Origin of the sequence: Polaribacter porphyrae, from assembly GCF_002954685.1 — a bacterium.
In the GTDB taxonomy this organism is placed as follows: Bacteria; Bacteroidota; Bacteroidia; order Flavobacteriales; family Flavobacteriaceae; genus Polaribacter; species Polaribacter porphyrae.
This window is the reverse complement of sequence record NZ_MSCN01000001.1, coordinates 831271-1061956: the sequence shown is the minus strand read 5'-3', so window position 1 is coordinate 1061956 and position 230686 is coordinate 831271. Positions and strand designations below refer to the sequence as shown.

The 230686-nt window shown below is 28.7% G+C and carries 195 protein-coding genes, 1 tRNA gene, 1 other RNA gene, 2 pseudogenes and 1 riboswitch (2 of these 200 running past the window's edge); of the genes and pseudogenes, 104 read left to right on the top strand and 95 right to left on the bottom strand.

The window, feature by feature from the left end; all coding sequences use genetic code 11:
• The 3 genes from lolA1 to BTO18_RS04820 all read right to left on the bottom strand — a co-directional run.
• On the bottom strand, positions 1 to 437 hold the 5' portion of the coding sequence (gene lolA1 / locus BTO18_RS04830) for an outer membrane lipoprotein periplasmic chaperone LolA1 (protein ID WP_105015143.1). It extends 220 nt beyond the left edge of the window; 437 of the gene's 657 nt are visible here — the first part of the coding sequence; its start codon is at positions 435 to 437; its stop codon lies beyond the left edge, outside the window.
• 2 nt (positions 438 to 439) lie between these two features.
• Positions 440 to 2896, bottom strand: a complete 2457-nt coding sequence (locus tag BTO18_RS04825) for an FtsK/SpoIIIE family DNA translocase (RefSeq protein WP_105015142.1) — start codon at positions 2894 to 2896, stop codon at positions 440 to 442.
• A 216-nt stretch (positions 2897 to 3112) separates the two neighbouring features.
• Positions 3113 to 6103, bottom strand: coding sequence for a T9SS type A sorting domain-containing protein (locus BTO18_RS04820; RefSeq protein WP_105015141.1), 2991 nt, complete (start codon positions 6101 to 6103; stop codon positions 3113 to 3115).
• 202 nt (positions 6104 to 6305) lie between these two features.
• Between BTO18_RS04820 and BTO18_RS04815 the strand changes: the two genes are divergently transcribed.
• Positions 6306 to 9161 (top strand): sensor histidine kinase, encoded by a 2856-nt coding sequence (locus tag BTO18_RS04815; RefSeq protein ID WP_105015140.1) that lies wholly within the window; start codon positions 6306 to 6308, stop codon positions 9159 to 9161.
• Between the two features lie 7 nt (positions 9162 to 9168).
• Positions 9169 to 9921: a LytR/AlgR family response regulator transcription factor gene (locus BTO18_RS04810; protein WP_105015139.1), complete on the top strand. Its 753-nt coding sequence runs from the start codon at positions 9169 to 9171 to the stop codon at positions 9919 to 9921.
• On the opposite strand, the gene BTO18_RS04805 is transcribed toward BTO18_RS04810, so the two are convergent.
• Together BTO18_RS04805 and tpx are read right to left on the bottom strand one after the other, a co-directional pair.
• Positions 9916 to 10296, bottom strand: a complete 381-nt coding sequence (locus BTO18_RS04805; protein WP_105015138.1) for a diacylglycerol kinase — start codon at positions 10294 to 10296, stop codon at positions 9916 to 9918. The two genes, BTO18_RS04810 and BTO18_RS04805, sit on opposite strands and share 6 nt — an antisense overlap.
• A 2-nt stretch (positions 10297 to 10298) precedes the next feature.
• Entirely contained in the window at positions 10299 to 10796 is a 498-nt protein-coding gene (gene tpx / locus BTO18_RS04800) for a thiol peroxidase (protein WP_105015137.1), read from the bottom strand.
• Between the two features lie 130 nt (positions 10797 to 10926).
• On the opposite strand from tpx, the gene BTO18_RS04795 reads away from it, so the two are divergent.
• The 6 genes from BTO18_RS04795 to BTO18_RS04770 all read left to right on the top strand — a co-directional run bounded on the left by BTO18_RS04795 (position 10927) and on the right by BTO18_RS04770 (position 17825).
• Positions 10927 to 12300 (top strand): MATE family efflux transporter, encoded by a 1374-nt coding sequence (locus tag BTO18_RS04795; protein ID WP_211295568.1) that lies wholly within the window; start codon positions 10927 to 10929, stop codon positions 12298 to 12300.
• Positions 12301 to 12733: 433 nt separating this feature from the next.
• Positions 12734 to 13438 (top strand): esterase family protein, encoded by a 705-nt coding sequence (locus tag BTO18_RS04790; protein WP_105015136.1) that lies wholly within the window; start codon positions 12734 to 12736, stop codon positions 13436 to 13438.
• Positions 13439 to 13471: 33 nt separating this feature from the next.
• Positions 13472 to 14554, top strand: coding sequence for an ATP-grasp domain-containing protein (locus BTO18_RS04785; RefSeq protein ID WP_105015135.1), 1083 nt, complete (start codon positions 13472 to 13474; stop codon positions 14552 to 14554).
• Positions 14555 to 14694: 140 nt separating this feature from the next.
• Positions 14695 to 15789: a carboxylate-amine ligase gene (locus BTO18_RS04780; protein WP_211295567.1), complete on the top strand. Its 1095-nt coding sequence runs from the start codon at positions 14695 to 14697 to the stop codon at positions 15787 to 15789.
• An 11-nt stretch (positions 15790 to 15800) separates the two neighbouring features.
• The gene (locus tag BTO18_RS04775; protein ID WP_105015133.1) at positions 15801 to 16616 is read left to right on the top strand and encodes a type 1 glutamine amidotransferase; all 816 of its coding nucleotides are present in this window, start codon (positions 15801 to 15803) and stop codon (positions 16614 to 16616) included.
• Between the two features lie 6 nt (positions 16617 to 16622).
• Positions 16623 to 17825 carry a hypothetical protein gene (locus tag BTO18_RS04770; RefSeq protein WP_105015132.1) on the top strand — a complete coding sequence of 401 codons (1203 nt, stop codon included), beginning with the start codon at positions 16623 to 16625 and terminating at the stop codon, positions 17823 to 17825.
• Between the two features lie 146 nt (positions 17826 to 17971).
• Here the strand turns inward: BTO18_RS04770 and BTO18_RS04765 are convergent, their stop codons facing one another.
• From BTO18_RS04765 to fumC, 5 genes are all read right to left on the bottom strand, one after another.
• Positions 17972 to 19171: an ATP-grasp domain-containing protein gene (locus BTO18_RS04765; RefSeq protein WP_105017501.1), complete on the bottom strand. Its 1200-nt coding sequence runs from the start codon at positions 19169 to 19171 to the stop codon at positions 17972 to 17974.
• Between the two features lie 102 nt (positions 19172 to 19273).
• Complete coding sequence (locus BTO18_RS04760) at positions 19274 to 20686, bottom strand: leucyl aminopeptidase family protein (RefSeq protein ID WP_170063229.1); 1413 nt, start codon at positions 20684 to 20686, stop codon at positions 19274 to 19276.
• A gap of 6 nt (positions 20687 to 20692) precedes the next feature.
• Positions 20693 to 21490 (bottom strand): alpha/beta hydrolase, encoded by a 798-nt coding sequence (locus tag BTO18_RS04755; protein ID WP_146106881.1) that lies wholly within the window; start codon positions 21488 to 21490, stop codon positions 20693 to 20695.
• A gap of 80 nt (positions 21491 to 21570) precedes the next feature.
• Positions 21571 to 22311 carry a hypothetical protein gene (locus BTO18_RS04750; RefSeq protein ID WP_105015129.1) on the bottom strand — a complete coding sequence of 247 codons (741 nt, stop codon included), beginning with the start codon at positions 22309 to 22311 and terminating at the stop codon, positions 21571 to 21573.
• A gap of 138 nt (positions 22312 to 22449) precedes the next feature.
• A complete protein-coding gene (gene fumC / locus BTO18_RS04745; protein WP_105015128.1) occupies positions 22450 to 23850 on the bottom strand; it encodes a class II fumarate hydratase in 1401 nt (466 codons plus the stop codon).
• 48 nt (positions 23851 to 23898) lie between these two features.
• On the opposite strand from fumC, the gene BTO18_RS17805 reads away from it, so the two are divergent.
• Positions 23899 to 24180 carry a hypothetical protein gene (locus BTO18_RS17805; protein WP_105015127.1) on the top strand — a complete coding sequence of 94 codons (282 nt, stop codon included), beginning with the start codon at positions 23899 to 23901 and terminating at the stop codon, positions 24178 to 24180.
• A 72-nt stretch (positions 24181 to 24252) separates the two neighbouring features.
• Here the strand turns inward: BTO18_RS17805 and BTO18_RS04735 are convergent, their stop codons facing one another.
• The 3 genes from BTO18_RS04735 to prfB all read right to left on the bottom strand — a co-directional run bounded on the left by BTO18_RS04735 (position 24253) and on the right by prfB (position 28422).
• Entirely contained in the window at positions 24253 to 26736 is a 2484-nt protein-coding gene (locus BTO18_RS04735; RefSeq protein ID WP_105015126.1) for a TonB-dependent receptor, read from the bottom strand.
• Positions 26737 to 26829: 93 nt separating this feature from the next.
• A complete protein-coding gene (gene arsC, locus BTO18_RS04730; RefSeq protein ID WP_105015125.1) occupies positions 26830 to 27171 on the bottom strand; it encodes an arsenate reductase (glutaredoxin) in 342 nt (113 codons plus the stop codon).
• A 156-nt stretch (positions 27172 to 27327) separates the two neighbouring features.
• Positions 27328 to 28422 carry a peptide chain release factor 2 gene (prfB, locus tag BTO18_RS04725; RefSeq protein WP_105015124.1) on the bottom strand — a complete coding sequence of 365 codons (1095 nt, stop codon included), beginning with the start codon at positions 28420 to 28422 and terminating at the stop codon, positions 27328 to 27330.
• A gap of 87 nt (positions 28423 to 28509) precedes the next feature.
• Here prfB and BTO18_RS04720 point away from each other — a divergent pair, with 87 nt between their 5' ends.
• Positions 28510 to 30924 (top strand): zinc-dependent metalloprotease, encoded by a 2415-nt coding sequence (locus BTO18_RS04720; protein ID WP_105017500.1) that lies wholly within the window; start codon positions 28510 to 28512, stop codon positions 30922 to 30924.
• 108 nt (positions 30925 to 31032) lie between these two features.
• Positions 31033 to 31572 (top strand): AAA family ATPase, encoded by a 540-nt coding sequence (locus BTO18_RS04715; protein ID WP_105015123.1) that lies wholly within the window; start codon positions 31033 to 31035, stop codon positions 31570 to 31572.
• Here the strand turns inward: BTO18_RS04715 and BTO18_RS04710 are convergent.
• From BTO18_RS04710 to BTO18_RS04700, 3 genes are all read right to left on the bottom strand, one after another.
• The gene (locus BTO18_RS04710; protein ID WP_226789004.1) at positions 31569 to 32336 is read right to left on the bottom strand and encodes a LytR/AlgR family response regulator transcription factor; all 768 of its coding nucleotides are present in this window, start codon (positions 32334 to 32336) and stop codon (positions 31569 to 31571) included. The two genes, BTO18_RS04715 and BTO18_RS04710, sit on opposite strands and share 4 nt — an antisense overlap.
• Positions 32337 to 32340: 4 nt before the next feature.
• Positions 32341 to 35232, bottom strand: a complete 2892-nt coding sequence (locus tag BTO18_RS04705) for a sensor histidine kinase (protein WP_211295566.1) — start codon at positions 35230 to 35232, stop codon at positions 32341 to 32343.
• 84 nt (positions 35233 to 35316) lie between these two features.
• On the bottom strand, positions 35317 to 36885 hold the full coding sequence (locus tag BTO18_RS04700) for a T9SS type A sorting domain-containing protein (protein WP_146106880.1): 1569 nt from the start codon (positions 36883 to 36885) through the stop codon (positions 35317 to 35319).
• 161 nt (positions 36886 to 37046) lie between these two features.
• Between BTO18_RS04700 and BTO18_RS04695 the strand changes: the two genes are divergently transcribed.
• Positions 37047 to 38066, top strand: a complete 1020-nt coding sequence (locus tag BTO18_RS04695; RefSeq protein ID WP_105015120.1) for a threonine aldolase family protein — start codon at positions 37047 to 37049, stop codon at positions 38064 to 38066.
• Here the strand turns inward: BTO18_RS04695 and BTO18_RS04690 are convergent.
• The 3 genes from BTO18_RS04690 to BTO18_RS04680 are packed head-to-tail and all read right to left on the bottom strand — an operon-like array spanning position 38063 to position 39701.
• Positions 38063 to 38545, bottom strand: a complete 483-nt coding sequence (locus BTO18_RS04690; protein ID WP_105015119.1) for a hypothetical protein — start codon at positions 38543 to 38545, stop codon at positions 38063 to 38065. The genes BTO18_RS04695 and BTO18_RS04690 overlap by 4 nt on opposite strands.
• A gap of 13 nt (positions 38546 to 38558) precedes the next feature.
• On the bottom strand, positions 38559 to 39203 hold the full coding sequence (locus BTO18_RS04685; protein ID WP_105015118.1) for a DUF8845 family protein: 645 nt from the start codon (positions 39201 to 39203) through the stop codon (positions 38559 to 38561).
• A gap of 3 nt (positions 39204 to 39206) precedes the next feature.
• On the bottom strand, positions 39207 to 39701 hold the full coding sequence (locus BTO18_RS04680; RefSeq protein ID WP_105015117.1) for an RNA polymerase sigma factor: 495 nt from the start codon (positions 39699 to 39701) through the stop codon (positions 39207 to 39209).
• A 118-nt stretch (positions 39702 to 39819) separates the two neighbouring features.
• Here BTO18_RS04680 and BTO18_RS04675 point away from each other — a divergent pair, with 118 nt between their 5' ends.
• The 7 genes from BTO18_RS04675 to BTO18_RS04645 all read left to right on the top strand — a co-directional run bounded on the left by BTO18_RS04675 (position 39820) and on the right by BTO18_RS04645 (position 45726).
• A complete protein-coding gene (locus BTO18_RS04675; protein WP_211295565.1) occupies positions 39820 to 40713 on the top strand; it encodes a MerR family transcriptional regulator in 894 nt (297 codons plus the stop codon).
• A 64-nt stretch (positions 40714 to 40777) separates the two neighbouring features.
• On the top strand, positions 40778 to 42241 hold the full coding sequence (crtID, locus tag BTO18_RS04670) for a bifunctional phytoene desaturase/3,4-desaturase (RefSeq protein WP_105015115.1): 1464 nt from the start codon (positions 40778 to 40780) through the stop codon (positions 42239 to 42241).
• Positions 42242 to 42245: 4 nt separating this feature from the next.
• A complete protein-coding gene (locus BTO18_RS04665) occupies positions 42246 to 43088 on the top strand; it encodes a phytoene/squalene synthase family protein (protein ID WP_105015114.1) in 843 nt (280 codons plus the stop codon).
• Positions 43089 to 43090: 2 nt separating this feature from the next.
• Positions 43091 to 43540, top strand: a complete 450-nt coding sequence (locus BTO18_RS04660; RefSeq protein WP_170063227.1) for a sterol desaturase family protein — start codon at positions 43091 to 43093, stop codon at positions 43538 to 43540.
• A 46-nt stretch (positions 43541 to 43586) separates the two neighbouring features.
• The gene (locus BTO18_RS04655; protein ID WP_105015112.1) at positions 43587 to 44723 is read left to right on the top strand and encodes a lycopene cyclase family protein; all 1137 of its coding nucleotides are present in this window, start codon (positions 43587 to 43589) and stop codon (positions 44721 to 44723) included.
• Between the two features lie 154 nt (positions 44724 to 44877).
• On the top strand, positions 44878 to 45288 hold the full coding sequence (locus tag BTO18_RS04650; RefSeq protein ID WP_170063226.1) for a helix-turn-helix domain-containing protein: 411 nt from the start codon (positions 44878 to 44880) through the stop codon (positions 45286 to 45288).
• Between the two features lie 42 nt (positions 45289 to 45330).
• Complete coding sequence (locus BTO18_RS04645; RefSeq protein WP_105015110.1) at positions 45331 to 45726, top strand: VOC family protein; 396 nt, start codon at positions 45331 to 45333, stop codon at positions 45724 to 45726.
• A 27-nt stretch (positions 45727 to 45753) separates the two neighbouring features.
• Here the strand turns inward: BTO18_RS04645 and BTO18_RS04640 are convergent, their stop codons facing one another.
• A complete protein-coding gene (locus BTO18_RS04640) occupies positions 45754 to 47085 on the bottom strand; it encodes a cytochrome P450 (RefSeq protein ID WP_105015109.1) in 1332 nt (443 codons plus the stop codon).
• 574 nt (positions 47086 to 47659) lie between these two features.
• Between BTO18_RS04640 and BTO18_RS04635 the strand changes: the two genes are divergently transcribed.
• Complete coding sequence (locus tag BTO18_RS04635; protein WP_105015108.1) at positions 47660 to 48205, top strand: ATP-binding protein; 546 nt, start codon at positions 47660 to 47662, stop codon at positions 48203 to 48205.
• Entirely contained in the window at positions 48195 to 48704 is a 510-nt protein-coding gene (locus BTO18_RS04630) for a hypothetical protein (RefSeq protein WP_105015107.1), read from the top strand. Before BTO18_RS04635 ends, BTO18_RS04630 begins: the two co-directional genes overlap by 11 nt.
• Positions 48705 to 48844: 140 nt before the next feature.
• On the opposite strand, the gene argH is transcribed toward BTO18_RS04630, so the two are convergent.
• The 7 genes from argH to BTO18_RS04595 all read right to left on the bottom strand — a co-directional run bounded on the left by argH (position 48845) and on the right by BTO18_RS04595 (position 59783).
• On the bottom strand, positions 48845 to 50122 hold the full coding sequence (gene argH / locus BTO18_RS04625; protein WP_105015106.1) for an argininosuccinate lyase: 1278 nt from the start codon (positions 50120 to 50122) through the stop codon (positions 48845 to 48847).
• Between the two features lie 98 nt (positions 50123 to 50220).
• Positions 50221 to 51288 (bottom strand): M20 family metallo-hydrolase, encoded by a 1068-nt coding sequence (locus BTO18_RS04620; RefSeq protein WP_105015105.1) that lies wholly within the window; start codon positions 51286 to 51288, stop codon positions 50221 to 50223.
• A gap of 2 nt (positions 51289 to 51290) precedes the next feature.
• A complete protein-coding gene (gene argB / locus BTO18_RS04615) occupies positions 51291 to 52067 on the bottom strand; it encodes an acetylglutamate kinase (RefSeq protein WP_105015104.1) in 777 nt (258 codons plus the stop codon).
• A gap of 1161 nt (positions 52068 to 53228) precedes the next feature.
• Positions 53229 to 54434: an acetate/propionate family kinase gene (locus tag BTO18_RS04610; RefSeq protein WP_105015103.1), complete on the bottom strand. Its 1206-nt coding sequence runs from the start codon at positions 54432 to 54434 to the stop codon at positions 53229 to 53231.
• Between the two features lies 1 nt (position 54435).
• Positions 54436 to 56529 (bottom strand): phosphate acetyltransferase, encoded by a 2094-nt coding sequence (gene pta / locus BTO18_RS04605; RefSeq protein WP_105017498.1) that lies wholly within the window; start codon positions 56527 to 56529, stop codon positions 54436 to 54438.
• Positions 56530 to 56617: 88 nt separating this feature from the next.
• Positions 56618 to 58261, bottom strand: a complete 1644-nt coding sequence (locus BTO18_RS04600) for an acyl-CoA carboxylase subunit beta (RefSeq protein ID WP_105015102.1) — start codon at positions 58259 to 58261, stop codon at positions 56618 to 56620.
• Positions 58262 to 58298: 37 nt separating this feature from the next.
• Complete coding sequence (locus BTO18_RS04595; RefSeq protein WP_105015101.1) at positions 58299 to 59783, bottom strand: helix-turn-helix domain-containing protein; 1485 nt, start codon at positions 59781 to 59783, stop codon at positions 58299 to 58301.
• Positions 59784 to 59911: 128 nt separating this feature from the next.
• On the opposite strand from BTO18_RS04595, the gene aceB reads away from it, so the two are divergent.
• Positions 59912 to 61507 (top strand): malate synthase A, encoded by a 1596-nt coding sequence (gene aceB / locus BTO18_RS04590; RefSeq protein ID WP_105015100.1) that lies wholly within the window; start codon positions 59912 to 59914, stop codon positions 61505 to 61507.
• Positions 61508 to 61591: 84 nt separating this feature from the next.
• Positions 61592 to 63223 (top strand): isocitrate lyase, encoded by a 1632-nt coding sequence (locus BTO18_RS04585; RefSeq protein WP_105015099.1) that lies wholly within the window; start codon positions 61592 to 61594, stop codon positions 63221 to 63223.
• Positions 63224 to 63284: 61 nt separating this feature from the next.
• Here BTO18_RS04585 and BTO18_RS04580 read toward each other — a convergent pair whose 3' ends face one another.
• From BTO18_RS04580 to BTO18_RS04565, 4 genes are all read right to left on the bottom strand, one after another.
• Entirely contained in the window at positions 63285 to 67787 is a 4503-nt protein-coding gene (locus tag BTO18_RS04580; RefSeq protein WP_105015098.1) for a T9SS type B sorting domain-containing protein, read from the bottom strand.
• Positions 67788 to 67932: 145 nt separating this feature from the next.
• Entirely contained in the window at positions 67933 to 68778 is an 846-nt protein-coding gene (locus BTO18_RS04575; protein ID WP_105015097.1) for an ABC transporter permease, read from the bottom strand.
• A 15-nt stretch (positions 68779 to 68793) separates the two neighbouring features.
• Positions 68794 to 69693: an ABC transporter ATP-binding protein gene (locus BTO18_RS04570; RefSeq protein ID WP_105015096.1), complete on the bottom strand. Its 900-nt coding sequence runs from the start codon at positions 69691 to 69693 to the stop codon at positions 68794 to 68796.
• Between the two features lie 109 nt (positions 69694 to 69802).
• The gene (locus tag BTO18_RS04565) at positions 69803 to 70285 is read right to left on the bottom strand and encodes an IS1096 element passenger TnpR family protein (RefSeq protein WP_105015095.1); all 483 of its coding nucleotides are present in this window, start codon (positions 70283 to 70285) and stop codon (positions 69803 to 69805) included.
• Between the two features lie 70 nt (positions 70286 to 70355).
• Between BTO18_RS04565 and BTO18_RS04560 the strand changes: the two genes are divergently transcribed.
• From BTO18_RS04560 to BTO18_RS04550, 3 genes are all read left to right on the top strand, one after another.
• A complete protein-coding gene (locus BTO18_RS04560) occupies positions 70356 to 70781 on the top strand; it encodes a PaaI family thioesterase (RefSeq protein WP_105015094.1) in 426 nt (141 codons plus the stop codon).
• A gap of 4 nt (positions 70782 to 70785) precedes the next feature.
• Positions 70786 to 71850 (top strand): isochorismate synthase, encoded by a 1065-nt coding sequence (locus BTO18_RS04555; RefSeq protein WP_226789003.1) that lies wholly within the window; start codon positions 70786 to 70788, stop codon positions 71848 to 71850.
• Positions 71851 to 71922: 72 nt separating this feature from the next.
• Positions 71923 to 73350 carry a hypothetical protein gene (locus BTO18_RS04550; RefSeq protein WP_105015092.1) on the top strand — a complete coding sequence of 476 codons (1428 nt, stop codon included), beginning with the start codon at positions 71923 to 71925 and terminating at the stop codon, positions 73348 to 73350.
• A gap of 119 nt (positions 73351 to 73469) precedes the next feature.
• On the opposite strand, the gene BTO18_RS04545 is transcribed toward BTO18_RS04550, so the two are convergent.
• Positions 73470 to 73829 (bottom strand): PUR family DNA/RNA-binding protein, encoded by a 360-nt coding sequence (locus BTO18_RS04545; protein WP_105015091.1) that lies wholly within the window; start codon positions 73827 to 73829, stop codon positions 73470 to 73472.
• Positions 73830 to 73910: 81 nt separating this feature from the next.
• Entirely contained in the window at positions 73911 to 75665 is a 1755-nt protein-coding gene (locus BTO18_RS04540; RefSeq protein WP_105017497.1) for an ABC transporter ATP-binding protein, read from the bottom strand.
• A gap of 146 nt (positions 75666 to 75811) precedes the next feature.
• On the opposite strand from BTO18_RS04540, the gene nusB reads away from it, so the two are divergent.
• The 8 genes from nusB (at position 75812) to BTO18_RS04500 (ending at position 82298) form a co-directional block, all read left to right on the top strand.
• On the top strand, positions 75812 to 76750 hold the full coding sequence (gene nusB, locus BTO18_RS04535) for a transcription antitermination factor NusB (protein ID WP_105015090.1): 939 nt from the start codon (positions 75812 to 75814) through the stop codon (positions 76748 to 76750).
• Between the two features lie 49 nt (positions 76751 to 76799).
• Positions 76800 to 77261, top strand: a complete 462-nt coding sequence (locus BTO18_RS04530; protein ID WP_105015089.1) for a DUF1573 domain-containing protein — start codon at positions 76800 to 76802, stop codon at positions 77259 to 77261.
• A 3-nt stretch (positions 77262 to 77264) separates the two neighbouring features.
• Entirely contained in the window at positions 77265 to 77582 is a 318-nt protein-coding gene (gene yajC, locus BTO18_RS04525; RefSeq protein WP_105015088.1) for a preprotein translocase subunit YajC, read from the top strand.
• 102 nt (positions 77583 to 77684) lie between these two features.
• Positions 77685 to 78623, top strand: coding sequence for a YbbR-like domain-containing protein (locus BTO18_RS04520; protein WP_105015087.1), 939 nt, complete (start codon positions 77685 to 77687; stop codon positions 78621 to 78623).
• A 4-nt stretch (positions 78624 to 78627) separates the two neighbouring features.
• Positions 78628 to 79224: a dephospho-CoA kinase gene (coaE, locus tag BTO18_RS04515; protein WP_105015086.1), complete on the top strand. Its 597-nt coding sequence runs from the start codon at positions 78628 to 78630 to the stop codon at positions 79222 to 79224.
• Positions 79225 to 79327: 103 nt separating this feature from the next.
• The gene (locus BTO18_RS04510) at positions 79328 to 80896 is read left to right on the top strand and encodes a sensor histidine kinase (RefSeq protein ID WP_105015085.1); all 1569 of its coding nucleotides are present in this window, start codon (positions 79328 to 79330) and stop codon (positions 80894 to 80896) included.
• A 10-nt stretch (positions 80897 to 80906) separates the two neighbouring features.
• Positions 80907 to 81608: a response regulator transcription factor gene (locus BTO18_RS04505; protein WP_105015084.1), complete on the top strand. Its 702-nt coding sequence runs from the start codon at positions 80907 to 80909 to the stop codon at positions 81606 to 81608.
• 69 nt (positions 81609 to 81677) lie between these two features.
• Positions 81678 to 82298: an L-threonylcarbamoyladenylate synthase gene (locus BTO18_RS04500; RefSeq protein WP_105015083.1), complete on the top strand. Its 621-nt coding sequence runs from the start codon at positions 81678 to 81680 to the stop codon at positions 82296 to 82298.
• A gap of 4 nt (positions 82299 to 82302) precedes the next feature.
• Here the strand turns inward: BTO18_RS04500 and BTO18_RS04495 are convergent, their stop codons facing one another.
• Entirely contained in the window at positions 82303 to 83301 is a 999-nt protein-coding gene (locus BTO18_RS04495) for a glycosyltransferase family 2 protein (protein ID WP_105015082.1), read from the bottom strand.
• A 46-nt stretch (positions 83302 to 83347) separates the two neighbouring features.
• Positions 83348 to 83791: a type I restriction enzyme HsdR N-terminal domain-containing protein gene (locus tag BTO18_RS04490; RefSeq protein WP_105015081.1), complete on the bottom strand. Its 444-nt coding sequence runs from the start codon at positions 83789 to 83791 to the stop codon at positions 83348 to 83350.
• A 17-nt stretch (positions 83792 to 83808) separates the two neighbouring features.
• Here BTO18_RS04490 and holA point away from each other — a divergent pair, with 17 nt between their 5' ends.
• The 4 genes from holA to BTO18_RS04470 all read left to right on the top strand — a co-directional run bounded on the left by holA (position 83809) and on the right by BTO18_RS04470 (position 86581).
• On the top strand, positions 83809 to 84810 hold the full coding sequence (holA, locus tag BTO18_RS04485; RefSeq protein ID WP_105017496.1) for a DNA polymerase III subunit delta: 1002 nt from the start codon (positions 83809 to 83811) through the stop codon (positions 84808 to 84810).
• Positions 84810 to 85382, top strand: coding sequence for a Crp/Fnr family transcriptional regulator (locus BTO18_RS04480; RefSeq protein WP_105015080.1), 573 nt, complete (start codon positions 84810 to 84812; stop codon positions 85380 to 85382). Before holA ends, BTO18_RS04480 begins: the two co-directional genes overlap by 1 nt.
• A gap of 75 nt (positions 85383 to 85457) precedes the next feature.
• On the top strand, positions 85458 to 86129 hold the full coding sequence (locus BTO18_RS04475) for a DUF8737 domain-containing protein (protein ID WP_105015079.1): 672 nt from the start codon (positions 85458 to 85460) through the stop codon (positions 86127 to 86129).
• On the top strand, positions 86129 to 86581 hold the full coding sequence (locus tag BTO18_RS04470; RefSeq protein ID WP_105015078.1) for a DUF1569 domain-containing protein: 453 nt from the start codon (positions 86129 to 86131) through the stop codon (positions 86579 to 86581). The genes BTO18_RS04475 and BTO18_RS04470 overlap by 1 nt, the downstream gene beginning before the upstream one ends.
• Positions 86582 to 86585: 4 nt before the next feature.
• Here BTO18_RS04470 and BTO18_RS04465 read toward each other — a convergent pair whose 3' ends face one another.
• From BTO18_RS04465 to tsaD, 3 genes are read right to left on the bottom strand one after another with little or no spacing between them, the layout of a single operon-like run.
• Positions 86586 to 87413, bottom strand: a complete 828-nt coding sequence (locus BTO18_RS04465; protein WP_105015077.1) for an FkbM family methyltransferase — start codon at positions 87411 to 87413, stop codon at positions 86586 to 86588.
• A 31-nt stretch (positions 87414 to 87444) separates the two neighbouring features.
• The gene (locus tag BTO18_RS04460) at positions 87445 to 89298 is read right to left on the bottom strand and encodes an LTA synthase family protein (RefSeq protein ID WP_105015076.1); all 1854 of its coding nucleotides are present in this window, start codon (positions 89296 to 89298) and stop codon (positions 87445 to 87447) included.
• Positions 89299 to 89303: 5 nt separating this feature from the next.
• Complete coding sequence (gene tsaD, locus BTO18_RS04455) at positions 89304 to 90326, bottom strand: tRNA (adenosine(37)-N6)-threonylcarbamoyltransferase complex transferase subunit TsaD (RefSeq protein WP_105015075.1); 1023 nt, start codon at positions 90324 to 90326, stop codon at positions 89304 to 89306.
• Between the two features lie 218 nt (positions 90327 to 90544).
• Between tsaD and BTO18_RS04450 the strand changes: the two genes are divergently transcribed.
• The 3 genes from BTO18_RS04450 to gap all read left to right on the top strand — a co-directional run bounded on the left by BTO18_RS04450 (position 90545) and on the right by gap (position 97101).
• On the top strand, positions 90545 to 94945 hold the full coding sequence (locus tag BTO18_RS04450) for a translocation/assembly module TamB domain-containing protein (RefSeq protein WP_226789002.1): 4401 nt from the start codon (positions 90545 to 90547) through the stop codon (positions 94943 to 94945).
• A 153-nt stretch (positions 94946 to 95098) separates the two neighbouring features.
• A complete protein-coding gene (pfkA, locus tag BTO18_RS04445; RefSeq protein ID WP_105015073.1) occupies positions 95099 to 96082 on the top strand; it encodes a 6-phosphofructokinase in 984 nt (327 codons plus the stop codon).
• A gap of 20 nt (positions 96083 to 96102) precedes the next feature.
• Positions 96103 to 97101 carry a type I glyceraldehyde-3-phosphate dehydrogenase gene (gene gap, locus BTO18_RS04440; RefSeq protein ID WP_105015072.1) on the top strand — a complete coding sequence of 333 codons (999 nt, stop codon included), beginning with the start codon at positions 96103 to 96105 and terminating at the stop codon, positions 97099 to 97101.
• A 78-nt stretch (positions 97102 to 97179) separates the two neighbouring features.
• On the opposite strand, the gene BTO18_RS04435 is transcribed toward gap, so the two are convergent.
• The 3 genes from BTO18_RS04435 to BTO18_RS04425 are packed head-to-tail and all read right to left on the bottom strand — an operon-like array spanning position 97180 to position 100728.
• A complete protein-coding gene (locus BTO18_RS04435; protein WP_105015071.1) occupies positions 97180 to 97560 on the bottom strand; it encodes a RidA family protein in 381 nt (126 codons plus the stop codon).
• A 1-nt stretch (position 97561) separates the two neighbouring features.
• On the bottom strand, positions 97562 to 97987 hold the full coding sequence (locus BTO18_RS04430) for a hypothetical protein (protein ID WP_146106879.1): 426 nt from the start codon (positions 97985 to 97987) through the stop codon (positions 97562 to 97564).
• Positions 97988 to 98031: 44 nt separating this feature from the next.
• A complete protein-coding gene (locus BTO18_RS04425) occupies positions 98032 to 100728 on the bottom strand; it encodes a putative LPS assembly protein LptD (protein ID WP_211295564.1) in 2697 nt (898 codons plus the stop codon).
• Positions 100729 to 100820: 92 nt separating this feature from the next.
• On the opposite strand from BTO18_RS04425, the gene BTO18_RS04420 reads away from it, so the two are divergent.
• The 12 genes from BTO18_RS04420 (at position 100821) to BTO18_RS04365 (ending at position 112157) form a co-directional block, all read left to right on the top strand.
• On the top strand, positions 100821 to 101909 hold the full coding sequence (locus tag BTO18_RS04420; protein WP_105015069.1) for an N-acetylmuramoyl-L-alanine amidase family protein: 1089 nt from the start codon (positions 100821 to 100823) through the stop codon (positions 101907 to 101909).
• A 54-nt stretch (positions 101910 to 101963) separates the two neighbouring features.
• Entirely contained in the window at positions 101964 to 102932 is a 969-nt protein-coding gene (locus BTO18_RS04415) for an MlaD family protein (RefSeq protein ID WP_105015068.1), read from the top strand.
• A gap of 23 nt (positions 102933 to 102955) precedes the next feature.
• The gene (locus BTO18_RS04410) at positions 102956 to 104272 is read left to right on the top strand and encodes a 4Fe-4S dicluster domain-containing protein (RefSeq protein WP_105015067.1); all 1317 of its coding nucleotides are present in this window, start codon (positions 102956 to 102958) and stop codon (positions 104270 to 104272) included.
• A gap of 129 nt (positions 104273 to 104401) precedes the next feature.
• Positions 104402 to 105184, top strand: a complete 783-nt coding sequence (locus BTO18_RS04405) for a (Fe-S)-binding protein (RefSeq protein WP_105015066.1) — start codon at positions 104402 to 104404, stop codon at positions 105182 to 105184.
• The gene (locus BTO18_RS04400; RefSeq protein ID WP_105015065.1) at positions 105184 to 105576 is read left to right on the top strand and encodes an SPOR domain-containing protein; all 393 of its coding nucleotides are present in this window, start codon (positions 105184 to 105186) and stop codon (positions 105574 to 105576) included. The genes BTO18_RS04405 and BTO18_RS04400 overlap by 1 nt, the downstream gene beginning before the upstream one ends.
• Positions 105577 to 105582: 6 nt before the next feature.
• Complete coding sequence (locus BTO18_RS04395; protein WP_226789000.1) at positions 105583 to 106092, top strand: PH domain-containing protein; 510 nt, start codon at positions 105583 to 105585, stop codon at positions 106090 to 106092.
• The gene (locus BTO18_RS04390) at positions 106085 to 107584 is read left to right on the top strand and encodes a PH domain-containing protein (RefSeq protein ID WP_105015063.1); all 1500 of its coding nucleotides are present in this window, start codon (positions 106085 to 106087) and stop codon (positions 107582 to 107584) included. Before BTO18_RS04395 ends, BTO18_RS04390 begins: the two co-directional genes overlap by 8 nt.
• Positions 107575 to 108501, top strand: a complete 927-nt coding sequence (menA, locus tag BTO18_RS04385) for a 1,4-dihydroxy-2-naphthoate octaprenyltransferase (protein ID WP_105015062.1) — start codon at positions 107575 to 107577, stop codon at positions 108499 to 108501. Before BTO18_RS04390 ends, menA begins: the two co-directional genes overlap by 10 nt.
• Before the next feature lie 7 nt (positions 108502 to 108508).
• A complete protein-coding gene (locus BTO18_RS04380) occupies positions 108509 to 109024 on the top strand; it encodes an SRPBCC family protein (protein ID WP_105017494.1) in 516 nt (171 codons plus the stop codon).
• Positions 109025 to 109033: 9 nt separating this feature from the next.
• Complete coding sequence (locus BTO18_RS04375; protein ID WP_105015061.1) at positions 109034 to 110074, top strand: o-succinylbenzoate synthase; 1041 nt, start codon at positions 109034 to 109036, stop codon at positions 110072 to 110074.
• Between the two features lie 24 nt (positions 110075 to 110098).
• On the top strand, positions 110099 to 111058 hold the full coding sequence (locus tag BTO18_RS04370) for a CPBP family intramembrane glutamic endopeptidase (protein WP_105015060.1): 960 nt from the start codon (positions 110099 to 110101) through the stop codon (positions 111056 to 111058).
• A 40-nt stretch (positions 111059 to 111098) separates the two neighbouring features.
• On the top strand, positions 111099 to 112157 hold the full coding sequence (locus tag BTO18_RS04365) for an AMP-binding protein (RefSeq protein ID WP_317197594.1): 1059 nt from the start codon (positions 111099 to 111101) through the stop codon (positions 112155 to 112157).
• A 61-nt stretch (positions 112158 to 112218) separates the two neighbouring features.
• Here BTO18_RS04365 and BTO18_RS04360 read toward each other — a convergent pair whose 3' ends face one another.
• A complete protein-coding gene (locus BTO18_RS04360; RefSeq protein WP_105015058.1) occupies positions 112219 to 112869 on the bottom strand; it encodes a peptidoglycan-binding domain-containing protein in 651 nt (216 codons plus the stop codon).
• Between the two features lie 770 nt (positions 112870 to 113639).
• On the opposite strand from BTO18_RS04360, the gene BTO18_RS04355 reads away from it, so the two are divergent.
• Complete coding sequence (locus tag BTO18_RS04355) at positions 113640 to 115031, top strand: RtcB family protein (protein WP_105015057.1); 1392 nt, start codon at positions 113640 to 113642, stop codon at positions 115029 to 115031.
• Positions 115032 to 115224: 193 nt separating this feature from the next.
• A pseudogene (locus BTO18_RS04350) lies at positions 115225 to 115476 on the top strand (slipin family protein); the annotation flags it as partial.
• 152 nt (positions 115477 to 115628) lie between these two features.
• Here BTO18_RS04350 and BTO18_RS04345 read toward each other — a convergent pair.
• The 10 genes from BTO18_RS04345 to BTO18_RS04300 all read right to left on the bottom strand — a co-directional run bounded on the left by BTO18_RS04345 (position 115629) and on the right by BTO18_RS04300 (position 128954).
• A complete protein-coding gene (locus BTO18_RS04345; protein WP_105015056.1) occupies positions 115629 to 116411 on the bottom strand; it encodes an anti-sigma factor in 783 nt (260 codons plus the stop codon).
• A gap of 3 nt (positions 116412 to 116414) precedes the next feature.
• A complete protein-coding gene (locus BTO18_RS04340) occupies positions 116415 to 116945 on the bottom strand; it encodes an RNA polymerase sigma factor (protein WP_105015055.1) in 531 nt (176 codons plus the stop codon).
• A 44-nt stretch (positions 116946 to 116989) separates the two neighbouring features.
• A complete protein-coding gene (locus BTO18_RS04335; protein ID WP_105015054.1) occupies positions 116990 to 121027 on the bottom strand; it encodes a caspase family protein in 4038 nt (1345 codons plus the stop codon).
• 6 nt (positions 121028 to 121033) lie between these two features.
• Positions 121034 to 122512, bottom strand: a complete 1479-nt coding sequence (locus BTO18_RS04330) for a C1 family peptidase (RefSeq protein WP_105015053.1) — start codon at positions 122510 to 122512, stop codon at positions 121034 to 121036.
• Between the two features lie 105 nt (positions 122513 to 122617).
• Positions 122618 to 123697 (bottom strand): exonuclease domain-containing protein, encoded by a 1080-nt coding sequence (locus BTO18_RS04325; protein WP_105015052.1) that lies wholly within the window; start codon positions 123695 to 123697, stop codon positions 122618 to 122620.
• 25 nt (positions 123698 to 123722) lie between these two features.
• A complete protein-coding gene (locus tag BTO18_RS04320; RefSeq protein ID WP_105015051.1) occupies positions 123723 to 124394 on the bottom strand; it encodes a YggS family pyridoxal phosphate-dependent enzyme in 672 nt (223 codons plus the stop codon).
• A 37-nt stretch (positions 124395 to 124431) separates the two neighbouring features.
• Positions 124432 to 125667, bottom strand: coding sequence for a DUF1015 domain-containing protein (locus BTO18_RS04315; protein ID WP_105015050.1), 1236 nt, complete (start codon positions 125665 to 125667; stop codon positions 124432 to 124434).
• A gap of 35 nt (positions 125668 to 125702) precedes the next feature.
• Positions 125703 to 126653 (bottom strand): D-2-hydroxyacid dehydrogenase, encoded by a 951-nt coding sequence (locus tag BTO18_RS04310; protein WP_105015049.1) that lies wholly within the window; start codon positions 126651 to 126653, stop codon positions 125703 to 125705.
• A 70-nt stretch (positions 126654 to 126723) separates the two neighbouring features.
• A complete protein-coding gene (gene serC, locus BTO18_RS04305; protein WP_105015048.1) occupies positions 126724 to 127788 on the bottom strand; it encodes a 3-phosphoserine/phosphohydroxythreonine transaminase in 1065 nt (354 codons plus the stop codon).
• Between the two features lie 104 nt (positions 127789 to 127892).
• Complete coding sequence (locus tag BTO18_RS04300) at positions 127893 to 128954, bottom strand: acyl-CoA reductase (RefSeq protein ID WP_105015047.1); 1062 nt, start codon at positions 128952 to 128954, stop codon at positions 127893 to 127895.
• Positions 128955 to 129024: 70 nt separating this feature from the next.
• Here BTO18_RS04300 and BTO18_RS04295 point away from each other — a divergent pair, with 70 nt between their 5' ends.
• Positions 129025 to 129375, top strand: a complete 351-nt coding sequence (locus BTO18_RS04295) for a 4Fe-4S dicluster domain-containing protein (RefSeq protein ID WP_105015046.1) — start codon at positions 129025 to 129027, stop codon at positions 129373 to 129375.
• Between the two features lie 139 nt (positions 129376 to 129514).
• The gene (ychF, locus tag BTO18_RS04290) at positions 129515 to 130606 is read left to right on the top strand and encodes a redox-regulated ATPase YchF (RefSeq protein ID WP_105015045.1); all 1092 of its coding nucleotides are present in this window, start codon (positions 129515 to 129517) and stop codon (positions 130604 to 130606) included.
• A gap of 221 nt (positions 130607 to 130827) precedes the next feature.
• Here ychF and BTO18_RS04285 read toward each other — a convergent pair whose 3' ends face one another.
• Complete coding sequence (locus BTO18_RS04285) at positions 130828 to 131655, bottom strand: phosphatase PAP2 family protein (protein WP_105015044.1); 828 nt, start codon at positions 131653 to 131655, stop codon at positions 130828 to 130830.
• Between the two features lie 812 nt (positions 131656 to 132467).
• Here BTO18_RS04285 and BTO18_RS04275 point away from each other — a divergent pair.
• Entirely contained in the window at positions 132468 to 132659 is a 192-nt protein-coding gene (locus BTO18_RS04275) for a hypothetical protein (protein ID WP_105015042.1), read from the top strand.
• A gap of 85 nt (positions 132660 to 132744) precedes the next feature.
• Here BTO18_RS04275 and gcvT read toward each other — a convergent pair whose 3' ends face one another.
• The gene (gene gcvT, locus BTO18_RS04270) at positions 132745 to 133833 is read right to left on the bottom strand and encodes a glycine cleavage system aminomethyltransferase GcvT (RefSeq protein ID WP_105015041.1); all 1089 of its coding nucleotides are present in this window, start codon (positions 133831 to 133833) and stop codon (positions 132745 to 132747) included.
• A 132-nt stretch (positions 133834 to 133965) separates the two neighbouring features.
• On the opposite strand from gcvT, the gene BTO18_RS04265 reads away from it, so the two are divergent.
• Both BTO18_RS04265 and BTO18_RS04260 read left to right on the top strand, forming a co-directional pair.
• Entirely contained in the window at positions 133966 to 135609 is a 1644-nt protein-coding gene (locus BTO18_RS04265; RefSeq protein WP_105015040.1) for a M1 family metallopeptidase, read from the top strand.
• A gap of 34 nt (positions 135610 to 135643) precedes the next feature.
• Complete coding sequence (locus tag BTO18_RS04260) at positions 135644 to 135865, top strand: VF530 family protein (protein ID WP_105017493.1); 222 nt, start codon at positions 135644 to 135646, stop codon at positions 135863 to 135865.
• Positions 135866 to 135920: 55 nt separating this feature from the next.
• Here the strand turns inward: BTO18_RS04260 and BTO18_RS04255 are convergent, their stop codons facing one another.
• From BTO18_RS04255 to BTO18_RS04200, 11 genes and pseudogenes are all read right to left on the bottom strand, one after another.
• On the bottom strand, positions 135921 to 136253 hold the full coding sequence (locus BTO18_RS04255) for a hypothetical protein (protein ID WP_105015039.1): 333 nt from the start codon (positions 136251 to 136253) through the stop codon (positions 135921 to 135923).
• A 2-nt stretch (positions 136254 to 136255) separates the two neighbouring features.
• Positions 136256 to 138688 (bottom strand): type IA DNA topoisomerase, encoded by a 2433-nt coding sequence (locus tag BTO18_RS04250; protein WP_105015038.1) that lies wholly within the window; start codon positions 138686 to 138688, stop codon positions 136256 to 136258.
• A gap of 832 nt (positions 138689 to 139520) precedes the next feature.
• Positions 139521 to 140344 (bottom strand): annotated as a pseudogene (locus BTO18_RS18215) (IS982 family transposase).
• Positions 140345 to 140803: 459 nt separating this feature from the next.
• Entirely contained in the window at positions 140804 to 141742 is a 939-nt protein-coding gene (locus BTO18_RS04235) for a Rossmann-fold NAD(P)-binding domain-containing protein (RefSeq protein WP_105015035.1), read from the bottom strand.
• An 87-nt stretch (positions 141743 to 141829) separates the two neighbouring features.
• Complete coding sequence (gene proB / locus BTO18_RS04230) at positions 141830 to 142594, bottom strand: glutamate 5-kinase (protein ID WP_105015034.1); 765 nt, start codon at positions 142592 to 142594, stop codon at positions 141830 to 141832.
• A gap of 161 nt (positions 142595 to 142755) precedes the next feature.
• Positions 142756 to 143925, bottom strand: coding sequence for a glutamate-5-semialdehyde dehydrogenase (locus BTO18_RS04225; protein ID WP_105015033.1), 1170 nt, complete (start codon positions 143923 to 143925; stop codon positions 142756 to 142758).
• A 76-nt stretch (positions 143926 to 144001) separates the two neighbouring features.
• Positions 144002 to 145153 (bottom strand): aspartate aminotransferase family protein, encoded by a 1152-nt coding sequence (locus BTO18_RS04220; protein WP_105015032.1) that lies wholly within the window; start codon positions 145151 to 145153, stop codon positions 144002 to 144004.
• 10 nt (positions 145154 to 145163) lie between these two features.
• Positions 145164 to 145958, bottom strand: coding sequence for a pyrroline-5-carboxylate reductase (proC, locus tag BTO18_RS04215; RefSeq protein WP_105015031.1), 795 nt, complete (start codon positions 145956 to 145958; stop codon positions 145164 to 145166).
• 101 nt (positions 145959 to 146059) lie between these two features.
• Positions 146060 to 147040, bottom strand: coding sequence for an N-acetyl-gamma-glutamyl-phosphate reductase (gene argC / locus BTO18_RS04210; RefSeq protein ID WP_105015030.1), 981 nt, complete (start codon positions 147038 to 147040; stop codon positions 146060 to 146062).
• A gap of 84 nt (positions 147041 to 147124) precedes the next feature.
• On the bottom strand, positions 147125 to 148303 hold the full coding sequence (locus tag BTO18_RS04205) for an argininosuccinate synthase (RefSeq protein ID WP_105015029.1): 1179 nt from the start codon (positions 148301 to 148303) through the stop codon (positions 147125 to 147127).
• Positions 148300 to 148917 carry a GNAT family N-acetyltransferase gene (locus BTO18_RS04200; RefSeq protein ID WP_105015028.1) on the bottom strand — a complete coding sequence of 206 codons (618 nt, stop codon included), beginning with the start codon at positions 148915 to 148917 and terminating at the stop codon, positions 148300 to 148302. Before BTO18_RS04200 ends, BTO18_RS04205 begins: the two co-directional genes overlap by 4 nt.
• 621 nt (positions 148918 to 149538) lie before the next feature.
• On the opposite strand from BTO18_RS04200, the gene BTO18_RS04195 reads away from it, so the two are divergent.
• From BTO18_RS04195 to BTO18_RS04125, 15 genes are all read left to right on the top strand, one after another.
• Complete coding sequence (locus tag BTO18_RS04195; RefSeq protein ID WP_105015027.1) at positions 149539 to 149955, top strand: DUF2141 domain-containing protein; 417 nt, start codon at positions 149539 to 149541, stop codon at positions 149953 to 149955.
• A 36-nt stretch (positions 149956 to 149991) separates the two neighbouring features.
• Entirely contained in the window at positions 149992 to 151356 is a 1365-nt protein-coding gene (locus tag BTO18_RS04190) for a 2TM domain-containing protein (RefSeq protein ID WP_105015026.1), read from the top strand.
• Positions 151356 to 151679, top strand: a complete 324-nt coding sequence (locus BTO18_RS04185; RefSeq protein ID WP_105015025.1) for a 2TM domain-containing protein — start codon at positions 151356 to 151358, stop codon at positions 151677 to 151679. The genes BTO18_RS04190 and BTO18_RS04185 overlap by 1 nt, the downstream gene beginning before the upstream one ends.
• The gene (locus BTO18_RS04180; RefSeq protein ID WP_226788999.1) at positions 151657 to 151968 is read left to right on the top strand and encodes a 2TM domain-containing protein; all 312 of its coding nucleotides are present in this window, start codon (positions 151657 to 151659) and stop codon (positions 151966 to 151968) included. The genes BTO18_RS04185 and BTO18_RS04180 overlap by 23 nt, the downstream gene beginning before the upstream one ends.
• Positions 151969 to 151972: 4 nt before the next feature.
• Positions 151973 to 152308, top strand: a complete 336-nt coding sequence (locus tag BTO18_RS04175) for a 2TM domain-containing protein (RefSeq protein WP_105015024.1) — start codon at positions 151973 to 151975, stop codon at positions 152306 to 152308.
• Positions 152309 to 152311: 3 nt separating this feature from the next.
• A complete protein-coding gene (locus tag BTO18_RS04170; RefSeq protein ID WP_105015023.1) occupies positions 152312 to 152626 on the top strand; it encodes a 2TM domain-containing protein in 315 nt (104 codons plus the stop codon).
• Positions 152627 to 152679: 53 nt separating this feature from the next.
• On the top strand, positions 152680 to 153135 hold the full coding sequence (locus BTO18_RS04165) for a DUF2306 domain-containing protein (RefSeq protein ID WP_105015022.1): 456 nt from the start codon (positions 152680 to 152682) through the stop codon (positions 153133 to 153135).
• 1 nt (position 153136) lies between these two features.
• Complete coding sequence (locus BTO18_RS04160; protein WP_105015021.1) at positions 153137 to 153892, top strand: LytR/AlgR family response regulator transcription factor; 756 nt, start codon at positions 153137 to 153139, stop codon at positions 153890 to 153892.
• A gap of 240 nt (positions 153893 to 154132) precedes the next feature.
• Positions 154133 to 156166 (top strand): ATP-binding protein, encoded by a 2034-nt coding sequence (locus tag BTO18_RS04155; protein WP_105015020.1) that lies wholly within the window; start codon positions 154133 to 154135, stop codon positions 156164 to 156166.
• A 324-nt stretch (positions 156167 to 156490) separates the two neighbouring features.
• On the top strand, positions 156491 to 158050 hold the full coding sequence (locus BTO18_RS04150) for a helicase HerA-like domain-containing protein (RefSeq protein WP_105015019.1): 1560 nt from the start codon (positions 156491 to 156493) through the stop codon (positions 158048 to 158050).
• 46 nt (positions 158051 to 158096) lie between these two features.
• Complete coding sequence (locus BTO18_RS04145) at positions 158097 to 158657, top strand: hypothetical protein (protein WP_105015018.1); 561 nt, start codon at positions 158097 to 158099, stop codon at positions 158655 to 158657.
• 113 nt (positions 158658 to 158770) lie between these two features.
• Positions 158771 to 159139, top strand: coding sequence for a cupin domain-containing protein (locus tag BTO18_RS04140; RefSeq protein WP_105015017.1), 369 nt, complete (start codon positions 158771 to 158773; stop codon positions 159137 to 159139).
• A 6-nt stretch (positions 159140 to 159145) separates the two neighbouring features.
• Entirely contained in the window at positions 159146 to 160018 is an 873-nt protein-coding gene (locus tag BTO18_RS04135) for a LytR/AlgR family response regulator transcription factor (RefSeq protein WP_105015016.1), read from the top strand.
• A 99-nt stretch (positions 160019 to 160117) separates the two neighbouring features.
• The gene (locus BTO18_RS04130) at positions 160118 to 160687 is read left to right on the top strand and encodes a hypothetical protein (RefSeq protein ID WP_105015015.1); all 570 of its coding nucleotides are present in this window, start codon (positions 160118 to 160120) and stop codon (positions 160685 to 160687) included.
• A gap of 68 nt (positions 160688 to 160755) precedes the next feature.
• Complete coding sequence (locus BTO18_RS04125) at positions 160756 to 161787, top strand: AI-2E family transporter (RefSeq protein WP_105015014.1); 1032 nt, start codon at positions 160756 to 160758, stop codon at positions 161785 to 161787.
• Positions 161788 to 161789: 2 nt separating this feature from the next.
• Here BTO18_RS04125 and BTO18_RS04120 read toward each other — a convergent pair whose 3' ends face one another.
• The 3 genes from BTO18_RS04120 to lysA form a co-directional block, all read right to left on the bottom strand.
• The gene (locus BTO18_RS04120) at positions 161790 to 162503 is read right to left on the bottom strand and encodes a YebC/PmpR family DNA-binding transcriptional regulator (protein WP_105015013.1); all 714 of its coding nucleotides are present in this window, start codon (positions 162501 to 162503) and stop codon (positions 161790 to 161792) included.
• A 275-nt stretch (positions 162504 to 162778) separates the two neighbouring features.
• Positions 162779 to 163291, bottom strand: a complete 513-nt coding sequence (locus BTO18_RS04115; RefSeq protein ID WP_105015012.1) for a GNAT family N-acetyltransferase — start codon at positions 163289 to 163291, stop codon at positions 162779 to 162781.
• A gap of 76 nt (positions 163292 to 163367) precedes the next feature.
• On the bottom strand, positions 163368 to 164603 hold the full coding sequence (gene lysA / locus BTO18_RS04110) for a diaminopimelate decarboxylase (RefSeq protein WP_105015011.1): 1236 nt from the start codon (positions 164601 to 164603) through the stop codon (positions 163368 to 163370).
• A 289-nt stretch (positions 164604 to 164892) separates the two neighbouring features.
• On the opposite strand from lysA, the gene BTO18_RS04105 reads away from it, so the two are divergent.
• The 6 genes from BTO18_RS04105 to BTO18_RS18160 all read left to right on the top strand — a co-directional run bounded on the left by BTO18_RS04105 (position 164893) and on the right by BTO18_RS18160 (position 172051).
• A complete protein-coding gene (locus BTO18_RS04105; protein WP_105015010.1) occupies positions 164893 to 166746 on the top strand; it encodes a DNA topoisomerase IV subunit B in 1854 nt (617 codons plus the stop codon).
• Positions 166747 to 167012: 266 nt separating this feature from the next.
• The gene (locus tag BTO18_RS04100; protein ID WP_105015009.1) at positions 167013 to 167387 is read left to right on the top strand and encodes an ORF6N domain-containing protein; all 375 of its coding nucleotides are present in this window, start codon (positions 167013 to 167015) and stop codon (positions 167385 to 167387) included.
• Between the two features lie 284 nt (positions 167388 to 167671).
• Positions 167672 to 170404 carry a DNA gyrase/topoisomerase IV subunit A gene (locus tag BTO18_RS04095; RefSeq protein WP_105015008.1) on the top strand — a complete coding sequence of 911 codons (2733 nt, stop codon included), beginning with the start codon at positions 167672 to 167674 and terminating at the stop codon, positions 170402 to 170404.
• A 9-nt stretch (positions 170405 to 170413) separates the two neighbouring features.
• Positions 170414 to 170746, top strand: coding sequence for a DUF2834 domain-containing protein (locus BTO18_RS04090; RefSeq protein ID WP_105015007.1), 333 nt, complete (start codon positions 170414 to 170416; stop codon positions 170744 to 170746).
• Entirely contained in the window at positions 170736 to 171911 is a 1176-nt protein-coding gene (locus BTO18_RS04085; RefSeq protein ID WP_146106878.1) for a 7TM-DISM domain-containing protein, read from the top strand. The genes BTO18_RS04090 and BTO18_RS04085 overlap by 11 nt, the downstream gene beginning before the upstream one ends.
• A gap of 38 nt (positions 171912 to 171949) precedes the next feature.
• The gene (locus BTO18_RS18160) at positions 171950 to 172051 is read left to right on the top strand and encodes a helix-turn-helix transcriptional regulator (RefSeq protein ID WP_226788998.1); all 102 of its coding nucleotides are present in this window, start codon (positions 171950 to 171952) and stop codon (positions 172049 to 172051) included.
• Positions 172052 to 172200: 149 nt separating this feature from the next.
• Here the strand turns inward: BTO18_RS18160 and BTO18_RS04075 are convergent, their stop codons facing one another.
• Positions 172201 to 173331 carry an ABC transporter substrate-binding protein gene (locus BTO18_RS04075; protein ID WP_105015004.1) on the bottom strand — a complete coding sequence of 377 codons (1131 nt, stop codon included), beginning with the start codon at positions 173329 to 173331 and terminating at the stop codon, positions 172201 to 172203.
• The gene (gene guaC, locus BTO18_RS04070) at positions 173328 to 174365 is read right to left on the bottom strand and encodes a GMP reductase (protein ID WP_105015003.1); all 1038 of its coding nucleotides are present in this window, start codon (positions 174363 to 174365) and stop codon (positions 173328 to 173330) included. Before guaC ends, BTO18_RS04075 begins: the two co-directional genes overlap by 4 nt.
• A 77-nt stretch (positions 174366 to 174442) precedes the next feature.
• Positions 174443 to 174704: riboswitch (cobalamin riboswitch) on the top strand.
• A gap of 31 nt (positions 174705 to 174735) precedes the next feature.
• Here guaC and BTO18_RS04065 point away from each other — a divergent pair.
• Together BTO18_RS04065 and BTO18_RS04060 are read left to right on the top strand one after the other, a co-directional pair.
• Positions 174736 to 176571, top strand: a complete 1836-nt coding sequence (locus BTO18_RS04065; protein WP_105015002.1) for a TonB-dependent receptor plug domain-containing protein — start codon at positions 174736 to 174738, stop codon at positions 176569 to 176571.
• Positions 176572 to 176574: 3 nt separating this feature from the next.
• A complete protein-coding gene (locus BTO18_RS04060) occupies positions 176575 to 177633 on the top strand; it encodes a YncE family protein (protein ID WP_105015001.1) in 1059 nt (352 codons plus the stop codon).
• A gap of 165 nt (positions 177634 to 177798) precedes the next feature.
• On the opposite strand, the gene BTO18_RS04055 is transcribed toward BTO18_RS04060, so the two are convergent.
• Together BTO18_RS04055 and BTO18_RS04050 are read right to left on the bottom strand one after the other, a co-directional pair.
• Complete coding sequence (locus tag BTO18_RS04055) at positions 177799 to 178311, bottom strand: DUF7935 family protein (protein WP_105015000.1); 513 nt, start codon at positions 178309 to 178311, stop codon at positions 177799 to 177801.
• A gap of 3 nt (positions 178312 to 178314) precedes the next feature.
• Positions 178315 to 179583 (bottom strand): amidohydrolase, encoded by a 1269-nt coding sequence (locus tag BTO18_RS04050; RefSeq protein ID WP_105014999.1) that lies wholly within the window; start codon positions 179581 to 179583, stop codon positions 178315 to 178317.
• Positions 179584 to 179701: 118 nt separating this feature from the next.
• Here BTO18_RS04050 and BTO18_RS04045 point away from each other — a divergent pair, with 118 nt between their 5' ends.
• The 9 genes from BTO18_RS04045 to BTO18_RS04005 all read left to right on the top strand — a co-directional run bounded on the left by BTO18_RS04045 (position 179702) and on the right by BTO18_RS04005 (position 190757).
• Complete coding sequence (locus BTO18_RS04045; protein ID WP_105014998.1) at positions 179702 to 182023, top strand: ATP-dependent helicase; 2322 nt, start codon at positions 179702 to 179704, stop codon at positions 182021 to 182023.
• 149 nt (positions 182024 to 182172) lie between these two features.
• A complete protein-coding gene (locus BTO18_RS04040; RefSeq protein ID WP_105014997.1) occupies positions 182173 to 182817 on the top strand; it encodes a DUF4290 domain-containing protein in 645 nt (214 codons plus the stop codon).
• Positions 182818 to 182822: 5 nt separating this feature from the next.
• On the top strand, positions 182823 to 184133 hold the full coding sequence (gene murA / locus BTO18_RS04035; protein ID WP_105014996.1) for a UDP-N-acetylglucosamine 1-carboxyvinyltransferase: 1311 nt from the start codon (positions 182823 to 182825) through the stop codon (positions 184131 to 184133).
• A 194-nt stretch (positions 184134 to 184327) separates the two neighbouring features.
• Positions 184328 to 184873 carry a nucleotide exchange factor GrpE gene (locus BTO18_RS04030; RefSeq protein ID WP_105014995.1) on the top strand — a complete coding sequence of 182 codons (546 nt, stop codon included), beginning with the start codon at positions 184328 to 184330 and terminating at the stop codon, positions 184871 to 184873.
• A 76-nt stretch (positions 184874 to 184949) separates the two neighbouring features.
• The gene (dnaJ, locus tag BTO18_RS04025) at positions 184950 to 186083 is read left to right on the top strand and encodes a molecular chaperone DnaJ (protein ID WP_105014994.1); all 1134 of its coding nucleotides are present in this window, start codon (positions 184950 to 184952) and stop codon (positions 186081 to 186083) included.
• 186 nt (positions 186084 to 186269) lie between these two features.
• Positions 186270 to 186578, top strand: an RNA gene (gene rnpB / locus BTO18_RS04020) — RNase P RNA component class A.
• Positions 186579 to 186755: 177 nt separating this feature from the next.
• Positions 186756 to 189023 (top strand): aconitate hydratase, encoded by a 2268-nt coding sequence (locus BTO18_RS04015; RefSeq protein WP_105014993.1) that lies wholly within the window; start codon positions 186756 to 186758, stop codon positions 189021 to 189023.
• A gap of 105 nt (positions 189024 to 189128) precedes the next feature.
• Complete coding sequence (locus BTO18_RS04010; RefSeq protein WP_105014992.1) at positions 189129 to 189800, top strand: Crp/Fnr family transcriptional regulator; 672 nt, start codon at positions 189129 to 189131, stop codon at positions 189798 to 189800.
• A gap of 72 nt (positions 189801 to 189872) precedes the next feature.
• On the top strand, positions 189873 to 190757 hold the full coding sequence (locus BTO18_RS04005; RefSeq protein WP_105014991.1) for an anti-sigma factor: 885 nt from the start codon (positions 189873 to 189875) through the stop codon (positions 190755 to 190757).
• 62 nt (positions 190758 to 190819) lie between these two features.
• Here the strand turns inward: BTO18_RS04005 and BTO18_RS04000 are convergent, their stop codons facing one another.
• Positions 190820 to 191986: an MFS transporter gene (locus tag BTO18_RS04000; protein ID WP_105014990.1), complete on the bottom strand. Its 1167-nt coding sequence runs from the start codon at positions 191984 to 191986 to the stop codon at positions 190820 to 190822.
• An 86-nt stretch (positions 191987 to 192072) separates the two neighbouring features.
• Here BTO18_RS04000 and BTO18_RS03995 point away from each other — a divergent pair, with 86 nt between their 5' ends.
• Complete coding sequence (locus BTO18_RS03995) at positions 192073 to 192930, top strand: hydroxymethylglutaryl-CoA lyase (RefSeq protein WP_170063225.1); 858 nt, start codon at positions 192073 to 192075, stop codon at positions 192928 to 192930.
• A gap of 147 nt (positions 192931 to 193077) precedes the next feature.
• Positions 193078 to 194367 (top strand): SEC-C domain-containing protein, encoded by a 1290-nt coding sequence (locus BTO18_RS17800; RefSeq protein WP_105014988.1) that lies wholly within the window; start codon positions 193078 to 193080, stop codon positions 194365 to 194367.
• 590 nt (positions 194368 to 194957) lie between these two features.
• Here the strand turns inward: BTO18_RS17800 and BTO18_RS03985 are convergent.
• Positions 194958 to 196769, bottom strand: coding sequence for a DEAD/DEAH box helicase (locus BTO18_RS03985; RefSeq protein ID WP_105014987.1), 1812 nt, complete (start codon positions 196767 to 196769; stop codon positions 194958 to 194960).
• Positions 196770 to 196911: 142 nt separating this feature from the next.
• The gene (locus tag BTO18_RS03980; RefSeq protein ID WP_105014986.1) at positions 196912 to 198303 is read right to left on the bottom strand and encodes a hypothetical protein; all 1392 of its coding nucleotides are present in this window, start codon (positions 198301 to 198303) and stop codon (positions 196912 to 196914) included.
• Between the two features lie 186 nt (positions 198304 to 198489).
• Here BTO18_RS03980 and BTO18_RS03975 point away from each other — a divergent pair, with 186 nt between their 5' ends.
• On the top strand, positions 198490 to 200109 hold the full coding sequence (locus tag BTO18_RS03975; RefSeq protein ID WP_105014985.1) for an ABC-F family ATP-binding cassette domain-containing protein: 1620 nt from the start codon (positions 198490 to 198492) through the stop codon (positions 200107 to 200109).
• Positions 200110 to 200220: 111 nt separating this feature from the next.
• Here the strand turns inward: BTO18_RS03975 and BTO18_RS03970 are convergent, their stop codons facing one another.
• The 4 genes from BTO18_RS03970 to BTO18_RS03955 form a co-directional block, all read right to left on the bottom strand.
• Positions 200221 to 201162, bottom strand: coding sequence for a hydrogen peroxide-inducible genes activator (locus BTO18_RS03970; RefSeq protein ID WP_105014984.1), 942 nt, complete (start codon positions 201160 to 201162; stop codon positions 200221 to 200223).
• An 86-nt stretch (positions 201163 to 201248) separates the two neighbouring features.
• Complete coding sequence (locus tag BTO18_RS17940) at positions 201249 to 201887, bottom strand: acyloxyacyl hydrolase (RefSeq protein ID WP_105014983.1); 639 nt, start codon at positions 201885 to 201887, stop codon at positions 201249 to 201251.
• A 4-nt stretch (positions 201888 to 201891) separates the two neighbouring features.
• Positions 201892 to 202779 carry a 3-hydroxybutyryl-CoA dehydrogenase gene (locus BTO18_RS03960; RefSeq protein ID WP_105014982.1) on the bottom strand — a complete coding sequence of 296 codons (888 nt, stop codon included), beginning with the start codon at positions 202777 to 202779 and terminating at the stop codon, positions 201892 to 201894.
• A 181-nt stretch (positions 202780 to 202960) separates the two neighbouring features.
• Entirely contained in the window at positions 202961 to 203944 is a 984-nt protein-coding gene (locus BTO18_RS03955; RefSeq protein WP_105017491.1) for a Gfo/Idh/MocA family protein, read from the bottom strand.
• Between the two features lie 118 nt (positions 203945 to 204062).
• Here BTO18_RS03955 and BTO18_RS03950 point away from each other — a divergent pair, with 118 nt between their 5' ends.
• Positions 204063 to 204704, top strand: a complete 642-nt coding sequence (locus BTO18_RS03950) for a protein-L-isoaspartate(D-aspartate) O-methyltransferase (RefSeq protein WP_105014981.1) — start codon at positions 204063 to 204065, stop codon at positions 204702 to 204704.
• A gap of 97 nt (positions 204705 to 204801) precedes the next feature.
• Here BTO18_RS03950 and BTO18_RS03945 read toward each other — a convergent pair whose 3' ends face one another.
• From BTO18_RS03945 to BTO18_RS03930, 4 genes are all read right to left on the bottom strand, one after another.
• Positions 204802 to 205467 carry a hypothetical protein gene (locus tag BTO18_RS03945; RefSeq protein ID WP_105014980.1) on the bottom strand — a complete coding sequence of 222 codons (666 nt, stop codon included), beginning with the start codon at positions 205465 to 205467 and terminating at the stop codon, positions 204802 to 204804.
• Between the two features lie 15 nt (positions 205468 to 205482).
• Positions 205483 to 205905 carry a DUF2147 domain-containing protein gene (locus BTO18_RS03940; RefSeq protein WP_105014979.1) on the bottom strand — a complete coding sequence of 141 codons (423 nt, stop codon included), beginning with the start codon at positions 205903 to 205905 and terminating at the stop codon, positions 205483 to 205485.
• An 18-nt stretch (positions 205906 to 205923) separates the two neighbouring features.
• Complete coding sequence (locus BTO18_RS03935; protein WP_105014978.1) at positions 205924 to 206448, bottom strand: KdsC family phosphatase; 525 nt, start codon at positions 206446 to 206448, stop codon at positions 205924 to 205926.
• 271 nt (positions 206449 to 206719) lie between these two features.
• Positions 206720 to 207421 carry a Rossmann-like and DUF2520 domain-containing protein gene (locus BTO18_RS03930; RefSeq protein WP_105014977.1) on the bottom strand — a complete coding sequence of 234 codons (702 nt, stop codon included), beginning with the start codon at positions 207419 to 207421 and terminating at the stop codon, positions 206720 to 206722.
• A 155-nt stretch (positions 207422 to 207576) separates the two neighbouring features.
• Between BTO18_RS03930 and BTO18_RS03925 the strand changes: the two genes are divergently transcribed.
• The 4 genes from BTO18_RS03925 to BTO18_RS03910 all read left to right on the top strand — a co-directional run bounded on the left by BTO18_RS03925 (position 207577) and on the right by BTO18_RS03910 (position 211025).
• Complete coding sequence (locus BTO18_RS03925) at positions 207577 to 208986, top strand: MATE family efflux transporter (RefSeq protein ID WP_105014976.1); 1410 nt, start codon at positions 207577 to 207579, stop codon at positions 208984 to 208986.
• Between the two features lie 38 nt (positions 208987 to 209024).
• The gene (locus BTO18_RS03920; RefSeq protein ID WP_105014975.1) at positions 209025 to 210182 is read left to right on the top strand and encodes a trans-sulfuration enzyme family protein; all 1158 of its coding nucleotides are present in this window, start codon (positions 209025 to 209027) and stop codon (positions 210180 to 210182) included.
• Positions 210179 to 210895, top strand: a complete 717-nt coding sequence (gene bshB1 / locus BTO18_RS03915) for a bacillithiol biosynthesis deacetylase BshB1 (protein WP_105014974.1) — start codon at positions 210179 to 210181, stop codon at positions 210893 to 210895. The genes BTO18_RS03920 and bshB1 overlap by 4 nt, the downstream gene beginning before the upstream one ends.
• Before the next feature lie 54 nt (positions 210896 to 210949).
• A tRNA-His gene (locus BTO18_RS03910) sits at positions 210950 to 211025 on the top strand.
• 943 nt (positions 211026 to 211968) lie between these two features.
• Here the strand turns inward: BTO18_RS03910 and BTO18_RS03905 are convergent.
• The 4 genes from BTO18_RS03905 to BTO18_RS03890 all read right to left on the bottom strand — a co-directional run bounded on the left by BTO18_RS03905 (position 211969) and on the right by BTO18_RS03890 (position 216346).
• On the bottom strand, positions 211969 to 212340 hold the full coding sequence (locus BTO18_RS03905; protein ID WP_105014973.1) for a helix-turn-helix domain-containing protein: 372 nt from the start codon (positions 212338 to 212340) through the stop codon (positions 211969 to 211971).
• 69 nt (positions 212341 to 212409) lie between these two features.
• Positions 212410 to 213156 carry a LytR/AlgR family response regulator transcription factor gene (locus BTO18_RS03900; RefSeq protein ID WP_105014972.1) on the bottom strand — a complete coding sequence of 249 codons (747 nt, stop codon included), beginning with the start codon at positions 213154 to 213156 and terminating at the stop codon, positions 212410 to 212412.
• Between the two features lie 37 nt (positions 213157 to 213193).
• The gene (locus tag BTO18_RS03895) at positions 213194 to 215158 is read right to left on the bottom strand and encodes a sensor histidine kinase (RefSeq protein ID WP_170063224.1); all 1965 of its coding nucleotides are present in this window, start codon (positions 215156 to 215158) and stop codon (positions 213194 to 213196) included.
• Between the two features lie 96 nt (positions 215159 to 215254).
• Positions 215255 to 216346 (bottom strand): hypothetical protein, encoded by a 1092-nt coding sequence (locus tag BTO18_RS03890; protein WP_105014970.1) that lies wholly within the window; start codon positions 216344 to 216346, stop codon positions 215255 to 215257.
• A gap of 193 nt (positions 216347 to 216539) precedes the next feature.
• Here BTO18_RS03890 and BTO18_RS03885 point away from each other — a divergent pair, with 193 nt between their 5' ends.
• Positions 216540 to 219659, top strand: a complete 3120-nt coding sequence (locus tag BTO18_RS03885) for a S41 family peptidase (protein WP_105014969.1) — start codon at positions 216540 to 216542, stop codon at positions 219657 to 219659.
• 130 nt (positions 219660 to 219789) lie between these two features.
• Here BTO18_RS03885 and uvrA read toward each other — a convergent pair whose 3' ends face one another.
• Positions 219790 to 222582, bottom strand: coding sequence for an excinuclease ABC subunit UvrA (gene uvrA / locus BTO18_RS03880; RefSeq protein WP_105014968.1), 2793 nt, complete (start codon positions 222580 to 222582; stop codon positions 219790 to 219792).
• A 215-nt stretch (positions 222583 to 222797) separates the two neighbouring features.
• Between uvrA and BTO18_RS03875 the strand changes: the two genes are divergently transcribed.
• Positions 222798 to 223385, top strand: a complete 588-nt coding sequence (locus BTO18_RS03875; RefSeq protein WP_105014967.1) for an RNA polymerase sigma factor — start codon at positions 222798 to 222800, stop codon at positions 223383 to 223385.
• A gap of 304 nt (positions 223386 to 223689) precedes the next feature.
• Here BTO18_RS03875 and BTO18_RS03870 read toward each other — a convergent pair whose 3' ends face one another.
• Entirely contained in the window at positions 223690 to 224343 is a 654-nt protein-coding gene (locus BTO18_RS03870; protein ID WP_105014966.1) for an endonuclease III domain-containing protein, read from the bottom strand.
• A gap of 100 nt (positions 224344 to 224443) precedes the next feature.
• On the opposite strand from BTO18_RS03870, the gene bcp reads away from it, so the two are divergent.
• Positions 224444 to 224896, top strand: a complete 453-nt coding sequence (gene bcp / locus BTO18_RS03865) for a thioredoxin-dependent thiol peroxidase (RefSeq protein WP_105014965.1) — start codon at positions 224444 to 224446, stop codon at positions 224894 to 224896.
• Between the two features lie 76 nt (positions 224897 to 224972).
• On the opposite strand, the gene BTO18_RS03860 is transcribed toward bcp, so the two are convergent.
• The 4 genes from BTO18_RS03860 to smpB are packed head-to-tail and all read right to left on the bottom strand — an operon-like array spanning position 224973 to position 227680.
• A complete protein-coding gene (locus BTO18_RS03860; RefSeq protein ID WP_105014964.1) occupies positions 224973 to 225581 on the bottom strand; it encodes a porin family protein in 609 nt (202 codons plus the stop codon).
• A 53-nt stretch (positions 225582 to 225634) separates the two neighbouring features.
• The gene (locus tag BTO18_RS03855; protein ID WP_105014963.1) at positions 225635 to 226588 is read right to left on the bottom strand and encodes a transketolase family protein; all 954 of its coding nucleotides are present in this window, start codon (positions 226586 to 226588) and stop codon (positions 225635 to 225637) included.
• A gap of 59 nt (positions 226589 to 226647) precedes the next feature.
• Positions 226648 to 227226, bottom strand: coding sequence for a Maf-like protein (locus BTO18_RS03850; RefSeq protein ID WP_105014962.1), 579 nt, complete (start codon positions 227224 to 227226; stop codon positions 226648 to 226650).
• A complete protein-coding gene (gene smpB, locus BTO18_RS03845) occupies positions 227219 to 227680 on the bottom strand; it encodes an SsrA-binding protein SmpB (RefSeq protein ID WP_211295562.1) in 462 nt (153 codons plus the stop codon). The genes BTO18_RS03850 and smpB overlap by 8 nt, the downstream gene beginning before the upstream one ends.
• A gap of 99 nt (positions 227681 to 227779) precedes the next feature.
• Here smpB and BTO18_RS03840 point away from each other — a divergent pair, with 99 nt between their 5' ends.
• Positions 227780 to 228508 carry a DUF6503 family protein gene (locus tag BTO18_RS03840; RefSeq protein WP_105014960.1) on the top strand — a complete coding sequence of 243 codons (729 nt, stop codon included), beginning with the start codon at positions 227780 to 227782 and terminating at the stop codon, positions 228506 to 228508.
• Here the strand turns inward: BTO18_RS03840 and BTO18_RS03835 are convergent.
• Together BTO18_RS03835 and clpB are read right to left on the bottom strand one after the other, a co-directional pair.
• Positions 228505 to 229002 (bottom strand): SixA phosphatase family protein, encoded by a 498-nt coding sequence (locus BTO18_RS03835; protein ID WP_105014959.1) that lies wholly within the window; start codon positions 229000 to 229002, stop codon positions 228505 to 228507. The two genes, BTO18_RS03840 and BTO18_RS03835, sit on opposite strands and share 4 nt — an antisense overlap.
• A gap of 89 nt (positions 229003 to 229091) precedes the next feature.
• On the bottom strand, positions 229092 to 230686 hold the 3' portion of the coding sequence (gene clpB / locus BTO18_RS03830) for an ATP-dependent chaperone ClpB (RefSeq protein ID WP_105014958.1). 1012 nt of this gene lie beyond the right edge of the window; the window shows 1595 of its 2607 coding nt (coding positions 1013–2607); its start codon lies beyond the right edge, outside the window; it ends in the stop codon at positions 229092 to 229094.

Genomic DNA, 230686 nt, shown 5'->3' with positions numbered 1-230686 from the left:
AACTGGATTTTTCTACCATTCATATTCTTTAATTTACCCATCTCAAAAGTGTAACCTTCTTTATAAAATGTTATTAATTTTGATGGATAAATAAAGCCATCATCTCCATCTAAATTACCATCAGTTATAGAAACTTCCTTTTCATCTTTATTAATAACATACAGTTTACTACCATCATAAATAAAATTGTTTCCTAAATAGTTGAGGTTGTATTTTTCGCCTTGTAAATTAATTTCGCCTCTTATTGGAGGTTCATCACCTTCTTTAATACCAGCTTCTTCATTGCTTAATGTTTGGCTAAAACCAATATACATGTTTTTATAAGCTTCCATTTTTGTAGAAACTTCATCTAATAAAGATTTTGCTTTTTCAGAATTTTGTGAAAAAGTTGCAATACTCATAAATATACCTAAAAATAAAATTGTAATTTTTTTCATTTCTATTGATTCTTTTCGTTTTCTAATAATTGTTCTAGTGCTAATAAATCTGGTACTAAAACTTGTCTTGCTTTACTACCTTCAAAACCACCAACTATGCCAGCAGCTTCTAATTGATCTATTAACCTACCAGCTCTATTATAGCCTAGTTTTAATTTTCTTTGCAATAAAGATGCAGAGCCTTGTTGTGCTGTAACAATAACTTCTGCTGCATCTTTAAATAATTTATCTCTATCTTCGATATCTACATCAATACTTGTGCCACTTTCATCATCTACATATTCTGGTAGTTGATAGGCTTCAGAATACGCTTTTTGTGAACCAATAAAATCTGTAATCTTCTCAACTTCAGGTGTATCAACAAAGGCACATTGTATTCTAGTAATGTCATTTCCTCCAGAATAAAGCATGTCTCCACGTCCAATTAATTGATCTGCACCTGGTGCATCTAAAATAGTTCTAGAATCTATTTTAGAAGTTACACGAAAGGCAATTCTTGATGGAAAATTTGCCTTGATAATACCTGTAATTACATTTACAGAAGGTCTTTGTGTAGCTACTATTAAATGAATCCCAATGGCTCTGGCTAACTGTGCCAAACGTGCAATAGGAGTTTCTACTTCTTTACCAGCTGTCATAATTAAATCTGCAAACTCATCAATAACTAAAACAATATATGGTAAAAATTGATGCCCATCATTTGGGTTTAACTTACGCTTTTTAAACTTCTGATTGTATTCTTTTATATTACGAACCATGGCTGCTTTTAGCAAATCGTATCGATTATCCATTTCAATACAAAGTGAATTTAACGTAGTAACAACTTTACTTGTATCAGTAATAATTGCCTCTTCAGTATCTGGCAATTTCGCTAGATAATGACGCTCAATTTTATTGAATAATGTTAACTCTACCTTTTTTGGATCAACCAAAATAAATTTTACTTCAGCAGGATGTTTTTTATATAAAAGTGATGTTAAAACAGCATTTAAACCAACAGATTTACCTTGCCCAGTAGCACCTGCCATTAATAAGTGTGGCATTTTTGCCAAGTCGACTACAAAAGTTTCATTAGAAATGGTTTTACCAATAGCGATAGGCAGTTCCATTTGCGATTCTTGAAATCTCTTGGAAGAAATTGCAGAATGCATGGAAACTATAGTCGATTTTTTATTAGGCACTTCAATACCAATAGTTCCTTTTCCTGGAATTGGTGCAATAATTCTAATTCCTAAAGCAGCTAGTGAGAGTGCAATATCATCCTCTAAATTTTTAATTTTGGATATTCTAATACCTGCTTCTGGAACAATTTCATACAAAGTAATTGTTGGACCAACTGTAGCTTTTATTTCAGAAATACCAATTTTATAATTCTTTAAAGTTTCAACAATCTTATTTTTGTTAGCCTCTAATTCATCAGGATCTATAGAAATACTTTCATTGTATTGTTTTAATAAATTAAACGTCGGAAAACGATAATTTGAAAGTTCTAAAGTAGGATCAAACTCACCAAAATCTTTTAATATTTTATCAGATAAATTTTCTGTTGAGGATTCTTCTTCTTTGGCAATTGCAACATCTATACCTACATCTTTAATTTCGCTAACAGTTTCCTCTTTAGTTTGTTCAACTTTTAATGTTGGTTGATATTCTTTTTCAATTTGTAGAGAAATTTCCTCTTTATTAGTAGCAACATCAGAATGTTTTGTAATTGTAGGTTGTAAGTTTTCTACAGATAATTCAAATTCTGATTTTTCTTTTTTAGTATCATCAACTTTTTTGTCTTTTTTATCTGTATTTTCAGTGATAATTTCTTTTGAATTTTCGTCTTTAAGTTTTTTTCTTTTTTCTCTTTGTATTTTTTGTTCTTTTAATTTATCAATTAAAGCGTTAAAAGTAGCTTTGAATCTAAAAATAAAATAGATAATTGCTAAAAATATCAATATGATGATTAAACCAGTTTTGCCTGTAAAATCTTGCAAAAATAAATTTAGTTCATATCCAATAATCCCAGAAAATAGTGCGAGTTTTTTCTCTATAAATCCAAAAGCTACAGAAAACCAAAGCATTGCAATTAATGTCCAGTTCCAAGAAATGATAATTTTAGAAAATGTTTTTTTAAACAATATATTAACACCAGTTACAAATAACTGATAACATATTAAAAAAGCAGCAATTCCAAAACCTTTATAAATAAAAAAATGACTTAAACTAGCACCAATTTTACCCAGAAGGTTTTCAGATTTTACAGTTCTATCTGTTAGATAATTTAGAGTACTTTGGTCATTTTGCCAATTAAAGAAAAAAGAAATAAAAGCAATACACAAAAAAACAGAAAACAACATTAAAAATGTTGCTATCAGAGTTTTAGATTGCCTTGTTTTTAAGAAAGAGAAAACTGGTTTCTTTCTTTCTTTTACTATGGTTGATTTATTTGTACTAGTTTTCTTTTTAGCCATTAATATTTATAAAATCAATAGGCTGTAAATATAGTAAATTAGTTTTTTAAACTTTTTGATTGATGAAATAAATCAACAAGTTTTTAAGTGCTTTTTATTAAAGATAAAAATTGATTGAGCTAATATTAAAATAGGTGAATCCCCCAATTCTAGAATAACATTAACTCAAATCAATTTTTGTGCTAACTATTTATTAATTATAAAGTAGGGAGTTAATTAAATTTTAATAATTTTTGAAGTTGCTGTTCCTTTTTCATTTTTTATTTTAATCATGTATATCCCCTTTTTGAGTTCTCTTATAATGAATACTGACTCTTTAGGGTTGATAAATTCCTTTATTTTTTGACCAAGAGTATTGTATATTATTATGCTATTAATATCTGTAGTATGGATTAAACTGAAAAGACCTGATGTTGGGTTAGGATATAATTTAACACCAATACTTTCAAAATCTTTTGTAGAAGCTGTTGCTGTTACTGTTAGGTTTTGTGTAACATCTACTGCAGCATTGTAATTTGTATTACCATTTTGACTAGCAGTAATTGTAGTATTACCCATAGCAACTATGCTAACGATATTTCCATTTACAGTTGCTACATTTGTATCAGAACTTGAATAGGTAATTGGTAAATTAGCACTTGAAGTTGCTGTTAAACTAAAATCTGCATCCCCAACTGCTTTATCTGGTAAAATATTAAAAGTAATGCTTTGGTCTGCTTTCTGAACAATAAAACTTCCATTTGCTTGGTTTGCCAAGTAATTTGCTGTCTCAATATAATCTACTGTGAATCCAAATGTTCCAGTACCATTGATGCTAACTTCTCCTGTATTTATATCTATTGATATATTACTATTGCCTGCATAATAATGATACACAGTATTATCATTTTGTGGAATACCATCTACAGAAGAGTTTATAAAAAAGTTAGGGTCACCAAAGGTTTTTGTAGGTATTGGATTTATAGTTACATTTCTTATTCCTTTTTTTACAGTTAATGTTTCTGTAACATCTTGTGCAGTACTATAATTTGTATTTCCACTTTGTGAAGCTGTAATATTAGTAGAACCTGCACCTACTATTGTAACAATATTGCCATTTAAAGTTGCTACATTGGTATTAGAACTTAAATATGTTACAGGTAAATTTGAGTTTGAAGTTGCAGTCAATTGAAAATCAGCGTCGCCAAAGGTTCTATCAGGTAACTGTCCAAAACTAATAGTTTGGTTGGCTTTGTTTATGGTTAATGTTTGAGTAACATTAGGTGCAGCACTAAAATTAGCATCCCCAGATTGACTTGCAGTTATAATTGTAGAACCAGCACCAATAATGGTTACAGTATTCCCACTTATAGTAACAACGTTTGTATTAGAACTTGTGTAAGAAACAGATAGATTAGAACTTGTAGTGGCTGTTAATTGAAAATCTGCATCTCCAAAAATTTTATTTGGTAGTGTATTAAAAGTTATGGTTTGATTTTGAACACCAGCAGTTTTAAAATTCCATATTGTTTTATCAGCAATTCCTGTAAAAGAGTTGTTTCTTCCATCTTTTAAAGCACCATTATCAATAAAAACATAATAATCTTCAGCTGCAGAAAAGTTTAAAGTTGGGTTAATAACTGCTGTATTGCTATTAATAGTTACATTGCTACTGTTTACATTTATAGTTTCAAAAACAGAATCATCACTACTTTTATAAATTATAATATTTCCTGTTCCTTTGACTATTTCTTTGTTTAGCGTAATTTTTAAATTTTCTCCAGATAAAGCCATATCAATGGCATCATCATTTGGAGATAAACTCCCGATAATAAAATTGTTAGAAAACTTCCAAAGCTCATCTCCATTTGTGCCATCATCAGCAGAAAAATATAACAGATTATTAGAAACTATAAAATCTCTTGGGTTGCTATCTCCTGTAGGATTTATGTCTTGTTTTAACTTTGTTCCTCCAACAGAACCATCAGATTCCCACAATTCTATTCCATTTGTTCCATTATCTGCAGTAAAATACATTTTACCATCAAACGCAATAAAATTTGTTGGGTTACTACTTTCAGTTGCAATTGTATTTATATTTTTAAAAAGAGCTGTTGTAATTGCATTTGTACTTTTAGATGTTGCTCCTGTATTTTGAGTATACCATAATTCATAACCATTTGTACCATCATCAGCAGAGAAAAAAAGTTTGCCATCAAAAACGAATAAATCTTTTGGATAACTATGGTTTGCACCTCCAGGATTTATGTCAAGTACATTTGTAATGGTTTCGTTTGCATTCATTTTATAAAGTTCTACACCAGTTGCTGGGGTAAAACCTGTAAAATACAATTCGTTTTTATAAACAGTAAAATTTGGAGCAACGTAAAAACTGTCATTAGCTCCTGGATGCATATCTGTTATCATTTTTGTATTCGTTTCTGTGCCATCTGTAACCCAAAGTTCTCGACCATTAATTGCATTATCTGCAGTAAAATATACTTTGTTATTATAGCCAATAAAATCTTGTGGTAAACTATGTTTTGATATAAAGTTGTTCGTATCTCCATTAATATTGATGTTTTTGAGCCTTATTGTTCCTGTAGCTGTTCCATCACTCATACAAAGTTCTATACCTTCATTAGTATTTGCTTCTGCAGCAAAATATAGTTTATTGCCAATAGCTTTTAGGTTTCTAGGAAAACTAGAAGTTGTACCAGGATTTACATCTATAATATTTTGGCTTGTACCATCAAAATATGCCAACTCTAAACCACTTAAAGTTGAAGCATAATAATAGATGTTATTATTAAAATTTGTAATTTCTTTAACGAAAGAAAAATTACCTGAAAGTAAATTTGTATTGGTAATTGTACCATCTGTAGAGAACATTCTTTGCCTAAAACCCGTACAACTTTCTATTGCACCAAAAAAGACTCTATCAAAAGTTGATGAATAAGTAAAAGCGTGAGCAGGAAAACCTTGATAATCTACAAAAGGTTTCATTAATTTTGTGCCAGATTCTGTTCCATCAGTATTCCATAAATGATAATCATCTGTAGTACTATTATAAACTGTAAATAAAAGATTACCATTTATATCCACCCTATTTTCAGTATAAGTTGGCATACTAGAAGTTGAGCCAGCTTGAATATCTTTAACTAGCAATGCTTGAGCTTGTATATAGTTTAAAGAAAATAAAGTAAAAAATAGTATAATTTTTTTCATAAAATAGATTTTTAAATTCAATGATTTATAATCAAAGAAATTAAAAATGAAGATGTAATATAGTTCTAAAATGAAAAGTGATTGAAATTTTTTACTAACCGATACTTATTTTAAGATAATTGATTTTGTATCTAAAATAACTGTCTTAAAAACGTTATAAAGATTTGATTTTATATCGTTACTTTTACTGAAATACTCTCACTTGAAAAAGTTTTTATACATTTTAACTTTTCTTTTTTGCTTCAACAATTTTGGGCAAGAACCTTATACAATAAATTACACTATCAATGATGGTTTGCCAACAAATACCATTTATGATGCACATCAAGATAAAGAAGGTTTTATTTGGTTTGCTACAGATGTTGGAGTTATTAAATATAATAGTAAAGATTTTGTACTATTCAGTTCTGATGATGGGCTTACAGATAACGAAGTTTTTAAAATAAGGGAAGATTTTAAGGGTAGAAAATGGCTGTTAACCTTAAATGGAACTCCATCTTATATTAAAAATGATACTATTTATAATTCAGAAAATTCAACTATTATTCAGAAGATTGAAAGTAAAAATATGCTAATCGATTTCTATGAAGATAAAGATAATAACATTTATTTAATATCAAGAAATGGAAATCTAACAGAAATTAGTACTGATAATACTGTAAATAGTATAGAAAATATAAAAATAAATACTTCTGGCATTTGGAAAATAGGGGATGAGCTTGCTATTTTAAACTCTTCAGGTATTTATAATCCTATTTCTAAAAAACTAACCAAAATAGATATTGGTAAAGTACCTTACAGAGTTTTTCATCATAAAAAAGAAGTCTTTTTTAATAATTTTAATAGACTTTATAAGGTTAATTCATCTGGTATGTTTAAGCAAATAATAACATTGCCAAATGATTTTGAAATTATAAACATTTACAAAGAGTCAAGTTCTAAAATTTGGATTTGTACTAGAAAAGGAGTTTTTCTAGTTGAAAACAAAAAAATTGTAAAACACTTTTTTAAAGAAAAAACTGTTACAAGTATTTCTAAAGATATTGAAGGTAACTATTGGTTAACTACACTACAAGATGGTATATTTCTAATACCCTCTTTTTCTATTTTACAAAGAGACATTGCTATAAATACTATTGCAAATAATGATAATAATGAAATTTGGTTTGGAGGAATGGAAAATGATTATTACATCAAAAAAAATAATACTTTCACAAAAAAAACTTTTAATAAAAATTGGAGAAAAGATGAAATCTCTAAAATTAGATTTTTTACTGAAACTACTTATATTATTGGTAAAGTTGGTTTAAAAAAAATTACAAAAAATTATGAAATAGAAATTCCTATAAATCTAAATGATATTTTAGAACAGGGAGATTCACTTTTTTTAGCAACTGCTTATTTATCAAAAATTTCTAAAAATGAGTTAGATCAAAAAGAATATGATAAAATCTATCATAATAGATTTTTAAACAGAAGAATTTATACTATTAAAAACGTAAATTCTTCAATTTATTTGGGTACAAATATTGGATTATACTGTTATAAAAATAATGCACTCATTTTTTTGGGAGATAAATTTCCTGAACTAAAATCATCTATAAATCAAATATTTTATGACGATGAATCTAATTTACTTTTAGTGGCAACATCTTCTAAAGGACTCATTATTTTAGATAATGATGTTGTCAAGTTTTCAATTTCTAAAAAAGATAGACTTAATAATAATACAATAACTACTATTAAAAAAACAGCAACTGCAACATATTTAGTTGGAAGTAACAAAGGTATAAACAGTATTACATTATCAGGGTCTAACTTTACTATTAAAGATTTTAATACATTTTTAGCATTCAAAAACAAAAAGATAAACGATTTTTCTCTAGTTAATGATACACTTTATATTGCTACAAATGACCAATTAATCTATTTTCATAAAAATTATTTTACTAAAAAAAATACTCCTCCTATTGTTTCTTTTAAAAGTATTTATGCCAATAATAAAAAAATAAATTTTTCACTAAATAAAACAATAAAATACACAGATAATAATTTAAAATTTGAGTATGATGGAATTTCTTTTTTAGATGAAGGAAATCTTAATTTTTTTTATAAACTAAATAACACTGATTGGAGTAGTACAGAAGAGAGAACTGTTAATTATAAAAATTTAAAAGCTGGTAATTACAACTTTGCCTTATATGCAGTAAATGGATTTGGTCATAAAAGTGAAGTAAAGAAAATCAGTTTTACAATTGCTACACCTTTTTGGCAAACTTGGTGGTTTTTACTATTGCTGATTTTAGGAATTGGATTAGCAATTTATTATTTCTTAAAATTAAGATTGAATTATCTACAAAAACAATTTTTAAAAGAAAAGAAATCAATTTTATTAGAAAAAGAGAATATTGCTTTAGAAAATCAAATGTTGGCTTTAGAGCAAAAAGCGTTGCGTTTGCAAATGAATCCACACTTTATTTTTAACGCTTTAAATACCATTAAAGGATATTATTCTGAAGGAAATGTGCAAGAAGCCAGCAATTATATTTCTAATTTTTCTAAATTATTACGCTTACTTTTAGAAAATGTAGAGCAATATATTCCACTTTCTTTAGAAGTAGAAATGTTAGGTTTGTATTTGCAATTGACTCAAGTTCGCTATCAGCATAAGTTTGATTATCAGATTATTATTGATAAAAACCTGAATGCAAAAGAAACCAGTATTCCTACTTTATTGTTGCAACCCATTATTGAAAATGCAGTTATTCACGGAGTTTCTCCAAAATCATCCAAAGGAAAAATTATTGTATCATTTCATAAAAAAGAAAACTCATTAATTTGTATTGTAAATGATGATGGAATTGGACGAAAAGCATCACAAAAAAATAAAAAAACAAGGCATACCTCAAAAGCAATTTCTATAACAAAAGAACGATTGGCATTAATAGAAATTCAAGAAATTACAAAATGCAATTTACAATTTATAGATTTAATGGAAGATAAAAAATCAACAGGAACTCAAGTTATTATTACAATTCCGCTTTTAAAAATATGGTAAATTAAAGATGATAAATGCATTAATTATAGAAGATGAACCTCAAGCAATTTCTGCTCTAAAGCAAGAATTAGCTTTAAATTGCCCAACAGTAATTGTGTTAGATACAGCACAATCTGTAAAAGAGGGCATTGCTAAAATATCTGCATTAAAACCCAATTTAATTTTTTTAGACATTCAACTTTCTGATGGTTTAGGTTTAGATATTTTGCAGCATTTTATAAGTATTAACTTTAAAATCATCATTACAACAGCTTATAGTGAATATGTGTTGCAAGCTATAAAATTTAGTGCTTTAGACTATTTGTTAAAACCAATTAACAGTAAAGAATTACAAGTTGCAGTTGCTAAAATTGAGAAAGAAAACAAATTAAATTTGAATAAAAAGATTGAAGCATATATCCAAAATCAGCAAAATACAATTGCCAATAAAAAGATTGTTTTGCAAACATCTGAAGGTATTTTTATCCACCAAATTGCAACTATTTTAAAATGCACATCAGAAGGAAATTACACACAAATCTATTTCACAAATGACAAACGATTGCTGATTTCTAAAACGTTAAAAGAGCTAGAAGAATTATTAATACCTTTTAATTTTGAGAGAATTCATCACTCACATTTAATCAACTTAAATCATTTAAAAAGTTATTTGCATAAAGATGGTGGTTATGTAGTTATGAGCGATAATTCTACACTACCAGTTTCGAAACGTAAAAAAACAACGTTTATAAAAAGGTTGGAAATGTTTAATAAATTATAAGATACCCATAATTTTCGGAATGTAGATAATCCCAGCAATAATCAAAGAAATTAATGCTGCAAATGTTGGTGCACCTGCAGCTATGTCTTTAATTAAACCTATTTTTATATGAAATTCTGGATGAATAAAATCCGCAACTTCTTCAATAGCAGAGTTACAAGCTTCAGCAACTAAAACCAAACCTATTGCTAAAAATTGGACAGCCCATTCAGTTGCAGAAATTTCAAAAAAGAACCCTAAAATAGTGGCGATTAATGCAAAAAAAAGTTGAGCTTTAATGCTATCTTCGGTAGTAACTAAAATCCATAGTCCTTTAAAAGCAAATTTTACGCTTCGTAATCTACCTCTAATAAAACCATCTTTAGGGTTTTTCATCTTTATATCGCTTTTAATGCAGCTTCGTAATTTGGTTCATCAGCAACTTCAGCAACTTGCTCTGTATGAGTAATCGTTCCGTTTTTATCAATCACAACAATTGCTCTAGAATGTAATCCTTTGAATGGACCATCTGCAAATTCAACTTGATAGTCTTTACCGAATTTACCTGTTGCGAAATCAGACAACATTTCTACATTCTCAATACCTTCTGCACCACAAAATCGAGATTGAGCAAATGGTAAATCTCTAGAAATACACAATACAACTGTGTCTTCTAATTCTGTAGCCTTTTTGTTAAATTCTCTAACAGAAGTTGCACAAGTACCAGTATCTACACTTGGAAAAATGTTTAAAATGATATTTTTACCAGAAAAATCTGATAAACTTTTATGTGATAAATCTAATGATGTTAATGTAAAATCAGTTGCTTTAGTTCCAATTTCTGGTAAATTTCCTACTGTAGTAACTGGAGTTCCTCCTAATGTAATAGCTGCCATTTTATGTATTTTTAGTTTTTATCAAATGTAATAATTTTATTGATAAATACCTTTTTAATTCTAGACACTTACTCATAAAAATTTGCCAATCTTATACGTATCTTCGCAGACGAAAAATTATTATTTTAATTTGAATTTAGCTCAGTACACATCAGAATTTAAATACAATTGGAAACTTGCTGCACCAGTAATGCTGGGAATGTTAGGTCATACTTTTGTGTCTTTTATTGATAATATAATGGTTGGGCAATTAGGTACTGCAGAATTGGCAGCAGTTTCTTTAGGTAACAGTTTTATGTTTATTGCAATGTCTATTGGAATTGGTTTTTCTACTGCAATTACACCATTAATAGCAGAAGCAGATTCATCAGATAACCTACAACAAGCAAGATCCACATACAAACACGGATTGTTTTTATGTACAGTTTTGGGGACTATTTTATTTTTAGGGATTTATTTTTCGAAGCCGTTAATGTATTTAATGAAACAACCTGAAGAAGTTGTGGCTTTGGCAATTCCGTATTTAGATTTGGTGGCATTTTCTTTAATTCCGTTGATAGTTTTCCAAGCCATAAAACAATTTAGTGATGGAATGTCTATGACCAAATACCCAATGTATGCTACACTTTTGGCGAATATTGTAAATATTGGGTTAAACTATATTTTGATTTTCGGTAAATTCGGATTTCCAGAAATGGGAATTGTTGGTGCAGCTTATGGAACTTTAGCTTCCAGAATAATTATGGTTATTTATCTGTGGACTTTATTACGTTATAAAAAAAGTTCTGCAAGAATTGTAAAAAATATTAAAATATTTGTTTTTGATTTTTTAATGATTAAAAAAATCATCAATCTAGGTTCTTTAAGTGCTATGCAAATGTTTTTTGAAGTTGCTATTTTTACAGCCGCAATTTGGTTGAGTGGTTTGCTAGGTAAAAATCCGCAAGCAGCAAATCAAATTGCGTTAAATTTATCTTCAATGACATTTATGGTGGCAATGGGTTTAAGTGTTGCTTCTATGATTCGAGTTGGGAATCAAAAAGGATTACAGAATTATAAAGAATTACGCAGAATAGCATTTTCTATTTTTTTACTAGGTATTTTATTGGCAACCTTTTTTGCCTTATTGTTTTTTATCTTCCACAAAAGCTTACCTAATATTTATGTAGATTTAAATGATGCAGAAAATTATGTAGATAATATGGAAGTACTTTCTATTGCTTCCAATTTATTGTTAGCAGCTGCCTTTTTTCAAATTTCTGATAGTATTCAGGTTGTGGTTTTAGGTGCTTTGCGTGGTTTACAAGATGTAAAAATCCCCACAATTTTAACTTTTATTTCTTATTGGTGTGTTGGTTTTCCTGTTTCATATTTTCTAGGAAAAGAAAAAATGTTTGGTAGTTTTGGTATTTGGTTGGGTCTTTTAGCAGGTTTAACCACAGCTTCAGTGTTGTTGTTTATTCGATTTAATAAATTGACATTAAAATTGATTAAAGAAAAGTGATAGAGAATATAATTTTCAGATTTTTATTAAATTTTAAAATTTGCTAACTCATTTCTGATATTAAGAGTTTTAACTCTTTTATATCCAGAGTTAGCGAAGTTCGAGTTTTTTGTTGAGAAAATTAATAGGGAAAATACCTTTTTTTATTTAGTTTCTATCTCATTTATCTAGTATGCCAATTTATATTTTATACCAAACGTTTATTTATCTATAATATAGTCAAGCTTAATGCTCTAAAATATTAGCATATAGTTGTTTTAAATGTTCTAAATCGAATAATTCTACAAAAAAAGTAACATTTTTATAACAGGCTATTAATAATTCAAACACATTATTTTGTTTTCGGTAAAAATCATAAACTTCATACGTAACTGCTTGAAATAGCGTAATTTTGCAATCGTAAAATTTTTATAAATCAGTTAAGTTTTTTATATTGAAAGAAGATTATCACAAATGGTATTCGCCAACATTAAATAAAGATATAGAAATGTTGGTTTTTGGGTACGCAGGTTATCCTTTAATTTTATTCCCAACAACTAGTGGACGCTTTTACGAGTGTAAAGATTTCAAGTTAATTGAGTCTGCAAAATGGTTTTTAGAGGAAGGTTTGGTGCAAATTTACTGCCCAGATTCTATAAATGAATTGAGTTGGTATGATAAGAATATTCATCCTGCAGATCGTGTCAAAAATCATATTTGGTATGATAAATTTATTATGGATGAAGTTGTAAACCCTATTTGTCATCAAAGAGGAATTCAAAAAGTAGCTGTTGCAGGTGTCAGTTTTGGAGGTTATCATGCAGCAAATTTTGCGTTTAAACACCCAGAAAGAGTAAGCCATATGTTTAGTTTAAGTGGTTCTTTTGATATTAAATCTTTTTTAGATGATTATTATGATGACAATGTTTTTTATAACAACCCAGTAGATTTTTTACCAGGAAGCAATCATCCAGATTTATGGAATATGAAAATTATTTTGGGCACAAGTGATTGGGATATTTGTTTAGAAGCAAATCAAAATTTAGCGAAAATTTTAAGTGATAAAAATATCCCTTTTTGGTTTGACGAACGCAAATGGGCAGAACACGATTGGCCAATTTGGAGGCAAATGTTTCCACATTATTTATCAAAAATTTAAAAATAGAGTAACAACTAACAAAATAAATATAATATGAGAAAAATTGGAATTTTATTCGGACAAGAAAATACCTTTCCACAAGCTTTTATAGACAGAGTTAATCAAAAAATTAAAGAACAAGGCATTAAAGATATGATGGCTGAAGCAGTGTTAATAGACACTGTAGAGCAAGCAAAATCGGACGAATATGCTGTAATTATTGATAGAATTTCGCAAGATGTTCCTTTTTACAGAGCCTATTTAAAAAATGCTGCAATTACAGGAACTGCTGTAATTAACAATCCTTTTTGGTGGAGTGCAGATGAAAAATTCTTTAATAATGCTTTGGCTGAAAAAGTAGGCGTTCCTGTACCAAAAACGTTTATTTTACCAAGTTCTCATAGACCACCAGATACTGATGAAAATTCTTTCAGAAACATGAAATACCCTTTTAATTGGGATAAAATGTTTGATACTATTGGTTTTCCTGCATATATGAAACCTCATGATGGAGGTGGATGGAAAAGTGTTTACAAAGTCGAAAATCCAGATGATTTATGGGCAAAACATGGTGAAACTGAAAACCTTGTTATGATGTTGCAAGAGGAAATTGACTTTAAAGAATACTTTAGATGTTACGTTTTAGGTACAGATAATGTACATATTATGCAATATGAGCCTAGAAATCCTCATCATTTACGTTATGTTTTAAATGGAGAGCCAGTTGATCAGAAAATTTTAGATACAGTTCATGAGTATTGTATCAAGCTAAACAAAGCTTTGGGTTATGATTTTAATACAGTAGAATTTGCTGTAAGAGATGGAATACCTTATGCAATTGATTTTTGTAATCCTGCTCCAGATGCAGATATACATTCTGTAGGAGAAGAAAATTTTGAGTGGATTGTAGAAAATGCTGCAAATATGGCAATCGAAAAAGCAAAGCAGTACAAAAAAGGTCAAATGAATTTAACTTGGGGAACATTTGTAACCGATCAAATTGCTCCAGCAACACCAGTGGTTAAAAAAGCTCCAGCTAAAAAAGCGGTTGCAAAAAAGACACCCGCTAAAAAAGTTGCAGTTAAAAAAGCACCTGTTAAAAAAGCAGCAACAAAGAAAAAAACTACAAAAAAGTAAGTTTTATAGTTAAAATATTTTGTTCTGTCATTTTGAGTGAAGTCGAAAAATCTTAAGTAGCAATTTAAAAGATTTTTCCATTTCATTCTAAATGACAGTTTTATAATTCTTTATAAAACTTTATTTATTAACTTTCCATTATGAAATTTACATTAGGAATAGAAGAGGAGTATCAAGTAATTGATCCTGCAACAAGAGAATTAACTTCTCACGATCAGCAAATTGTAACCAATGCAGCAAAGGTTTTAAACGACCAAGTAAAGGCAGAAATGCATCAAGCTGTAGTAGAAGTTGGCACAAACATTTGTGAAGACATTCAAGATGCAAGACAGCAAATTTCGCATTTGCGAAGGTCTATTTCTAATATTGCTGGAGATTTAGGTTATAAAATTGGTGCTGCTGGTACACACCCTTTTTCTAAATGGGAAACGCAATTAATTACTCCAAATCCAAGATATGATGAGATTGTAAATGAATTACAAGACACAGCAAGGTCAAATTTAATTTTTGGTTTGCATGTTCATGTAGGAATTGCAGATAAGAATATGGCTTTACATTTGGTAAATGCCATGCGTTATTTTTTGCCACATTTGTATGCATTATCTACAAACTCACCATTTTGGGAAGGTAGAAATACTGGTTTTAAATCTTTTAGATCTAAAGTTTTTGATAAATTTCCTAGAACAGGAATTCCTGGAATTTTTGATAATTATGCACAATATGAAAATTATGTAAATCTTTTGGTAAAAACCAAATGTATAGACAATCCAAAGAAAATTTGGTGGGATATTCGTATTCATCCTGTTTTTCCAACATTAGAAGTTCGTATTTGTGATGTGCCTTTAACTGTTGATGAAACTGTTTGTATAGCTGCTTTAATTCAAGCTTTAGTAGCAAAATTATACAAACTTCGTTCTCAAAATATGAATTTTATGGTATATCATAGAGCGTTAATCAATGAAAATAAATGGAGAGCTGGACGTTATGGAATTGATGGAAAAATGATTGATTTTGGAAAAGAGAAAGAAGTAGAAACTAAATTATTAATGGCGGAATTTGTAGATTTTGTAGATGATGTTTTAGATGATTTAGGTTCTAGAGAAGAAGTAGAATCTATCTTTAAAATTTTAGAAAGAGGTACAGGAGCAGACAGACAATTAAAAGCATTTGAAGAAACCAGAGATTTAACTAAAGTAGTAGATTTTATTACAGAACAAACTATTTTAGGCGTTTAAGATTTATGTTGATGAGTAAAGAAAAAGTAAAAGTTGCCATTTTAGATATGAATAACAATGAACCCAATCAAGGTTTACGTTGTATTAGAGAAATTGTAACAACTTTTGATAGTGAAGTAAATTTTGTTGTTTTTGATGTAAGAGCAAAAGGAGAAATACCTGATACTTCTTACGATATTTATATTTCAAGTGGAGGTCCAGGAAGTCCTTTAGAAGAAGGAATTTGGAGAAAACCATATTTAGAGTTAATGCAAAATCTTTGGAATCACAATAAAAATTCCGAAGAAAAAAAACACGTATTTTTTATCTGTTATTCTTTTCAGGTAATTTGTGATTATTTTAAGTTAGGCGAAATTAAATTGAGAAAAAGTACCTCTTTTGGTATTTTACCAATTCATAAAACCAAAGAAGGTAAAGTTGATGTTTTATTAGAAGGGTTAAACGATCCTTTTTATGCAGTAGATTCTAGAGATTGGCAATTAGTACAGCCAAGATTAAAGGTTTTTAAAGAAAAAGGAGCATCAATTTTAAGTTTAGAAAAAATTAGAACGCACATAGAATTAGAGCGTGCAATTATGGCTGTTCGTTTTTCTAGTGAGTTTGTGGGTACACAATTTCATCCAGAAGCAGAACCTGTTAGTATGGAAGCTTTCTTTAAACTTGAAGAAAATAAAAAAGTAGTTATAGAAAGTTTTGGAGAAGAAAAATATAACCAAATGATGGACAGAATGGATGATGATGATAAATTGGTAAGAACTTATCATACCATTTTACCTAATTTTTTAAGTTTGGCAATTCGTAAAGTAAATCAACCAATATTATCTTAATTTTTTATGATACAGAATAACAGACAAATTTATAATCAACAATTTTCTGAAGAAAAGTATCAAGCTTTTTTAGATGATATTATTTCGACTTATAAATACACGCCACCATTTAAAATAGCTGAAACACCTGTTTTTATTCCAAAAGATTTAAAAGAAAGGTTGATAAAAGCCTGTGATGAAATTATGGAAGTAATTCATCAACCAGATTTTAAAAAATTAACTGATGGAGCTTTTTTTGACCCAAATACAATCGTGCCTAATGAAGATGAAGTTTCGAAATTTATGCAATTGGATTTTGGAATTTGTAGAGATACTGATGGAAATTTAGTTCCAAAACTGATTGAATTACAAGGTTTTCCTTCTTTATATTTTTTCCAAGAATTGTTAGGTAGAAAATATCGTGAGCATTTTGGAAACGTAATTCCAGAAAATTACTCACAGCATATTAATGGAATGATAACTAAAGATTACATTGATTTGTTGCAACAAGAAATTGTTGGTAAAACCAATCCAAAGCAAGTAATTCTATTAGAAATAGAGCCAGACAAACAAGCAACAGCAATCGATTTTTACGCAACTGAAAAAGCATTAGGCATTAAAGTGTTGTGTATTTCAGATTTAATTAAAAAAGGAAAGGAACTTTTTTATAAAGATGATAAAGGCAATGAGATTAAAATTTTAAAAATATACAATCGTATTATTTTTGATGAACTTCATCAAAGACCAGATTTAAAAAGTGAGTTTAATTTTTTAGATGAAGTTGATGTCACTTGGATAGGACACCCAAATTGGTTTTATAGAATTAGTAAGTACACAATGCCATTATTAAAAGGCGAATTCGTGCCAAAATCATTTTATTTAGACAAATTAGAAACCATTCCAGAAGATTTAGAAAATTATGTTTTAAAACCTTTGTATTCTTTTGCTGGAGCAGGAGTTCAAATTCACGTAACTCCTAAAATGATAGATGAAATCACAAACAAATCTAATTATTTATTACAAGAAAAAGTAGCTTACGAACCAATTATAGAAACAATGGATGTACCTGCAAAATGTGAAGTAAGAATTATGTTATTACATAATTCTAAAACCAATACAACTGAAATAGTAAGCAATTTAATTCGTTTAAGTAAAGGAGAAATGGTTGGCGTAAAATATAACAAAGATAAAATTTGGGTAGGAGGAACTACTGGTTTTTTTGAGAATTAGGAGCTACTAAAAATATATTTAGATCTTACAGGTCTTTTTTATTCATTCAGTTTGTCATCCTAAAAGGATCTAGGAGTAATATTGATATTAAATAATAAAAACAGTTTATGATACGCTTACAGCGTGACAAATGTTAGTTAAATAAACTATTCAGACTTATCAGGAGCAGGTAAACTTGCATGAAATTCTTCACCAATTCTATGCGTATATTGGTCTAATAATTCCAATACTTTTTCACTAGAATCCGAAACTACAATCAATCCAATATGCCAAGCTTTCTGCATTTTCCAAACGATTTCTTTATCTGTAAAACTAGAAGTGTCTGGATATTCAAATCTACTTAAAGAAACCACAATACCTGCATATTGATTGTTAATTTTAGGTAATTTATAAGTTTGCTTTCTAATTCGTGCATTTTCTACTGATGCCCATTCTGCCCAAAGATTTACACCAGAAGCATACTCTACCATTTCTGCTAAATTAGCACCACCAACTCTAGATGAAGTTTCTAAAAAAAACAATTCTCCTGTTGCTTTAGATTGAATAAATTCGGTATGATAAGCACCAGATTGCATCCCAAAAGCTTTCATAACTTGTTTGTTTACTTTTTGTAAATCTTTTTCTATTTTAGAGCCAATTTCTAATGATGCTGATCTAAAAATTCCTCCTCCATGTGCCACTTCAAAAGGTGTATCTAAATATTTGCTAGCTCTAGAGAAAACCACTTTTCCATTTACATTTAATCCATCTACATGAAAAACATCTCCAGGAGCAAATTTTTCTACCAAATAATTATCTCTTTCATCGCCTAAATTATTTACAACTTCCCATAACTCATCTTTAGAATGAATTTTTTTAATTCCAGTAGCAGAAGCCTCCATTCTAGGTTTTAACAACCAAGGAGCAGGAATTGTATCTGCATAATTATTAATATCATCATTGTTAAAAAGTGAAGTAAATTCAGGTACATTTACACCTTCTTCTTTCGCTTTTAAACGCATTGCCAATTTGTCTCTAAAATAATGAGCAGTGGTTCTACCCATTCCTGGCATTCTAAAATGTTCTCTTAAAAGTGCAACTTTTTCTACATCAAAATCATCTAAAGCTACAAAATGCTCAAAATTTATCGTTCTGAATTTATACGCAATTCCTTTGACTACATTTTCTTGATTCCATTCTTCAACATAAAAAACGTCATCTATAGCTTCCCAAGGCCAATTTTCGTTTTCTAATCCTTTTTTAGTTAAAAGAAAAACATGATTACCATCAGATTTACATCTTTTTAAAAAATCTTCGCCTTTAAAATAGGTTGAAATGCATAAAAAATTGATTGGTTTTTGAGACATAGTTATTATTTTAGAATCATACATTGTTTTAGATTCAAGAATCAAGACAAGTTTGATTTATAATATGATATTTTATTTGAGTTTAATTTACGAAAATTAGAACTATCTTTTAGCTTTTGCTTTGATGAATTCTGTAATTAATTGAATTCCAAAGCCAGATGCACTTTTCATTTTTGCGAATTGAGAACTGCCAAAAGAAACGCCAGCAATGTCTAAATGCATCCATTTTTTGTGATTTTCTGTAAATACTTCTAAAAATTTTGCAGCATTTATTGCTCCTTCAATTGGTTTTCCATTGAAATTACGCACATCAGCAACGTCAGATTGCAAATCTGCTTCATAGTCTTCAAATAGTGGCAATTGCCAAACACGTTCGTGAACTTTATAACCAATATCAGACATTGTTTTTGCCATTTCTTGGTTTTTTGTAAACATTCCTGCAGCAGCATATCCTAAAGTTCTTACCACACTTCCTGTTAAAGTTGCCAGATCAATTAAATATTCTGGGTTGTATTTTTTGATTACATAATTAATTCCATCAGCTAAAACCAAACGACCTTCAGCATCAGTATCTATAATTTCTATTGTTTTTCCAGAATACGAATTAATTACATCTCCAGGCCTGTAACTATTAGCATCAACTGCATTTTCTGCAGAAGCTACAACCCCAATAATATTGATTTCCAATTCTAACTTTGCCACCAATTCTACAACTCCTAAAACTACAGCTGCACCACCCATATCACTTTTCATATAGTGTAAATTAGTGGATGGTTTTATAGATAATCCTCCAGAATCGAAGGTAATTCCTTTACCAACTAAAGCAATATCAATAGTATCTGTATTTTTTGCTTTGTATTCGTTAATGATAACAACAGGTTTATTTACACTTCCTTTTCCTACTGATAAAACCGCATCAAAACCTTGTTTTTCTAATTGTTTTTCTTTGAGAACTGTACATTTATAACCTGTATTTTTTGATGAGGTTTTAGCCCAATCTCCTAAATATTCTGGAGTTTTAATATTTGGTGGAGCATCAACCAAAGCTTTAATTTTATTGATGGTTTGCCCTGTGAAATAACCTTCTGTTAAAATATTTTGGATATCATTACTTGATGAAAATGAAATTTGTGTTTTTCTTTTTTCTTTCTTTTCAGATTGAAACGCACCAATATTATAGTTTGCCATTTCCAAACCAATTCCGATTTTCAGAATAGTTGTTTCCTCTAAATTGTTGGCATACACTTGAATACTTTCATCCCAATATTTTTGAGCTTCAAAAGCAAACTTATGGAAAGTTGCTTCTATTTGTGATGCATTTTTATCCTCACCCAAACCAACTAAATAAATTCGGTTTCCAGTTTCGCCATAAATCAGTTGATGCGTTTTAAAACTGCCATCAAAATCTGGTTTTGTAATGGGTAAAAACTGTTGGATTGATGCTAAATCATCTTTTTTACAAGGTAAAATAAAATCTTTAGTACTGTCTATATTTTTGATTTGTGTGTATTTCATCATCATTTATTTGTTGTAAAATAACCATTGAATCGCTTTAGGGAATTCCTTACGCCAATGTACTTCAGAATGATTTCCTTCTTCATTTATTGAAAAATGAAAATCAATATGGTATCCTTTTATCATTTTTTCTTTAATAATGCCTCCTAACTTTTTGGCATTTGGCAAATGCTCTTGACTTTCTTTACCACCAGCATATAAATAAATTTTTGCTTCTTCTAATGGCATAAAACTTTTAGTATTATCAAAAATCTTTTTAGAAATCCATAGACTTGGAGAAAAAATCATCAACTTTCCAAAGATTCTTGGAGCAGATAAACCAGCATACAAGCTTATTAAACCTCCCATAGAACTACCACCAATTCCTGTATTGTCAAAATCTGTAAGTGTTCTGTATTTGTTGTTTACGTATGGTAAAAGTTTTTCAATTAAAAACTCTACATAAAATTTTCCTTTTCCATTTCCAAAACGTGGATGATAATAAGGTAAATATTCGCTAATTCTCTGTTCTTCTCCGTGATTTATGGCGATAATAATGATATCAGCTTCTCCTTTTTCAGCTAGTTTAGCTAGAGATTTGTCAATAGCCCAGTCTCCATATTCAGCCATAGGATTGAATAAGTTCTGACCATCCTGTAAATATAAAACTGGATATTTTTTATCATTTTGGTAGTAATCGTGTGGTAAAACTGCAGAAATTTTTCTTGTTGCATTCAAATGCGGAATCTCGTAGGCTTCTTCTATTGTTTCTATAATGGGTTCAAACTCCGTCAATGTCATAAATTCATCATTTTTAAAATGCAAAAATACATTTTTGAAGCTTGATAATGAACAAGAAAATGAACAGTTTTACAGTAAAAGTTACTTCTATTAAAAAAGAGTTTTTAACTAATTTCTGGTAGTACTGTAATATGAATTTTTAAAATGCTTTCGTTTTTATATTTAGATTTTGGTGTGAATACTTTTACTACGAGCATTGTGTTTTCACTAATTAGTTCTTCGCTAATTTTAAAGTTAAACCTATTTGTTTGTTGATGTATTCTTAACGTACCTGCAAAGTGATAAATTTCATATTCAATATCTCTATCTTTAGGATCATTTGCATCAATTAATAATTCATATTCATCACCAACTTTTAGAATTGGTTTTTGGTTAACGCCAGATTTGTTCCAAGTAGTTCCTAAATTATCAGAAACAGTATTAATTGCTAAAAAATAATCGTTTCTATTGTTGTTTTTATTAGTGTAAACAGTGTAACTATTTTTTAAATCTGTAGTGATTCCAGAAAGCATTTCTTCTTGACTTTTAGTTAATGCTCTGCTTTGATTTATACTATTTTTATATTGATTAATTTCCTCGAAAAAAACTAAAAAACGATTCTTGTTTTTAAAAATAGGTTCAAATTTGTCCCAATTTTTGATAATTATAGTTTTTAAATCTAAAAAATCAGAATAATAAATGATTCTTTTTTCAAAGAGAAAACCATCATTTTTTTCTTTTTCAAATTTTCTTTTTTCTAACCATTTTTCTTTTATTTCTTCTGGTATTTTATAATCGCTATTATCAGAAGCACCAAGAATATCAACAATGATTTTTCTTAAAGTATTTTCGTAAGTTTTTATCATTCTAATTTTAAACTAGGGTTATAATTATTTACAAATTAATGTAAAATATAATGTTCTAAAGCTACAAAATATATTTAAAATAAGGTTAGAAAAGTAAAACCTCACATTAATTTTAGTAATTGCGAGGTTTTAATTCATTTATTTTAAACTACCAGTCATATCTTCCGGTTTTACCCATTCATCATATTCTTCTGGAGTAACATAGCCTAAACGTATAGCTTCTGCTTTTAATGTTGTTCCATTTTCGTGAGCGGTATTTGCAATTTCTGCAGCTTTGTAATAGCCGATTTTAGTATTTAAGGCAGTTACTAACATTAAAGAGTTATTAACTAGTTCAGTAATTCTTGTGTGATTTGGCTCAATACCAGCAGCACAATTTTCATCAAAAGATCTACAGGCATCACCAATTAATTGAGCAGATTGTAATACGTTTGCAGCCATCATTGGTTTAAAAACGTTTAGCTCGTAATGACCTTGAGTTCCACCAACAGTTACAGCAACATCATTCCCCATAACTTGTGCACAAACCATAGTCATTGCTTCACATTGTGTAGGATTTACTTTTCCTGGCATTATAGAGGAACCTGGTTCATTTGCAGGGATAATGATTTCTCCAATACCAGATCTAGGTCCAGAGGCCATTAAACGAATATCGTTCGCAATTTTATTTAAAGAAACTGCTACCTGTTTTAAAGCTCCATGTGTTTCAACAAGTGCATCATGTGCAGCTAAAGCTTCAAATTTATTTTCTGCAGTTATAAAAGGTAATCCTGTAAATTCTGCAATGTATTTTGCTACTAAAACATCATAACCAGCAGGTGTGTTTAAACCTGTTCCAACTGCAGTACCTCCTAAAGCTAATTGTGATAAATGTTCTAATGTGTTTTTTAAAGCTTTAATTCCGAAGTTTAATTGAGCTACATAACCAGAAAATTCTTGACCCAAGGTTAGGGGAGTAGCATCCATTAAATGTGTTCTACCAATTTTTACAACATCGTTAAAAGCTTCTGACTTTGCTAGTAAAGTATCTCTTAATTGTTCAATTCCTGGAATTGTATTTTCTACAATTTTCTTGTAGGAAGCAATATGCATACCAGTTGGAAAAGTATCGTTTGAAGATTGAGATTTGTTAACATCATCATTAGGTTGAATGGTTTTTTCGCCCTTACCAATTACTTTTCCTGCAATTTCGTGAGCTCTGTTTGCAATTACTTCGTTCACATTCATATTCGATTGTGTGCCAGAACCTGTTTGCCAAATTACTAACGGAAATTGGTCATCGTGTTTACCTTCTAAAATTTCATCACAAACTTGTGCTATTAAATCTCTTTTTTCAGTTGCTAAAACACCTAATTCACAATTGGTGTAAGCTGCTGCTTTTTTCAAATACGCAAAACCATACACAACTTCTAAAGGCATTGAACCTGAAGGACCTATTTTAAAATTATTTCTAGAACGTTCAGTCTGTGCTCCCCAATATTTATCTGCAGGTACATTTACCTTACCCATTGTGTCTTTTTCAACTCTATATTTTGTCATTTTCTTGATGTATTTAAAGTTATGTAAATTTACAAAATATAGCTTGAAATGCTTGCAATTTTAATGTTGAAAATGCTGTTAAAAACTTTGCTGTTTAATTATGAATTTTTAAATTATTTATCTAATTTTGTATCAATTAAATTTAAAGACCCAATAATGTTAGATTTTTCAGAATTTTCAGGATTAGTTTTATTCATGTTCATTTTTACAGCTGGTTTTTGGTTGTTAATTTTTTTACTAACGTTTGTTGTTCCTTATTGGATTGGAGGTACAATTTGGGAGAATTTTAAATTAAAAAGAGAAGCTAAAAAAGCTGCTGAAGGAAAATAATTCTAGCAGTTCACATAAAATAAAAACTCGTTCAAAATATTGAACGAGTTTTTTTGTGCTATAATGAGTAAGTTAAAACTCTCCTCCACCATCATCATCTCTCTCTTGTCTAATCTTTTTCTTTTTCTGATTGAAACGATATACAAAACTTAATCGTATTTGACGTTCTCTCCATTGAAACTCACTATATTGATCTGTTTCGCCTGGTATAAATAGAGTCGACATTCTTTTTCTACTATTAAAAACATCACTAACATTTAAACTAATTGATGCTTTTTCATTAAAAATATCTTTACTAGCTGCAATGTTCATACTAAAAATACCTTTATTAGAAGTTTGAGCTGCTTGAGATGCACCTCTATAATTAGAATTGATTTGTAAATCAATTTTCGACGGAAGCGTTATTTTTTGATTTAATCTGATAAAAAAAGCGGTATTTTCAAAACTAAAATCTGTGAATTTACCAGAAGTAGGATTTGTGTAATCTCCATCTGTAGTTACATGAAATAAATTAAAATCACTATTGATATTCCATGCTTTAAAAGGTCTATAATTTAAAGTAAATTCAAAGCCTAATCTTTGTTCTAAAGATAAGTTTACTGGAAATCTTCGTAAAACAGGATCATTATTGTCTGTTACATCTCCTGTATTTTCTTGAATAAATTCCCAATTATCATTACTTCTGTTGTAGTACATAGATGTACTCAATGTAAATTTTTCCCAACGTCTTAAATATCCTATATCTAAAGCATCTGTAAAAACAGGATTTAAATCTACATTACCACTAAAAATATTACTTTCACTAGATCTGCTAGGAAAAGGGTTTAGAAAACGACCTCTAGGTCTTCTTATTCTTCTATTGTATCCTAAAGTAATATTTTCTCCATCTCTAAATTCGTAACCTATATTTAATGTAGGGAAAAAGTTTCCATAACTTTTTTTATCTAAAGAGGTTGAGGTTTGTTGTTCGATTTCTATTGATGTATATTCATATCGTAAGCCTGCTAACAGGGAAATTTTATCAAATTTTTGTCCATATTGAAAATAAGCAGCATTAACAAATTCTTTATAGTTGAATGAGTTGTTAAGATTATTGTCTGGAACTAAAGGCGTATTTAAAGTAATTGGTATATCATTACCATTTGCATCTTTATTTATAGCTTCCTCTAAAAAAAAACTGTTAAATATATCTCTATAATTACCTCTATAACCAGCTTCATATTGTATATTTTCACCTACAGAATGTATATAATCTGCTTGTAATAGAAAACGGTTTTCATCTTGATCTTCAATTACTTTTTCTAAATCATTAAGATTATTTGTTTGCGTATTGAACTCATTAATGTTATTCAAAATATCTTCTACCTCTGTTGAATATTGTAGATTAATTGTTAATTTTTTTCCTTTATCATCAAATTTATTTACATAGTCTAGTGTGTATTGTATTCGTTTCTCATCTTCAGCTTCATTTTCAGTTCTAAAAGAAGGATTTTGTAAAATCCCAGAAGAGTCGAAACGTTCAATATTATTTGTATTTACATCATCATCATTACCAATATTATAAACGATATTACCTACAACACTTGAATTATCATTTATATAATATTCAGCTCCAAAACTTGTAAATAAATTTCTACCTAATCTGCCAAAATTTCTTTTTTCTATAATTCTTGCGTTCTCAGTTCCAGAAATAAGGTTTTTTCTATCAATAAAAGAATTTCCTGGTACAGCTCTGTATCTAAAGCCAGTATTTGTAAATAAATTCCATTTTTCTGTTCTCCAGTTTGCATTAAATGCTGCACCATATCTTTCTGGGTAGCCAACATCAAATTGTAATGAACCATTAAAACCAGTAAGTTTATTTTTCCTTAAAATAATATTTAAAATTCCAGCTGTACCTTCAGCATCATATCTTGCAGAGGGTGATGTTATTACTTCTACTTTTTCTATAGCTTCTGCTGGTATTTGACGAAGGGCATCTGCACCATTTAAGCCTACTAAAGCACTTGGTCTACCGTCAATTAAAATGGTAACGTTTTCATTACCTCTTAAACTTACATTGCCTTCAACATCAACTTGAACTGATGGCACGTTTCCTAAAACATCACTTGCATTTCCACCTCTTATTGATAAATCTTTACCAATATTAAATACTTTTTTATCTAGCCTAATATCTACTGTAGTTTTTTCTGCTATGATGACAACTTCATCTAAAGATTTTAAATCTTCCTGAAGAATTATTGTACCAAAGTTTTTATTTACGGATAATACTTGGTTAGGTAATTTTTTAGATTTGAATGAAATAAATTCAAAACTGATATCATAAGTTCCTTGTGGAGTTTTTATATCAAAAAATCCTTTAGCATCTGTTATACCTCCTGAAATTGTTTTTGTTTTTAAATTTTTTAGAACCACAGTAGCATATTCTAAAGGCTGTTGTGTAGTTTTATCAATAACTTTTCCAGTAATTTTTATAGATGTAGGTTTGTTTTTTTGTGAAAGTAAACTTGTAGCTGAACATAAACAAAAGAGAACAATCAAGAATTTTTTTGTCAAAACTAGTTGGTTTTTAGTTTAAGACTGCAAAGTTCTCTTTAAGTTTATTCTGTTCTAGTTAAAAAAAAGTTAAACAAAAATGAAAAAGGCTATTTAGATGATTTCTAAAATACTTTCAGGAGGTCTACCAATAACAGCTTTATTGTTATTGATAACAATTGGTCTTTCAATTAATTTTGGATTTTCTATCATCGCTTTTATGATTTCATTATCTGATAACTCTTTTCCTTTGTAATTTTCTTTCCAAATTTTTTCGTTTTTTCTAACCAATTGAATAGGAGAAATGCCTAGTTTTTTTATTATTACAGATAATTCTTCTGATGAAGGAACAGTTTCCAAGTATTTAACAACTTCGTATTTTCTCCCTGATTCTTCTAAAATAGCTAAACCTTCTCTAGATTTTCTGCATCTTGGATTGTGGTATATTTTTATCATTTTTTTTAGTTTCAAAGTTTCAAAGTTTCAAAGTTTCAAAGTTTTTCATTTTTGAATACTGAATACTGAATACTGAATACTGAATACTGAATACTGAATACTGAATACTGAATACTGAATACTGAATACTGAATACTGAATACTGAATACTGAATACTAACTACTCTTTTGTCCATTCAACATCAAATACGCTTTTAAAAATGGTTGAATATTGCCATCCAAAACAGCATCTACATTACCTGTTTCATGAGCAGTTCTTACATCTTTAACCAATTTATAAGGATGCATTACATAGTTTCTTATCTGACTTCCCCATTCGTTCTTCATTTTGTTGGCTTCAATATCATCTCTTGCAGCTTGTTGTTTTTGTAACTCAATTTCATACAATTGAGATTTTAACATCTGCATTGCTGTTGCTCTATTATCGTGTTGAGAGCGTGAATTTGAGCATTGAATTTGAATACCTGTGGGTTTGTGCGTCAATTGAACTTTAGTTTCTACTTTATTCACATTCTGACCTCCAGCACCACTGGAACGTGCAGTAGTAATTTCTATATCTGAAGGATTAATTTCAATTTCAATAGATTCATCAGCAACAGGATATACATATACAGAAGCAAAACTTGTATGGCGTTTTGCATTGCTATCAAAAGGAGAAATTCTGACCAATCTATGTACTCCATTTTCGCCTTTTAGCCAACCAAAAGCGTAATCTCCAGTAACTTCTACAGTAACTGTTTTAATCCCAGCAGAATCTCCAGCTTGATAGTTGAGTGTTTTTAATTTAAACCCTTGCTTATCAGACCACATTGTGTACATTCTAAACAACATTTCTGCCCAATCACAACTTTCTGTTCCTCCTGCACCAGCAGTAATTTGAATGGTAGCAGACAAAGAATCACCTTCATCAGAAAGCATATTTTTGAATTCGATATCTTCTATAAAACTGCTTAAATTCTCAAATTGTGTTGTAATTTCAGATTCTTCAACCTCACCTTCTTTATAAAATTCATACAAAACATTTACATCTTCATTTAATGTGATAGCTTTGTTATAATCTTCAACCCATTTTTTTTTGAAACGCAATTCTTTCATTACAATTTCAGCTGCTTTTGGATCATTCCAAAAATCAGGATTTGCAGTTTTTTCTTCTTCATTGGCTATTTCTATGAGTTTTTTATCAATCTCTAAATAAGATTTTAATTTCTCAATTCTTGTAGTAATATCTTTAAGTTGATCTTGTGTAATCATAAGCGTCACAAAAATAAATTATTTTTTAGGATTTCAAGTTTTAAAACCAATCCATTATTTCATAGATTTATAGAAAATATTTTAATGATGAAAAAATTACCACTAATTTTATTTTTTATTTCAATTTCGTTCAAGGGTTTTTCTCAATTTTTTACTGAAAAATCTGGGAAAAACCTTCAAAAAGGAATTACAAAATATGAAGGATATTTTACGTTTTATTATGATGAAAATCAAGATAAAATTTACCTTCAAATAGATAAACTTGACACAGAATTTCTTTATGTGCGTTCGCTTTCTGAAGGGATAGGTTCTAATGATATTGGTTTAGACAGAGGGCAATTAGGAGGTGGAGTAGTAGTACACTTTAAAAAAGCAGGAAACAAATTATTGTTAGTGCAACCCAATCAAGATTTTAGAGCAATTACCAAAAATGAAGAAGAAAAAAACTCTGTAAAAGAAGCATTTGCAAAATCGGTTTTACACGGCTTTATCATCAATAAAGAAAAAAAAAGAAAATATTTGGTTGATGCAACCTCGTTTTTTATGAGAGATGCACATGGAGTTGCATCAAGATTAGCAAGAAGTAAGGAAGGAAATTACAGTTTAGATAAAAGTAGAAGTGCCTTTAATTTAGATAGAACCAAAGCATTTCCAAAAAATGTGGAATTTGATATAATGCTTACGTTTAAAGGAACTCCAAAAGGATATAATATTAGAAGTGTAACTCCAGATGCAAGTGCAGTAACAGTTAATCAGCATCATTCTTTTGTAGAGTTGCCAGATAATAATTACAAACCAAGAAAATACGATCCACGTTCTGGTTCTTGGCAAATGAGTTATCAAGATTACTCTACACCTGTAAATGAATCTTTGACAAAACGATTTATTTACAGACATCGTTTGGAAAAGAAAAATCCAAATGCAAAAATATCAGAAGCTGTAGAACCTATTATTTACTATTTAGACAGAGGAACTCCAGAACCTGTAAGAAGTGCTTTATTAGATGGTGGGCGTTGGTGGAACCAAGCTTTTGAAGCTGCTGGTTATAAAGACGCTTTTCAATTTAAAATGTTACCTGAAGGTGCAGATATGTTAGATTTACGTTACAATGTTGTACAATGGGTACACAGATCTACAAGAGGTTGGAGTTATGGAGCAAATATTTCTGACCCAAGAACAGGAGAGATTATAAAAGGTCACGTAAGTTTAGGGAGTTTACGAATTCGTCAAGATTATTTAATTGCTCAAGCTTTGCAAGCACCTTATAAAAATGATACAGTTGATGATAATTTCGCGATACAAATGGCAATTGCAAGAATCCGTCAATTATCTGCTCACGAAATTGGGCATACTTTAGGTTTTTCTCACAATTTTGCAGCAAGCACGAATGGAAGGACTTCTGTGATGGATTATCCACACCCAAAATTTACTTTAAAAGATGGTAAAATAGATTTTTCTAATGCTTATGATGATAAAATAGGTGCCTGGGATAAAGTAACTGTGGCTTATTCATATCAAGATTTTCCTGAAGAAATCAATGAAAATGAAGCTTTAAATAAGATTTTAGAAGATGCTTATGCAAGTGGATTAAAATATTTGTCAGATTCTGATGCAAGACCACAAGGAAGTGCAAGTGCAACAGCACATTTATGGGATAATGGAGGTAATATTCACGATGAATTGTATAACGTTTTAAAAATTAGAAAAAAAGCTATAGCAAATTTTTCTACGGATAATATTAAAACAGGGGAACCTTATTCTGTGTTAGAAGATGTATTTGTACCACTGTATTTTTTCCATAGATTCCAAGCAGAAGCAACTGCGAAATTAATTGGAGGTTTAGAGTATAGTTATGCAGTAAAAGGAGGTAACCAAACTGTAGTAAAACCAATTTCTGGCACTACAGAACGTATTGCTTTGCAAGCTATTTTAAGAACAATAAATGTTAATGAAATAGCAATTCCCAAAGAAAAATTAGCACTTTTTCCTCCAAGAGCCATTGGTTATGGAAGAACTCGTGAATCTTTTAAAAGTAAACTTGGTGTGGCTTTTGATGCTTTTTCTGCGGTAGAAACTGCTTCTGAAATGACCTTGAATTTATTATTGAACCCACAAAGAATGTCAAGATTAATTGCTCATAAAAGTTTAAATAAAAAACAGTTGGGATTAGAAGAGTTGATTGATGAATTGATTGTAAAAACCATTAAGAAAAATCATAAAGACAGCTATCATCAAGAATTACAAAATGTGATTAATGTAAAAGTTTTAGAGCAGTTGTTTTACTTATCAACCTATAAAAACCAATACAAACAAGTAAATGCAATTGTGATTTTTAAGTTGGATGAAATTAAATCAATATTAAAAAACAAAAAATCTGAAAACACACAAAAAATATATGATGCAGCTATGATTAAAATGATTGATGGATTTTTAAAGAATCCAACATCGTTTAAAAAATCAAGAGCACCAAAAATTCCAGATGGTTCTCCAATTGGGAACTAAAAATCCCCTTTGTCTTTCAGACATTTCCCCAAAGGGGAAAATTGAGCAAGTTTATGGTTTAATTTTTTATTTGTCAAAATCTGTGAAATCCGTGTAAAAATTATTCTTATGGATAGAAAAATAATCATCACAGGAACAACTTGCACTGGAAAAACAACTTTAGGTAAAAAACTAGCTAAAGAATTTAATATTTCTCAAATAGATTTAGATGATTTTCATTTTTTACCAAATTGGATTGAAAAAGAGAAAGCTGTTTTTGTAAAAGATGTAATTGCTGAAACTGAAAAACACAAAGAATGGATTGTTTCAGGTAGCTATCAATCTTTATTAAAAGATACTATTTGGCAAGAGGCAACTTTAATTGTTTGGTTAGATTACCCTTTAAGTTTAATTTTGAGACGCTATTTTATAAGAACGTATAGAAGAATTGTTTTGAAAGAAAAATGCTGTGGAGAAAATTATGAAACTTTAAGTAAAACATTTTCAAAAGAAAGTCTTTTTCTTTGGATTTTAAAAACCTATTGGCACAGAAAAAGAAGAATGAAGGATTGGAAAGAAAATGACTTTTCACACAAAGAATGGATGATTTTAAAAAATCCTAAAGAGGAAATAGAGTTGAAGAATTATTTTCTTACAAAAAGTCTTTAATTATTAAAAAACTCCTCAATAACAGTCATAAACTCTTTTTGTTTGTTTTTGGTAATGGGTATAGAAGTATCATCATCTAAAATTACTTGATAACCGTCTTTTTTTATCAATTCTTTTAAATGTCTTAAGTTTACTAAATAGGATCTATGTGTTCTATAAAAGCTCGATTTTAACTTTAATTGTTCTTCAAAATACCCTAGAGGCTTGCAAATTAATTCGAACTTATTATTTGAAAAATATACTTTTGTGTACATTCCATCTGCTTCTAAATAGTAAATATCATCGTGAGAAACAAAAGAAATACCTTTAGGGATTTCTAAAGCAATTTTATTGATAGAAAAATGATTTAACGCATTTTTAATTTCCTTTAAACTATTTCTATGATTGTTATTTTTAATGTTTTTTGAAGCTTTACTAAAAGCAACTGTCAGTTCTTTTTTGTCAATAGGTTTTAAAATATAATCGATTGCAGATAATTTAAAAGCTTTTATAGCATACTGATTATAAGCTGTTACAAATATCAATTGAAAATCGATTGTATCATCATCTAATAATTTGAATATTTCTAAACCAGAATGTTCTGGCATTTCTATATCTAAAAAAACAATATCTGGTTTTGTTTGTTTTATAATTTCAACACCCTCTTTTAAATTACTAGCTTTGTAAATGTTGCTGATTTTATCAGAAAAACTATTTAAAAGTAATTTTTCTAACAGCTTACGTGCTTTGTTTTCATCATCAATTAAAAGAATATTCAGGTTCATTTTTTTAGTTTTCTAATGGTATTTTTACAACAACTTTAGTTCCATTTACACCATTGTTTTCTGTAATATCTGTTGTAATAACTGTAATTTTATTTCTTCTTTCTTTGTTTAATAAATGTAAACGCATATTGTTTGCAGAGGTTGCAAATGAATTGTGTTTCGAGTCCTTTCTTTCAGCAATTTCTCTAGCTTTTTCTCTTCCAATTCCATTGTCAGAAATCTCACAAATTAAATTTTCAGCATTTTTATAAAATTTGATATTCAAGATTCTGTTACTTTTCTTGTGTAATAAACCGTGTTTTATAGCATTTTCTATATATGGTTGAATAAAAACAGACGGAATTAAATAGCTTGAATTTTCTGAAATAGTATCAATAGATAAATAGATTGTTAAATCGTCTTCAAAACGTTCTTTTTCTAGTGATAAATATAGTTTTAAAGCTTCAATTTCTTCGGAAAAAGGCACGTAATTTTTACGACTATGTTCTAAATACAAACGAATTAAACGTGAAAATTTGACTAAATATTCTGATGCTAAATCCTTTTTATTCGATTCTATGTAATCTTGTATTGCAGTAAGTGCATTAAATATAAAATGCGGATTCATTTGCGAACGTAAATTCTCTAAATTTACAGCAATGAGCTGTTTTTCTTTTAAAAGCTGTTTTACTCTTAACTCTTGTTTTCTGTTTTTTTTGATTAACCTGTATTGATATTGATGAAAAACAATGGACGCAATAATAATTATCAGTAGGAAAATAAACAAAGGGTTTTTCCAGAAAGGAATTTTAACTTTAATTAGGATTTTTATAGTTTCAGAGAATAAATCATCTTTATTTTTTGCCCTAATTTTTAAGGTGTAATTTCCAGAAGAAAGACTGTTAAACTCAATATTAGAAGCTTTTTCTTGAAGTGTATTCCAATGAACAGTATTTTCTTTTTTAGATAATGAATATTGATAAGTTATGTTTTTTTCTAATTTAAATCCGTTCGAAAAAAAACTAAAACTAATGTTATTATTATTGTAAGGTAATTTGTAAACATCCTTAATTAGTGTGTCTTTTCCTTGAATTCTTACCTTACTGATATAGAATTTTGGCTTTTTATTCTTTTTAAAAATCTTTTCTTTATTAAAAAGATGAATTTTTTTATCAGATAAAAATACAATCAAACTATCAAAAATTTCAATTTCTTCAATATCATAAGAACTTAAACCATCAGATTTTGTTAAAGACGGGAAATTATTATTGTATCTATCAATAAATTGAATGCCTTTATCAGTTGTAATCCATAGGTTATTATAATCTGCTTTAATCTTAAAAATAGTATTAGAAATTAAATCATTATTTGTATTGAATTTATATTTTAAACTGTCTTTTGCAAACCCTAAAATTCCGTTTTTAGTTGTGCTAATCCAAACCACAGAATCTTTGGTTTGTGTTATTGAAGTAGAGAAAATACTCTTACTATTTAGCTCTATTTCTTTAGGGCGTAACAAACTATCATACTTCATCAATTTATCAATATAACCAACATAAATTGATTTGTTGTAGATGCTGTATAAAGCCAAATTTGCCCTTTTATTTTTTAAATAAGAATCAAATTCAAACTTATTAGTATCATTTTGAGTAACAATTTTTGCGCTTGCATAATCACAGATAAGTATTTTTTTATTAGGTAGTTTTATGATGTTTTTTACGCCACTAAATAATTTAGAACGTATTATATTAGTATTATTTTCTTTTAATAAAAAGGTACTTTTATCACTAGTCAATAAATAAGAATTATTGTTAATTTTACTAGAAATTAATCTTATTGGTTCTTTATTTTTCTTGATGATTTGTGTTCTCTTTTTAGATTTAACGTTTAAATAAGCAACACTTCCGTTTTCTGAACCTATAATTAAAGTGGTGTCGTTTATTTTTTTTAATGCTGATATATTTTCAGCAGTATTAATAATTTTTAAAGCCTTGTTTGGTATTGTGTAAATTCCATTTTTTAAGGTAGTTATCCAATAGTTTTGTTTTTCATCTATTAATAAATTGGTAATAAAATTATCTTTTAAAATAGTTTCTTTAAATGAGAGTTTATCTTCTCTTAATTGATAAGTATGAATTCCATTATTGGTTAAAAACCAAATGTTATCATTTATAAACTTTACACCAGTTATTCTTTTGTTTTTGAGTTTTTTGGGTGTTCTTAATAATTGTTTTTTTTGATTCTTTAAATTGTAGAAATTATAGCTGTCATAATATTTTAGAACTCCAAAAAAATCCTTGTTTAATAAAATTAAACTATTTCTAGTTTCTTCTTTTTTTAATGCTTTAAAAGTGCGTATTTTTTCTACACCATTTTTATGTATTTCATAAATGCAATCTCCAGCATTAAAGATAATTTTATCATTCTTTTTTAAAGGATTACCAATTCTATTTTCGTTAAAAAAAAGTTGTTTTATTTTTTTTGATTTGATGTCAATTTCTAAAACTTGAGAAATGTCAAAAACATAAAGTTTATTTTTATTTATGATAATTGTACCAAGTTGGTATTTTAATTTTTTACCAACATCTAAAAAAGGAATTAGCTTTTTTTCTTCAGTATAGAAAATTTGTCCAGAAATATTTATGCACCAAAGTCTATTTTTATCATCTAAATTTAAATTGAATATTGCTAATCCTTTTTTTGTAGGATGATCGTATTTAAGAAAAGAATCTCCATCAAAACGAAAAAGACCTTTATCTGAAGCAAGCCATAAAAAGGCATTGCTATCTTCTAAAATATCATAAAAAGTAGTGTTTGGTAGATTTTTTAACTTACTTAAATCTATTGTAGCTGGTTGCTGTGCTTCAATTTTAAAAGCTATAATTACAACAAATAGTAAATTAAATAATTGGTTCAACGTGAAATTTATAATCATACCAAAATAAATAAATCCTCTTACAATATTTAAATTGTGAGAGGATTTTTAACAAAAGATGCATCTTTATTTTTTTATAACTTTCTTTATCACTTCATCATTGTTGTCTAATTTTAGTTTTATAAAATAAATTCCCTTATCAAGCTGTTCTACATTTAATGGAAAGCTGTTTTTTTGTAGCACAGTTTGCCCTAAACTATTGTAGATTATTATTTTAGAAATGATATGATTTTTTGGGTTTTTTAGCTGTATCGTTTCTGAAATAGGATTAGGAAAAATAGTTAAATTTTTAGATGAAAAATCTTTGGTATTCAAAGAAGCATCAAACTCAAATGCACCCATATCAATAGTGTTATTAACTGTTCTCGTATTTCCAGCATAATCTACTGTTCCAGAACCAGCACCAATTGCATTAGAACCAGAATCTATACAAGGTGAGTTGCTCATCAAACGAAAATCATTGTTTGCTGCATCTATAAAATTTGGATTTCCATTGATAAAATTAGCTTTATTATTATTAGAAACTGTACTGAAGTTATCTTCACTATGAGAACTTTCTACAACAGCTGTTGCAGGATTAGAAAAGTTCCAACTGCTAAAAGTAGGTGAAACAATTCCTTGTTTTTTATTATTGTAGAAAATACTGTTGTCCATTCTTAAGCGTATTAATGCTCCAGAATTGTTAGAGCCAGCAACAATTACACCACCATCTGCATTATCATCAACATTGTTTGCAATTGTAGAATTTCTTACATAAACTGTAATAAATTTGTTGATGCCTCCACTATTTGCATTATTGTTGTTAATCCACATAAAGGAACCTCCAAAATTGTTATTTACGTTTGTTGCTTTGTTTCCATATGCAATACTATTAACAATTGTAACTCTAGGAGGGTTGCTATTTGCTCCAGATATTAAATTCTGACGAATAAAAAATACACCACCTAATTCTGCCTCATTATGTCTAAATAAACAACGTTCAAAGCTTTGATCCATAAAAGAAGTACCAGCAGTAGACTCATCAATAATAATTGCACCTCCAGCAAAACTAGCCAAGTTATTCTCTATAATACAATCTCTAACTGTTAAAGAGAAAGACCCATTATGAGCACTCATACCAGCACCTCTATCTTGTCCGCTTAAAGTACCATTTGCATTTCCGCCAGTAATTGTAAAACCATCAATAACAACACCCACAGCTTCTACAACAACAACTCTAAAAGAATTATCTTGTCTTGTAGCATCGTTGATATTTAAACTACCATTATCGTTATCATTTAAATCACCAGAAAGTATCGTTTTATTTTGGTTGATATTTCTTTGGGATATATGAGTTTCTGTACCATTAAAACCACCATAAATTCTAATTTGATTTTTTCTAAAGTGAAAAAAATTTATTCTTTGATTACCTGGTTTATATACTCCTGCTTTTACCCATATTCTATATATACTTCCTGGTGTTAAGTTGGTAGGTGCAGCATTAAGTGCATCTTGAATACTTGTGTAAGCATTTGCCCAAGAAGTTCCATTTTTATTGCCAGTTGCATCTGGATTTACAAATCGGTTTACTTGAGAATGAGTATTCATCAATAAAAATAATGAAATGGTAATTGTAAAAAGTATTTTTTTAATCATAATTTTAAATTTAAAATCAAAAATATTTTTAAAAGATGTAAAAAAAATCACTTATTTTTAAATCGCTTAAATTTTTTTCTAAAAGGCTTTTTATTTTTTCTAAAACTTATTTTTATAAAGTGATTTTTTAAGCTTAATCTTGGTGTTAATTGATAATAAATATGATAATAAATTTAATTTCAGATACAGTAACTAAACCAACAAAAGGAATGCTGGATGCAATGATGAGTGCTAAAGTGGGTGATGATGTTTTTGGAATGGATCCTACTGTAAATGCGCTACAAGAAAAAGTAGCCAAACTATTTGGAATGGAAGCTGCCCTTTTTTTTCCATCAGGAACTATGGCAAATCAAACCGCTATAAAATTGCATACCCAACCAGGAGATTTGGTTATTTGTGATAAATATGCACATATTTATAATTATGAAAGTGGAGGAGTAGCTTTTAATTCTGGAGTAACTTGTAAATTAGTTGATGGTTATAGAGGTATGTTCACTGCCAATCAAATTGAAGAAATGGCTGCTGTACAACCTCAAATTTATTTGCCCTATACAAAATTGATTTGTATTGAAAATACTACAAATAAAGGAGGAGGTGCTTGTTGGGATTTTTCTGAAATTGAAAAAATACAGAAAGTAGCTAAAAAAAATAATTTGAACTTTCATTTGGATGGTGCAAGATTATTTAACGCTTTAGTGGCAAAAAATGAAACTCCAACACAATATGGAGCATTATTTGATACCATTTCTATTTGTTTTTCTAAAGGACTTGGTGCACCAATAGGTTCTATTTTATTAGGTTCTAAAGAAAATATTCATAAAGCATTACGTTTAAGAAAATTGCTAGGTGGAGGTATGAGGCAAGTTGGCTTTTTAGCTGCAGCTGTAAATTATGCTTTAGATAATCATGTAGAGCGTTTGGCTAAAGATCATAAAAAAGCAAAAGAAATTGCAACAGTTTTAGCCACTTGTAATTACATTACAAAAATTGAACCAGTAGAAACCAATATTCTTATTTTTTATGTTGATGAAAAAATTGGAGCTGATAATTTTATTAGTAAAATGAAAGCAAAGAATATTTTATTAACACCCATGGGTGAGGGAAAAATTAGAATTACAACTCATTTAGATTATACAGATGCAATGCACGAAGTTCTTCTTAAAGAATTAAAAAACTTCTAAAAGTAAAAACGAACTACAGGCGAAATAGGAGAGGCAAAAACACTCTTATTTTCATCATATAAAACATCATACCTAATACCAAAGGCAAACCTACCTTGATTATATGCTACCCCTAAGTGAAGTGCAGGGAATCTTGTGCTTATAGAGCCTCCATTTAGTGTAGATTGATTTGCAAAATAGTAATCTAAATCTGTAGAAAACTGAACACCAAAATTAGTTTGATAAAGACCAATAATACTAGTACTATAAACACTTGTAGAGAAATCATTGATTTCACTATATAAATATCCAAGACCTGCACCTAAAGCAAAACCATTATCAAAGTTATAAATAGCACTTGGTGCTATACCTATAGTAGTTTGATTACCAAAACCTAGTGTAAAACCACCTCCAAATTGAACATTATCCCAAAAATCTGTTTTTTGTGAAGACGTAGTTAAAGAAATGCATAAAAGAAGAAGTATCAGTATTTTTTTCATGGTAAATTAATAATTAGCTGTCTAATTTAATTAATTCCTTGTAATTTCTGTTTAATTTTTTAAGTAAGATTCCATAAACTAGTTTATAGAATAACCAGAATAAAGCTAAAATAATGACCAATGCTATTAATTGACTTATAACAGATAATGTAATCATTTCATTGATACTCATTGTCAGGTTTTCTGGATTAAAGAACTTATTCATTTTATCTTCATCAGAAAATACAACTATATTAATAATAATACTAGTCAATACAATTATAGCAAGATTATAATATACATAATTACGAACTGTTTTTCTAATTCTTAAAATTTTATGTATAAGTTTTTTGGTATTATCTGCAATAGATATTTTAGTATAATTTTTATAAAAAAGGTACAAAAAACCAATAATAACTATATAATGCAAAATAGTAAAAATATTGATAAGTGTTTCAAGATTTAAGTCTTTGTATATTTCAAAAAAACTATAACTATCAGGAGTAAAAATATTTATGGTAATCCAAAAAATAAATTCCAAAATGCCGACTATAAAAATCCATTTTACAATAGATGAAGATTTTGAGTGTGCCATTTTGTAGATTTCATTGGTAGAAACTTTTTCAGCAACTTCTGTTTGCTTGCTCCAAGCTTTTTTATAATTTTCTAATACATCCATAACTTATGGGTTTAGTATATTTTTTAATTTTTCTTTAGCTCTATTCATTTTCACTCTAGCATTTACACTAGAAATACCTAATGCTTCAGAAATTTCTTTGTAAGGTTTATCTTCTAAATAAAGAAAAATCAGAGCCTTTTCAATGTCATTCAATTCACGAATAGCATTGTACAAAGCTTTAAGTTGTCTTTCTTCTGTATCATCATAATCATTAGATTTTATTTTAAAAGCTACATCAGAAATATCTTGCGTTTTTACTTTTCTTGTTGATTTTCTGTACAATGAAATAGCTGTATTCAAAGCTACTCTGTACATCCAGGTACTAAATTTAGAATCGCCTCTAAACTTTGGATAATTTTTCCAGAGTTGAATAGTTATTTCTTGAAATAAATCTTTATGAGCATCATTATTTGTAGTATATAACCTACATATTTTATGAGCTATGTTTTGATTTTTCTCAAAATCCGCTAAAAATTTAATTTCTAAATCTTTCTGCACCTACGTTTAGTTAGTTCTATTAATTAGTAGTTAAAATAAATAATTTGTTACAATTTTCTTAAAAATAATTTTATTAAAAATAAAATCATTAATTTTGTTTAACTCAAAAATAAATAAATTGAACAATATTAAGCAAGATTTTTCTATTAAAGACCTTGAAAATATATCTGGTATAAAAGCACATACCATAAGAATTTGGGAAAAAAGATACAGTTTACTAGAGCCAAGAAGAACAGAAACCAATATTAGATACTACACACCAGATAATTTGACAAAACTTTTAAATATAGTTTTATTAAATAAAAACAATTACAAAATATCTAAAATTGCAAAAATGAGTAATGATGAAATCATTACAAAATCTAGAGAATTGGCTTTTAGTATGGCAACAAATGATGAAGCTATAAATTCATTTAAAGTTGCCATGTTTCAATTTGATAAAATTTTATTTAACAATACTTATAATAAATTACTACACAAAAAAACATTCAGAGAGATATTCAAAGATGTTTTTATTCCTTTTTTAGATCATATTGGTATGTTATGGCAAACTGATACTCTACTACCTGCACATGAGCATTTTATCTCTAATTTAATAGCACAGAAAATACAAACTAATACTGAAAAACTTCAATATAGTATTAGTAATACTAATAAAACCTATGTTTTATTTTTACCTGAAAATGAAATACATGAACTAGGATTATTGTACCTAAATTATGAGTTAGTTTTAAGAGGTTATCATACCATCTATCTTGGGCAAAGTTTACCATTAAATAATCTAAATTACTTTCTAGAGAGTAATAGAGAAATTTGTTTTATAACCTCACTCACTATTCAACCTTATGATGATAAAATAGAAGATTATTTTAATGAAATAGATGAGGTAATGAGTAATACCGAAAATAAATTTATAGCTGTTGGTAGAAAAGTCGCAAAAATAAAAACACTACAATTAGATAATAATATCGAATTACATAACTCAATTTCTGATTTATTAAAAGTATTATAAAATTCAATTCAATCAAATTAATCGTTTAATTAATAGTTGTTTTAATTAAACAAAATTCATATTAATGAATAACAAAATACACATAATTGGTTCAGGCTTTTCTTCACTAGCTGCTTCATGCTATTTAGCAAAAGATGGTTTTAATGTAACAGTTTTAGAGAAAAACAGTACTTTAGGAGGTAGAGCAAGACAATATAAAAATGATGGTTTTACATTTGATATAGGGCCAACTTGGTATTGGATGCCAGATGTTTTTGAGCGTTTTTTTGCAGATTTTGGCAAAAAACCTTTAGATTATTATGTTTTGGAAAAATTGAAACCAGCATATCAAGTTTATTTTGATAAAGATGATTCAATAACTATTCCTGGTTCATTAAATGAAATATATGAAGTATTTGAAAATGAAGAAAAAGGCAGCTCTCAACACTTAAAATCATTTTTAGGTTCAGCAAAGGCAAATTATGACACTGCTATTAAAGATTTAGTATATAAGCCAGGGGTTTCTCCTTTAGAATTAGTAACACCAACTACAATTGCTAGAGTCTCTCAATTTTTCTCAACAATCAGAAAAGATGTGAGAAAGAAAATAAAAAGCCATAAACTAATTCAAATATTAGAGTTTCCAGTTTTGTTTTTAGGAGCAAAACCAAGTAATACCCCAGCATTTTATAATTTTATGAATTATGCAGATTTTGGTTTAGGTACTTGGCATCCAAAAGGAGGTATGTATATGGTTGTAGAGGCTATGGTAACTCTTGCTAAAACATTAGGAGTAGAATTTAAAACTGATGCAAATGTTGAAAAAATAATTACAGATAATTCTAATTCAGTGTCAGGTCTAGTGGTTAATGGAGAAAAGATTGAAGCGAATATTGTATTAAGTGGAGCAGATTATCATCATTCAGAAACATTATTAGATAAAAACTTACGTCAATATTCAGAAAAATACTGGTCTAAAAAAACTTTTGCACCTTCATCATTATTATTTTATGTTGGTTTTGATAAAAAACTAGATAATGTTTGTCATCACACTTTATTTTTTGATACAGATTTTGATATACATGCCAAAGACATTTATGATGACCCAAAATGGCCAGACGAACCCTTGTTTTATGCAAGTTTTCCTAGTATTACAGACGAAACCTGTGCACCAGAAGGTAAAGAGGCAGCAACGTTTTTAATACCTTTAGCACCAGGCTTAAAAGATACAGAAGCATTAAGAGAACGTTATTTTAACAAAATACTAGCACGTTTAGAGCAATTAACTGGTCAGAATGTCAAAAAAAGTATTATTTTTAAAAAGTCTTTTTGTGTTAACGATTTTGTAAAAGATTATAACTCATATAAAGGTAATGCTTATGGTATGGCAAATACGTTATTTCAAACGGCATTTTTAAGACCAAAAATAAAGAGTAAAAAAGTAGGTAACTTATTTTTCACAGGACAATTAACAGTACCTGGACCAGGAGTCCCACCAGCGTTAATATCAGGAAAAATAGCATCAGACTTAATTAAAAAAAATCAATAGTAACATGAAAGAATTATTTGATAACGTATCTGAAAATTGTAGTAAGCTTGTAACAAAAAGTTACAGTACATCCTTCTCTATGGCTGTAAAAATGCTTTCTCCAAAGATAAGAACTGATATCTACAACATCTATGGTTTTGTTCGTTTTGCTGATGAAATTGTAGATACTTTTCATGCCTATGATAAAGAAAAATTAATGAATCGTTTTGAAACTGATTATTATGTTGCACTAGAGCAAGGTATTAGTTTAAATCCTATTTTAAATTCATTTCAAAGAACCATAAAAAAATATGATATTTCAGATGATTTAGTACAAGCTTTTTTAAAGAGTATGAAAGCTGATTTATACAAAACAGAATATGCAACAAAAGAAGAGTATGATGAGTATATCTATGGCTCTGCAGATGTTGTGGGTTTAATGTGTTTAAAAGTTTTTGTTAATGGTGATGAAAAAAGATATAATGAATTAAAAGATGCTGCAATGCGTTTGGGGTCCGCTTTTCAGAAAGTAAACTTTTTACGTGATTTAAAAGATGATTTTGAATCGTTAAATAGGTCATATTTCCCTAACATAGATTTAGGTAAACTTGATGCAAATTCTAAACAAATAATTATTGATGAAATTGAAGCTGACTTTGAATATGCATACAAACATGGAATTTTAAAACTACCAGTTGAAGCAAAATTTGGAGTTTACACTGCATATAGATATTATAGAAAGTTATTAAAAAAACTCAATAAAGTACCTTCTACAAAAATTATGGATACTAGAATCCGTATCTCCAACCCTATGAAAATAAATCTGTTAGCAAGAAGTTACGTAAAATACAAGCTAAATATTATTTAAAAATGATTTACGCATTAATAACGTTAGGTATTTTTGTTTTGATGGAAGGTATTACTTGGTGTACGCATAAATATGTAATGCATGGTTTTGGTTGGTTTTTACATGAAGATCATCATGAACCTGGTTATCCTCATGTTTTTGAAAAAAATGATGCATTTTTTGTAGTTTTTGCAATACCAAGCATGGCATTATTTTTTGCGGGTACTTATACTCCACATACTTATTTATTCTTTATTGGTTTAGGCATCTTGTTTTATGGTGTTGCTTATTTTTTAGTGCATGATGTTTTAATTCACCAACGTTTTAAATGGTTTAAAAGAACCAATAATTGGTATCTAAAAGCGTTACGCAAAGCTCATAAAGTACATCACAAAAATATGGGTAAAGAAGATAGCCAATGCTTTGGAATGTTATTTGTGCCTCTAAAATTTTTTAAAGAACAGATTAAATAATACAATCTTTATATCAATTTCTTAATTAAAAATAATCAAATCTACCATGCAAATCTATGATTATATAATTGTTGGTGGAGGAGCATCAGGCTTAATGATGGCATACAGAATGTCTAAAGATGCTTTTTTTGATGATAAATCTATACTAATATTAGATAAAGAAAAAAAAGCCACAAACGACAGAACTTGGTGTTATTGGCAAGAAAAAGATGATGAATGGCAAGATGTAATAAGCAAATCTTGGCAAAATATTATTTTTAAAAGTGATTTATATTCTGCTGAAGAAAGTATAAATCCTTATCAATATAAAATGATTAGAAGCAAGGATTTTTATTCTAAAATCTGGAATCATTTAGAAACAAAATCAAATATTACTTTTCAGAAAGCAAGCGTTGTTAGCATTCAGCAATTAGCAGATAAAGCTCAAGTAATTACTGATAATAAAACTTATAAAGCCAATACAATTTTAAATAGTATTCTCTTTTCTGATGAATACAAAACACAAACAAAATACCCAGTTTTACAACAACATTTTGTCGGTTTTTTTATAAAAACAAAACAAAATATTTTTGATGATTCAGCTGCAACCTTTATGGATTTTACAGTAGCACAAAAAGAAAATACACGTTTTATGTATATTTTACCATACAAAAAAAACGAAGCGTTGTTTGAATATACCTTATTCTCAAAAGACCTTTTACCTTATGATGAATACAAAAAAGAAATTGAAAAGTATTTAACAGATAACAATATTACTGACTACGAAATAGTAGACAAGGAGCAAGGTTCTATACCAATGACATGTTACAAATTTTGGAAACACAACTCTAAAAACATCATACATATTGGCACAGCAGGTGGCTGGAGCAAAGCTAGTACAGGTTTTACATTTAATAATACCACAAAAAAAACAAAAGAATTAATCAACTTTTTAAAGCAAAATAAACCTCTAACAAATTTTCATAAGATTAATAAATTTTGGTTTTATGATTTATTATTGTTAGATATTTTATCTCAAAAAAATGAACTAGGCTCCTCTATTTTTGGACAGATGTTTCAGAAAAATCATCCAACTCAAATACTAAAGTTTTTAGATGAAGAAACCTCTTTTTTAGAAGATTTGAGTATCCAGTTAAAAATGCCTATTGGTTTGTTTACAAAAGCCTTGTTTAAAAGGATTTAATTTTTTTAATATTACCCACGAATATTATTCACACCTACAATTGTGAATACTGCCTAAATAAGATTATTTTTAAAAACCGTTATTTATTAAGTTGATATTTATTAAATTATGTGTTCAGTATATTACTATTTTACTCACAAAACTTAATTATAATTTGAAATCAGAAGAAAAAACTTTTTATGAAACGAAGTTGGTTGAAGTAAAAAACACCTGTTTTTCAAATGATAAACAAATAGAAGTTATAATAGAAACTAAAAGATTAATAGATAATAATTCTGAAAAAGAATTGAGTTTAGATGTAATTTCTAAAATTCAGTTTACTTCAAAGTATCATTTACTGCGACTTTTTAAAAGATATTATGGACAAACTCCAAGACAATATTTAATTGATAAACGAATTGAAAAATCAAAGCAAAAATTAGCTAATGGAAAAGGAGTATCTGAAACTTGTTTTGAAGTTGGGTTTGAAAGTTTAGGATCTTTTAGTAAATTATTAAAAAAAAAACAGGGAAATTACCTAGTAAATTTCAAAAAGAGCAATTTTCGAGAAGTAAATAATATTTAAATTGTTGAGCTTTGTAAAAATAGTAATCAAGATATCAAAAAAATGAAAGTAACATTAATTAGCATTCCAGTAAGAGATCAAGAAAAAGCATTACAATTTTATACTAAAAAATTAGGTTTTTTATTAAAAAAGGATGCTCCTTTAGGAGGTGGTAACAGATGGTTGACTTTAGTATCAAAAGATTGGCAAGATGGTCCAGAACTTTTGTTAGAACCTGCACCAAATCATTTTGAGCCTTGTAAAGTTTTTCAAGATGCATTACTAGAAGCTGGGTATCCTTATACGCAGTTTGATGTAGATGATGTTGATGCTGAATACGAAAGATTGATTGCTTTAGATGTTCAATTCAGCATAAAACCAACAACAATGGGAACTGTAAAATATGCGGTTTTTAATGATACTTGTGGCAATAATATACAACTCGTGGAAACTTTGTGATAAAGAAATAAATTCTCTGTAATTACTTTATCTCTTCTCAAGCTCTAAATACGCATTCTTTGGTTTTAAGGTGATGAGAGGTGTAATGCCAATACTTTTAAATTTAGGTTTTATTGTATAATTTAAAACCAACTCTCTAACTGCAATAATCATTTCAAACATTGCAAAATTATTTCCAATGCACTTTCTTGGACCAGCACCAAAAGGAAAATACTGTGATGAATATTGGCGTCCTCCATTTTCAAAACGTTCGGGTTTAAACTTATTTGGATTTTCCCAAAGTTTTGGATGACGATGAATTTCGTAAACCGAAAATAATAAGTCAGATTGAGGTTTTATTTCTACACTATTATATTCATCTGTTTCATAATTTAAACGATCAATAAAATAGGCAGGAGGATACAATCGCATTGATTCTTCAATTACTTGTTGGCATATTTTAGACTGTGAAACAATTTCCATTAAATCGTAAGTATTTGCATTTAAGGATTTTGCTTCCTTAAAAATTTTTTCTTGCCATTCAGGATGCAATGCTAACAACTGACTTGTAAATGTAAGTGCGTTAGAAGTGGTTTCATGACCAGCAACAAAAAGAATCAATATTTCATCCATCAATTGTTTTTCTTCCATAGAACTACCATCCTCATATTTTGAATCTAACAATAAGTCCAATAAATCATCAAAACGAGTATTCGATTTTTTACGTTCTTCTACAATTTTTTTTAATATTTGTCTTGCAGACTCTGTTAAATCTATGTATTCTTGAATTTTTCCACTCAAAGAAAACCACCAACCTAAATAAGGCTGTCTTAACTCTTTAACCAAAAATCTTTGAGAATCTTCTGTGATGTGCTGCAGTTGTGCAATATCTTTTTGGTTGGAAGTACTACTAAACAAGGCTTTAGCCACTACTAAAAAAGCTAAATCATTAAATATTGGGAAAATATCGAACTTTTTGCCAGTTCTTAACTGACTGTAATTATCCCGAATTTGCTCTTGAATAGTAGTTAACAGCCCTTTTATTTTTTGTTTATGAAATGCAGGTTGAATTAATTTACGCTGTGTTTTCCAATGTTCGCCTTCTGCAGTTAGCAAACCTTTACCCAAATATTTAGCTACTTCTTTGGTTTGTATTTTAGATTTGGTATAATTCCGTTGATTTTTTTGCAGCACATATTCTAAAAATTTGGCATCTCTAGAAAAGAAAATATGCGTCTTCAAACCAACGTTTAGTTGAAAAGTATCACCTAAATTCTCAAAATTCTTGTTATGAAAAGGCAGTGGATTTTTAAGAATTTCTAAACTATGTTTTAGAAAACTTGTTAAAGGAACTTTAGGGAATTCATTTGGCTTTTGCATATTTTCACTTTTTATTAGTTCACAATTTTATTTAGGATATTACTATTTAAATTTATCTAATGCTAAGTTATGAATACTTCTTAAATGAAAATATATTTTAACTAAGTTTGGCTTATAAAATCAAGCTTGAATTTGACCTTTAAGTTAGAAAATTCACTGATTTTGAAAAGAATATTTTTCCTGTTGATTTTTCAAATTAAAAATCCGAACTTTACTAATTCTTGCTATAACGAATTAAAACTCGGTATATCTGAAAAGAGTTGTACTTAATGCCTATGAAGAAAGATACTTTTACATGTTTTAATTGTAATTCTAAACCTTGTAGATTAACTAAAAACGGAACTTTTGTGGTATTTCATTTTTAAATAGAAATGGTAATATAGAAGTCCGTGAACCAAAAATCCCACTATCAACTATTGCAAAAAATCTCAGACACGAAATAAATCCAATTTTACAAACAATAATTCAAGAGGCTTCTTATCTAGATCCTTCACTTTCTGTAAAAAGAATTGACTTATCCAATTCTTTAAGTAAAATTGTTGGCTCTACAGTTATTCTTGACAACTTCATTCAAATGATAACTGGAGTTCACGAATTTCACTCAACTCCATCAGTTTCTTCTAAAAAAGTTAACTTACATGCATTAATTTATAACCTCTTTACTATTTACAGTATTATTAAAGAAGAAAGTAGAACTAAAAATTTATCATTAAACAATCTTGTTTCAAATGATATTTTTATAAATCTAAATTCTGATTATATAACTTATATGGTTTCAATATTAATTGATAATGCTTGGAAATATTCTATTGAAAACTCAACACTTACAATAAATATAAAAAAAATAAATGACAAAAATTGGGAATTAAAATTTACTAACAAATCAAAATCAATTCCACAAAATATTAATATTTTTGAACAAGGTACTAAAGTTGATAAGGAAAGTAAAGGTTTTGGATATGGTCTAAATTGGATTAAAGTTTTAGAATCAAGTTACAATGATAGAATTGAAAAAGAGGATAGTAATTTTGAAATTACACATAATCAATTAACTCCAAATAGTGAACATTCTTTTCAAGAATTCATTTTAAAAAACTTAAGAATATACTATGAAAAATAAAGCACTTCACTCCCTTGGTAAAGGTTTAATGAAACTATCTCCAATAAAAGTAATTATTATAGACGATGTTGGTACATATTTTAATGAACAAATGCTTTCAGTTGCTTCAGCAAATGGAAACATAACGTTTGAAAGATATAGGAAATGTGATTCAACTTTGTTAAAGAGCCTTGTTTCAAATCCTCGAGACATTTTGATAATGGATATTAAAGGAACAGTAACTAAAGATGTAGGAAAAGATGGTTTTGATGTAACTAAATACGTCTTTGAAAACACTAATACTTTTGTAGTAATAACATCAGCACATAAACATCACTTAAAAAACCAGAAGAATTATGGAGATTATGTTATTGTTGACAGATTACTTACTCCAATTGATTTTTGTGAAGAAATGAATGAGATTATTGATATTTATTTAAAAAGAAAAATCAGTTTTTATAAGAAATTGAGTTACAAAATTGGAAAATCTTTTATTAGAAAAAAATTATTAACGCACTAAATACAACATTGTGTAAAATTTATTGCTAGTTTTTTTGCCTACTTGCAAAAATCCTCACAGATTTTCTTGGTCAGTAATTATTTATTAACTTAAAACTAAATTCACACAACAAATCTTATACAATCACGAAACTATCTCTCTTAATTTTCAGGAAACTTATCTCTAATCTTATCCAAACCTAAATTGTGAATGCTACCTAAATGAGAGTGTTGTTTCCCTAAATCTGGTTTATAGGTTCCTGCTTGCACTTGACCACCAATTTTTTGATAAGCTTCTCTAAAAGACATTCCTTCAACGACTAAATTATTAATAGAATCTACTGTAAATAAATATTGGTATTTCTCATCATTCAAATCGATATCTTTTACAATGACTTGCTGAATGGAGTAATTGAAAATGGCTAAAATGTCTTTTACATCTTCAAAAGCAGCAATAATATTTTCTTTTAACAACTGAAAATCTCTATGATAACCAGTTGGTAAATTATTCGTAATCAACAACATTTCTGAATGTAATGCTTGAATTTTATTACATTTCCCACGAATCAGTTCAAAAACATCAGGATTCTTTTTGTGTGGCATAATGCTACTTCCTGTGGTTAATTCATCAGGAAAAGAAATAAAACCAAAATTCTGACTCATATATAAACAAACATCCATTGCAAAACGAGCCATTGTATTACATAAACCACCTAAAGCTGCAGCAATTGAACGTTCACTTTTTCCACGACTTAATTGTGCAGCAACTACATTGTATTTTAGGGTTGCAAAATCCAATTCTTTAGTGGTTAATTCTCTGTCAATAGGGAAGGAGCTTCCATAACCAGCAGCAGAACCTAAAGGATTTTGATCTACTACTTTTGATACTGCATTTAATACATAAACGTCATCAATTAACAATTCTGCATAGGCAGAAAACCATAATCCGAAAGAAGATGGCATTGCAACTTGTAAATGTGTGTAACCAGGTAATAAAGAATCTTTATACGTTTCAGCTAAATTTAATAAGGTATTAAATAACGTTTTTACTTTATCATTTACAACAGCTAAATTCTCTTTATAATACAATTGAAGTGCAACTAAAACTTGATCGTTTCTTGAACGTGCAGTATGAATTTTTTTACCAACTTCACCTAATTTGTTGGTCAATTCCCATTCAATTTTAGAATGTACATCTTCAAAAGAAGGTTCAATTATAAAAGTTCCATTGTCAATGTCTGTAGCTAATTCTTGCAATCCTTTTTTTAAGTCAGCCAATTCATCAGCAGTAATAATACCAATAGATTCCAGCATTATGGCATGTGCTAATGAAGCTTGAACATCGTATTCTGCAATATGGATGTCAATTTCTCTGTCATTACCTACTGTAAAATTTTCTATTTGTTTGTCTATACTAAATCCTTTATCCCAAAGTTTCATATTTTCTTGTTTTTTGTCATTGCGAGTTTACGAAGCAATCTTTGTAATTTAAATAGATTACTTCATTCGTTTCTCATTCGTAATGACGTTTTTTTAAATTATACTATTACACGCTTCAACAATTCAATATAAATATCAATTCCTTCCTCAATTTCAGAAATATAAATAAATTCATCTGCGGAATGAGAGCGAGTGCTATCACCAGGCCCTAATTTTAAAGATTGACAGCTCAATACAGATTGATCTGATAATGTTGGAGATCCATAGGTTTCTCTGCCTATTGCAATTCCCGCTTTTACCAAATCGTGTTCTGTTGATATCGAAGATGAATTTAAGCGTAAACTCCTTGGAGTAATTGTTGTACAAGGTGATTTTTCTTGCAAAATATCCGCAATTTCTTGATTAGAATAAGAATCATTTACGCGAACATCAACAACCAAATCTACGTGAGCAGGAACAACATTATGCTGTTTACCAGCATTTATTTGTGTAACTGTCATTTTTACATCACCCAAAGCATCAGAAAATTTGTTGAACTTAAAATCTTTAAACCATTGCAAAACATTTATTGTATTGTATATGGAATTGTTATCATTTGGGTGTGCAGCATGACTTGGATCACCTTCAACTACAGCATCAAAAACAACCAAACCTTTTTCTGCAACTGCTAAATTCATTAAAGTTGGCTCTCCTACAATTGCCACGTCTATGTGTGGAATTATGGGTAACATAGAGTTTAATCCATTTGAACCACTACTTTCTTCTTCAGCAGAAGCTACAATAACCAAATTGTATTTTAAATCTTTTTGATTGTAAAAATGTGTAAAAGTAGCGATTAATGATACTAAACATCCACCTGCATCATTACTTCCTAAACCAAATAATCTCCCGTCTTTTACAATTGCTTCAAAAGGGTTATTTGTATAAGCAGAATTTGGTTTTACAGTATCATGATGTGAGTTTAATAATAAGTTTGGTTTACCTTCTGTAAAATGCTTATTGGTTGCCCAAACGTTGTTTTTAGTTCGTTTAAATGGAATATTAAACTCTGTAAACCATCCTTCAATTAAAACTGCAGTTTGCTCTTCTTCGGATGAAAAAGACTGTGTTTCAATTAAATTTTTTAAAAGCGAAATTGCTTTTTCTGTTAATTTATCAATTGTCATTTTTATAATGTAATTGTTGTAAAATTATCCTTTTCTTTTGTTATCATTGATGCATTTCCAATGTATACTTTTTGTACTCCATTTTTTAAAGCGTCAAAACAATTGTCTATTTTTGGAATCATTCCATCAATAATAATTTTGTCTTTTAATAATTCTTTATAGGTTGCAGAATTGATGTTTTTAATCACAGATTCTTTATCATTTAAATCTTGTAAAACTCCATTCAATTCAAAACAGTAATAAATTGAGGTATCATAAATTTCACTCATTTCAACTGCAATAGTGCTTGTAATGGTATCTGCATTTGTGTTTAATAGTTGACCATTTCCATCGTGCGTAATGGCGCAAAAAACAGGTGTAAAATCAGCCTGAATTAATTTATCAATATTAGTATGATTTACCTTTTTTACATCACCAACGAAACCAAAATCAATTTCTTTTATAGGTCTCTTATCAGATTGAATACTATTAATATCTGCACCTGTTAAACCAATTGCGTTGGTATTATTTGCTTGTAGTTTGGCAACAATGTTTTTGTTAACTAAACCACCATAAACCATGGTAATTACCTCTAAAGTTTCCTTATCTGTAATTCTTCTACCATTCACCATTTTAGATTCAATACCTAATTTTGAAGCAATACTTGTGGCACGTTTTCCGCCACCGTGAACCAATATTTTCTTTCCTTCTAAATTAGAAAATAATTTTAGAAACGCATCTAAAGATGTTTCATCTTCAATGATATTTCCGCCTATTTTTATGATTGATAGTTTTTGCATTTATGCTGAAATTGTTTCAGTATTTTTTATTGTTTAATGATATCATTCCTGTAAATATTATCTAATTGAAAACAAAATTAAGAATATTTAATTTTGTTTATATAAGAAATACCAATGATGATTTAACATTGGCATATAATTATTCACAAAAGCATCAATTTTCGATATCCAAATATAAATTAATTAAGAATAAACATAATTCAAAATATTGATTTATAAAAGATTTTGATGAAGCAAATAGAACAGATATCTTTTTAAAAAAGTGCTATAATCATTTATATATCCGTGATAAATCATAATCTGACAATATTAACAATAACTAGTCTCTCATGTATCTACTATTAATCTTACAAACAAATTCGTTTAAAAATGGGTTGGTATTTTTTTTTGATTTTATGATGATTTTTAGGAAAGTTAGGTTTTACATTGCTAACTGCTATATGCATCCACTTGGGCCTTTCTTTTGTTATTTTTCCATCTGATTTCTCAATAAAATGTATGTAATCTGCAATATTTACATATGATGTGCTTTGTTCAGTAAAAACGATGCTTTGATATTTATCAATTACTTTTTAAAAGTCAGATCAGTTTGTTCTGATATATGATTTTCTAATACTTTTGCCTCAAAACATCCACATTGACGATCTTTTTCCCTAGTCACAACATTTCTTCAAGAATATTATTTCAGTTATAATCATAAGATTAGCATTTGGTTTTACTACCTCATCCAGCTTTTTTTCTGTCTTAATAGACTTTTCCTGAAGTTTCTATATTAAAATCTTCTTTTATATCATAATATTAAGTTTACAAGAAATTTTAACGGATAATGAACTAGAATTTGTAAAAAAGAAAAGTAAACCTAAAAATAAATGATCATTTGAAAGATATTATCCGAACTAGAAATAAAACATAAATACACAAAGCTTTATATGCGAAAAATAAACGAAAAAAATGAACGATTTTAATTATAAATAAAGGCTTGATAAAATAAACTTATTTTGAATCCAAAGAGCATTTAAAAGTATAAGTATTACAATATCTATGCTTTTATAATCGGAAATACAACATCAAAGTTTAAATTGGATAGCTCTTAATAAATTTAACAAGAACTGTCCATGATATGAATTAGTTGACTTTTATATATAATAAAATCAGGATAATTTATTTGTGAATAAAAATTTCTTCTAAATGTATACAACTCTGTTTCGCAATTTCAATTTCTTCATTTGTAGGAATTACTAAAACTTTTATTTTAGATGAATCAGTTTGAATTTCTCTGATTTCCTTTGAGCGGATTTTATTCTTTTCTAAATCTAAGTTAATACCTAAAAAATCTAAATTTTCACAAGCTAATTTTCGCATTAAACTCGAGTTTTCTCCAATTCCTGCAGTAAAAATAATAGCATCTAAACCATTTAAAGCAGCAGTATAAGCACCAATATATTTGCGAATTCTATAGCCTGCTAAATTCAAAGCATTTTTACAATTTTCATCTCCATTTTCTGCTTTTTCAGAAATTTCTCGTAAATCAGAAAAACCAGTTAAGCCTTTCATTCCAGAGTTTTTATTCAATAAATTTGATACTTCTTCTGCAGTTTTATTTAGTTTTTTCATCAAAAAGAAAATTACAGATTGATCTATATCTCCTGAACGAGTTCCCATAATTAAACCATTCATTGGACCAAAACCTAATGAATTTTCAATACTTTTTCCATTTTTTATGGCAGACATACTGCAACCATTTCCTAAATGAATCGTAATAATTTTTTCAGAACTTTCTTCTCCTAAATGTTCAATTGCTTTTTCAGAAACATATTTATGACTTGTGCCATGAAAACCATAAGCTCTTATATGGTGTTTTTGTAAAAACTCATTTTTAATGGCATATTGATACGCTTCTTTTGGCATTGTTTGATGAAAAGCAGTATCAAAAATAGCAATTTGTTTTGCTGATGTAAAAATGGTTTCGGCAATTTCTATTCCTGTTAAATTTGCAGGATTGTGTAAAGGTGCCAAATCAAATAATTCTCTGATATTATCTTTAACTTCTTGATTTACAATAGTGGTTTTGCTGAATTTACTTCCTCCATGCACAACTCTGTGTCCAACAGCTTCAATCTCATCAACCGAATTTATGACACCAATTTTAGGATCTAATAAAGTTTTTGTAATCTTTTTTAAACCTACTTCATGATTTAAAATTGGTAAAACTTCAGAATATTCTTCATCATTTTTTTCATGTGTAAAAATAGCATTATTCATACCAATTCTCTCAACTAAACCTACACATTTTACAGTTTCTGAAGGCATTTCTATCACTTGATATTTTAGCGAAGATGACCCAGCATTAATAACTAAAATATTCATATTATTCTTGATTTGCTTGAATAGCCGTTAATAAAACTGTATTAAAAATATCATCAACAGTACAGCCTCTACTTAAATCATTTACAGGTTTGTTTAAACCTTGTAACATTGGCCCAATTGCTAATGCACCAGTTTCTCTTTGAATGGCTTTGTAGGTATTATTACCAGTATTTAAATCAGGAAAAATTAAAACAGAGGCTTGACCAGCAACTTTAGATTCTGGCATTTTCGTTTTTGCAACAGACATATCTACAGCAGCATCATATTGAATAGGTCCTTCTATTTTTAAATCAGGATTTTTACTTTTTGCTATTTCTGTGGCTTTTCTAACTTTTTCTACTTCTTCTCCTTTTCCTGAACTTCCTGACGAATAAGATAACATAGCTACTTTAGGTTCTATACCAAAAGCTGATGCTGAAGCTGCTGATGAAAGTGCTATTTCTGCCAATTGTGTTGCATTTGGATTTGGGTTTACAGCACAATCTCCCATTACAGAAACTCTGTCTGACAAACACATAAAAAAGACAGATGAAACTACAGAAACTCCTGGTTTTGTTTTTATAATTTGCAAAGCTGGTTTAATGGTGTGCATAGTTGTATGTACAGCTCCAGAAACCATGCCATCAGCTAAACCATTGTAAATCATTAAGGTGCCATAGTAAGAAACATCTCTAGTTAAATCGTGGGCAGTTGTTTCTGTCATTCCTTTGTGTTTTCTGGCTTCAAATAATGCTTTTCCAAAAGCATCATTATGAACAGAATCTTGTGGATTTAAAACATTTATTTTGTCTAAATCTATCTGTAAACCTAACTGATTTGCTTTTAATTGAATGTCTTTTTTATCACCTAAAAGTGTTAAATCTACTATGTCTAATAATTGTAAACGAGCTGTAGCTTCTATAATTCTTTCATCATTTCCTTCTGGTAAAACTATGTGTTTTCTGCTGACTCTAGCTTTCTGTAACAAATTATATTGAAACATACTTGGTGTTAATTTATCAGAATTGAAAGAAGATAAAATATTCGTTAAGCCTTCAACATTGACATATTTATCAAAAGTATCTAGAGCTAACAATATTTTTTTACTATTGGTGGCGTAAATTTTTGGTTTAACAGCACCAATTTTGTTTGATATTCCAAAAGTTCCTCCATCAACAGAAATTATAGGAATCGTAGATTGTACGCCTTCAATTAATTTTAAAATAGATTCTTCAGGAATTAAACTTCCTGTTAAAATAATCCCTGAAATTTTTGGGTAATTACTAGAGGCGTTAGCTTGTAAAGCTCCTAAAATAATATCTGCTCTGTCTCCAGGAGTAATTACCAATGCATTTTCTTTGATTCTAGTTAAGTAATTTCGCAATTGCATAGCTCCTGTGCTGTAACTCCCAATGGCATTATCTAAAAATTGATTTCCAAAAAGTACAGATCCATTTAGTTCTTCAACTACTTCTTTAACAGTTGGATAAGCTAAAAAATTAACTTTAGGAACTACATCTATATGAATGTTATTCGGAATTACTTTTTGCAATTCACTTTCAACATAATCAATCTCATCTATTTCTATTTTATTAGCTATAACTCCAATTACATCCACATCTTTTTGAATAAATGAGTTATAAGTAATTTGCATTGTGTTGATAAAATCTTTCTTCTTTTTATCATTACCAGCACCAACAATTAATACAGGAATTCCTAAATTTTTAGCAATCATTAAATTAACATCTAGTTCTGTAAAACCACCCTCACCAGAAAAATCTGTTCCTTCAATTAAAACATAATCATAGTTAGCTTCTAATTTTTTATATTTTTTGATAATGTTATGAATTACATCATCTTCTTTGCCTTCACTTAACAATTCTACAACTTCACTTTGTTCGTAAGCATAACAATCTTCATAATTCATATCAAGATTAAAAAAGTTAATAGCAGTATTTGTATGATTGTCGAACTTGCTATTTTTTCCTTTGTTAATAATGGGTCTAAAATAGCCAACTTTAGAAGATTGATTCAGCATCATTCTTAAAATTCCAAGTGATACTAATGATTTACCACTATTTGCCTCTATAGTAGTAATATATATGGATTTACTCATTTGTAGAAATTTATTACAAAAATAAGGCATAAAAAAATGACCAAATGTGATTTTGGTCATTAAAAATTTATGTTGAAATAATTTAAAATTATACCTGTAAAACTCCCATATTAAAAGGTTTTTCAATAGGAGCGTGGTTTGCTGCTTCAATACCCATAGAAATCCAAGTTCTAGTATCTAAAGGATTGATGACAGCATCTGTCCAAATTCTTGCAGCAGCGTAATATGGAGAAATCTGCTTGTCATATCTAGATTTTATTTTGTCAAATAATTCAGCTTCTTTTTCAGGAGTAATTTCTTCGCCTTTCTTTTTAAGAGATGCAGTTTCTATTTGTAATAAAACTTTTGCTGCTGAATTACCACTCATTACTGCTAATTCTGCACTTGGCCAAGCCACAATTAATCTTGGGTCATAAGCTTTGCCACACATTGCATAATTTCCTGCTCCATAAGAATTACCAATAACAATTGTGAATTTTGGAACAACAGAATTGCTTACAGCATTTACCATTTTTGCTCCATCTTTTATAATTCCCCCATGTTCAGATTTTGAGCCAACCATAAAACCGGTAACATCTTGTAAGAAAACTAGAGGAATTTTTTTCTGATTGCAATTGGCAATAAAACGTGTAGCTTTATCAGCAGAATCATTATAAATTACGCCTCCAAATTGCATTTCTGTTGGTTTGGTTTTGGATGATGTTGTTTTTACCAACTTTCGTTGATTGGCAACAATGCCAACAGCCCAACCATCAATTCTGGCATAACCTGTTAAAATGGTTTGTCCATAACCTTTTTTATATTGTTCAAATTCAGATTTATCTACCAAACGCTTTATGATTTCTAGCATGTCATATTGTGCATTTCTTTCTTTGGGTAGAATTCCAAATATATCATCTTGATTTTCTTTGGGTTCAAAAGATTCGGTTTTGCTAAAACCAGCTTTGTCGTAATCACCAATTTTATCAACAATAAATTTTATTTTATCTAAAGCGTCTTTATCGTCTTTTGCTTTATAATCTGTAACACCAGAAACTTCACAATGTGTTGTTGCTCCTCCTAAAGTTTCATTATCTATAGATTCGCCAATTGCTGCTTTTACCAAATAACTTCCAGCTAAAAAAATACTTGCAGTTTTGTCGACAATTAAAGCTTCATCACTCATAATTGGTAGATATGCACCACCAGCAACACAACTTCCCATCACTGCAGAGATTTGGGTAATTCCCATAGAACTCATCACAGCATTGTTTCTAAAAATGCGTCCAAAATGTTCTTTATCAGGAAAAATTTCATCTTGCATGGGTAGATAAACTCCAGCAGAATCAACCAAATAAATAATTGGTAATCTGTTTTCTATGGATATTTCTTGGGCTCGTAAATTCTTTTTTCCTGTGATAGGAAACCAAGCTCCAGCCTTAACAGTAGCATCATTAGCAACAACAATACATTGTTTTCCTTTTATATATCCAATTTTTACAACAACACCTCCTGAAGGGCAACCTCCATGATCTGCATACATATCTTCACCTGCAAAAGCACCAATTTCTATGGATTTAGCATCAGTATCTAATAAATAATCCACTCTTTCTCTAGCAGTCATTTTGCCTTTTTGATGATGTTTGTCTATTCTTTTTTGTCCACCACCTAATTTCACTTTAGCAAAACGTCTTTTTAAATCAGACACTAAAAGTTTGTTATAATCTTCGTTTTTATTGAAATTGATATCCATAGACTTTCTATAATTTGTTATGCTAAAATAAGAATTTTTAACTGTATGATTTTATAATGTCATCTACAGTTTTTGCAATATTATTATATTTATTGTTTTTTTGTAAACGTGTTGGTTTTGCAGCTCTTTCTTTACAATTTTCAACAGCACAAGTTTCGCAAGTAACTCCTACAATTTTCTTTGTAAAAGTATTTTCTTTTAGAAAAGTGAGCTTCTTTTTTAAATGAGGAGAAAGTAATAAACCAATACTTACACTTCTACTAATATCTTTTTTAAATGGATCTTGAGTTGCAGAAGAAAGTACCAAATATTCATTCTTTTGGTTTTCGTAAGATGATATTTGCACCCCAAAAGTTGCTCTATTTTTTACTGAATTTTCTAAATCTTTTATTGTCTTTATAGATATCCATCTTCTACAATAATGTTCATTTTTTCTATTTGCGTGTGGAGCTTGTTGCTGTGTGATATGTAATTCTTTGTTGAGCCTGAATTCAGGAGAATTATCTTGATGCGTGAATCTTAAGAAAAATAAATTTTTAATATTGAAAAATTTTGGTAAAATATTTGTTAAACGTTGATAAAATGTTTCTTGAGAGCAATTAAAATGTTTGATAATTTTGTGCAATTTTAATGAATTCCATTCTTCTAAAGCAAATAAATTCGTCAATTTTTCAGTAATGCTTTTTCTTGGTATAATTAATGCTCCTGCAAAATAAGAGGCTATAAAATTATTCAAAACTTGGTCAAAACTCTCGAATTTTATCCAAGGAAAAGTGTATAAACGTTCTTCAATTTTTAAAAAATTGTAAGCAATTTCTTTGGCGTAAATAAATGTTTTTTGAGATTCAGAAATAGTATTATCAATCAATAACATCTTTTTCGGAGCAATGTATATATTTCTTAATTCGTCAAGATTTTTGTGTTTTTGAAGTTCCTCTGTGTTTATAGTATAACCAAATTCTTCAATTAAAATTTCCTCTAAATCGTTAGAAGTTACTTTTTTTAGTAGGTCAATATGATAAGCTTTAGCAAATTTTTCAACATCAGTTTCTATTTCCTCAAAATAATTATTATGTGCTTCTTGGTATGAACGCAGAGAAGCCAAGAAGAAACTTTCTCTTGTTAAATTATAATTCTGTGCAATTTTTATGATTGTACTAATAAATGCGTTCACTTTTGCAGGTGCATTTGCAATAATATCAATCAAATTGTTTTCCTTAATACCAAAAAGTTCTAAAGGAATTTCTTTTAAAATTTTTGATTGTAAAATTTCTCCTATTGGTGCTAAATTTTTATCTAATTTTAAAGAAACCAAATGGTCATAAGGAGTTTCTAAACTTTCTGAAAGCTGCAATATTTTATCTGTCTTTGGATATTTTTTGCCTTTTTCAATTTCATTTAAATAAGACTTTGATAATCCTGATAATTTAGCCAACCCAAAGAGTGATAGGTTTTTGTCTGTCCTTATTTGTTTTAACTTTAAGCCAAATATTAATCGAATATATTCATCTTCTATTGTCATTTTACAAAGATAACTATATTTAGCGAATAGTTTATAAATAAATTTTTTTATAAAAATAGCGAACGTTCGCTTGTGGAGTCCAAAAATAATTTATATCATTGCAAAGTAGAATTTAAAAAATACAAACTATGCAAGAACAAGTAATCACAAAACAGATTGATTTTAGGGGTTTTGAAATCGATGAGTATAAGGAAATTTTGACTCATGAAGCCCAAACTTTTTTATTAAGATTACATGAAAAATTTAATAAAAGAAGATTAAAATTATTAGAAGAAAGAGAAATTGAACAAGCATATTTTGATGCTGGAAATTTTCCTTCTTATCCAGAAGAAACAAAAAAAGTTAGAAATTCAGATTGGGTTTGTGCATCATTGCCAGAAGATTTATTAGACAGGAGAGTAGAAATAACAGGACCTGTAAATCGAAAAATGGTAATTAATGCATTGAATTCTGGTGCTAAAACATTTATGGCTGATTTTGAAGACAGTAATTCGCCAAATATTCATAATAATTTACAAGGGCAGGTAAATTTGAGAGATGCTAATCTTGGTACAATTTCATACTATAATGAAAAAAAGAAAAAGTTTTATAATTTAAACAATGTAACTGCTACTTTATTAGTTAGGCCAAGAGGATTACATTTAAATGAAAAACATTTTTTAATAGATGGTGAAGAAATGTCAGGTGCTTTCGTAGATTTTGGTTTGTATTTTTTCCATAATATTAGAACTTTACAAGAAAAAAACTCTGCAACTTATTTTTATTTACCAAAATTAGAACATTATTTAGAAGCACGTTTATGGAATGATGTTTTTGTATTTGCTCAAGAGTATTTAAATATTCCACAAAACACAATAAAAGCTACTGTTTTAATTGAAACAATTACTGCTAGTTTTCAATTGGATGAAATTATCTACGAATTAAAAAATCATATGGCTGGTTTAAATTGTGGAAGATGGGATTATATTTTTTCATACATCAAAAAATTTAGAAATCATCAAGACTTTATGGTACCCAACAGAGATCAAGTTACTATGCAAACACCTTTTATGAAAGCTTATTCTTTAAAGGTAATTCAAAGATGTCATAAAAGAGGTGTGCATGCAATGGGTGGAATGGCTGCTCAAATTCCGATTAAGAATGATGAAATGGCAAATCAGTTAGCTTTTAAAAAAGTAATCAATGACAAAGAACAAGAAGTTAAAAATGGACATGATGGTACTTGGGTTGCACATCCAGATTTGGTGTCAATTGCTATGGAAGTTTTTAATGAAAATATGTCAACTAAAAATCAAATTCACGTAAAAAGATATGATGTAAATGTTAGTGAAAGTGATTTGGTAGAATTGCCAATGGGAACCATTACAGAAGAAGGCATCCGAAAAAATATTAATGTGGGTATTTTGTATATAGAAAGTTGGTTGAGAGGAAATGGAGCAGCAGCTCTGTATAATTTGATGGAAGATGCAGCAACAGCAGAAATTTCTAGAACTCAAATTTGGTTGTGGCTTCAAAAAGAGATAAAATTAAAAGGAGGAATACTATTTAATAAAGAGACTTATGAAAAAATCAAATATCAAGAGATTGAAAAAATTAAAAATTATGTTGGAGAAGATAGATTCAGTTCTGGAAAATTCGAAAAAGCAATACAACTTTTTGATGAACTTGTTTTAAAGAATGAGTATCAAGAGTTTTTAACCTTGGAAGCTTATAAATTTATCTAAAAAAAAAGTCTCGCAACTACTGCAATAGTTTACGAGACGTAATTATCAAAATCGAATAAACCTTAATAATTAAACAACAAAATTATGAAAAATTTAGCACAAAGCAAGTATAGTTCAGCACTTGAAACTGTAAGAAATCTAAAAGAAAAATATGGCAATTCTTGGAATGCAATTAATTCTGAAAATGCAGCAAGAATGGTGGCTCAAAATCGTTTTAAAACAGGATTAGATATTGCAAAATATACTGCTGCAATTGTAAGAAAAGATATGGCTGAATATGATGCAGATAATTCTAACTATACACAATCTTTAGGTTGTTGGCATGGGTTTGTGGCGCAACAAAAAATGATTGCTGTAAAAAAACATCATAAAACTACAAATAAAAGGTATTTATATCTTTCAGGATGGATGGTTGCAGCTTTGCGTTCAGAATTTGGTCCCTTACCAGATCAATCTATGCACGAAAAAACTGCAGTAGCTTCATTAATTGAAGAGATTTATGATTTTTTACGTCAAGCAGATGCTATTGAACTGAATGATTTATTTCGAAGATTAGAAAATGGTGAAAATGTGCAAAATGAAATTGATAATTTTGATTCTCATATAGTACCTATAATTGCTGATATTGATGCAGGTTTTGGTAATGAAGAAGCAACTTATTTATTAGCTAAAAAAATGATTCAAGCTGGAGCTTGTGCTATTCAAATAGAAAATCAAGTTTCTGATGCAAAACAATGTGGACATCAAGATGGAAAAGTAACTGTGCCTCATGAAGATTTTATCGCCAAATTAAATGCAATCAGATATGCGTTTTTAGAATTGGGAGTAGATGATGGAATTATAGTAGCAAGAACAGATTCTGAAGGAGCAGGATTAACGCAAAAATTACCAGTAAGTCAAGAACCTGGAGATTTAGCTTCACAATATTTAGCTTTTGTAGATGCAGAAGAAATTACAATAAAACAAGCTAAAGAAGATGATGTTTTGATAAAAAGAGGAGGGAAGTTGCTACGTCCAATTAGATTAGCAAACGGATTGTACAAATTTAAAGAAGGTTCTAATATTGACAGGGTAGTTTTAGATTGTATTACAAGTTTACAAAATGGAGCAGATTTATTATGGATAGAAACGCCTACTCCAAACGTAAAACAAATAGCAGCTATGGTTAATAGGGTTAGAGAAGTTGTACCCAATGCAAAATTGGTGTATAATAACTCGCCATCATTTAATTGGACATTAAATTTTAGGCAACAAGTGTATCAAGAAATGTTATTAGATGGTTTTGATGTTATGCATTATGATAAAAATAATTTAATGGATGAAAAGTACGATGGTACTTATTTGTGCAAAAGAGCTGATGAAAAAATTAGAACTTTTCAGATGGATGGAGCTAAAGAAGCAGGAATTTTCCATCATTTAATTACTTTGCCAACTTACCATACAACTGCTTTGCATATGAATGATTTAACTGAAGGTTATTTTGGTGAAGATGGAATGCTTGCTTATGTAAAAGGTGTACAAAGACAAGAAATTAGAAAGGGAGTTGCTTGTGTAAAACATCAAAGAATGGCAGGTTCTGATTTAGGAGACGACCACAAATCCTTTTTTGCTGGAGACAAGGCATTAAAAGCTGGTGGTGCAAAAAATACTTCGAATCAGTTTGAAGTGAAAAAAACTGTTAAAAAGCAAAAAGCAAAAATCGCAAAGGTTGCTTGATAGAAATTGTTCTTTGCTGAATTTATTTGGTAGAATGTTAAGGCTATATTTTAATATAGCCTTATTCTTTTAATAGAGAAAAATTACCTTTTCTATCTATCATTGGTTTAGTGATATCTGTTGGTTTTAAAACAATTTGATACCAATAATCGCCATTATTTAGCTGTTTACCATTGTAGGTTCCATCCCAACCTAGATTTTGATTACTAGATTTGTATATTAATTTTCCATATCTATTGAAAATTGTCATTATACTTTCAGAATAAAACAAAGCATCTACACCTTTTACAGACCAAGTATCATTTTCTCCATCATTATTAGGTGTAAAGAATTTAGGAAACTGGATTACAGAAATTAATAATTCTGATATTCCACAACCATTTTTATTCTCTACAATTAATTTATAAACACCACCTGTAATGTTTGTAAAAATATTACTTTCTTGTGGAAATTTTACAATTTGTCCATTTTTAGTTTCTAATGAATATAGATATTCTTCTGGGTTTAAAGGATCTTGAGGAATATTAACTGTAACACTTAAATTATTAGAGTTAGATATGTTAATTTCATCTGTTATAACTACAAAACTTTCGTCCAAAATTGCAGGGTTTGATTGTTTTACTGAAATAGTTCTTGATTTTGAACAAACCGTACTATTTTTTGTATAAGCTGTTACTGTATAATTACCACCGCCATTTATTAGTTGATCTTGATTTTCACCTAATTTATTACCATTTTCATCTTCCCAAATATATCTATAATCTCCCTTTGGATTTTCTGCCATCAATGAAAAAGGTAAGTTTTTTGAACAAACTAATATTGGATCATTAGGAGATTCTCCTTTAACAGTAAATTGAGGAACTTCGCTTGTTTTTAAAAATAGTTTTCCTAAACCTTCACAATCGTTATTATTTTTGTTTTTAATTTTAATAAAAATGGTTTGATTAAAAGCAAAAGAAGTATCACTATTATTTCTATGTCTAGATATATCTGGAATTGCATTTATTGCTCCATCTCTATCAGCAATAGTTTCATAAAAAAATACCTCTATATCATTTGGGTTAGGAAATAAATTCTTTATTTCTTGTGCTGCACTGCTGAAATTAAAAGTTGTAATACCATCAGTTTCTGAATTTAAAATAGTATTGTTACCATCAGCATCAAGAAAGTCGTCACATTCTTCAAAAGTTTTGTCATAAGCAACGTCACTTACAAAAGTTGCTGTTATTTCTATTTTTGATATAGTATAACAGTCCTTATCAGAAACTGTTCTTACCCAAGCTTCTGCAGTTCTATTTACGGGATATTTTAGTTTATCAATTACTTGATTTGAAATACCACCAGCTACTGCTTTTGTTTCAGTTTCATAATATTCAAAAGTAACACTGGTATCAGTAGAAATATTGATTTCAGCTTCTGTGAGATTTATAGTTGTTATTTCATTAGGATTGTCTGCACATTGATTTAATTGTATAATACTATTTAGAATAATAGGTTTAGGGTTTACAGTTAATGTAATTGAATTTGAAGTTGTAGTACAGGCATTTCCTACTCTTCGTAGAAGAACTCTATATTGATAATTGTTATAGCTTAAAGGAGTATTTGTTATTTGCAAAGTATTGCTGGTTGTACCAGAATAAATTACATTATCTGTAATTACATTCCAAGTTACACCATCTATAGATGTTGCCCATTCAAAATTATCTGCTGTACTTTCTATAGTTATTGTGTTTGTATCTAATTCACAAAAAGTTGTATTTTCAAATTTAGTAATTGTGATTGGGGCACTAGTAGTGTACTCTGAATTTGGAATTGTATAACCATTAGTGGTATTTATGACTTTTCCATTTATGTCTACCTGAACTGGAATATCCCCAAGAAAACCATCAGTATTGACATCAGTAAAACCAGCTTCTGTTACATCAAAACAATTATCATTATCTGCATCATTATCTATAAAATTGAAAATATCATCAGCATCTGTATCTCTTATTGTATAATTTATTATCAAGTTTAAATCTTCTAATCTATCATCTAAACCATTTTTATTTATATCAATAAAACCATCAATAACACCATTAAAATTAGTATCTAAATTATGACCACTTTCTGTGGAATCAAAAATTCCATCATTATCAGCATCATAATCTATATAGTTTTTAATATTGTCGTTGTCTGTATCTAAATTTGTTGAAATACTATCAAACACATCATCCAAACCGTCTAAATTTGCATCTGAATTTGTGAGTGTTATCTGGCTTCCATAGGCATCATAAATATCAGGAATTCCATCATTATCTGAATCTAAATCAAACATATTTTCAATTCCATCTCCATCAGAATCCAGAGAAAAACAAGTAATGTTGAAATTTCCTCTAAAAGTTGATGCTGAAGTCAATCCATTTGAGGCGTGTTCAAAAGTGATGGAACTAACTTGATTTGCAAGAAACTCAAAAGTGCTTGCAGTTCCAGAAACATTCGTACTGTACTTAAAACGGATTTCTGATGCTGATATTTGTGTAACACCAGATTCAAAAATATTATCAAAATTAGTATCCACTAATAGATTATTATCAGGATTTAAAAGTGTGATATTTTTATCATTTGAACCTACTTTTAAAATGAAAAATTCATCATCTAAATTATTGTGTGTTCCAGTATTGTTCTGCCTCAAAACAAAATTGATATTCTGTGAGAAGTCTAATGTATATGTGTTTTTTGAGTTTGCAGAAGTAGGAGAGAGGACGCTTTCAAAATTACCATTATTAGTACCAGTAAAAGTATTAATTGCATTATTGGAAACTAAATTGGCTGCTGTAATAATATTCTTTTCAGCTCCATCAGCTAAAATAATTTTTGGGTTGTTTAAATTTGAAATATCCAAGTTCGCATCTCCTAAAGATTCATCACAATTTAAAATTCCATCATTATCAATATCAACATCTAAATTGTCAATAATAAAATCACCATCAAAATCGTCAGGACAAATACTTACAGGTATTTCGACTGATTCAAAAGTTGTATTTGTACAAGTAATAGTTCCTATTAATCTGTATCTACCTGGTTCTGATGAGATTGGTTTATAGTTAGTATTTGTACTTCTTTCTTCCCAAGTTGAAGTTGTTTCATTAAAAAATTCCCATTTAATGCTATCAAATAAATCTGTATTTGCGGCTTGTAAAGTTACATTAGGAATACAATTACCGAGTGCAGTAACTGTTTTGTTAAAATTTATTTCAGGATTTGAAGGAAATCCAGAATAAAAACTTCCAGAACTTGCAGCCCCATTTTGATTAAAATAGGCACAATATAGTTCTTGATTACTTTCTATAGATATATTTCCTTGTAAGTTTATTAGTTTATAGGTTACATAATTAGGGTTACCATCCACATTAAAAGGACCAGAAGGAGTAAAGGTTTGTGTTTCTGATTGTATATTTATTGTTGCTCCTTTATTTGCAACGATTGTAATTCCTCCAGAAAAGTTAATATTACCAATATTCTGAATTTCTGGTATATTGTTTATGTTTCCTCTGTTCTCACAACTTAATGGTGGTACAAAAAATAATCCTTGGTTAGCTTCATTGTTATTAGCTCCAATACCTTGATAAGCAAAAACAGGTTTAGAAGTTTCTACAAATAGATTTCCATTTGCATTATATTCATCACCTTCAATAAGAGCATATTCCCCAGCATTAATTGTAGCAAAGTTTACTGAACCATTTAATGTTATTGATGTGTTGTCTTCATGTGCAACAATTAAAACATTTTCCCAACTGTTAGAACCATCACCTTTAACAAAGATGTATTCATTGCCTATTTTAGATAATCCTACAATTTGATCTATTCCATAATCTCTTCCACCACCATTATGAAAACTACCATTCGCTGAACCCAAGTTGGTAACAATAGGTTTATCAGAATTAATTAATGTACCTATTAAACCATCTCTATTAATGGTGCTTTCTGATGAATTTGCAGCAATAATATAACTTTCGCCTTCGTTTAAAATAATATTTATTGGTAAAGTACCAGAGTAGTTTTTTAATAATATTCCATTATCCAAATCAGAAAACGTAATACTAGTATTATCTTCAGTAGCCATTACAGAAATAAAACTCAAATAGTTAGTTTGTGGGTTTTCATTGGTAAACATACCAGCTCTAAAAGTAGTGCCAAGTGCTGAACTACCTTTGCTAACTAATGCACCTGCTTGTGCACTTCCTCCTGCCTGTATTCTTAAAGAAACGTAAATAACATCATCAGATTCAATTATATACCCATTACTTGTTAAAATTTTACCAGCCTCTGATGAGGGTGCAAATAATTGAGTATTACCAGTACCAATAAAAATTTCTTGTGGGTTATTATTAGATACATTACCAGTAATATTTTGAGATACAGGTTGACCTAATGCTTTAATGGTATAGTTAACATTTTTAGTACTAGGTGTAGATATATAAAAATATTGATTCTCTGGATTTGCATTCCCAAAACCAGCATAAGTTAATGGTGGTATATAATGGGTTTTACTCAGTTGGCTATAGCTCTTATAGAAAACCAAAGAGAATATGAGAATGCAAAAAATACGTTTTAAATTCAATTAGTTACTATTATTAAATACTATTTGCTAAAAATAACAAGAAAAGATGACTCTTATTTTATTTAGACCTAGTTTATTTAAAATAGTTTAAATATTAAAAGAAATTTTACAAATCTCTTTTTAATAATAATTTATAGGATAAAAAGATAAAAAGAAACGTCCAAAAAGAAACGATAGCGACTGTGGAGAAATCAACAGAATAGGTTTTAGTAAAACTTTCGCCCATAGTATTTGCAGCAGATCTTACAGCACCTAGTCTAGAAAAAGGTTCTTTTATTAGATTGGTCATAGACTCTAAAGGTAAAAACTGCATAAAATTGTCAACAATATTAGATGTTTTTTCATTTTCATTAAATTTCCAAAAGAGAAAACCTCTAAACATATTTTCTATTATCAGCCAAACAAACATAGCACCAACTGCAAAAGCAGAGCGTTTTACCAAAATACCAAGAAATAGGCCAAAAGAGAAAAAACCAACTAGTTTTATAAAAAACGCTACTAAATATTCTAAATCAGAAACTATGATTGCAAATTCATTATAATCAGAATAAAATAACCCTAATACTAAAGAAACTACAAATACGAAAACTGTTGAAATTGCTGCAAAAGCAATAACTGTATAAAATTTTGATAAAATAAATTCTTTTTTACTTAAACCATCTATTAAATTTTGCTTTAATGTTTTATAACTGTATTCATTACTCATCATAGATACAATTACCAACAGTAAAAAGAATTTTAAAATAGCAGCTATATAGGTGTTAAAGTGCCATATATAAGGAAAGTTGAAAATACCTGCATCTGCTAAATGTAATTTAAAATCTCCAAATTCAAATTTAATCGCAGCAATTAAAGCTATTGAAGTTAGTAAACCAAAGTAAATAATAGACAATATTTTACTGGCTTTATTAAATCTTAACTTGTGAAATTCTATAGTAAGTAGTCTTAACATGACTTTTATTTTTGGTTAGTTGTTTTTGGTTAAATCTAAAAATTGTTGCTCTAGGCTAGGTTTACGTTTTACTAAATGTGATAAAACAAAACCTTTCTCAAACAAAAAAGAATTCATTTCTGTTGCAGAAATACTATTACGTAAAGTTGCAATAATGGTTTCATGATCTTTAGTAACATTAAGAATTGCCTCATGATTTTTTAATAATTTTAATAAATTATCTTCATTTTTATCTACCTTTAATTCAAATAAACCATTAGAAGCTGTCATTTCATCAACTCTACCAGAATATAATTTTATACCTTTTCTAATCACAACTACATGACTACATACTTTTTCAACTTCATCTAAAAGATGCGAAGCCAACAAAATTGTGGTTCCATTAGCTGCAATTTTTTTGATGATTTGTCTTATTTCATGAATTCCTTGTGGATCTAATCCATTTGTGGGTTCATCTAAAATTAAAATTTCAGGATCATTTAATAATGCTGATGCAATTGCTAAACGTTGTTTCATACCTAAAGAGTAGGTTCTGAATTTACTGTTTCTGCGTTCGTAAAGATTTACAACTTTTAGTTTTTCATCAATTTTATCTGTTGATGTACCTTTAATCTTACAAATTAATGACAAGTTTTGGGTAGCTGTCATATATGGATAAAAGTTAGGTCGCTCAATAATAGCTCCCACTTTCTTTAAAGCTTCATGTGTTGATAATTTTCCATCAAACCAAGAGAATTCTCCAGCTGTTCTGTTTACTACATTTAGAATAATTCCTAATGTTGTAGATTTTCCACTTCCATTTGGTCCAAGAATTCCATAAACATTTCCTTTTTGAATATCAAAAGATAAATTGTTTACAGCATGTACTTTACCATATTTTTTATCAAGATTTTTGAGTGATAAGATTGTTTCCAAGTAAGTTGATTTAGTCGGTTATAAAAAGTAAGACGATTAATTTACGAATTTGTTACTGAAAAAAGTTGGTAGTAAAAGGATTTTAAAAAAATATTAATTAGTCTGCAGACTAATATTCATTAAAATCAAAGTCATCAAAAATATCGAATTCATCATCATCATCTTTTCCAAAATCTTCAGCAATAAATTCTTTTTTTGGAGCTTCAGTAGGAATTTCTCCAACACTTAAAATAGTTTTTGGTAAGTTAGTTTTTTGTTCAGTAGAAATTTCAACTACATCTACATAAAATGTCCACATATTTAGAAAATCATATACATAAATTAGCTTATCATTTTCTTTAAATAAAGTTTCTTTTAGAATACAAGTTTGCATAGAGATGCCTTCACCAGCTTCAGCCATATTAAAAAGTGGAATTTCTTCTCCTTGGTTCCATTCATCATCAGTTCTGTAAAAGGATGCCATTTCTTGCCCTTCAAACCCAAAAGCTTTCGAAATTATGATGTGTAATGTTTCTAAATTTATAGTGTCATCAACCAGAATTGTTCTAATAACATCTTCTTTTGTGTCTAAAATAACTCTTATTTTGTACATATTCTACTGCTAATTTCAATGACAAAAATACAATATTTTATGCGTATTTTTACTTTTTAAATTCTTGTTGATGGATAAATCTAAAACACTAATAGCCTTAAATAGTTTAAATAGTAATACACTGATGGAAACCTTAAATATTGAATTTACTGATGTTGGTAATGATTATTTGGTGGCTAAAATGCCTGTAAATTCTAAAGTGTATCAACCTTATGGAATTTTACATGGAGGTGCTACTGCAGCACTAGCTGAAACTGTTGGGAGTTGTGCTTCAGCTTTTTTTATTGATAGAAAAACTCAAATTGTAAAAGGAATTGAGTTAAGCATCAATCATTTAAAAAGTAAAAAGGAAGGAGTTGTTTTTGGTGTGGCTAAACCCATTCATAAAGGTAGAACCACACATTTATGGGAGATTAAAATTATTGATGAAGAAGATAACTTAATCTCTATCTGCAAGTTAACAAATATAGTTTTAGATAAAAAAGTAGAAAAATAAGCTATTGGATATATTTAGTAAAATAGAAAAGGCATATCAAAATCAGATGCCATTTGTGGTATATAGAAAACCTAATATTCATATAATTTCTGGTTTTTTTATGAATACTAAACAACTCTGTTTTACAAACTCTTTTACAGAAAATGGTTTTGTTTTCGCTCCTTTTGACAGTAATGATGCAGTTATTCTTATCCCTTCTAATCAGTCTAGTTATTTTAAAGAAAAACTTAATTTAGAACTTATAAATCATAATACTAAAGAAGTTTTTTTAGATGATGATGTTTCTAAACTGAATCATATAAGAATAGTTGAAGAAGCTATACAAACAATAGATACAAGTGATTTAAAAAAGATAGTTATTTCTAGAAAAGAGAAAGTTCAATTATCTAGTTTTAATTTAATAACTATTTATAAAAAATTATTGCAAAACTATAATAATGCGTTTGTGTATGTTTGGTTTCATCCTAAAATAGGACTATGGCTTGGAGCTACTCCAGAAACCTTATTAAATATAAATGATTTAGCTTTTAAAACGATGTCTTTGGCTGGTACACAATTGTATACTAATACAGAGAAAGTTACTTGGCAGAAAAAAGAATTAGAAGAACAACAATTGGTTACTGATTTCATTAAAAATCAATTAGAAACGATTTCTTCTAAATTAAAAATAGATAAAACTGAAACAGTAAAAGCTGGAAACTTACTGCATTTAAGAACAAAAGTAGAAGGAATGTTAAGTTCTAATGCATCATTAAAACTTCTAATAAGAGCCTTACACCCAACACCAGCAGTTTGTGGTTTACCTAGAGATTTAGCTAAATCTTTTATTTTAGAAAATGAAAATTACAACCGTAAATTTTATACTGGTTTTTTGGGCGAAATCAATTTATCTAATACAGACAACTTAAAGAAAACTTCTGATTTGTATGTAAACTTACGTTGTATGGAAATAGAAAATTCTGTTGCTAATATTTATGTTGGTGGAGGCATAACTTCTGATAGTGAATCTATAAAAGAGTGGCAAGAAACTGTATCTAAAAGCAAAACCATGAAACGCGTTTTATTTTAAAATACCTAATTGTAGGTAGTTCTTTACTGTTTGATATATAGTTATTTAGCAAAATAAATAAAACTATATATCATGAAAAAATCACTACTACTAGCATCACTTTTTTTTAGCTTATTAAGTTTTGCTCAAAAAAGAAATACTGTTATAGAAATAGATTTAAGCGAACCTAAAAAAGAAACAATAACAGTAAAAAACGGAGGTAAAAAAGATAATGTACAAGTAAATCAATTAGAATTTCATTACAAAAACTCACTTTCCTTTAATTTTATCAATGGAAACCCATTAAAATACACTTATAAAATAAAAAATAATTTAGTAAATATTTTTGAAGAATCTAATCTAAATATTTTTGATAAGTCTCAAATTTCTCCTAAAGTAGAAGCTCAAATAAAAGCAGATATAATAGAAGCAGATAGTATAACATTGAATGAAAAGAAAAAAGTAGTTCAAACTTTTATAGTCCAAGACTATTTTAAAAATTTCAATATTAATAATATCGAAATTAATAGTACATCTAATAACTTTTCTGAACTTTCTAAAAAAAACAAACCTCAAAAAGCGATTGTTGATGTTAATTACTTATTGTCAAGTATAAGAAAACAAAACAAAAAAATTGTATCAGATAAATTAAATACACTTGCAGATAAATCAAAAAATTTAGACAATCAAATAACTTTATTTATACAAAATAGTAAAGTTCAAAAATCATTAGATAAAGATGATTTTGAGTCACAAAGGGATGTGTTTTATGTTGAATATGTTAATATAGTTTCTGAATATAAAGTTCTTGAAAAAATTATTACTGAAAAAGAACTAATAAATGCTGAAAATTTAAAAAAAATAAAAAGTAACGAAGAAATTAATTCAAAAATTGAAGAAAATCTTAAAATACTTTTTAAAGTAAATTTTGACAACTATTCTTTACCTATTGATGTAACAGGAAAAAATATTGATTTGGTTGAAGTGACTTTAGAAATTTATGATAAAGAAAAGAATGAATTAATTGAGTCACATCCTTACAGAATATGGATTAGAGGAGGTATAAAGATTGATGTAAGTGGAGGTTTATATTTTACTTCACTAGTTGATGATGAATTTTTTACAGAGGATGATCCAAACAATACAGATGAAAAAATTATTAGACAAAAAGATTTAGGTAAATTTGATTTTGGTTTTGGTTCATTACTTAATATAAGATTTAGAAACGGAAAGGATTATACTCTAGTAGCTAATGTAGGAGCTATGTTAAAAGCAGATCAAGATTTTCAGTTTTTAACAGGTTTAGGATTATCTTTTGGAAGAGATGAAAGATTAATATTTAATGCTGGTTTAGCTATGGGTAGAGTTGATAGACTTCAAAGTAACTTACAAGTAGGAAACTCTTATAATTTAGGAGATTCTAATACTGTTTCAGTAGTAAAAAAGTTTGATATAGGTTGTTTCTTTGGTGTTTCTTATAATTTTAGTAAACCTAAAAGCGATAAATCAAAAACTGAATAGTAAATACTTAAAAAAACTAAAAAACCGTAAGCATAAATAAATGCTTACGGTTTTACGTGTAAAATTGAATTTGAATTGAATTTGTAATCTAAAACCTAGATAAGTTTTAAAAATAGTATTTAAATATCATCAAAAGAAACGTCTGTAAAACTTTCAGTTGACTTATCTGTAGTAGTTGTATCTTCTTTCTTAAAATCTTTTTGATGTCGCTCACTGATTACTTCATCTCCTTTTTCAGTAATAATATAATCTGTAGCTTTTTTTAGCATTTCTTGAAAATCAGAAAAATCTTCTTTATAAAGATAAATTTTATGTTTTTGATAATGGAAAGAACCATCATCATGCGTAAATTTTTTACTTTCTGTAATTGTTAAATAATAATCGTCTGCTTTTGTTGCTCTTACATCAAAAAAATAAGTTCTTCTTCCTGCTCTTAAGACTTGCGAAAAAATCTCTTCCTGTTCAACTCTCTCTGCCATAATTCTCTTTAAATAGTAGTTATCGTATTATAAGTTATAAACACAAATCTAATAAAATATTTTACGTAGCAACGTTAAACCTTAAATTTCTTTTTCTAAAAGTTGTTGTTGATATAAATCTTTGTAGTATCCTTTTTCTGTTATTAATTGATTATGAGTTCCTTGCTGTATAATCTTACCATCATCTAATACTATAATTTTATCTGCATTTTTTGCAGAAGAAACTCGATGACTAATAATAAAAGTAGTTTTGTTTTTAGAAACTCGTTCTAAATTAGAGAGTATTTTTTCTTCAGTTTCTGTATCAACAGCAGATAAACAATCATCAAAAATTAAAATTTTAGGTTGTTTAATAATTGCTCTTGCAATAGATACACGTTGTTTTTGACCTCCAGAAAGTGTTACTCCACGTTCACCTAAAATGGTTTTGTATCCTTTAGGAAAATCGATAATATTTTTATGTACATCTGCATTTTTTGCAGCATTTATAATTTCGTCTTCAGTGGCATCTTCTTTACCAAATTTAATATTATTTTCAATGGTATCAGAAAACAAAAATGGATCTTGAGGTACAAAGCCTATTTGATTTCTAATTGCATCTAAATTTCCTTGTTCAATAGGTTTGTCATCTAATAAGATTTCTCCTTCAGTAACATCATACAGCCTAGAAATCAGTTCAATTATTGTAGATTTTCCTGAACCTGTTTTCCCTAAAATGGCTAGAGTTTCTCCCTCGTTTACTATAAAACTAATATTTTTTAAAGCAGTAATGTTAGTATCATCATAAGTAAAAGTTACATTTTTAAAAGTAATTTTACCATTTATTTCTGTAAGTTCTTGATTGTTGTTTGTAATTTCTGGCTCTTCTTGCAAAAACTCATTTATTCTTGCTTGTGATGCTTCTGCTTGTTGTATCATAGACGTAACCCAGCCAACAACAGCAACTGGCCATGTAAGAATATTTACATACATAATAAATTCTATAATAACTCCAGATTGAATTTCACCATTAATATATTGTAAGCCTCCAATATAAATAACAATTAAGTTACTAATTCCAATTAGTAAAATCATCAATGGAAAAAATAAGGCATTTGCTTTTTGTAGATTGATGTTTTTCTGTTTACTCTCATCAGCAATCTGATCAAAATCTTTAATGATTGAAGCCTCAATTCCATAAGATTTTACCACATTTATCCCAGAAAAAAACTCTTGATTATACGTAGTTAGTTTAGACAAGTATTGCTGAACAATAGTACTTCTTTTATGAATTACCTTACTCAATATAAAAATTGATATTGATAAAAGTGGAAAAGGTATAAGTGTATACAAAGTAAGCTTTGGATCTACACGTACCATTTGTGTAAAACCAACTACAAAAAGCACAATCATATTCATACTATACATAATAGCTGGCCCAACATACATTCTTACTTTAGAAACATCTTCGCTAATTCTATTCATTAAATCGCCAGTTCTGTTCTTTTTATAGAAGTTTAAAGATAATCTTTGGTATTGTTGATAAATCTCATTTTTAAGGTCAAATTCAATCAATCTAGAAGTAACAATAATAGTTTGTCTCATTAAAAAAGTGAAAAAGCCACCCAATAAAGCCACACCAATAATAAGTAGTACATTTATTAAAAGTTGATGCTTAACTTCTTCTAAATTTGTAATATTTTCTTTTAGATAATCTTCAACAACGTTAAAAGAATTTCTTATGAGTTTAGGTACTTGTAGCGTAAGTATTTTAGATAAAATAGTAATTAACAGCCCTATAATTATTCGCCATTTATATTTAGAAAAATATTTATTTAAATACTGTAGTGCTTTCAAAGAAAATTTGGTTAAAAATAAATTACGAAGATACAAGTTTAAAAAAGATTATAAATCTTAAAAAAGAACTAAAAAAAGGTATTTAGAAAACTAAATAATACTACTTTTGCATCTTAAAATGAAGAAAATATAGTTAAGTTCTTACCATGATTAACAGAAGACATATAAGAGTAAAAGTGATGCAATCTGTGTATGCTATTCAACAATCTCATAATGATGATCTTATTAAAGAAGAAAAATTTTTAAAGTTTAGTATTTTAAAAATGTTCGATTTATATGTCTTAAACTTTCTGTTGATTATAGAAGTGCAGAAGTTGGCAGCTAAAAAAATAGCACTTTCTAAAAAGAAAATTTTAGCTACTAAAGAAGATTTACAGCCAAACACCAAGTTTTTAAACAATAGATTAATCAACACTGTTAAAGAAAGTATCAGTGTAGAAAGTTATGCAACAATAAACAATCTAAATAATTGGGAATTAGATGATGAGTATGTAAAGATTATTTTTGATGAACTTCAAAAAAGCACACTATATAGTCGGTATTTAGACACAGTTGAAGATTCTTTTAAGGTTGATAAATCTTTCGTAATCGACTTTTTTAAAGAAATTATTGCTCCAAATGAAAAATTAGCAGATTATTATGAAGACAAGATGATTTCTTGGGTTGATGATATTCCGTTTGTAAATACTTGGGTTTTGAGAACTTTAAGTAAGTGTAAAAACGGTAAAACATTTATGTTAGGTAGTTTGTATAAAGATAAAGATGATGAAGATTTTGTATCAGACTTGTTCAAAAAAACAGTTTTAAAAAGTGATAAATACGAACAGGATATCATTGATAAAACTCCTAATTGGGAGTTAGATAGAATTGCTGATGTAGATATGATTTTAATAAAAATGGCTATTACAGAGTTTGTAAATTTCCCCTCAATACCTGTAAGAGTTACGATTAATGAATACATAGAGTTAGCAAAAGGATATTCTACAACTAAAAGTAGCTATTTTATTAATGGTGTATTAGATAAAATTTCAAAAGAGTTTCAAAAAGATAAAAGAATCGTTAAAATTGGCAGAGGCTTGCTATAATGCATTGCACTAGCCAATTAATTTGTTATTTTTACAAAAATTTTAAAAGATGAAAAAAATATCAATTTTAATAATTTGCGTTTTAACAGTTAGCATTTTAGCTTCTTGTGGTAATAGCAATGCAACTGCAAAAATAAACAAAGCCAATCTTGAAAAAGCTAAAACAAGAGATGTTGAAATAAAAAATGGAGCAGCTTCTATTTCTTTTGATTCAAACGTATATGATTTTGGAACTGTAAATGAAGGTGATATTATAGAAACTACATTTAAGGTAACAAATTCAGGCAATACAGATTTAGTGATTACAGACGCACAAGTTACTTGTGGTTGTACAGTACCTGTTTGGCCAAAAAAGCCAATTAAACCAGGGCAAACAGAAGATGTTAAAGTTAAATTTAACACCTTTGGTAAAAGTAACAGACAACAAAAAAATATTACTTTAATAACAAATACTGAAACAGGTAGAGAAATTTTAACTCTAAAAGGTATGGTAACTCCAAAAGCAAAATAATTCATGATTTCTTCAATAATATTACAAGACGCTTCAGGTACTTTAGCGAGTATGCTTCCTTTTTTAGCAATGATTGCAGTTTTATACTTTTTTATGTTAAGACCACAAATGAGAAAACAAAAAAAGGAAAAATCTTTCCAATCTGAAATCAAGAGAGGTACAAAAGTGGTAACCTCTAGTGGAATACATGGTAAAATTTCAGATATTAATACAAACGATAATACAGTAACTATAGAAACTGGAGCTGGTAAAATTAAGTTTGAGCGTTCTGCTATTTCAATGGAGTTAAGTAAAAAATACTTATCACCAGTTAAGAAATAATTTTTTAAAATATATATTTTGAGCTTTTATTGAAACATATAAAAGCTCATTTTTTTTGTCTCAAACTTTTCATTAGATTGCATAAAATTTCAAATTAAAAAGGTGAGAACACAAAGAAATATACCAAAAGCTTTTATTGGTTTTTTAATTGCATCGTTTTTAATTTGGTTATTAATTACTTTCTCAAAAGAATACAATACAACTATCACTTTTCCTGTTACTTATGTAAATATTCCGCAAAATAAATTATTACAAAGTGTACCAGTAAAACAACTTAATATTTTTATTAAAGGTAGTGGTTTTAAAATTTTAAAAACAAAAATTTTAACCCCAAATTTAAAACTAGATGTTTCTAATCTTCAAAGAAAACAAAAGTCTAAATTTTATCTTTTACCCTTTAGCCAGCAATCAAAAATAGCAAATCAAATAGCAACTGGATTACAAATAAAACAATTTGAATTAGATACCATTTTCTTAAACATAGGTGTGTTAACATCAAAAAAAATAAAACTTAAAGCAAACACAGATATAACGTATCATATTGGTTACGATTTATTAGATGATATATCAATAAAGCCAGATTCAATCGTAGTTTCTGGAACAAAAATGCAGTTAGATAGTATAAAGCAAATAGAATTAAGTAAATTAACTTTAAAAGATGTGAAATCTAATTTTTCAGAAAGTGTTAAAATAGTAAAACCTAAAGGAGTAAATAATTTAAAATTTAGTACAAGTTTTGCAGAAATTTCTGGTAAAGTAGATAAGTTCACAGAAGGTAAATTAGAGATACCTTTTTTGGTAAAGAATTTACCAAATAATACAAACCTAACAACATTATCTGAAAGTGTTGAAATAAGTTATGTAGTTGCATTATCTAATTTTTCAAAAGTAAATATAAATTCATTTAAAGTTGAATGCGATTTTTTAACATCACAAGATAATAATTTAAGCTACTTGATACCAAAACTAGTAACCAAACCTAGTTTTATAAAGAGCTATAAAATTGTACCACTAAAAATAGATTTCTTAATTCAAAAATAATGCTATGATTATTGGTTTAACAGGTGGTATTGGTAGTGGTAAATCTACAATTGTAAAAATCTTTTCTAATTATAAAAATATAGCAGTTTATATTGCAGATGTTGAAGCAAAAAAACTAATGAATTCTTCTAGTTTTATTAAAGAAAAATTAATTTATTTATTTGGAAATGAATCATATAAAGAAGGTAAATTAAATAGAGATTTTATTTCTAATATTGTTTTTAATGATAAAAATAAACTAAAAGAACTCAATGCTATTGTGCATCCAGAGGTTAGAAATCACTTTAAAAACTTTGTAGCAAACAATAAAAATAAAACTTATATTATTTATGAAAGTGCTATTTTATTTGAATCTAAAACAAATCAGTTTTGCGATTTTGTAATTACAGTTTATCTAGATTTAGAAACAAGAATTAATAGAATTGTTGCTAGAGATAATACTACAAAAGAAAAGGTTTTAACTAGAATAAATAACCAATGGAAAGAAGAAAAAAAATTACTCCAATCAAACTACATTATTTACAATAAAGAATTAGAATATTCTAAAGTTAAGGTAAATAAAATTCATAATATTTTAACAAAAAAGAAGGTTTTCTTTTAGCTATTCTTATTGTTTTTGTTAAATTACTCTTAAAATTCTACTTTTATTGTTAATCAACGTTAAAAACGTTAATTGCAATTTTTATATAGCTTAAATTTGATTTATGAGCAAAAAAATGTTCGTTCTTATTGTAGCTTTAATGAGTATATCTCTAATAGGGATTATTGCTGTACAACTCTATTGGATTAACAATGCAGTAGAGAGTAAAAAAGAGCAATTTGAGAATGATGTTATCAAATCTTTGGGTAGTGTTACTCAAAGAATTAATGAAAGTGAACAAATGTCTTTAGACAGAGAATATGAAGGTGTTTTACAAAATAAAATAGCACCTGATGAAGCTCAAATTAAAAATTTCTTATTTCAAGAGATTGATACAATCAATAATCAAAAATTTACTTATGGTGGTACAATTTTAGAAGAAAACTTTAAAATGCCTACCGATTTTTTAGATAATGATACTATTATTATTAAAAGAATTACAAGTAAAAATGATTTTTCTCAATCTACTTTAATAAAAGGACCAGATAATTTATTTGCATCTACAGATGAGAAAAGATATTCATTTACCAGACGATTAAAAAATATAGAAAGAAGCGAATTTGCAGAATTTTACAAAAATATAAGTAGTTCAAAGCCAATCCACCAAAGATTAAGTAATAGAGAGTTAAATGCAACAATTAAGGATGAATTACAAAAAAGAGGTATTAATTTAAACTTTAAGTATGGAGTATACACCAATGATGGTTTAGCTACAAAATTAAAATCTGGTTACTACACCATTAATACTAAAGAAAGTTATGAATATCCTTTGTTTTTAAATTTTGACAATAACCCTAAATATTTACTTTACGTAACATTTCCTACTAAAAATAAACATATTCTATCTGGTATTTCAGGAATTTTACTTTTGTCTTTATTTTTTATTTTCATCATTATAATTGCATTTTCTAGTTCTTTATATCAGCTAATACAACAAAAGAAAATATCTGAAGTAAAAACAGACTTCATAAATAACATGACTCATGAGTTTAAAACACCAATAGCAACTATAAATTTGGCTTTAGACTCTATTAAAAATCCGAAAATTATTAATGATAACGATAAAGTAAAGCGTTACATAAAAATGATTCGAGATGAAAATAAAAGAATGCATACACAAGTAGAAAATGTATTAAGAATCTCTAAATTAGAGAAAAATCAAATAGATATTAGTAAGGAAACTATTGATATGCACGACATTATTGAAGAAGCAATTAGTCATGTAGATTTATTAGTTAAAGATAGAGGAGGAGAAATAAAATTGTATTTTAAAGCAATTGTATCAGAAATATCAGGGAATGAATTTCACCTAAAAAATGGAGTTGTTAACATGTTAGAAAATGCTATTAAATACTCTAAAGAAGCTCCAAAAATTGATGTATTTACTGAAAGCACCAATAAGTTTTTTGTCATAAAAATAAAAGACGAAGGAATAGGAATGAGTAAAAATGCTCAAAAATATGTTTTCGATAAATTTTATAGAGAACAGAAAGGAAACATACATGATGTAAAAGGACATGGTTTAGGTTTAGCTTATGTTAAAGAAATTGTAGATAAACATCATGGAACAGTATTTGTGGAAAGTGAAAAAGGAAAAGGAAGCATATTTACAGTGAAATTACCTTTAATTTAAAAGTATAAAAATGGGAAGTAAAAAAATTTTATTAGTAGAAGACGATCCAAATTTTGGAACTGTTTTAAAAGATTATTTAGCATTGAACGATTATAATGTTACACATGCAAAAGATGGTATAGAAGGTCTCATCATGTTTAAAAACAGCGACTATGATCTTTGTATATTAGATGTAATGATGCCACGTAAAGATGGTTTTTCTTTGGCTCAAGATATTAGAAGTACTAACAAAGAAATACCTATTATCTTTTTAACAGCAAAAACCTTAAAAGAAGACGTTTTAAGAGGATATTCTGTAGGAGCAGACGATTATTTAAACAAGCCTTTTGATTCTGAAGTATTATTACATAAGATTAAAGCAATTTTACAAAGAAAAGAGACAGATAAAACTGCTGAATCAGAGCAATTTGAGTTTAAGATTGGGTCATTTTTCTTTAATTCTAAATTAAGACATTTATCTGTTGGTGAAGAAGGTGAACCATCAAAATTATCACCAAAAGAAAGTAAATTATTAAGAATGCTAGCCATTCATAAAAATGATTTAATGCCTCGTGAATTGGCACTTACAAAAATCTGGAGAGATGACAATTATTTTACATCTAGAAGTATGGATGTTTATATTGCTAAATTAAGAAAGTACCTAAAAGAAGATGAAAATGTAGAAATTTTAAACATTCATGGTGAAGGTTTTAGATTGGTAGACAAATCATAAGAAGCAAGTACTTTTCCCAAATTAAAAACTCAACTTTATTTTTTAGTTGAGTTTTTGTACTTTTAAACTATGGCAGAATTTATTAAAATATATGAAGAAAACCCAAACCCAAAAGAGGTGCAAAAGGTAATAAAGTGCCTTAAAAATGGAGGGTTAATCATTTATCCAACAGATACAGTTTATGGTTTGGGTTGTGATATTACAAACACAAAAGCACTACAAAAGTTAGCACTAATCAAAGGGTTAAAACTAGAGAAAACTAATTTTTCTTTTGTTTGTAACGATTTGAGTCATTTATCAGATTATGTAAAACAAATAGATACACCAACGTTTAAAATTTTAAAACGTGCATTACCTGGCCCTTATACATTTATTTTACCAGGAAGTAATAATCTTCCAAAAGCTTTTAAAAGAAGAAAAACAGTAGGTATTCGTATTCCAGATAATACAATTACGAGAACTATAGTTGAAGAATTAGGCAACCCAATTGTATCTACTTCTATAAGAGATGATGATGATATTTTAGAATATACTACAGATCCAGAATTAATTTTTGAGAAATGGCAAAATCGTGTAGATTTAGTTATTGATGGTGGTTATGGAGACAACTATGCTTCAACAATTATTGATCTTACAGAATCAGAACCACAACTAATTAGAGAAGGAAAAGGAAGTTTAGATATTCTCTAAACTTTTATTTTAGTTGATTAAATTTTTTTCTACCTAAAATAAAATATTGCCAAACAATACTCGTATGTAAATTATAATTTTCTTTTTTAGGTAACTTTTTTCGTTTTCTTAAAAACTTAAAAAAGTTTTTGTAAAAGCTAATATGTGCTTTTAAAATTGCAAGTGTATGTATAGGTCTTAATTCTAAAATAAACTTAACTCCAGCAATTCCGTCTAAAAGTAAACGAGAAAAAACCAAAAACAAAAACCACTTTTTCGGAACATTCTTTATAATATTTAATAAACTATTTCTAAAATTTAAAAATGTTTTTTGAGGATTTGTTTCTTGTAAAGTAGCACCACCAACATGATAAACTTTAGATTCACCTACATATTTTGTTTGGTAGCCAATGTTGTGTGTTCTCCAGCATAAATCAATTTCTTCTTGATGAGCAAAATAATCTTCATCTAAACCACCAACTTTATGATACACATCAGAACGAATAAACAAACAAGCTCCAGAAGCCCAAAAAATTTCAATAGAATCGTTAAACTGATTGCTATCGGTTTCAAGATGATTAAAAACACGACCTCTACAATAAGGATAGCCATATAAATCTACAAATCCACCACCAGCACCTGCATATTCAAACTTGGTTTTATCTTTATAATCTAATAATTTTGGTTGAATAATAGCTGTTTTTTCATCATTTTTAAAAACTTCTATTATTGGTTGTAACCAATTTTCTGTAACTTCAACATCAGAATTTAAAAGACAATAAATATCAGCATCTACAGATTTTAAAGCATCATTATATCCTTTTGCATAACCTCCGTTTGTAATATTTTTAATGATTTTTACTGAAGGATAAAACTCTTTAACATATTCAATAGAAGTGTCAGAAGAAGCGTTATCTGCAATATAGATATCGGCTTCTTGTGAACTAAAATTCACAACCGAAGGCAAGAATTTTTCTAATAATTTTTGACCATTCCAATTTAATATGACAATTGCTATTTTCAAGATTGCGAATTTACACTTAAAAAACCATTTTATTTATAAAGTTTTCTTAATAGTAAGTAGGTATTTCCTTTAAAAAAACATACGTTTCGTTTTGAGTATCCATTTTGCAATAAAAGTGCTCTAAACCATTAGTAATAATTAGGTAGCTTGCCTCTAATTTAAGATTATATCTAGCAATTTGATCAAAAGTATCTTGAGATATTTTTACAGTAGGTGCTTTGCATTCTACAATAATTTCTGGTTTACCTAATTTATTGAAAATGAGAATATCACTTCTTTTTTTGATATTGTTTATTACAAATTGTTTTTCAATAGCTATTAAAGATTCTGGATATTTTTTCTCTTGAATTAAAAACTCAACAAAATTTTGACGAACCCATTCTTCTGGAGTTAAGACAACATTTTTTTTTCTTAATTTATCAAAAATAAGCACTGTATTTTCCCTATTTTTGAACGTGAAGTTATATGAAGGAAGATTCAGTTTTTGCATCAACCAAAAGTAATAAAATGAACGAGATTAATACCATTGTTTCAGATATAAAGAAAGGAAGTATAAAACCTATTTATTTTTTAATGGGTGAAGAGCCTTATTATATAGATCAAATTTCTAATTTTATAGAAAACAATATATTAGATGAAGCAGAAAAAGGCTTTAACCAAGTTGTGATGTATGGAAGAGATACTTCAATTGAAGAGATCGTTTCGTCTGCAAAACGTTTTCCAATGATGGCAGAAAAACAAGTGATTATTGTAAAAGAAGCTCAAGATTTAAATAGGCAAATAGAAAAATTAGTTTCTTATGCAGAAAATCCACAACCATCAACGGTTTTAGTAATAAACTACAAGTACAAGAAGTTAGATAAACGAAAGAAATTGCATAAAACCATTGCAAAATCTGGTGTTATTTTCGAAAGTAAAAAGCTATACGAAAATCAAGTAGCAGATTGGATTAGAAGAGTTTTAAGTGGAAAGAAGTACAAAATAGAACCTAAAGCCGCTCAAATGTTGGTCGAGTTTTTAGGAACAGATTTAAGTAAAATTGCAAATGAATTAAATAAGCTAATCTTAATATTGCCTAAAGAAACGATTATTTCTGATTATCATATTGAGGAGAATATTGGTATTTCTAAAGATTTTAATAATTTTGAGTTACTAAAAGCTATTGGCACAAAAAATATTTTAAAAGCGAATAGAATTATTAATTACTTTGTAGAAAATCCAAAGAATAATCCAATTGTAATGACCATTTCTTTGCTAAATAATTTTTTTACAAAATTGTTACTCTTTCATGGATTACAAAATAAGGCAAAAGATGCGGTTTCGAAATCTTTGGGGGTAAGTTATTACTTTGTAGATGATTATTATACAGCAGCCAAAAGCTATCCAATGCGTAAAGTAGCACAAGTAATCTCTTTTCTACGAGAAGCAGATGTTAATAGCAAAGGAGTAGGAGCAAATTTAACTCAAGAAGATATTTTAAAAGAATTAATATTTAAAATTATGCATTAATGAGGTGTGAAGGTATTCTGTACAAAGAACTTGGCGAAATAGGTTTAAAGCAAGAAGATTTTAAAACAATCATTAAAGGTTACAAAAAAATAAAAATAAAAAAAGGTGATTATCTTATAAAAAGCGGAAGTATTGTAAAAGGATACTACATTTTAATAAGTGGCTTTTTAAGATCTTTTGTTTTAGATTTTGATGGAAATGAAGTAACAACTAATTTTATGGTAAAAAATGATTTAATTTTAGAAGAAAATTCGTTTTTTATGCAAATGCCTACAAAAGAAAATATTATAGCAGTAGAAGATTGTGTTTTATGGATGAAAGATTTAGACACTTTTAATAATCATTTTAGGCTATATGAAGCTTATAGAGAATGGGGACGTTCTCATTTAGTTCGTAATTTATTTGCATTAAAAGAAAGAACATTTAGCATGATTACTGATAAAGCTTCAGAAAGGTATTTAGCCTTACTTTCATCAAGACCAGAGATATTTCAAAAAGCATCTCTAAAACATATTGCGTCTTTTTTAGGAATTACTGATTCTTCATTAAGCAGAATTAGAAAAGAAATATAAAAAAGAGAAATCTTGTCATTAGGCAAGAATAGTTTAGCCTAGCTGAATTATTTTTGTAACAAACTTTAATAAAAAATGATGCTAGATTTACCTGTCTATATTCCTACTGCTTTTATATTGATAACAATATATATAATTTTTGCATTTGTAAAATCTAACAATTTAAAAAAAACAACTTTGCCCATAATTTTTGGTTGGTCAGTTTTAATTTCAATTTTAGCATCTATTGGATTTTATCAATATACAGAAGGAGATAAATTTTCTACTTTTCCATTAGTATTAATTCCAGCAGCCATATTTATAGGTTATTTGTGTAAGAATAAATCTTTTTATGAAAAAAGAGATTTAAAGTGGAGTATAGCTGTACACATTGTTCGTTTTCCTGTTGAATTGCTATTATTTCAACTAGCTGTTAGAGATTTATTACCAATAGAGATGACATTTAAAGGTTGGAATTTTGACATTATTCCTGGAATTACATCAATTTTTTTATTAATTTGGATGAAATTTAGAAGCGTTGATAATAAAATATTACTAGGATGGAATATTTTAGGATTGATTTTAATTTTTTTTATTTTATCAAACGGATTTTTATCACAAGAGTTATTATATAAAAAATTTGGTTACACTGTCCCAAACAAAGCAATAACGTATTTTCCAATGATATTGTTAGGAGGTGTAATTGTACCAGTAGTAATTTATACGCACATATCAGATATTTTAATATTACTAAAAAAACAATCATAATGAAAAATATATTTACAGAAGAAGTTACTAATGGAATAGTAGCAAGAATTAACAATTTAACCTCTAAAACACAACCAAATTGGGGTAAAATGTCTGTTGCTCAAATGCTGGCACATTGCTGCGTAACTTATGAAATGGTTTATACAGACAAGCATCCAAAGCCAAATGCTTTTACCAAGTTTATGCTTAAGCTTTTTGTTAAGAAAATTGTAACATCAGAAAAAACATATGTTAAAAACGGTAGAACTGCTCCTCAATTTTTAATTACTGATGAAAAGGTTTTTGAAACAGAAAAAAAACGTTTAATTGATTTTATTAATAAGACCCAAAAATTGGGAGAAGACCATTTTGATGGTAAAGAATCTCACTCTTTTGGGAAACTTAATAAACAAGAATGGAATAACATGTTTTACAAACATTTAGACCATCATTTAACACAGTTTGGGGTGTGATAATTTATTTAGACGAGAATAATTGCTTTAAAGAGAGTTTAGCATTACCTACAAAACTAGATAAGTTAGATTTTAATTGAGTTCTGTTTTTTAATTTAACAAGATAATCTTTCGTGTTTTCATCTAGATTATCGAAATAATTTTTGTTAACCCAAAATTGATCTCCTGCTATATGATTTACTTTATTTAACAAGCAAATAAAGTCTTTATCAGAAAAAAACTGTTCTATATCTTCCTTTAAAGCTTGGTTTTCATACAACTCAATTTTTTCTACTTCTAGCCAAATGGAATTGATGTTGTTAATCATATCTTTTGCACCTTGTAAAACCATCAATTCTGCACCTTGAACATCCATGTGAATAAAATCGATAGTATTAATTTTTTGATCTAAACAGAAGTTTTTGAAAGTATCAGTTTTAATAGTAATTTCTTCATTAAATTCTAACCAAGGATGTACTTCTTTAGTTTTACTTGGCTTGTAAAGTGATGAACTCTTATTACCAAAGCTTGTAGAGTTGTCTAAAGGTTTTTCTTTATTTTTAGGATTACCAGAAGATACATAGAAAGTTGCTTCTCCTTTTTCTGATGATAATCCTAGCTCAAAAACTTGTGCATTTTTAAGATTAAATTTCTCAATATTATTAATTATTTTTTTATAATTGTTAGGTACAGGTTCAAAAACATAAGCTTTTGAGTTAGGAAAAATAGAATTGTATCTAACAGAACTTAATCCTTCACAAGCTCCAATATCAAAAAAAGTAATAGCACTATCTCTATTAAATAATTTTATTAATACTTTTTCATGTAATTCTAATGTTATATCCTTTTCCATATAAATTAAGTCAAATTATTTTTTAACAATATTATCTTTCTAAAAAATCTTGATAAGAATCTTGAAGAATTGCTTTACCCAAAGAATCTAGTTTAGTTGTATCATTTCCTTGGTCTAATATAGATTTTTTACTGATAAAATCATACATATATGTTCCTTTTTCTGTGACTATTCCAAAACCTGAACTAAATATATAATTTGCATATTGTTGGTTAGAATTATTAAAAATATTTTTACCAAAAATAAATTTATCATTTTTTGCACCCAAAATATCTAATAATGTAAATGAAAAATCTACTTGGCTTGAATAATTATCAACTTTAACATCAGTATATTTTATAGCTCCTCCTAACCATAACATAGGAATTTGATATTTCTTTGGAGAAAAATAAGGACCATCATGTTTTGGGGAACTATGTCCATGATCAGACATAATAACAATTAATGTATTTTTATACCAAGATTGATTTTTAGCAAAATTGATAAAATTTCCAATAACATTATCTGTATAATAGTGAGCACTTCTATACTTATTGTCTTCACTGTTTTTACCAAACTTATACTTTCCTTTTATCTCATAAGGTTCATGGCTTGATAAGGTTAACGCAATTTTAAAAAATGGCTCTTTATTGTTTTTATTTAAATCATCAGCAAAACGTTTCATAAAGATATGATCATAAGCTCCCCATTTAGAATTCCAGTCTTTTGAGTCAAATTCACTACCATCAATAAAATTTTTAATTCCAGAACTTCTTAAATAAGTATTCATATTACCAAAATTTAAATCACCTCCATAGTAAAATGAAGTTTCATAACCCAACTCTTCCAATTGTTTTGGTAGCATAGGCAAGTTTCTAGATTTATTTGGCATCCTCATTATCCTTAAGCTTGGTGCAGGATAATATCCACTTAAAATGGCAGGGATCCCTTTATCTGTTCTATCTCCATTAGCATAAAAGTTGGTAAATAATATTCCTTCTTTTGATAATCTATTTAAATTTGGAGTTACGTTTTGTTCTCCTCCTAAAGAACCTACAACCTTTGCAGATAAACTCTCCCAAAGAATTAAAATGATGTTGGGCTTTTGAACTCTTAAAATACTATCAGTATTAGCATTTAGTAGCTTGTTTCTTGTTTTGTTAATTATTTCTTCTGCAGTTTTATCGTCAAAATATCTATAAGGATTTGTACCATCTGTTGTACGTTTTAGCGTATTGAAAAAATTCCAACTAAAATTAACAGCAGCATGGTTAGCAAACATCTTATTCGAAAAATAAACATTACTCTGATTTACAGGAATCGTTTGGAAACCACCTCTAACAGGGATAATTAATGCAGCTGTCAGCATTAAAAAAACAGGAAATTCAATCCAGTTTTTAGAACTAACTAATTTTATTTTATTTGATATTTTCTTTTGATAGATTTTAATAAATATGAATGATATGAAAATCCAACCTAGAGTACCAGAAATTAATTGAAATGTTGATACTGAAGCTAGCATTAAGCTAGGCTTATTTAAGTAGGGGAGAAGAGAGTTATCTATTCTAACACCCCAAGCTTGATAAAGACCAGCATCTATCAATAATAATAAACTTATAATAATAATAACTATGGAAGTATACCATTTTATCACTTTTTTGATAAAATCTGCATTAACGACTACTGAAATAAGAATAGTCAAAAAAGGCAAAATAGATAAATATGCACTAAAAGAGATATCTAATTGTATTCCGTAAACAAATGTTTTTAAAGTAGTTACAATACCTATGTCTTTAGTTTTATCAAAATAATATAGTAAAAAAAGAAGACGAGCAAAGACAAAATAAATAACCCAAAACAGGAAATATGCAACGCAAAATAACAGTCTATTTTTTAAAGCTTTCATATAAACTATTCAGTGACTTTTAAACGAGCTTTTGCAGTAACAGAATTGTCAGCATAAGTTTTATTTAAATATTTTAAATACCCAGTTATGGCAATCATGGCAGCATTATCTGTTGTGTATTCAAATTTAGGAATGTAAGTTGACCAACCAAAATGCTTTTCAGCCAATTGTAAATGGTTTCTAATCTCTGAATTCGCAGAAACTCCACCAGCAATTGCTATATGCTTTATATTAGTTTGTTTTACAGCATTCTTTAGTTTATCCATTAATATTTCTACAATAGTATATTGTATTGAAGCACAAATATCATTTAGATTTTCTTTGATGAAATTAGGATTTAATTTTAATTGCTTTTGAATAAAATACAAAACTCCAGTTTTTAAACCACTAAAACTAAATTGTAAATCGCCCACTTTTGGTTTGGTAAAAGGATATGCTTTTGGATTACCTAATTTAGCATATTTATCAATTAAAGGACCACCAGGATAAGGTAAACCTAAAATTTTAGCAGATTTATCAAAAGCTTCACCAACTGCATCATCTATTGTTTCTCCTAAAACTTCCATTTTAAAATGGTTGGTAACTTTTACAATTTGAGTGTGCCCACCACTTATGGTTAAACAAATAAAAGGAAAAGGAGGTGCTTTTGTGTCATCCTCTATAAAATGAGCCAAAATATGGGCTTGCATGTGGTTGACATCAATTAAAGGAATTTGCAACCCCATAGCCAATGACTTTGCAAATGAAGTACCTACCAATAAAGAACCCATTAAACCAGGGCCTTTTGTAAAAGCTATTGCAGAAAGCTGCTTTTTATCAACTTTTGCCTGTACTAACGCTTGTTGCACAACTGGAACAATATTTTGTTGATGAGCCCTAGAAGCCAATTCTGGCACAACACCACCATATTTTGAGTGTACTTCTTGGTTTGCAATAACATTACTTAATACTTTACCATTACAAATTACAGAGGCACTAGTATCATCACAAGAAGATTCTATTCCTAAAATATAAATTTGCTCACTCATCTAATTAATTATAGTTAATTATTTGCAAAATTAGTCATTATTTTATCTATCATTCCTTTTTTTAATATTAGAAATTTAATAGTTTGTTAAATTTGCACTTTCTTTGTAATAATTGGCAATATTTTTGCTTGTAATAGTAGAAAATATAAAATTTCATCAGCATTAAACTAATAGGAAAAAAAATACTAAAATGGTTAGGGTACTTTGTACTCTTTTTATTGCTATTAAGTATTATTTTTTCAATACCTGCTGTACAAACTAGTTTGGGTAATTATGCTACAAACCAGCTAAATGAAGATTTTAACACGAATATTTCTATCAAAAAAGTTGACTTTTCTTTTTTAGGAAGTGTTCAACTAAAAGGAGTAGAAATAAGAGATCATCATCAAGACACTTTAATTTTTGTAAAAAAGTTAAGTACATCACTTTTAAATGCGAAACGTGTTTTAGATAATCAAATAAACTTAAAGAGTATTTATTTAGAAGATGTTGACTTCTTTATGAAAACCTATAAGGGTGAAGAAGATGATAATATGGCTGTTTTCATAGATTCTTTTGATGATGGTAAACCACGTGATTCCTTATCAAATCCTTTTATTTTAAAAACGTCTAATGCATACATTACAAATATGCACTATAAATTAATAGATGCCAATAAAAAAGATTCTATTAATTATGAAGCATTTAATGTAGGTGGTAATTTACAAGATTTAGCTATTGTAGGTCCTGATTTTTCTACCAACATACGAGGGCTGCATTTGCAAGATATATTCGATTTAAAGGTTACAAATTTGACTACTGATTTTAGTTATTCTAAAACTGCAATGCATTTTAAGAATACAACTATCCAAACAAAATCATCAGACATAAAAGCTGATATTTCTTTCTTATACAAAAGAGAAGATTTAATCGATTTTAACAATAAAGTAAAAGTAAAAGCTCGTTTTCTAAATAGCAGAGCTGCAGTACAAGACATTAAAAACTTTTACAATGAGTTAAGTGGTAATGATATAATTAGCTTTAAAGGAAATTTTAATGGTACAATAAATAAGTTTGATTTAAATAACTTTAAGCTATCTTCTAGAAGAGGTATTAAAATTGATGGAGATTTAACATTTATTAATACTATTAACAAAAAAAGAAATTTTGTTTTTGAAGGTGATTTAAAAAACCTTACAGCTACGTATGCAGAATTAAAAAATATTCTACCTAACGTTTTAGGTAAAAATATACCTTCAGAGTTTAGTAAGTTAGGTAAGTTTTCTCTTTTAGGCAAGGTAAAAGCCAGTGAAGAAAATATTGAAGCTACATTAGATGTTGATTCAGAAATTGGTTCTGCAATTACAGATTTACGAATTACAGATGTAGATGATATTGACTTTGCGACTTATAATGGAGAAATTGAATTAGATAAATTTAATATTGGAGTATTTTTTAATGACCCTCTGTTTGGTGTAATTTCTCTAAAAGGTGATGTAAATGGTAGTGGTTTTAAACTAGAAAATATTAATACTTCATTTATTGGTAAGGTATCAGAAATTGAATTTAATGAGTATAGTTATAAGAATATTTCTGCTAATGGTCAATATCAAAACAACAAGTTTGATGGAGATTTAGTTATTGATGATGAATATTTTAAAATGAAATTTAATGGTTTAGCAGACTTATCTTCAGAAGTACATAAGTTTGATTTTAAATCGGATATTGAGTATTTAGATTTAAAAGAAACAAACCTTTTTGTAAGGGATAGTATTGCAAAATTAAAAGGAAGCATAGAACTAGACCTTGAAGGTAATACATTAGATGATATTGTTGGTAAAGCTACTTTTAAAGATGTATTTTATACAAATCAAAAACAAGAGTTTCAATTTAAAGAATTTAACGTTTCTTCGTCTATAAAAGATAGTATAAAAAGTATAGAAGTAACTTCTAAAGATATAGCAAATGGTTACGTTAAAGGTAAATTTACATTTTCAGAATTACCAAAAGTTGCTCAAAATGCATTAGGTAGTATTTATACCAATTATCAACCTTATAAAGTAGCACCAAATCAATTTTTAGATTTTGATTTTACAGTATATAACCAAGTTGTTAATGTCTTTTATCCAGAAATATTTATAGATAATAACACAAAAATAAAAGGTAAAATAAAATCGAATAAAAATCAATTAAAACTTACGTTCTCATCGCCTAAAATTGATGTTTATGGTAATGAAGTTAAGAATATTTTATTGCGGACAGATAACCAAAACCCTTTATATAATTCACATTTAACAGCATCTGAAGTAAATACAAAGTATTATAATGTTTCTAAATTAAATGTGCTAAATAGAACAGAAAACGATACGCTTTTCTTTAAGTCAGAATTTAAAGGAGGTCCTATAGATAATGAAGAATTTAATTTAGATTTTTTCTATACCATAAATAATGATAAAAAGTCTGTTGTAGGTTTTGAAAAATCAAGATTTATATTCAAAGAAAATGTTTGGAATATAAATCCTGATGCTGAAAATACAGATAAAATTACTTTTGATTTAAAAGAAGATGAATTCAAATTTAGTAAATTTAAAGTAGTTTCAGGAGAGCAAAAAATTGAATTTTCTGGAAGTTTAAAAGGAGAAACAGAAAAAAAATTAAATGCAGATTTTACCAAAGTAAAACTTCAAAGTTTTTTACCAGTAATAGATAGTTTAGCATTAAAGGGTAAGGTTTCTGGTAATTTAGATTTTGAACAAAAAAATAGCACCTACAAACCAGAAGCTATTTTAGAAATTAAAGATTTTCAAGTTAATAATTTTAGTCAAGGAGATTTATCTATAAATGTAATAGGAAATAATTCTTATGAAAATTATAATGTAGATTTATCCATCAATAAAGAAAAAGTAAAAAGTATTGCTGCAAGAGGAGCTATTGATTTTTCAGGTAATAGACCTTTAATAGATTTAGAAGTTTTTCTAGAAGATTATGCTTTAGAAGCCTTTAGCCCTTTAGGTAAAGATGTTATTTCTTCTTTAAGAGGTAGTGTTTCAGGTGACTTTAATTTAAGAGGTTTTTTAAGAAATCCAGAAATGGAAGGTACTCTTCGTCTTAATAATGCAGGATTAAAATTCCCATATTTAAATATAGATTTTGATTTTGAGGGCGAATCAACAATAACACTTGCACAACAATCATTTATTCTAGAAAATATTAAATTACTCGATACAAAATACAATACTAGAGGTACATTGTTTGGAGATATCACCCATAGAAATCTAGAACAATGGTTTTTAAATTTAGAAATAAATACTAAAAATTTATTGGTTTTAGATACAGAAAACACTGAAGAATCTCTGTATTATGGTACTGCTTTTATGGATGGCAAAGCTAGTATAAGTGGTTTAACAGACAAGTTAACAATAGATGTAAATGCCATAACCAATCCCAATACAATTTTTGTAGTACCCTTAAAAGATGTTGAAACTGTTGATAGTTATCGTTTAATTCATTTTAAATCTGATAAAGTAGAAATTGAAGATAGACAAAGAGAAATCGCTCAAGAAGAGATAGAAGGTTTATCATTAAATATAGATTTAGAAGTTACAAAAGATGCAAAAGCCCAAGTAGTAATTGATGAAGTAAATGGTAGTCAATTAACAGGAAGAGGAGCAGGAGATTTACAAATTAGAATAAACACTAGAGGTAAGTTTAAAATGTTTGGTGATTATACCATAGATACAGGAGTTTATGATTTTAAATATGGAGGTATAATAAATAAACCTTTTGTTATACAAAAAGGAGGTTCAGTTTCTTGGAGTGGAAACCCATATAAAGCTGATTTAAATGTATCAGCTGTTTATAAAGCAAAAGCAAACCCAGGTGTTTTACTTACTAATTATAATTCCAATAGAAGAGAAGAAATAGATTTGGTAACTAAAATTTCAGGAGATTTATTCAACTCAAAACAAGAATTAGATATACAATTAACAAATGTAGATCCAACAATTGCAAGTGAGCTAGAATTTGTTTTAAATGATAATAATATCAATGAAAAAACAACACAATTTATTTCTCTACTAGCATTTGGTACATTTAGAAACCCAGACAAAGTAAATTTTGATGTTAATAATACACTAACAGGCACAGCTTCAAGTGCTATTGCTACTGCCTTTTCTAACCTCTTAAATAGCCCAGATAGTAAATTTCAATTAGGGCTAGATTATCAACAAGGAGTTAATGGTAATAATATAGATAGGTTAAATATTGATAATCAATTTGATGTTTCAGTAAGTACACAAGTAAGCGATAGAGTTATTATTAATGGTAAAGTAGGAGTGCCAGTTGGTGCGCAAACACAATCGAGTGTAGTAGGTGAGGTAAAAGTTGAAGTTTTATTAAATGAAGAAGGTAACTTTAGAGGAGTTATATTTAACCGTCAAAATGAAATTCAATATTCGCAACAAGAAGAAGGTTATACACAAGGTGTGGGTTTATCATATCAAGTTAATTTTAATACATTATCAGAATTATTAAGAAAAATGGGTTTAAAGAAAAAACAGAAAAAGAAAGTTGTAAAAAAAATAAAAAAAGACACTTTAAAACCTCAACACAAAGCATTAATAAATTTTGAAGGAAATTAATTTTATTATAGCTTTATAAAGAGATTATAGAAATATTAATTAGCATTTTTTAAGAGCATTTTTTACATATAGTATCATAATAATGCCTAAATCGTTTTCGTAGTTTTTTTATAATTAATGGTTAAAAAGGACTAATTTTACATAGTTTTAAATATGAAGAAAATCAAAAAAATAGGGGTCATGACTTCTGGTGGAGATTCACCAGGTATGAATGCAGCAATAAGATCTGTTGTTAGAACTTGTGCTTTTTATAAAATAGAATGTGCAGGTATTTACAGAGGTTATCAAGGTATGATTGAAGGAGATTTTATAGATCTCAATGCAAGAAGCGTAAAAGGTATTATCAATAAAGGAGGTACTTTTTTAAAGTCTGCACGTTCTAAAGAATTTATGACCAAAGAAGGTAGAGCAAAAGCATACAAAGCTTTAACAGATGCAAATATAGATGCACTTGTAACAATTGGCGGAGATGGAACTTTTACTGGAGCTTTGGTTTTTAACAAAGAATATAACTTTCCAATAATTGGTATTCCAGGAACTATTGATAATGACATTGCAGGTACTTCACATACTTTAGGGTATGATACAACTTTAAATACTGTTGTAGAAGTTATTGATAAAATTAGAGATACAGCCTCTTCTCACAATCGATTATTTTTTATAGAAGTAATGGGTAGAGATGTAGGTCATATTGCTCTAAATGCTGGTGTTGGAGCAGGAGCAGAAGAAATTTTAATTCCAGAAGAAGATTTAGGTTTAGAACGTTTGGTAGATTCTCTAAACAGAAGTAAAGAATCTGGTAAATCATCAAGTATTGTAGTTGTTGCTGAAGGAGATAAAACTGGTAAAAATGTTTTTGAACTAAAAGATTATGTAAACGAACACATGCCAGAATATGATGTTCGTGTTTCTGTTTTAGGACACATGCAAAGAGGAGGTTCTCCTTCTTGTTTTGATAGAGTTCTTGCAAGCAGAATGGGAGTTACTGCTGTAGAAAATTTACGTGATGGTAAATCTAACTTAATGGTTGGTTTAATTAATGATAAAATTGCTGTAACACCACTTCAGAAAGCTATTAAAGGACAATCAAAAATAAATAAAGAATTAATTAGAGTATCAGATATAATGTCTGTTTAAACAATAAAATAAATATAAAAATGATAAAAGTAGGAATTAACGGATTTGGTAGAATTGGAAGATTAGCTTTCAGACAAACAGTATTAAGAGATAATGTACAAGTTGTAGCTATTAACGATTTATTAGATGTAGACTATTTAGCATATATGTTAAAATACGATTCTGTTCATGGTGAGTTTGATGGAACTGTAGATGTAAAAGATGGTAAATTAATCGTAAACGGAAACGAAGTTAGAATTACTGCTGAAAGAAACCCAGAAGATTTAAAATGGGATGAAGTTGATGCTGATTTTGTTTTAGAATGTACAGGTATCTTCAAAACATTAAATATGGCTAATAAGCACATTATTGGTGGTGCAAAAAAAGTAGCTATTTCTGCTCCTTCACCAGATGCACCAATGTTTGTTATGGGAGTTAATAATAAAGAATTAACTGCAGATCAAAATATATTTTCTAATGCATCTTGTACTACAAACTGTTTAGCTCCTTTAGCTAAAGTTTTAAATGATAACTTTGGTATTGTAGAAGGTTTAATGACAACAGTACACGCAACAACTGCAACTCAAAAAACAGTTGATGGACCTTCTTCTAAAGATTGGAGAGGTGGTAGAGCTGCAATTCATAACATTATTCCTTCATCTACAGGTGCTGCAAAAGCTGTAGGTAAAGTAATTCCAGAATTAAATGGTAAGTTAACAGGTATGGCTTTTAGAGTACCTACTATGGATGTTTCTGTTGTAGATTTAACTGTAAGATTAGACAAAGCTGCTTCTTATGAAGATATTAAAGCTGCAATGAAAGCCGCTTCTGAAAGTGAAGACATGAAAGGTGTTGTAGGTTATACAGAAGAACTATTAGTTTCACAAGACTTTGTAGGAGATACTAGAACGTCAATTTTTGATGCAAATGCAGGTATTGCTTTAAATGATAACTTTGTAAAAGTTGTTTCTTGGTATGATAATGAAATGGGATATTCAACTAAATTAGTAGATTTAGTAGAGTACGCTGCTTCTTTATAAGAGCTTAATAAACATAATTAAAAAAACCTGATAGAATGAAATTTCTTTCAGGTTTTTTGTTTAGCTAAAGGTCTATAGTTATTTTACTGCAATCATACTAATCTCTACATTAACAAATTTAGGAAGATTAGCAACTTCAACAGTTTCTCTTGCTGGTGCTGTATCATCATCAAAATAAGTTGAATAAATACTGTTAATAGCAGAAAAATTATTCATATCAGAAATAAAAATTGATGTTTTTACAACGTCATCAAAAGTCATTTCTGCAGCAGTAAGTACTGCTTTTAAATTTTCCATTACTTGCTTGGTTTCTTCTTTAATAGAGCCTTTAACAATTTCTCCACTTTCAGGATGTATTGCAATTTGTCCTGAAGTATATAACGTATTACCTGTTAAAACAGCTTGGCTATAAGGACCAATAGGAGCTGGTGCATTTTTAGTTGAAATTATTTTTTTCATATTATTTGATTAAATTTTTTATAAAACTAATAATGATATCTAATTCTCCATCGTAATTATATATCAATATGCAAAGAAAGAAAATACCAACAAATAATAAAAAAAATCCATCAAAAATAGTACTCTTATTATTTTCTAGAATTACATTAAGATTATTTTTTTCATCTTCAAAATAAATTATATCCACATCAAATGGAGGGTTTCTATTTGGTTTCTTTTTAACACCAAATTCAATCTCTTTTTCAATTAATTTACCTCTATTTGTTTTAAAACTAACAGTATAATAGTAAAGTATAGAAGTTCCCCCATCTTCATCATAGTAAGAATTTACTTCTTTTCTTATTTTTAAAACTTTACCACGCTTTCTTATCCCCCTCTTCTTTATAATATTGACTTTATCTAAAACAGATATAGCTTTATAAATCATAAAAAAACTAAATAAACTTGTAAGTATAAAAACTATAAAACCCATTAAAAAAGTACTCTATCTGGTGGTTTGTTTTTATCCCATTTTAAATCAGCAAGTGTAGAAGATTTTACACCAATAAAAAATGTATACGAAGAGTTTGTACCAAAAGGAACCCAATTAAAATTAAACTGCCAACTGTCTAAATCTCTAGTAAAATTAAAACGTGAGAAAGAAAAAGCACCTCCTTTAATATCATAACCAGAAGAATATCCGATTTTCCATTTTGGTGATAATTCAATGTTTCCACTAAAACCAACAGTATGTACTCCAATTTTACCTGGTTCTAAACCATTATTTGTGTAATTAGCAGAATAGACAAGGTTTAAAGACCAAGGTACTTTGGCTCTATACAAATCTGTTTTAGTAGTTTTATTTTGATTACTTGTAGTTTTATTTTGCATTCCTAACCTACCAGTAGGATTTATGTTAGCACCCATTGTATCTGGTGGATTATTAGCACCATTTCCACTCTTGTTTTTATCATCATCTTTTTTATCATTCTTTTCAAAATCTCGACTAGAAATAGAATAATTAGCGGTCATATTCGCACTTGTAAGCCTTAAAATACCTGCATTAAATTTATTAATTCTAACAGCACTACCATTTACTTCAACAACTTGATAAGGATCTAGAGAACCATTAAAATTTAATGCTAACTTATCTTTAAATAATCTTGTACCAGCATTAAAAGAAACGTTAGACCACCGTAAGCTATCTGCAGCAATATTGTAGGAAGTACTAAAGTTAAGGTTGTTTAATAGCATTATCTTTTCATCTTCTTCATCACTATCAGGATCTTTTGGGGCGACCTTGGCTTCTAGAACATTATTTAATGTTATTCCTATAGAATTGCTTATCCCTCCTGAAGGAGAGCCATAAATACCTTGATCAAAAATGGTGTATTCTTGTAAATCTAAAGGATCAGAACTTTGTTGTACTTGTCTTATGTATTTATCTTTAAAATCTGGTCTATAAGAATAAGAAATAGAAGGTCTAATAGTATGTCTTATAGCTTTTAATCGTCCTTTTTTAAAGTTAAAAGTACCATAAATATTTGTAGATAAACTCAATCCAACATTATATTCTCTGTAGGTTTTAAATCCTCTTAAAGTATCAGTTACTACTTCATTTACTGTTGGGTCATACTCTTTTTGAATATAATCAAATTGCCAAGTTTCTTCATAATTAGCACTTGGTGATAAAGTGAAATATTTAAATGCTTTTATATTAGTATTTGTACTTGTTCTATGCTGTACACCAGATCTTGCAGTTTCAAACATTTTACTGGTAAAAAACTCTTCATCTGTAGTATTGATTAAGTATTGTCCTTGCATATTGTAGTTAAATCCTAATTTCTGAATAGGGTTTTTCTTAACACCATTTTTACCTGCAAAAGGAAAAACTCTGTTCATATTTAGTGTTAACGAAGGCAAAGTCATTGTAATACTTTCTGTATTTGAATTTTGTTGATGTGTTGCTGTAACAGCCATATTAAAAGGCGTACCAACAAAAGTTTTACTATAATTTATAGATGAATTAAAAGTATTATTTTGAGTTTGAGCAACATTAAATTGATTTAAAGATTGCCTAAAAAACTGACTACTTCCTAAATTTACAGAAGCAGTAAATCGTGAGTTAGGACTTGCTTTTGAATCTTGATTGTGTGACCATCTAATATTATAATTTACAGATTTACTAAAATCATCAAAACCTCTAATATCATTAATAATATTCTCAAAATTTAAATTAAAAGTACCACTAAATCGATAACGCTTATTGTAGTTTGAGTTAAATCGTACACCCCAGCTTCCATTAGAATAAGCATCACCTTGCACAGCCAAATCAACATAATCATTTATAGCAAAATAGTAACCACCATTTTGAAAACCAATTCCTCTACTTGTACTACCAGTATCAAAAGCAGGAATTAAAAAACCAGATATACTGGTTTCACTCATAGGAAAATAAGCAAAAGGAAGAAAAAGTGGAGTTGGTACATCTGCCAATACCAAATTACTTAAACCAACGATGATTTTTTTACCTGGTACTAATTTTGCCTTATCTGTGCGTATGTAATAATCAGGTATTTCTTTATCTGATGTTGTAAATTTAATTTTACGAATATAAATAGTAGAATCATTTACTCTTTTGGTTTTATCACCATAAGTAAACATTTCCCCTTGTTTGGTTTTTAAACCATAAATCAAAGCTCTTTTACTCTTAAAATTGTATTGTATAGAATCTTGTTCAGATTCTTGCCCACCTTGTTTAAAAACCGGTCTTTGAGTATAGCCAGTACTATCTTTTATTCCTTTCGCAAATAGCGTATTTTTCTTATAATCAATAATAATGATACCCGCTTTTAAATCAATATCAGTATAGACAATATTGGCTTCATTATATAAAGTTACAGTTTTGTTTTTTGCATCTTGTATAGTGTAGTCTTTGGCAACATGCGTAATAATATCATCTATAACTTCTTTAGGTTTAATGCTGTCATTTACTATTGTATCTTTTGTTTTTAGAAGTACACTATCCTTTTTTATAAACTTTAAACTATCTGTTTTTTTTGGATATAGTGTATCTTTTTTTATTTTAGGAATAATAATTTTTTTATTAGACTTTATGTCTTGCCCAAAACCTAACTTTATAAAAAAGAAACAGCAAAATAAAAGAATGTATGATTGATTTGATTGCAATGCTATAAACACTATTTTTGTATGTAAGTAAATGTATGGCTCAATATTTGAAACAACAAATTTATGTTGCCAAAATTAGTTAAATTTTATTGATGATTATCGTAGAAAACAACAAATTTAATACCAAATTAAAAAGCTTAATTTTTCTAGGCTTTTTATTAGGACTTACATTTTATTCATCAAAAATTATAGCCCAAAAAAAATATACAATAGTTTTAGATGCAGGTCATGGAGGTAAAGATCCTGGTAATTTAGGTAATGGATTTAAAGAAAAAAATATCGCTCTAAAAGTAGCACTTCTTGTAGGTAAAGAATTAAAAACACGAAAAGATATAAAAGTTATTTTTACTAGAGAGACAGACGTTTATCCAGAGTTATGGAAAAGAGGAGAAATAGCCAATAATGCAAAAGCAGACTTATTTGTATCTATTCATTGCGATTCTCATACGTCAAATGCATATGGAGCAGGAACTTTCGTTTTAGGTTTAAGAGGTAATAAAAAAAATTTAGAAATTGCAAAAAGAGAAAATGCTTCTATTCTGTTAGAAGATAATTATGAAAAAAGGTATAAAGGATTTGATTCAAATTCTGCAGAATCTGTAATTGGTTTATCACTTTTACAAGAAGAGAATTTAGATAAGAGTTTAGAAATAGCAAGTTTAATTCAAAATAATTTTACTACAAAACTAAAAAGACATAATAGAAAGGTAAAACAAGATAATTTTCAAGTATTAAGAGAAACAATAATGCCAAGTGTTTTGGTAGAATTAGGCTTTTTAACAAATAAAAGAGAGGGTAAATATCTAAACTCAAAAAAAGGGCAAAAACAAATGGCAAAAGCTATTGCAGATGCTATAAAAAAATATGTTAATAATCAAAAGTTAAATACTGTTGATGATAAGGTTGAAGATGTAGTTTCTGATACAGTTGAATTCAAAATTCAGATAGCTTCAGGCAAAAACAAAATACCTTTAAAGTCATATAATTTTAAAGGTTTAAAAAACGTTAAGAGAGTAAAAATTGGAAGTTATTACAAATATTATTATGGTGTTACTTCTAAATATAAATCTGCTAAAAAATCTTTAAAAGAAGCCAAACATAAAGGCTACAAATCAGCTTTTATGGTAGCTTTTAAAAATGGTAAAAAAAGTATCATTAAAAGAAGTAAAAAAATGACTTAATTTTGATAGCATCTCACAAAAATTATTAGTAATATTGTTATTAAATTACTACTCATGTCAAAAGAATTAAAAACAGGTATTATTGTTATTTTAATCATTACTGCTTTTATTTGGGGTTTTAATTTTCTTAAAGGCCATGATTTACTTGATGGAAAAGCAAGGGAATTTAAAGTCGAATATAAGAAAATTGGAGGTTTAAATAGAGCTAGTACTGTAACTTTAAATGGTTTAAAAGTTGGCCAAGTTAAAGAGATTGTATTTGATGAACGAGAAGAAACAAGAGGTCATTTAATAGTTACTTTTGCTGTTGAAAATGACTTTCAATTCTCAAAAAATAGTATTGTAAGAATATATTCTCCAAATCCGTTAGCAGGTTCTAACTTGGCTATAATACCAGATTACGAGGGTGATTTGGCAGTTTCTGGAGATATGCTTAAAGGTGAGATGGAAGAGAGTCTATTTACTTCAATAGGTGAAAGGTTAGACCCTTTACAAACAAAAATAGAACAAGTAATTGTAAAAGCAGATACACTATTTAGTGGTATTAATAAAATATTGAATAATGAAACTGTAAATAATATTAATAGCTCTGTATCTAATATTGGAGAAATTATTAGAGACCTAAAACAAACTGTTAAATTAACAAATAATATTATTGATCAAAATCAAGAAAATCTAAAAACTACTCTGCTAAACACAAAAAATATTTCAGAAAATTTAAGTAAAATTTCTGATAGTTTAACCATGGTTAACGTAAATTCAATTGTAAAAAAAGCTGAAAACGCAGTAGATAATTTTAATGAACTATCAAAAAAATTAAACTCTAATGATGGTTCAATAGGTAAACTTTTAAATGATGATAAACTTTACAATAATATCGAAGCTGCTACCAAAGAATTAGAACAGTTAATGAGAGATTTAAAATTAAATCCTAAAAGGTATGTTCATTTTTCATTATTTGGTAAAAAACCAAAACCTTATAAACCTTCATTACCAGATAGTTTAGCTATTATAAAAGATTAACAGATTAATTAAACACCTATAGCATGCAATACCTACCAAACATCCTTTTTGCTTTAGCCTTATTTGCTGGAGTTGGTTTTTTTGTAAGAAATATACGTAAACTATCAAGAAACATTAAACTAGGCAAAGATGTAGAAAGGTTTAATAATAAAAAAGAGCGTTGGAAAAACATGGCAATGATTGCTCTTGGGCAATCTAAAATGGTTAAAAGACCTTTATCGGGTTTTTTGCATATTATTGTTTACGTAGGTTTTATTATTATTAATATAGAAGTTCTCGAAATCGTTGTAGATGGTTTATTAGGTACACATAGAGTTTTTCAAGACTTTTTAGGAGAAGCATTTTATGGATTTTTAATAGGAACTTTTGAAGTTTTAGCAGTGTTAGTTTTAGTAGCTGTAATTATATTTTGGTTTAGAAGAAATGTAGCAAATATCAAAAGATTTTTGAGCTCTGAAATGAAAGGCTGGCCAAAAAACGATGGTAACTATATCCTTTATTTTGAAGTTATTTTAATGTCTCTGTTTTTAACAATGAATGCTACAGACACTCCTTTTCAAGAAGCAGGAGTAGGGAATGTAATTAGTCAATTTATAGCACCACTTTTTGATGGTTTTTCTACTGAAAGCTTACATACAATAGAAAGAGTTGCTTGGTGGATTCATATTTTAGGCATTTTAGTTTTTTTAAATTATTTATACTATTCAAAACATTTACATATTTTATTAGCATTTCCAAATACATATTTCGCCAACCTAAAACCTAAGGGTCAATTTACAAATCTAGAATCTGTTACTAATGAAGTAAAATTGATGATGGATCCAAGTGCAGACCCTTATGCAATGCCAGAAGAAGGAGCAGAAGAAACTGTCCCAGAAAAATTTGGAGCAAGTGATGTACAAGATTTAAATTGGGTTCAATTACTAAATGCATATACGTGTACAGAATGTGGTAGATGTACTTCAGCATGCCCTGCAAACTTAACAGGCAAAAAATTATCTCCTCGTAAGATTATGATGGATACAAGAGATAGACTAGAAGAAGTAGGTAGAAATATTGATACCAATAATGGAGAATTTAAAGATGATGGCAAACAATTGTTAAACGATTATATTTCTACAGAAGAACTTTGGGCTTGTACAAGTTGTAATGCTTGTGTAGAAGAATGCCCTGTAAATATAGATCCACTTTCTATTATTATGGATATGCGTAGATATTTAGTAATGGAAGAAAGTGCAGCACCACAAGAGTTAAATATGATGATGACCAATGTAGAAAACAATGGTGCAATGTGGCAATATAGCCAACAAGATAGATTAAACTGGGCAAAAGAAGATTAATAAATTAGTTTACAGTTTATCAGTGGCAGTTTTTAGTAAATGTCACTTCGAGTGAATTTATGAGGAACGAATAAATTTATATCGAGAAGTTTTAATAACTAAACGTTTCAACAGTTAAACAATTTCGGAATGAACGTAAAAACAATGGCAGAATACTTTGCAGAAGGAAAACAACCAGAAGTATTATTTTGGGTGGGTTCTGCAGGAAGTTATGATGATAGAGCAAAAAAAATTACCAAAGCATTTGTAAAAATTTTAAATCAAGCTAATGTTGCTTTTGCTGTTTTAGGTACAGAAGAATCCTCAACAGGAGATGCTGCTAAAAGAGCTGGAAATGAGTTTTTGTTTCAAATGCAAGCCATGATGAATATTGAAATTTTAAATGGTTATGAAGTAAAAAAAATAGTGACTTGTGATCCACATTCATTTAATACAATCAAAAATGAATATCCTTCTTTGGGTGGCAAATATGAAGTTTATCATCACACTCAATTCATACAAAATTTGATAGACAAAGGACGTTTAAAAATTGATGATGCCAATTTAAAAGGAAAAAGAGTAACCTTTCACGACCCATGTTATTTGGGCAGAGCTAATGAAGTTTATGAATCTCCAAGAGATTTAATTAGAAGATTAGGAGTTAATCTTACAGAAATGAAACGCCATAAATCTACGGCTTTATGTTGTGGTGCAGGTGGTGCACAAATGTTTAAAGATGCAGAGCCAGGAAACAAAGAAGTAAATGTTTTAAGAACTGAAGATGCATTAGATACAAATCCTCAAATTATTGCAACAGGTTGCCCATACTGCAACACAATGATGACAGATGGAATTAAGTTTAAAGAGAAAGAAGATGAAATTATTGTAAAAGATATTGCAGAATTAATAGCTGAAGCAAATAATTTATTATAATGAAACTAAAATCAATTTTAGTATTACTCACATTAATAGTTTTTTCTTGTAGTAAAAAGAAAGAAGAAAAGCCAGTACAAGAAGTCAAAGAACCTGTTGTAAAAGATACTATAGTTAAGGTTGATAAAGTTGCTGAAAAAGAAAATACACAAACTCTTGTGTTTACAGTACAAATAGCTGCTTTAAAGAATGATAATAGTGAGCTTGCTAGTTTAGAAGGAGTAAATATATATCAAGAAAACTCACTTACAAAGTATAGATTAGGCAATTTTAGCACTTACAGAGAAGCCAAAGCTTATAAATTACAAATAAGAAACATTTATAAAGACGCATTTGTACAAGCTCTAAAAGACGATTATCCAATACCAATTACAGAAGCATTACAACAGTAATTTATTATGGAAAATTTTAAAAATGATGTAGTTTTAGAGTTACCAAACATAACTGAAATTGCATTTACAAAAGTTGATAAAAATTACTTTAAAGTAATCTGCATAAATTTTTTACTGTTTTTTATTCCTTTACTAGTCGTATTAATAGTTCTTCATCATTTTGTTATTTCAGAAGAATTTCTTGGTAAAACCACTTTTATATATATCGCTTTTTTTCTTTTCTTTGAATATATTTTTTTGCACTTATTTTTAGGATTCCCTAAAAGAAAATATGCTGTTAGAGAAAAAGATATTTCGTATACCTCTGGCTTGTTTATAAAAAAAATGACAACAGTACCATTTTCTAGAATTCAACATGTAGAAATTGACGAAAAACCAGTATCAAGACTTTTTGACTTGGCTGCTTTAAGTGTATACACAGCAGGAGATTCTAGTGATGATTTGGAAATAAAAGGAATAAAAAAAGAAACGGCACAACAAATTAAAGAATTCATTAGTACAAAAATTAATGAATAATTCTTTTAACTTTTCAGAATTTTCTAGGCAATCTCCAAAAGGGATTTTAGTAATCTATATCAATTTAATATATAGAGTTATAAAGCTTACTTGGATATTCTTATTCATTATCTTAAAAGATTTTTCAAAGATTTCTAATGTAGGTGCTAATTACTTTTATCTAGGTTTAGTTAGTGTTCTTATATTTCTTTTAGTAAGAGCTTATTTAATTTATAAAAATTTTCAGTTCAAAATCGATGGAGAAGAATTTATCTTAAAACAAGGAATTTTAAAAAAAACGAACACATCTGTTCCTTTTTATCGAATTCAAAATATCAACTTTAAACAAAATATAATTCAACAAATTATTAATGTTTTTGAAGTAAGTATAGAAACAGCTGGCTCTACAAAATCAGAAATATCTATCAAAGCATTATCTTATGATAAGGCAAAGGCATTAAAAGAAATTATATCAAATAGTAGTAGTTTAGATACTAAAACATTTACTGAACTTGATAGAAAACCATTAGTTAAAATTTCTGTGAAAGAATTATTTAAAGTAAGTTTAACTGAAAATCACCTTCAAAACCTCTTTTTATTTTTGGCATTGGTATTAGGTTTTTTTCAACAGATACAACAAATTGCAGATAGTTTAGGCAGAACAGAATCTTTAGATGGTTTTATATCAGAAAGTACAGATGCAGTATCAACAAGTTTTTTTGTTGTTTTTATCTTAATTATTATACTTACAATTACAGCCTTAATAAGTTCTTTTGTTAGAATATTTTTAATTCACTTTAATTTGGTGGCTTATTTAAATGATGATTCTTTTGAAATAAATCAGGGTTTATTTACAAAAAAATCAATAGTATTAAAAAAGCAAAAAGTACAAAATATTACAGTTTCTACAAACCCTATAAAACGTATTATAGGAATCTCATTTATAACTTTTAAACAAGCTGTAAGTGGTAAATTGAATAAAAAGAAAAATAAATTAATTAAAATTGTTGGTTGTAAAAAAGATCAAGTTGCTACAATAAAATCTAGTTTATTTGATTTTGAAGAAGTAGAATTTCAAAATAAACAATACCCAGATTCTTATTATAAAAAAAGAGTTTATATTTTTTCTTTTCTCTTTTTAATCGCTCTATACATAGGTGTTTATTTTCTTCATCCTCATTTAGAAATTTTCTATTCAACAATAATTACAGTTCCTTTATTTGTTTTTTTAATTAGAAAAAAGTTAAAGAAGAGATTTTATAAAATTACGGATTCTTTATTATTAGTTGGTAGAGGTTTACTAGAAACACATGCTACTTATTTAGAAGTTTTTAAAGTACAGAATATAAAATTAAAACAAACTTTTTTTCAGAAAAAGAGCAATGTTGCTGATATTATTTTGCAAACAGCATCTGGTAAAATTACTATACCCTGTTTGCAGTACAATGAAGCTATAAAAATTTACAATCATGCTTTGTATAAAGTGGAAATAAGCAAAAAATCATGGATGTAAAAAGTTTTATAAAAGCAGCACGTTTACGTACATTACCTTTATCTGTTTCTGGTATTATTGTTGGATCTTATTTAGGTCTGAATGATGTTTTAACTGAAGAATCAATAATAAGAATCCCTTGGCTTACTTCAATTTTTTGGCTAGCAATTTTAACCACAATTGGTTTTCAAATTTTATCAAATTTTGCTAATGATTATGGTGATGGAATAAAAGGATCTGATAAAAATAGAACAGGAGAAGCACGCATGGTTTCATCTGGTGCAATTACTCCAAAACAAATGAAAACAGCAATGTTTGTTACAACAATAATTACATTAATTATAGCTTTGACATTGATATATGTTGCTTTTGGTAAAAATAATTTTGGGTATTCTATTTTATTCTTTTTCTTGGGAATAGCTTCAATAGCAGCAGCAATAAAATATACTGTAGGTAATTCTGCTTATGGATATTCTGGTTTTGGTGATGTTTTTGTATTTCTATTCTTTGGCTTATTGAGTGTTGTTGGTAGTTATTTTCTATACACCAAACAAATCAATTTCAAAATATTTTTACCTGCAATTTCTATCGGTTTGTTGAGTACAGCAGTATTAAATTTAAATAATTTAAGAGATAGAGAAGAAGATAAAAAAAACAATAAAAATACCTTGGTTGTAAAATTAGGTACAGAAAAAGCAAAAAAATATCATTATTTTTTAATTTTTGGAGCGTTAATTTCAGCATTGATTTTTGTTTTATCAGATTATAATTCTCCCTTGCAAATCTTATTTTTAGTTGCATTTGTCCCTTTAATGTTGAATGTAAAAACAGTAGCAAATAATAAAATATCCGCAAAATTAGACAAAGAATTAAAGAAAGTAGCTTTGAGTACTTTTTTATTCGCTATTCTTTTTGCAGTTGGAAACACTATATTTTAAATATAAAATGAGAAAAATAAAAATTATACTAGGCATTATAACAGCATTATCCATTGTTTTTTTTGCTACAGGTTTATTTGTAAAAGAAACCAATTACACTACAGAAGTAGTTGTAAATAAATCTTTAAATAAAGTATTTCAAGAGTTTAATAATCAAGAGAATGCAAAAAAATGGATTCCAGAAATTGAAAAGATAGAAACCATTAATAAGAATATTGGTATTACAGGAAGTGAGTATAAAATCATTTTGGAGAATAAAGGTGAAAAAATTACCATGACAGAAAAAGTTATGGCTTATGTACCTAATGAAAAAGTTACATTGTTTTATGATGCAGAAAATATGCTAAAAACAAATGATTACCTTTTTTCAGAAGAAAACGGAAAAACCAAAATTATTTTAAATGCCACTTGTAGAAGTCATTCATATATTATGTCTTGTCTTTTTCCTTATTTTAAAGGAACATTTAAAACGCAAGACACACAATATTTAACTAATTTTAAAGAATTTGTAGAACAGCAATAATTAATACTTTTGATAAAAGCCGAATACAAAAAATACATCCTTAATTTTAAAAACCCAAGTGGCACTTCACGTGGGGTTTTAAGAACCAAGGAAACTTGGTTTATTATTTTAAAGAAAGATAGTAAAACAGGAATTGGAGAAACAGGTTTGTTTAGAGGATTAAGTGCAGATGATGTACCTAATTATGAAGAAAAATTAAGCTGGGTTTGTAAAAACATCAATCAAGGTTTAAACAAGTTGTTGGCTCAAACAATCAATTTTCCTTCAATTCAATTTGGTTTAGAGCAGGCTTTTTTATCATTAAAAAGTACTCATAAATTTGAATTGTTTCCATCAGAATTTACAAAAGGAAATGAATCTATATCTATAAATGGATTAATTTGGATGGGAGAAAAACAATTCATGAAAAACCAGATAAAAGAAAAATTAAAAACTGGTTTTACGTGCATAAAAATGAAGATTGGTGCTATAGATTTTGATGCAGAAATTGAATTGCTAAAATCGATAAGAAAAGAATTTTCAGCCAAAGAAATTGAGTTAAGAGTTGATGCAAATGGAGCTTTTACTCCAAATAATGCTTTAGAAAAATTAAAGAGGTTAGCAGCTTTAGATTTACATTCTATAGAACAACCAATCAAGCAAGGGCAGCTTCAAGAAATGGCACTATTGTGTAGTAAAACCCCTTTGCCAATTGCACTTGATGAGGAATTAATTGGAGTATTTTCATCCGAAGATAAAGAGAAAATAATCAAAGAGATTAAGCCACAATATATTATTTTAAAACCGAGTTTAGTAGGTGGTTTTGCAGGTAGTAAAGAATGGATTAAATTTGCAGAGAATAATGCTATTGATTGGTGGATTACTTCTGCTTTAGAAAGTAATATTGGGTTGAATGCAATAGCTCAATTTACACATTCGTTGCAAAGTAAATTACCACAAGGTTTGGGTACAGGTAGTCTGTTTACTAATAATGTAGTCAGTCCATTAGAAGTAAAAAATGGGGCATTACATTACAATACCAGTTTAAGTTGGAACCTCGATATTCAATAATACACTAAATGATAAAAAACAAAAATGAATTATATACAGCAAGGATTTAAAGGAGAATTAGGAATGTGGAAATATGTAATTTTTGCAGGTTTGTTTTTTGGATTTATGGCATTAAATTTTATAGGATTAATTGTACTAGAAAATTTAGATCCAGATTTTAATATGGATGAATTTATGAAAAATCAAATAGCTGAAAAAGGAGCAAATTGGTTTTTAGCAGAAAGCCTAGCTTACTTTGCAGTTGGTTTAGCTGCATTGTTTTTTTGGGTAAAAGTTGTACATAAACAAACATTAACATCATTAACTACATCAAGAAAAAAAACAGATTGGAAACGTATATTTGTTGCTTTTTTGCTTTGGGGAACGATTACAGTTCTTTTTTTAGTGATAGATTATACAATATCACCTGAAAATTACCAATGGAATTTTAACCTTGATAAGTTTTTAATATTAGCTTTAATTGGTGTTATTTTAATACCATTGCAAACTAGTTTCGAAGAATATTTTTTTAGAGGATATTTAATGCAAGGTCTAGGTATTGCTACTAAAAATAGATTATTCCCTTTAATTTTCACATCTGTTGTTTTTGGATTATTGCATATAGCAAACCCAGAAGTTGCTAAAATGGGCTATGAACTTTTAGTGTATTATATTGGTACAGGTCTATTTTTAGGCATCATAACTTTAATGGACGAAGGTTTGGAACTCGCGATTGGCTTTCATGCAGCAAACAACTTAATTACAGCACTACTAGTTACTGCAGATTATACCGTTTTTCAAACAGATTCAATTTTAATTGATTTATCAGAACCTGCTTTAGGAGTTGATGTTTATGTGCCTGTATTTGTTATTTTCCCTATTTTAATCTTCATTTTTGCAAAAAAATACAAATGGAATGACTGGAAAGAAAAGTTAACAGGCAGCATAGAAAGACCTATTAATATGAAGGAAAACTACAGAGTTTTAGATGAAATTGGAGCATAATAAATTTCATAAAAGTTTTCAATTAAATGGGCGTTCCTTTTTGTCAGTTGATCAAATTCTGACTTATACTCTCAATTTTGCTACTGATATTCATCATTTTTTAGAAAATTGGTTTTCTGATAAAGATAGTATTTTAGTAAAAACATCAGGTTCTACTGGCACACCAAAATCGATAGTATTGCAAAAAAAACAGATGATAAACTCTGCTCTAGCAACAGGAAAGTACTTTGATGTTCAACAGCATACAAAAGCCTTATTGTGTTTACCAATAGAATATATAGCAGGTAAAATGATGCTAATAAGAGCTTTGACTTTAGGTTGGCATTTAGATATTATTGATGCGAATTCTAGTCCTTTAGAGAATATTAAAAAGGAATATGATTTTTCTGCGATGGTGCCATTACAATTAGAAAATTCAATAGACAAATTACATTTTATCAAAAAATTGATTGTAGGTGGAGGAGTAGTTTCTAAAGAATTACAAGCAAAAATTCAAAATAGTGGTTGTGCTATTTTTGCTACCTATGGTATGACAGAAACTATTACTCACATTGCAGCTAAACAACTTAATAACAACAAAGTTTTTACATCATCTAAAATAGAGAAATCTGAAAAAAATAAAGTTGATTTAGTCTCATTTTATCAAACATTACCAAATGTAAAAATCTACAAAGATCAAAGAAATTGTTTGGTTATTGATGCACCAAAAGTAGCAGAACAAGTTTTGTTTACCAACGACGTTATAGAACTCGTGTCAGATACGCATTTCAAATGGCTAGGACGTTTTGATAATGTAATTAATTCTGGGGGTGTAAAGCTACATCCAGAATTAATTGAAGAAAAGCTAATAAAAATAATTAAAAATCGATTTTTTGTGGTAGGAATTAAAGACGAAAAATTAGGTGAGAAATTGGTTTTAATTTTGGAAGATGTCATTTCAAGCATAGAAGAGAAATCTCTTTTAAACAAAATTAGAAATTTAAATTCACTATCAAAATTCGAAAAACCTAAAGAAATCTATTTCGCAAAGCATTTCATAGAAACTAAAACTGGCAAAATTCAAAGAATCAAAACACTTCAAAAAATATTCGCTAAATAAAAAGGTGTTTTCACTTTTAAAAATAGAGTGTTCAATAAATTATTATTTTTAGTTAATAAGTTTACTGAAACAACAATTCAAGTGTTAAGTCATCTAAATATCCGTCAGCAAGTAGATTATTATCAGTTTCAAATTTCTTAATAGCATTAAAAGTTTCAATTCTATAAACACCATCAATAGTAATTTCTTGACCTTTTTTATTTAACTCTTTTTGGACTTCATAAATAATAGCGTTTTTAGAGCCATTATATAACTTTACGTTAGAGTTGAATAACTTTTTTATCTTTTCAACTCTTTGGTTTTTTTTGTAAGTAGCTAATTCTATTCCATTATCTTCCAAAAACTTAATTTCTTTATTAGTTAAACCTTGCTCTTTTAGCTGTAAAGATTTGTTTAATAGAGTTTCGTAAAACTGTATCTTGCCTAGCTTTTTAGAATAATTTTTAACAGCATTTTCTGTAGCTGTATCATCATCTTCAGGAGTTCTCACATCAATGCCATTTACAGTCCATTTCAACATTATGTAACTGTTTAAATCTTCAATTGATTCATAATAATTAAATAATATTTCTTTATTGTGATAGTTTACGTCAATAGCTTTTTTTGCTTTATAATCAACTTCAGGTGAATTATACCTTTTGTAGTTACTATATTTTCCATAACCGATTATAAAAATGATAACTAAAAGTAAAAATATGATAAGTTGTTTCATTATAGTTGGGATTGTAATTAAACAGTTAAAGCAAATGTATTAAATCTTTTTAGAAAGAAATATAGTTTTTTTCTGATGAAGTTTGGATAATAGCTATAAAATCATGCATATTTGCAATGTACTATTAACAAAGAATATAAAATTAAATCTATGAATATATATAAAGAACATAAAAAAGGACGCATTTTGCGACTGTTTCAGTGTATATTCTAGATTAGAAATTATAAAAAGTAGCAAGAGCGTCCAAAAATTCATTTTTTTGGACGTTTTTTTTGAAAATAATTTAGATGCCAATACAAAGTGTAGTTTTTAAAAACATATCACAAAATCAAAGGGTTACCTCAAAATTCATACTCTGCTAAAAAGCAGATAGGAAATTTATTGTCTATTTTTTATTTAAAACATTGATTATCAGAAAAATAAATTAAAATTTTATTTGTGTAATTCAAAAATACGTTTTAGGTTTGCATCGCAATTAAGCAACAAATAATAACAGATGCTGAAACAAGTTCAGCCTAAAAAAACGAAGTAAAATGTTCAAATATCTATTAAACAAAAGCATACAAACAGAACTAGGTTTTGTTTCTTGTTTACTTCGCGACTTTCACAAATACAAATAGCATTATTCTATTATATATGAAAAGTCCGAAGTTGTAAAATTTCGGATTTTTTTATGGTCATTTCCTAAAGATTTTCCGAATTAAAAATTAAGAGTTATAGAATCAATCAAAAGTTGAGTTCTATAGAATTGTACATCTCAATTTAAAATCATGGGAAATAAATTAAAAGGAAAAGACCTAATAAAATTAGGCTTTCCAAAGAATAATAGTATCAATATTGCTTTAGGGCAAATTAATAGATACAGAAAAAGAGAAGCGAAAGAGCGCATTTTAGAAGAAGCCAAAGAAGTTTTATTAGCTCCAGAAAAGTTTCAAGGAAATGCCATTTGGGGAAAAGTTGCAGAAGGTTTGGTAAAACCAGTTGAAGTAAAAATGCATCAATTAAAAAACACTAGAGTTCCATTTTCTATTTATGGCGAAAATGAAATTGACGAACAAGCAAAGTATCAATTGTATGATGTTTTAAAATTACCCATTGCTGTGCAAGGTGCTTTAATGCCAGACGCACATTATGGTTATGGTTTGCCAATTGGCGGAGTTTTAGCCACAGATAATGCAGTAATTCCTTATGGAGTAGGTGTAGATATTGGTTGTAGAATGTGTTTGACGGTTTATCCAATTCCGGTTTCATTTTTGAAAGGAAAACAACATCAATTTGAAAATATTTTAAAAGATCATACCAAATTTGGAATGTATGAAACACACTCCAAAAAGCACGATAACGAAATATTTTATAGAGATGAGTTTACAGAAATTCCGTTGATAAAACGCTTAAAAGACAAAGCGTATAAACAATTAGGAACTTCAGGTAGTGGAAATCATTTTGTAGAATTTGGTACAGTTGCTATCACAGAAAACAACAATGAATTCGGATTGCAAACTGGCGAATATATAGGGGTTTTATCACACAGTGGTTCACGAGGTTTGGGCGCAAATATTGCAAAACATTACACGTATTTGGCAACAAAACAATGCCATTTACCAAAAAATGTGCAGCATTTGGCTTGGTTAGATTTAAATACGCACGATGGTCAAGAATATTGGCAAGCAATGAATTTAGCAGGCGATTATGCCAAAGCTTGTCACGATGATATTCACTCAAGAATTGCAAAATTAATAGGTTCAAAACCTGTAGCAAAAATTGAGAATCATCACAATTTTGCTTGGAAAGAAAACGTAAATGGTAAAGAATGCATTGTGCATAGAAAAGGAGCAACACCAGCAAAAAAGAAGGAGTTGGGTATCATTCCAGGCTCTATGACAGCACCAGGTTTTATCGTTCGTGGTTTGGGAAATTCAGCGAGTTTGCAATCGGCTTCACATGGAGCAGGTAGAAAACATTCTCGCAGAAAGTGTAAAGAAAAGTTTACAAAAAGTGATATCAAACATCAGTTAAAAATGAACGATGTTACACTAATTGGAGGTGGAATTGATGAAGCACCAATGGCGTATAAAGACATTAAAAAAGTGATGGCAAATCAGCAAGAACTGGTAGAGGTGTTAGGCACATTTACACCAAAAATTGTAAGAATGGATAAGTAATATTTGGGCGTTCCTTTATCCTGAAGGCATTCAGGACCAAAGTCGGGCTTTACACTATATCTTTTTTTGGTGTCATTGCGAAGTTTACCTCAAGTAAACTGTGGCAATCTCTATTTAGAAAAAGATTGCTTCATTTCATTCGCAATGACGCTAATTTAAAAGCAATAAAAAAGGATGTCGTTTCAATCCCTAACGCAACATTATGAATCAAGTTTTAATTGCGCAGAAGCAAGCACAAGCCAATGTAATTACTAGAAGAGAGGAAACAGCTTCTACTAGAAGTTTGTTAAATACTGCCAAATTAATGGAAGACAATGAAATGTTGTTCAAGTTAAAAGAAATGGAGTATGTAGAAAAAATCGCTGATAAAATTGGCGAGATTACTATTTCTGGTAATGGTAACATGGTAAAGCAGTTAAAAGAAATTTTTGCTGTGAATAAGTAAGGAAAAGCATCAATATAAATATTGATGCTTTTTTATTGTAATAAATTTGAGTTAGGTATAAATTTTTTAATTTAGATAGGTTTATATTAAAAATAAATACTTATCATTTCAAATAAGTCATTTGTACTATTGGAATAAAGTTAAAAATATTTTTAAGAAGATACAGTACCTAAAGTATATAATTGCTCTAGAGTTGGTGATTTGCTACCACCTGCTGGTTCTAGAGTAATACCAAATGCTTCAGATTCGTTAGCATTTGTGATGGTAAAAATTTTATTAGCATCTGCTGTAAAAGTGTCTAAAATACCTAAACTTGTTGGTGTTAATGGACTTAATTTTAAAGACCAAACCTGATATACTTTTCCTTTTGGTGGCTCTGGTAGACCTTTAGCATCTAGATATATAGAATTTGTTTTTTTGTCCCAATATACTTTTGCGTACGATGTTGGTGATACTTTCTGACCTGCTAATGGCACAGAGATTATGTCTTTATCTCTAAAAACTTCAATTAGTTTTTCTGCTGCAGCTAAATTGGTTGAAGCACTATCTATTTGTGCTTCTAATTGTTGTCTTTCTGTAGCAACTTGCTCTTTTAATTGGTTGTTTTGAGAAAGTGTCCAAATTAAGATAGAACCGATTAATAAAGAAGCTGCCCAACCAGAGTATTGTATCCAATTCGTTTTTGGTTTCGCAATTGGTATTACTTTTGGTTCATCAGTTTTTAACTGATTTTGCACATCCGCAAAAGAGTAGGGGCTATCAGTTTTTGAAGCTTTAGTTAATTGTACAATTGCATTTTCAATGGATATAACTTCTGCTTTTACTTCAGGATATTTTTGCATAGCTTCATATACTTCCTGATTTTCTTTTTCAGAAAGTACACCTGCAACATAAAGTTCCAGTATTCCAGATGCTATGTAATTTTTACTATCCATTTTTTAAACGCCAAGCATAGTTCTTAATTCGCCTATACAAGTTCTATTTCTTGTTTTTACTGTGCCTAAAGGCATGTCTAATTCTTCTGATGTTTCCTTTTGAGTAAATCCTTTAAAGTATAATAGTTCAATTACAGATTTACAAGTATCGCCTAGTTTGGTAACAAACTCTTTTAAGCCAATTGTATTTGTTTCACTATCTAAACTTTTAGTGCTCTCTAATATATCTACGAAAAAATCTGCATTAAGGTTTTGCTTTTTTTGTTTAAATTTTTTAGATCGAGTATAATCTATAGCAGCATTCCTAGCTATATTAAGCAACCAAGTGAAAAAACGACCTTTTTTAGAAGAGTAAGTATCTGCCTTATTCCAAGCTTTTATGAATACATCTTGAGTAATTTCTTGGGTTACAGCATCATTTTTAACAATGTTATTGATAACACCAGAAATACTATCACAATACATGTTATATAGTTTTTCGTAGGCCTTAACATCCTTTTTTTGAAACTGTAAAATTAAAAGCTCTTGATTCATAATTGATTCAAGAGCTAAAGTATTAAATTTAATTGGAAGTTTGATTAGTTTCTTCTGATAAAAATAAAATCTCCACCTTCATCACCTACTTCTTGAATGGTTCCATATTGAGGTACATTCTTACTATTATTCATTACTGGCTCTTCTATATTATCAAATATTTTACGAGCTGTTAAATACGGTGATGTATTTTTATTTAATCGATCTATTAAATATTTTAAGAATACACTTTTATTTGGTACTGTTTTTAAAGTACCGCTTGTAATTGCCTTTCTACTTGGCAATTCAAATTTTCTAGTAATAGATTTAGGTGCATTTTTGTAGGATCTTGTTTTAAAGATTGATCCACTAAAACAGGCATCAGAGATTAGTAGTGTATGTTTGGAGTTTATTCCTTTAATATAATCTTTTATAGTTGAATTACTAATCATATTTAGTCCATATTCAGGATCTGCATCAGAAGGTAACCAACTACCAGTTTCTGTGGCTTCATCGTAAATACCATGCCCTGCATAAAAGATTAAAACATTGTCTTTATTAGTTATCTTTTTCTTCAGTTTTACAAACTCTCTCAATATTTGATTTTCTGTTGGACTATTGTTGAGCATTATAACATTCTCATTTTCAAAATTGTATTTATTTACCAATACATTTTTTAAGTCTTGTGCATCTTTAGTAGGTAAACCTTCTAAATCTGGTACATTACTGGCATCATTATAATCGCTAACCCCAATTAAAAGAGCATAGTATTTACCAAAACCAATATCTAGTTTAGCAACAGGATTTACATTTGGATTTATATTCGGGTTTACAATATCTACCTGTGGTGATTTTCTTTTTATTCTAAATGTTTTGGTTGATGATGCTTGTTTAATATCAGTGGCTTTAACCACAAGATCATTACTACCTATTTTTAAAGGTACATTCGCTACAAAAGAACCGTCTTCAAAAACTTGTGCATCTATACCGTTAATTAGAACCTCATAAATACCATCTTTATCTGTTGCTTTTCCTCTAACTTTAATTTTCTTTGTTTTTACAATTTTGAATCCTCTTTTTACATCTACATCTGGTTCTGAAATTACTACAAGTGGTGGGTTGTTATAACTATCTGTTTGGTATTTAATATTTAAATAATCAACAGCAATTTTTTGTTCATGATATGCAGTAAATCCTATTTTATTTCCATAAAATTCTTGAAAAGTAGCTTCATTTAAATATTTATCGTTGATATAAAAACGTAAGAGTTTACCAGATTTTACAATCTTTAGTTTATTTTTTTGTGAAATACCAGTTTTTACTGCCTTATTTGGAGTAAATGGAATGATTTTAACGTAATTATTGTTATCAAACTTTCTAAACATATAACTGCCATTTGTACTGATTAAGAATGTATATTCATTGCTTGAGTTTTTTCTTCCAAACGTTAACCCATACAAACCTGTAGCTCCAGATTTTTCTCTACTTATAGAAGTTTCTATGATAAAGTCTTTATTGGTATTTATGTTTACATCTTTACTTATAAAAATGCCACCTTCTTTTTTTCTATGGATGGTTAGTTTTCCATTATTCACTTTTGAAGAGTAATTCTCTACATTATCAGTAGCCCACCCATTATTATTACTTAAAAAATTCTCTTTTAATGGTAAGTTAAGTATTTTATTATTTCTTACTACAGTTTTATTTTGATTTAAATATTTAACTCTTACATAATCAACAGCAATTTCTTGATTATTATAAACTACATAACCAAGATCGTTACCAAAGAAATTTTCAAACTCCATTTGATATACATAACTACCATTAATGTAAAATTTATAATAGCCATTTTCTTTTTTTACCTTTAATGTATTCGATTTTAGATTACCAGTATTTACATAACTACTTGTTACCCATTTTTGAATAACTTCTTCGTTATTATCAATCATTCTTGATACTTTATAATAGCCATTAGACGAAATATAAAATCGAAAATCACTACTACCTTTTTTACCAAAAATTAAACCATATCCATAGTTAGTTTTACCACTAATTTTATCAATTTTGGTTTCAATTTCAAAATCTTTACTTGTATCTATGTCATTATTAAGATATGTTGCCCACCCTTTTTCATCTCTTTTATGATTTAGGTAATATTTACCATCTTTTATTTTAAAATCTTTCTTTTCATCACTTCCTATAAACCAAGGGTTGTTAGTGTTTATAAATTGTTCACTAAATTGAAAACCATTATTGTTATAAGAGTAGTTTTCGATATTATCAATGTTAGTTTTGTTGTAATTTACGGTTGATTTCTTGTCTAAATAGCCAACGCTTAAATAAGCAACAGAAATTTTTTGTCTGTCATAGACAATAAAACCAAGTCTATCACCAAAAAACTCTGGATTATAATCTGTGTATACCTTTACATTATTGATGTAATACTCTAATTTTGAACCTACTTTTACAACTTTTAAAACATTATAACCACCATTTCCTTTTCTTATAGAATTTGAGGCAACCCAATTTTTTAAATAGTTATTCTTACCATTTTTTAATTTGTTAATAGAATAAGAACCATTACCATTTATAAAAAATAAATTTTGGTTATCAGAATCTTTTCTTCCAAAAACAATTCCATAACCATTGTTTAAAATTCCGCTTTCTTTTTTTATATCTGCAAGAATTTTAAAATCTCTTGAAGTGTTTATGTATTTTTTTGATGTGGAAGACCAACCACCTTTTTCTCGCTTATGGTTTATATAGTAGTTTCCATTTTTTACGTCTAACTCTATATTTTGATTTTTAGTAGTAGACCAATTGTTCTTATTGTCTGTAAAACCATCAAAAATAATGGTCTCTTTAGAAACATGAGAATTGGTGCTTTTTTTAATTGTAGTAGAACCTTTACTATCAATATAAGCAAGGTTAACATAACCAACAGAAATTGCTTGCCTATCATAAAGAATAAACCCCATACTATCACCATAAGATTTTATACTGTAACTTGTATGTACTAGATTACTATTTATAAAAAACTTATATGCAGTGCCTTGTTTCTCTATTTTTAAGTAGTTATAAACTCCATTTCCTGTTTTTATTTTGCTAGATTTTGTCCAGTTTTTAACTGTAGTTTTAGTACCATTATCAAATTTTACAACTTTAAAAGAACCATCACCAGAAACTAAAAAATTATTTAGGTTATTATTGTCTTTTTTTCCAAAAGTAATTCCATAACCATTATTTTGGATACCTGATGATTTTTTTATTTGAGCCGTAATTCTATAATCTCGAGAAGTATTTATATATTTTTTTATAGTAGTTGCCCAGCCTCCAGTTTCTCTTTTATGATTAATATTATAATTGCCATTTTCTATTGCTAGTCTAACATTTTCTGTGTTAGATATAGACCATTGATTATCATTATTATTAAAACCCTCAAAAAGAATGGTTTTAGAATTAGTATTTTTTGTAACAGTGTTAGTTGTAGCAACATCTGTATATTTTACTCTAAAATAATCTATAGCAACTTTTTGATTTTTATATAAAAGAAAACCCAATTTATTACCTTTAAAAGATTTAAAATCCATACCATACATGTATGCATTATTCACATAGAAAGTAATTCTATTGCCAATCTTTTTAATTGTTAATTTATTTGTAGCGTAATTTCCTTTTTTAACACTAGAAGAACTGGTCCAACTTTTTATGTTTCTATATGTACCACTATTAGTTTCTGCTACCCTATAATAACCTGTAGATGTAATTCCAAATTCTGTATAATTATTTGAATCTTTATAATCGAATAAGAAAGACATTCCATAATCTTGTACTCCAGAAACTTTTAAAATTGATGTTTCAATCTCGAAATTACGATTAAAATCAATCGTAAAAGACCTTGTAGTTATATGCCTACTACCTTCATTTTTTTTATGTTGAAAATAGTATTTACCATTATTAACTTTAAGTTCTCTAATATCATCATTCCCTTTTGTCCAAGTTCCTTGATTATAAAATTCTTCTTGATACACATAATTATTTTGACTTACTAGCGTGAAACTTGAAGCGAAAAGAAGAAAAAGAATAAATAGTTTAAGTTTCATATTTTTTTATTGATGATTAACAGAAATAAATATAGGCACTACTTTCGAAGTGTAAGATGATGAAGATGCGTTAAAAGCAATTTTATTAGTATTAAAATCAACTTCATTGCCTTTAAATGTTTTGTATTGCAATGCTTTTTTTATGTTAGCAACAAAATCACTAGGGCCATATTTTGCTTTACTAATGATGCTATTAATATCTAAACGTTCTTTACTGTATAAAACACAAAGTATATCTTGCCCAGGTTTATTATCAAACTCTATATAATAATCTTCATTAGGTATTGCAATTTCACTATTAGTGTAATTAAAAAATGGGCTAAAGTTTTCGAAAGGATACAACTTGTTTACAGACTTATCTGAACCTCCATAACCTATTAAATAAACATAACCTCTTTGTTTACTTTTTAAATAGATTCTAAACTGTGTACCAGAACTATAAGATTTATTAATTGCGTAAGTTGTCTTTAATTTTTTGTTTTTAGTAGCTTTAACAATATTAAAATTTCTTTTTGCTTCGCTACTTAATGTAGAAGGCATACTTCTACCATTGCTCAATTTTAATGTAATTTCTCCAGAAATTGTATTATACTTTTTTGTAGTTGTTGTATTATTATTAATTACTTTATTGGGAATGGAACCAGTGTTATCTACCAACACATAAGCGGTTTTTACATAGTTTTTGAAATCATTATATCTTACCCAGAAAAAACCACCATTTCTAAAACGAGTTCCCCAAGAATTCATAATTTCAAAAGCACCACCATATTTGTTATCATCATATCCTACAACAACCATTGCATGACCTCCTTTAGATGCTACAGTTGGAGCCGTCCATAAATCACCTGGACCACTTAATCTCCCATATTTAAACATACCAATTACAACCGGGTTTTTACTTGATATGGCTTTTTTTACTTTACTTACCAAATTATATGGATTATCCCATCTTGCCAATCTTTCAAAAGTTGCTATTTTATTATTTCTTGCTTTTTGCAAAGCATAACTATTTGGTTTAGTTGTACAGTTATTAGGATTATACCCAAACTCATTTTTTTTTAAAATACCAGAATTATTCATCAATTTCATTGCATCTGCTATAAAAGAACCTCTTTTACAATTATTATCTCCATAAGCTTTTATTTGATTATAAATAAATGAAGGTGAAAACGTATTTTGGTTGATTTTAGTTTTGTTATATTTCCAATTGTTTTTTATTGCATAAGCAATTGTTTTAGCTCCATAACCACTTGCCCAACCAACACAAGATGGCTGATTACCTTGGTTTCCTGGAGTAGGAGCATAAGGTTTTAGGCTATAACTTTTTGGAAGTCTAGTAAAACTTCTTGTTAAAATTGGTGCAGATAAAGGTACAGATTCATACTTTTCTTGGCTAAAATCTAAACCAGTAGCATATTCTTCATCTTGAGCATTTAGTAAAAATGAGAATAAAATTGCAACACAAAATAATCCGGATTTTTTCATTTTTTATATTTTAATGACACAAAACAAAGTTGGTGACTAAATATATAAAAAAAAATACGTCATTTGACGTATTTTTATAATTGATAGTTGAGTTTTTTTACTAGATTATAATCTAATAATTTTTTGAACTTTGTTTCTATTTAAATAGTTTTTGATAATAGTTTTAGCAATTTCTTTTTCTTCTATAGTAGTTAAAACTGATTTTAGAATGTCAATATTATTTTCTTGAAAAGCTAGATTGGTATATCCATAGCTATTAGCACTATTTTCTTTGATATAGATAATTGCTTTTTCTTCTACTTCACGACCTTTTTCTATAATTAAAAAATCATCATTATTAAAATTATCTTCAGTAATTTTAAATTTTCTTTTAAAATTAAATTTTGGTTTGATTTTTTCTAACTCTAAATAGTACTTTAATCGTGTAAAAAGTTCGCTACCAGTTTTATCAAAAGACACAGATATTGCTCTTTCCTGAATTTTTACAGCTCTTCTAGTATTTTTTAAAAAAAGTTTATTTATTTCATTTTTGATGTTTTTACCTCTACCAATATAAATCACTTTACCATTAGAATCATGAATGTAAAAAACACCATTAGTAGCTGGTAATTTATCAATTAAATTTTTGAGTCTTTCTTTTTCTAAACGTTTATCAAAATATTTTATAGAATTCTGGATAATAGATTTTTCAGTATCTTTTTCTAATAATAATTTGAATAATTTTACAGTAGCTAAAGCATCACCATTTGCTCTATGCCTATCTGTTATTGGTATACCTAAAGCTCTCGTGAGTTTTCCTAAACTGTACGAAGGCTGATTTTCTATTAATTTTTGACTTAACTCAACAGTACACAGGGTGTTTCTTTCAAAATCGAATCCTAAACGTTGGAACTCTGTTCTTAAAATTCGATAATCAAAAGCAGAATTATGAGCAACAATAATACAGTTTTTTGTTATTTTAACAATACGTTTTGCAACTTCAAAAAATTTAGGAGCATTTCGTAACATTTTGTTATTAATACCAGTTAGTTTTACAACAAAATCTTGAATTGTTTTTTCAGGGTTTACTAAAGAAATGAATTGATCAGTAATTTCATAACCGTCAAACTTATAGATGGCTATTTCAGTAATACCTTCTTCATTAAATTTACCCCCAGTTGTTTCAATATCTAAAATAGCGTACAATTTCTTTTCCTTTTTGAGGCGAAATTTACTGATTATAATCTCGTTTACCAAATATAGAGCTACCAACTCTAATCATATTACTTCCGTTTTTAATAGCTATATCATAATCTCCACTCATTCCCATAGATAACGTATGTAAATTGCAGTTTGTTGTTTGATGCTTTTTTGTATTCTGAAAGTAATTTTTTAAGGATGCAAATTCTTTATCAATTTGAGTTTTATTATCAGTAAAAGTAGACATACCCATTAGACCTACAATTGTAATATTTTCAAGTTCTGATAATTTTTCTGATGTTAAAATATTAGTAATTTCATCAAAAGTTAAACCGAATTTAGAATCTTCTTCAGCAATTTTTGCTTGCAATAAACAATTGATAATTCTATTATTTTTTTTGGCTTGTTTATTAATTTCCTTTAATGTCTTTAATTTATCTACACCATGAATCAAGTCTACAAAATGAGCCATATATTTTATTTTGTTACTTTGTAAATGACCAATCATGTGCCATTGAATATCTTTTGGCAGTTGCTCGTATTTTTCTGCCATTTCTTGTATTCGATTTTCACCAAAAATCCGCTGCCCAGCATTATAGGCTTCTTGCAAGTCTTCAACAGGTTTGGTTTTAGATACTGCAACAAGAATTACATTTTTTGGTAAATTAGATTTTATATTTTCTAAATTTTCTTTTACGCTCATCTTTTTAAATTAAAAAGATGCTAAAACTGGTTCAGCATCAAAATTCATACATTGTTAAACCACTTCTTAACTTTGGTTGTATATAAGTAGTTTTAGGTGGCATTTTTAAATTATTATCTGCAATTTCTTTCATTTCATTAACAGTAACAGGTATTAACCCAAAACCAACTTTAAACAAGCCACTATCTACTTTGGTTTTTAATGAGATAGAATCTACCTTGTTTTGAGCGTAGTAAATTCTATCATTATTTGTCAGGTCTTTAATTCCTAAAATAGGGTTTAAAATAGTTCTGTATAAAATTTCTGCATCCAATCTACTTAATGCATCAGTAAACAGGTAGTTGTTTTTTCTTAAATACAACGAATAAAACTCACCATTTAAATACATGCTAAAATGATGTTTTTTTGAGGGTTTATACAATTGTTGACCTCTATTTTCTATGCGAAATGTTTCATCTAATTGCATTAAAAACTCATCAGCTGAAAGCCCATTTAAATCTGTAATAAATCTATTGAATTCAGAAATATTTAAATTAGATTCTGGTATTAAGTAACTCATAAAATAATTATAAGCCTCATTACCTGTATGTTTTAGATTTTCTTCTTTTAAGTTTTTTGAAAGTAGGGCAGAAGAGGCAGTTCTATGATGACCATCTGCAATATATAAGGCATCAATTTTTTTAAATGCTCTTGTAATTTGAGAAATAGTTTTCTTATCAGTAATTAACCATAATTTGTGTAATCTTCTATCGGTTGTAGAAAATTCATATTCAGGTCTTTTTTCTTTTTCATTTTGAATGATTTGTGATATTGTTTCATCATCCTTAAAGGTTAATAATACTGGTTCTGCATTAAACCCAGTAATTTTTAAATAATTTTGAAAAAGTTGTTCTCTTTTACTAATTGTATCCTCATGTTTTTTTATAACATTCTCTAAATAATCTTGAACACTGGTGGCAGCTATAATACCACAATAAGAATGGCTTATGTCTATTCTTTCGTAAATGTAAAAAGCTGGAGCTTCATCTTGAATAAAAATTTTATTTTCTTTAAACTCTAAATATCGATTATGAACTAGTTTAAAACGTTGTGAACCAGAAACTTCTTGATGGTATTTATAACCAGGATTAATTACATGTAAAAATGTAAACGGATTAAAATCTAGCTTAGCACCTAATTCAGCAGGAGTGTATGCTTCATAAGACTTTGAAGACACCAGAGCCACTTTATCTCTGCTTGGTCTAACTGCTTTAAAAGGCTTTACTGTTGCCATTTTTAGTTTTTAGGTATTGTGCTTTAAGCGATTTTTTATCCTAATAATTTGATAATTTGTTCGGCTAATTCTAACCCAATTCTATTTTGAGCCTCTTTTGTTGCAGCTCCAATATGAGGTGTTAACGAAATTTCGGAATTCATTAATAATTGAACAGCAGGTGTAGGTTCAGTCTCAAAAACATCTAAACCAGCATATTGTACTTTTCCACTTTTTAAAGCACTTACTAAATCTACTTCATTTAAAACACCTCCTCTAGCTGCGTTGATAATGCCAATACCATCCTTCATTTTTTCAAATTCAGATGCAGATATGATATAATTTTCTTGAGCAGGTACATGTAATGTAATAAAATCTGCTTCATTTAAAACCTCGTCAAAGCTAATAGTATCAATTGTGAATGTTGATTTTTGACCATTAAAAAAGTCTAAAGTTATGTCTGCTGAATCAATAAAATTATCAGTGGCTAAAACTTTCATACCAAGACCTATCGCAATTTTTGCAACCTCTTGACCAATTCTCCCAAAACCAATAATACCAATAATTTTTCCTCGTAATTCAGTTCCTTGTGAGTATGCTTTTTTTAGTGCTTTAAACCTAGAATCACCTTCTAAAGGCATTTCTCTGTTGGAAGAATGTAAAAAACGTACCATTCCAAAAAGATGAGCAAAAACCAATTCAGCAACAGAACTTGAAGAAGCTGCAGGTGTATTAATTACATGCAATCCTTGATCTATGGCATATTCTACATCTATATTATCCATACCAACACCACCTCTTCCAATCAATTTTAAAGAAGGGCAAGCATCAATCAATTCTTGTTGAACTTGTGTTGCACTTCGTACCAAAATTGCATCAATATTATTTTTATTGATATAGTTTTCCAATTGATTTTGAGCAACTTTAACTGTGATTACTTCAAATCCTTCTTTTTCTAAAGCGTCAATTCCGCTTTGAGAAACTCCATCGTTTGCTAATATTTTCATCTTTTATTCAAATATTCAAAAATTGAAATATTTAAAAATTGTTACATCTTCAAATTTTCAAATTGTTACATTAATTTTTTCTTTCTAATTCTTGCATCACATCTACCAAAGCTTGTACACTATATAAAGGCAAAGCATTGTACATACTTGCTCTGTAGCCTCCAACACTTCTATGACCATTTAAACCATTTATGCCAGCTTCTTGCCACATTTTATCGAACTTTTCTTTTAAAGAATCATCAGTTAAAACAAATGTTGCATTCATTGTAGATCTATCCTCTTTGGCTACAATTCCTTTGAATAATGGGTTTCTGTCTATTTCATTATATAAAAGAGCAGCTTTTTTATTGTTAACTTCTTCAATAAATGAGATTCCTCCTAAATCTTTTAACCATTGTAAAGTGAGCATAGAAACGTACACTGCAAAAACTGAAGGCGTATTAAACATACTATCTTTATCAATATGAATTTGATAATTTAACATTGATGGGATGTGTCTTTCAACTTTTCCTAAAATTTCTTCTTTAATAATGACTAAAGTTGTTCCTGCTGGCCCCATATTTTTTTGTGCTCCAGCATAAATCAAGTCAAACTTTTCAAAATCTAATTGACGTGAAAAAATATCTGAACTCATATCACAAATCAAAGGGACATTGGTTTCTGGGAATTCTTTAATTTGAGTTCCTGCAACTGTATTATTGCTTGTACAGTGAAAATAATCAGAATCCTCTGGTATTGAATATACTTTTGGAATATACGAATAACCTTTATCTTTAGAAGAAGCTACTTCTATCAATTTTCCAAATGCTTTTGCCTCTTTTATGGCTTTGTCAGACCAAGTTCCTGTATTTAAATAGGCTGCTTTCTTGTTTAATAAGTTGTAAGCAACCATTAAAAACTCCATACTTGCACCACCTTGTAAAAACAACGCTTTGTAGCCTTTGCCTTCTAAACCTAGTAATTCTAAAGCTAAACTTCTTGCTTTTTCCATCACAGCAACAAAAGGTTTACTTCTGTGTGATATTTCTATCAATGATAAATCATCATTATTAAAATTTATGATTGCTTCTGATGCTTTTTGTAATACTTCTTGGGGCAGAATACAAGGTCCTGCACTAAAATTATGTTTTTTCATTTTTGTTTTGGTTAGTCATTACGAATGGAATGAAGTAATCTCTTTACAGAAAAGGAGATTGCCACAGTAAAATTCCATTTTACTTCGCAATGACAGGATTAATTTTATATTTTTGATAAAAATTCAAGCGTATTTACCCCATCAGCATAATCTGTTAATTGTGGATGTTGTGTTTGCCCAAAAGCAACTTCATTTTCTATAAAGTCTTTGGCAACAATACATTGAATCTTTTCTTTATCTTGATGTAATTTTATTTTTAAATCGATTTCATTGTCATAATATTCATAAAAAATAGTGGCAATAGGAGAGGAGTAGCTTTCATCTTCCTTAATCATTAAAAAACCATTTTCTAACAAATCGAATTCACTCATCAAATATACTGCTTTGTTATAATCGTAATTATTGGCATACTTTGCATTGTTGATGATATCTTTTTTAGTATACATTCCTGTAAAAAATAAGTCAAAATTAAAATCTTTTGGGACATATAATTTAGAAACAGATCTACAACCTAATCCAAAATATTGAAAAACATCATCAGCTAAATTGATAAAATCTTCTTCAGTTTCTTTACCTGTAATTACAGCTACAGAATTTCTACTTTTTCTGATAATACTGGGTTTGTCTTTAAAATAATACTCAAAATAACGAGCTGTATTATTGCTTCCTGTTGCAATTATGGCATCGAAATCGGTTAATTTTTTTTCTGTAAATGTTATTTTTCCTTTAAAATTTTTTTCTACATACTCCAAATATTTTGCTAAAAAGGGTAATAAGTGCCTGTCACTTGAGGATTGTTTTACCAAAACTGAATGACCTGAAATTAATACTGATAAAAAATCGTGGAAACCAACCAGAGGAATATTTCCTGCCATAATTATAGCAACTTTTTTATCTGATTGTTTATCAAAATCGATTGTATTTACAAAGCCATTTAAGTCGGATTCTGTCAAAGTTTTTGACCAACTTTCTAGAGCAAATAGAATATTATCTTTTGTAAACCAAGAATTATTTTCTTGTGCCAATTTAATTTGATGTATAAATCCATCAAAAAATAAATCATTATGTTCAATATTTTCTTTTTTATCAATCTTATTATTAGAAAATTGACTTAAAAAAGTGCCTAATTTTACGAAAGCCTCAATTCTATTTTGAATACTGTTCATTTATTTTGGTTGTAACTATTTTTGGGGTTATTTTTGCACTTGCAAATGTACAAAAACAGAAAAGAAAATTATGGCAATTATAATAACAGATGAATGTATAAATTGTGGGGCTTGCGAACCTGAATGCCCAAATACTGCAATTTACGAAGGTGCAGATGATTGGAAATATGCAGATGGTACAGATTTAAGTGGAAATGTTGTTTTACCAAACGGAAAAGAAGTTAATGCTGATGAAGACCAAGAACCTATTTCTGATGAAATTTATTATATAGCTCCTGATAAGTGTACAGAATGTATGGGCTTTCATGAAGAGCCACAATGTGCTGCAGTTTGCCCTGTAGATTGTTGTGTACCTGATGAAGATATTGTAGAAACTGAAGAAGAATTGTTAGGAAAACAAGCTTTTATGCATAATGAGTAACTAGATTTAATCTTTTAGATGAAAAAAAATAGCTTAAAATTCCGAATTAAATTCGGAATTTTTTATTTTTAAAACATTTATATTTGCACCGCAAAAATCTAATTTTGGTTTTGCATATTTTATCTTAAATACAAAGAAAATGAAAGCAGGAATTGTAGGATTACCAAATGTAGGAAAATCAACTTTATTTAACTGTTTATCAAACGCAAAAGCACAAAGTGCAAATTTTCCTTTTTGTACAATTGAACCTAATTTAGGTGTTGTAAATGTTCCTGATGAACGATTAGAAAAACTTGAAGAATTGGTAAATCCAGAAAAAGTAATTCCTGCTACAGTTGAGATTGTAGATATTGCTGGTTTGGTAAAAGGTGCTAGCAAAGGAGAAGGTTTAGGAAATCAGTTTTTGGCAAATATTCGTGAAACGGATGCTATTTTACACGTTTTACGTTGTTTTGATAATGATAATATTATTCATGTTGATAATTCTATTAATCCTGTAAGAGATAAAGAAACGATTGATATTGAGTTACAATTAAAGGATTTAGAAACTGTTCAAAAACGATTAGAGCGTGTTAAAAGAACTGCAAAAACAGGAAATAAAGAAGCACAAGCAGAGTTGGTTGTTTTACTAAAAGTAGAAGAAACTTTATTACAAGGAGTTTCTGTAAGGGCTTTAGAGTTTTCAGAAAAAGAAATAGAGTTTGTGCAATCTTTACAGTTTATTACTTCAAAACCAGTTTTATATGTTTGTAATGTTGATGAAAATTCAGCAGTATCTGGTAACGAATATGTAGAAAAAGTAAAAGAAGCTGTAAAAGACGAAGATGCAGAAGTTATTGTTTTGGCTGTGGGTACAGAAGCAGATATTACAGAGTTAGAAGATTATGAAGAGCGTCAAATGTTTTTAGAAGATATTGGTTTAGAAGAAGCTGGTGTTTCACGTTTAATTCGTTCTGCCTATAAATTATTAAACTTACAAACTTATTTTACAGCAGGTGTAAAAGAAGTTAGAGCTTGGACAATTCCTATTGGTTCAACTGCACCACAAGCTGCAGGTGTAATTCACACTGATTTTGAAAAAGGATTTATTAGAGCAGAAACCATTTCTTATGAAGACTATGTTACTTATGGATCGGAAGCCAAAGTTAAAGAAGCTGGTAAGATGAGAGTTGAAGGTAAAGACTATATTGTAAAAGATGGAGATGTGATGCATTTTAGATTTAATGTATAAATCTATTACCCAAATCTTTCATGAAATTAAAGGCTGTCTAAAAAGTAAATTTTGCTGTCGTTTTAGCTGTAATGTAGAAATTTGAATTCATTTGAATGTAACTAAATTAGATTTTTTATTTTTAGTATATTTAGTTGAGAATTGATAAGAATACTTTGTGAAGCTAATTGAAGGGCTCATAATGAACTGTAAAATACTTTTTAGAGAGCTTGTTTTAAAACTTAAAAATCATATTTTAAACTTATAGCTTGATAATTTTCTCCGAAGAAATTTTGATCCATAACTGGAGATAATGAGATAGACTCATTTTTCTTTTGATGTAGCACTGGTGTGTAATATCCAACCAAGGCTCCTATACCATAACCTACCAATACATCAGTTAAAAAATGCTGACCTGCTCGCATTCTAAAATAACCAACTGTTGCTGGTAAAATTGCTGCACCTGCATAAATATAAGGTATAGCTGGTGAGTCTGGGTTATAATCTTGATATACTTTTGCTGCAAAAAAACTAGCAGTAGCAGTTGCAGCCACATGCCCAGAGAAAAAAGATCTTGTAGCCGTAATTCTTTTTTTACTTTCTAAAGTTTTGGTAGTGGTATTGTACACATAAGGCCTAGCTCTTCTAGTAATTCCTGCAGATATAGTAAATAAAGTAGATGTTGTAGTTAAGGCTTGTAAATACATCCCCATAAACTGACCTGTATGGTTATTTACATCATCATCTAAAAGTAATACAAGAGGTGCTGCAAATGACATTGTAAAAGGGATATCACTATTTTTACTTGCAGTTTCAGAATACTTACCAGCCACCCATCTGTCTAAAAAATTAATATTATCTTGTTGAATAATAAATCTATTAATTTCTGCATCTGTAAAAGGTTCTTTATTTTTTATAATAGATAAACCCAAAGCAGTACCTGCGATTCCAGAACCTAACCAAATACCATCTCTTTTCCATTTCCACTCATAAGGAGAGGTGTTTTGTTGAGTACATATCGGTTGTGAAAAGATAAAGAATAAAATAAGTGTTAATGCTGTTTTTCTCATAATTTCTATTTTGTACAAAGAAACTATATATATGTATTTTCAATTATCTCTTTTCCTAGAAAAATTAACTCAATTAAAACTTTTTTCTAAAATTTAATTAAAAGAACAGCAATATTAATAAAATTAAGTATATAAGCTGAATTTTGGAATATCAAAATACTATTCATCTAATAAAAAATGCTTTTTGATCTAAATAAGACATCTATTTAACATTTTTTTTGAGAATAAATAATAAATAATTGTTATTTTTACTCATCCCTAAAATCAATTATTATGTTATATCCCTATTCTGAAATCATATTATACAAAGCTCTTTTATTAAACTCATCTTTTTATTATGTGGTATTATATTCTTTAATTTTTATCTTGGCTTTAGCATTTATATCAAGTAGAATTAGAAAAATCAAAGAAAAAGAAGATAAAATATTTTATGATAAAATTTATAATTCAATATAAAATTCCTCACATCTTATGTAATATCCACTGTTCAGTGGATATTTTTTTATGATTTAAATTAAATAAGAATTAAATTAGTTCTAGAAGTTTACCAAAACTACTTCTTCATATATTTTTTGATTAAAAAGACATCATCTCAATATAACCAATAAACTTTATTAAAAAGTAATAATAAATTATTGTTATTTAAATAATCAAATGAAATCTAAACTTGTAAAATTCTAAAATAAAAATCATTATTTATTTTTTCTTATCTATAAAAAAAAACATTTCACCTATACAATTTTTCCATTCGTATAATAATTAAGAGTTAAAGGTTATTAATTATTAATTTTGACTAACGAAAAATCTAAATTATGTTACTATCATTTTATAAAATTACTTTTTTAAAAGCTTTTGCATCAGAATTTATAGATTACACAGTGCTTACAATAGCTTTCTTTTTACTTTTTATGCTAATCAATGAATTTTTTGGTAAACCAAGAGTAGAAGTAAAATCTCAAGAAAATGAATTAACATTTATTAAAGGAAGTACCATAATAAGTTAAGAAATAGAAATAGTTAGATACAGTAATATTTGTTTTAAAAAAGCAGCTATAAGGCTGCTTTTTTATTTTATAATGTTACAATATTTTATAAATTTTTATAAAAGGGAAGTTTAACAACAGTCGCAGGAATTGCCTTTTTACGAACCTGAATATGAATTTGAGTTCCAGATTTTGCAAATACTCTTGGTACATAACCCAAACCAATTCCTTTACCCAAACTTGGACTCATTGTACCAGAAGTTACATTACCAATAATGTTTCCATTACCATCAACTATATCATAACCTTGTCTAGGAATTCCTCTATCATTCAGTTCAAAAGCCACCAAACGCCTTTCTGGTTTTTGTTCTTTCTGTTTGGCTAAAGCATCAGCGTTTACAAAATCTTTAGTAAATTTTGTAATCCAACCTAAACCAGCTTCGATAGGTGATGTTGTATCATCAATATCGTTTCCATACAAGCAATATCCCATTTCTAAACGCAATGTATCTCTTGCAGCTAATCCTATTGGTTTTATGCCAAAACTAGAACCTGCCTCAAAAACTTTATTCCATATTTGTTCAACTTCAGAATTTTTACAATAAATTTCGAATCCACCAGAACCAGTATAACCAGTTGCAGAAATAATTACGTTTTCAATACCTGCAAAATCGCCGATTTTAAACTTGTAAAAAGGAATGCCTGCCAAATCTAAAGAAGATAGAGGTTGCATTGCTTCTACAGCTTTTGGTCCTTGGATGGCTAATAAAGAATAATCTTCTGATAAATCTCTTAAATCAGCTCCAAACTTTTCGTTGTATTTAAAGATCCAATTCCAGTCTTTTTCGATATTAGAAGCATTTACCACTAATAAATATGTATTCTCTTTGATTCTGTAGCAGATTAAATCATCTACAATTCCATTGTCTTCATTAGGGAAACAGCTATACTGTGCATCACCAATTTCTAATTTAGAAGCATCATTAGAAGTTACTTTCTGAATTAATGCTAATGCATTTTTACCAGAAATTAAAAATTCACCCATATGACTTACATCAAAAACACCAACTCCATTTCTAACAGTTAAATGTTCAGTTGTAACACCTTTATAGGATACAGGCATATTATAACCTGCAAAAGGCACCATTTTTGCTCCTAAATTTACATGAGTTGTATGCAATGCTATATTTTTCATTTATAGAATTCTTTAATTTTCTGCTAAATTATTGAAAAATCAGGAATTAATAGGCATGAATATTCTGTTAATATTTTGATATCAGAAAAGAAATAATATTACATTTGAAATTATAACCCATAAACCTTTTCTATGAAAATTTATAAAATCTTATATCTTTTGTTTTTTCTGATTTCTTTTAATAATTTCTCATTAAAAGCACAAAATCAGAATTTTACAAGACAAGATACACTTCGTGGTTCTATTACAAAAGAAAGAATTTGGTGGGATTTAAAATATTATCATTTAGATATACAGATTTTTCCAAAAACAAAATTTATTAAAGGTAAAAACACCATAAAATATAAAGTTTTAAAGCCTCATAATGTCTTGCAAATTGACTTGCAATCACCATTAAAAATTACCAATATCAAACAAAATAACAAAGAATTAAAAGTAATTTCAGAAGGAAATGCACATTTTGTAAATTTAATTGATGAGCAAAAAGTAGGTTCTGTTAATTCAGTTGTTGTTTATTATGAAGGAAATCCAAAAGAAGCCAAAAATGCACCTTGGGATGGAGGTTTTTCTTGGAAAAAAGATAAAAACGGAAACGATTTTATAGCAACTTCTTGCCAAGGTTTAGGAGCTAGTGTTTGGTGGCCTAATAAAGACCATATGTATGATGAAGTTGAAAGTATGGATATTAGTGTTCGAGTTCCATCTCATTTAATGAACATTTCTAATGGTAATTTAGTTGAAACTGAAAAGCACAAAGACAATACAACTACGTATCATTGGGCTGTTAAAAATCCTATTAATAACTATGGAGTAAATTTGAATATTGGAGATTTTGTGCATTTTTCAGAGAAATATAAAGGTAAAGGAGGGTTATTAGATATGGACTATTATGTAATTTCGTACAATCTGGATAAAGCAAAAAAACAATTTAAACAAGCCCCAAAAATGATGAAAGCTTTTGAGCATTGGTTTGGAAAATATCCTTTTTATGAGGATGGATTTAAATTAGTAGAGGTTCCTTATTTAGGCATGGAACATCAAAGTTCAGTAACTTATGGGAATAAATTTAAAAACGGTTATTTAGGTAGAGATTTATCGGGTACAGGTTGGGGTTTAAAGTTTGACTTTATTATCATTCACGAATCTGGTCACGAATGGTTTGCCAATAATATTACTTATAAAGATGCTGCAGACATGTGGATTCACGAGAGTTTTACAGCATATTCAGAAAACTTATATTTAAACTATTATTATGGTAAAAAAGCTGCTTCAGAATACGTTATTGGAACTAGAAGAAACATTAAAAATGACAAGCCAATTATTGGTAATTATGGAGTAAATAATTCGGGTTCTGGAGATATGTATTATAAAGGTGCTAATATGTTGCATACCATTCGTCATTTAATAAATAATGATAGAAAATGGAGAAAAATATTACAAGGACTAAATAAAACATTCTGGCATAAAACAGTTACAACACAACAGATTGAAAAATATTTATCTAAAAAATCTAAAATAGATTTGTCTAAAGTTTTTGATCAATATTTAAGAGACATTCGCATTCCAGAATTAATGTATCATATTGAAAATAATACATTAAAATACAAATGGAATAATGTAGTTGATGGATTTAATATGTCTGTAAAGATTCATATAAATGATAAAGCTGTAAATTTAAAACCAACAACGAGTTGGAAAACAAAAAAGCTAAAAACTACAAACAATTATTTAAAAATTGACATTAATTATTTTGCTACAGCGAAAAAAATTGAATAATTGTCAAATATCATACTTAAAAATTAAATTACGAATGAGCAAAGAACAACCTAATAATTCACTACATGGCATTAAATTAGCCACAATTTTAGAAGAATTGTATTTAGAATATGGTTGGGAAGAATTAGGGTATTCTTTAAATATTAATGCCTTTAAGAATAATACAACGTATAAATCTTCATTAAAATTTTTGAGAACTACACCTTGGGCTAGAGAAAAAGTAGAAAAATTTTACTTAAAAAATATGATTGATTAGTTTTTGAAAATAATTCAGTATTATTCTATAGCTCGTTTTCTCTTTTTTTTTAAAATTATTTAATTTTTCCAATTTCATCAATTTCATTGTTCTTTTTTTTAGGGAATCTTAAAAGAACTCTTTCAATAACTAAATTTCTATCTTGAGCCCATTCAGGGTATTCTTTCCAATCAGTTTTATTCTCAAAATGAACAACAAAAGTTCCTATGTCAAATCCAGCTCTTATATCAATACTTTCCCATTTGTTATTTATTTTTTCCGAATAAATTATCTTGTCTCTATTAAATTTCTGAACTTTCCAACCAAGTTTATCATCTCTAACTCTCTTAATTAGTTTTTCAACATAAACCCCAATTATAAATAGTAAAATAAGTAATAAATAGTTCATTTTTACATTGATATTATCTCCAAAACCAATTCTTTAGTTAAAGGCTTACCATTAGCTGTTTTTTTGATGTTTTCAAAAGTGAAAATAAAATCACATCCATTTTTATAATCAGAACAACCGTAAGCTGTTTTTCCTTTTAGAATAGTTCCTTTTTTACATTTTGGACAAGGAATTTTTTCTATGCTGTCTTTACGAGGAGTTTGCGACGAAGTAATCTCTTTGTTACTTTTAGATTGCTTCATTTCATTCGCAATGACATTTTGCTTCGGCTCAAATTTCAAAGTAAAATTGTCATCAAAACGAACTAAACCTTCAGTGGATTTTCCATCAATTTTAAAACCCTTTAAATTGGTAGTACAACCTTTGTCAATCAACCTAATAATTTGATTTTCTGAAATTTTCTTCTCTAAAAATTGAAAAGGAATTTTAAACTTACAATTGTTTTTATATTCAGAACAGCCAAAAGCAGAAGAACCTTTTAATAATTGTCCTTTTTTACATTTTGGACAGGTTTTTCCTGAAACTTGTTTTTTGTCTTTACGAGGACTTGAGGACGAAGTAATCTTTTTATTATTTGTAGATTGTTTCATTTCATTCGCAATGACATTTGAAGATATTCTTTTTTTAGAGGAATTAGAACGTACTTCATACACCAATTCATCAACCATTTTTTTCATGTTTTTGATGAAAGTTCCAGCATTGAATTCCCCTCTTTCAATTTCTTTCAAACGCTTTTCCCATCTACCTGTTAATTCAGCTGATTTTAATAATTCGTTATCAATAATGTTGATTAGATCAATTCCTGTTTGTGTAGGTAAAACGAGTTTCTTTTTACGCTCAATATATTTTCTTCGAAATAAAGTTTCAATAATACTTGCTCTGGTTGATGGTCTTCCAATTCCGTTTTCTTTCATCAACTCACGCATTTCATCATCATCTACTTGTTTGCCAGCAGTTTCCATTGCTCTCAATAAAGAAGCTTCTGTATAATTTCGTGGTGGTTTTGTTTCCTTTTCTAAAAAAGAGGGTTCATGTTTTCCTTTTTCACCTTTTACAAAAGTTGGTAAAACATTCTTGTCATTACGAGGAGTTTTCGACGAAGTAATCTCTTTATTATTTTCAGATTGCTTCATTTCATTCGCAATGACATTTTTATCTTCAAACACAACTCTCCAGCCTTTATTAATGATTTCTTTTCCTGTTGTTTTAAAAGGAACTTCAGCAGCTTTACCTATAACAGAGGTGTTAGATACATCAGAATCTGGATAAAAAACGGCAATGAAACGTTTGGTAATAATATCATAAACCTTTTGTTGATTGTATTGTAAATTTCCTTCAATTCCTGTCGGAATTATTGCATGGTGATCCGTTACTTTTTTATCATCAAAAACACGTTTTGTTTTCTTTATCTTCTTTCCTAAAAGAGGTTGTGTTAATTCTGAATAAATAGTTAGTTTTGATAAAATTCCGTGGACTTTAGGATACAAATCATTGGGTAAAAAAGTAGTATCCACTCTTGGATAGGTAACTACTTTCATTTCATACAATTTCTGCACCATTTTTAAAGTTTCATCCGCAGAAAACCCGAATTTATTGTTGCAATACACTTGTAATCCTGTTAAATCAAACAATTTTGGAGCGTATTCTTTTCCTTTCTTTTTAATAACAGAAACAATTTCGAATTCAGATTGCGCAACTTTATCTGCTAAAACTTGTCCATCTTCTTTTTTTAGAAAACGACCATCTTCATAATTAAATAGCGTATTTCTGTAGGTGGTTTGCAATTCCCAATAAGGTTGAGGCTTAAAATTTTGGATTTCAAAATATCGATTTACCAACATTGCTAGAGTAGGAGTTTGCACTCTTCCAACAGACAATACTTGTTTGTAACCACCAAATTTAACCGTATATAAACGAGTTGCGTTTAAACCCAATAGCCAATCTCCAATGGCTCTAGAATAACCAGCATAATAGAGATTATCATATTTTTGTGACGATTCTAAATTCTTAAATCCGTCTTTTATGGCTTCTTCTGTTAAAGAGGAAATCCATAAACGTTGCACTTCGCCTTTATAATTACATTGGTTGATGACCCATCTTTGAATCAATTCTCCTTCTGTTCCTGCATCCCCACAATTGATAACCACATCTGCTTTTTCAAATAAAGATTTCACAATATTAAACTGCTTTTTGATACCTGAATCTCCTGTAACTTTCGTGTCAAAACGTTCTGGTAACATAGGTAAATTGTTCAAGTCCCAACTTTTCCAATGCGGTTTGTAATCTTTAGGTTCTAAAAGTGTGCATAAATGCCCAAAAGTGTAGGTTACAGCATAGCCATTGCCTTCATAGAAACCATCACGTTTTGTTTTGGCTCCTAGAATGTTAGCAATTTCTCTTGCAACACTTGGTTTTTCGGCTATACAGACTTTCAATATTGGGTAGTTTTATGAGGTCGAAAATAAGGAAATAATTGAGAAGTTTTATAAATCCTTTTTTAACTTTTTAACCTGTAAAATCAATTTTTCTATTAGATAATTTATTCACTTTAAATTTAGCTAATTTATAGAAGTAAATTTGTATTAAGATAGTTCTTTTAAAACATATTTATAAGAATATCTTTTGCCTTCATCTAATTTTTTCTTTTTAAATGTATTTCCCTTTTTGAGAAGTATTTACTTCATTATAAAAATTACTATCAAAAGATAGTTTAGTAGCTATGCAAGCTACAAATTATTAAAACTAGAAGTTCGCACAATTTTATAATATCAAGACTTTGTTTTTTAATTGTAAATCACTTATCTATCAAGCATTTCATTCAAATAATACTAACCAAAGTAAATACAGATAAACCAAATGAGCGGATGGATAATTTGCTAAAGAAATGTATAGCTAACAAAAATAAAATCTATTGAGAGAATGAAGTATTAAGAGAATTAATTATAGTGCGTTTATCATTCCTTAAGTGGAAAATTAAAGCATTTGGATAAATAATTACAAGGAATTGTACAAAAGTTTTCATATTTATTAAAACAAAAATAACTTACTTTATTAAGAAGTAAATCTAAAACTGGACTTAAAATAGCATTATTTTAATAGTTGTTAAAGGTGAATTTAATGAGTTTTAAATACTTAAAATCATATTTTTATATTTATACAATACCTAAATCTGGAAGGAACATTAAAAGCAAATAAAATAGTAAATTTAGAAACTTAACTTCTATTATTTGTCTAAAAATCTGTAAATATAACAAACGTGAGTTCGATTTAAGAAACACCGATATTAGGTGAAAATCTTATTGTTTTAATGCTAGGTTGAGCATCAAGAAAACAATATGCAGTTAACCCAGCTATCAAATTTCCAATGAAGTTATCAAAAGAACGATGTCTTGAATATTTTATTTGGTAAGTGTTTTTAACAGGTTATTTATAGACTCTATAATAGCTTTTTTTCTTAAGTAAACTTTATCTATAAATTCGAGTACTTTCTTTTTCATATTCTTTCTTGATTTTGTGACTAAATGAATTCCATTTACAAATAATTTATCAAATAAATCTTTACCTGGATAACCTTTATTTCCAAATATTTTGTTGCGAAAGGTTTTATTTTTAATGGACTTCTGTCATCTACATTAGCTTTTCTAATTAAAAAATCAACAATTTGACCTTTGTCATTGTAAAATAAATGTAATTTAACCCCATAAAACCAACCTAATGTTACATAGGTCTTTTCTGCAATGCTTTTGAATACTTTATGCTGTTTTTCTCTTTTGTAATGAGGCACTTTAATTACGTTAAAATCTATAAAAGAAATTCCTAAACATTTTCCCAAACTCAAGAGTTTAAATAGACTGCTAAAGGTTGTATTACTTGTTTTTGTCATTCTACAAATCGATTAAAAGACACTGTATCAGGAAAAAAAATCATCCATATGTTTGTAGATATAATAGAGGTAGAAATGTTTTTAAAATATGATATGATTTTAGCTGAAAGATAACCATAATAGTCATTATTTCACTTTTACTCATTTTAGATTTTAGGTTGCGTTTTTTGGGTTTAAAAGTATCTAAAATGCTATGTTTTGTTAAAATAACATCAAATTCTTTTAAAAATTGTCTAGATTAAAAAAATTCAATAATTCTAGTGTCAGAAATCATAAGCGAGATAATTTTAGCATATTGGAATTCAGTACTTTAATTTACTGCTTTTTTCTATCAAAAAAAAAATCAACTCTTTATGTAGAACTCACATTAATATAGATGTGAGATTTTTCGATTACACTTTTACTTCATAAGATACTTTCAATCAAAGTATATTTTGATTTCAGCAATGTTCGAAATTACAATCAATTAATTTTCAATATAATAACATTTATAAATAAAAAAATATATCGAACTTACGTTAACAAATATCATAGGAAATTCTTTATAGCTTTAACTTTATAGAGAAATATTAAAAGTGATATTTTCGACTCCATTTTTGCTTCGTAAGTAACTTTCAATCAAAATATATTTTAATTTCAGTAATGCTCAAAATGACAGCATTTGGATTTATAGACTTTCCAATATCTTTTTCAAAACCAATTGGGCTGCAAAAGTTCTGTTGTTAGCCTGTTCAATTACTAGAGAACTATCAGAATTTAAAACAGCATCTTCTACAACAACATTTCTTCTAACTGGCAAACAGTGCATAAATTTTGCATCACCTATTTTGTCTTTAGTAATCATCCAATCTTTATCAACTTTAAGAATTTTTCCATAATCATCATAAGAACTCCAGTTTTTGGTATACACAAAATCAGCATTCCTGAAAGCTGCTGACTGATTGTGAAAAATAGGCGTGTTTTTCGTAATTTCTGGTGATAAATTATAACCTTCAGGATTAGTAATTACAAAATCAACATCCATTTTTTGCATGGCTTCTACAAAACTATTCCCAACTGCATGAGGTAAAGTTTTTATATGTGGAGCCCAACTTAACACCACTCTTGGTTTCTTTTTTGTGGTGTTTTCAGAGATTGTAATAGCATCTGTTAAACCTTGTAAGGGATGACCAGTTGCACTTTCCATACTTACAATGGGAACAGAAGCAAATTTTACAAATGATTTTAAAACGTGTTCAGATTCGTCTTTTTCTTTATCTGTTAAACTTGGGAAAGCTCTTACTGCAATTATATCACAATATTGAGAAACCACAGCTGCAGCTTCTTTAATATGCTCTGCAGTATTGCCATTCATAACAGTGCCATCTCCAAACTCTATTCCCCAAGCATCACCAGAAACATTCATCACTATTGGATTCATCCCTAAATTTAAGGCTGCTTTTTGTGTGCTTAAACGTGTACGTAAACTTGAATTGAAAAATAATAATCCTAATGTTTTATCTTTTCCTAATCCTTTATTTGCAAGCGGATTTGCTTTAATTTTTTTTGCTTCTTCAATCCAAGAATTGATATTGTCTATGTCGTTTATGGATGTATAATTTTTCATTCTTATTTTATTTTCCTGCAAGGTCTTGGAGACCTTGTAGGTATTCTTGTTTTTTTACCTACAAGTTTTAGAAACCTTGCAGGAGTTTTACTTTATTTTTGTAAACGGAACTTTGTTTTCAAATGCATTATAGATAAAATCGTCTTCTAAACCGTTTACAATCCATGTTTCTATATTTGCTTTTTTTGCTACTTCAGCAGCTTCAATTTTCGATTGCATTCCTCCACTACCATGTGTAGATTTAGAATTTACAATTTCATTTTTTAAATCTTCAAAATTAGATACTTCTGCAATTGTTTCAGGTCTTTTATTCTTTATAGACTCTTTGGTATATATTCCATTAGTGTTTGTAGCAATTATTAACAAATCTACTTCTAATAAAGACGCAGTTAATGCTGCTAATTTATCATTATCACCAAATTTAATTTCATCTGTAGCAACAGTATCGTTTTCATTAATAATTGGTATATAATTGTTGTTTACCAATACTTTAATCGTATTTGTAATGTTGGTTTTACTTTCTTCTTTTTCAAAATCAGAATAGGAGAGAAGGCACTGTGAACTTAACAAGCCATATTCTCTAAAAATTTCTTGATAAATTCTGATTAAATGAGGCTGACCAATAGAAGCTAATGCCTGTTTTACAAATACTTCTTTTTGTTTACTTTCTAATTTTACAAATTGTTTTGCAACAGCAATTGCTCCAGAACTTACAATAATAAACTCACAAGTATCTTTAAGTTTTGCAATTTGATTTGCAATATCTTCAATTTTCCCTCTTGAGATATTATTGGTTTCTTTTGTTAATGTATTTGAACCAATTTTTAGTAATATGCGTTTCTTTTTATTCAATTATCAATGATGATTTTTGTATGTGTGATTTATCTACTCTGTCATTTCGAGTGATTTTTAATATTGAGTTTAAGCAAAATATTAAAAATTGTATCGAGAAATCTAACTTATAGAGATTCTTCGACAAGCTCAAAATGACACTACTTCTATATTTTTTACTTCTAACTTCTAATCTGCCCATTTCCGTGAACATACCATTTATTAGTCACCAAATGTTGTAAACCAATTGGTCCACGTTGATGTAATTTGTCTGTACTTATTGCTAACTCACCACCTAAACCTAATTGCCCACCATCTGTAAAACGTGTTGAAGCATTGTGGTATACAGCTGCTGTATCTACACTTTCCATAAACACTTTTGCCACTTCATCATTCTTTGTAATAACTGCAGATGAATGTCCACCAGAATATTTATTGATTTTTGCAATTGCATCTTTATTAGAAGCCGTTTTTCCAATCAAAATTTTATAATCTAGAAACTCTTCGTACCAAATTTCATCAGAAGAGAAATTTTTCGCTTTTAAAACCTCAATATTTAAAACTTTTAATTTTGACATTAATTGATTTACAAAATCTATTCTATTTGGTAAATTTTCATCAATCAAAACTTTATCAACAGCATTACAAGCAGATATTTTAGATTTTCCGTTGATGATAATATCGAGAGCTACATCTGTATCAGCATCTTTATGAACATATACAAAATTGTTTCCTCGTCCACTAATAATTACAGGGCAGGTTGCGTGTTCTTTTACAAAAGCAATTAATCTTTCTCCTCCTCTAGGAACAATTAAATCGACTTTTTGAGTAGGTTTTTCTAAAAAAACTTGTGTTTCTATTCTGTTGAATTGCAAATACTCAATCCAATCTGTAGATGCATTGTTTTGTTGCAAAGCTTTATGCCATAACTCAATAATTTTTAAATTGGAACTTATAGACTCTTTTCCGCCTTTTAAAAGTATTTTGTTTCCTGATTTAAAAGCAATTCCTGTAGCTTCAACAGTTACATCTGGTCTTGATTCGTAAATAATAAGAACAGTTCCAAAAGAAGCAGTTTTATTGTAAACCTGCATTCCATTATCGTGCTTAAAACTAAAACGTTCAACTCCAATAGGATCATCTTGCGAAGCCAAATGCGTTGCAGCAGTAATCATTTCATCAACCTTTGTATCGTTTACTTTTAATCGATCAAACATAGAAATATCATCACCTTTATAATTTTCTAAATCTTGTTTGTTAATGTTGATGATTTCTGCTCTATTTTCCTCTAAAAGCCTAGCCATTGTTAGCAAAACATTATTTCTTTTTTCTATGGATAGTATTGTGTTCATTTTTACAGTTCTCAGTATTCAGTTGCAGTTTTCAGTAACAGTTTGATAAAAATATTTGCGCTCTTTACGAAAATATTTATCGTTTTTGTATTTTTATCAATTCTTCTAAAGCATTAACCAAAGCTTCAAAAAACAGATTGATATGTTCTTTTTTAACATTTAAAGGGGGTAGTATTCTTAAAACATATTTGTTTTTTGCACCACCAGTAAAAACATGATAATCGTAAATTAATTTTTTGCGTAAATCACTAACTTCAAAATCGAATTCTAAACCTAGCATCAATCCTCTTCCTTTAATATTTTTTATTTGTGGAATTGTTTTGGCTATTTTTACAAAGTGTTTAGAAATTGTATTTACATTATCGATTAATTCTTCATCTTCAATTACATTTAAAACGGATAAACCAGCAGCACAAGCCAAGTGATTTCCACCAAAAGTAGTACCTAGCATTCCGAATTTTGCTTCAATATTTGGATGTATTAAAATTCCACCAATAGGGAAGCCATTTCCCATTCCTTTTGCAATAGAAATGATATCTGGAGTAACTTCGTAATGTTGAAATGCGAAGAATTTTCCAGAACGTCCATATCCAGATTGTACTTCATCTGCAATAAATAGCGTATTATTTGTTTTACAAAGTATATCTACTTGTTCAAAAAAGTTTGCAGTTGCCTCATCTAAACCACCTACACCTTGTATAAATTCAACAATAACAGCACAAACATCTCCTTTTTCGATTTCTATTTTTGCAGATTCTATATCATTTAAATCGAGAATAGTAACTTTTTGTTGTGCATTAATAGGCGCAATTATAGTTGCATTATCGGTTGCAGCAACAGCCGCTGATGTACGTCCGTGAAAACCATTTTTAAATGAAATTACTCTCGATTTATTTGTTTGAAATGATGCTAATTTTAAAGCATTTTCATTGGCTTCAGCACCAGAATTGCATAAAAACAATTCATAATCTTTACATCCAGAAAGTTCTTCAATTTTATCTGCCAATTTTACCTGCAAAGGGTTTTGGATTGCATTTGAATAAAACCCTAAATTATTTACTTGATTGGTAATGGCTTCAATATATTTTGGGTGTGCATGCCCTATAGAAATTACAGCATGACCTCCGTATAAATCTAAATATTCTGTATCATTTTCATCATATACATAAACTCCTTTAGCTTTTACAGGTGTTACATCGTATAAAGGATAAACATTAAAAAGTGGCATGGTTAAAGGTTTATTTTGTTTTAATTTGATTTATTTTTTCAAAGGATGCGTTAATCCCTTTTATTAATGAAGAGCTTAAACCTTGATGTTCCATTTCGTTTAAACCTTCTATAGTACAACCACTTGGTGTAGTTACTCTATCAATTTCTTCTTCTGGATGATTTCCAGATTTTTTCAATAAGGTAGCAGCACCAAAACAAGTTTGCATTGCCAATTCATGAGCTTCAGCAGCTTCGAAACCCAACTGAATTGCGCCTTGAGTTGTAGCTCTAATTAATCGCATCCAAAAAGCGATACCACTCGCACAAATTACAGTTGCAGCTTGTAATTGCTCTTCAGGAATTTCCATAGAAATCCCTAAACTATCAAATACAGTTTTTGCCAATTCTATTTGCTCTTTTCCTTTTTCGTTAGAAGAAATACAAGTCATAGATTGACGAACAGATGCTGCTGTATTTGGCATTGCCCTTATAATTGCATGTTTAGCTCCTATAATGTTTTCAATTTTTGCAATAGAATATCCTGTAGCAACAGAAATAATTAATTGATCTTTTCGAAGTAAATATCTAACACTTTCTAAAATTTTACTTAAATGTTTTGGTTGAACTGCAAAAATGATGATATCAACATTGTCAACTGCAAAGATATTATCAGCTGTTAATGTTACTTCTTTGTATTTTTTAAAATTATTTAAAGAAGCTGTATTTCTTTTGGTTAAATAAAGTGAGTTAACTACTTTTTTAGATAGTAATCCTTTTGCAATAGATTGCCCTAAACTCCCTGCACCTATAATTGCTACTTTCATTTTTTTTGTTTTAAAGTTTTAAAATTTGAATGTTTCAAAAATTAAAACTGTTTATAATTAGATACTGAAATAACTTTAGTATTTAAAGCCTTTCAAATGGCTTAAAAATAATTCGCTTTTAAATTTAGTCCTTGAGTTTCTTCAAAGCCATACATTAAATTCATATTTTGTATTGCTTGCCCAGAAGCACCTTTTAATAAATTATCAATTGTACTTGTTATTAGTAATTTATCTCCATGTTTTTCTAATTGAACTAAACACTTATTTGTATTTACCACTTGTTTCATATGGATACTTTCATCAGAAACAAAAGTAAATGCAGCATCTTTATAATATACTTCATAGATACTTTTTGCATCTTCTAAAGAACCTTCAAACTTTGTATAGGTTGTTGCAAAAATTCCTCTTGAGAAATTTCCTCTATTTGGCATAAAGTTAATAGCTGAATTGAAATTAGATTGTAATTGATTTACAGTTTGATTGATTTCTCCTAAATGTTGGTGGTTAAAAGCTTTATAATGAGAAAAATTATTATCTCTCCATGTAAAATGTGTGGTTTTAGATAATGATGTACCTGCACCAGTTGCACCTGTAATTGCATTAATATGAACATCATTCTTCAACAAACCTTTAGCAGCTAAAGGTAAAATTGCCAATTGTAAAGCTGTTGCAAAACAACCAGGATTTGCAATGTATTGTGCTGATTTTATGGCTTCTTTTTGCAATTCTGGTAAACCATACACAAATTCTTTGTCATCAATAATTTTGTCTTTTATCAACCTGAAATCATTACTTAAATCAATGATTTTTGTGTTGTTAGAAAAATGATTTGCTTTTAAAAATGCAGTTGAATTTCCATGGCCCAAACACAAGAATAATACATCAACATTTGCATTGATTTCTTGAGTAAATTCGATTTCTGTATCTCCAATTAAATCTTGGTGAACTTTGTATAACTTGTTTCCAGCATTAGAAGTACTATACACAAAATTGATATTTGTTTTTGGATGATTCAATAATAGTCTAATCAATTCTCCAGCTGTGTAACCTGCTCCACCTATAATTCCTACTTGTAATTTCATTGTTAAATTGTGTAAGTGTTTAATTGTTTAAAAGTCTGTATGCAATGCTTCTATTATACAGTTGAACAATTAAACAGTTTAACATCATTTATTATTTACTTGTTGGTAAATTTTATTTTGATTTCCTAAAATTTTGATAAACCCTTTAGCTTCTTCAGCTGTCCAGCCTTTATTTTCTTCACCATAACTTCCAAATTTGGCACTCATTAAATCGTTTGAAGAAGAAATACCATCTAAAGCAAAAGTGTAAGGTCTTAATGTTGCAAAAACACTACCAGTTACTTTTTGCTGACTGCTTTCTAAAAAAGCCTCAATATTTCTCATTACAGGGTCTAAATATTGTCCTTCATGCAAATGCATGCCATAAAAACTAGCTAAATATTCTTTGTGTTGCATTTGCCATTTGGTAAGGGTGTGCTTTTCTAGTAAATGATGTGCTTTAATGGTAATTAAAGCAGCAGCAGCTTCAAAACCAACTCTACCTTTTATACCTATAATGGTATCACCCACATGAATATCTCTACCAATTCCATATTTAGAAGCAATATTATTTAGGTTTTCTATACACTTTTCAGGAGTATCTAATTTGCCATTTACAGCAACTAATTCGCCTTTATTAAAAGTAAGTACTAATTTTTGAATTCCCTCTTTTTCTATTTGAGATGGATAAGCATCTTCAGGAAGTGGCATAGTAGAAGTCAATGTTTCAGAGCCACCAACACTTGTACCCCATAAACCTTTATTAATCGAGTATTGAGCTTTCTCCCAAGACATATGAATTCCTTCAGATTTTAAATAATCAATTTCTTCTTGTCTTGTTAATTTTTGATCTCTAATTGGTGTAATTATTTTAATATTTGGAGCTAAAGTCTGAAAAATCATATCAAAACGAACTTGGTCATTTCCTGCACCTGTACTTCCATGAGCAATATAGCTAGCACCAATTTTTTTTGCATATTCAATAATTTCTATGGCTTGTATAATTCTTTCTGCACTTACAGAAAGTGGGTAGGTATTATTTTTTAAAACATTACCAAATACCAAATATTTAATTACTTTTTGATAAAAAGTGCTAATTGCATCAATATTTTTATAAGTAGAAACCCCCATTTTGTAAGCATTCTTTTTAATGGTATTAATTTCACTTTCTGTAAAACCACCTGTATTAACACTTACTGCATGTACTTGATATTCTTTTGATAAACTAACAGCACAATAAGAAGTATCTAAACCACCACTATACGCAATTACTAATTTTTTCATTTTTTATCTTTTTTTAAAAACAAGTTCTGTTTTATATTTTTTAATCTTTTAAAAGTACCTTCTTTTATTTTTTTTGAAGCTTTCTTTTCTTGATTTTTAGGATCGTATAACATACCAGTACACAAACACATTTTCCTTTCAGTTCTTGTTAAAACATCATAATTTATACAAGTTTGACAACCATTCCAAAAAGTTTGATCGTCTGTTAATTCTGAAAAAGTAACAGGTTTGTATCCTAAATCACTATTCAACTTCATTACTGCTAAACCTGTTGTTATGCTAAACACTTTAGCATCTGGAAACTTTGTTCTTGAATGGTGAAATATTACTTTTTTTATTTTTTTCGCTAAACCTAATCCTCTATAATCTGGATGAACAATTAGCCCTGAATTAGCAACAAATTTTCCATGACCCCATTTTTCTATGTAACAAAAACCAGCAAATTTATCTTCATCTAAAGCTATAACAGCATTACCATTTTCCATTTTGGTTGCAATGTATTCAGGCTTTCTTTTTGCGATACCTGTACCTCTTACTTTAGCAGCTTCTGCTATAGTATCGCAAATAATTTGTGCGTATTTTATGTGTGATTTATCAGCAATAACAATTCTCATTGTAATTGATTTTTTCTAATTTATGTTTTTGAAATGTACTCTTTTTTTATGATGTAGAATAGGACTCACCTTAATTCTTAAATTATGCAAATACCCCAAAAGGGCGAAAAAAAGAATTACGTACAAAATTATAACTTTGGTTAAATAGAGAATGTAAAAAGTTGAAATATGCTTTTGAAAAGAATGTCATAATAAAAAATAAAAAGTATTGTAATCGATTAATTTTGTTAAACTGCAAGCACTAGTATTAGCGACAGCGTAAACTGGGAATTAAATAATTACGGTTTATATTTCTTATTGATATAATCATGCGATAAAAGTATATATTTTTTTGCTCCTATTATTAATATTGAAGTACTTTTTTCTAATTTTTATCAAATTAAAGCAAATTTGATATTTACATTGAAATTTTATCAGAATACTAGTAATATATTGCTTTTTTATTAAAAATCATTATACACTTCTCTAATGTAAGTTCTTGTTTTTTGAAACTATTTTAGTACAAAATACTTCCTTTTTTACAATTCGTCTGTAAAAAAATACAGTTCAGTAGCTTTTACTTTTAAAAACTTTAATTCCGTTGCAGATTTGTAGTGTAATTAATCATTAAAAACAAATATTATGAAATTTTTAGTATCAATTTTAGTAGTAACAGCATTATTTATTTCAAGTACAATCAATGCACAAGAAAAAGTAACTATTACAGCTACTGTAGTAAATGTAACATCAGATAAAGGTAAAGTAGGTTTTGCTTTATATAATAAAAAGAACTTTATGAAAATACCAGTTCAAGGAGCAAATGCAAAAATAGTTGACGGTAAAAGTACAGTTATTTTTAAAGATGTAGTTCCTGGAGAATATGCAATCATTTGTTATCATGACAAGAATGATAATGATAAAATGGATTTCTCACCACAAAGAATGCCTTTAGAAGATTTTGGAGCTTCTAACAATTATATGGCTTTTGCACCACCAAGTTATGAAAATGCAAAATTTGTAGTTTCTGATAAAAATGTATCTTTAGATATTAAATTTTAGAAATAAAGATTTAACGTTTAAAACAAACAGTAACTCATGAATAGTATAAATAGAGTACAAACGTCTGGACAAATAAAAAAAGAGTTTTTCTTATCTATAAGAATAATATTAATAATATCGTTTGTACTTTTTATTCTAGTAAGAGATTATACTATTTCAGGTTTTTTTGAAACGTTATTAAGAACAGCTCTTTATACCTTTGTTTTAGCATTTGGTCAAGGTGTATTAAACAATTTTATTACAGCAAAATGGGATTGGGTAACACAGACTAATAAAAGAGTTTGGGCAGGAATAATATCTACAGTTCTCTATACTGTACCAGCAATTATATTTATCCATTACATTTTATTTGTTAAAGTTGATGGTTTACCAGAAGAACGTTTTTTTGAACAGCAATTTATCTGGACTCATCTTTTTTGGATATTATTCTCTTTTACAGTTTCCTCTTTTTTACATGCACGTGAGTTTATGATAGAGTGGAAAAAATCTGCAAAACAAGAAACTACAAAACAAGAAATAGTTGCAAAAACAGAAACAGCAAAGTTTGAATCATTAAAAAATCAATTAGATCCACATTTTTTGTTTAATAGCTTAAATGTGTTGACCAGTTTAATTGGAGAAAACCCAAACCAAGCAGAAAAATTTACTACTAAACTCTCTAAAGTATATCGATATGTTTTAGAGCAAAGAAATAAAGATTTAGTGCCAATTCAAGAAGAATTAAAATTTGCAAGAACATATATGCAATTGTTAGGGATGCGTTTTGAAGACGCTATTAAATTTAACATACCAGATGCAGTAAGTAATCAAGAATTAAAAATAGTGCCTTTATCCTTGCAATTATTATTAGAAAACGCAGTAAAACATAACGTGGTTTCATCCTCTAAACCATTAGTAGTATCAATTTACGAAGAGAATAATCATTTGATTATAGAAAATAACATTAACCCAAAAGAAGCAATAGGTAAAAGCACTAAAGTAGGTTTGCAAAATATTGCAGACAGGTATGGTTTAATAACAGATAGATCTGTAAAAATAGAAAATAACAACACAACTTTTAAGGTGAGCTTGCCTCTCTTATATAAAATGAACAATATCATGTACACAGAAGATTTAGAAAACAGCAACTATGTAAAAGCCGTAGAAAGAGTTGAAAAACTGAAAGAATTTTATCAAAATTTAGCATCTTACTGCCTAGTAATTCCTTTTTTGATATTTATTAATTTAAGATTTTCGCCACAATTTTATTGGTTTTGGTTTCCAATTTTTGGATGGGGAATAGGTTTAGTTTTTCACTTTTTAGAAGTGAATAATTATAATGTGTTTTTAGGAAAAAACTGGGAAGATAGAAAGATAAAAGAGTTGATGAATAAAGAGAATAAACAAAAAAGGTTACGATAATGGAACAGAAATTTACAGAAGAACAGAAATATGTTCTAGCTCGTAAAAGAGTAGAAAGAATAAGCAAGTTTTACAAACATTTTGCTATTTATATTATTGTAAATATTTTTTTAAGTGCAATTTTTATAGTGGGAGATATGAATGATGGAGATACTTTTAATGAAGCTTTTTTTGACTATCATAATTATAAAATCTGGTTATTTTGGGGTATAGGAATTGCTTTTCAGGCGTTAAATACTTTTGGATTAAACTTTATTTTAAGTAAAGATTGGGAAGAAAGAAAATTAAGAGAGTATATGAATGAAGACAAATATAGAAGATAGAATGGAAACTGATTTTTTAACAGAACAACGTTATTATAAAGCTCAAAAAAAAGTAAAAGAAATAAAGGGTTTTTATACTCATTTAACTATCTATTGCTTAATAATACCAATAATTATATTTATAAATTTAAAATATGTGCCTCATTTTCATTGGTTTTGGTTTTCAGTACTTGGTTGGGGCTTTGGTTTATTTTTTCACTGGTTAGGAGTTTTCGGTTTTAATTTATTAGGATTTGGGAAAAACTGGGAAGAAAGAAAAATAAAAGAGTTTATGAACGAGAAAAATTAATAAAATGCAACAAGATTATAAGCAAGAACAAAACTATATAAGAGCTAAAAAAAGAGTAAAAGATATTAAAGGCTTTTATGTTCACTTAATTGTATACATAATAGTAAACATATTTATAAGTGGTGTAATTATTTTTGGATTAATGCAAAGTGATGATTCTTTTTCTGATGCACTATCTAACTTTGGTGTCTATTCTACTTGGGTTTTTTGGGGAATTGGAATGTTCTTTCATTGGTTGGGTGTTTTTGGATTCAAATCAATTGGCTTTGGGAGTGAATGGGAAGAGAGAAAAATAAAGGAAATGATGGAGAAAGATAAAAATCGAACTAAAAATTTTTAAAGAATGGAAAAATTTGAAGATAAAAAATTAGAAATAGCTAAACTAAAGGTTGAAAAAATTAAAGAATTTTACAAACATTTGGTTACTTACGTTTTAGTAAATTTATTCATAACTTTTGTATGGAAGTTTTCATTTAAAATTTTTGATGATTTTGTTATAAGTAATCATTTTGATAATGATGGTTTTTCTCATATTCCTATTTGGTTTATTTGGGGAATATTTTTAGCCCTAGATGCTTTTAATACTTTTAGTTTTAATATTCTTGGATTTGGTAAAAATTGGGAAGAAAGAAAAATTAAAGAGTTTATGAATCAATAAAAGTAAATATTCACTTTTTATAAAAAAGAACCAATCAGCTATCAACTTTAATCATGTTTTCTACAATAGGATATATACATTTATTTTTTGCTATCGTTTCAATGACAACAGGTTTAATTGTTGTTTTTAACACTAAAGGTACTTCGTTTCATAAAAGTGTTGGTTACACGTATGTTGTAAATATGTTGTTACTAAATATTTCGTCATTTTTTATAACAAACTTTAATGGGTTTAGTATCTTTCATTTTTTTGCTATAGTAAGTTTAGTTACTATTTTAGCAGGTATGTATCCTGTTTTAAAAAAGACAAAAAACTGGTTACACAAACATTACTATTTTATGGCTTGGTCTGTAGTTGGTTTGTATTGTGCTTTTTGGTCAGAAGTTGGGACACGTTTTGTTAAAAATATGCAAGATTTTTGGTGGGCAGTTGCTATTGCAACGTTTTTAACCGCTTTTATTGGAGCAAGAATTATAAATAAAAATGCAAAAAGATTAATAAGCAAATAATATGAATGTACTAATTATTGAAGATGAAAAACCAGCTGCAAGAAGGCTAAACAGAATGTTAGCAGAATTAAATATAGATGTTCAGCAAATGTTGCATTCTGTAGAAGAATCGTTGAATTGGCTTCAAAATAATGAACATCCAGACTTAATTTTTTTAGACATTCAATTGTCTGATGGGTTGTCTTTTGAGATTTTTGAAGAAATAGAAGTCAAATCTGCCATTATTTTTACTACTGCTTATGATGAATATGCTTTAAAAGCATTTAAACTAAATAGTATAGATTATCTACTAAAACCATTAGATAGTGATGAACTTGAGGCTGCTGTTAATCAATTTAAGCAAAAACAACCTACACAATCTGATGTTCAAGTAAATTTAGATGATATTAGAAAACTATTAATCAACCCTGTAGATCGTAAATTCAAAAAAAGATTGTCTATAAAAGTTGGGCAGCATATAAAAATCATTCCTATTGATGAGGTTGAGTGTTTTTACAGTGAAAATAAATCCACATACATTCATACTACAGATAACAGAAGATACTTATTAGATAATTCTTTAGAATATTGGCAAGAGCAACTAAACCCTGAACAATTTTTTAGAGTAAACAGAACTTTTGTAGTGCATATTAATGCAATAAAAGATATTATTGCCTATACAAATTCTCGTTTAAAATTAATACTGAATTTCTACAAAGAACAAGAAATTATTGTCAGTAGAGAACGTGTTAAAGATTTTAAAAATTGGATAGATTAGGATAGTTATAAAGTTAAATTCAAGCAAAAGAGATTATTACAAACAAAGAAAGAGTTAGAAAATTAAAAAAAATGGTTGACTAATGTAATTAGTTTTCCAATTTAGTTTGTTTTGTAATGAAAAATCTCCGAACTTCGTTAACGCCGAATATAAGTCATTAAAACGACGTCATATTCGTCTAAAGTTGTAAGCAAGCAAAAAAAAATCCGTAACAAATTTAAAATTCTGTACTTTTATTGAATGAAAAGAAAGCTCACAACCAACTCAAGACTTGTAAATGAATTGTTCGCCAGTTACATCAGTACGTTTACTGCTTTTTGCGAGCTTATAAACAATTCAATTCAAGCTAAATGTAAGAATATTTGGATAGAAATTGATTACACAGATGAAAGTGAAGTTCACCCACTAATTATAAAGAAAATCTCAATTAAAGATGATGGTGTAGGTGTTCACGTAGAAAATATAGATAAAAAATTATTGGATATAGGAACTGCCAACAAAGGTGGTGGTAAAGGTATTGGTCGATTTGCGTCTTTTCAAATCGGACAAAAGGTGGATATTGAAACTGTGGCTTATTCATCAACCGAAAAGAATTTCTCAAAAATTGAAATTCCACTATCGTTTGACAGCTTTGGTAAAAACATAAATGTTTCGGAGGTAGAAATACCAACCAAAGAAGAAATTTTGAGTGGCAAAAATCACAAGCCATATTATAAGGTTAATATCTCTAACTTATATGATAGTAATGTTACAGAAAATGAGCCAAAGAAGAAAATTATAGATAAATTTCTCGAAGAAAATATCGCTGATGCAATCTTCGAGCGTTATCCATTAAAAATTTTTAATGAAGAAATTAACTTTCACATTAATGGCGAAAAAATCAATCCAAGTGATTTCGTTGTTGATAAACCAATAAAAGTGATTTCTACTTTGACTGATACAAAAGGCGCAGACCATAAGGTTAATCTCAATTTTATGCAGATTAAAAAATTTGAGAAAATAAAAGTTTTTTTAACTACTACAAATGCTGGTTTACAGACAATTTCCAAAGGTTTTGAATTTGATGCAAGCTGGTTAAGCCCTAAAATTGGAGGCTGGTTTATTTATGTTACTTCACCAACAATATCGGCTGACCTTTATAGAAATATTGATTTAGATGACCTTGACGATGATTGGAAGAAGTATAGGTCATTAATAAAAGATGAACTAAATAATTTCTTTAAAGCTCGGAACGCTGAATTTGATAATTTTCAAGAAAAATTAAAGAATGATGACTTTTATCCATATAGAGAAAAAGCAAGTTCAAAATCAAAAATTATATTATTTGATAAACTCGCCTATTTAGTAGAGGACAAATATCACTTATTAAATGAAGAAAATAAATTAAGAGAAATTATTTATCCACTTATTGACCGTACTATTTCAAATGGCGAATTAGATAAGATTTTAGGCAGTATAATTAAATTAAATAAAAAAATGACGACCAAATTTTCAGATTTGCTTGAGAAAACAGATTTGGAAAGCATTATAGAATTTTCGGATAAAGTTGCGTCAAAAATCGAGGACATCGAATTTTTAGATAAACTCGTTTATAGTGAAATCTCGAAAAATGTAAAGGAACGAAAAGAATTACATAAATTTTTAGAAAAAATGCTTTGGGTCTTCGGCGAGGAATTTAATAATACTACAAAATTGCTTTCGGATAAAAGTTTAAAAAACAATCTTAATCAATTAAGAGAAGATTGTATGAAATTCAAACCGACTAAAACCAAAGATAATGTCAATACAGAAATTTCAAAGCCAATAAAGTCGATTACTGATTTATTTATGTATCAAGAAAGAATTCTTGACTACAAAAAACGAGAAGTTTTGGTTGTGGAATTAAAAGCACCGAAAGTTAAAATTAGTCCAAAAGAAATCGAACAAGCAATGAAATATGCTCGCCAAATTGGTCAATTAAGTTCTGTAAGCGATAAGGTCAATTTCAAAATTTTATTGGTTTGTTCAGAGATTAATAAAGATGCAGAGTTTTTAATTGCTGTTAATAAAAAAAGTGAAGATAATCCATATCTGTATTTTAGAAGTGAAGACAATAAAATCGAGGTTTGGATTATGAAATGGAGCGAATTAATAGAAAACGTTAAGAGAAAACTAAATTATATGTCTGCAATTTTAAAGACTAAAGATATTGATGTTCAAGAAAAGGCTGAACGCGATTTTGAGGATATTGATTTCGGAAAAATAAGTTCGAGGTTAACGAAAGTAGCTGTGTGAAACGCCTGCTTACAACATCGTATATAGCTCATATCTAGTTGGTTACTTATTCAGAGTTAAGGTATATCTGGGAAGTCGCCAAATTTTTAAATTTGACGATTTCTAACAAAAAAGATAAATAGTAAAATTTAAAAATCTGGCTTGTGCTCAACCGAATGGAAACAGCTTATTTACACGCTACGAGCCATATACAAACACGTTAACGAAATCACCCAAAAGCAGACTAACAAAAAACTGTAAATAATTCCTCACTTCTCAAACTTTACTTATTTTTATGATTTTTAATCTGAACTTGTTTCAGATTTTCTTTAAATTTTATCTTAAATGAGTCAACAACAAGAATTCTTTAATTATATAAATGATGGTTACAAAACCAAAGGCGATTTTTTAGCCCTAGGTGCAGCAATGTTAGGTGAAGAAACCATTACAAATGCTTTGGTAAAAGTACCTTTAAAAACCTTAAATAGGCATGGTCTAATTGCTGGTGCAACAGGTACAGGTAAAACCAAAACATTACAAGTATTGGCAGAAAACCTATCAGAAAAAGGAGTGCCTGTTTTGTTGATGGATATTAAAGGAGATTTATCTGGGTTAGCACAGCCAAGTCCTGGGCATCCAAAAATAGATGAACGTCATCAAAAAATTGGTTTTCCTTTTGAGGCTAAAAAGTTTCCTATTGAGGTATTAACATTATCAGAGCAAGATGGTACTCGTTTAAGAGCAACTATTTCTGAATTTGGCCCAGTGCTATTATCAAGAATTTTAGATTTGTCTGAAACTCAAGCTGGTATTGTAGCGATTATTTTTAAATATTGTGATGATAATAAACTTCCATTATTAGATATTAAAGACTTTAAAAAAGTATTGCAGTTTGTTACTAATGAGGGCAAAGCAGAAATTTCTGCTGAATATGGACGTATCTCAACAGCAAGTACAGGAACTATCTTGCGTAAAATTGTAGAGATAGAACAACAAGGAGGAGATTTGTTTTTCGGAGAAAAATCTTTCGATGTTGAAGATTTAACAAGAATAGATGAAAATGGCAGAGGTATTATTTCTGTGTTGCGTTTAACTGACATTCAAGATAAACCCAAACTATTTTCAACCTTTATGTTGCAGCTATTGGCAGAGGTTTATGAAACCTTTCCAGAGCAAGGAGATTCAGGTAGACCAGAACTCATCATTTTTATAGATGAAGCACATTTGGTTTTTGAAGAAGCTTCTAAAGCATTGCTAAATCAGATTGAGAGTATTGTAAAATTAATTCGTTCTAAAGGTATTGGCTTGTATTTTGTTACACAAAACCCCAAAGATGTGCCAGAAGATATTTTAGCACAATTGGGTTTAAAAATTCAGCATGCTTTAAGAGCATTTACTGCAAAAGACAGAAAAGCGATTAAATTAGCAGCAGAAAACTATCCAGATTCCGAATATTATGATACTAAAGATGTATTAACACAATTAGGAATTGGAGAAGCATTTGTATCCGTTTTAAACGAAAAAGGGATTCCAACACCTTTAGCAAGAACCATGTTACGTGCACCAATGAGTAGAATGGATGTGCTTACAGATAAAGAATTAAAACAAGTTATTAATAATTCTAGATTGTATTATAAATACAATGAACAATTAGACAGAGATAGTGCTTACGAATTACTAAACAAAAAAATAGATGCCATAAACAAAGCCGAACAAAAAGCGATAGAAGATGCAGAAAAACAAAAAGAAAAGGAAAGATTAGCCAAAGAAAGAGCTAAACAAAAAGCGAAACAAAGCAGATCATCTTCTAGAAGAAGCACTAGGCAAGACCCATTAGTAAAAGTATTAACAAGTGCAACATTTATTAGAGCTGTATTTGGTATATTAAAAAAGGTAATTAAATAACAAAACAAAAAAAGCTACGTTAGTATAGTTATAAATCAACAAAAGAATGACCAAAAAAATAAATCTACCAATACTATTTATTTTATTAGTATCTGTAATATCTTGTAGTGATAATAATAAATTTAAAATTCAAAAAGGAAAAGTAGGTCTAATAACTACAAAAACTACCATAAAAGATCTACATACCATTTTTGAAAACGATTCCATAGTTTCTAACTTAAGCGAAGGTGCTTTGGGAGATAATTATTTTCAAGATGATGATGAACATTTAATTTACGAAAAAGGAGGGAAGCATCTGTTAACAATAGTGCCAAAAGAGCAGCTAGACTCAACATCAACTATAAAAAGTATAGAAATTCATGATGCACGTTTTAAAACAGAAACAGGTATTAATATTCTTTCTACATTTTCAGAAATTAACGCAACTAATAATTTAAGACCAGAATCAACTTTAAAATCTGTTACACTTTTTGTAGATGAGTTAAATGCAACAATAGCCATAGATAAAGAAGAATTAGGATTAAGAAATTTTAGTGCTCAAAAAGTATCTTTAGAACAGATACCAGATTTGGCAAGGATGAAATCTTTTGTGATATGGTTTAATTAGGGCAAATTTTACACTTTTTTTATTAAAAGTATAAAACCGCGTTTTACATTATATCTTTTTTTCGTACCTCAAAAAAGGATGCCATTTCAATCGCTTGTGCAAAACCTAACTTTATGAAAAAAAAATACACTATTCAAAAATCACCATTTGTAGTACCAACCACAGATGGTAAATTAATTGAAGAGCATTTTGGTAATGCAACTGATAAAAATAATCAAGTAAGTATTGCACACATGGTTGCTCCACCAAAATGGAAAGAGCCTTTTCAAACCCCAGAATTTGATGAATATACTTACATTATTAGAGGAAAAAAACAATTCATTATAGAAGATGAAACTATAATACTAGAGGCTGGACAATCAATCAAAATTGAAAAAAATACTAGAGTACAATATTCAAATCCTTTTGAAGAAGCTTGTGATTATATAGCCATTTGTTTACCCGCTTTTTCTATAGATTTGGTGAATAGAGAAGAAAATTAACCTTCTATGAAATTGCTATATAAACTCTTCAACAGAAAAAAATTACTACTTATATCTGTTGTGTTAATCATAGCAATGGTTTTTGAAACATTTCAGCAATTATTTTATATCAAAAGATTCAACTTAAATGATTCTGTAACTTTTTTTGAGTTATTCAAAAATCAATTTTATAGATGGATTATGTGGTCTTTTTCAGGAATTCCATTACTTTTTTTTATTTACAAAGATGTTCATAAAGAAACAGAAAATACAAGAATAATAAAATATTGTGCAATTATTTTTTTATCGGTGTTTGTAAATATCTTATTAATTGCTAGTATTTCTATGTTATCTAATTCTGATTCATTCTCTTTTCATAAATTTTATTCAGAATATTTTCTATTCTTCACTTTTCAAAAAGTTCCAATTTGTACATTAGGTTATATTGCTGTTACCATCATTTTGTTTTTAAATTTTCAAAAAGAATTGTTAGAAATCGAAGTGCAAGATTTAGCAGATATAAAAAGAATAAATCAAGAGCTTTATAACAAATTGAGTTTAACGAATGCAAACAAAGCCAAGGTATTAAGTATAAAAGTAGGAAACAAAATAAAGATTATTCCTGTTGATACAATTATTTGGATAGAAGCAGACGATTATTGTGCAAATGTGCATACAAAAGAAAACCCCTCTTATTCTATGAGAGCTTCTCTAAAATCTTTGGAGCTAAAGTTAAGTGATGACTTTTTAAGAGTACATAGAAAATCTATTGTGAATATGAAAATGGCAAAAGAATTAAAATTAGTTGCTAAACCTTACCTATTGCTTTCCAATAATGAAGAGATACTAGTTTCGAAAAGTAATATTAGAGTTGTTAAAAGCTATATGGACAAGCAATAACGTTTTGTTAACTAAACTTACTGCATAAAATATTCCGTTTACTGCAATCTTAAATTTTGAAATCAAATTTTTAGTTTATTTGTTGAAAATACTCAACACATGAAAACTTCTATTATTATTTCTGTATTTCTTTTTACAATTTTTTCTAGTTATTCACAGTACAATTTTGAACCCTCAAAAGAAAACCCTTTTGGTAAATACAATCCTAAAGCTCCTAAACAGCTACAAGATTATAAAAATTTAATTGGCGAATGTAATTGTACATCAACATCAAGAAAACCAGATGGTTCTTGGTCAAAACCCATAAAAATGCTTTGGCGTTGGAAATATATTATGAATGGAACTGCTGTACAAGATGAAACACTAAAAGCAGATGGCAAACATTCAGGAAGCATTCGTCAATATGATAAAGATAGCCTACAATGGAATGTTCATTACTATTCGTCAGCTACCATTTCTAAAACACTATCTACTTGGCATGGAAATAAAAAGGATGGTAAAATTATCTTATACAAGGATCAAAAAGCACCAAATGGAACAGATGGTTTTTCTAGATTAACTTTTTATGATATTTCTAACAAAGGTTACAAATGGATAGGAGAGTGGGTTGATAAATCTGAAAAAGTAGCTTTTCCTTTTTGGAAAATTGAGTGTACTAATAGTATATGAGTTAATAAAAAACCTGATATCATTTGTAAAAACTGGCTATGTTGGGTAAATTGCATCAAAAATAATTAATGAGTAATGTAATTTCACCCAAAATAATAAGACAAGTTTTTGTTTTGTTACTTATTTTACTTTTCGGATTTCTAATTTTTGGAGAGCTAATTCCTTATTTAACAGGAATTCTTGGAGCAATTACTATTTATGTTTTATTAAGAAAATGGATGGTTTTTTTAGTAACAAAAAACTGGAATCCAGATATAGCTGCTGTTTTTTTAATGATACTTTCTTTTATTGGGATTCTTCTACCTGTTTCTGGAATTGTATTTATGCTAGGTAATAAAGTTGGAGAAGCTGTAGAAAACTCTGAACAAATTGCCAAATTAGCAAAAATACAAATTGATAAGTTCGAAGAGAAGTTCAACTTTGATCTTAGTACTCGAATTAATACTTCAGAAGTGTCTTCTTGGATTTCAGAAAACTTGGAAAATTTTGCGGGCAGTACTTTTAATATTTTTATTGCTATTAGTTTAATGTATTTTTTGCTCTATTATATGCTTACTAATAGAAGAGAGTTGAGAAATTCACTTTATGAATATATCCCTATTAGCCAAAAGAATTTAAAAATTATTGGAGATGAAGTACAAGCTATGGTTCGTTCTAACGCAATTGGTATTCCTTTAGTAGCAATTGCTCAAGGGCTAATAGCTTTAATAGGATTCTTTATTTTTGGAATCGAAAACCCATTCTTTTGGTTTACTATAGTTACTGTAGGTTCTATGATACCTTTTGTAGGAACTTTAATTGGTATTCTTCCAGTTTTTATTTTAACTTTTTCTAGTGGTAATACTTTTGCTGCTTGGGGAATTTTTTTATACGGACTTATAATAGTGGGTTCAACAGATAATATCATTAGGTTATTTATTCTCAAAAAAATAGATGATGTCCATCCTTTAATCACTTTAATAGGTGTAATTGTGGGTGTACCTCTTTTTGGATTTATAGGTTTAATTTTTGGGCCATTACTAATTAGCCTCTTTTTAGTTGTTGTAAAAATTTATAAAAGAGAATTTGGAGCTAAAATTGAAGATAAAAATGTGATGTAATATTATTCTTCCATAGAATGATATACAGAATTTACATCGTCATCTTCTTCTAGTTTTTCTAATAATTTTTCTACATCAGCTTTTTGATCATCATTTAACTTTACAGTTGTTGTAGGTATTCTCTCAAACCCAGAAGATAAAATTTCTATATTATTTTCCTCAAAATAAGATTGCAAAGAACCAAATTGCTCAAAAGGTGCATAAATTATCACTCCTTCTTCATCGTCAAAAACTTCCTCTACTTCAAAGTCAATTACTTCTAATTCTAGTTCTTCTAAATCAGAAATATTCTCCTTATTTAAAGTAAAGTTACATGTATGATCAAACATAAAAGCTACAGAACCAGAAGTGCTTAAATTTCCATCACATTTATTAAAAGCAGCTCTAACATTGGCAACAGTTCTGTTATTATTGTCAGTTGCAGTTTCTAAAAGAATGGCAACTCCATGAGGTGCATAACCTTCAAAAAGTACTTCTTTATAATTGGCTGTATCTTTATCAGTTGCCTTTTTTATAGCTCTTGCTACATTATCTTTAGGCATATTAGCAGCTTTAGCATTCTGCATAACTGCTCTTAAACGAGAATTAGATTCAGGGTTTGGACCACCTTCTTTTACAGCCATTACAATATCTTTACCAATTCTAGTAAAAGTTTTTGCCATAGCTGACCAACGTTTCATTTTTCGTGCTTTCCTGAACTCAAATGCTCTACCCATTTCTGTTGATTTTTTTTAATGCTAACAAATGTAAAAAACAGAATGGTCTTTTACAATTATTTATTTAAATGATAAAGTAATAACATAAGTTAAAAAATATTACTTTATTATTATAATCAGAAAAAAATCAAATCAAAGTTTGAGTGGAATCACTTCAAATAAATTTAACCAATACTATCTACGAATTAGTTTACTTTTACAACTTCTAGTGAAATTATTTTCTAAAGAATATTATATCTAGATGTTTGTTTTAAATTCATAGGTTTTCTAATTTATTAAATCACTTTTTCAAAAGCCAGTCGTTTTGCACCATAATTGGTATAAATAATGCCACAATATTGATACCCTATTTTTTTGATTAAAGATTGCATGCCTAAATTTTCTTGATGCGTATCAATCTTTAAACTTTTAATATTTTGTTTTTTTAATTTTTGATGAAAATAGTCAAAAATGAATTTTGCAATGCCTTGTCCTCTGAAATCTTTACTCATTGCCAACCTGTGAATTACACCATAAGGCAAATTTTCATCTGTTTTCCAATTGCCATCAATTACCTTTTTATAAGTGGGTTCTGGTCTAGTAGTAAACATTGTGGTTGCCATAATTTGTTCATCAGCATTTATAACAACATAGCTTTCTTCATTTGCAATATCATTTTCAATTTGAGCTTCATTAGGATATCCATTTTGCCATTGATCTATATTTAGAGATTTTAATAACGCTTTTGCATCATCAATAATCTCCATAATTCTGGGAACATCATTTGAAGTAGAAAGTCTAATTTTCATTTTATATAAATTAAAAAGCCACAAAAACACAAATATAAAAATTCGTGATTTTGTGGCTATAATTTAAAGCTATTATTTATACAGTTACTTCTTCACTTAGATTTTTAGGCAATTCTACCTCTTCTTGATTGTGTAAAATATCTTGAATGGTTTGTCTTTTTCTAATTAAATAATCTTGTCCATTAACCAACATTACTTCTGCAGGTAAATAACGAGAATTATAATTAGAAGCCATTGAAAAACAATATGCTCCTGCATTATGAAAACACAATACATCTTCTTCAGAAATTTCTGAAATTCTTCTATTTGAACCAAAAGTATCTGTTTCGCAAATATAACCAACAACAGAATAATATCTGTCTCTACCTTTTGGATTAGAAATATTGGTTATGTTATGGTAAGAATTGTACATCATAGGTCTAACCAAATGGTTAAAGCCAGAATCTACATGTGCAAAAACAGTAGAAGTGGTTTGCTTTACAACATTTACTTTGGCTAAAAAAACACCAGCTTCAGAAACTAAAAATTTACCAGGCTCAAACATTAAGGTTAAGTCTTTGCCATATTCTTCGCAAAATTGATTGAATCTTTCAGACAACTGCAATCCTAATTGCTCTATGTCTGTAGAGATATCTCCTTCTTTGTAAGGTACTTTAAATCCGCTACCAAAGTCTATAAAATCGATATTATCAAATTGTTTAGCAACATCAAAAAGAATTTCTGTGGCACGTAAAAAAGTATCGATATCTAAAATATCTGAACCTGTGTGCATATGAATTCCATTGATATTCATACCCGTATTTTCAACCACACGTTTTATGTGAGGAACTTGATGAATGGAAATCCCAAATTTAGAATCAATATGGCCCACAGAGATTTTAGAGTTTCCTCCAGCCATAATATGTGGATTTATTCTAATACATACAGGAATGTCTGGATATTTTTGTCCAAATTGTTCTAAAATTGATAAGTTATCAATATTAATTTGAACACCTAATTTTGCCACTTCTTCAATTTCTTGAAGAGAAACCCCATTTGGAGTAAAAATTATTTTCTTTGGATCAATTCCAGTTGTCAATCCCAGTTGCACTTCTTGATGAGAAACTGTATCTAATCCAGCTCCTAAATTTTTGAAAAATTTTAAAATATTGATGTTTGATAACGCTTTTACAGCATAATTTAATTTTAAATTTTTTACATCACTAAAAGCGTCTGTTAATCTATTGTATTGTGAAGCTATTTTATCTGTATCATAAACATACAAAGGACTTCCGTATTTATTTGCTAACTCTAAAAGTTGTGTATTTTCCACGATGATTTGAATTTTGACACTTCAAAAGTAATTAAAATGTGTAATTTTATATCATTTGTTTAAAAATATAACATATTGTTTTTTATTGTTGTAAATGCTGAACTTGTTTCAGTATCTTCTGGATTTATAATTAAGTTCTATAAGGTTAAAAAAAACTTGCAGTGCTTCTTTTTAAGTTTAAAAAAAATCGTTGAAATCCTGTTAATAACTAATTAAAATGAGGGTTTATTTTATGTGATGATAATGTTATATTGCAAGTACTTCAAACCTAATAATAGCAAGCGTTTAGATGAGTAAAGAAACAAAATATACAGAAGATAATATTAGATCATTAGACTGGAAAGAGCATATAAGAATGCGTCCAGGAATGTATATTGGAAAATTAGGGGATGGTTCTTCTGCAGATGATGGAATATACATATTGGTAAAGGAAGTTTTAGATAATTCCATTGACGAGTTTGTAATGGGTTCTGGAAAAACTATTGAAATCTCTATTCAAGGAAGTAGGGTTACAGTGCGTGATTATGGACGTGGAATTCCTTTAGGAAAAGTGGTTGATGTGGTTTCTAAAATGAACACTGGTGGAAAATACGACTCAAAAGCCTTCAAAAAATCAGTAGGTTTAAATGGAGTTGGTACTAAAGCTGTAAATGCTTTATCAACTTATTTTAGAGTAGAATCTACAAGAGAAGGTAAATCTGCATCAGCAGAATTTAGCCAAGGTAATTTAGAAAAGGAAGAATTTTTAGAAGAAACTTCACGTAGAAAAGGAACTAAAGTTTCTTTTATTCCTGATGAAACTATTTTTAAGAAGTTTAAATTTAGGAATGAGTACGTAGCAAAAATGCTCAAAAATTATGTATATCTAAATCCTGGATTGACGATTATTTTTAATGGAGAAAAGTACTTTTCTGAAAACGGATTGAAAGATTTGTTGGAAGATAATAACAATGTGGATGATATGTTGTATCCAATAATTCATTTAAAAGGAGATGACATTGAAGTGGCTATTACACATAGTAAAACCCAGTATTCAGAGGAATATTATTCATTTGTAAATGGACAACATACCACACAAGGAGGTACACATCAAGCAGCATTTAGAGAAGCCATTGTAAAAACGATAAGAGAATTTTATGGAAAAAGTTTTGAGGCTTCTGATGTTCGTAAATCTGTTATTGCAGCAGTTGCTATAAAAGTGATGGAACCTGTTTTTGAAAGTCAGACAAAAACCAAACTAGGTTCTACAGAAATGGGAGGAGATTTACCAACAGTTAGAACGTATATCAATGATTTTGTAAAAACAAAACTCGATAATTATTTACACAGAATTACAGAAGTTGCAGACAAACTTCAAAAGAAAATATTACAAGCCGAAAAAGAACGTAAAGAACTTTCTGGAATTCGAAAACTGGCAAGAGATAGAGCTAAAAAGGCAAGTTTACACAACAAAAAATTACGTGATTGTAGAATTCATTTAGGAGATATTAAAAAGGAAAATTATTTAGAAACGACTTTGTTTATAACAGAGGGAGATTCTGCTTCTGGATCTATAACAAAATCTAGAAATGTAAATACACAAGCTGTTTTTAGTTTAAAGGGGAAACCTTTAAACTCGTATGGATTGAGTAAGAAGATTGTGTATGAAAATGAAGAGTTTAATCTCTTACAAGCTGCTTTAAATATAGAAGATGGTTTAGAAGATTTACGTTATAATAATATTGTAATAGCAACTGATGCAGATGTGGATGGAATGCATATTCGTTTGTTGTTAATCACTTTCTTTTTACAGTTTTTTCCTGAATTGATAAAAGAAGGACACTTGTATATTTTAGAAACACCATTATTTAGAGTTCGTGATAAAAAACAAACTTTTTATTGCTATTCTGAAGAAGAAAAAAGAGACGCTATAGAAAAGTTAAGAGGAAAACCAGAGATTACGAGATTTAAAGGATTGGGAGAAATTTCTCCAAACGAGTTTGTTCATTTTATAGGTGATGATATCAGATTAGATCCTGTAATGTTAGATAAAGAAATGTCTATAGAACAGATGTTACAATTTTATATGGGTAAAAACACACCTGATAGACAGAAGTTTATCATTGAAAATTTGAAGGTTGAGTTGGATTATGTGGAGGAGTAAGGCCTATCCTAAATCCTTTCCAAAGGAAAGGACTTGGATTAGTTATTTTGGTATGGAAATGGAGGTGCCAAATTGGCTCTTCCAACTTAAAATTAACTTGAGGTGTAAAATTAGCACCTCAAGATTTTTAAAGAGACCTCACAGGTTTTCAAAACCTTTGAGGTCTGAAAGATAAAAAATTGGAGGTCACAATTTGTGACCTCCAATTTAGAAAAAGTGAAAAAATCGACTTGAGGTCACAGTTTGCGACCTCAAGATTATAAAAAATGAAAAAAGAAGATAATTTAATAAATCCTGATGAAATTATATCAAACAAAATCTACTTGATTCGCAATCAAAAGGTAATGTTGGATAGAGATTTGGCAGAATTATATCAAGTAGAAACAAAGAGATTAAAGGAAGCTGTTCGTAGAAATTTGAATCGTTTTCCAGACGATTTTATGTTTGAATTAACTAAAAATGAAACTCAAAACTTGAGGTCGCAAATTGCGACCTCAAGTTGGGGAGGTAGCAGATATGTACCTATGGTTTTTACAGAACAAGGTGTTGCAATGTTATCTAGTGTTTTAAATAGTGATAGAGCTATAGCTGTAAATAAAAAAATTAGAAATGTCATTGCGAGGAACGAAGCAATTTGTTAAATGATTAAGAGATTGCCACAGAAAGTGAAAAACTTTCTTCGCAATGACAAAAAAAGAACGAACAAAAATTGGTTACAAAAAAGATAAGAATTAAAGTAAATAGTTGGCAAGTAGGCGTGCGTTAGGGATTGAAATGGCATCCTTTTTATTGTCAGTTCGAGTTAATTTGTGAAGAATGAGCAAATTTGTATCGAGAACAAAATAAAAAGATATAATGTAAAGCCCGACCTTTTTAGGGAACGCCCAAAATAAACAAAACACAATTAAACGATTGAACGTTTTTTATGAGTGAAGAAATAAACGAAAACGAACACGAAGAGGAATTAACTAATGAAAATCAAGAGTTAGATTCGCCACAAGAAGAAACCATTACCAAAGTTACAGGAATGTACAAAGAATGGTTTTTAGATTATGCTTCGTATGTAATTTTAGAAAGAGCAGTGCCATCTTTAGAAGATGGTTTTAAGCCAGTTCAACGTAGAATTATGCATTCTATGAAAGATTTGGATGATGGACGTTACAACAAAGTAGCCAATATTGTTGGGCATACCATGCAATATCATCCTCATGGAGATGCATCTATTGCAGATGCAATGGTGCAAATGGGGCAAAAAGAATTGCTGATTGATATGCAAGGAAACTGGGGGAATATCTTAACAGGAGATAGAGCTGCAGCTTCTAGATATATTGAAGCGCGTTTGTCAAAATTTGCTTTGGATGTTGTTTTTAACCCTAAAACTACAGAATGGAAATTGTCTTATGATGGTCGTAGAAAAGAGCCCATAGATTTACCTGTAAAATTTCCATTATTACTAGCACAAGGTGCAGAAGGAATTGCAGTGGGTTTATCTACAAAGATATTACCTCACAATTTTAACGAACTGATTGATGCTTCAATTAAATACTTAAAAGGACGTAGTTTTAAAATAGTCCCCGATTTTTTAACAGGTGGAATTGCAGATTTTACCAATTATAATGATGGAAAACGTGGAGGAAAAGTTAGAGTACGTGCTAAAATTAATCAGCTTGATAAAAAGACACTCGTAATCAATGAAATTCCGTTTGCAACCACAACTCAATCTTTAATTGATAGTATTTTAAAAGCAAATGATAAGGGGAAAATAAAAATAAAAAAGATTGAAGATAATACAGCTGCTGAAGTAGAAATTTTAGTGCATTTGCCACCAAATGTGTCTCCTGATAAAACTATTGATGCTTTGTATGCATTCACAAATTGTGAAACTTCTATTTCTCCTTTGTGCTGTACTATTGAAGATAATAAGCCTAAATTTATCGGAGTTTCTCAAATGTTGAAGCACTCCACAGATTTAACAGTTCAGTTGCTTAAAAAGGAGCTTGAAATTCAATTAAACGAACTGGAAGAACAATGGCATTTTTCTTCTTTGGAACGTATTTTTATAGAAAATAGAATCTATAGAGATATTGAGGAAGAAGAAACTTGGGAAGGTGTAATAGAAGCTATTGATAAAGGTTTGCAGCCACACATCAAACATTTAAAAAGAGCGGTTACTAGAGATGATATTATCAGATTAACAGAAATTCGAATTAAGAAAATATCAAAATTTGATATTGATAAGGCCAAACAATTTATTGAAAGTTTAGAAGATAAAATTGCTGTTGTAAAAAATAATTTAGCCAATTTAATTGAGTTTGCGATTGACTATTTTAAACGTTTAAAAGATACCTATGGAAAAGGGAAAGAGCGTAAAACAGAAATTAGAATTTTTGATGATATAGTAGCATCAAAAGTAGCTATGAAAAATGCCAAATTGTATGTAAATAGAGCAGAAGGCTTTATTGGTACCTCTTTAAAAAGAGACGAATTTGTTTGCGATTGTTCTGATATTGATAACATCATTACCTTTAGAAAAGATGGTAAAATGATGGTTACTAAAATAGATGCTAAAACCTTTGTGGGTAAAGATATTATTCACGTAGCTGTTTTTAAAAAGAAAGACAAAAGAACGGTTTATAATTTTATGTATAGAGATGGAACACGTGGTCCAAGTTATATGAAACGTTTTAATGTAACCTCTGTAACTCGTGACAAAGAATACGATTTAACCAATGGAAGTAAAGGTTCTAAAGTATTATATTTTTCTGCAAATCCTAATGGAGAAGCAGAAGTAGTTACCATAAACTTAAGAGCAGTTGGCAGTATTAAAAAGCTAAAATGGGATATTGATTTTGCAGATTTAGGAGTGAAAGGTAGAGGAGTTCGTGGTAACACCATTACCAAATATGCTATTAAAAGTATCGAATTTAAATCTGCAGGAGTTTCTACTTTAAAACCCCGTAAAATTTGGTTTGATGATGCTGTACAACGTTTAAATGTTGATGAAAGAGGGGAGTTGTTGGGCGAATTTAAAGCAGAAGATAAATTATTGATAGCAACACAATCTGGAAAAATAAAAGCTGTAAGTCCAGATTTAACCATGCATTTTGATGATGATATGATTGTGTTAGAAAAATGGATTCCTAATAAACCGATTTCTGCCATATATTTTGATGGCGAAAAAGAACGCTACTATATCAAACGTTTTCTGATTGAAAGTGTAGATAAAGAAGAAGAGTTTATTTCTGATCATCCGAAAAGTAAATTGGAAATTATTGCCACAGATTATAGACCCATTGCAGAAGTTGTGTATTCCAAACGAAGTTTAGAAAACGAGGAGGTAAATTTGGAAGAATTTATTGCTGTTAAAGGTATAAAAGCATTAGGAAATCAATTGACAACTGAAAAAATTAGACAAGTCAATTTATTAGAATCTTTGCCTTATGAAGAGCCAGAGGAAGAAAAAGTAGAAGATGTAGAGGTTGTAGATGAAGATGTTATTGAAGAGACTTTACCTTTAGAAGTTCCTGTTGTAGAGCCTAAAGATGCTGAAACAAATTCAGTAATAGATAAAGAGGACAAGAAGCAAGCACTCTTAAAGAAAGCCATTCAGAAAAAGAAAAATATAACTGATGATGAAAATCAACAGAAATTATTTTAAAATAAACTTATGAAATTAAAACATCTTTATGTAGCATTATCAGTTCTAGGAATCTGTTATACTTGGTATTATAACATTCAATATTTCCAAACCGTAGAAAATGCAAATTTGATAGGTTTCTTTCAAGATGCACAGCAAAATTTTGCAGGTAAATCTTTTGGAGCAGATTTAACTGTAGTTTGTCTAACTTTTTTTGCATTTTTAATTCCAGAATCTTTACGTTTAAAAATTAAGTTTTGGTGGGTGCTAATTCCGCTAACATTTTTAATCGCTATTGCATTTACATTTCCATTGTTTTTGTATATGCGTGAAATCACTCTTGAAAAAAGAAATGAAATTTAAATTTTTCATCCTATTATTTTTATTAAAATTATCTGTTTTTTCACAAACAGATGTTCTTGTTTATAAAGATATTATAGGCAACATAAATATTGAGAGTATTAAAGACAAAAAATTTAAACCGTTAAAAAAACAAATTTTAGAGAAGTATTCAGATGATGTTTATTGGTTTAAAATTCCAGCACATAAAACAAACGAAGATTATGTTTTTAGATTTGTTTATGAAAGAATCAATGAAGCTGAAGCTTATCAGAACTCAATAAAATTAAAAAAACTTAAAAACCAACGTTTTTTAAGTTATCAATTTTCTAGAAAAGAAGACGTTTATATAAAAATAAATCCCGAATTACATTCTTATATTCCTTTTGAACTAAATAATATAACTCAATCAAGTTTAAAGGAAAGTAATCATCTTTTATTAAATGGTTTTTATTATGGTTTTGCTTTTTTAATCATTGTCTATAATTTGTGCTATTACATTTTATTTAGAGATGATGCATTTCTGTATTATGCATTGTTTTTAAGTACAACAACATTTGGAGTTTTTACCATGGATGGAATGTTAAACTTTTATACTATTTCTGGTTGGTTGAATGAATTTATAATGGTTTTAAATTACCTTTTTTTAGCTTTCTTTGCTTCAAAATTTATTTATACTTATCTGTTACTAGATAATTACTATACTAAACTTAAAAAAATTAGCTACACAATAGGTAGTATTGCCATACTTTTTGGAATTCTCTACCTAATTTTTAATAATTTTTATTATTTGCTAATTTTAGGAATATTAGTCTTTTCATTATTATTAATCTACTGGATTTGTGCATTGCTAATGTTTAATAAAGATTTTTATATTAAAATTATGGTATTTGCTTATCCAATAATATTGTTTTCTGGTATCGATTATTATATACTAAAATTTCTTGGTATTTCTATTATTAATATTGATGCTATAAACATAAAAATTGGTGCCTTTTTAGAAATGATAATACTTTCTTTTGCAGTTTTATATAGAATGAATGTTCTAAAAAAAGAAAATGACTTTATGCATAATGAGATTGTAAATTATTCAAAAAAGATAAGTGAGTTAAGCTTATCATCAAAAGAAGAAAATTTAGGCTCTAATTTAGACGACTTAAGTCATAGAGAAAAGAAATTTTTGATTTAATTATTATAGGAAAATCGAATAAGTTAATATCTTCAGAGTTGAATATTTCAATTAATACAGTAAAATTCCATGTTAAGAATATCTATGAAAAACTTCATATTTCTAGCAGAAAAGAAGCAGTGAATTTTGACTTCAAATAGATTAAAATGATGTTTTTTAGTAAGAAACTACCCGAAAACTACCCTCAAAAAAGTCAAATTACAATCTAATATTGAGTAAATTTGTATATCGAATTTTTTATTCCCCAATTCTTTTCATATAAACCTTCAATATTATATTGAGGGTTTTTTTATTGCATTTTTTCAAAGAAAGTCAATTTGTAATTTGGTAACAAATCAGGATTTGTAATTTTAATAATGTCTTTTAAAACTAAATCTGGTCTTGTAGGTGCAAGTTCATAATAAATAATTCCACCAGTTTTTCCTTTTTTGGTAGAGGGAGTGTAAATTTGATTTTGCTTAAACGCTTTAAACTTTGAATACAAAGTATTACTACTTAACAATTGTTCTTTTGATGAAAAATAACCTGGGGCAATCCAAAAATCAGCATTTTGAGCCTTATCGAAAACACTCTCAAAACTTAAAGACAAGCTTCCTTTTCCTAATGTGTTTTTCCATAAATAATTCAAATTAGCATCCTTTAAAAATTGGGCAACAAAACTTTCTCCAGCAGGCAAATTCCAAATGTCTTTACTCATTATTGCACCAGATAAAATTGTAGGTCTTTTTGATGATTTCAGTGCAATATTTTTTGCTTGAAGATAATTGGCTTCAATAACTTTAAAAATGCTATCAGCTTTTTGTTCTTTATCAAATAAAACACCAAAAAACTTAATCCATTCAGCTCTGCCTAAAGGGGTTTCTTCTAGCCAATCTCCATTATAAACTACGTTTATTCCAGCTTTTTGAACAGTTGTTAAACTTTTGTCTGCAGAAGAAACACTATAACCAACAACCAATTCTGGTTGTAAATCTAATAAGACTTCAGTGTTTAATGAACTTTCTTTTCCAATTTCTCTGATTTTTCCAGTATCAATTAAATTTCTAGTTTTTTCTGATGATACATATTTTGAGTATGGAAAACCGATAATTGAGTTTTCATTATTAAGTAGCTCAACCATTGGTATGTGTGTGGTTGATGTTACTACTATTTTTTCTATTGGAACTTTAATAGTTACATTTTTATAATCAACTAATTTATTTGTTTTTTTTTCTATGTGATATTCAAATACATTGTCAGAATTTTGATAAGCAGATTTTATGATTAACTTTTTAATTCCATTGTTGTCAACAATGTCAAAACCTTTCGCATATTTTATAATACTTTTAGTTTGGATTGACGTATCAATTTTTACAGTTTCTTTTTTACAAGAACTCAAAATCAAGAACCAAAAACTAAAAACCAATAACTTTTTAATCATGAATATACCTGATTTTCTTGTTCTTGAACTCTAATAAATGTTGTTCTTTTTGTCAATTCTTTTAATCTTCTAGCACCAACATACGTACAAGTAGAGCGTATTCCTCCTAAAATATCAGTAATAGTGTCATCAACAGCTCCTCTAAAAGGAACTTCCACAGTTTTGCCTTCAGAAGCTCTGTAATTTGCAACGCCTCCTGCATGTTTATTCATAGCAGTTTCAGAACTCATTCCATAAAATCGCTTTAATTTTTTTCCATTTTTCTCAATTAAATCTCCACCACTTTCTAAATGCCCAGCTAGCATACCACCAAGCATTACAAAATCTGCATTAGCACCAAAAGCTTTGGCAACATCCCCAGGAATTTTACAACCACCATCAGAAATAATTTGTCCACCCAAACCATGAGCAGCGTCTGCACACTCAATAATTGCAGAAAGTTGTGGATAGCCAACTCCAGTTTTTACACGAGTAGTGCATACAGAACCAGGACCAATACCAACTTTAATCACATCTGCACCAGATAATAATAATTCTTCTACCATTTCTCCAGTAACAACATTACCAGCAATAATTATTTTATTAGGATGTTGATTTCGCATCTTTTTTACAAAATCTACAAAATGTTGAGAGTAGCCATTGGCAACATCAACACAAATGAAATTTAATTGTGGAAATTCAGTTAGTATTTGTTTTACTTTTTCAGAGTCTTCTTGCCCTGTACCTGTACTAACTGCAATGTTTTTTAATGTTTTTTCTGATGAATTTTGTACAAAGTGTTTCCATTCATCAAAACTATAATGTTTATGAATAGCTGTAAATAAATTGTGTGTTGCTAGTGCTTTTGCCATTTCAAAGGTTCCAACAGTATCCATATTTGCAGCCATAATTGGTACACCTTTCCAAGAAACAGTACTATGCAAAAAATTAAATTCTCTTTCTAGTGTTACTTCAGAACGAGATTTCAATGTTGATCTTTTTGGTCTAAACATTACATCTTTAAAACCTAGTTTTAGGTCGTTTTCTATTCTCATAAAAATGGTAAATTTTAAAAGTTTAAAGATAGTATTTTTGAATACGCTTTTGTTAGATTGTTCATAATAATTAAACTACTTTTGTAGTGATTTTTGGTTTCTGTAAATAAATTTACAGAATTAAAAGGGAATTTGGTGAAATTCCAAAGCTGTACCCGCAACTGAAATGTTTATAGTAATGTCATTTCGAACGCAGTTGAGAAATCTGCAATAATGATGACGTTCTCTATCTCTTAAAAAGAGACTATTATTTATTCTTAAAACCACTGACTTTTAAAAGTTGGGAAGGTAGAATAATAGTAAACAAGCCAGGAGACCTGCCATAAATCTTAATTTTAAATAAATCTTCGGGATAAAGATTTTATAAATTATGATAAAAAAAAGATTCCTCTTTACAGGATTATGTATGTTTTTTGTGCTTTACAGTAATGCACAGAAAGATTCTATGTCTATTAAATTAGATGAGTTTTCTCTGTCAATAACTAAAGTAAAAGATTTTTCAAAAGGATATTATGTGAACTCAATTGCAGATAGTTTAGCGGTTAGAAATATTAAATCGCTTACAGAAATCTTAAAGTTTAATTCATTTATCTATTTCAGAGAGAATGGATTAGGAATGGTTTCTTCACCTTCTTTTAGGGGAACAAACGCATCACAAACAGCTGTAATTTGGAATGGCATAAATATCAATTCACAATTAAATGGTCAAGTAGACTTCAATGGAATCTCTGCAAATTCTTATGATAATATAAAGGTAAGAAGTGGAGGAGGAAGTGTGCTTTTTGGCAGTGGAGCAATTGGTGGAACAATTCATTTAAATAATAAAATTGATTTTATCGAAGAAGAATCTAATCAGCTTTTAGCCAATTATGGAAGTTTTAATACTAGTCATTTAAGCTATCAATTTAAGAAATCAAATACTAAAAGTTCATTAAATATTAGTTTAGGTTTTAACAATTCTGATAATAATTTTGATTATTTAGATGCTAATTTATACAATGAGAATGGTAGTTTTTACAATGTTAATTTTGATATGAATTATGGTTTTAAAATCAATAATAACAATAATTTAAAATTCTTTTCTAGTACATTTTTTGCAGATAGAAACTTATCAAGAACACTAAATGCCCCTTCTAATGATGCGTATAAAGATTTTAATTCTAAAAATTTATTAGAATGGAATCATAAAATAAATTCAAAAGAAATATTGACATCTAGAGTTGCATTTTTGTTTGATGAGTTTACTTTTTTTGATGATAATACCAATAGAAATAATTTTTCTTCAGGAAGAACAAGAAGAAATATTATGCAAGTAGATTATAATAATTCAATATCAAGAAAAATAAAATTCAATACTATTCTCGGAGTTGAAAATATTAATGCTTCAGGTACTAGTTTTGAGGATAATAGTAGAACGATTTTTACAGGAGTAGTTTCCTTAAATCATCAATTAACAAAGCGTTTAAGTTATGGTGTGCAAGTAAGACAGGAACTGCAACAAGAATTTAATAGTCCATTATTATATTCTTTAGGAATTGAAAATGAATTTAACAAAAATTACACATTATCATTTAATACTTCAAAAAACTATAGAGTACCAACTTTTAATGATCTCTATTGGAATCCAGGTGGAAATATTAATTTAAAACCAGAAAGTTCTTATCAGTTTGAAATTGGAAACATACTCTCTTTCAAAAACATACGCCTTCAACTCAATACATTTTACATAAAATCTGAAGATTTAATTCAATGGATTCCAAATAATTTAGGTGTTTGGAGTCCTCAAAATGTAAATAAAACAAGAAATATAGGTATAGAATTCAATACCAAATTCAGTGCAATAATTAACAATTCATTATTAGATGTTATTCTTAATTACACACATGTTGATGCAGTAAATTTAGAAACTAATCAACAATTAATTGCTGTGCCAAGAAATACTGGTAATATGTTAATTAATTTTCAATATAATAAAATAGAACTTTATAGTGAAACTTTATACAACGATAGTACCACTTTTTTAATTGATGAAATACCTTCATTTTTTGTTACAAATCTAGGTTTTAATTACAAAACTTTTTTTCTAAAAAATCAGCAAAACTTTGGTTTTAGAATCAATAATATTTTTAATACAAACTATCAAAATACATTAAACAGGCCCATGCCTGGCATAAATTTTCTAATCACAACAAACATAAATTTTTAAAAAATGAATATTAAAAAAAGAGTAATTGCAAGTATTTTTTCAATAACATTATTAGCTTCCTGTAGTTCTTCAGAAGACCCAATTTTGCCAAAAGGAGATTATGATAATGGAATTTTAGTAACTAACGAAGGAGCTTTTTCTGGAGGAACAGGAACTATTAATTACATATCTGATGATTTTTCTACCACCGAAACAAAAGTGTATGATAAAGTAAATGGAGAGAGTATAGGTACTGTTTTACAGTCAATTGGTTTTAATGATGATGATGCTTATCTAGTGGTTAATGTTGCTAATAAAGTAATTATTGCTGATAGGTATACTATGAAAAAAAGCACAGAAATTACTAGCGATTTGAATAATCCAAGATATATTGCTTTTGCCAATAATAAAGCATTTGTTACTAATTGGGGTTCTGGTTTTGATGCTACTGATGATTATATAGCAGTTATTAATTTAACTTCGAATATAGTTGAAGCTAAAATTTCTGTTATAGAAGGTCCAGAACAAATTATTGCAAATGGTAATACAATATATGTATCTCATAAAGGAGGTTTTGGTTCAGGTTCTTCTGTTACAGCCATTAATGCTTCTGATAATTCTGTTATAAAAAATATTTCAGTAGGTTCTATTCCAGATGAAATGGTTCTAGATTCTAGTGGAAATTTGTTAGTTTCTTGTGAAGGAAAAGCACAAACACAATGGAATCCAACAGAAGAATTAGGAAGTTTAGTGAAAATTAATACAGCTACTAATGATATAGCATCAACGATGCCATTTGCAAGCGGTTTTCATCCAAATAACCTGGTTTTATCTGATGGAAATCTATTTATATCAACTGCTACAGGAGTTTTTAAAATGTCAGAAAATGCATCTACAATTCCATCAACAGCAATTATAACAACTACAGTAGGTGGATTATCTGTAAATGATAATAAAATATATGTGACAGATGTTAAAGATTTTCAAAGTGAAGGAACTTTAACGATATTTGATGCAAATACAAATGCTGAATTAAAAGAATTTACAGTTGGTTTAATTCCTAGAAAAATATATTTTAACTAATTAGTATCTACTAATTTTCAGGAGGCTGTCTAAAAAGAGTTAAATTTTGTCATTTTGAGCGAAATGCAATGAAGTCTAAAAATCTATTCAATTAAAATTCAGTAGTTTAGATTTCTTCACAAGGTCGAAATAACAGATTTAAAGACTTTTCTGACAACCTCTTGTTTATAATAATTTCTTTACTTCACTTTTTATAAAATCTATCGCAGTTTCAGTAGGAGGTAGTTTTTTAGAATAATCTATCAACACATTTTCTCTAAAATCATTAGCAGAATTAGAGTCTTCTGCAACCATTTTTAATTTATTAATAACTGCTCTTTTAGCTGCAATTATGGCTGTCCAACTTTCATTAGAAATGTAAATTTGTTGCACTAAATTATGTTCAAATTCCTGATCTATATTTGCAATTAAGAGTTGTAGATAATCATTAGTATTTTCTGATAATGGTTTAACTCTCAACAACATTTTTACAGGATTTATTCTATCACAAAACAACAACATACGTTCATAAGCTTTTAATTTTATGGGTAGTGCTTCTTTTTTTCTTTCTGCTAAAACTGCCATTTTCTTTTCAGTAGTTTGTTGCTGCAAAAAGCCATTAAACATATAATAAGCTACAAAACCAGTTACTGCTGCAGGTAAAATATAAGCGATACTTTCCATCAATTTATCTTCCATAAATTATTTATTCAAAAAATCTAAAGCCAATTGTGTCATTACTTTAACCCCTAATAACATACCACTTTCATCAATATAAAAATCGGGGGTATGATGTGGATAAGGGTTGTTATTTCCTAAAGTTTTTCCTCCTAAAAAGAAGTAAAACCCTGGTACTTCTTTAGCAAAAAACGAAAAATCTTCAGCACCAGTAACAGCATTTATATCATGCACATTATTTATACCAGCAATAGATTGTATTGTAGGTAACATTTTATCTACCAATTTATGATTATTAAAAGTAATAGGGTATCCTTTTGCTATTTCAATACTAGCTTCAGCTTTATAAGCTTTAGCTATTGCAGGTACCATTTCTTTCATTCTATTATTAATTAATTTCTGCATATCATAATCTAAAGTTCTAATAGTTCCAATCATTTCTGCAGATTCAGGAATAATATTACTTCTAACTCCTGCATCAATTTTTCCGACTGTAATTACTGCAGCTTCTTTTGTTAATTCTGCTTCTCTACTAACAATAGTCTGTAACCCATCTATAATTTTTGCAGAGACTAAAATAGGATCTATACCAGCCCAAGGTCTAGAACCATGAGATTGTTTCCCTTTTACTTTTATTTTAAAACTTTGTGCGGCAGCCATAATTCCTCCTTTTCTATACCCAATATGTCCAACAGGAGTTACAGAGGATATATGTAATCCAAAAATAGCATCTACATCTGGGTTTTTTAGTACATTTTCTTTTACCATCAATTCTGCACCACCTTCTTCACCAGCTGGTGCTCCTTCTTCAGCAGGTTGAAAAATAAATTTTATTGTACCCTTAATTTTATCTTTATTTTTTGATAATATTTCTGCAACTCCCATCAAAATCGCAATATGAGTGTCATGTCCACAAGCATGCATCACACCAACTTCTTTACCTAAAAAAGTTGTCTTTTTAGTAGATTTAAAAGCTAAATCGTTTCTTTCTACTACTGGTAAGCCATCTATATCTGCTCTCAAAGCAACAACTTTACCCTTATTTTTTCCATGCAAAATAGCTACAACGCCTGTTTTTGCAATATTTTCTTGTACATCTAATCCTAGAGATTTTAAATGTTTAGCAATAGTTTTAGCGGTTTCAAACTCTCTATTAGAAAGTTCAGGATTTTGATGAAAATGTCTTCGCCATTTTATTACTTTCTGTTCAATATTTTGAATATCTTTTTGTAAATCTTGTCCATAACTAGTAAACAAACAAAATGTAAACGCAAATAAAATTAAATTTCTCATATGTAAAATTGATATTTATCAAATATATAAAAACTTGTGAATAAAAATTAATATGATTCTTTACCAAAAATAGAAAGAATATGTAATTTCACGATTTAAAAAACTTATTAATAAACTATTGAATACCTATTTAAATTCTTTAAACGAAGCACAAAAACAAGCCGTAATTCAAAAAGATGGCCCAATGATTATTATTGCAGGTGCAGGTTCTGGAAAAACAAGAGTATTAACCTATAGAATTGCACATTTAATGCAACAAGGTGTAGATGCTTTTAATATTTTATCACTAACATTTACCAATAAAGCTGCAAGAGAAATGAAAGAGAGAATTGCAGGTGTTGTTGGGCAAAGTGAAGCTAAAAACCTTTGGATGGGAACCTTTCACTCCGTTTTTGCAAGAATTTTACGTTCGGAAGCAGATAAATTAGGCTTTCCTAGTAATTTTACCATTTATGATACACAAGATTCAGTTCGTTTGATAACTGCAATTATTAAAGAGATGAATCTTGATAAAGAACGTTATAAACCTAAACAAATTTTAAGTAGAATTTCATCATTTAAAAACAGTTTAATAACTGTAAGAGCCTATTTTAATAACCCAGATTTGCAAGAAGCAGATATGCATGCAAGCAGACCAAAAGTCGGTGATATTTATAAAGAATATGTAGATAGATGCTTTAAATCGGGTGCTATGGATTTTGATGATTTATTGTTAAGAACCAATGAGTTATTAGCTCGTTTTCCAGAAGTTTTAGCAAAATATCAAGATAGATTTAGATATATAATGGTTGATGAGTATCAAGATACAAACCACTCTCAATACCTTATTGTGAGATCTTTAGCAGATAAATACGAAAACATTTGTGTAGTAGGTGATGACTCACAGAGTATTTATAGTTTTAGAGGTGCCAATATTCAAAATATCTTAAATTTTCAGAAAGATTATCCTGATGTAAAAACCTTTAAATTAGAGCAGAATTATAGATCAACTAAAAACATTGTAAATGCTGCAAATTCTGTTATTGCTAGAAACAAAACCAAATTAGATAAAGAAGTCTGGACGAGCAATGATGCTGGAGACTCTATAAATGTAATGCGAACTATTTCTGATGGAGAAGAAGGGCGTTTTGTAGCCCAATCCATTTGGGAAAACATGATGAACAATCAATTAACTCCCGATAATTTTTGTGTGTTGTATAGAACCAATTCTCAATCAAGAGCCATTGAAGACGCTTTACGCAAAAAAAATATCGATTACACGATTTATGGAGGAATTTCTTTCTATCAGCGAAAAGAAATCAAAGATATTTTATCATATTTAAGAATTCTTATCAATCAAAATGACGAAGAAGCCTTAAAAAGAATTATCAATTATCCTGCAAGAGGAATTGGAGCTACAACTATAGATAGACTAACCATTGCTGCAAATCATTATAAAAAATCAATTTTCGAAATCATAAAGTATATTGATAAAATTGATATTAAAATAAATTCTGGAACTAAAAATAAGCTTCAGAACTTTATGAATATGATTCTACGTTTGCAGATAGAATCACAAACCAAAAATGCCTTTGAAATTGCAGAAACTGTTGTAAAACAAACACGACTGATAAAAGATTTAGAGAAAGATGGCACTCCAGAAACTGTAAGTAAAGTAGAAAACGTTCAAGAACTATTAAACGGAATTAAAGACTTCATAACTGATAAAATTGAGGAGGGAGAAGATGCATCTTTGACATCATTTTTAGAAGATGTTGCTTTGGCTACAGATTTTGATAGCAAAAAAAATGATAATAAGCCAAGTGTTTCGCTGATGACCATTCATCAATCTAAAGGATTGGAATACCAATACGTTTACATTGTTGGTTTAGAAGAAAATTTGTTTCCTTCTGCAATGAGTATGAATACGAGAAGTGAGTTGGAAGAAGAACGCAGATTATTTTATGTTGCATTAACCAGAGCAGAAAAAGTGGCGTATTTAACGTATGCACAAACTCGCTATAGATGGGGAAAATTGATAGATTCTGAACCAAGTCGATTTTTAGAAGAAATTGATGATCAGTTTCTATATTACATCACTCCAAAAATACCAGAACCTTCTATCAATAGATTTGTCGATAAAAGTATTTTTGATGATGCTCCAAAAGGAATTCGTTTTCAAAAACCAATTCAACGTAAAAAAATGGAGCGTAATTTGGTCAGAAAGAAAGAGATTATAATTCCTAAAAACTTAAAAAAAGTATCTCAAACCAATGCTAAACCTAATTTGTTTGATGAAAGTATTGTCGTTGGAAATATTGTAGAACACAACAGGTTTGGAGCAGGAGAGGTAATAGCTTTAGAAGGAAAAGGCCCAAATAAAAAAGCAGAAATAAAATTTAGTACTGTTGGTAAAAAGAAGTTATTACTACAGTTTGCCAAATTAAAAGTGATAGGATAAATAATTACGAATTCATAATTACTAATTCGTAATTATTAATTATTTTGCAACGTTAAATAACTACAAAGTATAAATTGTCAGTTCGAGTGTTTTCTTTTGATTGAAATGAAAAAGAAAATGTATCGAGAACACACTTCAAACATAAATAAATGACATTCGATTTAGAATACAATTCAGAAAGAACATTAATGATTATACCAGAATATGGAAGACATATTCAAAAGTTAGTAAATCATTGTGTGGCTTTAGAAACCAAAGAAGAACGTAACAAAATGGCAAAAGCCATAGTAGATGTTATGGGTAATTTACAACCACATTTAAGAGATGTACCAGATTTTAAACACAAACTTTGGGATCAATTATTTATAATGGCAAAATTTGAATTGGATGTAGATTCTCCATATCCAAAGCCATCTAAAGAAGAATTACAAGAAAAACCAGAACCACTTGCTTACCCAAAATCAGCATCAAGATATCGTTATTATGGAAATAATATACAAACAATGATAGATGTTGCGTTAAGTTGGGAAGAAGGCGATATGAAAGAAGCATTGATATTTACAATAGCAAATCATATGAAAAAATGCTATTTAAATTGGAATAAAGATACTGTTGATGATGCCGTAATTTTTAAGCATTTATATGATTTGTCTGATGGTAAAATCGATTTAAGAAACACAGAAGAAGAATTGATAGAGAGTAAAAACTTATTAAGAAAGAGAAATACACAAGGTCAAAACCATTCTAAAAATAATCACAAGAAACATCATAATAATAGAAATAGAAAAAGATAGATTAAATGGCGTCATTTAAAATTGAAGGAGGACATAAATTAAATGGAACAATAACTCCACAAGGTGCAAAAAATGAAGTTTTACAAATTCTTTGCGCAGTTCTATTAACTCCAGAAAAAGTTACTATACATAATGTTCCAGACATTATAGATGTAAATAAACTGATTTTTATACTAGGAGAACTAGGTGTAAAAGTCAATAAATTAAGTAGTAATTCTTATGAGTTTCAAGCAGATAAAGTAAATTTAGAATATTTAGAATCGTCTGATTTTAAAAGAGATGGTAGCTCTTTACGTGGATCTATTATGATTGTTGGACCTTTATTAGCACGTTTTGGAAAAGGATATATACCAAAACCAGGAGGAGATAAAATCGGGCGAAGAAGATTAGATACTCACTTTGAAGGTTTTATTAACCTTGGAGCTAAATTTAGATACAACAAAGAAGATAAATTTTATGGAGTAGAAGCAGACGAATTATTTGGTACAGATATGCTATTAGATGAAGCTTCTGTAACAGGTACCGCAAATATTTTAATGGCATCAGTTTTAGCAAAAGGCACAACAACTATTTACAATGCAGCCTGCGAACCTTACATACAGCAATTGTGTAAAATGTTAAATTTAATGGGTGCAAATATTACTGGTGTTGGTTCTAACTTATTAACCATAACAGGTGTTGATAGTTTAGGGGGTTGTGAACATCGAGTGTTACCAGACATGATAGAAATTGGTTCTTGGATTGGTGTTGCAGTAATGACAAGGTCAGAACTAACCATAAAAAATGTAAGCTGGGAAAACTTGGGTCAAATACCAGATATATTTAGAAAATTAGGTATTCAATTTGAGAAAAGAGGAGACGATATTTATATTCCAGAACAAGAATCTTACGAAATTCAAAATTATATAGATGGTTCTGTTTTAACAATTGCAGACGCTCCTTGGCCAGGTTTTACACCAGATTTGTTAAGTATTGTTTTGGTAATTGCAACACAAGCTAAAGGCACAGTTTTAATTCATCAAAAAATGTTTGAAAGTCGCTTGTTTTTTGTAGATAAACTTATAGATATGGGTGCAAAAGTAATCTTATGTGATCCACATAGAGCTACTGTAATCGGGCAAAATTTTCAAAGCTCTTTAAAATCAACTACCATGACTTCACCAGATATTAGAGCAGGTATTTCGTTATTAATTGCAGCACTTTCAGCAACAGGTACTAGTACTATTCACAACATTGAACAAATAGATAGAGGTTACGAAAATATTGAGGCAAGACTTAAATCTATTGGAGCTAAAATTGAGAGGATAAATAATTAATATTTTTTTGAAACTATTTCGCGCTTTCCATTATATCTTTTTTTCGTTCCTCAAAAAAGGATGCCATTTCAATCGCGACTAAACCTGTTTGCTAACAAATACAATAAATAAAAAGATAGTGTCAACTTGGCACTATTTTTTTATTGGCAACATTTTTGACAATAAATTGTAAACAATTTAACGATTACTGAAAAATGAGTAAGCAAGAAGAAATTAAAGAAGAAGAAATCAAAAACGAAGAAACAACCTCGCAAGTTGAAGAAAATCAAGAAGTTGTAGAAGAAAATATAAAAGAAGAACCAACAGCAGAAGAGTTAATTCAGGTAGAAAAAGACAAGTTTTTACGCCTTTTTGCAGAGTTCGAAAACTATAAGAAAAGAACAACCAAAGAAAGAATAGAGTTGTTTAAAACCGCAAGTCAAGAATTAATGACAGCTTTATTGCCAATTATGGACGATTTCGATAGAGGTTTGTCAGAAATTAAAAAAGCTAAAGATAAAGAGCTCTTAAAAGGAATGGAATTAATCAATGGTAAGTTAAAAAATACTTTAACTCAAAAGGGATTAGTTGCTATAGAAGTAAAAGCTGGTGATATTTTTGATGCAGAAATTCACGAAGCAATTACGCAAATTCCAGCACCATCAGAAGATATGAAGGGCAAAGTAATAGATTGTATAGAAAAAGGATACAAATTAGGAGAAAAAATTATCAGATATCCAAAAGTGGTAATAGGACAGTAATTAAGTAAAACAGTTGGCAGTAAAGCAGTTAATAACTGATAGAAAACTGCACACTGAAGACTGCAAACTAAAAAGAATGGCAAAACAAGATTTTTACGAAATATTAGGCATTTCAAAATCTGCATCACAAGCAGAGATAAAAAAAGCGTATAGAAAAATGGCGATTAAGTATCATCCAGATAAAAACCCTGGAGATACTACTGCTGAAGAAAACTTTAAAAAAGCAGCAGAAGCTTACGAAGTTTTAAGCGACGAAAACAAAAAAGCACGTTATGACCAATATGGGCATGCAGCCTTCGATGGTCCCCAAGGTGGAGGAGGCTTTGGAGGTGGTGGCATGAATATGGAAGATATATTCAGCCAATTTGGAGACATCTTTGGAGGTGGTGGTTTTGGTGGCGGCTTTGGTGGCTTTGGTGGTGGAGGCCAAAGACAAGCTAGAGTTAAAGGGAGTAATATGCGTATTCGTGTAAAACTTACTTTAGAAGAAATAGCCAAAGGAATTGAAAAGAAAGTAAAAGTTCGTAGAAAAGTACAAGCAGATGGCGTAAAATACAAAACTTGTACAACCTGTAATGGTTCTGGTCAGCAAATGCGAGTTACAAATACTATTTTAGGTAGAATGCAAACAGCAACTACCTGTGGAACTTGTTCTGGAGCTGGAGAAATTATTAGTTCTAAACCAAATGGAGCAGACGCACAAGGTCTAATTGTTAAAGAAGAAACAGTTTCAATAAATATACCTGCTGGTGTTACTGAAGGTGTACAATTAAAAGTTGGTGGAAAAGGTAATGAAGCACCAGGTAAAAACTCAATTGCTGGAGATTTATTAGTCTTAATTGAAGAAGTACCTCACGAAAAGTTAAAGAGGGAAGGTACTAATATTCACTACGATCTATATGTAAATTTTTCAGAAGCTGTTTTAGGTACAAGTAAAGAAGTAGAAACGGTTACAGGTAAAGTAAAAATTAAAGTTGAAGCTGGTACACAATCTGGCAAGATTTTAAGATTAAAAGGTAAAGGTTTACCAAGTATAGAAAGATATGGAACAGGAGATTTCTTAATTCATATTAATGTTTGGACACCACAAGAATTAAATAAAGAACAAAGGCAATTTTTTGAGAAAATGGAATCTGATGATAACTTTTCTCCAAATCCAAATAAATCGGATAAATCTTTTTTTGAAAAAGTAAAAGATATGTTTTCTTAAAATAATATTAAAAATTACTTTCTCTGAATTTTAATACATATTTATTGTTTAATTGTTAAAGATTTAAACTATATTTGATATGTTATTGGTTAGCCAATAACACTTTTTCTTTTTCATAGCAATTTTTCCCACTCAAATTTTATTTGAGTGGGTTTTTTTATGAATTTTAATTAAACTAATTTTGCATTAGCAGACTTATCTTATCGCCAGGCTTTTAGCCTGGAGGAAAGTCCGAACACCACAGAGTATTCATAGCGGATAACATCCGTCCAACGTAAGTTGAGGACAAGTGCAACAGAAAGCAAGTACAGGTAATGCTGTAGTGAAACCAGGTAAACTCTATGAGGTGCAATGCCATGTATATTAGAGCTTGAGAGTTACTCGCTCAATTCTAAAGGGTAGGCAGTTAGATTTTAAAAGTAATTTTAAAACTAGATAAATGATAAGAACCTAAAAATTTAGGTACAGAATTCGGCTTATAAGTCTGCTTTTACTTTTAATTCAAAAATTGATAATTTAAAACCTCAAAATTCTTTGTTTATTGCATTAAATTCAAAGAATTTCAAAATAGCATTTATTTATTCAATAATTATAGCAATCTATTATTTATCTTTCAAAATTCATTTTAAAAATGTAATTTTGTTTTACAAAATTTAAAACTTATACATACATATGGCTTTTGATATTGATATGATTAAACAGGTTTACGCAAATATTGCAGAACGCGTAGATGCTGCTCGTGAAATTACAGGTAAACCACTTACGTTGGCAGAAAAGATTTTATATTCTCATTTATGGGAAGGCAAACCTACTAAAGAACTAGTAAGAGGAAAAGACTATGTAGATTTTGCTCCAGATAGAATTGCTTGTCAAGATGCAACTGCACAAATGGCTTTGTTGCAGTTTATGCAAGCTGGTAAACCTAAAGTAGCAGTGCCAACAACTGTTCACTGTGATCATTTAATTCAAGCTAAAGAAGGAGCCGCAAAAGATTTAAAGCATGCCAATAACACAAGTAGTGAAGTTTTTAATTTTTTAGAATCCGTTTCTAATAAATATGGAATTGGTTTTTGGAAACCAGGAGCAGGAATTATACATCAAGTAGTTTTAGAAAATTACGCATTTCCTGGAGGAATGATGATAGGTACAGATTCTCACACAGTTAATGCTGGTGGTTTAGGAATGGTTGCTATTGGTGTTGGAGGTGCAGATGCTGTAGATGTTATGGCTGGTATGGCTTGGGAATTAAAATTTCCAAAATTAATTGGTGTAAAGTTAACAGGAAAATTGTCTGGTTGGACAGCACCAAAAGATGTAATTCTAAAAGTTGCCGAAATTTTAACTGTAAAAGGTGGGACAGGAGCAATTGTAGAGTATTTTGGACCTGGTGCAACTTCAATGTCTTGTACAGGTAAAGGAACTATTTGTAATATGGGAGCAGAAATTGGTGCAACAACATCAACTTTTGGGTACGATGAATCTATGGAGCGTTATTTACGTGCTACAGATAGAGCAGATGTTGCAGATGCTGCTAATAAAGTTGCATCCTATTTAACTGCAGATGCAGAAGTATATGCAAATCCAGAACAGTATTTTGATCAAGTGATTGAAATCAATTTGTCTGAATTAGGCCCTTTATTAAATGGTCCTTTTACTCCAGATTTATCTACAGCTGTTGGTTCAGATATGACCAAAAAAGCAAATGACAATGGTTGGCCAATTCAGGTTGAATGGGGATTAATAGGTTCTTGTACAAACTCATCTTACGAAGATTTATCAAGAGCGTCATCAATTGCACAACAAGCTATAGACAAAGGTTTAAAAATGAAAGCAGAATTAGGTATTAATCCTGGTTCTGAACAAGTAAGATTTACAGCAGAAAGAGATGGGATTCTTGGGATTTTTGAAAATTTAGATGCTAAAATATTTACAAATGCCTGTGGACCTTGTATTGGTCAGTGGGCTAGATATTCCGATCCAAAAAATGCACCAAAAAATAGTATTGTACACTCTTTTAATAGAAACTTTGCTAAAAGAGCAGATGGAAATCCAAATACACACGCATTTGTAGCTTCACCAGAATTAACTGCAGCTATTGCTGTTGCTGGTCGTTTAGATTTCAATCCGTTAAAAGATACTTTAATCAACGAAAATGGAGAAAAAGTAATGTTTGATGAGCCAACTGGATGGGAATTACCTCCAAAAGGTTTTGAAGTTGAAGAAAATGGTTATTTAGCTCCAAAAGAGGATGGTAGTAGTGTAACTGTTTCTGTTAATGAAGATTCAGAAAGATTACAATTGTTAACACCATTTACGCCTTTAGGAGATTCTATTACAGGAGCAAAATTACTAATAAAAGCTTTTGGAAAATGTACAACTGATCATATTTCTATGGCTGGTCCTTGGTTGCGTTTTAGAGGACATTTAGATAATATTGCCAATAATACTTTAATTGGTGCAGTAAATGCCTTTAATAAGAAAACAAATTTTGTAAAAAATCAGTTAACTGGCGAGTACGATGCAGTTCCTGCAACACAGAGAGCCTATAAAAAAGAAGGAATTAAAACAATAGTTGTTGGAGATCATAACTATGGAGAAGGTTCTTCTAGAGAACATGCTGCAATGCAACCAAGACATTTAGGAGTTGCTGCTGTAATTGTTAAATCTTTTGCAAGAATTCATGAAACAAACTTGAAAAAACAAGGAATGTTAGGTTTAACGTTTGCAAATGAAGCTGATTATGATTTAATTCAAGAAGATGATACCTTTAATTTTGTAGACTTAAATGAGTTTGCTCCAGACAAACAATTAACTTTAGAAATTGTACATTCAGATGGAAGTACAGATACCATCAAACTAAATCATACTTACAACAAAGCACAAATTGATTGGTATAATGAAGGTTCTGCTTTAAATTTAATAAAGAAGCAAAACGCCTAAATCACAGAATAGAAACATTGAAAACTCCTGAAGAAATTCAGGAGTTTTTTTGTAAGTAATTCCTACATTTTTAGACTTTTATTACATCAACTAAAAGATTTAAAAATGAAAAATTTGTGGTTTTTTGAAAATGTGAATTTATTTAACTTGCTTTGTCCTCATAAATTCAAAGAATATAAAGCGTGTCATACTTTTGATGCTTACAACAAAAGTGATTACATTTATTTTGAAGAAGATGCTGCCAATAAAATTTACCTAATTGAAAATGGAAAAGTTAAATTAGGATATTATACTGAAGATGGTAATGAAGTTGTAAAAGCTATTTTAACTAAAGGCGAATTATTTGGTGAAAAAGCCATTTTAGGAGAAGAAAAAAGAAATGAATTTGCCCAATCTTTAGACAATTCAACATCAATTTGCCCAATAGGAGTTACTACAATGCACGATTTAATGCGTGATAATAAAACATTTAGTTTAAAGATTTATAAATTTTTAGGTTTACGATTTAAAAAATTAGAAAGAAGATTACAGTTAATTTTATTCAAAGATACCAAAACTCGTCTTTTAGAATTTATGAAAGAGTTGTGCGAAGAATATGGTTACAATTGTGATAAAACTGGAGATAAAGTAATTCAACATCCTTATACTCAAAAAGATATTGCATCATTAATTGGTACTTCTAGATCTAATTTAAATGTTATGATGAATGAGTTAAAAGAAGATAACATCATCAATTTTAATAGAAAAGAAATAAGATTACTTCAAAAAATTGCCTAAATGTTCGCTGGCTAACATTTAAATGTTTTTCATCAATATAACTTTGTTGTCAAATAATAAAACAACAATAAAATGAAAAATTTTTTAAAATTAGCATATCTATGTGCAGCAATAGTATTTTTTGTGTCTTGTGATAATGACAACGAAACAACAATTACAGAAGGAGATCTAACAGTAGATTTAACAGGATTAGAAGAATTAGGTTCAGGTTACGTTTACGAAGGCTGGTTAATTGTAAACGGTAGTCCAGTAAGTACAGGGACGTTTACAAGTGTTTCTTTTCCACAAACTTTTACTGTAGGTATAGACGATTTAAATGCAGCAAGTCAATTTGTACTGTCTATAGAACCTGCAGGAGAAACAGGAATTGCAGCAGCAACTCCAGCATCCACAAAATTATTAGCAGGAGAATTTTCTGGAAACTCTGCAAATGTTACCTCAACAGAGATTGTTGCAGATTTTAGTAACGCTTGGGGAAAATACATATTAGCAACGCCAACAGATACTGACGATTCAAATGAAGCAAGTGGAGTTTGGTTTTTGGACAATTCTTCAGGTAGTCCTGCTGTTGGTTTAGGCTTGCCAACTTTAACAGATGGATGGCAATATGAAGGTTGGGTAGTTTTAAACGGAACACCTGTTAGCACAGGAACTTTTACGAATCCAGCTGCAGCCGATAATAATGCTGCAACATCTCCATACAAAGGAACTGCTGGTAATGGACCTGGTTTTCCTGGTGAAGATTATTTAATGGGTTCTGCTGCAGGAGTTGATTTTCCTACGGATTTAAAAGGAGCAACAGTAGTAATTTCTGTAGAACCTAGTCCAGATGATAGTCCTTTACCTTTTGCGCTAAAGCCTTTAGCACATTTAATACCTACTGATGCACAAAATCATTCAGTTTTAACAATGGGTACAGGTCCAAAAGTAGTTCTAACTGGAAGTGTTTCTAGATAAATTATTAGAAATCCCCTTCTTATATTTATAGAGGAAGTAATTTTAGATATTACTTCCTCTTTTTATTTAGTTTTTTTCAAAGACAATACTCCTAATAAAGGTCCAACAGCTAAAACCATAAAAATAAAGTTTGATGTAGTATGAATTTGCAAACTATTTAAAATTTGAATACTAATAATTGTAATGGAAAAACCAATACAATTCACAATAGTTAACGCTGTTCCTCTATCTTTAGAAGGTGCGTTTTGTGCAACTAAAGTCGAGAAAAGAGGAGAATCTGCAATTACAACCATTCCCCAAAACAATAAAAAACTGATAAATAGATGTTGATTTTCTACTTGGAATAAAAAAGGAGAAATCAAGCAACAAATTCCTGATAAAAACAGAAAAGTAGTCGCGGTTTTTTTCAACCCTAATTTTTCATAGATATAACCACCTAAAGCACAGGATAAACTACCAATTGCTATAATGAAAAAGGATAATAAAGAGATGTTAAAATCTTGAATTGAATGTGTTTTTTGATAAATAGATAGTAAAACTGGTACAAAAGCCCAAAATGTGTACAACTCCCACATGTGTCCAAAATATCCAAAAGCTGCTTTTCTAAATTCAATATTTTTAAAGATATTGAAGCAAATGGATAAATCTAAATTTTTACTCGGTTTTCTAAATGGACCATCTTTCACAAAAATCAATAGTAAAAATCCACCAAAAAAGGCTAATATTGATGTTGCTATTAATACACTTTTCCAAGAATAATCTACCAAAATATCTTTTAATAAATGAGGTAGGGCAGTACCTAAAACTAAAGCACCTACTAAAAATCCTAAAGATTTTCCTAATCCTTTTTGATAATAATCTGTGGCAATTTTCATTCCAACAGGATAAATTCCTGCCAAGAAAAATCCTGTTAAAAACCGAAAACTTACCAAACTAAATAAAGTTTGTTGTTCTAAAACAAAACCCAAATTAAAAATAGCACCTAAAACAGCACTGATAAAAAATACTTTTGATGGCGAAAAACGATCAGCAATAGTAAATAAAGCAAAGAGTAAAGTACCAGAAATAAAACCAAACTGTACAGCAGCTGTTAAGTTACCTAATGCACTTTTCTGCAAATTAAAAGTTAGAACCAAATTTTGCATCACTCCATTGCCAGCAAACCACAAAGAAGTGCAACAAAATTGACAAACTACAATTATTGGTAAAACTAGTTTGGAATTGTACATTTATAATTACGAAATTAACAAAAAGAGTCTAATAATCGGCTAAAAAATTATTTTTCAGCAACATTAGTTTCTTTATATTTGAGATAATGAAAAAAGTCAAAATCATAGAATGTCCTAGAGATGCAATGCAGGGTATAAAATCTCATTTTATTTCCACTGAAAAAAAGGCATTGTACATCAATTCGTTACTTAAAGTAGGTTTTGATACTATTGATTTTGGCAGTTTTGTATCACCAAAAGCAATTCCGCAAATGCGAGATACAGCAGACGTTCTGGCAAAGTTAGATTTATCTAGAACAGAAAGTAAATTGTTAGCCATTATTGCCAATGTGAGAGGAGCAAATGATGCTTCTCAATTTGAAGAAATTGATTATTTAGGGTATCCTTTTTCGATTTCAGAGAATTTTCAAATGCGTAATACACACAAAACTATTGCAGAATCTATAGAAACTTTAGACACCATTTTAAATATTGCTGACAAAACAAGCAAAGAAGTTGTAGCCTATTTGTCTATGGGTTTTGGAAACCCTTATGGAGATCCTTGGAATGTGGATATAGTAGGAGCATGGACAGAAAAACTCTCAAAAATGGGCGTAAAAATTCTATCACTTTCTGATACGATTGGAAGCTCTACTCCAGAAGTGATTGATTATTTATTTTCGAACTTAATACCAAAATATCCAGAAATTGAATTTGGTGCGCATTTGCATACTACTCCAGACAAATGGTTTGAAAAAGTAAATGCAGCTTACAAAGCTGGTTGTTTGCGTTTTGATGGGGCAATTAAAGGTTATGGAGGTTGCCCAATGGCTAAAGATGAATTGACAGGCAATATGCCCACAGAAAAATTAGTAAGTTATTTTACAGCACAAAAAGCAAATACAAATATAAAACCTATGAGTTTTGAAAGTGCTTATAATAAGGCTTTAGAGGTTTTTATATAATATTGATATTTGTAATAGATTATTATTAAATTGTCTTTACAGGATAACAGTAAAATAAAAAGTACTACATACAATTAAATTTACTGTATATCGTAAATAAAAATTACTATAAAACGAATTGTGTGTAATTAAAAACCAACCGACAGAATGAAACTAGGAAGAAACGAAAAATGTCATTGTGGAAGTGGTTTGAAATACAAAAAATGTTGTCAAACTAAATCTTCCGAAACAAAAAAAACTATTGAAATAACACTTTCAAATCTTATAAATACCATAAAACTTGGTTTAGAAAATTTAGACAAAATAAATGGTTCGAAACAAAAAATTAGAGTCAAGGATATAAAATTAATGAATGAAGATTCACTTGTGTGTGAATTCTATCCCTATAAAAAAAAATCAATTGACATTAAAATAGAAATCGCAACTATAATGGGATTCTTTAATGGATTTTTTAAAGATGATCCATATGATGGAATTCGTTTTAGATATTATGCTACGAGAGCTTACAATAATGAAGATTTAGAATTATTATATGCTTTATCTTCAAAAGCAAGTGCTGAACAGCTTGGAACAGGGAATTCCGTTGATTGGATGAAGTCTACAATCTTCCAAGAAAACACAAATGATTATCGCCTTGGAATAGCAAAAAAAATAATTTCGGAAATTGAAATAACAATTCGTAAAGTAATTAAAGATATTCTTTCAAAAAAATATGGTACTGATTGGTGGAACTTAACACTTAACAACAAACTTGGAAAAAGTATTAAAGACACTTATAATAATCAATTTGGGTTTGAAATAGATAATGGTAATGTTCTAATCAAATACACATATATTCTACAATTAAAGAAAATAATCACAACTTATTGGCCAGATTTCAAAATGCTATTTAACAAAAAAACTGATTTTGAAAATTTGATTGATAGTCTTAACTTAATTAGAAGAGAAGAAGCTCATAATAGAGTTATAACACAATCTCATTTGGACGAATTAAATGAAATTTATATAAAGCTGCTATCTAAAATTTCTGAAAAATATCCTGAAATTTTACCAACACACTTAATTGATAGTTGGAAATCAAAAATAAAACTGATTATGTCTAATGTTTATAAACCATTATATAGTAACTCTGAACTTATTGATGAACCAGATTCAAAAATCAAACTGATTAAATCTATTAACAGTACAAAACATTTAATAGAATATATAAAAGAAACTATTATTAGACTTCAATCATTAGTTGTTCCAGTTCAAAAAAATGCAATTCACAATGAGTTAGTACAACATTTCGATAATTATAAGAATTTATCAGAAAAAAAACTTAAAAACATTACAAATGGAGAATTACAAATATTACTAAAAACCCTGAAAGAAATTGAAAATTATGAAATCACAATGAATGAATTCACAGGAAAATTTTTACTGTCAGAAGCGTAAAATAACTATACACAATATCCGTATATAACAAATAAGAATAAAAAGAAACCAAAAGTGAAACTACCAAAACTATTTACCTATTTCCTATTCATCATAATTTTATCATCTTGTTCAAAAGACGATAATAAAATAGATTTCATTTTTTTATAATTGAATGATGTGTATGAAATAGCACCAATTCAAGGAGGAAAAATAGAAGGAATGACTAGAGTAGCAACTGTGCACAAAGAACTGATGTAAGAAAATAAAAACACAATGTAGTTTACCAGCTGGAGATTTTTTGAGTTCTTCAGTTTTAGAAACTATTTTAAAAGGTTCGACATTCCTTTTTATTAAATAACGTGAGTTCGATATAACTTTTTTTATTTACAAATGATATTTTATTGAAAATTAACTGATTGTCATTTCGAACATTGCTGAAATCAAAATATATTTTGATTGAAAGTATCTTACGAAGTAAAAGTGTATGTTTTTAGAGTTTTACTATTGATATTTTTCCACAAAATCGAAATGACAATTCATGAAAATACCATTTTTACAAACATAAAAATAGGATACTTCCTACATTTAGCTTCAAATTTCTAAAACCACTATCTTTCTCTGCGTCTTCTGCCAAAACCACCAGATTTTCTATCTCCAGAGTTTTTAGGTCTATCAGAAGAACGTCTTTCGGTTCTTTTTCGTCCTCCATCATCACTTCTTCTAGAAGAACCTTCAGAAGTTCTACGTCTTCCAAAGCCTCCGTCTTTTTTACCAAATGGTTTTTTTCCACGTCTTCTGTTTCCAACACCTGAACGTTCTTTCTTTGTAATTTCTACATTTACAGAGCGTCCTTCAAAATCAGGTTGATTATCTCCAAAAGCATCTAATGTTTTTTGTTCGAAATTTTTATCAATCTCAAAGAAAGAGAAGGTGTCTAAAATATCTATAGCACCAATTTCTATTTTATCTCCTATTTCTTGGTCATTAATTAAACCAATTAATTTAGCAGGGTTCAGTTTGTCTTTTCTACCAATATTTATAAAAAAACGAGTCATATTATCAGCAGTCATTCTAGTTCTAGAATTTTCTCTTCCTAAATCATTTAAATCTTTAGAATTTTCGTAGTATGCAAGCATTGTGTTAAACTCTAAAGAAACAAATTTTTGAATTAATTCTTCTCTATCTAAATCTGCTAATTTTTCATAGATTGCAGGTAAAAACTCTGTAATTTCAGACTCATTTACTTCAGTTTTTTGTACTTTATCAATCAAATTCATTAATTGATTTTCTACAATTTCTTTTCCTGTAGGTACTTTTGCTTCAACAAACTTTTGTTTGATGATTCTTTCTATAACTCGTAATTTCCCTTTTTCTCTATTATTTACAAGAACTATAGAAATACCTTTATTACCAGCTCTACCAGTTCTACCACTTCTGTGTGTGTAGTTTTCTATTTGATCTGGTAATTTATGATTAATTACATGTGTTAATTCATTTACATCTAATCCACGAGCAGCAACATCTGTAGCTACTAAAATTTGTATTGTTTTTTTACGGAATTTACCCATAACAGAATCACGCTGTGCTTGCGATAAATCTCCATGCAAAGAATCTGCATTATACCCGTCTTTTATTAAATTATCTGCAACTTCTTGAGTTTCTCTTCGAGTTCTACAAAAAATTATTGCATAAATATCTGGGTTTAAATCTGCTATTCTTTTTAATGCTGGATATCGAGTTCTTTCTGTAACTGCATAATATTCATGACTAACATTTACAGAACCAGAATTTTTTTCACCAGAGGTAACTTCTACTGGTTTTGTCATGTAATTTTTAGCAATTGCTTCCACTTCTCTAGGAAATGTTGCTGAAAATAATAACGTTTGTTTTGTTTCTGGAGTAGCTTCAAGAACTTTATCAAGTTCTTCTTTAAAGCCCATATTCAACATTTCATCAGCTTCATCTAAAACCAACCACTGAACATTACCAAGTTTTAAGGCTCTTCTGTTTATTAAATCAACAGTTCTTCCTGGTGTTCCTACAACAATTTGAGATCCTTTTTTTAAAGATCTTATTTGATCTTCAATACTTGAACCACCATATACTGTAGTTACTTTTACTCCTTTTAAATATTTACTAAAATCTTTAATGTTGTTACCAATCTGTACAGCCAATTCTCTAGTTGGAGATAATATAATAGCTTGTACATTGCTTTGATTTTCATCTAAAAGTTCTAAAATTGGTAAACTAAATGCTGCAGTTTTTCCTGTGCCTGTTTGTGCAAATGCCTTTAAATCGTCTGTAGATTGAATAATTTGTGGAATTGCTTTTTCTTGAATAACAGTTGGTTTTTCGTAGCCTAAATCTGTTAATGCTTTTTTAATAGGTTCCTTTAAACCTAATTCTAAAAATGTTGACATTACTGTGTTTTTTTGGATTCACAGAACGCCCACCTGTAAACCCGATTATAAATTCGACCTGATTTTTAATGAGTTATGCTCAAAATAAAAATCGTGCAAAGGTACAGTAAAAAAAATAGATGATAAGTTTAAGTACTTAAAATTAGTTATTATTTAATTCTTTTAAGTATTTATTTACGTTGTTAGAAGATATTGATGCATAACCATTAATAACTTTTCCTTTGTTGTTTACTAAAATAGAACGTGGCATTTTACTAGTTAAAAATTTATGTGCATCACTATTAGGTTTTAAATAAAACTGATTTTTTATATCAATTTTATTTACTCTTTTAGGATTTTTATCATCTATGTTTACAATAAGAAAATCAATATTAGGATAGTTTTTTATCAAAAAATTTATCCTTGAAGAAAAATAGAGTTCAGATACATAATCTGGATGCCAAAAGAAAATAAAAGAATTTTTGTTCTTCAATAATTTATTTATGGATAGTTCTGTATTAGAAAAATCTACCAGTTTAAAACTTGGCAATTTATGGTTTACATGAATAGCTTTAGTGTCTTGAATTAAATTCTTTATCATTAACTTATCTTCTTCACTTGTACTAATTTTAAAAAAAGTATCAAAAGGTTTAGTGTCAAAATCACATGTAGATTTATTATAAAAATGACTAATAACAGTTTGTCTTAAAAAGGCATTCTTGGTTTTTTCTAATTTTATTTTTTCGTCAATTAGACCTAATAAGTCAGACGTAAAACTAGGAGTATAACTATTTTTAGTAGGCAAATGACCCAAACTGTAGGTTTTATTATACAAATAACTTCTTGTGTATCTAGAATATGGAGGGTAATACATTAAAGAATCTTTGTTTCTTTTAATTTTATTTCTAAAAGAGTAAAAAGAATTTTCCATTTTAGGGAAATTATCCTTTTTATTATACTTTACATTCATCATTGGATATCTTTCAAGTCTAGAATATAAAGGATATGTTAAAGCTATTTTTAAGGTTTCGTTATACGCTTCTGTTTCCTCTGGATGATTATCTACATAATCTTGATAAGTAGCCATTTTAATCTTTAAAATAGAATCTACTTTAAGTTTAAATTTTTTGGGTGGTAGTTTATTAAATTGATAAAAAACTCTGCTTTCTTTTTCATCTTCTAAAAAGCAGTCTATTAACATATTATTACGCTCTGCACCTTCGCCAGCATAAACTAAAGATTCATCAAAATCCCATGTATTTAGACGAAGCATTAAGCTATCTTGTGGCTCTAGATATATATATTGATTTTCATTACCATGAAAAAAATAATACAAACCTTCACTTACATTTTTTAACTCACTAAAGAATTTATCATTTTCATCTAGATAAAAAGTGTCGATAGCAATATTTTGCGAATACAAAATAACCTGATTAGATTTCGGGTTAATGATTTTGCCACCAAAATAAGTAATATTATTCTTTTTATCTGAATCACAACTGCTTACTATCAATATAGCAGAAATGTTAAGTAGAATAATTATTTTTTTTATCATATAAAAATCTAAAAATGATGTACCAACAAATTTAGGTATTCAAGCTAGCCGTATTTGTTAAGGGGTTGTTAAAAAAAGAAAATCATCTTTACTAAAAAAGAGACATATTTATCAATATTACTTATTAATTCTAGTGTATTATGAGAAATCAATTTATTACTTTTGCAAAAAAAATAAAATACTATTATGTTATCAGTTTCTAACTTATCAGTACAATTTGGAAAACGTGTTTTGTTTGATGATGTAAATACTAAATTTCAAACAGGCAATTGTTATGGAATTATAGGTGCAAATGGTGCAGGAAAATCTACTTTCTTAAAAATTCTCTCTGGTAAAATGGATCCAACTTCTGGTCAGGTTCATTTAGAACCAGGTAAAAGAATGTCGGTTTTAACACAAAATCATAATGAGTTTGATGAATTTCCTGTTTTAGAATCTGTTGTTATGGGAAACAAGGAGTTGTTTTCTATTAAAAAAGAAATTGATGCATTATATGCAGATTACACTGATGAAAATGCAGAAAAAATAGGCGAACTTCAGGTAACTTTTGAAGAAATGAATGGCTGGAATGCTGATTCTGATGCTGCAGCTTTACTCTCTAATTTAGGTATTTCAGAAGATTTACATTATAGTTTGATGAAAGATTTAGATGGTAAACAAAAGGTACGTGTTTTATTAGCACAAGCTTTATTTGGCAGTCCAGATGTGTTAATTATGGATGAACCTACCAACGATTTAGATTTCGAAACTATTGGATGGTTAGAAAACTTTTTAGCAAATTATGATAATTGTGTTATTGTAGTTTCGCACGATAGACACTTTTTAGATGCAGTTTGTACTCATATTTCTGATATAGATTTTAGTAAGATAAATCATTATTCAGGAAATTATACATTTTGGTATGAATCTTCACAATTAGCAGCAAAACAAAGAGCACAACAAAATAAAAAAGCAGAGGACAAAAAGAAAGAGTTAGAGGAATTTATTCGAAGATTTTCTGCGAATGTTGCCAAATCAAAACAAGCTACTTCTCGTAAAAAAATGATTGAAAAGCTGAATGTAGAAGATATTAAGCCATCTAGTAGACGATACCCAGCTATTATTTTTGAAAGAGATAGAGAAGCAGGAGATCAGATTTTGAATGTAGATGGTTTAGCAAAAGAATTTGAAGGTGAAAAACTTTTTGCCAATATCGATATTAACTTACAAAAAGGTGATAAAGTTGCTGTAATCTCTAAAAACTCTAGAGCAGTAACAGCATTTTATCAAATAATAATGGGTAATGATAAAGCTGATGCTGGTAAATTTTCTTGGGGAGTTACTACAACTCAATCATATTTACCTTTAGATAATTCGTCATTTTTTCAAGATGGAAGTTTGAATTTAGTGGATTGGTTAAGGCAATACGCACAAACAGAAGAAGAACGTGAAGAAGTATATTTACGAGGATTTCTTGGTAAAATGATTTTTTCTGGAGAAGAAGCTTTAAAGAAAAGTAATGTTCTTTCTGGAGGAGAAAAAGTACGTTGTATGTTGTCTAGAATGATGATGAAAAGAGCTAATATTTTAGTTTTAGACGAACCTACAAATCACTTGGATTTAGAATCTATACAAGCATTAAATAACTCTTTAATTAATTTTAAAGGAACAGTTTTATTTACCACTCATGACCATGAATTTGCACAAACAGTAGCTAACAGAATTATAGAATTAACACCAAAAGGAGTTATTGATAGGTTAGGTACTTTTGATGAATATTTATCAGACAAAAAGATAAAAGAATTACGTGATAAGATGTATGCGTAATTAGATAAGATTTTTTCGAATTTTAAAAGTTTAAAACTCCATAAATTTAAATTTATGGAGTTTTTTTTTATTATAAAAATTAATTAAGAATTCATGTTTCTATATTAAAATTTATCTTTTCTGTAAAGGACTAATTATCTTAACATCAGAAAAAGAAATTGCTCCTCTAACCACACCATCAATGGTTTTCTTGAGAGCTTCAATCATTTGCATTTTAAGTTGCGATTTATGATAAATTAAACTTACTTCTCTTGCAGGTGGTGGATTTTCAAAATCACGTAAATGATTTTTATCTTCATCATTTAAATCTAGTGTATGTAAATAGGGTAATAGTGTCATACCCAAACCTTCTTTAGCTAGTTTAATTAATGTATCAAAACTCCCGCTTTCTAATTGAAATCCTTTTTTATTATCAATTTTATGGGTTCTACATAAGTTAATCACACTATCTTTAAAGCAATGCCCATCTTCTAATAATAAAATATCTTCCATCTCAAGCTCATTTACAGAAATATTTTTGTTCTTAAACAAACGATGATTTTGAGGAATTAATCCCACAAAAGGCTCATAATACAGAGGACGTTCTTTTATTGCTTCATTTTCTAATGGAGTAGCTGCTAAACCAGCATCTATGTGTCCGTCAGCAAGTTTCTTTACTATTTCTTCAGTAGTAAGTTCTTCTATAATTAATTTTACTTTTGGGTATTTTTTAGTAAAATTATTTAAAAACATAGGCAGTAAAGTAGGCATAACTGTTGGTATAATACCAAGTCTAAATTCACCTCCAATATATCCTTTTTGTTGATGAACAATATCTAAAATACGATTGCTTTCATCAACAATAACTTTAGCTTGTTCTACAATTTTTTGACCTATTTGTGTTAATTCTATTGGTTTTTTAGATCGATTAAAAATTTGAACATCTAGTTCATCTTCCAATTTTTGAATTTGCATGCTTAAGGTGGGCTGTGTAACAAAACTATGTTCTGCAGCTACAGTAAAATTTTGATATTCTGCTACAGAAAGCACATATTTTAGTTGGGTAATTGTCATAAATAAGAATTTTCGATAAAGATATTAAAACTATCAATTATAATTATAGTTTATGGAAGAAATTTCAATTAATTTTTTAAAAAAAATTAAAGCAAAAAAGAATATCCAATTTCAATGCCTAAAACATTATAGCCATCATTAGGTTTTGTAAAATTAAGGTTAGAAACATGCCCAAAGTTAGTTCCTAAATAGATAAAAGAGTTTTTAAAGGTCTGATAAGAGAATCCTAAAGAAAAGTTTTCTATAAAAGTGAAACCTTTAGCTAAACGTTCAGTTCTAGTATCTATATATGAGAAACCTAAACTAATTCCTGCTTGAATTTCTAAATTTTTAAAGAGCTCTCTTTTAACAACAAAAGCAAATTCAAGTCCATATAAGCTCATGCTTTTGAGTTTAGTAAATTCGTCAATTTTTTCTTGAACATTACTTTGATTTGGAGTAACATACCATTTGTTTAGCAGTTGGTGTTTTAAAAATTGAATTTGAGGTTGTACAATTAAATCAAATTTAAATTTTCGCCAACTTGCAATATCATAAAATGCTTGAAATTTATATGTATTTGTAGTGTAAGTGTAATCTTTATCATTAAATAAAAAATTATCTTCAGAACCATAGTTGTAAAGAAAACCTAGTTTTTTGGGTTTCCAATTACAGCCAACTTTATCTTGACCAGAAGCGGCTAAAAAAGAAAAAGAGATAATTAGAAATAGTAAAGTATTCTTCATCTAATTAAGAAAACATTTTAGCTACAGTTTTAGCTTTTCTGCTTTCTGAATAATCGTAAAAACCCTCACCAGATTTAACACCTAATTTACCAGCCATTACCATATTTACTAATAAAGGGCAAGGAGCATATTTAGGATTTTTAAATCCATCATACATCACATTTAAGATTGATAGGCAAACATCTAAACCAATAAAATCTGCCAATTGTAAAGGTCCCATTGGGTGTGCCATTCCTAATTTCATTACAGTATCAATCTCTGCAACACCTGCAACACCATTATATAAAGTCTCAATAGATTCGTTTATCATAGGCATTAAAATTCTGTTTGCAACAAAACCAGGGTAATCATTTACTTCAACAGGAATTTTATTTATTTTTTTTGTCAAATCCACAATAAAATTTGTCACTTCATCAGTAGTATTGTAACCTCTAATAATTTCTACCAACTTCATAATTGGTACAGGGTTCATAAAATGCATCCCAATTACTTTATCTGGTCTTTTTGTAACTGCTGCGATTTGGGTAATAGAAATAGATGACGTATTTGTTGCTAGAATGGTGTTTTCATCACATGCTTCATCCAACTCTTTAAATATTTTTGCCTTTAAATCACTATTTTCGGTAGCAGCCTCAACAACTAAACTTGTATTTATAACTCCTTCTTTTACAGAAGTATATGTGGTGATATTATTTAATGTATTCTCTTTATCAGCTTCAGAAATTTTATCTTTAGCTACCATTCTATCTAAATTTTTAGTGATGGTTGCTAACCCTTTCTGGATTGCAACTTCAGAGATGTCAATTAAGTTTACCTTGTAATTAAATTGGGCAAATGTATGTGCAATTCCATTTCCCATGGTTCCAGCACCAATTACAGCTATGTTTTTCATTAATGTTTATTTTAAGATTTTAAAATATAAAAATTCTAGTCTTGAATTATTTAATGCTTCAATTTTTTGGTTTGTTTTCTATGAAAATTTATTCACTATTTATAAACTCACTAAATTTAATATCAAAAAAAGAGTTTAAACAATAGTTTAATTTCTAATGTACGTATCTGCCTACAGTTAGCTATAACTCAACGTCTTCTTCAGTTTTGAAACAGTCAATTACCCACTGTGCAATTCGCAAAGCTTCTGTACCAGCACTTAATGTTACAATAGGAGTAGTATTATTTACAATAGCATCAGCAAAAGTTTCTAACTCATCTAAAATTGCATTATTGTTAGTAACTGTTGGGTTTTCAAAATAAATTTGTTTTTCAACTCCTGCATCATTTTTTAAAATCATAGCGAATTCGTCTGGATTTTCTGGTGCATCTTGTATTTTAACAATTTCAGATTCTTTGCTTAAAAAATTTACAGAAATATAGGCATCCTTTTGAAAAAATCGTGTTTTACGCATGTTTTTCATAGAAATTCTACTAGCTGTTAAATTGGCAACACAGCCATTTTCAAACTCAATCCTTGCATTAGCAATATCTGGAGTTTCAGAAATTACAGAAATACCACTGGCATGTACATTTTTTACTTTAGAATTTACTGCTGATAAAATAATATCAATATCATGAATCATTAAATCTAAAACCACAGGCACGTCTGTACCTCTAGGATTAAACTCTGCCAATCTGTGCGTTTCAATAAACATTGGGTTGTTTATTTTATCTTTTACAGCAATAAAAGCAGGGTTGAAACGCTCTACATGCCCCACTTGACCTTTTACATGATATTGACTTGCCAATGTTCTAATAGCTTCTGCTTCAACAACTGTTTTTGCAATAGGTTTTTCTATAAAAATATGGCAACCTTTCTCAATAGCTAGTTTAGCACAATCGAAATGAGAAAGTGTAGGTGTAACAATATCAACAACTTCTACAGCATCTATAAGCTCTTCAATAGAACTGAAAGCAGTGTATCCATACTCTTTGACTACTTTTTTAGAATTTTCTTTTGACGGATCGTAAAATCCAACTAATTCATATTTAGTAGATTGTTGTAATAAACGCAAATGTATTTTACCTAGATGACCTGCACCTAAAACCCCAACTTTTAGCATAAAATATTGATTTAAAGATGTTCTAATCGTTGATTGAAAAGAACCAAACAAAGATACAATTTTATAAGAATTTAATTGAATTTATTAGTACATTTAGGTTTTACAAATGTGATAATAATTGAAAGATACATCAAAACATCAAGGTCTTCGAAATCAATTGGCTAGTATTTTACAAGCTAAAGGTATTACAGACGAAAAAGTTTTAAATGCTATTAGAAACATTCCACGTCATTTATTTATAGATTCTAGTTTCGAGTCTCATGCATATCAAGATAAAGCTTTCCCAATAGCTGCAGAACAAACCATTTCTCAACCCTATACTGTTGCATTTCAATCACAGACTTTAAATATAAATAAAGGCGATAAAGTATTAGAGATAGGTACAGGTTCAGGTTATCAAACTGCTGTTTTGTTAGAGTTAAAAGCAGAAGTATATACTATTGAAAGACAACAAGAACTCTTTAAAAAAACGTCTTTGTTTTTACCAAAGTTAGGGTATAAACCCAAGAAATTTATTTTTGGTGACGGTTATAAAGGTTTACCAGAAAAAGCTTCTTTTGATAAAATAATTGTAACAGCTGGTGCACCCTATGTACCAAAACCTTTGTTGGCTCAATTAAAAGTAGAGGGAATGTTGTTAATACCTGTTGGCGATAAAACACAAATTATGAACTTATTCATTAGAAAATCTGCTAAAGAATTTGAAAAACAAGAACTAGGAGATTTTGCTTTTGTACCTATGTTAGAAGAGAAGAACTAATGCCCATCTAAAAAAGACTTGTAAATGCTATTTAATAACTTCTATTGCAAGAAAACTAGAATTTTAGTTAATAATAATTTACAGCCGTAAAAAGTATTTAATTTATTTTAAAAGTTTGATTTATTCTTTCTAAAGTGTTTTTTGACTCAATACTTTTTTCTTTTGTGTCTGTTAAAGAATCCTGAAATACAATCAAGCTTTTCTTTCCTTTACTATCTATTACTTGTAAAATATCTAATTCCATATCAATACCAGCAATAACAACAGAAAGTTTAATTCCTTTTAATTCAATATTATTTAATTTTTTTGTAATGTCTTTTGTTATACAATTTTCTGAACCAAATTGTACTATTAAATCATTTACATAGGAGTGGACATCCATTTCAATAATTGGTCTAATAACCATGATTACAAAATTATTTCCTGATAAAGTCCATATATCTTCTGTGATTGATAGCTCTGCTTCAAACGAATAAGTTCTAGGATATTCAAAAAGAATATTATTATGAGGAAACAATTTCCATTCATAAACAGAAATAGTAGTTTCAGAATTTTTGGCTAATCTATCCCATTTTTTAGGTTGATTTTCAACAAAGTATTGAGTTTCATCTTCGCACTTGAGTTCAAAAATTAATGGAGGTTCTTCATTTTTTGATAAACTAATCTCAAAATTCTTAAAATCAATTTTTGTCTCCTTTTTTTTACAAGATAAATATGTTGTTAATACAAGTATTAATGATATAACAAAAATAATTTTCTTCATAATTATTTACAATTATTATTCAGCCCTAGTCCAATATTTAGTCTTACCTAATAACGAAAAACCAATATAACCACGAAGTTTTAGTTTATTTGGTTCAACTAATTCTATGTAGCATTTATATACTTTACCATTTCGTGGATCTAAAATTTTACCTCCAGACCATTCATCATCATCTTTTTCTAATCCAGTTAAAATTTCTAAACCTAAAATTGGTTTATTTTTATTAGCTCCTTTACATTCAGTACAAACTGCATTTTGTCTTTCAGGGTCTTTTATTTCGATAATTTTGGCATAGGCTTTTCCTTCTTTTTCGTAAATTTTTACTACAGAATCTACTTCTCCAGTTTCATCGTTTGTAGAATGCCATTTTCCAAAAATAGTTTGACCGTTTAAAGATACTGTTACTAATACTACTAAAATTGTGATTACTTTTTTCATGTATATATAATTTAAAAATTATGCTTCTGCATCAAAATAATTATTCCATTTACCGTTAACTTTTAAGACTTGTTCTATAACATCTCTTACACATCCTTCACCACCTTTTATATTAGAGATGTATTTAGAAACACTTTGTACTTCAGGTACTGCATCATTTGGGCAACAAGGTAAACCGACTTTTTGCATCACAGGAATATCAGGAATGTCATCACCCACATACAATACTTCATCATCATTTAAATTATAATTGCTTACAATTTCATTGTACTGTTTTATTTTGTCATGAGCTCCTAAATAAATGTCTTTAATACCCAAAGCAGCTAACCTACTTTTTACAGCTTGGTTAGTACCTCCTGAAATTATACAGACCCTAAACCCTTTGTTTAGAGCAAGTTTCATTGCATAACCATCTTTTACATTCATGTGTCTTACCAATTCACCATCTGGCATAATGGTTAGCATTCCGTTTGTTAAAACACCATCTACATCAAAAATAAATGTTGAGATTTTTGATAATATTTGTTTGTAGCTGATTTCCATATTTTTGATAAAGCTAATAAGTTTAATGTATATTAATGTTTTTGTGTTATTTTTTTTAAGGCATATTCAACAGCACTTTTCTCGTCTAAAAAATACTTGATTGTCTCTTTTTCTCCTTTTTCGGAATAAAACCAACTAAATAGACCCCCCATTATTTTCTATTCCATAACCATTTGAGGTAAAAAAATAATTTCCAATTGTAAACGCATTTTTTGAATCCCCTTTTTTATTATCCACTTTTCTAATCTTTAAATAGTATCTAGTTCTTCTTTCATCTATTGAGACTGTCTTGAATTGATTTTGTTAAGATTTTATAAATTTTTTGTTGCTGTTCTTCTAGCAAAGTTAAGTGATTTTTTATTGTTTTTGTATCATTTCTAATTGCTGGTCCTGTTTGAGCTTTAATTGGAGGTAAGCTCATAATTTTATTAGATGTTTCTTGAATTAAAGGGTGTAAAACTTTAAAAGGAACATTATGTGTTAAACAAATATCATGCCCAATTTTATACAAATGATTGGTGAAATTATTCACAAAAACAGCAGCAACATGTAATGCTTTTCGTTGATTTGAATCAATGGTATAAATACTGTTTCCTAATGTTTTTGCTAACTTTTTTAAAATTTTTAAATCGTCTTTATGCTCTGCCTCCAAACAAAAGGGAACTTTTTTGAAATCAACTTTTTTCTCTTTAGTGAAGGTTTGCAACATATAAAAAACTCCTTTTCTAGTAGAGTTTTGCAAGTTTTTCATTGATATGCTCCCTGAAGTATGTACCACAAAAGGATTATTTATTTTAGAGGAAACTTCAGCAATAGCATCATCTGAAACAGCGATAATTGTTACATCTGTATTTGGTATATTTTTTAGATTTCTAGAACTAATTTGAGATACATTTATATTATCTATATTAAAAAAGGCATTGTATAAATGTGTGGCAACATTTCCTGTTCCAACTACTAAAACTGTTATCATAAAACGAAGATATTGAAATTATTCATACTTTTTTTGTATAATTGTAGTCTTATGATTGTATAAATTTCACTTTTCGTCTGTTTCGTTTTTATCGATTCCCAAATTAAATCATTGAATTCTATCAATGATAAATACTATTTTTAATTTTTTTTGAAATGTCAGAAATCAATCAACAATCATCACAATCTATTTTCTCATTATTTAAAGACGCTGTATTAGGTAAACAGCAAGATTTCACCAAAGGGAGTATTAAAAGAGCAATTTTTATGTTAGCAATTCCTATGATTTTGGAAATGTTAATGGAATCCATTTTTGCTTTGGTAGATATAATTTATGTATCTCAAGTAAGTGTAAATGCTGTAGCAACTGTAGGCTTAACAGAATCTGTTTTGACTCTCGTTTATGCAGTAGCCATTGGTTTAAGTATGGCAGCAACTGCAGTTGTAGCTAGAAGAATAGGCGAAAAGGATAGAGAAGGAGCCAACCAAACTGCTGTGCAAGTCATTTTTTTAGGAGTATTTATTTCGCTATTGATTAGTGCAATCGGAATTTTATATCCCAAAGAAATTTTAAGTTTAATGGGAGGTGAATCTTCTTTAATTGAAGAAGGTTTTGGCTACACAAAAATTCTGCTGGGTGGAAACATTACTGTAATGTTACTCTTTTTAATTAATGCAATTTTTAGAGGTGCAGGTAATGCTTCTATAGCAATGTGGACATTGATTTTATCTAATGGACTGAATATTATTCTAGACCCTATTTTTATTTTTGGTTTAGGGCCAATTCCAGCTTATGGAGTAGAAGGAGCAGCTATTGCTACTACAATTGGTAGAGGAGCAGCAGTAATTGTACAACTAATCATTTTATTTTATGGAGTTGGAAAAATTAAAATCCTTTTTAAAGATATTGTATTGAGAACTGCAGTAATGTTCAATATAATTAAAGTGTCTTTAGGTGGAATTGGGCAGTTTTTAATTGGCACTTCTAGCTGGGTATTTTTAATGAGAATTATGTCAGAATTTGGGAGTGAAGTTTTAGCAGGTTACACAATTGCAATTCGTATTATGATGTTTACACTAATGCCTGCTTGGGGTTTAAGTAATGCAGCAGCAACATTGGTTGGACAAAATTTAGGAGCAAAGCAACCTGAAAGAGCAGAGGAATCTGTTTGGAAAACTGGAAAATATGCTGGTATTTTTATGGGAATTGTGTCTTTAATATATATCTTTTTTGCACCCACATTTTTAGGTTGGTTTTCAGACAACGAAATTGTGGTAAAGAATGGAGCATTATGTTTACAAATTATGGCAGCAGGTTATATTTTTTATGGCTATGGTATGGTTATCATTCAATCTTTTAACGGAGCAGGAGATACAAAAACACCAACGTATATAAATTTTGTATGCTTTTGGTTGTTTCAATTGCCACTGGCTTATATTACAGCAATTTGGTTAAATTTGGGACCTATAGGAGTATTTCTTTCGATAACCTTTGCTGAAGTTTCTATTGCAATTATCGGAATTATCTTATTCAAAAAAGGAAAATGGAAAACCGTTCAAGTGTAATTGTTTTCTTAATTTAGCAAGAGCAAAAATTTTATTTGATGAATGATTCAAAAAAACTAGGAATAAACACCACTTGTGTTCACGTTGGTGAAGTAAAAGACGAGCAATTTAAAGGAGCAGTTTCTCCTATATATATGTCTACTTCTTATGCTTTTGATCACGTAGATGTGAAACGCTACCCACGTTATTACAATACACCAAATCAAGAAATGTTGTGCAAAAAGATTGCTGCACTTGAAAACACTGAAGATGCTTTAATTTTTAGTTCGGGCATGGCTGCAATTTCATCTTCAATGTTTGCTTTTCTTAAGAGAGGGGATCATGTTATTATTCAGCAAGTTATTTATGGAGGAACATACAATTTTATAGTATCAGAATTTGATAAATATGGTATTGAATATTCTTTTACAGAAAGTGATAAAATAGAAGATTTTAAATCTTTAATTAAGGCGAATACAAAGATATTATATATAGAAACTCCTTCTAATCCTTTGTTAGGAATTACAGATATGAAAGCTATTTCTAATCTTGCAAAAAAGCATTCAATTTTAACAATGATTGATAATACTTTTGCATCACCCATTAATCAAAATCCGTATAATTTTGGAATAGATATTATTATTCATTCAGCTACAAAATATATGGGAGGTCACTCAGATATTTCTGCAGGAGCAGTTGCAGCATCTGCAGTACACATTGAGCAAATTTGGAAAACAGCCATTAATTTTGGTGGCAATTTAAGTGACCAAACAGTGTGGTTATTAGAAAGAAGTTTAAAAACCTTAAACTTAAGAGTAAAAACACAAACAGAAAATGCACAAACTATGGCAGAATATCTTGAGAAAAATAAAGATATTGACAATGTATATTATCCTGGTTTGCAAAGTCATCCACAGTATAAATTGGCAAAAAAACAAATGAAAGGTTTTGGAGCCATGTTGTCTTTTGAGTTAAAAGAAGGGATAGATGCTATGAAATTTCAAAATAGTTTAACATTGATAAAACCTACTATGAGTTTAGCAGGTTTAGAGAGTACAACTGTTAGTCCAACACAAACTACGCACGCGTTATTAAGTGAAGAAGAGCGTTTAGAAAGAGGAATAAAAGATGGGTTGATTCGTTTTTCAGTCGGTATTGAAGAGCCAAAAGATTTAATATCAGATATAGAGCAAGCCATAAAAAAAGTAAAAAAATGAAGTTAGATATATTAGCCTTTGGTGCACATCCAGATGATGTTGAATTAGGGTGTGGAGCAACAATAGCTAAAGAAGTTTCTTTAGGTAAAAAAGTTGGTATTGTTGATTTGACAAGAGGTGAATTAGGGACAAGAGGTACAGCCGAATTGCGAGATAAAGAAGCTGCAAATGCTGCAAAAATACTAGGTGTTAAAGTAAGAGAGAATTTAGGTTTTGCTGATGGTTTTTATATAAATGATAAAATGCATCAACTAGAAATTATTAAAATGATTCGTAAATATCAGCCAGAAATTGTGTTGTGTAATGCCATTGATGATAGACACATAGATCATGGTAAAGGAAGTAGTTTGGTTTCTGATGCTTGTTTTTTAAGCGGATTATTAAAAATTGAAACTCAAATAGAAGAGAAGTTTCAAGAAAAATGGAGACCAAAACAAGTGTATCATTACATTCAATGGAAAAATATAAATCCAGATTTTCTTGTTAATGTATCTGGTTTTATTGATGTAAAGATGAATGCGGTTTTGGCATATTCCTCGCAATTTTATAATCCAAAAAGTGATGAGCCAGAAACACCAATTACTAGTAAAAACTTTATAGAAAGTATTAATTATAGAGCTAGAGATTTTGGAAGAATCATTGGAGTAGAACATGCAGAAGGCTTTACATCAGAAAGATACGTGTCTGTTGAAAGTTTAGATAAATTAATTTAATTTTTTACTTCCATAAAATTTAAAATTAATTTATATTTGCAAACGATTTTAAATGGTGGTTGTAGCTCAGTTGGTTAGAGCGTCGGTTTGTGGTACCGAAAGTCGTGGGTTCGAGCCCCATCTTCCACCCAAATTAAATTTAGTTTGGTCAAATAGGCTAAACCAATTACAAAAATAACCAGTGAATAATTTATTTCACTGGTTTTTTTATGTTATTTATTTATACTTTAAAATATAGAGAAATTGTATTTGGTAAATTCCTTACTTAACTTCAAAAAAATTAAATTAACTATTTTTAAGTTATTCGATTAAACTCGTTTTTTATATCATAAAAAAAGCCTGCAAATTAAGCAGGCTTTTTTTTAGGGGATAAGGGGGATAGGGGTTTTAGGGGAATACTAGGGGTATGATTAAAATGAATTATTTAAGATAACTCTCGAAAATATACTGCTAGGGAACAGTATATTTTCTTGAGTTATTATTAACAACTTTTAGGGGTATATATTAGTCAATTAAATATATTAGTTGTCTTTAATAAAATGATTCATTATTATGTAATTTAAAAACTATGCTAATATGATGTCCTAATAGGGATTGAACATCATATTTAGGGGTACATAGTTTTTAATTTATTTCTGTTTAGTATTTTTTTGAGTTTTGTAAATAACTCTTTTGAACTTTTTCGCTTACATTACTTCCTAACTACACATCAAATGTAGTAAAAATTTACTACAAACAATGATTATTTTACTTTTATTTTTAACTTTTTTTATTTTTTACACTTAAACCCCTGATTTTAAGTATTTTAATTTTAATATTTTTTTACAAATTTTATTTAGATATTATAACTATCTATAAAAAACTTACTTTTTAAGTAATTAAATAGTACTTAAAATAGTTTTACACATCAATAACGACGATAATTGTAAAGAAATATAAATATATTTAGTTATAAATTATTGATATATAGTTGTTACCTTATTTGTGGATTCTATAACTCAATAAAAAAAGCCTACAATTTTGTAGGCTTTTGGGGGATAATTTAGGGGTAAGCTATATTTTTTATGGATAAATCAATTAGAATCTTTTATAGATTCTTCAATATTCGCTAATCTTTGAAGGATTCCATCAGATAATTCTTCAAATTGATCTCTAACTATCTTTTTTATATGATGCTCTATTGGAGATTCCTCTTCACGCTTTATTGGTACGTAATTATTTTTTTGCTTACCAACTCCAGTAAACATCCATAATGGATCAATACCTTCTATATTGTCTATTATAGCTAATAAGATAGTTTCATTAGGCTTCTTTGTGTAATTAATAACTGCACTAACCAATTGTTGAGATACTCCTATGAGTTCTGCAAACTGCCTTTGGTTCAGTTTAGATTCTTTAAAAACCTTAATTACTCTTTCTGATCTTTCTTTATCTTCGTCTTTCATAATATGGGGGAGTCCTCAAATGTAGTAAATAAATACCACAAATAATGATTTTTAATAAAATATTTTTTATTAATCTTTTAGAACCCCTATTATTTCTGCTTTTTTACGTGTTGATATAGGTAAAGTATTATTATCTTTTAATAGTAAATATCCTCCATCAGACTTAATATATTCTTTAATGTACTTCTTATTAACTAAATGACTTTGATGTACCCTTAAAAAACCATTGCCTTTAAGTAAATCTGAATAATATTTTAATGTTTTTGAGACTAATATTTTAGTATTATTGTTTAAATAGAATGTTGTATAATTATTATCTGCTTTACAGCGAATAATATCTTCTAGATCTACAATAAATATCTTTTCTGAAGTATGTAATGAGATTCGATCAGGTAAATGAGTTGGGTTTTTAACAATATCATTTAATACCTTTATTTGTTCTTTTTGCGGTTGTATTTGTTCTTTGGCTCTAGATATAGCAATTGCTAATGCTGTATTATCATAAGGCTTTAAAATATAATCTATCGCAGCAAATTTAAAGGCTTTAATAGCATATTCATCGCTTGCAGTAATAAAAATTATCTTTGATTTAATATCAGGTATTATCTCTAAAACATCAAAACCAGTTCCATCTCCCAGCATTATATCTAAAAAAAGTATATCTGGTTCTATTTTGCGTAATGCTTTAGCAGCATCTACTACACTACTTGCTGTACCAATAACTTTTATATTTTTATGGTAGTTTTCTAAATCGTTTAATAACATCTGAAGTGCATCAATATTATCTTCTACCACAAATGATGTTAAAAATTCCATTTTTTATAATTTTAATTTAAAAGTAACAAAAAAAAATCTAAAAATCTGTTATTAAAGGTATTTTAAAATACACTTTAGTACCTTTTATTTCTTTATTATAAAGAATTTCTGTAATCGTGTATTTACTTTTTGGAGTGCTATTTTTAATTCTTTCAGCCGTAATTTTTAAAGCTGCAGAACTATGACTTGTTGTTGTTTTATTTTTTTGAGTTTGTTTAAAACCTATGCCATCATCAATAATAGTAAATTCGATAAAATAATTCTTAACAGTAAAATAAATATTAATTTTACCACTATCTCTGTTTGTAAATGCATGTTTTACTGAATTCTCTATAAAAGGCTGTAGTAACATTGTAGGAATCAAGATTTCTTCTGCATCAATTCCGTTAAGATTTTGATGAAAATAATATTGTAAATCTTTTGTATTCATTCTTTTTTCAAGCTCTAAATAGTTTGTTAGATACTCAATCTCATCTTTAAGACTAATGGTATCTTTCATAGAACTATTCAATAAACTTCTTAATAAACTTGAAAATTGAGAAATTGTAGTATTTAGTTCTTCTTTTTTGTCAGAATTACCCAAAGCTTTTATTCCATTCAATACATTAAATATAAAGTGTGGATTCATTTGCAATTGTAAAGCCTTTTGTTCTAGAGTAATTAAATAACGCTCTCTTTTCAATTTCTCTATTTTATTATCATTTTGTTTTTGTATTTTTTTGATATAGCTATTTAGGTAAGCAATTGCAATTAATAGAATTATAATTACAACTCCCAATTGAAACCAAAATTTCAAATAAAATGGTTTATCAACCTTAAAAAGTATTGATTTTATTACGCTTTCTTGTTTGCCAAGTTTAGATTGAATACTAAATTGATAAGAACCATAATCTAAATTAGCCAGCTGAACATTATTTTTATAAGACCAACTTGAGAATTTTTTACTTAATTTATACCTGTATTGAATTTGATTAGGATATGTAATATCAACAGTTTTAAAATCGATGCTAATATTATTTTCTGTTGATGATAGTTGTTGAATCTTACTTTTAAATTGTTTAACATCAATTGGAGTGTTATTTATATAAATATTTTCAAAATGAATTTTTAATGATGATTTAGAGCTTTCGAATCTGTTTTTTATTTGATATAAGCCTTTTTCTGTACCTATCCAAACAATATTTTCTTTGTCTTTAAATACAGTATTGATATTATTTGGAATCAATGAATTGTATTTATTTATTTTTTGTTTGAAAGAAAAGGAGGGAAGCGTATAAATTTCGACTCCGTTTTCTTTTGAAGTAATCCAGAACTCATTTCTAATTTTCTTTGCTGAAGTAACTTTTGTTATGGTATTAACATGTTGAACCAGTTTATCATCTTTAAAAATTTTGATCCCATCATTAATTGTTGTAGCAGATAACTTACTATTAAAAATATCTAAACTTATAATTTCGTCTTCTATGAGTTTTTTTATTTTATAAGGATTCTCTAAAGAATCTGTTTTCCATAACCCATTTATAGATGCTATGTAAAAAGAATTATTATGATATAAAATATTATTTATGATAGAAAAATCTAATTGAGAATTTATTGTAATTGGGGTAATGAAGTTATTTTTAAGACTAGCAATACCTTGATTAGTTGCAAGAAAAATAACATCATCATATACAACAACTTGGTTGACTTCTTTGGTAGTTATTGTATTCTTATAATAATCTTGAATCAACAAGTTATTTTCTAAACCAGCATAAATTTTATCATTAATTGAAGTGATATAATTTGCTTTTTTTGAATTTAGAGGAATAAAATCATCTCCATCGAACTTTACAATCCCTTTTTCTGTTGCTATATATAAATAACCAATTTTATCTTGAGTAATACTATATATGATATTGCTTGGTAAACCATCATCAATAGAAAATCTTTTAATTTTTTCTTGCTGACTATAAATTGATACTACAAATAGAGTAAAGATGAAAAATAAACTTCTGGTTATCATACAAACAAACTTACTAATTAAAACGCCATTACACATATTTTTCGTGTAATGACGTTCATCTAACTACATTTCCCCTTTCATATAGTTGTTTTTATATTATTTCATGGCATACAAACGCTTGTTGTTTGTATCTGGTTGAATGTGTTGTAATTCTCCATAAGGTCTAATCAAAGGTTTTAAGACGCATACCACAGATGTTTTTCCTTTAATAACTAATGTGCTATTTTTTAGATTGTAAGTCCATCTGTATTTTTCAATGGGGATATTTAGTTTCTTCACTTGGCTAATTAAACTTTCTTGTTGCTCAATAAAGTCCATTAACTCATCTTGACCGTCAAAAGTTGGTACTTCATCATCAGAATTATGATAATCTAGAGAAAATTGAATAGGAATTGTAAATTGCTTGGTATAAGCTTCTCCAACAAATCGTTCTTCAGTATTATTTAACGCCTCTAACCAATCAATATCTTTCTCTTCAGTATATTTTTTTGCAATTTCTTTTGATAAATCTACTTTCCCTGGAGAATGAGCTGTTGGATAATATACATAGTATGGTTTTGCTAAATAATGTTTGGTAAACTCGCCATCAAAAATAGAATGATAAGGAGAAGCTATTACATTTGGTAACTCGTCAGAACAAAAGGCATCTTTAAATGTTTTCATTAATGCTGTATTTTCTCCTAAACCATTTGCATGAAAAATAATTTTAGAATCTGCATTTACACTTTCATTTAAAAATGGTAAAGTACCTTTGGTAATACTTCTTCGTAGTGATTCTGTTGAAACTGTTTCTCCTTTAATAGTTGTCTCTAAACTCATTCCTCTATGAGGATCACTTTTATTTACAATATGAATTTCACCATAAGCTTTATCAGTAGCATTTGTATTTAACCAATTAATAATTTCTTCTAGTGAATATTGATCTTCTACAATTTCAAATTGTTTTTCTTGAAAAACAGATCTTGCATTGTTGTAAAAAGTTTCATTTCCTTTATCATAACCAGTAATAAAAACAAGTGGTTTTCTAGTTTCTATTTTGTCTAATATTGTAAAATCAATATCGTTTTTAGTAGTAATTGCAATTTCTGATTCTTTTTGTACAGCTTGTTTTTTATCACAGTTCATCAATGTACTTGATGCTAAAATTAATGTTGCTGCTACTACCGAATTTTTTAATAATGTGTTCATGATTTCTGTATTTTAATTGTTATTACACTGTAAAAGTAGGAGAGCTTTTAAGTAAAATTTTGACTGTATTAGAATTCGCTAAACATCAATTAGAATTCGTAGTTTTTATATTGTTTCTGTTTTTAACATATAGATAGTTCTTATACATTTTAATATTTCTTAAATTTAAAGTCTAAACCAAATAATACATTTTATGAAATCTTTAGTAAAGTTTGCTATTTTCTTAATAACAATTTCTGTTTTCTCACAAAAGAACAATCCTCATTTTACATTAAAACCTACGTTAACTCCAGATGGAAGTACCGTAATTTTCAGTTATCAAGGAGATTTATGGAAAGTTGCTTCAAGTGGAGGAGATGCATTCAGGTTAACAGCTATGGATGGTACAGAAACTAACCCAAGTGTATCACCAGATGGAAAATACTTGGCTTTTTCTAGCAATCAATATGGAAATAATGATATCTATTTAATGTCTTTAAATGGAGGAGAAATAAAGCAGCTTACATTTCACGAAGCCAATGATAGGGTTACTTCTTGGAGTTGGGATAGTAAAACCATCAATTTTGATTCTAATAGAGAAAATTCCATTTCTAATTACACAATTTCTAAAGATGGAGGAACTCCCATAAGAAAATTCCCACATTATTTTAACACAGTGCATCATGTTGTACAGCATCCGAAAACCAAAGATTTTTATTTTAATGAAACTTGGGAAAGTTTTCGTTTTGCACACAGAAAAAGATATATAGGTGATTATAATCCTGATATCAAATCGTATAATGTAACCACTCAAAAATTTACAAAACATACTTCTTACAGAGGAAAGGATTTTGGAGCAACAATCGATAAAAACGGAACCGTTTATTTTAAATCTGATGAATATAAAGGAGAATACAATTTGTATACATTCAAAGATGGAAAAAAGAAACGATTAACAAACTTTTCTACATCTATAATGTGGCCAAAAGTATCTGCTGATGGAAATAAAATTGTGTTTCGAAAAGATTATCAAATCTATGTGTATGATATTGCTTCAAATTCTGCTAAAAAACTGAAAATAAATATCAATACAAATTCAACAGTTGATAAAAATCAGGCTTATAATGTAAAAGGAAATATCACTTTTTTCGATGTTTCACCAGATGGAAAAAAGATGGCGTTTGTTTCTAGAGGAAAACTGTTTGTTTCTGATGTAAAAGGGAAATTTGTAAAAGAAATCCCAACTAATGTTTTAGAAGCAATAAGTGAGGTAAAATGGTTAAAAGACAATAAAACACTATTGTTCTCAAGATCTTATAAAGGGTATTACAATTGGTTTACTGTGGATGTTACAAATCCTTCTAAAAAGAAACAGCTCACAAAAAATATGATGAACAACAGACAAATTACTTTTAATAAAGATTTAACCAAAGGTGTGTATTTAAGAGGTAGAAACGAAATTCACACAATCGATTTAAAAACCTATAAAAGTGAGTTGGTTGTAGAGGATGAACTTTGGGGATTTTACAATGCAAATCCTTATTTTTCTCCTGATGACAAATACATTGTGTACAATGCCTACAGAGATTTTGAGGCGGATATTTTTGTCTATAATATTGCATCAAAAAGAATAATAAATTTAACCAATACTAAAGTTTCAGAGTTTGGCCCAATTTGGTCTGCAGATGGAAAATACTTGTATTTTAGTTCAGAAAGAACATCCCCAAATTTTCCAAGTGGAGGAAATGGAAATTCTAAAATATACCAAATGGCTTTAGATAAATATGAGAAACCTTTTAAAATGGAGAAGGTAAATCAACTTTTTGCTAAAAAAGATACTGCTAAAAAATCGAAAAAAGAAACTGTAACTACAACTATCAATTCGAATGGTTTAATGGATAGATTAACTAGAATTAGTCCTTGGTTTGGAAATCAAAGAAATATTTCAGTCATAAAAGATGGTACCAAAACACACGTTTTATATACTTCAAATCATGATGAAGGGCAATCTAAATTATGGAAAACCACTCTAGAACCTTTTGAAAATAACAAAACTGTAAAATTAGGTGACAAAAGAATCTTTGGTTATCAGTATGTTACCTCAAAAAAGAAGCATTATGTTTTAGTAAGAGGTGCAATTCATTCACTAAATTTAGGTGCGAATAAATTAAAACCAATTGCTATCAATTACAATTTCAATAAATCGTTATCAGACGAATTTGAGCAAATGTATTTTGAAGCTTGGGCAGGAATGGAAGAGAATTTTTATGATGAAAATTTTCACGGAGAAAACTGGCAAAAATTAAGAGATAGTTATGCAAAGTATTTATCATTTGTAACGAATAGAGCAGAGTTAAGGTTAATTTTTAATGATATGCTTGGCGAATTAAATACTTCACATTTTGGTTTTAATTCGAATGGTGCAGAAGAAAAAATATATTATGGTACTAGAACTTTGGCAACAGGAATTGTTTTCGAAAATCAAAATCCATATATAGTTAAGCGAATTGTAAAAGAAAGTCCTGTTGATGTAAAAGGCAAAAATATTAGAAAAGGAGATGAATTGATTGCTGTAAATGACATCAAAATTGATAAAAGTAGAAATAGAGCTTCCTATTTTACAAATCCGAAATTTCAAAGCGAAATTAAACTCACGTTTTCTAGAAATAAAGAAAAATATGATGTTTTTATTCATACCACAAGTTATAGAGGAATCAACAGTTTGGTATATGACGAATGGCAAGATGAAAATCAGAATTATGTAGATAAAAAATCGAATAATCAGATTGCTTATGTACATATGAAAAATATGGGCAGAGGAGAACTAACAAAATTCTACGAAGATTTAATGAGTGATGAAGCCTATAAAAAAGGATTGATTTTAGATTTACGTTATAACACAGGTGGAAATGTACACGATGCTGTTTTAAACTTCTTACAACAAAAACAATATTTAAACTGGAAGTATAGAGAAGGTAAATTAGCAAGTCAATCTAACTTTAGTTACGGAAATAAACCAATTGTTTTGTTGATAAATGAACAATCTTTATCTGATGCAGAAATGACAGCAGCTGGTTTTAAGGAATTAGGTTTAGGAACTATTGTTGGGACAGAAACCTACAGATGGATAATTTTTACAACAGGAAGTTCTTTGGTAGATGGTTCTTTTTACAGATTACCTTCTTGGGGTTGTTATACTTTAGATGGCAAAGATTTAGAAATTAACGGAGTTGCACCAGATGTTTATGTTGGTAAAAACTTTAAGGATAGATTAGAAAATAATACACCTCAATTGGATAAAGCTATTGAGATTATTATGAAGAAAATTAAATAAAAAATTAAATTTGTTCCTGCAAGGTTTAAAAACCTTGTAGGTATGAATTCATAAAGACAAAAAACTAAAAAAACCTACAAGGTTATAAAAACCTTGCAGGTTAAGTAATTATTGTCAAAATCTTTTTTTATTAAAAAACCAACTTTTCCCCTAAATATTTAGCAGTATAAGATTTGGTATCTCTTGCCAATTCTTCTGGTTTTCCTTGAAAAATCAATTCTCCTCCATTTTTACCACCTTCTAAACCTAAATCAATAATGTAATCTGCACATTTAATCAGTTCTATATTATGTTCAATTACAATGATGGAATGTCCTCTTTCAATTAAAGCATTAAAAGATGCCAATAATTTTTTAATATCGTGAAAATGCAAACCTGTTGTAGGTTCATCAAAAATAAATAAAGCCTTGTCTTTGGTATTTCCTTTTACTAAAAAGGATGCCAATTTGATTCTTTGTGCTTCTCCACCAGAAAGTGTAGAAGAAGATTGGCCTAAAGTAACATAACCCAAACCAACATCTTGCAAAGGTTGTAATTTCTTTGCAATTTTAGTTACCAAGTTTTCAGAGAAAAAAGCAACAGCATCATCAATGGTTAAATTTAGGATGTCATCAATGTTTTTTCCATCAAACTTTACTTCTAAAACCTCTTTTTTAAAGCGTTTTCCATTACAAACATCGCATTCTAAATGTACATCTGCCATAAATTGCATTTCAATAGTCACTTCGCCTTCACCTTTACAAACTTCACAACGTCCACCTTCTACATTAAAAGAAAAATGTTTGGGTTTGTAGTTTCTTATTTTTGATAATTTCTGATTCGAAAACAAAGCTCTAATATCATCATAAGCTTTAATATACGTAACAGGATTAGATCGTGAAGAACGCCCAATAGGATTTTGATCAATAAATTCAACTGATTTTAACGTATCAAAATCACCTTCAATTGCTGTATGTTGTCCAATTTTATCTCCATAACCATTCAACTTTTTTTGCATTGATGGATATAAAATCTTTTTAACCAATGTACTTTTTCCAGAGCCAGAAACTCCAGTAATCACTGACAAACAGTTTAATGGAAAAGTAACGTCAATATTTTGTAGATTATGCTCTCTTGCTCCAATAATCTGAATTTTATTTTTTGAAGTTCTACGTTTTGTTGGGACTTCAATTTTTAAATCGTCATTTAAATATTTTGCAGTTAAAGAATCGGATTTTAGAATTTCTTGATATGTTCCTTCAGCAACTACATTTCCACCAAAAGTTCCTGCTTCTGGGCCAATATCGATAATATAATCAGCTTCTTTCATAATATCTTCATCGTGTTCAACAACCACAACTGTGTTACCTAAATCACGTAGATTTTTTAAAACACCAATCAGACGTTCTGTATCCTTTGGATGCAAACCAATGCTTGGTTCATCTAAAATGTACATAGAACCTACCAAAGAACTTCCTAAAGAAGTGGCTAAATTTATACGTTGACTTTCTCCACCAGAAAGTGTGTTCGAAGTTCTGTTGATGGTTAAATAGGAGAGACCAACATCAGTTAAAAATTTTAAACGATTGTTGATTTCCGTTAACAAACGTTTCCCTATTTTTTCTTCATATTTGTCTAATTTAATGTTTTTAAAGAAAACGGATAATTCATCTAAAGGCAAAGAAACCAAATCAGAAATAGTTTTATTGTTGATTTTCACATAGTTTGTTTCTTCTCGCAAACGCTTACCATTACAAGTAGTACATTTAGTTTTTCCACGATAACGTGATAACATTACACGATTCTGAATTTTATAACTTTTTTCTTCTAAAGCAGTAAAAAAGTGATGAATTCCATTAAAAGATTTGTTTCCATTCCAAATCAATTCTTTTTGTTTTTCAGTTAATTCAAACCAGGGTTTATGAATAGGAATATCAAATTGATAAGCCACTGCTACTAAATCTTCTTTATAATGCACATAAGATGGTGTCCTGAAAGGAAAAATGGCATCATCGTAAATTGATAAACCAGTATTCGGAATTACCAAATCTTCATCAATACCAATTACATTTCCATAGCCTTCGCAAGTTGGGCAAGCACCATAAGGATTGTTAAAACTGAATAAATGTGTATTTGGTTCTAAAAAAGACATTCCATCTAAATCGAATTTATTGCTAAATTCGGCTATTTTATTATCAGTTAAATTTTCTATAAAACAAATACCTTTTCCTTCAAAAAAAGCAGTCTGAATAGCATCTGCTAATCTATTGTAAAAATCTTCATCATTTTTAGTAACAATTCTATCGACAACTAAAAATAATTCCTCATTTTTAAATTCTTTTTGAGGGAAATCAGAAATTCGATATACTTTATCATTCCATTTTAAACGTGCATAACCTTGTTGCTCTAATACTTGTAGAACCGTTTTTAAATCACGATTTTCATCAATAGTAATAGGAGCAAGCAATAATAATTTTGTGCGATCTTCGAATTCTTTCACAAAATTCACAACATCAGAAACTGTATCTTTTTTAACTTCATTTCCAGAAATAGGAGAGAAGGTCTTCCCAATTCTAGCATATAATAATTTAATGTAATCGTAAATTTCTGTGGATGTACCTACTGTAGATCTTGGGTTTGTTGAATTTACTTTTTGTTCAATCGCAATTGCTGGTGCAATACCTTTTATATAATCTACTTTTGGTTTGTGCAATTTTCCTAAAAACTGACGTGCGTAAGAAGATAAACTCTCTACATAGCGTCTTTGACCTTCAGCATAAAGCGTATCAAAGGCTAAAGAAGATTTCCCTGATCCAGAAAGACCAGTAATTACTACTAGTTTATTTCTTGGGATAACAACATCAATATCTTTTAAATTATGGAGTTTTGCTCCTTTTATGATGATGTTTTTTTTAGGATTTACAGTAGAAATATCAGTCTTCATTATCAAAAAATATAAGGTATAAAAATACCATTATTTTCATCGATTAGAAAAAAAGATTCTGATAGAAATTGTTAAATAATTTGCTGAATTAAAAATAAAAGTTATATTTGGACACTTAATACTCACAAAATTAGACGCATATAGTTGAATACTACTTTATAAATTATTAACAAAATAATAAATCAGAAGAGCCACTTGTTCTTCTAAAAGTAGATATGATGCGTAAAAACCCAATAAAAGATAGCACTTTAGTTAGTGATTATATAAAAGGAAAAGAATCGGCTTTATCTGTTTTAATCAATAGACATCAACAACGTTTGTTTAGTTTTATATATAGTAAAGTACAAGATAGAGATATTACCGAAGATATTTTTCAGGATACTTTTATTAAAGTAATTCGTACCTTAAAAAAAGGAAATTACAATGAAGAAGGTAAATTTTTACCTTGGGTGATGCGAATTTCTCACAATTTGGTTATTGATCATTTTAGAAAATCGAACAGAATGCCTTCTTTTAAAAATACTGATGAGTTTGATATTTTTTCTGTTTTAGGTGATGGAAACTTAAACGCAGAGAAAAAAATTATTCAAGAACAGATTTATAATGATGTTAGAGAGCTAGTTAAAGAGCTTCCTGAAGAACAAAAAGAAGTTTTAGTAATGCGTATGTATAAAGATATGAGTTTTAAGGAAATTAGCGAAAACACTGGTGTTAGCATCAATACAGCTTTAGGTAGAATGCGTTATGCATTAATTAATATGCGTAAATTAATAGAAAAACATAAAATTATTTTAGTGAATTAACAATAAAGTTAAAATTGCATCGTTATCTAATTGAAAACTAAAGACTAAACCAATTGTATGATGCAACTTTACTCAAAAAAGCCATCTGAATTTCAGATGCAACCCAAACAAGAAACAGTTCAATTTTTGATTGATTTTTCCAAATCGCTAACTATTGTAAAAACCAAATCAAAAAATTTCATTGAATTGAATTTGAATTAAGAGTGGAAAAAGCTTCAACTAACGTTGAGGCTTTTTTTATACTGCCCATTAAAAGCCCATCCTAACCTTCCCAAAGGGAAGAGACTCCAATGTTTGTTTAATTTTATTTTGATTTATAATAAGCATCTAAAACAGATTTTCTACCAATTGTTTTAGTAATAACATCTTTTTCTAAATCCCAACCTCTTGCAGGCGAATATTCACGTCCATACCAAATGATTTGTAAATGTAAATCGTTCCATAATTCTTTTGGAAACAAGCGTTTTGCATCTTTTTCAGTTTGTTGTACGTTTTTTCCATTGGTTAGATTCCATCTATACATTAACCTATGAATATGTGTATCAACTGGAAAAGCTGGTACTCCAAAAGCTTGACTCATAACTACACTTGCAGTTTTATGACCTACTGCAGGCAATTCTTCTAAACCTTCAAAAGATTTTGGAACCTCTCCATTATATTTTTCAATTAATATTTTAGATAAACCATAAATCCCTTTACTTTTCATTGGTGATAAGCCACAAGGACGAATAATTGCCTTAATTTCTTCAACAGACATTTTAATCATATCAAAAGGATTATCAGCTTTGGCAAACAATAAAGGCGTAATTTGATTTACACGAACATCTGTACATTGTGCAGATAATAAAACAGCAATCAATAATGTATAAGGATTTTTATGGTCTAAAGGAATAGGTATTGTTGGATATAAAGTTTGTAGTGTTTCAATTACAAAATCTACTTTTTCTTGTTTCGTCATTATTAACTAATATTTAAGACAAAAGTAAACATCTTTAATTGAATTTAATATTTGATTTATTGTATTTTTGTTTAAATTATTTAAAAATAAATAAAACAAAATGACATCATTAAAAATAGGAGATAAGGCTCCACAGTTTGAAGCGAAAGATCAAGATGGAAATAGTATAAAACTAGAAGATTATAAAGGAAAGAAATTAGTATTATTCTTTTACCCTAAAGCTAGTACACCTGGTTGTACAGCAGAAGCATGTAACTTGAGTGATAACTATAAATCTTTTGTTGCTAAAGGATATGATGTTTTAGGTGTAAGTGCAGATTCAGCTAAAAGACAATCTAATTTTAAAAATAAATATGATTTTCCATATCCTTTATTGGCTGATGAAGATAAAGCTGTCATTGAAGCTTTTGGAGTTTGGGGACCAAAAAAGTTTATGGGAAGAGAATATGATGGAATTCATAGAACTACTTTTGTAATTGATGAAAATGGTCTAATAGAAGAAGTGATTACTAAAGTAAAAACGAAAGCTCATACAGAGCAAATTTTGGGTTAATACATAATTTACAAATAAAAAAACAGGGTTGTATTTTTAAAATACAACCCTGTTTTTTTTATCCTTTCTTAAAATTTTATAGCTGATAAGAAAGCCCAATAATAATTTGGTTAATTCTAGTGTCATAACTTGCATTTCCAAGATTACCAACAAAAGAAGATTCTACATCAGAAAAAGCTCTTTCCCATCTTATATCTATACCTAATTTTCCAAATTCAACTCCACCACCAAATTGTAAACCTACTGTAAAACCATCACCATCTACACTAGAAATATCAGAAACACTAAAATCTGAATCTAAAATATATTGAAAAGAAGGTCCAATAAAAACATTACCAATTCCAAAAATTTTCTTTCCTAATAATACAGGAATATCTAATTTTTGAAAAGTATGTGTAGTAGTTTTGGCTGCTTCTGTATAAAATACTTCATTTTCTAAATTTGTGTAAACTAATTCTGGACGTAAATATAAACCAACAACAGGCAATTTTAAACGCAACCATACACCTGCATGATACCCTGTTTTACTTTTTGCACCATTAAAAATATCTTGTCCAGCACCGTTAACTCCTTCAACTGAATTTGAATTGTAGTTAATACCACCTTTAATACCGAAATTGATTTGGGCATTTGACATTTGACTTAAGCCAAAAGCTAGAAATACTATTAAAATTATTTTTTTCATATCGATTAAATTTATCTATTTATGTAAAGACGCTTTGTAAACACAAAACGTTATTATTTCCTAGAAATTACTTTTTTAACAGCTTTTACTAAAGCATTTGCATCTAAACCATATTTAGCCATCAATTGTGCAGGTGTTCCTGATTCTCCAAAAGTATCATTCGTACCTACAAATTCTTGTGGAGTAGGAGTGTTCAATGCTAAAGTTCTAGCTACGCTTTCTCCTAATCCCCCAATAATGTTATGTTCTTCAGCAGTTACAATACAACCTGTTTTTGCCACAGATTTTAAGATGATTTCTTCATCTAAAGGTTTAATTGTATGAATATTTATTACTTCTACAGAAATACCTTCAGCTTCTAATTGTTCAGCAGCTTGTAAAGACTCCCAAACTAAATGACCTGTGGCTACAATAGTAACATCTGTACCTTCTGTTAATTTTATTCCTTTACCAATTTCGAATTTTGCATCTTCAGGCATAAAAACCGGAACTTTTGGTCGTCCAAAACGTAAATATACAGGGCCATCAAAATCTGCAATTGCAATTGTAGCAGCTTTTGTTTGATTGTAATCACATGGATTAATTACGGTCATTCCAGGTAACATTTTCATCAAACCAATGTCTTCTAAAATTTGGTGTGTAGCACCATCTTCACCTAAAGTAACTCCTGCATGAGAAGCACAAATTTTCACATTTTTTCCAGAATACGCAATAGATTGACGAATTTGATCATAAACTCTTCCTGTTGAAAAGTTCGCAAAAGTACCTGTAAAAGGTATTTTACCACCAATAGTTAAACCTGCAGCAATACCCATCATATTTGCTTCTGCAATACCAACTTGAAAAAAACGATCAGGATTTTCTTCTATAAACTGATTCATTTTTAAAGAACCAATTAAGTCTGCACATAAAGCAACTACGTTAGAATTTTTTCTACCTAATTCTGTTAAACCATCACCAAAACCAGAACGCGTATCTTTCTTTTCTGTGTATGTGTATTTTTTCATTATATAAGTGTGTATTGTAAAATTTTGGGTAAAAATAAACTTTTATTTGAAGTTTGAGTTTATAAATTCACCAATTCTTTGTAGAGTTTATGAACAGGTAAACCTACTACATTAAAGTAACTGCCTTCTATCTTATCTATAGCTATAAAACCTATCCATTCTTGAATACCATAAGCTCCTGCCTTATCAAAAGGTTTGTAATTTTTAATGTAATACCATATTTCTTCATCAGTCAAATCTTTAAAAGAAACTGTAGTTACATCATTAACTATCTTTAGAAAATGATTAGATTTTATACAAATTGATGTAATAACATCATGATTTTTTCCAGACAAACTTCTTAACATATTATATGCGTCGGTTTCATCTTTGGGTTTTCCTAAAGCTTTATCATCTAACCAAACAATAGTATCTGAAGTAATTAAAATATCATTTTCTGATAGATTTTTAAATGCTTTCGATTTTAAATCTGCTAAAAAATCAGTAATTTCTAATCCTTTTAATTCTTTTGGATAAATTTCATCAACTTCAATAGTTTTAATGGTAAAGTCAATATTTAAATCTTTAAAAAATTGTTGTCTTCTAGGAGATTTTGAAGCTAAAATAATATGGTAATCTTTTAATTTTTCTTTAAGCATTAAAGCTTTTTTTAATGCGTGCTAAATCACGCTTATTATCTCTGTCTTTAATAACATTACGTTTGTCATGCGTTTGTTTTCCTTTTGCTAAAGCAATTTCTAACTTGGCAAAACCTCTATCATTAATAAATAATTTTAAAGGAACAATAGTATTCCCTTTTGCTTCTACATCTTTTTTTAAACTACGCAATTCGCGTTTATTCAAAAGCAAACGTCTTTCACTTTTTGGTCTGTGATTAAAGTGATGACCATACATATATTCTTGAATATACATATTTACAATAAACAATTCTCCTCTATCATTAAACTCGCAAAAGCTTTCTGTAATTCTAGCCTGACTTAATCGAATTGATTTAATCTCTGTTCCAGTTAATTGAATTCCAGCAACATATTTGTCTAGAATTTCATATTCGAAACGTGCTTTTTTATTTTGAATGTTTATTTTTTTCTGCACTATTACAGATTGATTTTAAATTTAAACAAAGATACGTTTTTGATTAAAATAAAGAAGTGTAATTTTGTAATGTAATCTCGACAAAATCAAAAAAACTTTATGAAGTATTTGTATTTTTTATTGATTCTATTTGCAGTTGGTTGTTCTTCTAAAACAAAAGAATTGACAGCACAAGAGATAATTGATAAATCTATTATCAGTTCTGGAGTTGATAAAGTTGCCAATTCTGAAATTACTTTTAAGTTCAGAGATATACAGTATAAAGCAGTTAGAGAAAATGGTAATTTTCTGTTAATTAGATCTTTTGATTCTATTAAAGACATTTTATCAAATGAAGGTTTTAAAAGATTAGAAAATGCAGAACCTGTAAAAGTTTCAGATTCAATGATTTCAAAATATCGTAATTCTATAAATTCAGTTCATTATTTTTCTGTATTACCTTTTGGTTTAAATGATAAAGCAGTTCATAAAAAATTACTGCCATCATCAACAATAAAAGATAGAGAATATTATAAAGTTGAAATTACCTTTTCTAAAGATGGAGGAGGAGAGGATTTTGAAGATGTTTTTATTTATTGGATAGCTAAAAGTGATTTTTTAGTTGATTATTTAGCCTATTCATATCATACAAATGGAGGTGGAAAACGTTTTAGAGTATTAAAAGAACAATGTTATAAAGAAGGCATTCGTTTTGTAGATTATCATAACTACAAGCCTTTAAATAAGGATATTACATTAACTGGTTTAGACAAAGTATTTGAAAACAATGAATTAGAAAAAGTTTCTGAAATTGTTTTGGAGGATATTCAAGTTGATATTTTTGATTAATCCACTTTCAAAACTTCACTTGTTTTTTTATCTCCAGAAATAGTCACCATATATAAACTAGCATTATCGTTATCATCCATATTTTGATATTTCTTTTCTCCTAAAATAAGATTTGTGAAAGCAGGAGTTGTATTACTATGACCAACTATTAATACAGATTTACCTTTGGTTTCTGATTGAAATACAGAATCATACATGTTTCTAGGATTATATTTTTCTAATTTTATTTTTTTAGTTTGAGCTGTTGGTGTAGCAGTTTCTATAGTTCTATTGTATTGTGTTGAATATACTGCATCTAAATGAATATCTTTAAAATATTCTGCCCATCTTTGAGCTCTTTTTTCGCCTTCAAAATTTAAATTAGGATTTCTATTTGTAGGGTCAGTTCTGTCTTTTTCTGCATGACGAATTAAATAGTAAACAGTAGTATCATCACTTGAACATGCACTTAATAAAGTAAAAGTAAAGACAAGAAGAAGGAAATATTTTTTCATAAGGTTAGATTTGAGTAACGAATATAAACAAAAAAGAAAAAGCGATGTTTTTTAAAACACCACTTTTTCAAAATCCTCCAATTTATTTTTTAGTGAGTTACCAAATCAGATTGGTTTCTAAAAACCAATTTATCATCAAAGGCATCTAATAAAATAATACTATCAGTTGTTATTTTTCCAGATAAAATTTCTTTAGACAACTGATTTAATACTTCTTTCTGAATGACTCTTTTTACAGGTCTTGCTCCAAATTCTGGTTGATACCCTTTTTTAGCCAGATATTTAATTGCTTCATCTGTAGCATCTAACGTAATTTCTTGTTTGGCAATCATTTTCTGTAAATGATCGATTTGCAAACGAACAATTTCAAAGATATCACTCTGATTTAATGGTGTAAACATAATTATATCATCAATTCTGTTTAAAAATTCAGGTCTTACAGATTGTTTTAACAACCCTAAAACTTCAATTTTTGCCAATTCTGTTACAGCATCTAAATCTGCTTTTGGATCTGCAAATTTTTCTTGAATAATATGACTACCCATATTTGAAGTCATAATAATTATTGCATTTTTAAAATTTGCAACTCGCCCTTTGTTATCTGTCAATCTACCTTCATCTAAAACCTGTAATAACACATTAAAAGTATCTGGATGTGCTTTTTCAATTTCATCTAAAAGTACCACAGAATAAGGTCTTCTTCTTACAGCTTCAGTCAACTGTCCACCTTCATCATAACCTACATAACCTGGAGGTGCACCAACCAATCTACTAACTGAATGACGCTCTTGATATTCGCTCATATCAATCCTAGTCATTGCATTCTCATCGTCAAACAAATATTCAGCCAATGCTTTTGCCAATTCTGTTTTTCCAACTCCTGTAGTTCCTAAAAACAGGAAGCTTCCAATAGGTTTATTTGGATTTTGCAAACCTGCTTTAGAACGTCTTACAGCATCAGAAATGGCAACAATGGCTTCTTCTTGCCCAACAACTCTTTTATGTAATTGATCTTCTAATTTTAGTAATTTTTCACGTTCAGACTGAATCATTTTAGTAACAGGAATTCCTGTCCATTTTGCAATAACTTCTGCAATATCATCTAAATTTACTTCCTCTTTAATTAAAGATTTCTCATTTTGATTTTCAGCTAATATTTGCTGGTATTCTTCAAGTTTCTCTTGTGCCTGTTTTATTTTTCCATATCTAATTTCTGCAACTTTACCATAATCTCCTTCACGTTCTGCTTTTTCAGCTTCCAATTTAAAGTTTTCAATATCAGATTTTGCTTGCTGAATATTATCTACAACTTCTTTTTCTGATTTCCATTTTGCATTTATCGTATTTCTTTGCTCTTTGATGTTTGCCAAATCTGCTCGTAAAGATTTTAATTTTACTTCATCTTTTTCTCTTTTGATCGCTTCAATTTCAATCTCCAATTGCATTATTTTACGATCTAAAACATCTAATTCTTCTGGTTTCGAATTGATTTCCATTCGTAATTTAGAAGCAGCTTCATCCATTAAATCAATAGCTTTATCTGGTAAAAATCTGTTGGTAATATATCTTTGCGATAATTCCACAGCACCAATAATAGCTTCGTCTTTAATACGAACTTTGTGATGTGTTTCGTATTTTTCCTTGATTCCTCTCAAAATAGAAATGGCACTTTCTGTATCAGGTT

Excerpts from the sequence above, each read along its gene's own strand:
- BTO18_RS04825 (WP_105015142.1), bottom strand. The coding sequence starts at position 2,896 with ATGGCTAAAAAGAAAACTAGTACAAATAAATCAACCATAGTAAAAGAA.
- BTO18_RS04820 (WP_105015141.1), bottom strand. The coding sequence starts at position 6,103 with ATGAAAAAAATTATACTATTTTTTACTTTATTTTCTTTAAACTATATA.
- BTO18_RS04810 (WP_105015139.1), top strand. The coding sequence starts at position 9,169 with ATGATAAATGCATTAATTATAGAAGATGAACCTCAAGCAATTTCTGCT.
- BTO18_RS04805 (WP_105015138.1), bottom strand. The coding sequence starts at position 10,296 with ATGAAAAACCCTAAAGATGGTTTTATTAGAGGTAGATTACGAAGCGTA.
- tpx (WP_105015137.1), bottom strand. The coding sequence starts at position 10,796 with ATGGCAGCTATTACATTAGGAGGAACTCCAGTTACTACAGTAGGAAAT.
- BTO18_RS04785 (WP_105015135.1), top strand. The coding sequence starts at position 13,472 with ATGAGAAAAATTGGAATTTTATTCGGACAAGAAAATACCTTTCCACAA.
- BTO18_RS04780 (WP_211295567.1), top strand. The coding sequence starts at position 14,695 with ATGAAATTTACATTAGGAATAGAAGAGGAGTATCAAGTAATTGATCCT.
- BTO18_RS04775 (WP_105015133.1), top strand. The coding sequence starts at position 15,801 with ATGAGTAAAGAAAAAGTAAAAGTTGCCATTTTAGATATGAATAACAAT.
- BTO18_RS04770 (WP_105015132.1), top strand. The coding sequence starts at position 16,623 with ATGATACAGAATAACAGACAAATTTATAATCAACAATTTTCTGAAGAA.
- BTO18_RS04765 (WP_105017501.1), bottom strand. The coding sequence starts at position 19,171 with ATGTCTCAAAAACCAATCAATTTTTTATGCATTTCAACCTATTTTAAA.
- BTO18_RS04760 (WP_170063229.1), bottom strand. The coding sequence starts at position 20,686 with ATGAAATACACACAAATCAAAAATATAGACAGTACTAAAGATTTTATT.
- BTO18_RS04750 (WP_105015129.1), bottom strand. The coding sequence starts at position 22,311 with ATGATAAAAACTTACGAAAATACTTTAAGAAAAATCATTGTTGATATT.
- fumC (WP_105015128.1), bottom strand. The coding sequence starts at position 23,850 with ATGACAAAATATAGAGTTGAAAAAGACACAATGGGTAAGGTAAATGTA.
- BTO18_RS17805 (WP_105015127.1), top strand. The coding sequence starts at position 23,899 with ATGCTTGCAATTTTAATGTTGAAAATGCTGTTAAAAACTTTGCTGTTT.
- arsC (WP_105015125.1), bottom strand. The coding sequence starts at position 27,171 with ATGATAAAAATATACCACAATCCAAGATGCAGAAAATCTAGAGAAGGT.
- prfB (WP_105015124.1), bottom strand. The coding sequence starts at position 28,422 with ATGATTACACAAGATCAACTTAAAGATATTACTACAAGAATTGAGAAA.
- BTO18_RS04720 (WP_105017500.1), top strand. The coding sequence starts at position 28,510 with ATGAAAAAATTACCACTAATTTTATTTTTTATTTCAATTTCGTTCAAG.
- BTO18_RS04715 (WP_105015123.1), top strand. The coding sequence starts at position 31,033 with ATGGATAGAAAAATAATCATCACAGGAACAACTTGCACTGGAAAAACA.
- BTO18_RS04710 (WP_226789004.1), bottom strand. The coding sequence starts at position 32,336 with ATGAACCTGAATATTCTTTTAATTGATGATGAAAACAAAGCACGTAAG.
- BTO18_RS04700 (WP_146106880.1), bottom strand. The coding sequence starts at position 36,885 with ATGATTAAAAAAATACTTTTTACAATTACCATTTCATTATTTTTATTG.
- BTO18_RS04695 (WP_105015120.1), top strand. The coding sequence starts at position 37,047 with ATGATAATAAATTTAATTTCAGATACAGTAACTAAACCAACAAAAGGA.
- BTO18_RS04690 (WP_105015119.1), bottom strand. The coding sequence starts at position 38,545 with ATGAAAAAAATACTGATACTTCTTCTTTTATGCATTTCTTTAACTACG.
- BTO18_RS04685 (WP_105015118.1), bottom strand. The coding sequence starts at position 39,203 with ATGGATGTATTAGAAAATTATAAAAAAGCTTGGAGCAAGCAAACAGAA.
- crtID (WP_105015115.1), top strand. The coding sequence starts at position 40,778 with ATGAATAACAAAATACACATAATTGGTTCAGGCTTTTCTTCACTAGCT.
- BTO18_RS04665 (WP_105015114.1), top strand. The coding sequence starts at position 42,246 with ATGAAAGAATTATTTGATAACGTATCTGAAAATTGTAGTAAGCTTGTA.
- BTO18_RS04660 (WP_170063227.1), top strand. The coding sequence starts at position 43,091 with ATGATTTACGCATTAATAACGTTAGGTATTTTTGTTTTGATGGAAGGT.
- BTO18_RS04655 (WP_105015112.1), top strand. The coding sequence starts at position 43,587 with ATGCAAATCTATGATTATATAATTGTTGGTGGAGGAGCATCAGGCTTA.
- BTO18_RS04645 (WP_105015110.1), top strand. The coding sequence starts at position 45,331 with ATGAAAGTAACATTAATTAGCATTCCAGTAAGAGATCAAGAAAAAGCA.
- BTO18_RS04640 (WP_105015109.1), bottom strand. The coding sequence starts at position 47,085 with ATGCAAAAGCCAAATGAATTCCCTAAAGTTCCTTTAACAAGTTTTCTA.
- BTO18_RS04635 (WP_105015108.1), top strand. The coding sequence starts at position 47,660 with ATGATAACTGGAGTTCACGAATTTCACTCAACTCCATCAGTTTCTTCT.
- BTO18_RS04630 (WP_105015107.1), top strand. The coding sequence starts at position 48,195 with ATGAAAAATAAAGCACTTCACTCCCTTGGTAAAGGTTTAATGAAACTA.
- argH (WP_105015106.1), bottom strand. The coding sequence starts at position 50,122 with ATGAAACTTTGGGATAAAGGATTTAGTATAGACAAACAAATAGAAAAT.
- BTO18_RS04620 (WP_105015105.1), bottom strand. The coding sequence starts at position 51,288 with ATGACAATTGATAAATTAACAGAAAAAGCAATTTCGCTTTTAAAAAAT.
- argB (WP_105015104.1), bottom strand. The coding sequence starts at position 52,067 with ATGCAAAAACTATCAATCATAAAAATAGGCGGAAATATCATTGAAGAT.
- BTO18_RS04610 (WP_105015103.1), bottom strand. The coding sequence starts at position 54,434 with ATGAATATTTTAGTTATTAATGCTGGGTCATCTTCGCTAAAATATCAA.
- pta (WP_105017498.1), bottom strand. The coding sequence starts at position 56,529 with ATGAGTAAATCCATATATATTACTACTATAGAGGCAAATAGTGGTAAA.
- BTO18_RS04600 (WP_105015102.1), bottom strand. The coding sequence starts at position 58,261 with ATGGATATCAATTTCAATAAAAACGAAGATTATAACAAACTTTTAGTG.
- BTO18_RS04595 (WP_105015101.1), bottom strand. The coding sequence starts at position 59,783 with ATGACAATAGAAGATGAATATATTCGATTAATATTTGGCTTAAAGTTA.
- aceB (WP_105015100.1), top strand. The coding sequence starts at position 59,912 with ATGCAAGAACAAGTAATCACAAAACAGATTGATTTTAGGGGTTTTGAA.
- BTO18_RS04585 (WP_105015099.1), top strand. The coding sequence starts at position 61,592 with ATGAAAAATTTAGCACAAAGCAAGTATAGTTCAGCACTTGAAACTGTA.
- BTO18_RS04575 (WP_105015097.1), bottom strand. The coding sequence starts at position 68,778 with ATGTTAAGACTACTTACTATAGAATTTCACAAGTTAAGATTTAATAAA.
- BTO18_RS04565 (WP_105015095.1), bottom strand. The coding sequence starts at position 70,285 with ATGTACAAAATAAGAGTTATTTTAGACACAAAAGAAGATGTTATTAGA.
- BTO18_RS04560 (WP_105015094.1), top strand. The coding sequence starts at position 70,356 with ATGGATAAATCTAAAACACTAATAGCCTTAAATAGTTTAAATAGTAAT.
- BTO18_RS04550 (WP_105015092.1), top strand. The coding sequence starts at position 71,923 with ATGAAAAAATCACTACTACTAGCATCACTTTTTTTTAGCTTATTAAGT.
- BTO18_RS04545 (WP_105015091.1), bottom strand. The coding sequence starts at position 73,829 with ATGGCAGAGAGAGTTGAACAGGAAGAGATTTTTTCGCAAGTCTTAAGA.
- nusB (WP_105015090.1), top strand. The coding sequence starts at position 75,812 with ATGATTAACAGAAGACATATAAGAGTAAAAGTGATGCAATCTGTGTAT.
- BTO18_RS04530 (WP_105015089.1), top strand. The coding sequence starts at position 76,800 with ATGAAAAAAATATCAATTTTAATAATTTGCGTTTTAACAGTTAGCATT.
- yajC (WP_105015088.1), top strand. The coding sequence starts at position 77,265 with ATGATTTCTTCAATAATATTACAAGACGCTTCAGGTACTTTAGCGAGT.
- coaE (WP_105015086.1), top strand. The coding sequence starts at position 78,628 with ATGATTATTGGTTTAACAGGTGGTATTGGTAGTGGTAAATCTACAATT.
- BTO18_RS04510 (WP_105015085.1), top strand. The coding sequence starts at position 79,328 with ATGAGCAAAAAAATGTTCGTTCTTATTGTAGCTTTAATGAGTATATCT.
- BTO18_RS04505 (WP_105015084.1), top strand. The coding sequence starts at position 80,907 with ATGGGAAGTAAAAAAATTTTATTAGTAGAAGACGATCCAAATTTTGGA.
- BTO18_RS04500 (WP_105015083.1), top strand. The coding sequence starts at position 81,678 with ATGGCAGAATTTATTAAAATATATGAAGAAAACCCAAACCCAAAAGAG.
- BTO18_RS04490 (WP_105015081.1), bottom strand. The coding sequence starts at position 83,791 with ATGCAAAAACTGAATCTTCCTTCATATAACTTCACGTTCAAAAATAGG.
- holA (WP_105017496.1), top strand. The coding sequence starts at position 83,809 with ATGAACGAGATTAATACCATTGTTTCAGATATAAAGAAAGGAAGTATA.
- BTO18_RS04480 (WP_105015080.1), top strand. The coding sequence starts at position 84,810 with ATGAGGTGTGAAGGTATTCTGTACAAAGAACTTGGCGAAATAGGTTTA.
- BTO18_RS04475 (WP_105015079.1), top strand. The coding sequence starts at position 85,458 with ATGATGCTAGATTTACCTGTCTATATTCCTACTGCTTTTATATTGATA.
- BTO18_RS04470 (WP_105015078.1), top strand. The coding sequence starts at position 86,129 with ATGAAAAATATATTTACAGAAGAAGTTACTAATGGAATAGTAGCAAGA.
- BTO18_RS04465 (WP_105015077.1), bottom strand. The coding sequence starts at position 87,413 with ATGGAAAAGGATATAACATTAGAATTACATGAAAAAGTATTAATAAAA.
- BTO18_RS04460 (WP_105015076.1), bottom strand. The coding sequence starts at position 89,298 with ATGAAAGCTTTAAAAAATAGACTGTTATTTTGCGTTGCATATTTCCTG.
- tsaD (WP_105015075.1), bottom strand. The coding sequence starts at position 90,326 with ATGAGTGAGCAAATTTATATTTTAGGAATAGAATCTTCTTGTGATGAT.
- pfkA (WP_105015073.1), top strand. The coding sequence starts at position 95,099 with ATGAAGAAAATCAAAAAAATAGGGGTCATGACTTCTGGTGGAGATTCA.
- gap (WP_105015072.1), top strand. The coding sequence starts at position 96,103 with ATGATAAAAGTAGGAATTAACGGATTTGGTAGAATTGGAAGATTAGCT.
- BTO18_RS04435 (WP_105015071.1), bottom strand. The coding sequence starts at position 97,560 with ATGAAAAAAATAATTTCAACTAAAAATGCACCAGCTCCTATTGGTCCT.
- BTO18_RS04430 (WP_146106879.1), bottom strand. The coding sequence starts at position 97,987 with ATGATTTATAAAGCTATATCTGTTTTAGATAAAGTCAATATTATAAAG.
- BTO18_RS04420 (WP_105015069.1), top strand. The coding sequence starts at position 100,821 with ATGATTATCGTAGAAAACAACAAATTTAATACCAAATTAAAAAGCTTA.
- BTO18_RS04415 (WP_105015068.1), top strand. The coding sequence starts at position 101,964 with ATGTCAAAAGAATTAAAAACAGGTATTATTGTTATTTTAATCATTACT.
- BTO18_RS04410 (WP_105015067.1), top strand. The coding sequence starts at position 102,956 with ATGCAATACCTACCAAACATCCTTTTTGCTTTAGCCTTATTTGCTGGA.
- BTO18_RS04405 (WP_105015066.1), top strand. The coding sequence starts at position 104,402 with ATGAACGTAAAAACAATGGCAGAATACTTTGCAGAAGGAAAACAACCA.
- BTO18_RS04400 (WP_105015065.1), top strand. The coding sequence starts at position 105,184 with ATGAAACTAAAATCAATTTTAGTATTACTCACATTAATAGTTTTTTCT.
- BTO18_RS04395 (WP_226789000.1), top strand. The coding sequence starts at position 105,583 with ATGGAAAATTTTAAAAATGATGTAGTTTTAGAGTTACCAAACATAACT.
- BTO18_RS04390 (WP_105015063.1), top strand. The coding sequence starts at position 106,085 with ATGAATAATTCTTTTAACTTTTCAGAATTTTCTAGGCAATCTCCAAAA.
- menA (WP_105015062.1), top strand. The coding sequence starts at position 107,575 with ATGGATGTAAAAAGTTTTATAAAAGCAGCACGTTTACGTACATTACCT.
- BTO18_RS04380 (WP_105017494.1), top strand. The coding sequence starts at position 108,509 with ATGAGAAAAATAAAAATTATACTAGGCATTATAACAGCATTATCCATT.
- BTO18_RS04370 (WP_105015060.1), top strand. The coding sequence starts at position 110,099 with ATGAATTATATACAGCAAGGATTTAAAGGAGAATTAGGAATGTGGAAA.
- BTO18_RS04360 (WP_105015058.1), bottom strand. The coding sequence starts at position 112,869 with ATGAAACAACTTATCATATTTTTACTTTTAGTTATCATTTTTATAATC.
- BTO18_RS04355 (WP_105015057.1), top strand. The coding sequence starts at position 113,640 with ATGGGAAATAAATTAAAAGGAAAAGACCTAATAAAATTAGGCTTTCCA.
- BTO18_RS04345 (WP_105015056.1), bottom strand. The coding sequence starts at position 116,411 with ATGGATAGTAAAAATTACATAGCATCTGGAATACTGGAACTTTATGTT.
- BTO18_RS04340 (WP_105015055.1), bottom strand. The coding sequence starts at position 116,945 with ATGAATCAAGAGCTTTTAATTTTACAGTTTCAAAAAAAGGATGTTAAG.
- BTO18_RS04335 (WP_105015054.1), bottom strand. The coding sequence starts at position 121,027 with ATGAAACTTAAACTATTTATTCTTTTTCTTCTTTTCGCTTCAAGTTTC.
- BTO18_RS04330 (WP_105015053.1), bottom strand. The coding sequence starts at position 122,512 with ATGAAAAAATCCGGATTATTTTGTGTTGCAATTTTATTCTCATTTTTA.
- BTO18_RS04320 (WP_105015051.1), bottom strand. The coding sequence starts at position 124,394 with ATGAGCGTAAAAGAAAATTTAGAAAATATAAAATCTAATTTACCAAAA.
- BTO18_RS04315 (WP_105015050.1), bottom strand. The coding sequence starts at position 125,667 with ATGGCAACAGTAAAGCCTTTTAAAGCAGTTAGACCAAGCAGAGATAAA.
- BTO18_RS04310 (WP_105015049.1), bottom strand. The coding sequence starts at position 126,653 with ATGAAAATATTAGCAAACGATGGAGTTTCTCAAAGCGGAATTGACGCT.
- serC (WP_105015048.1), bottom strand. The coding sequence starts at position 127,788 with ATGAAAAAACATAATTTTAGTGCAGGACCTTGTATTCTGCCCCAAGAA.
- BTO18_RS04300 (WP_105015047.1), bottom strand. The coding sequence starts at position 128,954 with ATGAACAGTATTCAAAATAGAATTGAGGCTTTCGTAAAATTAGGCACT.
- BTO18_RS04295 (WP_105015046.1), top strand. The coding sequence starts at position 129,025 with ATGGCAATTATAATAACAGATGAATGTATAAATTGTGGGGCTTGCGAA.
- ychF (WP_105015045.1), top strand. The coding sequence starts at position 129,515 with ATGAAAGCAGGAATTGTAGGATTACCAAATGTAGGAAAATCAACTTTA.
- BTO18_RS04285 (WP_105015044.1), bottom strand. The coding sequence starts at position 131,655 with ATGAGAAAAACAGCATTAACACTTATTTTATTCTTTATCTTTTCACAA.
- BTO18_RS04275 (WP_105015042.1), top strand. The coding sequence starts at position 132,468 with ATGTTACTATCATTTTATAAAATTACTTTTTTAAAAGCTTTTGCATCA.
- gcvT (WP_105015041.1), bottom strand. The coding sequence starts at position 133,833 with ATGAAAAATATAGCATTGCATACAACTCATGTAAATTTAGGAGCAAAA.
- BTO18_RS04265 (WP_105015040.1), top strand. The coding sequence starts at position 133,966 with ATGAAAATTTATAAAATCTTATATCTTTTGTTTTTTCTGATTTCTTTT.
- BTO18_RS04260 (WP_105017493.1), top strand. The coding sequence starts at position 135,644 with ATGAGCAAAGAACAACCTAATAATTCACTACATGGCATTAAATTAGCC.
- BTO18_RS04255 (WP_105015039.1), bottom strand. The coding sequence starts at position 136,253 with ATGAACTATTTATTACTTATTTTACTATTTATAATTGGGGTTTATGTT.
- BTO18_RS04235 (WP_105015035.1), bottom strand. The coding sequence starts at position 141,742 with ATGAAAAATTATACATCCATAAACGACATAGACAATATCAATTCTTGG.
- BTO18_RS04225 (WP_105015033.1), bottom strand. The coding sequence starts at position 143,925 with ATGAACACAATACTATCCATAGAAAAAAGAAATAATGTTTTGCTAACA.
- BTO18_RS04220 (WP_105015032.1), bottom strand. The coding sequence starts at position 145,153 with ATGCCACTTTTTAATGTTTATCCTTTATACGATGTAACACCTGTAAAA.
- proC (WP_105015031.1), bottom strand. The coding sequence starts at position 145,958 with ATGAAAGTAGCAATTATAGGTGCAGGGAGTTTAGGGCAATCTATTGCA.
- argC (WP_105015030.1), bottom strand. The coding sequence starts at position 147,040 with ATGAAATTACAAGTAGGAATTATAGGTGGAGCAGGTTACACAGCTGGA.
- BTO18_RS04205 (WP_105015029.1), bottom strand. The coding sequence starts at position 148,303 with ATGAAAAAATTAGTAATTGCGTATAGTGGTGGTTTAGATACTTCTTAT.
- BTO18_RS04200 (WP_105015028.1), bottom strand. The coding sequence starts at position 148,917 with ATGAGAATTGTTATTGCTGATAAATCACACATAAAATACGCACAAATT.
- BTO18_RS04195 (WP_105015027.1), top strand. The coding sequence starts at position 149,539 with ATGAAATTTTTAGTATCAATTTTAGTAGTAACAGCATTATTTATTTCA.
- BTO18_RS04190 (WP_105015026.1), top strand. The coding sequence starts at position 149,992 with ATGAATAGTATAAATAGAGTACAAACGTCTGGACAAATAAAAAAAGAG.
- BTO18_RS04185 (WP_105015025.1), top strand. The coding sequence starts at position 151,356 with ATGGAACAGAAATTTACAGAAGAACAGAAATATGTTCTAGCTCGTAAA.
- BTO18_RS04180 (WP_226788999.1), top strand. The coding sequence starts at position 151,657 with ATGAAGACAAATATAGAAGATAGAATGGAAACTGATTTTTTAACAGAA.
- BTO18_RS04175 (WP_105015024.1), top strand. The coding sequence starts at position 151,973 with ATGCAACAAGATTATAAGCAAGAACAAAACTATATAAGAGCTAAAAAA.
- BTO18_RS04170 (WP_105015023.1), top strand. The coding sequence starts at position 152,312 with ATGGAAAAATTTGAAGATAAAAAATTAGAAATAGCTAAACTAAAGGTT.
- BTO18_RS04165 (WP_105015022.1), top strand. The coding sequence starts at position 152,680 with ATGTTTTCTACAATAGGATATATACATTTATTTTTTGCTATCGTTTCA.
- BTO18_RS04160 (WP_105015021.1), top strand. The coding sequence starts at position 153,137 with ATGAATGTACTAATTATTGAAGATGAAAAACCAGCTGCAAGAAGGCTA.
- BTO18_RS04155 (WP_105015020.1), top strand. The coding sequence starts at position 154,133 with ATGAAAAGAAAGCTCACAACCAACTCAAGACTTGTAAATGAATTGTTC.
- BTO18_RS04150 (WP_105015019.1), top strand. The coding sequence starts at position 156,491 with ATGAGTCAACAACAAGAATTCTTTAATTATATAAATGATGGTTACAAA.
- BTO18_RS04145 (WP_105015018.1), top strand. The coding sequence starts at position 158,097 with ATGACCAAAAAAATAAATCTACCAATACTATTTATTTTATTAGTATCT.
- BTO18_RS04140 (WP_105015017.1), top strand. The coding sequence starts at position 158,771 with ATGAAAAAAAAATACACTATTCAAAAATCACCATTTGTAGTACCAACC.
- BTO18_RS04135 (WP_105015016.1), top strand. The coding sequence starts at position 159,146 with ATGAAATTGCTATATAAACTCTTCAACAGAAAAAAATTACTACTTATA.
- BTO18_RS04130 (WP_105015015.1), top strand. The coding sequence starts at position 160,118 with ATGAAAACTTCTATTATTATTTCTGTATTTCTTTTTACAATTTTTTCT.
- BTO18_RS04125 (WP_105015014.1), top strand. The coding sequence starts at position 160,756 with ATGAGTAATGTAATTTCACCCAAAATAATAAGACAAGTTTTTGTTTTG.
- BTO18_RS04120 (WP_105015013.1), bottom strand. The coding sequence starts at position 162,503 with ATGGGTAGAGCATTTGAGTTCAGGAAAGCACGAAAAATGAAACGTTGG.
- BTO18_RS04115 (WP_105015012.1), bottom strand. The coding sequence starts at position 163,291 with ATGAAAATTAGACTTTCTACTTCAAATGATGTTCCCAGAATTATGGAG.
- BTO18_RS04105 (WP_105015010.1), top strand. The coding sequence starts at position 164,893 with ATGAGTAAAGAAACAAAATATACAGAAGATAATATTAGATCATTAGAC.
- BTO18_RS04100 (WP_105015009.1), top strand. The coding sequence starts at position 167,013 with ATGAAAAAAGAAGATAATTTAATAAATCCTGATGAAATTATATCAAAC.
- BTO18_RS04095 (WP_105015008.1), top strand. The coding sequence starts at position 167,672 with ATGAGTGAAGAAATAAACGAAAACGAACACGAAGAGGAATTAACTAAT.
- BTO18_RS04090 (WP_105015007.1), top strand. The coding sequence starts at position 170,414 with ATGAAATTAAAACATCTTTATGTAGCATTATCAGTTCTAGGAATCTGT.
- BTO18_RS04085 (WP_146106878.1), top strand. The coding sequence starts at position 170,736 with ATGAAATTTAAATTTTTCATCCTATTATTTTTATTAAAATTATCTGTT.
- BTO18_RS04075 (WP_105015004.1), bottom strand. The coding sequence starts at position 173,331 with ATGATTAAAAAGTTATTGGTTTTTAGTTTTTGGTTCTTGATTTTGAGT.
- guaC (WP_105015003.1), bottom strand. The coding sequence starts at position 174,365 with ATGAGAATAGAAAACGACCTAAAACTAGGTTTTAAAGATGTAATGTTT.
- BTO18_RS04065 (WP_105015002.1), top strand. The coding sequence starts at position 174,736 with ATGATAAAAAAAAGATTCCTCTTTACAGGATTATGTATGTTTTTTGTG.
- BTO18_RS04060 (WP_105015001.1), top strand. The coding sequence starts at position 176,575 with ATGAATATTAAAAAAAGAGTAATTGCAAGTATTTTTTCAATAACATTA.
- BTO18_RS04055 (WP_105015000.1), bottom strand. The coding sequence starts at position 178,311 with ATGGAAGATAAATTGATGGAAAGTATCGCTTATATTTTACCTGCAGCA.
- BTO18_RS04050 (WP_105014999.1), bottom strand. The coding sequence starts at position 179,583 with ATGAGAAATTTAATTTTATTTGCGTTTACATTTTGTTTGTTTACTAGT.
- BTO18_RS04040 (WP_105014997.1), top strand. The coding sequence starts at position 182,173 with ATGACATTCGATTTAGAATACAATTCAGAAAGAACATTAATGATTATA.
- murA (WP_105014996.1), top strand. The coding sequence starts at position 182,823 with ATGGCGTCATTTAAAATTGAAGGAGGACATAAATTAAATGGAACAATA.
- BTO18_RS04030 (WP_105014995.1), top strand. The coding sequence starts at position 184,328 with ATGAGTAAGCAAGAAGAAATTAAAGAAGAAGAAATCAAAAACGAAGAA.
- dnaJ (WP_105014994.1), top strand. The coding sequence starts at position 184,950 with ATGGCAAAACAAGATTTTTACGAAATATTAGGCATTTCAAAATCTGCA.
- BTO18_RS04015 (WP_105014993.1), top strand. The coding sequence starts at position 186,756 with ATGGCTTTTGATATTGATATGATTAAACAGGTTTACGCAAATATTGCA.
- BTO18_RS04010 (WP_105014992.1), top strand. The coding sequence starts at position 189,129 with ATGAAAAATTTGTGGTTTTTTGAAAATGTGAATTTATTTAACTTGCTT.
- BTO18_RS04005 (WP_105014991.1), top strand. The coding sequence starts at position 189,873 with ATGAAAAATTTTTTAAAATTAGCATATCTATGTGCAGCAATAGTATTT.
- BTO18_RS04000 (WP_105014990.1), bottom strand. The coding sequence starts at position 191,986 with ATGTACAATTCCAAACTAGTTTTACCAATAATTGTAGTTTGTCAATTT.
- BTO18_RS03995 (WP_170063225.1), top strand. The coding sequence starts at position 192,073 with ATGAAAAAAGTCAAAATCATAGAATGTCCTAGAGATGCAATGCAGGGT.
- BTO18_RS17800 (WP_105014988.1), top strand. The coding sequence starts at position 193,078 with ATGAAACTAGGAAGAAACGAAAAATGTCATTGTGGAAGTGGTTTGAAA.
- BTO18_RS03985 (WP_105014987.1), bottom strand. The coding sequence starts at position 196,769 with ATGTCAACATTTTTAGAATTAGGTTTAAAGGAACCTATTAAAAAAGCA.
- BTO18_RS03980 (WP_105014986.1), bottom strand. The coding sequence starts at position 198,303 with ATGATAAAAAAAATAATTATTCTACTTAACATTTCTGCTATATTGATA.
- BTO18_RS03975 (WP_105014985.1), top strand. The coding sequence starts at position 198,490 with ATGTTATCAGTTTCTAACTTATCAGTACAATTTGGAAAACGTGTTTTG.
- BTO18_RS03970 (WP_105014984.1), bottom strand. The coding sequence starts at position 201,162 with ATGACAATTACCCAACTAAAATATGTGCTTTCTGTAGCAGAATATCAA.
- BTO18_RS17940 (WP_105014983.1), bottom strand. The coding sequence starts at position 201,887 with ATGAAGAATACTTTACTATTTCTAATTATCTCTTTTTCTTTTTTAGCC.
- BTO18_RS03960 (WP_105014982.1), bottom strand. The coding sequence starts at position 202,779 with ATGAAAAACATAGCTGTAATTGGTGCTGGAACCATGGGAAATGGAATT.
- BTO18_RS03955 (WP_105017491.1), bottom strand. The coding sequence starts at position 203,944 with ATGCTAAAAGTTGGGGTTTTAGGTGCAGGTCATCTAGGTAAAATACAT.
- BTO18_RS03945 (WP_105014980.1), bottom strand. The coding sequence starts at position 205,467 with ATGAAGAAAATTATTTTTGTTATATCATTAATACTTGTATTAACAACA.
- BTO18_RS03940 (WP_105014979.1), bottom strand. The coding sequence starts at position 205,905 with ATGAAAAAAGTAATCACAATTTTAGTAGTATTAGTAACAGTATCTTTA.
- BTO18_RS03935 (WP_105014978.1), bottom strand. The coding sequence starts at position 206,448 with ATGGAAATCAGCTACAAACAAATATTATCAAAAATCTCAACATTTATT.
- BTO18_RS03930 (WP_105014977.1), bottom strand. The coding sequence starts at position 207,421 with ATGATAACAGTTTTAGTAGTTGGAACAGGAAATGTTGCCACACATTTA.
- BTO18_RS03925 (WP_105014976.1), top strand. The coding sequence starts at position 207,577 with ATGTCAGAAATCAATCAACAATCATCACAATCTATTTTCTCATTATTT.
- BTO18_RS03920 (WP_105014975.1), top strand. The coding sequence starts at position 209,025 with ATGAATGATTCAAAAAAACTAGGAATAAACACCACTTGTGTTCACGTT.
- bshB1 (WP_105014974.1), top strand. The coding sequence starts at position 210,179 with ATGAAGTTAGATATATTAGCCTTTGGTGCACATCCAGATGATGTTGAA.
- BTO18_RS03905 (WP_105014973.1), bottom strand. The coding sequence starts at position 212,340 with ATGAAAGACGAAGATAAAGAAAGATCAGAAAGAGTAATTAAGGTTTTT.
- BTO18_RS03900 (WP_105014972.1), bottom strand. The coding sequence starts at position 213,156 with ATGGAATTTTTAACATCATTTGTGGTAGAAGATAATATTGATGCACTT.
- BTO18_RS03895 (WP_170063224.1), bottom strand. The coding sequence starts at position 215,158 with ATGATAACCAGAAGTTTATTTTTCATCTTTACTCTATTTGTAGTATCA.
- BTO18_RS03890 (WP_105014970.1), bottom strand. The coding sequence starts at position 216,346 with ATGAACACATTATTAAAAAATTCGGTAGTAGCAGCAACATTAATTTTA.
- BTO18_RS03885 (WP_105014969.1), top strand. The coding sequence starts at position 216,540 with ATGAAATCTTTAGTAAAGTTTGCTATTTTCTTAATAACAATTTCTGTT.
- uvrA (WP_105014968.1), bottom strand. The coding sequence starts at position 222,582 with ATGAAGACTGATATTTCTACTGTAAATCCTAAAAAAAACATCATCATA.
- BTO18_RS03875 (WP_105014967.1), top strand. The coding sequence starts at position 222,798 with ATGATGCGTAAAAACCCAATAAAAGATAGCACTTTAGTTAGTGATTAT.
- BTO18_RS03870 (WP_105014966.1), bottom strand. The coding sequence starts at position 224,343 with ATGACGAAACAAGAAAAAGTAGATTTTGTAATTGAAACACTACAAACT.
- bcp (WP_105014965.1), top strand. The coding sequence starts at position 224,444 with ATGACATCATTAAAAATAGGAGATAAGGCTCCACAGTTTGAAGCGAAA.
- BTO18_RS03860 (WP_105014964.1), bottom strand. The coding sequence starts at position 225,581 with ATGAAAAAAATAATTTTAATAGTATTTCTAGCTTTTGGCTTAAGTCAA.
- BTO18_RS03855 (WP_105014963.1), bottom strand. The coding sequence starts at position 226,588 with ATGAAAAAATACACATACACAGAAAAGAAAGATACGCGTTCTGGTTTT.
- BTO18_RS03850 (WP_105014962.1), bottom strand. The coding sequence starts at position 227,226 with ATGCTTAAAGAAAAATTAAAAGATTACCATATTATTTTAGCTTCAAAA.
- BTO18_RS03840 (WP_105014960.1), top strand. The coding sequence starts at position 227,780 with ATGAAGTATTTGTATTTTTTATTGATTCTATTTGCAGTTGGTTGTTCT.
- BTO18_RS03835 (WP_105014959.1), bottom strand. The coding sequence starts at position 229,002 with ATGAAAAAATATTTCCTTCTTCTTGTCTTTACTTTTACTTTATTAAGT.